The 228,172-nt window shown below is 71.8% G+C and carries 207 protein-coding genes, 2 tRNA genes and 1 pseudogene (2 of these 210 only partly in view); 85 read left to right on the forward strand and 125 right to left on the reverse strand.

What is annotated here, in order from left to right:
• From ftsH to ACYVDO_RS05460, 5 genes are all read right to left on the reverse strand, one after another.
• Positions 1–1,873, reverse strand: the 5' portion of a protein-coding gene (gene ftsH / locus ACYVDO_RS05440; protein WP_460933544.1) for an ATP-dependent zinc metalloprotease FtsH. The gene continues 224 nt to the left of window position 1, outside the view; 1,873 of the gene's 2,097 nt are visible here — the first part of the coding sequence; its start codon is at positions 1,871–1,873; the stop codon falls past the left edge of the window.
• A gap of 189 nt (positions 1,874–2,062) precedes the next feature.
• Positions 2,063–2,614, reverse strand: coding sequence for a hypoxanthine phosphoribosyltransferase (gene hpt, locus ACYVDO_RS05445; protein ID WP_460933546.1), 552 nt, complete (start codon positions 2,612–2,614; stop codon positions 2,063–2,065).
• Positions 2,615–2,678: 64 nt separating this feature from the next.
• Entirely contained in the window at positions 2,679–3,656 is a 978-nt protein-coding gene (gene tilS / locus ACYVDO_RS05450; RefSeq protein ID WP_460933548.1) for a tRNA lysidine(34) synthetase TilS, read from the reverse strand.
• A 7-nt stretch (positions 3,657–3,663) separates the two neighbouring features.
• Entirely contained in the window at positions 3,664–4,725 is a 1,062-nt protein-coding gene (locus ACYVDO_RS05455) for a zinc-dependent metalloprotease (protein ID WP_460933550.1), read from the reverse strand.
• 41 nt (positions 4,726–4,766) lie between these two features.
• Positions 4,767–6,200 carry a D-alanyl-D-alanine carboxypeptidase/D-alanyl-D-alanine-endopeptidase gene (locus tag ACYVDO_RS05460; protein WP_460933553.1) on the reverse strand — a complete coding sequence of 478 codons (1,434 nt, stop codon included), beginning with the start codon at positions 6,198–6,200 and terminating at the stop codon, positions 4,767–4,769.
• 94 nt (positions 6,201–6,294) lie between these two features.
• Here ACYVDO_RS05460 and ACYVDO_RS05465 point away from each other — a divergent pair, with 94 nt between their 5' ends.
• Positions 6,295–6,846, forward strand: a complete 552-nt coding sequence (locus ACYVDO_RS05465) for an inorganic diphosphatase (protein ID WP_460933555.1) — start codon at positions 6,295–6,297, stop codon at positions 6,844–6,846.
• A 20-nt stretch (positions 6,847–6,866) separates the two neighbouring features.
• Here ACYVDO_RS05465 and ACYVDO_RS05470 read toward each other — a convergent pair whose 3' ends face one another.
• Together ACYVDO_RS05470 and ACYVDO_RS05475 are read right to left on the reverse strand one after the other, a co-directional pair.
• Complete coding sequence (locus ACYVDO_RS05470; RefSeq protein ID WP_460933557.1) at positions 6,867–8,267, reverse strand: C40 family peptidase; 1,401 nt, start codon at positions 8,265–8,267, stop codon at positions 6,867–6,869.
• 228 nt (positions 8,268–8,495) lie between these two features.
• Positions 8,496–9,839 carry an MFS transporter gene (locus ACYVDO_RS05475; RefSeq protein ID WP_460933559.1) on the reverse strand — a complete coding sequence of 448 codons (1,344 nt, stop codon included), beginning with the start codon at positions 9,837–9,839 and terminating at the stop codon, positions 8,496–8,498.
• Positions 9,840–9,895: 56 nt separating this feature from the next.
• Here ACYVDO_RS05475 and ACYVDO_RS05480 point away from each other — a divergent pair, with 56 nt between their 5' ends.
• Together ACYVDO_RS05480 and ACYVDO_RS05485 are read left to right on the forward strand one after the other, a co-directional pair.
• On the forward strand, positions 9,896–10,786 hold the full coding sequence (locus tag ACYVDO_RS05480; RefSeq protein WP_460933561.1) for an alpha/beta fold hydrolase: 891 nt from the start codon (positions 9,896–9,898) through the stop codon (positions 10,784–10,786).
• Positions 10,787–10,815: 29 nt separating this feature from the next.
• On the forward strand, positions 10,816–12,315 hold the full coding sequence (locus ACYVDO_RS05485) for an LLM class flavin-dependent oxidoreductase (protein WP_460934267.1): 1,500 nt from the start codon (positions 10,816–10,818) through the stop codon (positions 12,313–12,315).
• A 90-nt stretch (positions 12,316–12,405) separates the two neighbouring features.
• On the opposite strand, the gene ACYVDO_RS05490 is transcribed toward ACYVDO_RS05485, so the two are convergent.
• The 4 genes from ACYVDO_RS05490 to ACYVDO_RS05505 are packed head-to-tail and all read right to left on the reverse strand — an operon-like array spanning position 12,406 to position 17,681.
• On the reverse strand, positions 12,406–12,990 hold the full coding sequence (locus ACYVDO_RS05490) for a GTP-binding protein (protein ID WP_460933563.1): 585 nt from the start codon (positions 12,988–12,990) through the stop codon (positions 12,406–12,408).
• Positions 12,971–13,342, reverse strand: a complete 372-nt coding sequence (locus ACYVDO_RS05495) for a DUF742 domain-containing protein (protein WP_460933565.1) — start codon at positions 13,340–13,342, stop codon at positions 12,971–12,973. Before ACYVDO_RS05495 ends, ACYVDO_RS05490 begins: the two co-directional genes overlap by 20 nt.
• A 3-nt stretch (positions 13,343–13,345) precedes the next feature.
• The gene (locus ACYVDO_RS05500) at positions 13,346–13,765 is read right to left on the reverse strand and encodes a roadblock/LC7 domain-containing protein (protein WP_240978123.1); all 420 of its coding nucleotides are present in this window, start codon (positions 13,763–13,765) and stop codon (positions 13,346–13,348) included.
• Positions 13,752–17,681 (reverse strand): ATP-binding protein, encoded by a 3,930-nt coding sequence (locus ACYVDO_RS05505; RefSeq protein ID WP_460933567.1) that lies wholly within the window; start codon positions 17,679–17,681, stop codon positions 13,752–13,754. The genes ACYVDO_RS05500 and ACYVDO_RS05505 overlap by 14 nt, the downstream gene beginning before the upstream one ends.
• A gap of 293 nt (positions 17,682–17,974) precedes the next feature.
• Here ACYVDO_RS05505 and ACYVDO_RS05510 point away from each other — a divergent pair, with 293 nt between their 5' ends.
• Together ACYVDO_RS05510 and ACYVDO_RS05515 are read left to right on the forward strand one after the other, a co-directional pair.
• Complete coding sequence (locus ACYVDO_RS05510; protein WP_460933569.1) at positions 17,975–18,481, forward strand: DUF6328 family protein; 507 nt, start codon at positions 17,975–17,977, stop codon at positions 18,479–18,481.
• A gap of 56 nt (positions 18,482–18,537) precedes the next feature.
• Positions 18,538–19,446 carry a L,D-transpeptidase family protein gene (locus ACYVDO_RS05515; protein ID WP_460933572.1) on the forward strand — a complete coding sequence of 303 codons (909 nt, stop codon included), beginning with the start codon at positions 18,538–18,540 and terminating at the stop codon, positions 19,444–19,446.
• A 39-nt stretch (positions 19,447–19,485) separates the two neighbouring features.
• Here ACYVDO_RS05515 and ACYVDO_RS05520 read toward each other — a convergent pair whose 3' ends face one another.
• The 3 genes from ACYVDO_RS05520 to ACYVDO_RS05530 all read right to left on the reverse strand — a co-directional run bounded on the left by ACYVDO_RS05520 (position 19,486) and on the right by ACYVDO_RS05530 (position 23,778).
• Positions 19,486–21,840, reverse strand: a complete 2,355-nt coding sequence (locus ACYVDO_RS05520) for a glycoside hydrolase family 31 protein (protein ID WP_460933574.1) — start codon at positions 21,838–21,840, stop codon at positions 19,486–19,488.
• A gap of 307 nt (positions 21,841–22,147) precedes the next feature.
• Positions 22,148–22,849 carry an ANTAR domain-containing protein gene (locus tag ACYVDO_RS05525; RefSeq protein ID WP_460933576.1) on the reverse strand — a complete coding sequence of 234 codons (702 nt, stop codon included), beginning with the start codon at positions 22,847–22,849 and terminating at the stop codon, positions 22,148–22,150.
• Positions 22,850–23,034: 185 nt separating this feature from the next.
• Positions 23,035–23,778 carry a GAF and ANTAR domain-containing protein gene (locus ACYVDO_RS05530; RefSeq protein ID WP_460933578.1) on the reverse strand — a complete coding sequence of 248 codons (744 nt, stop codon included), beginning with the start codon at positions 23,776–23,778 and terminating at the stop codon, positions 23,035–23,037.
• 235 nt (positions 23,779–24,013) lie between these two features.
• Here ACYVDO_RS05530 and ACYVDO_RS05535 point away from each other — a divergent pair, with 235 nt between their 5' ends.
• Together ACYVDO_RS05535 and ACYVDO_RS05540 are read left to right on the forward strand one after the other, a co-directional pair.
• On the forward strand, positions 24,014–24,802 hold the full coding sequence (locus ACYVDO_RS05535; protein WP_460933580.1) for a sigma-70 family RNA polymerase sigma factor: 789 nt from the start codon (positions 24,014–24,016) through the stop codon (positions 24,800–24,802).
• A 22-nt stretch (positions 24,803–24,824) separates the two neighbouring features.
• The gene (locus tag ACYVDO_RS05540; protein ID WP_460933582.1) at positions 24,825–25,493 is read left to right on the forward strand and encodes a hypothetical protein; all 669 of its coding nucleotides are present in this window, start codon (positions 24,825–24,827) and stop codon (positions 25,491–25,493) included.
• A 61-nt stretch (positions 25,494–25,554) separates the two neighbouring features.
• On the opposite strand, the gene ACYVDO_RS05545 is transcribed toward ACYVDO_RS05540, so the two are convergent.
• The 3 genes from ACYVDO_RS05545 to ACYVDO_RS05555 form a co-directional block, all read right to left on the reverse strand.
• Positions 25,555–25,920: a hypothetical protein gene (locus ACYVDO_RS05545; RefSeq protein WP_460933584.1), complete on the reverse strand. Its 366-nt coding sequence runs from the start codon at positions 25,918–25,920 to the stop codon at positions 25,555–25,557.
• A 25-nt stretch (positions 25,921–25,945) separates the two neighbouring features.
• Complete coding sequence (locus ACYVDO_RS05550) at positions 25,946–26,134, reverse strand: hypothetical protein (RefSeq protein ID WP_460933586.1); 189 nt, start codon at positions 26,132–26,134, stop codon at positions 25,946–25,948.
• 93 nt (positions 26,135–26,227) lie between these two features.
• On the reverse strand, positions 26,228–26,917 hold the full coding sequence (locus tag ACYVDO_RS05555; RefSeq protein ID WP_460933588.1) for an HAD family hydrolase: 690 nt from the start codon (positions 26,915–26,917) through the stop codon (positions 26,228–26,230).
• 200 nt (positions 26,918–27,117) lie between these two features.
• On the opposite strand from ACYVDO_RS05555, the gene ACYVDO_RS05560 reads away from it, so the two are divergent.
• Complete coding sequence (locus tag ACYVDO_RS05560) at positions 27,118–27,630, forward strand: hemerythrin domain-containing protein (RefSeq protein ID WP_460933590.1); 513 nt, start codon at positions 27,118–27,120, stop codon at positions 27,628–27,630.
• Positions 27,631–27,765: 135 nt separating this feature from the next.
• On the opposite strand, the gene ACYVDO_RS05565 is transcribed toward ACYVDO_RS05560, so the two are convergent.
• The 3 genes from ACYVDO_RS05565 to ACYVDO_RS05575 are packed head-to-tail and all read right to left on the reverse strand — an operon-like array spanning position 27,766 to position 31,939.
• Positions 27,766–29,511 (reverse strand): glycerol-3-phosphate dehydrogenase/oxidase, encoded by a 1,746-nt coding sequence (locus ACYVDO_RS05565; RefSeq protein WP_460933592.1) that lies wholly within the window; start codon positions 29,509–29,511, stop codon positions 27,766–27,768.
• A 1-nt stretch (position 29,512) separates the two neighbouring features.
• Positions 29,513–31,027 carry a glycerol kinase GlpK gene (glpK, locus tag ACYVDO_RS05570; RefSeq protein WP_460933594.1) on the reverse strand — a complete coding sequence of 505 codons (1,515 nt, stop codon included), beginning with the start codon at positions 31,025–31,027 and terminating at the stop codon, positions 29,513–29,515.
• Positions 31,028–31,075: 48 nt separating this feature from the next.
• Positions 31,076–31,939: an MIP/aquaporin family protein gene (locus ACYVDO_RS05575; RefSeq protein WP_460933596.1), complete on the reverse strand. Its 864-nt coding sequence runs from the start codon at positions 31,937–31,939 to the stop codon at positions 31,076–31,078.
• Between the two features lie 168 nt (positions 31,940–32,107).
• Between ACYVDO_RS05575 and ACYVDO_RS05580 the strand changes: the two genes are divergently transcribed.
• Both ACYVDO_RS05580 and glpK (ACYVDO_RS05585) read left to right on the forward strand, forming a co-directional pair.
• Positions 32,108–32,878: an IclR family transcriptional regulator gene (locus ACYVDO_RS05580; RefSeq protein ID WP_460933598.1), complete on the forward strand. Its 771-nt coding sequence runs from the start codon at positions 32,108–32,110 to the stop codon at positions 32,876–32,878.
• The gene (gene glpK / locus ACYVDO_RS05585; protein ID WP_460933600.1) at positions 32,875–34,395 is read left to right on the forward strand and encodes a glycerol kinase GlpK; all 1,521 of its coding nucleotides are present in this window, start codon (positions 32,875–32,877) and stop codon (positions 34,393–34,395) included. Before ACYVDO_RS05580 ends, glpK (ACYVDO_RS05585) begins: the two co-directional genes overlap by 4 nt.
• A 92-nt stretch (positions 34,396–34,487) precedes the next feature.
• Here the strand turns inward: glpK (ACYVDO_RS05585) and ACYVDO_RS05590 are convergent, their stop codons facing one another.
• The gene (locus ACYVDO_RS05590; RefSeq protein ID WP_460933601.1) at positions 34,488–35,678 is read right to left on the reverse strand and encodes an SPASM domain-containing protein; all 1,191 of its coding nucleotides are present in this window, start codon (positions 35,676–35,678) and stop codon (positions 34,488–34,490) included.
• Positions 35,561–36,031, reverse strand: a complete 471-nt coding sequence (locus ACYVDO_RS05595) for a sulfatase-like hydrolase/transferase (RefSeq protein WP_460934269.1) — start codon at positions 36,029–36,031, stop codon at positions 35,561–35,563. The genes ACYVDO_RS05590 and ACYVDO_RS05595 overlap by 118 nt, the downstream gene beginning before the upstream one ends.
• Positions 36,032–36,517: 486 nt before the next feature.
• Here ACYVDO_RS05595 and ACYVDO_RS05600 point away from each other — a divergent pair, with 486 nt between their 5' ends.
• Complete coding sequence (locus ACYVDO_RS05600) at positions 36,518–37,411, forward strand: alpha/beta fold hydrolase (protein ID WP_460933603.1); 894 nt, start codon at positions 36,518–36,520, stop codon at positions 37,409–37,411.
• 83 nt (positions 37,412–37,494) lie between these two features.
• Here the strand turns inward: ACYVDO_RS05600 and ACYVDO_RS05605 are convergent.
• From ACYVDO_RS05605 to ACYVDO_RS05635, 7 genes are all read right to left on the reverse strand, one after another.
• Positions 37,495–37,571: transfer RNA gene (locus ACYVDO_RS05605), tRNA-Thr, on the reverse strand.
• Between the two features lie 149 nt (positions 37,572–37,720).
• Complete coding sequence (locus tag ACYVDO_RS05610; RefSeq protein WP_460933605.1) at positions 37,721–39,262, reverse strand: alpha/beta hydrolase; 1,542 nt, start codon at positions 39,260–39,262, stop codon at positions 37,721–37,723.
• Positions 39,263–39,289: 27 nt separating this feature from the next.
• Positions 39,290–40,438: a DNA polymerase III subunit delta' gene (locus ACYVDO_RS05615; RefSeq protein WP_460933607.1), complete on the reverse strand. Its 1,149-nt coding sequence runs from the start codon at positions 40,436–40,438 to the stop codon at positions 39,290–39,292.
• The gene (tmk, locus tag ACYVDO_RS05620) at positions 40,435–41,052 is read right to left on the reverse strand and encodes a dTMP kinase (protein ID WP_460933609.1); all 618 of its coding nucleotides are present in this window, start codon (positions 41,050–41,052) and stop codon (positions 40,435–40,437) included. Before tmk ends, ACYVDO_RS05615 begins: the two co-directional genes overlap by 4 nt.
• A 68-nt stretch (positions 41,053–41,120) precedes the next feature.
• The gene (locus ACYVDO_RS05625; RefSeq protein WP_460933611.1) at positions 41,121–41,720 is read right to left on the reverse strand and encodes a GNAT family N-acetyltransferase; all 600 of its coding nucleotides are present in this window, start codon (positions 41,718–41,720) and stop codon (positions 41,121–41,123) included.
• 96 nt (positions 41,721–41,816) lie between these two features.
• Positions 41,817–42,593, reverse strand: coding sequence for a MerR family transcriptional regulator (locus tag ACYVDO_RS05630; RefSeq protein WP_460933613.1), 777 nt, complete (start codon positions 42,591–42,593; stop codon positions 41,817–41,819).
• Positions 42,594–42,627: 34 nt separating this feature from the next.
• Positions 42,628–44,196 carry an MFS transporter gene (locus ACYVDO_RS05635; RefSeq protein ID WP_460933615.1) on the reverse strand — a complete coding sequence of 523 codons (1,569 nt, stop codon included), beginning with the start codon at positions 44,194–44,196 and terminating at the stop codon, positions 42,628–42,630.
• A gap of 99 nt (positions 44,197–44,295) precedes the next feature.
• On the opposite strand from ACYVDO_RS05635, the gene ACYVDO_RS05640 reads away from it, so the two are divergent.
• Positions 44,296–45,033, forward strand: coding sequence for a TetR/AcrR family transcriptional regulator (locus tag ACYVDO_RS05640; protein WP_460933617.1), 738 nt, complete (start codon positions 44,296–44,298; stop codon positions 45,031–45,033).
• 10 nt (positions 45,034–45,043) lie between these two features.
• Here the strand turns inward: ACYVDO_RS05640 and ACYVDO_RS05645 are convergent, their stop codons facing one another.
• The 7 genes from ACYVDO_RS05645 to topA all read right to left on the reverse strand — a co-directional run bounded on the left by ACYVDO_RS05645 (position 45,044) and on the right by topA (position 54,246).
• Entirely contained in the window at positions 45,044–46,069 is a 1,026-nt protein-coding gene (locus ACYVDO_RS05645; protein ID WP_460933618.1) for a branched-chain amino acid ABC transporter permease, read from the reverse strand.
• The gene (locus ACYVDO_RS05650) at positions 46,066–46,935 is read right to left on the reverse strand and encodes a branched-chain amino acid ABC transporter permease (RefSeq protein ID WP_460933620.1); all 870 of its coding nucleotides are present in this window, start codon (positions 46,933–46,935) and stop codon (positions 46,066–46,068) included. The genes ACYVDO_RS05645 and ACYVDO_RS05650 overlap by 4 nt, the downstream gene beginning before the upstream one ends.
• Positions 46,936–47,057: 122 nt before the next feature.
• Positions 47,058–48,326, reverse strand: a complete 1,269-nt coding sequence (locus ACYVDO_RS05655) for an ABC transporter substrate-binding protein (protein ID WP_460933622.1) — start codon at positions 48,324–48,326, stop codon at positions 47,058–47,060.
• Between the two features lie 52 nt (positions 48,327–48,378).
• Complete coding sequence (locus ACYVDO_RS05660) at positions 48,379–49,086, reverse strand: ABC transporter ATP-binding protein (RefSeq protein ID WP_460933624.1); 708 nt, start codon at positions 49,084–49,086, stop codon at positions 48,379–48,381.
• Between the two features lie 4 nt (positions 49,087–49,090).
• Complete coding sequence (locus ACYVDO_RS05665; protein WP_460933626.1) at positions 49,091–49,864, reverse strand: ABC transporter ATP-binding protein; 774 nt, start codon at positions 49,862–49,864, stop codon at positions 49,091–49,093.
• A 208-nt stretch (positions 49,865–50,072) separates the two neighbouring features.
• The gene (locus tag ACYVDO_RS05670; protein WP_460933628.1) at positions 50,073–51,440 is read right to left on the reverse strand and encodes a serine hydrolase domain-containing protein; all 1,368 of its coding nucleotides are present in this window, start codon (positions 51,438–51,440) and stop codon (positions 50,073–50,075) included.
• A 1-nt stretch (position 51,441) separates the two neighbouring features.
• Positions 51,442–54,246, reverse strand: coding sequence for a type I DNA topoisomerase (gene topA, locus ACYVDO_RS05675; RefSeq protein ID WP_460933630.1), 2,805 nt, complete (start codon positions 54,244–54,246; stop codon positions 51,442–51,444).
• A 257-nt stretch (positions 54,247–54,503) separates the two neighbouring features.
• Here topA and ACYVDO_RS05680 point away from each other — a divergent pair, with 257 nt between their 5' ends.
• A complete protein-coding gene (locus tag ACYVDO_RS05680; RefSeq protein ID WP_460933632.1) occupies positions 54,504–55,304 on the forward strand; it encodes a dioxygenase family protein in 801 nt (266 codons plus the stop codon).
• A 15-nt stretch (positions 55,305–55,319) separates the two neighbouring features.
• Here the strand turns inward: ACYVDO_RS05680 and ACYVDO_RS05685 are convergent, their stop codons facing one another.
• The gene (locus ACYVDO_RS05685) at positions 55,320–56,399 is read right to left on the reverse strand and encodes an NAD(P)-dependent alcohol dehydrogenase (RefSeq protein WP_460933634.1); all 1,080 of its coding nucleotides are present in this window, start codon (positions 56,397–56,399) and stop codon (positions 55,320–55,322) included.
• Positions 56,400–56,514: 115 nt separating this feature from the next.
• Here ACYVDO_RS05685 and ACYVDO_RS05690 point away from each other — a divergent pair, with 115 nt between their 5' ends.
• Both ACYVDO_RS05690 and ACYVDO_RS05695 read left to right on the forward strand, forming a co-directional pair.
• Positions 56,515–57,234 carry a TetR/AcrR family transcriptional regulator gene (locus ACYVDO_RS05690; RefSeq protein WP_460933636.1) on the forward strand — a complete coding sequence of 240 codons (720 nt, stop codon included), beginning with the start codon at positions 56,515–56,517 and terminating at the stop codon, positions 57,232–57,234.
• Complete coding sequence (locus ACYVDO_RS05695; RefSeq protein WP_460933638.1) at positions 57,231–58,406, forward strand: MFS transporter; 1,176 nt, start codon at positions 57,231–57,233, stop codon at positions 58,404–58,406. The genes ACYVDO_RS05690 and ACYVDO_RS05695 overlap by 4 nt, the downstream gene beginning before the upstream one ends.
• A 58-nt stretch (positions 58,407–58,464) precedes the next feature.
• On the opposite strand, the gene ACYVDO_RS05700 is transcribed toward ACYVDO_RS05695, so the two are convergent.
• The 9 genes from ACYVDO_RS05700 to ACYVDO_RS05740 all read right to left on the reverse strand — a co-directional run bounded on the left by ACYVDO_RS05700 (position 58,465) and on the right by ACYVDO_RS05740 (position 70,726).
• Positions 58,465–58,782, reverse strand: coding sequence for a hypothetical protein (locus ACYVDO_RS05700; protein WP_460933640.1), 318 nt, complete (start codon positions 58,780–58,782; stop codon positions 58,465–58,467).
• Positions 58,783–58,795: 13 nt separating this feature from the next.
• Positions 58,796–60,553 carry a sodium:solute symporter family protein gene (locus ACYVDO_RS05705; protein WP_460933642.1) on the reverse strand — a complete coding sequence of 586 codons (1,758 nt, stop codon included), beginning with the start codon at positions 60,551–60,553 and terminating at the stop codon, positions 58,796–58,798.
• A gap of 113 nt (positions 60,554–60,666) precedes the next feature.
• Positions 60,667–62,703, reverse strand: coding sequence for an ABC transporter ATP-binding protein (locus ACYVDO_RS05710; protein ID WP_460933644.1), 2,037 nt, complete (start codon positions 62,701–62,703; stop codon positions 60,667–60,669).
• Positions 62,704–62,758: 55 nt separating this feature from the next.
• A complete protein-coding gene (locus ACYVDO_RS05715; RefSeq protein ID WP_460933646.1) occupies positions 62,759–64,495 on the reverse strand; it encodes an ABC transporter ATP-binding protein in 1,737 nt (578 codons plus the stop codon).
• Positions 64,495–65,145, reverse strand: a complete 651-nt coding sequence (locus tag ACYVDO_RS05720; protein WP_460933648.1) for a TetR/AcrR family transcriptional regulator — start codon at positions 65,143–65,145, stop codon at positions 64,495–64,497. Before ACYVDO_RS05720 ends, ACYVDO_RS05715 begins: the two co-directional genes overlap by 1 nt.
• Before the next feature lie 105 nt (positions 65,146–65,250).
• Complete coding sequence (locus ACYVDO_RS05725) at positions 65,251–66,750, reverse strand: PqqD family peptide modification chaperone (RefSeq protein WP_460933650.1); 1,500 nt, start codon at positions 66,748–66,750, stop codon at positions 65,251–65,253.
• Positions 66,747–67,460 carry an AIM24 family protein gene (locus ACYVDO_RS05730; protein WP_460933652.1) on the reverse strand — a complete coding sequence of 238 codons (714 nt, stop codon included), beginning with the start codon at positions 67,458–67,460 and terminating at the stop codon, positions 66,747–66,749. Before ACYVDO_RS05730 ends, ACYVDO_RS05725 begins: the two co-directional genes overlap by 4 nt.
• Positions 67,461–67,619: 159 nt before the next feature.
• Positions 67,620–70,148, reverse strand: coding sequence for a sodium-translocating pyrophosphatase (locus tag ACYVDO_RS05735; protein ID WP_460933654.1), 2,529 nt, complete (start codon positions 70,146–70,148; stop codon positions 67,620–67,622).
• Between the two features lie 233 nt (positions 70,149–70,381).
• Complete coding sequence (locus ACYVDO_RS05740) at positions 70,382–70,726, reverse strand: anti-sigma factor antagonist (RefSeq protein WP_460933656.1); 345 nt, start codon at positions 70,724–70,726, stop codon at positions 70,382–70,384.
• A gap of 68 nt (positions 70,727–70,794) precedes the next feature.
• On the opposite strand from ACYVDO_RS05740, the gene ACYVDO_RS05745 reads away from it, so the two are divergent.
• The gene (locus ACYVDO_RS05745) at positions 70,795–73,173 is read left to right on the forward strand and encodes a DEAD/DEAH box helicase (protein ID WP_460933658.1); all 2,379 of its coding nucleotides are present in this window, start codon (positions 70,795–70,797) and stop codon (positions 73,171–73,173) included.
• 126 nt (positions 73,174–73,299) lie between these two features.
• Positions 73,300–74,271, forward strand: coding sequence for a hypothetical protein (locus ACYVDO_RS05750; RefSeq protein WP_460933660.1), 972 nt, complete (start codon positions 73,300–73,302; stop codon positions 74,269–74,271).
• A gap of 65 nt (positions 74,272–74,336) precedes the next feature.
• Here ACYVDO_RS05750 and ACYVDO_RS05755 read toward each other — a convergent pair whose 3' ends face one another.
• From ACYVDO_RS05755 to ACYVDO_RS05780, 6 genes are all read right to left on the reverse strand, one after another.
• Complete coding sequence (locus tag ACYVDO_RS05755; protein WP_460933662.1) at positions 74,337–74,909, reverse strand: Rv3654c family TadE-like protein; 573 nt, start codon at positions 74,907–74,909, stop codon at positions 74,337–74,339.
• Positions 74,846–75,175 carry a TadE family type IV pilus minor pilin gene (locus tag ACYVDO_RS05760; RefSeq protein ID WP_460934271.1) on the reverse strand — a complete coding sequence of 110 codons (330 nt, stop codon included), beginning with the start codon at positions 75,173–75,175 and terminating at the stop codon, positions 74,846–74,848. Before ACYVDO_RS05760 ends, ACYVDO_RS05755 begins: the two co-directional genes overlap by 64 nt.
• 20 nt (positions 75,176–75,195) lie before the next feature.
• Complete coding sequence (locus tag ACYVDO_RS05765; protein ID WP_460933664.1) at positions 75,196–75,390, reverse strand: DUF4244 domain-containing protein; 195 nt, start codon at positions 75,388–75,390, stop codon at positions 75,196–75,198.
• 265 nt (positions 75,391–75,655) lie between these two features.
• Entirely contained in the window at positions 75,656–76,054 is a 399-nt protein-coding gene (locus ACYVDO_RS05770) for a type II secretion system F family protein (protein ID WP_460933666.1), read from the reverse strand.
• Between the two features lie 257 nt (positions 76,055–76,311).
• On the reverse strand, positions 76,312–77,058 hold the full coding sequence (locus tag ACYVDO_RS05775; RefSeq protein WP_460933668.1) for a type II secretion system F family protein: 747 nt from the start codon (positions 77,056–77,058) through the stop codon (positions 76,312–76,314).
• The gene (locus tag ACYVDO_RS05780) at positions 77,055–77,585 is read right to left on the reverse strand and encodes a hypothetical protein (protein WP_460933670.1); all 531 of its coding nucleotides are present in this window, start codon (positions 77,583–77,585) and stop codon (positions 77,055–77,057) included. Before ACYVDO_RS05780 ends, ACYVDO_RS05775 begins: the two co-directional genes overlap by 4 nt.
• 556 nt (positions 77,586–78,141) lie before the next feature.
• On the opposite strand from ACYVDO_RS05780, the gene ACYVDO_RS05785 reads away from it, so the two are divergent.
• Entirely contained in the window at positions 78,142–78,639 is a 498-nt protein-coding gene (locus ACYVDO_RS05785) for a hypothetical protein (RefSeq protein ID WP_460933672.1), read from the forward strand.
• Here the strand turns inward: ACYVDO_RS05785 and ACYVDO_RS05790 are convergent.
• The 5 genes from ACYVDO_RS05790 to ACYVDO_RS05810 all read right to left on the reverse strand — a co-directional run bounded on the left by ACYVDO_RS05790 (position 78,632) and on the right by ACYVDO_RS05810 (position 87,054).
• Positions 78,632–80,482, reverse strand: a complete 1,851-nt coding sequence (locus ACYVDO_RS05790) for a TniQ family protein (protein WP_460933674.1) — start codon at positions 80,480–80,482, stop codon at positions 78,632–78,634. The genes ACYVDO_RS05785 and ACYVDO_RS05790 overlap by 8 nt on opposite strands.
• Before the next feature lie 219 nt (positions 80,483–80,701).
• Entirely contained in the window at positions 80,702–81,877 is a 1,176-nt protein-coding gene (locus ACYVDO_RS05795) for a TniB family NTP-binding protein (protein ID WP_460933676.1), read from the reverse strand.
• A gap of 19 nt (positions 81,878–81,896) precedes the next feature.
• Entirely contained in the window at positions 81,897–84,287 is a 2,391-nt protein-coding gene (locus ACYVDO_RS05800; protein WP_460933678.1) for a hypothetical protein, read from the reverse strand.
• Complete coding sequence (locus ACYVDO_RS05805; protein WP_460933680.1) at positions 84,287–85,093, reverse strand: TnsA-like heteromeric transposase endonuclease subunit; 807 nt, start codon at positions 85,091–85,093, stop codon at positions 84,287–84,289. The genes ACYVDO_RS05800 and ACYVDO_RS05805 overlap by 1 nt, the downstream gene beginning before the upstream one ends.
• On the reverse strand, positions 85,081–87,054 hold the full coding sequence (locus ACYVDO_RS05810) for a TniQ family protein (protein ID WP_460933682.1): 1,974 nt from the start codon (positions 87,052–87,054) through the stop codon (positions 85,081–85,083). Before ACYVDO_RS05810 ends, ACYVDO_RS05805 begins: the two co-directional genes overlap by 13 nt.
• A gap of 121 nt (positions 87,055–87,175) precedes the next feature.
• On the opposite strand from ACYVDO_RS05810, the gene ACYVDO_RS05815 reads away from it, so the two are divergent.
• Positions 87,176–87,346 (forward strand): hypothetical protein, encoded by a 171-nt coding sequence (locus ACYVDO_RS05815; protein ID WP_460933684.1) that lies wholly within the window; start codon positions 87,176–87,178, stop codon positions 87,344–87,346.
• Positions 87,347–87,699: 353 nt separating this feature from the next.
• On the opposite strand, the gene ACYVDO_RS05820 is transcribed toward ACYVDO_RS05815, so the two are convergent.
• Positions 87,700–88,566 (reverse strand): pentapeptide repeat-containing protein, encoded by an 867-nt coding sequence (locus ACYVDO_RS05820; RefSeq protein ID WP_460933686.1) that lies wholly within the window; start codon positions 88,564–88,566, stop codon positions 87,700–87,702.
• A gap of 356 nt (positions 88,567–88,922) precedes the next feature.
• Between ACYVDO_RS05820 and ACYVDO_RS05825 the strand changes: the two genes are divergently transcribed.
• A complete protein-coding gene (locus tag ACYVDO_RS05825; protein WP_460933688.1) occupies positions 88,923–90,038 on the forward strand; it encodes a hypothetical protein in 1,116 nt (371 codons plus the stop codon).
• 34 nt (positions 90,039–90,072) lie between these two features.
• On the opposite strand, the gene ACYVDO_RS05830 is transcribed toward ACYVDO_RS05825, so the two are convergent.
• Both ACYVDO_RS05830 and ACYVDO_RS05835 read right to left on the reverse strand, forming a co-directional pair.
• Positions 90,073–90,330: a hypothetical protein gene (locus ACYVDO_RS05830; RefSeq protein WP_460933690.1), complete on the reverse strand. Its 258-nt coding sequence runs from the start codon at positions 90,328–90,330 to the stop codon at positions 90,073–90,075.
• Positions 90,331–90,398: 68 nt separating this feature from the next.
• Entirely contained in the window at positions 90,399–91,547 is a 1,149-nt protein-coding gene (locus tag ACYVDO_RS05835) for a DUF4062 domain-containing protein (RefSeq protein ID WP_460933692.1), read from the reverse strand.
• A 1,111-nt stretch (positions 91,548–92,658) separates the two neighbouring features.
• Here ACYVDO_RS05835 and ACYVDO_RS05840 point away from each other — a divergent pair.
• The 3 genes from ACYVDO_RS05840 to ACYVDO_RS05850 all read left to right on the forward strand — a co-directional run bounded on the left by ACYVDO_RS05840 (position 92,659) and on the right by ACYVDO_RS05850 (position 95,749).
• Entirely contained in the window at positions 92,659–94,164 is a 1,506-nt protein-coding gene (locus ACYVDO_RS05840; protein ID WP_460933694.1) for a hypothetical protein, read from the forward strand.
• 113 nt (positions 94,165–94,277) lie between these two features.
• Positions 94,278–94,874: a hypothetical protein gene (locus tag ACYVDO_RS05845; protein WP_460933696.1), complete on the forward strand. Its 597-nt coding sequence runs from the start codon at positions 94,278–94,280 to the stop codon at positions 94,872–94,874.
• 59 nt (positions 94,875–94,933) lie between these two features.
• Positions 94,934–95,749: an abortive infection family protein gene (locus tag ACYVDO_RS05850; protein ID WP_460933698.1), complete on the forward strand. Its 816-nt coding sequence runs from the start codon at positions 94,934–94,936 to the stop codon at positions 95,747–95,749.
• A 528-nt stretch (positions 95,750–96,277) separates the two neighbouring features.
• Here ACYVDO_RS05850 and ACYVDO_RS05855 read toward each other — a convergent pair.
• On the reverse strand, positions 96,278–96,739 hold the full coding sequence (locus ACYVDO_RS05855; protein ID WP_460933700.1) for a hypothetical protein: 462 nt from the start codon (positions 96,737–96,739) through the stop codon (positions 96,278–96,280).
• Positions 96,740–97,077: 338 nt separating this feature from the next.
• Here ACYVDO_RS05855 and ACYVDO_RS05860 point away from each other — a divergent pair, with 338 nt between their 5' ends.
• The 13 genes from ACYVDO_RS05860 to ACYVDO_RS05920 all read left to right on the forward strand — a co-directional run bounded on the left by ACYVDO_RS05860 (position 97,078) and on the right by ACYVDO_RS05920 (position 110,937).
• Positions 97,078–98,352 carry a hypothetical protein gene (locus ACYVDO_RS05860; protein ID WP_460933702.1) on the forward strand — a complete coding sequence of 425 codons (1,275 nt, stop codon included), beginning with the start codon at positions 97,078–97,080 and terminating at the stop codon, positions 98,350–98,352.
• On the forward strand, positions 98,349–99,623 hold the full coding sequence (locus tag ACYVDO_RS05865; protein ID WP_460933704.1) for a hypothetical protein: 1,275 nt from the start codon (positions 98,349–98,351) through the stop codon (positions 99,621–99,623). The genes ACYVDO_RS05860 and ACYVDO_RS05865 overlap by 4 nt, the downstream gene beginning before the upstream one ends.
• Positions 99,624–99,900: 277 nt before the next feature.
• Entirely contained in the window at positions 99,901–101,439 is a 1,539-nt protein-coding gene (locus ACYVDO_RS05870) for a hypothetical protein (RefSeq protein ID WP_460933706.1), read from the forward strand.
• Positions 101,440–101,568: 129 nt separating this feature from the next.
• The gene (locus ACYVDO_RS05875) at positions 101,569–101,793 is read left to right on the forward strand and encodes a hypothetical protein (RefSeq protein WP_460933708.1); all 225 of its coding nucleotides are present in this window, start codon (positions 101,569–101,571) and stop codon (positions 101,791–101,793) included.
• Positions 101,794–101,903: 110 nt separating this feature from the next.
• Positions 101,904–103,142, forward strand: a complete 1,239-nt coding sequence (locus ACYVDO_RS05880; protein WP_460933710.1) for an exonuclease domain-containing protein — start codon at positions 101,904–101,906, stop codon at positions 103,140–103,142.
• A 158-nt stretch (positions 103,143–103,300) separates the two neighbouring features.
• A complete protein-coding gene (locus ACYVDO_RS05885) occupies positions 103,301–104,119 on the forward strand; it encodes a TIGR04255 family protein (RefSeq protein ID WP_460933712.1) in 819 nt (272 codons plus the stop codon).
• The gene (locus ACYVDO_RS05890; protein WP_460933714.1) at positions 104,116–104,745 is read left to right on the forward strand and encodes a helix-turn-helix domain-containing protein; all 630 of its coding nucleotides are present in this window, start codon (positions 104,116–104,118) and stop codon (positions 104,743–104,745) included. The genes ACYVDO_RS05885 and ACYVDO_RS05890 overlap by 4 nt, the downstream gene beginning before the upstream one ends.
• Positions 104,746–104,894: 149 nt before the next feature.
• Entirely contained in the window at positions 104,895–105,794 is a 900-nt protein-coding gene (locus ACYVDO_RS05895; RefSeq protein ID WP_460933716.1) for a hypothetical protein, read from the forward strand.
• Between the two features lie 39 nt (positions 105,795–105,833).
• On the forward strand, positions 105,834–106,697 hold the full coding sequence (locus ACYVDO_RS05900; RefSeq protein ID WP_460933718.1) for a hypothetical protein: 864 nt from the start codon (positions 105,834–105,836) through the stop codon (positions 106,695–106,697).
• 827 nt (positions 106,698–107,524) lie between these two features.
• Positions 107,525–108,550, forward strand: coding sequence for a hypothetical protein (locus tag ACYVDO_RS05905; RefSeq protein WP_460933720.1), 1,026 nt, complete (start codon positions 107,525–107,527; stop codon positions 108,548–108,550).
• 254 nt (positions 108,551–108,804) lie between these two features.
• A complete protein-coding gene (locus ACYVDO_RS05910; RefSeq protein WP_460933722.1) occupies positions 108,805–109,575 on the forward strand; it encodes a hypothetical protein in 771 nt (256 codons plus the stop codon).
• Between the two features lie 43 nt (positions 109,576–109,618).
• Positions 109,619–110,275: a hypothetical protein gene (locus tag ACYVDO_RS05915; protein ID WP_460933724.1), complete on the forward strand. Its 657-nt coding sequence runs from the start codon at positions 109,619–109,621 to the stop codon at positions 110,273–110,275.
• Between the two features lie 173 nt (positions 110,276–110,448).
• Entirely contained in the window at positions 110,449–110,937 is a 489-nt protein-coding gene (locus ACYVDO_RS05920; protein WP_460933726.1) for a hypothetical protein, read from the forward strand.
• A gap of 469 nt (positions 110,938–111,406) precedes the next feature.
• On the opposite strand, the gene ACYVDO_RS05925 is transcribed toward ACYVDO_RS05920, so the two are convergent.
• The gene (locus ACYVDO_RS05925; protein WP_460933728.1) at positions 111,407–111,553 is read right to left on the reverse strand and encodes a hypothetical protein; all 147 of its coding nucleotides are present in this window, start codon (positions 111,551–111,553) and stop codon (positions 111,407–111,409) included.
• A 479-nt stretch (positions 111,554–112,032) separates the two neighbouring features.
• Here ACYVDO_RS05925 and ACYVDO_RS05930 point away from each other — a divergent pair, with 479 nt between their 5' ends.
• The 3 genes from ACYVDO_RS05930 (at position 112,033) to ACYVDO_RS05940 (ending at position 113,989) form a co-directional block, all read left to right on the forward strand.
• Positions 112,033–112,815: a PH domain-containing protein gene (locus ACYVDO_RS05930; RefSeq protein ID WP_460933730.1), complete on the forward strand. Its 783-nt coding sequence runs from the start codon at positions 112,033–112,035 to the stop codon at positions 112,813–112,815.
• Between the two features lie 17 nt (positions 112,816–112,832).
• A complete protein-coding gene (locus tag ACYVDO_RS05935; RefSeq protein ID WP_460933732.1) occupies positions 112,833–113,606 on the forward strand; it encodes a potassium channel family protein in 774 nt (257 codons plus the stop codon).
• Positions 113,607–113,824: 218 nt separating this feature from the next.
• Positions 113,825–113,989: a hypothetical protein gene (locus tag ACYVDO_RS05940; RefSeq protein WP_460933734.1), complete on the forward strand. Its 165-nt coding sequence runs from the start codon at positions 113,825–113,827 to the stop codon at positions 113,987–113,989.
• Positions 113,990–114,125: 136 nt separating this feature from the next.
• Here the strand turns inward: ACYVDO_RS05940 and ACYVDO_RS05945 are convergent, their stop codons facing one another.
• Positions 114,126–114,485: a hypothetical protein gene (locus ACYVDO_RS05945; RefSeq protein WP_460933736.1), complete on the reverse strand. Its 360-nt coding sequence runs from the start codon at positions 114,483–114,485 to the stop codon at positions 114,126–114,128.
• Complete coding sequence (locus ACYVDO_RS05950; protein WP_460933738.1) at positions 114,482–114,844, reverse strand: hypothetical protein; 363 nt, start codon at positions 114,842–114,844, stop codon at positions 114,482–114,484. The genes ACYVDO_RS05945 and ACYVDO_RS05950 overlap by 4 nt, the downstream gene beginning before the upstream one ends.
• Positions 114,845–114,963: 119 nt before the next feature.
• On the opposite strand from ACYVDO_RS05950, the gene ACYVDO_RS05955 reads away from it, so the two are divergent.
• Positions 114,964–115,710 (forward strand): hypothetical protein, encoded by a 747-nt coding sequence (locus ACYVDO_RS05955; RefSeq protein ID WP_460933740.1) that lies wholly within the window; start codon positions 114,964–114,966, stop codon positions 115,708–115,710.
• Between the two features lie 11 nt (positions 115,711–115,721).
• Here the strand turns inward: ACYVDO_RS05955 and ACYVDO_RS05960 are convergent, their stop codons facing one another.
• From ACYVDO_RS05960 to ACYVDO_RS05970, 3 genes are all read right to left on the reverse strand, one after another.
• Positions 115,722–116,510 carry a hypothetical protein gene (locus ACYVDO_RS05960; RefSeq protein ID WP_460933742.1) on the reverse strand — a complete coding sequence of 263 codons (789 nt, stop codon included), beginning with the start codon at positions 116,508–116,510 and terminating at the stop codon, positions 115,722–115,724.
• Positions 116,511–116,592: 82 nt separating this feature from the next.
• Complete coding sequence (locus tag ACYVDO_RS05965) at positions 116,593–116,739, reverse strand: hypothetical protein (protein WP_460933744.1); 147 nt, start codon at positions 116,737–116,739, stop codon at positions 116,593–116,595.
• Positions 116,736–117,119 (reverse strand): PadR family transcriptional regulator, encoded by a 384-nt coding sequence (locus ACYVDO_RS05970; RefSeq protein ID WP_460934273.1) that lies wholly within the window; start codon positions 117,117–117,119, stop codon positions 116,736–116,738. Before ACYVDO_RS05970 ends, ACYVDO_RS05965 begins: the two co-directional genes overlap by 4 nt.
• Positions 117,120–117,300: 181 nt before the next feature.
• Here ACYVDO_RS05970 and ACYVDO_RS05975 point away from each other — a divergent pair, with 181 nt between their 5' ends.
• From ACYVDO_RS05975 to ACYVDO_RS05995, 5 genes are all read left to right on the forward strand, one after another.
• Positions 117,301–118,464, forward strand: a complete 1,164-nt coding sequence (locus ACYVDO_RS05975) for a DUF2442 domain-containing protein (RefSeq protein WP_460933746.1) — start codon at positions 117,301–117,303, stop codon at positions 118,462–118,464.
• Positions 118,465–118,605: 141 nt separating this feature from the next.
• Positions 118,606–119,103, forward strand: coding sequence for a SigE family RNA polymerase sigma factor (locus ACYVDO_RS05980; RefSeq protein WP_460933748.1), 498 nt, complete (start codon positions 118,606–118,608; stop codon positions 119,101–119,103).
• Positions 119,093–120,118, forward strand: a complete 1,026-nt coding sequence (locus ACYVDO_RS05985; RefSeq protein ID WP_460933750.1) for a hypothetical protein — start codon at positions 119,093–119,095, stop codon at positions 120,116–120,118. Before ACYVDO_RS05980 ends, ACYVDO_RS05985 begins: the two co-directional genes overlap by 11 nt.
• A gap of 64 nt (positions 120,119–120,182) precedes the next feature.
• Complete coding sequence (locus ACYVDO_RS05990) at positions 120,183–120,458, forward strand: DUF3263 domain-containing protein (RefSeq protein WP_460933752.1); 276 nt, start codon at positions 120,183–120,185, stop codon at positions 120,456–120,458.
• Between the two features lie 176 nt (positions 120,459–120,634).
• Positions 120,635–121,408, forward strand: a complete 774-nt coding sequence (locus ACYVDO_RS05995; RefSeq protein ID WP_460933754.1) for a hypothetical protein — start codon at positions 120,635–120,637, stop codon at positions 121,406–121,408.
• A 355-nt stretch (positions 121,409–121,763) separates the two neighbouring features.
• Here ACYVDO_RS05995 and ACYVDO_RS06000 read toward each other — a convergent pair whose 3' ends face one another.
• The 8 genes from ACYVDO_RS06000 to ACYVDO_RS06035 form a co-directional block, all read right to left on the reverse strand.
• Positions 121,764–122,111: a hypothetical protein gene (locus tag ACYVDO_RS06000; RefSeq protein WP_460933756.1), complete on the reverse strand. Its 348-nt coding sequence runs from the start codon at positions 122,109–122,111 to the stop codon at positions 121,764–121,766.
• Positions 122,112–122,415: 304 nt separating this feature from the next.
• The gene (locus ACYVDO_RS06005) at positions 122,416–122,937 is read right to left on the reverse strand and encodes a hypothetical protein (protein WP_460933758.1); all 522 of its coding nucleotides are present in this window, start codon (positions 122,935–122,937) and stop codon (positions 122,416–122,418) included.
• Positions 122,938–123,531: 594 nt separating this feature from the next.
• Positions 123,532–130,482 (reverse strand): DNRLRE domain-containing protein, encoded by a 6,951-nt coding sequence (locus ACYVDO_RS06010; protein ID WP_460933760.1) that lies wholly within the window; start codon positions 130,480–130,482, stop codon positions 123,532–123,534.
• 287 nt (positions 130,483–130,769) lie between these two features.
• Complete coding sequence (gene istB / locus ACYVDO_RS06015; RefSeq protein ID WP_460933762.1) at positions 130,770–131,573, reverse strand: IS21-like element helper ATPase IstB; 804 nt, start codon at positions 131,571–131,573, stop codon at positions 130,770–130,772.
• A complete protein-coding gene (istA, locus tag ACYVDO_RS06020; RefSeq protein WP_460933764.1) occupies positions 131,573–132,805 on the reverse strand; it encodes an IS21 family transposase in 1,233 nt (410 codons plus the stop codon). The genes istB and istA overlap by 1 nt, the downstream gene beginning before the upstream one ends.
• A 741-nt stretch (positions 132,806–133,546) precedes the next feature.
• Positions 133,547–134,461 carry a CpaF family protein gene (locus tag ACYVDO_RS06025; RefSeq protein WP_460933766.1) on the reverse strand — a complete coding sequence of 305 codons (915 nt, stop codon included), beginning with the start codon at positions 134,459–134,461 and terminating at the stop codon, positions 133,547–133,549.
• A complete protein-coding gene (locus tag ACYVDO_RS06030) occupies positions 134,458–135,204 on the reverse strand; it encodes a CpaE-like family protein (RefSeq protein WP_460933768.1) in 747 nt (248 codons plus the stop codon). Before ACYVDO_RS06030 ends, ACYVDO_RS06025 begins: the two co-directional genes overlap by 4 nt.
• Positions 135,205–135,888: 684 nt before the next feature.
• Entirely contained in the window at positions 135,889–136,731 is an 843-nt protein-coding gene (locus ACYVDO_RS06035) for a Fic family protein (protein WP_460933770.1), read from the reverse strand.
• Between the two features lie 78 nt (positions 136,732–136,809).
• Here ACYVDO_RS06035 and ACYVDO_RS06040 point away from each other — a divergent pair, with 78 nt between their 5' ends.
• The 7 genes from ACYVDO_RS06040 (at position 136,810) to ACYVDO_RS06070 (ending at position 143,829) form a co-directional block, all read left to right on the forward strand.
• The gene (locus tag ACYVDO_RS06040) at positions 136,810–138,012 is read left to right on the forward strand and encodes a sensor histidine kinase (RefSeq protein ID WP_460933772.1); all 1,203 of its coding nucleotides are present in this window, start codon (positions 136,810–136,812) and stop codon (positions 138,010–138,012) included.
• An 84-nt stretch (positions 138,013–138,096) separates the two neighbouring features.
• A complete protein-coding gene (locus ACYVDO_RS06045) occupies positions 138,097–138,819 on the forward strand; it encodes a LytR/AlgR family response regulator transcription factor (RefSeq protein WP_460934275.1) in 723 nt (240 codons plus the stop codon).
• 4 nt (positions 138,820–138,823) lie between these two features.
• Positions 138,824–139,207, forward strand: coding sequence for a hypothetical protein (locus ACYVDO_RS06050; RefSeq protein ID WP_460933774.1), 384 nt, complete (start codon positions 138,824–138,826; stop codon positions 139,205–139,207).
• Between the two features lie 97 nt (positions 139,208–139,304).
• Positions 139,305–140,834 carry a sodium/solute symporter gene (locus tag ACYVDO_RS06055; RefSeq protein WP_460933776.1) on the forward strand — a complete coding sequence of 510 codons (1,530 nt, stop codon included), beginning with the start codon at positions 139,305–139,307 and terminating at the stop codon, positions 140,832–140,834.
• Positions 140,835–141,074: 240 nt separating this feature from the next.
• Positions 141,075–141,413: a DUF485 domain-containing protein gene (locus ACYVDO_RS06060; RefSeq protein WP_460933778.1), complete on the forward strand. Its 339-nt coding sequence runs from the start codon at positions 141,075–141,077 to the stop codon at positions 141,411–141,413.
• The gene (locus ACYVDO_RS06065; RefSeq protein ID WP_460933780.1) at positions 141,410–143,059 is read left to right on the forward strand and encodes a solute symporter family protein; all 1,650 of its coding nucleotides are present in this window, start codon (positions 141,410–141,412) and stop codon (positions 143,057–143,059) included. The genes ACYVDO_RS06060 and ACYVDO_RS06065 overlap by 4 nt, the downstream gene beginning before the upstream one ends.
• A 200-nt stretch (positions 143,060–143,259) precedes the next feature.
• Entirely contained in the window at positions 143,260–143,829 is a 570-nt protein-coding gene (locus ACYVDO_RS06070; RefSeq protein ID WP_460933782.1) for an AMIN-like domain-containing (lipo)protein, read from the forward strand.
• On the opposite strand, the gene ACYVDO_RS06075 is transcribed toward ACYVDO_RS06070, so the two are convergent.
• Positions 143,771–144,655, reverse strand: a complete 885-nt coding sequence (locus ACYVDO_RS06075) for a hypothetical protein (RefSeq protein WP_460933784.1) — start codon at positions 144,653–144,655, stop codon at positions 143,771–143,773. The genes ACYVDO_RS06070 and ACYVDO_RS06075 overlap by 59 nt on opposite strands.
• A 152-nt stretch (positions 144,656–144,807) precedes the next feature.
• On the opposite strand from ACYVDO_RS06075, the gene acs reads away from it, so the two are divergent.
• Positions 144,808–146,754 (forward strand): acetate--CoA ligase, encoded by a 1,947-nt coding sequence (acs, locus tag ACYVDO_RS06080; RefSeq protein WP_460933786.1) that lies wholly within the window; start codon positions 144,808–144,810, stop codon positions 146,752–146,754.
• Positions 146,755–146,829: 75 nt separating this feature from the next.
• Positions 146,830–147,375, forward strand: coding sequence for a GNAT family N-acetyltransferase (locus ACYVDO_RS06085; protein ID WP_460933788.1), 546 nt, complete (start codon positions 146,830–146,832; stop codon positions 147,373–147,375).
• Between the two features lie 179 nt (positions 147,376–147,554).
• Here ACYVDO_RS06085 and ACYVDO_RS06090 read toward each other — a convergent pair whose 3' ends face one another.
• Positions 147,555–148,442, reverse strand: coding sequence for a DUF559 domain-containing protein (locus ACYVDO_RS06090; protein WP_460933790.1), 888 nt, complete (start codon positions 148,440–148,442; stop codon positions 147,555–147,557).
• A gap of 292 nt (positions 148,443–148,734) precedes the next feature.
• On the opposite strand from ACYVDO_RS06090, the gene ACYVDO_RS06095 reads away from it, so the two are divergent.
• Positions 148,735–149,181: a ferritin-like domain-containing protein gene (locus ACYVDO_RS06095; protein ID WP_460933792.1), complete on the forward strand. Its 447-nt coding sequence runs from the start codon at positions 148,735–148,737 to the stop codon at positions 149,179–149,181.
• Positions 149,182–149,252: 71 nt separating this feature from the next.
• On the opposite strand, the gene ACYVDO_RS06100 is transcribed toward ACYVDO_RS06095, so the two are convergent.
• Positions 149,253–150,065, reverse strand: coding sequence for an IclR family transcriptional regulator (locus tag ACYVDO_RS06100; protein ID WP_460933794.1), 813 nt, complete (start codon positions 150,063–150,065; stop codon positions 149,253–149,255).
• Between the two features lie 113 nt (positions 150,066–150,178).
• Between ACYVDO_RS06100 and aceB the strand changes: the two genes are divergently transcribed.
• Entirely contained in the window at positions 150,179–151,795 is a 1,617-nt protein-coding gene (aceB, locus tag ACYVDO_RS06105; protein WP_460933796.1) for a malate synthase A, read from the forward strand.
• A gap of 126 nt (positions 151,796–151,921) precedes the next feature.
• On the opposite strand, the gene ACYVDO_RS06110 is transcribed toward aceB, so the two are convergent.
• The 23 genes and pseudogenes from ACYVDO_RS06110 to ACYVDO_RS06220 form a co-directional block, all read right to left on the reverse strand.
• A complete protein-coding gene (locus ACYVDO_RS06110; protein ID WP_460933798.1) occupies positions 151,922–153,229 on the reverse strand; it encodes a guanine deaminase in 1,308 nt (435 codons plus the stop codon).
• Positions 153,226–154,041, reverse strand: a complete 816-nt coding sequence (gene xdhC, locus ACYVDO_RS06115) for a xanthine dehydrogenase accessory protein XdhC (RefSeq protein ID WP_460933800.1) — start codon at positions 154,039–154,041, stop codon at positions 153,226–153,228. Before xdhC ends, ACYVDO_RS06110 begins: the two co-directional genes overlap by 4 nt.
• 1 nt (position 154,042) lies before the next feature.
• Entirely contained in the window at positions 154,043–156,481 is a 2,439-nt protein-coding gene (gene xdhB, locus ACYVDO_RS06120) for a xanthine dehydrogenase molybdopterin binding subunit (RefSeq protein ID WP_460933802.1), read from the reverse strand.
• Positions 156,478–158,043: a xanthine dehydrogenase small subunit gene (locus tag ACYVDO_RS06125; protein WP_460933804.1), complete on the reverse strand. Its 1,566-nt coding sequence runs from the start codon at positions 158,041–158,043 to the stop codon at positions 156,478–156,480. Before ACYVDO_RS06125 ends, xdhB begins: the two co-directional genes overlap by 4 nt.
• 204 nt (positions 158,044–158,247) lie before the next feature.
• Positions 158,248–158,982 carry an aspartate/glutamate racemase family protein gene (locus ACYVDO_RS06130; protein ID WP_460933806.1) on the reverse strand — a complete coding sequence of 245 codons (735 nt, stop codon included), beginning with the start codon at positions 158,980–158,982 and terminating at the stop codon, positions 158,248–158,250.
• A complete protein-coding gene (locus ACYVDO_RS06135) occupies positions 158,979–160,526 on the reverse strand; it encodes an NCS1 family nucleobase:cation symporter-1 (RefSeq protein ID WP_460933808.1) in 1,548 nt (515 codons plus the stop codon). The genes ACYVDO_RS06130 and ACYVDO_RS06135 overlap by 4 nt, the downstream gene beginning before the upstream one ends.
• 89 nt (positions 160,527–160,615) lie before the next feature.
• Entirely contained in the window at positions 160,616–161,326 is a 711-nt protein-coding gene (locus ACYVDO_RS06140) for a GntR family transcriptional regulator (RefSeq protein ID WP_460933810.1), read from the reverse strand.
• Between the two features lie 39 nt (positions 161,327–161,365).
• Positions 161,366–162,208, reverse strand: coding sequence for a bifunctional allantoicase/(S)-ureidoglycine aminohydrolase (locus ACYVDO_RS06145; RefSeq protein WP_460933812.1), 843 nt, complete (start codon positions 162,206–162,208; stop codon positions 161,366–161,368).
• Positions 162,205–163,587, reverse strand: a complete 1,383-nt coding sequence (gene allB, locus ACYVDO_RS06150) for an allantoinase AllB (RefSeq protein ID WP_460933814.1) — start codon at positions 163,585–163,587, stop codon at positions 162,205–162,207. The genes ACYVDO_RS06145 and allB overlap by 4 nt, the downstream gene beginning before the upstream one ends.
• A pseudogene (locus ACYVDO_RS06155) lies at positions 163,584–164,477 on the reverse strand (fumarylacetoacetate hydrolase family protein). Before ACYVDO_RS06155 ends, allB begins: the two are co-directional and overlap by 4 nt.
• Entirely contained in the window at positions 164,474–165,604 is a 1,131-nt protein-coding gene (locus ACYVDO_RS06160) for a glycerate kinase (RefSeq protein ID WP_460933816.1), read from the reverse strand. The pseudogene ACYVDO_RS06155 and the gene ACYVDO_RS06160 overlap by 4 nt, the downstream one beginning before the upstream one ends.
• Positions 165,605–165,612: 8 nt before the next feature.
• Positions 165,613–167,391, reverse strand: coding sequence for a glyoxylate carboligase (gcl, locus tag ACYVDO_RS06165; RefSeq protein ID WP_460933818.1), 1,779 nt, complete (start codon positions 167,389–167,391; stop codon positions 165,613–165,615).
• A gap of 57 nt (positions 167,392–167,448) precedes the next feature.
• Positions 167,449–168,363, reverse strand: a complete 915-nt coding sequence (locus ACYVDO_RS06170; protein ID WP_460934277.1) for a 2-hydroxy-3-oxopropionate reductase — start codon at positions 168,361–168,363, stop codon at positions 167,449–167,451.
• Complete coding sequence (locus ACYVDO_RS06175; protein ID WP_460933820.1) at positions 168,360–169,196, reverse strand: hydroxypyruvate isomerase family protein; 837 nt, start codon at positions 169,194–169,196, stop codon at positions 168,360–168,362. Before ACYVDO_RS06175 ends, ACYVDO_RS06170 begins: the two co-directional genes overlap by 4 nt.
• Positions 169,197–169,390: 194 nt before the next feature.
• The gene (gene uraH, locus ACYVDO_RS06180; protein ID WP_460933822.1) at positions 169,391–169,717 is read right to left on the reverse strand and encodes a hydroxyisourate hydrolase; all 327 of its coding nucleotides are present in this window, start codon (positions 169,715–169,717) and stop codon (positions 169,391–169,393) included.
• Positions 169,717–170,211 carry a 2-oxo-4-hydroxy-4-carboxy-5-ureidoimidazoline decarboxylase gene (uraD, locus tag ACYVDO_RS06185; RefSeq protein ID WP_460933824.1) on the reverse strand — a complete coding sequence of 165 codons (495 nt, stop codon included), beginning with the start codon at positions 170,209–170,211 and terminating at the stop codon, positions 169,717–169,719. The genes uraH and uraD (ACYVDO_RS06185) overlap by 1 nt, the downstream gene beginning before the upstream one ends.
• Positions 170,212–170,221: 10 nt before the next feature.
• On the reverse strand, positions 170,222–172,156 hold the full coding sequence (gene uraD / locus ACYVDO_RS06190) for a 2-oxo-4-hydroxy-4-carboxy-5-ureidoimidazoline decarboxylase (RefSeq protein WP_460933826.1): 1,935 nt from the start codon (positions 172,154–172,156) through the stop codon (positions 170,222–170,224).
• 159 nt (positions 172,157–172,315) lie between these two features.
• The gene (locus ACYVDO_RS06195; RefSeq protein WP_460933828.1) at positions 172,316–173,767 is read right to left on the reverse strand and encodes a nucleobase:cation symporter-2 family protein; all 1,452 of its coding nucleotides are present in this window, start codon (positions 173,765–173,767) and stop codon (positions 172,316–172,318) included.
• A 7-nt stretch (positions 173,768–173,774) separates the two neighbouring features.
• Positions 173,775–174,683: a factor-independent urate hydroxylase gene (pucL, locus tag ACYVDO_RS06200; protein ID WP_460933830.1), complete on the reverse strand. Its 909-nt coding sequence runs from the start codon at positions 174,681–174,683 to the stop codon at positions 173,775–173,777.
• A gap of 364 nt (positions 174,684–175,047) precedes the next feature.
• The gene (locus ACYVDO_RS06205) at positions 175,048–175,671 is read right to left on the reverse strand and encodes a helix-turn-helix domain-containing protein (RefSeq protein WP_460933832.1); all 624 of its coding nucleotides are present in this window, start codon (positions 175,669–175,671) and stop codon (positions 175,048–175,050) included.
• Between the two features lie 214 nt (positions 175,672–175,885).
• Positions 175,886–177,541, reverse strand: a complete 1,656-nt coding sequence (locus tag ACYVDO_RS06210; RefSeq protein WP_460933834.1) for an HNH endonuclease signature motif containing protein — start codon at positions 177,539–177,541, stop codon at positions 175,886–175,888.
• 252 nt (positions 177,542–177,793) lie between these two features.
• Positions 177,794–179,050 carry a DUF6986 family protein gene (locus ACYVDO_RS06215; RefSeq protein WP_460933836.1) on the reverse strand — a complete coding sequence of 419 codons (1,257 nt, stop codon included), beginning with the start codon at positions 179,048–179,050 and terminating at the stop codon, positions 177,794–177,796.
• A 3-nt stretch (positions 179,051–179,053) separates the two neighbouring features.
• On the reverse strand, positions 179,054–180,448 hold the full coding sequence (locus ACYVDO_RS06220; protein ID WP_460933838.1) for a malic enzyme-like NAD(P)-binding protein: 1,395 nt from the start codon (positions 180,446–180,448) through the stop codon (positions 179,054–179,056).
• 172 nt (positions 180,449–180,620) lie between these two features.
• Between ACYVDO_RS06220 and ACYVDO_RS06225 the strand changes: the two genes are divergently transcribed.
• Positions 180,621–181,520 carry a PaaX family transcriptional regulator gene (locus ACYVDO_RS06225; RefSeq protein ID WP_460933840.1) on the forward strand — a complete coding sequence of 300 codons (900 nt, stop codon included), beginning with the start codon at positions 180,621–180,623 and terminating at the stop codon, positions 181,518–181,520.
• Here the strand turns inward: ACYVDO_RS06225 and ACYVDO_RS06230 are convergent.
• Positions 181,486–181,917 carry a RidA family protein gene (locus ACYVDO_RS06230; protein WP_460933842.1) on the reverse strand — a complete coding sequence of 144 codons (432 nt, stop codon included), beginning with the start codon at positions 181,915–181,917 and terminating at the stop codon, positions 181,486–181,488. The two genes, ACYVDO_RS06225 and ACYVDO_RS06230, sit on opposite strands and share 35 nt — an antisense overlap.
• Positions 181,918–182,091: 174 nt before the next feature.
• On the opposite strand from ACYVDO_RS06230, the gene ACYVDO_RS06235 reads away from it, so the two are divergent.
• The 11 genes from ACYVDO_RS06235 to ACYVDO_RS06285 all read left to right on the forward strand — a co-directional run bounded on the left by ACYVDO_RS06235 (position 182,092) and on the right by ACYVDO_RS06285 (position 192,690).
• Positions 182,092–182,904 (forward strand): fumarylacetoacetate hydrolase family protein, encoded by an 813-nt coding sequence (locus ACYVDO_RS06235; protein ID WP_460933844.1) that lies wholly within the window; start codon positions 182,092–182,094, stop codon positions 182,902–182,904.
• Between the two features lie 31 nt (positions 182,905–182,935).
• Positions 182,936–183,421, forward strand: a complete 486-nt coding sequence (locus tag ACYVDO_RS06240; RefSeq protein WP_460933846.1) for a cupin domain-containing protein — start codon at positions 182,936–182,938, stop codon at positions 183,419–183,421.
• Positions 183,418–184,380, forward strand: coding sequence for an acyl-CoA thioesterase (locus ACYVDO_RS06245; RefSeq protein ID WP_460933848.1), 963 nt, complete (start codon positions 183,418–183,420; stop codon positions 184,378–184,380). The genes ACYVDO_RS06240 and ACYVDO_RS06245 overlap by 4 nt, the downstream gene beginning before the upstream one ends.
• Complete coding sequence (locus ACYVDO_RS06250) at positions 184,380–186,059, forward strand: AMP-binding protein (protein WP_460933850.1); 1,680 nt, start codon at positions 184,380–184,382, stop codon at positions 186,057–186,059. Before ACYVDO_RS06245 ends, ACYVDO_RS06250 begins: the two co-directional genes overlap by 1 nt.
• Positions 186,056–188,476: a bifunctional salicylyl-CoA 5-hydroxylase/oxidoreductase gene (locus tag ACYVDO_RS06255; RefSeq protein WP_460933852.1), complete on the forward strand. Its 2,421-nt coding sequence runs from the start codon at positions 186,056–186,058 to the stop codon at positions 188,474–188,476. The genes ACYVDO_RS06250 and ACYVDO_RS06255 overlap by 4 nt, the downstream gene beginning before the upstream one ends.
• Positions 188,473–188,895 (forward strand): acyl-CoA thioesterase, encoded by a 423-nt coding sequence (locus ACYVDO_RS06260; protein WP_460933854.1) that lies wholly within the window; start codon positions 188,473–188,475, stop codon positions 188,893–188,895. The genes ACYVDO_RS06255 and ACYVDO_RS06260 overlap by 4 nt, the downstream gene beginning before the upstream one ends.
• Before the next feature lie 22 nt (positions 188,896–188,917).
• Positions 188,918–189,466, forward strand: a complete 549-nt coding sequence (locus ACYVDO_RS06265) for an NADPH-dependent FMN reductase (protein WP_460933856.1) — start codon at positions 188,918–188,920, stop codon at positions 189,464–189,466.
• A 69-nt stretch (positions 189,467–189,535) separates the two neighbouring features.
• Positions 189,536–190,879, forward strand: coding sequence for a Na+/H+ antiporter NhaA (nhaA, locus tag ACYVDO_RS06270; protein ID WP_460933858.1), 1,344 nt, complete (start codon positions 189,536–189,538; stop codon positions 190,877–190,879).
• Between the two features lie 46 nt (positions 190,880–190,925).
• On the forward strand, positions 190,926–191,321 hold the full coding sequence (locus ACYVDO_RS06275; protein ID WP_460933860.1) for a phage holin family protein: 396 nt from the start codon (positions 190,926–190,928) through the stop codon (positions 191,319–191,321).
• A gap of 25 nt (positions 191,322–191,346) precedes the next feature.
• On the forward strand, positions 191,347–192,261 hold the full coding sequence (locus ACYVDO_RS06280) for an alpha/beta fold hydrolase (protein ID WP_460933862.1): 915 nt from the start codon (positions 191,347–191,349) through the stop codon (positions 192,259–192,261).
• A 48-nt stretch (positions 192,262–192,309) separates the two neighbouring features.
• Positions 192,310–192,690, forward strand: coding sequence for a nuclear transport factor 2 family protein (locus ACYVDO_RS06285; protein WP_460933864.1), 381 nt, complete (start codon positions 192,310–192,312; stop codon positions 192,688–192,690).
• A gap of 112 nt (positions 192,691–192,802) precedes the next feature.
• Here ACYVDO_RS06285 and ACYVDO_RS06290 read toward each other — a convergent pair whose 3' ends face one another.
• The 3 genes from ACYVDO_RS06290 to nth are packed head-to-tail and all read right to left on the reverse strand — an operon-like array spanning position 192,803 to position 195,501.
• Positions 192,803–194,014: a MarP family serine protease gene (locus ACYVDO_RS06290; RefSeq protein ID WP_460933866.1), complete on the reverse strand. Its 1,212-nt coding sequence runs from the start codon at positions 194,012–194,014 to the stop codon at positions 192,803–192,805.
• On the reverse strand, positions 194,015–194,701 hold the full coding sequence (locus ACYVDO_RS06295) for an NUDIX hydrolase (protein ID WP_460933868.1): 687 nt from the start codon (positions 194,699–194,701) through the stop codon (positions 194,015–194,017).
• On the reverse strand, positions 194,698–195,501 hold the full coding sequence (gene nth, locus ACYVDO_RS06300) for an endonuclease III (RefSeq protein WP_460934279.1): 804 nt from the start codon (positions 195,499–195,501) through the stop codon (positions 194,698–194,700). Before nth ends, ACYVDO_RS06295 begins: the two co-directional genes overlap by 4 nt.
• A gap of 219 nt (positions 195,502–195,720) precedes the next feature.
• Between nth and ACYVDO_RS06305 the strand changes: the two genes are divergently transcribed.
• Positions 195,721–196,398, forward strand: a complete 678-nt coding sequence (locus ACYVDO_RS06305; RefSeq protein WP_460933870.1) for a Crp/Fnr family transcriptional regulator — start codon at positions 195,721–195,723, stop codon at positions 196,396–196,398.
• A 12-nt stretch (positions 196,399–196,410) separates the two neighbouring features.
• On the opposite strand, the gene ACYVDO_RS06310 is transcribed toward ACYVDO_RS06305, so the two are convergent.
• The 4 genes from ACYVDO_RS06310 to ACYVDO_RS06325 form a co-directional block, all read right to left on the reverse strand.
• Positions 196,411–197,133 carry an MBL fold metallo-hydrolase gene (locus tag ACYVDO_RS06310; protein ID WP_460934280.1) on the reverse strand — a complete coding sequence of 241 codons (723 nt, stop codon included), beginning with the start codon at positions 197,131–197,133 and terminating at the stop codon, positions 196,411–196,413.
• Positions 197,134–197,234: 101 nt separating this feature from the next.
• Positions 197,235–198,074, reverse strand: coding sequence for an NUDIX hydrolase (locus tag ACYVDO_RS06315; RefSeq protein ID WP_460933872.1), 840 nt, complete (start codon positions 198,072–198,074; stop codon positions 197,235–197,237).
• A gap of 10 nt (positions 198,075–198,084) precedes the next feature.
• Positions 198,085–198,561: a RidA family protein gene (locus ACYVDO_RS06320; protein WP_460933874.1), complete on the reverse strand. Its 477-nt coding sequence runs from the start codon at positions 198,559–198,561 to the stop codon at positions 198,085–198,087.
• A 1-nt stretch (position 198,562) separates the two neighbouring features.
• Entirely contained in the window at positions 198,563–198,721 is a 159-nt protein-coding gene (locus tag ACYVDO_RS06325) for a DUF4177 domain-containing protein (RefSeq protein WP_460933876.1), read from the reverse strand.
• 37 nt (positions 198,722–198,758) lie between these two features.
• On the opposite strand from ACYVDO_RS06325, the gene ACYVDO_RS06330 reads away from it, so the two are divergent.
• Genes ACYVDO_RS06330 through ACYVDO_RS06340 form a run of 3 tightly spaced genes read left to right on the forward strand, consistent with a single transcriptional unit; the run spans position 198,759 to position 201,711 of the window.
• Positions 198,759–199,523, forward strand: coding sequence for an alpha/beta hydrolase family protein (locus ACYVDO_RS06330; protein WP_460933878.1), 765 nt, complete (start codon positions 198,759–198,761; stop codon positions 199,521–199,523).
• Between the two features lie 9 nt (positions 199,524–199,532).
• Positions 199,533–200,543 carry an ArsA-related P-loop ATPase gene (locus ACYVDO_RS06335; protein ID WP_460933880.1) on the forward strand — a complete coding sequence of 337 codons (1,011 nt, stop codon included), beginning with the start codon at positions 199,533–199,535 and terminating at the stop codon, positions 200,541–200,543.
• Position 200,544: 1 nt separating this feature from the next.
• A complete protein-coding gene (locus ACYVDO_RS06340) occupies positions 200,545–201,711 on the forward strand; it encodes an ArsA family ATPase (RefSeq protein WP_460933882.1) in 1,167 nt (388 codons plus the stop codon).
• A gap of 16 nt (positions 201,712–201,727) precedes the next feature.
• Here ACYVDO_RS06340 and ACYVDO_RS06345 read toward each other — a convergent pair whose 3' ends face one another.
• Positions 201,728–202,057, reverse strand: coding sequence for a WhiB family transcriptional regulator (locus ACYVDO_RS06345; RefSeq protein WP_460933884.1), 330 nt, complete (start codon positions 202,055–202,057; stop codon positions 201,728–201,730).
• 228 nt (positions 202,058–202,285) lie between these two features.
• Here ACYVDO_RS06345 and ACYVDO_RS06350 point away from each other — a divergent pair, with 228 nt between their 5' ends.
• Entirely contained in the window at positions 202,286–204,721 is a 2,436-nt protein-coding gene (locus tag ACYVDO_RS06350) for a transglycosylase domain-containing protein (RefSeq protein ID WP_460933886.1), read from the forward strand.
• Positions 204,722–204,796: 75 nt separating this feature from the next.
• Here ACYVDO_RS06350 and ACYVDO_RS06355 read toward each other — a convergent pair whose 3' ends face one another.
• On the reverse strand, positions 204,797–205,261 hold the full coding sequence (locus ACYVDO_RS06355) for a GatB/YqeY domain-containing protein (RefSeq protein WP_460933888.1): 465 nt from the start codon (positions 205,259–205,261) through the stop codon (positions 204,797–204,799).
• Positions 205,262–205,347: 86 nt separating this feature from the next.
• On the opposite strand from ACYVDO_RS06355, the gene ACYVDO_RS06360 reads away from it, so the two are divergent.
• Both ACYVDO_RS06360 and ACYVDO_RS06365 read left to right on the forward strand, forming a co-directional pair.
• A complete protein-coding gene (locus ACYVDO_RS06360; RefSeq protein ID WP_460933890.1) occupies positions 205,348–206,364 on the forward strand; it encodes a metallophosphoesterase in 1,017 nt (338 codons plus the stop codon).
• A 258-nt stretch (positions 206,365–206,622) separates the two neighbouring features.
• Positions 206,623–206,699: transfer RNA gene (locus ACYVDO_RS06365), tRNA-Pro, on the forward strand.
• Between the two features lie 136 nt (positions 206,700–206,835).
• On the opposite strand, the gene ctaD is transcribed toward ACYVDO_RS06365, so the two are convergent.
• Positions 206,836–208,551, reverse strand: a complete 1,716-nt coding sequence (ctaD, locus tag ACYVDO_RS06370) for an aa3-type cytochrome oxidase subunit I (RefSeq protein WP_460933892.1) — start codon at positions 208,549–208,551, stop codon at positions 206,836–206,838.
• 487 nt (positions 208,552–209,038) lie between these two features.
• On the opposite strand from ctaD, the gene tal reads away from it, so the two are divergent.
• The gene (tal, locus tag ACYVDO_RS06375) at positions 209,039–210,169 is read left to right on the forward strand and encodes a transaldolase (RefSeq protein ID WP_460933894.1); all 1,131 of its coding nucleotides are present in this window, start codon (positions 209,039–209,041) and stop codon (positions 210,167–210,169) included.
• Entirely contained in the window at positions 210,166–210,453 is a 288-nt protein-coding gene (locus tag ACYVDO_RS06380; RefSeq protein WP_460933896.1) for a hypothetical protein, read from the forward strand. Before tal ends, ACYVDO_RS06380 begins: the two co-directional genes overlap by 4 nt.
• Positions 210,454–210,535: 82 nt before the next feature.
• Here ACYVDO_RS06380 and ACYVDO_RS06385 read toward each other — a convergent pair whose 3' ends face one another.
• The 3 genes from ACYVDO_RS06385 to ACYVDO_RS06395 all read right to left on the reverse strand — a co-directional run bounded on the left by ACYVDO_RS06385 (position 210,536) and on the right by ACYVDO_RS06395 (position 213,698).
• Positions 210,536–211,699, reverse strand: a complete 1,164-nt coding sequence (locus tag ACYVDO_RS06385) for a universal stress protein (RefSeq protein WP_460933898.1) — start codon at positions 211,697–211,699, stop codon at positions 210,536–210,538.
• 130 nt (positions 211,700–211,829) lie between these two features.
• Positions 211,830–212,210: a VOC family protein gene (locus ACYVDO_RS06390; RefSeq protein WP_460933901.1), complete on the reverse strand. Its 381-nt coding sequence runs from the start codon at positions 212,208–212,210 to the stop codon at positions 211,830–211,832.
• A gap of 207 nt (positions 212,211–212,417) precedes the next feature.
• Complete coding sequence (locus tag ACYVDO_RS06395) at positions 212,418–213,698, reverse strand: PucR family transcriptional regulator (RefSeq protein ID WP_460933903.1); 1,281 nt, start codon at positions 213,696–213,698, stop codon at positions 212,418–212,420.
• Positions 213,699–214,067: 369 nt separating this feature from the next.
• Here ACYVDO_RS06395 and ACYVDO_RS06400 point away from each other — a divergent pair, with 369 nt between their 5' ends.
• The 4 genes from ACYVDO_RS06400 (at position 214,068) to ACYVDO_RS06415 (ending at position 216,659) form a co-directional block, all read left to right on the forward strand.
• Positions 214,068–214,442: a DUF488 domain-containing protein gene (locus tag ACYVDO_RS06400; RefSeq protein WP_460933905.1), complete on the forward strand. Its 375-nt coding sequence runs from the start codon at positions 214,068–214,070 to the stop codon at positions 214,440–214,442.
• 176 nt (positions 214,443–214,618) lie between these two features.
• Positions 214,619–215,272, forward strand: a complete 654-nt coding sequence (locus tag ACYVDO_RS06405; protein ID WP_460933907.1) for a hypothetical protein — start codon at positions 214,619–214,621, stop codon at positions 215,270–215,272.
• A 200-nt stretch (positions 215,273–215,472) separates the two neighbouring features.
• Entirely contained in the window at positions 215,473–216,258 is a 786-nt protein-coding gene (locus ACYVDO_RS06410) for a DUF4386 family protein (protein WP_460933909.1), read from the forward strand.
• On the forward strand, positions 216,258–216,659 hold the full coding sequence (locus tag ACYVDO_RS06415; protein ID WP_460933911.1) for a nitroreductase/quinone reductase family protein: 402 nt from the start codon (positions 216,258–216,260) through the stop codon (positions 216,657–216,659). Before ACYVDO_RS06410 ends, ACYVDO_RS06415 begins: the two co-directional genes overlap by 1 nt.
• Positions 216,660–216,788: 129 nt before the next feature.
• Here ACYVDO_RS06415 and ACYVDO_RS06420 read toward each other — a convergent pair whose 3' ends face one another.
• Positions 216,789–217,433, reverse strand: coding sequence for a GNAT family N-acetyltransferase (locus ACYVDO_RS06420; protein ID WP_460933913.1), 645 nt, complete (start codon positions 217,431–217,433; stop codon positions 216,789–216,791).
• 53 nt (positions 217,434–217,486) lie between these two features.
• Positions 217,487–218,167 carry a Type 1 glutamine amidotransferase-like domain-containing protein gene (locus tag ACYVDO_RS06425; protein WP_460933915.1) on the reverse strand — a complete coding sequence of 227 codons (681 nt, stop codon included), beginning with the start codon at positions 218,165–218,167 and terminating at the stop codon, positions 217,487–217,489.
• Between the two features lie 316 nt (positions 218,168–218,483).
• On the opposite strand from ACYVDO_RS06425, the gene ACYVDO_RS06430 reads away from it, so the two are divergent.
• Together ACYVDO_RS06430 and ACYVDO_RS06435 are read left to right on the forward strand one after the other, a co-directional pair.
• Positions 218,484–219,983 (forward strand): FAD-dependent monooxygenase, encoded by a 1,500-nt coding sequence (locus tag ACYVDO_RS06430; RefSeq protein WP_460933917.1) that lies wholly within the window; start codon positions 218,484–218,486, stop codon positions 219,981–219,983.
• A gap of 121 nt (positions 219,984–220,104) precedes the next feature.
• Entirely contained in the window at positions 220,105–220,476 is a 372-nt protein-coding gene (locus ACYVDO_RS06435; RefSeq protein WP_460933919.1) for a hypothetical protein, read from the forward strand.
• Positions 220,477–220,528: 52 nt separating this feature from the next.
• On the opposite strand, the gene ACYVDO_RS06440 is transcribed toward ACYVDO_RS06435, so the two are convergent.
• The 3 genes from ACYVDO_RS06440 to ACYVDO_RS06450 form a co-directional block, all read right to left on the reverse strand.
• Positions 220,529–220,888, reverse strand: coding sequence for a cupin domain-containing protein (locus ACYVDO_RS06440; protein ID WP_460933921.1), 360 nt, complete (start codon positions 220,886–220,888; stop codon positions 220,529–220,531).
• Positions 220,889–220,940: 52 nt separating this feature from the next.
• Positions 220,941–221,087 carry a hypothetical protein gene (locus ACYVDO_RS06445; RefSeq protein ID WP_460933923.1) on the reverse strand — a complete coding sequence of 49 codons (147 nt, stop codon included), beginning with the start codon at positions 221,085–221,087 and terminating at the stop codon, positions 220,941–220,943.
• 98 nt (positions 221,088–221,185) lie between these two features.
• A complete protein-coding gene (locus tag ACYVDO_RS06450; protein WP_460933925.1) occupies positions 221,186–221,434 on the reverse strand; it encodes a DUF2630 family protein in 249 nt (82 codons plus the stop codon).
• Positions 221,435–221,493: 59 nt separating this feature from the next.
• Here ACYVDO_RS06450 and ACYVDO_RS06455 point away from each other — a divergent pair, with 59 nt between their 5' ends.
• Both ACYVDO_RS06455 and ACYVDO_RS06460 read left to right on the forward strand, forming a co-directional pair.
• Positions 221,494–223,476: a DUF362 domain-containing protein gene (locus ACYVDO_RS06455; RefSeq protein ID WP_460933927.1), complete on the forward strand. Its 1,983-nt coding sequence runs from the start codon at positions 221,494–221,496 to the stop codon at positions 223,474–223,476.
• On the forward strand, positions 223,473–224,615 hold the full coding sequence (locus ACYVDO_RS06460; protein ID WP_460933929.1) for an NAD-dependent epimerase/dehydratase family protein: 1,143 nt from the start codon (positions 223,473–223,475) through the stop codon (positions 224,613–224,615). Before ACYVDO_RS06455 ends, ACYVDO_RS06460 begins: the two co-directional genes overlap by 4 nt.
• Here the strand turns inward: ACYVDO_RS06460 and ACYVDO_RS06465 are convergent.
• The 5 genes in view from ACYVDO_RS06465 to ACYVDO_RS06485 are tightly spaced (at most 7 nt apart) and all read right to left on the reverse strand, a layout consistent with a single transcriptional unit that may run on beyond the window.
• Positions 224,563–225,270 carry a hypothetical protein gene (locus tag ACYVDO_RS06465; RefSeq protein ID WP_460933931.1) on the reverse strand — a complete coding sequence of 236 codons (708 nt, stop codon included), beginning with the start codon at positions 225,268–225,270 and terminating at the stop codon, positions 224,563–224,565. The two genes, ACYVDO_RS06460 and ACYVDO_RS06465, sit on opposite strands and share 53 nt — an antisense overlap.
• Entirely contained in the window at positions 225,267–226,244 is a 978-nt protein-coding gene (locus tag ACYVDO_RS06470; RefSeq protein WP_460933933.1) for a hypothetical protein, read from the reverse strand. The genes ACYVDO_RS06465 and ACYVDO_RS06470 overlap by 4 nt, the downstream gene beginning before the upstream one ends.
• Entirely contained in the window at positions 226,241–226,954 is a 714-nt protein-coding gene (locus ACYVDO_RS06475) for a hypothetical protein (RefSeq protein WP_460933935.1), read from the reverse strand. Before ACYVDO_RS06475 ends, ACYVDO_RS06470 begins: the two co-directional genes overlap by 4 nt.
• A gap of 7 nt (positions 226,955–226,961) precedes the next feature.
• Positions 226,962–227,420, reverse strand: a complete 459-nt coding sequence (locus tag ACYVDO_RS06480) for a hypothetical protein (protein WP_460933937.1) — start codon at positions 227,418–227,420, stop codon at positions 226,962–226,964.
• Positions 227,420–228,172 carry the 3' portion of an NHL repeat-containing protein gene (locus ACYVDO_RS06485; RefSeq protein ID WP_460933939.1) on the reverse strand. It continues 486 nt past the right edge of the window, so only the last 753 of its 1,239 coding nucleotides appear in the window; its start codon lies beyond the right edge, outside the window; its stop codon occupies positions 227,420–227,422. The genes ACYVDO_RS06480 and ACYVDO_RS06485 overlap by 1 nt, the downstream gene beginning before the upstream one ends.

Consider the following 228,172-nt stretch of genomic DNA (forward strand, 5'->3'; position numbering starts at 1 on the left):
CACTCGAGAGCCAGGTCGGTCGCAGCGGGCGCTTGCGCACCGGCTGGAACAGCTCGGCGAGCTCCTTGGCGTTGAGCGTCTCGTGCTCGAGCAGCTCGAGCACGAGGTGGTCGAGGATGTCGCGGTTGTCGTTGATGACGTGCCACGCCTCGTCGTGCGCGTTCTCGATGAGCTTGCGCACCTCCCCGTCGACGACGCTGGCGATCTCCTCGGAGTAGTCGCGCTCGTGGCCCATGTCGCGGCCGAGGAAGACCTCGCCCTGGCTCTGGCCCAGCTTGATCGCGCCGATGCGCTCGCTCATGCCGTACTCGGTGACCATCTTGCGGGCCATGCCGGTGGCCTTCTCGATGTCGTTCGCCGCACCCGTGGTCGGGTCGTGGAAGACGACCTCCTCGGCGACGCGGCCGCCGAGGGCGTACGCGAGCTGGTCGAGGATCTCGTTGCGGGTGGTCGAGTACTTGTCGTCGGTCGGCATGACCATCGTGTACCCGAGCGCGCGGCCGCGGGGCAGGATCGTCACCTTGGTGACCGGGTCGAGGTGGTTCATCGCCGCGGCGACCAGGGCGTGCCCACCCTCGTGGTACGCCGTGATCTTGCGCTCCTTGGCGGACATGATCCGGGTGCGCTTCTGCGGGCCGGCGATGACCCGGTCGATGGCCTCGTCGAGGGCGTGGTCGTCGATGAGCTTCTTGTCGCTGCGCGCGGTGAGCAGCGCCGCCTCGTTGAGCACGTTGGCCAGGTCGGCACCGGTGAAGCCGGGCGTGCGCCGGGCCACGGCGAGCAGGTCGACACCGGTGGCCATGGGCTTGCCCTGGGAGTGCACCTCGAGGATGCGGTGGCGGCCGATCATGTCGGGGGCCTCGACCGCGATCTGGCGGTCGAACCGGCCCGGGCGCAGCAGCGCCGGGTCGAGGATGTCGGGGCGGTTGGTCGCCGCGATCAGGATGACGTTGGTCTTGACGTCGAAGCCGTCCATCTCGACGAGCAGCTGGTTCAGCGTCTGCTCGCGCTCGTCGTGGCCACCGCCGAGGCCGGCGCCACGGTGTCGCCCCACGGCGTCGATCTCGTCGACGAAGACGATGGCGGGCGCGTTGGCCTTGGCCTGCTCGAACAGGTCGCGGACGCGGGAGGCGCCGACACCGACGAACATCTCGACGAAGTCCGAGCCGGAGATCGAGTAGAACGGCACCCCGGCCTCACCGGCGACCGCGCGGGCGAGCAGGGTCTTGCCGGTGCCGGGCGGGCCGTAGAGCAGCACGCCCTTGGGGATCTTGGCGCCGACCGCGAGGAACTTCGCCGGCTCGGACAGGAACTCCTTGATCTCGTGGAGCTCCTCGACCGCCTCGTCCACGCCCGCGACGTCGGCGAACGTCACCTTGGGGGTGTCCTTGGTCGCGAGCTTGGCGCGCGACTTGCCGAACTGCATGACACGCGAGCCGCCGCCCTGCATCTGGTTCATGAGGAACCAGAAGATCGCCAGCAGGATGATGATGGGCAGCAGCGAGCCGAGCAGCGCCAGGATCGGGTTGGTGTCCTTGATCTGCTGGTCCACCCCGCCGGGCGGCGGGTTGTCCTTGAGCAGCTGGATGATGCCGGGGCCGGCGGCGTCGACGTACTGCGTCTGGACCTTGGTGGCGTCCTTGACGTTCTTGCCGTCGGAGTACGTCTGCCCCTTCTTGAGGTCGATGTTGATGACCTCGTTGTTGGTGACGACGACGCGCTCGACCTTCTTCTCGGAGATGAGCTGCTGCGCGGCCGAGGTGTCGATCCGGGTGTAGCCACCCGCATCACTGAAGCTGAACACCGTCAGGGTGATCGCGACGACGGCCACGACCCAGAACAACGGGGCTCGAAGGATGCGCTTGAAGTCCATGTGTGTAGCGGGGCTGGGGACCCCGTGCCTCCTGCTCGGTCACGCTTCGTGCCGTCACCCTGCTGGGCGCGGCGTCACCACGACGGTACTACGCGGTACCCCCGTGGTTCGTGCTGGTCAACGAGCCGGATGGCGCGGGTGTTCCGGACGGGCGGCACCGGCCCGCGGCGTCCCCCTCGGGCGTTCGCCTCAGGCGTAGACGTGCGGGGCGAGCGTGCCGACCACCCGCAGGTTGCGGTACTGCTCGGCGTAGTCGAGCCCGTAGCCGACGACGAACTCGTTCGGGATGTCGAACCCGACCCACTTGACGTCGATCTCGACCTTGGCGGCCTCCGGCTTGCGCAGCAGCGTGCAGATCTCCACCGAGGCCGGCGAGCGGGACTCGAGGTTGGACCGGATCCACGACAGGGTCAGGCCCGAGTCGACGATGTCCTCGACGATGAGGACGTGCTTGCCCGAGATGTCGGTGTCGAGGTCCTTGAGGATCCGCACCACGCCCGAGGACTTGGTGCCCGAGCCGTACGACGAGACCGCCATCCAGTCGACCGGCGCCGTGCCCGGCAGCGCCCGCGACAGGTCGGCCATCACCATGACGGCGCCCTTGAGCACGCCGACGAGGAGCAGGTCCTTGCCCTGGTACTCGGCCCAGATCTCCTCGGCCAGCTCCGCGAGCCGGGCCTGGATCTCCTCCTCGGTGATGAGGACCTTCTCCAGGTCTGCTCCCATGTGGGCAGCGTCCACGGCTCTTCTCCTGGGGTGTCGGCGGCGCGGGGTGGTGCGGCGATGGCGTGCGAGGATGCCGGGCCTATTCAACCGGAGCCGGCGCGGCGATGGATACCCGGCCGCCGGATCGGGCGACGGCCAGCGGTCCGGGCACGTTCAGCGGCCCCTGGCCGTGCCAGTGGGTGAGCAGCGCATCGCAGGCATCGGTGTGCCGGCTGCCGAGCTGCCCGGGCGGCGCACCGGCGGCCAGCAGCAGCCGCCGCCACACGCGGGTGCGGACCGGGCGGGCGAGGGAGGCCAGCGCCGCCACCTCCCAGGGGCCGGCACCGAGGTCGGCCACCGCGGCGTCGGCGAGGGCGTCGAGCAGGTCGGCGTCCTCCCGGAGCTGGTCGGCGGAGCGCGCGAGCGCGGCGGCCAGCCCGGGGCCCAGGTCGCGCTCGAGGTCGCCGAGGGCGCGCCGCGCGCGGACCCGCGTGTATGCCGGGTCGGCGTTCATCGGGTCGTCCCACCACGACAGGCCCTCCGCCCGGCAGGCCGCCCTGGTCTGCTCCCGGGTGACCCCCAGGAGCGGGCGGCGCAGCAGGCCCCGCGCCCGCGGCATACCGGCCAGGGACCGCGCACCGGCCCCCCGGGCGAGGCCGAGCAGCACCTGCTCGGCCTGGTCGTCGAGGGTGTGGCCGAGCAGCACCGCCACGGCGCCCGTCTCGGCCGCCACCGCGGCGAGGGCCCCGTGGCGCGCGGTGCGGGCAGCGGCCTCGGGCCCGCCCCCGGCCCCGACCGACACCCGGCGCACGACGACCGGGTCCAGGCCCAGCCGGCGGCACTGGTCGGCGGCCACCGCGGCCACCTCGGCCGAGCCCTCCTGCAGCCCGTGGTCCACGACGACGGCGCCGGCCGGCCGGCCGGAGCGCCGGGCCGCGAAGGCCAGGGCCTCGGCGAGGGCGAGCGAGTCGGCGCCACCGCTCACGGCGGCGAGCACCAGGCCGCCCGGCGGGAGCTCGGCGAGGGCGTCGCGGACGGCCACCCGCACGGCGGCCGTGGCTGGGTGCGGTCCGCTCACGACGGGGTCAGGCGTGCACGCGGGCGACCCAGGAGGCCGGTTGGTCGACCTCCTCCGGTCGCGGCAGGGTCTCGGGCGACTCCCAGACGCGGTTGAAGCCCTCGATCCCCACGGTGTCGGTGACGGCCCGGACGAAGGCGGCGCCGTCGCGGTACTGCCGCATCTTCGCCTCGAGCCCGAGCAGCCGGCGCAGCAGCCTGTCGACCGCACCCGCGCCCCTGCGCCGGGCGTCGAACCGGCTGCGGATGTGCGAGACGGAGGGGATGACCTGCGGTCCGACCTCGTCCATGACCACGTCGGCGTGGCCCTCGAGCAGGGACATCACCGCCGTGACCTCCGCGAGGGCCCGGCGCTGCTCGGGCGTGGCGACGAGGTCGATGAGCCCGGTGCCACCGGCCCGCAGCGCGTCGGGCAGGGAGGTCGCCAGCCGCGACAGCGTCTCCTGGAGCGACTCGGGGTCGGGCACGAGGTCGACGGCCAGGGCCCGCACCCGCTGGACCATGTGGTCGCGCAGCCAGGGCACCGCCGTGAACTGCACGCGGTGGGTCTCCTCGTGCATGCACACCCAGAGCCGGAAGTCGTGCGGATCGAGGCCGAGCTCGCGTTCGGCCTGGACGATGTTGGGGGCCACGAGCATGAGGGCCGGGGTGCCGTCGGGGGCGAGGTCGTACTGGCCGAGGACCTTGCCCGCCATGAAGGCCAGCAGGGCGCCCGCCTCTCCCCCGCTCACCTTGCCCGTGACGGCCCGGGCGGCCTCGCCCGGCGTCCGGCGCTGCGACGCGGCGATCTTGACCATCACGGGGTCCATCAGCGCCGCCATCGAGTCGGCGTTGAGGCTGATCCAGGTGGACCGGTCCACCACGACGGCTGCGGGGGCGTCGCCGGGGGCGTGCAGGCGGGAGGTCTCGGCCACGGGGCCCTGCGCGCGAGCGGCGCTGGTGCGCACCGAGGCGACGACGTCGGCGGCCTCGGCGGCGCTGACGCGCGGGCCGGGCGCCACGAGCCGGCGGCCGGTCGCCTTGGCGAACTCCCAGTCGACGTACCGCGTCGTCGGTGTCTGCACGCTCATCTCCTCACCGTAGTCGTGGCGGTCGGCCAGGACCTGCAGGATCAGCGACAGCCGCAGGTGGCGAGCCGTGCCACGAAGCGGTCCAACGCGGCCCGGGCCTCCAGCGTTCCGACCCCGCCGGGCAGGCCGTCGGCGAGGACGACGAAGGACAGCACCCTGCCGTCGGCGTCGATGACGGTGCCCGCGATGGCGCTGGCGCCGGTGAGGGTGCCGGTCTTCGCGCGGGCGAGCCCGGCCACCGCGCGGGTGGTCTTCGCGTGGAACCGGTCGTGCAGCGTGCCCGTGAGCCCGGCGACGGGGAGCTGGGCGACGACGTCCTGCATGCCCCGCACGGAGCCGTCGGCGCCGCGTTGCAGCACGTCGGAGATGACCTGCGGAGGGATCTTCTGGCCCGAGGTGAGGCCGCTGGTGTCCTTGAGCGTCACGCCGGTGAGGTCGACGCCGAGGTCCGACACGGTCTTGCGCACGAAGGCGACCGCGGCCGGGAAGGTGGCCGGGTCACCCGCCTTGACCGCCGCCTGGCGGGCCAGCCCCTCGGTGAGGGCGTTGTCGCTGTCCGCGAGCGCCAGGGCCAGGACGTCGCCGATGGGGGCCGACTCGACCCGCGCCAGCTCGACGGCTCCCTGCGGGGCGGGCGTGGTCCACGTCGACTCCGGGGCGAGCGTGGCCGTGACCCCCACCTTCGCCAGGGCGGCCACGAAGGCCGCGGCCGTCGCCGCCTCCGGGTCGCGGGGGGCCGGCTTGTACGGGACGGCGCGCTGCCCGGCGAGGCCGATCATGCTCACGCCACCGGTGAACCCGGCCCGGACGTCCGCCTGGCTCCAGCCGGGGGCCCAGCGCGCGCCGTGGGCGTACGACGTGTCGAGCCGCAGCGTGACGCCGGTGGTGCCGCCGGGCTGGAGGGCCGCAGCCACCTGCTCGGCCAGGTCGGCCAGCCCGGCCCGCCCCTCGACGGCGCCCGGGTTGCCCTTGCCCCTGGCGAGCATGGTGTCGCCCCCGGCGACGAGGACGAGGTCGTGGGGGGTGGCGCCCTGCACGACCCGGGTGGGCAGCGTCGCCTCGGTGTCGAGCGTCGTCGAGACGGCCAGCGCCGTGAGCAGCTTGGCGGTGGACGCGGGGACACGGGGGCGGTCGGCGTCCTTGGCGTACAGGGCCTGGCCGGTGAACGCGTCGCGCACCACGATGCCGGCGTGCGGGCCGAAGCCCGGGTCGGCGACGGCGGGGGCCAGCTTCGCGGCGACACCGGTGGCCGCGGGGATCGGCGCGTCGGCGGAAGCGGGCGGCAGGGGCCGTGCCGCGGCGTCGACGGTGGGGATGTCGACGGTGGGCCCCGGGCTCGTGGTCGGGCTGGTCGTGGGCGGTGGCGCCGGCTGGGCCCGCGTCAGCACGCCCGGGACCACGTCGAGGACGTCGAGGGCCGCGTAGCCGACGAGCAGGACGAGCGCCGCCACCGAGGCTGCGATGAGCCGCCGCACTCGACCCCCTTGGCTCTCGACTTGCACCATGCGGAACACTTGGCCGCGAGCCTAGGTCATCACCCTGGCGGGCAAGAGGAAAGGGGCCAGCGTCGTGGAGTTCGACGTCACCATCGAGATCCCTCAGGGAGCTCGCAACAAGTACGAGGTCGACCACGAGACCGGCCGCATCCGGCTGGACCGTCTGCTGTTCACGTCCACCCGCTACCCCGCCGACTACGGCTACGTCGAGGACTCCCTCGGCGAGGACAGCGACCCGCTCGACGCGCTGGTGCTGCTCGAGGAGCCGACCTGGCCGGGCTGCCTGGTGCGGGCGCGCCCGATCGGCATGTTCCACATGCGCGACGAGGCGGGCGGCGACGACAAGATCCTGTGCGTCCCGGCCGGCGACCCCCGCCAGGCCCACATCACCGAGCTCGAGCACATCAGCAAGTTCGACCGCCTCGAGATCCAGCACTTCTTCGAGACCTACAAGGACCTCGAGCCCGGCAAGTCCGTCGAGGGGGCCCACTGGGCCGGCCGGGAGGCGGCCGAGCAGTGCGTGCGCGAGGCGATGACCAGGGCCACGGACGCCGGCTTCACGACCGCCCGCTGGACCCTGCCGGGACACACCGCGCAGAGCGAGGCCCGCCCCGTCACCGACTGACCGGCCCCAGGGGTCGTCCCTCAGGGGCGCCCGCCGTAGGGCAGCAGGTCGCTGCGGTAGATCGAGGCGTAGCGGACCACGGCGCCGGTGTGCGGGGCCTCGATCATCTGGCCGTTGCCGACGTACAGGCCCATGTGGTGGCTGCTGGGGCCGTCCGAGCCGAAGAACACCAGGTCGCCCGGGCGCAGGTCGCTGATCGCCACGCGGCTGGTCTCGGCCCACTGGGCGCCGGTGTAGTGCGAGAGGTACACCCCCGCCTGCCGCCAGGCCATGAGCGTCAGCCCGGAGCAGTCGAAGGAGTTGGGACCGGCGTCGCCCCAGCCGTACGGCTTGCCGAGCTGGGCCCGGGCGTAGGCGATGACGGCGGACACTCCACCGCTGGTCGGCGGCGGGGGCGGCGGGTCGGCCGGAGCCGGCGCGGACGGCGTCGGGCGGCTGGGGGTCGGGCGGCTCGGGGTCGGCCGGCTCGGCTGGGCGGCCAGCTGCTCGGCGGCCTTCTGGGCAGCCTCGGCGGCCGCCTTCTGGCGGGCCGCCTCGCGCGCCGCGGCCTGGGCAGCGGCCTGGGCCGCCCTGCGCGCCGCGGCGTCCTTGGCCTGCTGGGCGCGCTGGGCCGCGAGCCGGGCCTGCTCGGCAGCGGCTGCGGCAGCGGCCCGGGCAGCGGCCGCGGCGGCGAGGCCGTCCTGGCGCTGCTGCTCGAGGGCCACCGAGGTCTTGCGCAGCGTCGCCAGCTGCACGGTGAGCGCCTGCTGCTCGTGCTGGATCCTCACGGCCTCGGCCGTGGCCTGGTCGGCTCGCGCCTTCGCGGCGTCCCGGGCCTGCTGTGCCGCGGTGGCCGCCCTGGCCTGCTGGTCGCGAGCCGCGGCGGCCTGCGCGCGCATGGTCTGGGCGACCACCGACGAGGCCGAGGCCTTCTGCAGCGCGCGGCTGCGGGCGTCGCCGACGGCCTCGATGGCCGTGGCCCGGTCGACGAGGTCCTGGGGCCCGGTGCTCGAGAGGTACGCGTCGAGCTCGCCGAGGTTCCCACCGGACTGGTAGACGGAGGAGGCGTAGCGGCGGACCTCCAGGCCGGCCGCGTCCGCCACCTCCTGGGCCGCGGCGGCGCGCTTGGCGGCCGCGTCCGCCTGGGCGGTCGCCTGGTCGAGCTCGACCCGGGCGCCGTTGAACGCCTCGGCCGCCGCGCTCGCGTCGTCCTGGACCTGGCTGAGCCGGGCGCTCGCCGCGGCATACCTGGCGTCGAGGCCGGCCACCTCTCCGGCGGTGCTCGAGGCCTTGGCCTTGGCCTTGTCCACCTGCGACTGGGAGGGGTAGACGGGGCCCGGGTCGGCGACGGCCGTCCAGGCGGTGCCGAGGCCGAGCGCGCCGACCAGGGCCATCGCAGCGCCCCCGCGCAGTGCGCGGCGGGTGGAGGGGGTGCCTGGCACGGGGGATGCCTCTCTCGTCACGGTCCGGTGCTGGGGTCCAGCCGGACGAGACTACGACCGCCTTTTCACTCCGAACACTCTCGTCACACCAATCCCACGGCACACAGGCGTTCCGGCGGAATGACATCGCTGTGGTTCGGCGAATGACACGGATGTCTTTCAGCAGGTGGCCGCGCGGCTTCGCACAGGTGTGCGAGATGCATCACGAATTGGTCACGAAATCGGCGTTTACGCAGGTGGGAGCCGTGGATCGGCCGGCTGGACCGACTCGCCGGCCCGCAGCGCGGCATACGCGTCGGGGTCGCTGTCACGCAGCAGGCGTCGTGCACGGCGCCGGTAGCGCAGGATCTGGGTCACGCCCAGCCCCCACACGAGGTACTGCACCGCCATCGCGGCCCGGAAGGTGTCGACGGTGTAGGTCTCCGGCCCGCCAGGGGCGACCCGGTCCAGGACGATGCCGATGAGGGTCACCGTGGACAGCGAGGCGAGGAAGCCGCCGACGTTGACGATGCCGGTGGCGCTGCCGAGGCGGGTCGGCGGGTTGAACGTGCGGGCCAGGTCGAAGCCGACGAGCGACCCCGGCCCCCCGACCGCCGTCACGACGACCAGCAGCACGAGCAGCGGCAGCGGTGCGCGGCCCGGCCACAGCAGCACCACCGCCCACACCGCCATGATGAGCAGGACGATGCCGAGGATGAGGGTCGAGCGGGAGAACGGGTACCTCGTGACGAACCCCCCGATGAGCGGGCTCGTGACGACCGTCGTCACCGTCATGAGCATGAGCAGCGTCCCGGCCGTCTCGGGCGAGAGGCCCTGGCCGGCCACCAGGAAGGGGTACCCCCAGAGGAGGGCGAAGACGGTCGCACCGAACTGCGCCGAGAAGTGCGACCACAGCCCCAGCCGCGTGCCGGGCGCACGCCAGGCCGCGCGCAGGCTGCGGGCGATCGCGCGCACCTTGATCCGGTCGAGCTCGTGGTCGGGGTTCGGGGAGTCGCGCACCACGACGAGGGCGACCGCGCTCAGCAGCACCCCGACCGCGGCCGCCGTCAGGTAGGAGGGCGTCCAGCCCCACTGGTGCAGGGCGTAGACGAGCGGCGAGGCGGCGACCAGGGCGCCCAGCTGCCCCAGCAGCCCGGTGAGCTGGGAGACCATGGGGATGCGCATCGGCGGGAACCACAGGGCCACGATCCGCAGCAGCGGCACGAACACCATGGAGTCGCCGATGCCGACGAGCACCCGGGCCCCGATCCCCGCCGCGAACGTGTCGGCGAAGGCGAACGCGAGCTGGGCCACCGTCATCAGCCCCACGCCGGTGAGCAGCAGCCGCTTGGGCCCGAACCGGTCGAGCAGCGCGCCGACGGGGATCTGCATGGCGGCGTAGACGAACAGCTGCACCATCGTGAAGACCGAGAGCTGCGTCGCGGCGATGTGGAAGCGGTCGGTGGCGAGCAGCCCCGCCACCCCGAGGGAGCTGCGGTGGAACACCGCGAGGACGTAGAGGGAGACCGCCGACGCGTACACGAACCAGGCCTTGCGACCGCCGATCGGGTACTGCACGTCGCGGCTGGTCACGGCCGCCATTGTCCCGCAGGCGCGCGACGATCGGCGGCCGGGGTTAGGTTGCGGACATGCGCGAGCTTCGCCGGGACGGGCTGGTCTTCGACGTCAGCGACGACGGCCCCGACGACGGCCGGCCGGACCCGCCGGTCGCGCTGCTGCTGCACGGCTGGCCGCAGGACCGGCACGCCTGGTCACGGGTCACCCCGCTGCTCACCGCCGGCGGCCTGCGCGTGGTGGCCCCCGACCAGCGCGGGTACTCCCCCCGCGCCCGCCCCTCCGGCCGCGCGGCGTACAGGATGCCCGAGCTCGTCGCGGACGTCGTCGCCGCCGTCGACGCCTGCGGCGTTCAGCGCGTGCACCTCGTGGGGCACGACTGGGGCGGTGCCGTCGCCTGGGCGGCGGCAGAGCGCCACCCCGAGCGGTTCGCGTCGCTCACGGTCCTGTCGACGCCGCACCACCGCGCGTTCGCCGCGGCCCTGCGCCACCCGGACCAGGCGGCGCGCAGCTGGTACATGGCCGCCTTCCAGCTCCCGCTCCTGCCCGAGCTCGTGCTGCGGGGCCGGCTCGAGGCGGTGCTGAGGGGCAGCGGCCTGCCGGCACAGGACGCCAAGAGGTATGCCGCGCGCTTCCGGGAGCCGGGCGCGGCCGGTGGCGGCCTCGCCTGGTACCGCGGCCTTCCCCTGGGGGCGTCGACGCTGTCCGGCATCCCGAACCCGTTGCGCCGGAGGGGATCTCGTGATGCCGACGAGCGCCCGCCCAGCCACCGGATCACCGTCCCGACGACGTACCTGTGGGGTGCCGGGGACCCGGCGCTCGGTCGCCGGGCGGCGGAGACGAGCGAGGGCTGGGTCGCGTCGGACTACCGGTTCGTCGAGCTCGACGCCGGGCACTGGCTCCCGGAGACCCGCCCGCACGAGGTGGCCGAGGCTGTGCTCTCGCGGGCCGGAGGTGCGGGCTGAGCGGGCCGGCGGGCCTTCCCGACCCGGCGCTGGTCGTCCTCGTCGGCCCCAGCGGCTCGGGGAAGACGACCTGGGCGGCCGCGCACTACCGGCGCGCCGAGGTCGTCAGCTCCGACGCGCTGCGGGCGGTCGTGGGCAGCGGCGAGTACGACCTCGAGGCGTCCGCCGACGCCTTCGCGGTGCTGGACCAGGTGGTGGCGGCACGCGCGCGACGGGGGCTGACCGTCGTCGTCGACACCCTCGGGCTCGACCCCGACAGCCGCGACCGCTACCGCGAGCTCGGGCGTGCCGCCGGCCTGCCCTGTGTCGCCGTCCTGTTCCTGACCCCCGGGCGGTGGTGCCGGGAACGCAACACGCGCCGGGACCGGCCGGTGCCGGCGCGGGTGCTGGGGCAGCAGCTGTCGCGGATGCCCCAGGTCGGCGCGGAGCTCGCTGAGGAGGGCTGGGACCTCGTGCTCGAGGTCGACGGGTCCGGCGGGGACCTCGGCGGCGGCGCGGATCGCACGCGCGGCGGGGACCTCGCGGACGGCGCGGACGTCCGGCACGGCTCGGAGGGGACCGGGTCGGCCGGAATGCCCGCGGCAGCACGCGAGGCGGGTGGGTTCCCCGAGGTGGTCCTGCAGGTCTCGCGCTTCCCGTGGGGGCAGGACCCGGCCGGGTGGCTGCGCTCGGTCGCTCTCGCCGCGAGCGAGGCGGGCTTCGCCGGCCTCGCGCTGATGGACCACCTCATCCAGGTCCCGCAGGTCGACCGGGCCTGGGAGCCGATCCCCGAGCCGTGGGTCACCCTCGGGCTGCTCGCGGGGCTGGACACCGGCCTGCGCCTCGGCACCCTGGTCTCCCCCGTCACCTTCCGTCCCGCCGGCGTGCTCGCCAAGGCCGTGGCCACGCTCGACGTGCTCAGCGGCGGACGCGCGTTCGTGGGGGTCGGCGCGGGGTGGTGGGAGCGCGAGCACCTCGCCTTCGGGCTGCCGTTCCCACCCGCCGCCGAGCGGCTCGACCTCCTGGAGCAGGGGATCGAGACGATGCGAGCACTGTGGTCCACCGGCACGAAGGCGTATGCGGGGCAACGGGTCTCGCTGCCCGAGACCACGGCATACCCGCGCCCGGTGGGGCCCACGCCGGTCATCGTCGGCGGCGCAGGCGAGCGGCGCACGCTGCAGATCGCCGCCCGGCTGGCGGACGGGTGCAACCTGCCCAGCGACCTGCCCACCCTGCGCCGCAAGGTCGAGGTGCTCCACGCCCACTGCCGGGAGGTGGGTCGCGACCCCGCCGACGTCGCCCTCACCGTCCTCGACCTCCCGGTGGTGGGCCGGGACCGGGAGGACACCTGGCGGCGGGTGGAGCGGCTGCGCGGGCGCACCCCCGCACCGGCGTACGCGCGCCGGCACCACGCGGGTGAGGTCACGAGCCACGCCGCGCGCTACCGCGAGCTGGGCCGACAGGGCGTCAGCACGGTGTTCGTCTCGTTGCCGGACCTGGCCTCGGCTGCCGACCTCGAGCGGTTCGTGCCCGTCCTGCACGCGGGCTGACCGCGGTCGTCCCGGGGACGACGAAGGGCCGGGACACCCCCGGCGGGGCGTCCCGGCCCTGTCGGCCGGGTGCGGTCACGCCGTGCCCGGTCAGGCGGTGGCGACGACCCCCGTGAGCTGGGTCAGGGCGAACTCGGTGATCCGGACGAGTGCCTGCTTGGCGGACTCGCGGTCGCGGGCGTCGACCGTGATGACCGGGATGTGCGAGGGGATCGCGAGGGCCTCGCGGATCTCCTCCGGGCCGAACTCTCCGGAACCGTCGAACTGGTTGAGCGCGACGATGAACGGCAGGCCCTTGGCCTCGAAGTAGTCGACGGCGGCGAAGCTGTCGTCCAGGCGGCGGGTGTCGACGAGCACCACGGCGCCGATCGCGCCCTTGACCAGGTCGTCCCACATGAACCAGAAACGGCGCTGGCCCGGGGTGCCGAAAAGGTAGAGGACGAGGTTCTCGGCGAGCGTGATGCGTCCGAAGTCCATGGCCACCGTGGTGGTGTGCTTGGACTGGACCTTGGAGATGTCGTCCTGGCCCTCGGACTCCTGGGTGACCAGGGCCTCGGTGCGCAGCGGGTCGATCTCGGAGACGGCACCAACGAAGGTGGTCTTGCCGACGCCGAAGCCGCCCGCCACGACGATCTTCGTCGAGGCGCTGTTGCGGTTAGAGGGCGCGTAGTCCACTGAGAGTCCTTTCGATGAGGGCACGTCGTTCGTCGGTGGTCGTGTTCTCGGAGATGGTGGCGCGGGTCTTCATGTGCCCGGCGGTGATCAGGTCTCCCAGGAGGACCCGCGCAACGCCGAGCGGGATGTGGAGCTTGGCCGAGACCTCGGCCACGGACGGGTTCGTCGCGCACAGCTCGACGATGCGGCCGGACAGGTCACCCTCCGGCCAGGTCGCGGTCCTGGCGGACGGCAGCACCTCGAGGGTCGCCTCGATCGGCAGGTCGACCTTGGCCTCGGTGCGGCCGTGCGTCAGCGCGTAGGGCCGGACCAGCCGGGGTCCGGTGGTCTCCTCACGCTCCTCGGGCCTCATCGCCTACCCCGACATCGGGGTCCGGGCAGCCGCGTCGATCATCTGTCCGACGCGGTCGACCAGGACCGCCATCTCGTAGCCGACCTGACCGATGTCGGAGTCCGTACCGGTCAGCGCGGCGAGGTGGGACCCGTCGCCGACACTCATGAGCAGCAGGTAGCCGAGCTCCATCTCGATGACGGACTGCAGCACGGTGCCGCCCTGGAAGAGCCGGGCCGCGCCCGAGGCGAGGCTGGCCATGCCGGAGGCCACCGCCGCCATCTGCTCGGCGCGCTCGGGGGGGAGCTGCTCGCTCGAGGCCATGGGGAGCCCGTCGGCCGAGACCAGGATGGCGTGCGACACGCCCGGGGTCTCGGTCGCGAACTTGGCCACGAGCCAGTCGTACTCGCCCTTGGGCTGGGCCATGGCGTCAGTGGTGAACATCGGCGTCCTCTCGGTGTGTTCCGTCTTGTGCCTCGGTGCGCGCGGCGCTCACACCGTTCTTGTGGCGGTTCAGGTTGCGGCGGATGGTCTCCGGGTCGCGTCGCGACCCGGCGGGGGCGGTCGTGGCCACGACCGGCGCTGCCGGCGCCGCGTCCATGGCCCCGGGGATGAGGTTGCTTCCGGGGCGCCGCATGGGCAGGCCGGCCGCGCTCTCCTGCGCGTGCTGCTGCTCCTCGACGCGGGCGGCGGCGGACCAGGCCGCGTCCGCCTCGGTCGGCGACCAGTTGTCCGCACTCGGCTGGCTGGTGGGGTCGGTGAGCCAGTTGGACATCATCGCCCGGAAGATCGGGGTGTCGTTGAGGCCCGACCCGGCGGGAGCCTCCTGCGGCGCCGTGGCGGACTGCTCGGCGACCGCCTGCTCCTGCTGCGCGACCTCGGCGTCCGCGACGGGCTCCGCGTACGCGACAGGCTCGGCGTCTGCGACGGGCTCGGCGTACGCGACGGGCTCGGCGTACGCGACGGGCTCGACGTCCGCGTACTGCTCGGCCTGGGCCTCGACGACCTCGTGCCGGGGCTCGACGACCTCGGGCTCGGTCTCGGCGAGCGGGGCTGCGGGCTCGGGAGCCGACACCTGCGCGACCTCGGGTGCCGCGCCCTCGACCGCGCCACGGCGACGGGCGCCGAAGAACGAGGAGGAGTGCGCCCGCACCGCCGGCCGGACGGTCCGGGCACCGGAGGTCTCGTCCGCGGAGGGCTGGGTGGGGTCGGCATCGGCCGAGCCGGTCGCACCCGGGACGCGGGTCGGCAGGCCGTCGCCCGCGAGGTCCTCCCGGGTGGTGGTGACGTCCGTGGCGCGCGCCTCCAGCACCTGGGTCTCGTCCTCGGCCGGGCACGGCTCGGTGGCCTCCGCAGCCGGCTCCTCGACCGGGGCGACGGGCTCGACGACCGGGGTCTCGGCGACGGGCTCGACGACCGGGGTCTGGACGTCCGTGGTCTCGGCGACCGGCTCGTCGGCGAGGGCCTCGGCGACCCACTCCTCCGGGACGTGCATGTCGGTGGTCTCGGGTCCGGCCTGGGCGGCCAGCATGGTCTCCGGCGCCTCGTCGGACCCGGCAGCCTCGACCGTCGTGACCTGGTCCTGGGCGGTCTCGTCCTGGGCCTCCTCGGAGGCTCCTGCGGCGCGGGACTGGGCGGCCTCGACGAGCTTGGCGCGGTGGTCGAGCCACGCGGACAGGTTGGAGGGCATCTGGCGCGGCTCGTTGGCCTCGGCCTCGAGCCGGGCCGCCTCCGCCTGGGCCTTGGCCCGTCCGGGCAGCCAGCTCATGCGGCGCGAGGGCTTGGCGCTCGGAGCGGTCGGGGTGGCCGGGGTGGCCGACGCGTCCTGGTCGCCCTCCGGTGCGACGCTCGGGGCGTCCTCGAACTCGCGGAAGGCCGTGATCCCCGTGGCGCCGGACCGGCGCACGGGCAGGCCCGACGGCGACAGCTTCGGGGCCTCGTCCTGCCTCGGCTCGGCTCCGGCCTCGACCTGCTCGGGCGAGGTCGCCGCGGCCGTCACCGGAGCCGTTGGCGCGGTCGCGCCGTCCGACTGGGCGTCGGTCGCCTCGGCACCCGTCGGCTCGGAGCCGTTGACCGCGGAGTCCTTGACCTCGGTGACATCGGCGGAAGCGTCCCCGGCAGGCGCGGAGTGGCCGTTGACCGTGGCCGGGCTGCCGTTCGGCTGCGCACCGTTGGTGTCGCCGGACTTCGCGGCCGAGCCGTTCGTCGCGGAGCCGTTCGCCGGGCCCTTGTCGGCCGCCGGCTCGGCACCCTCGATGACCGGCTTGACCGGAGCCGGCAGGGCGGTGGAGGAGTTGGGTCCGTGGGCACCCGGGGTCCGCGTGGGGAGGACCTTCGCGGCGCCGGGGACGGGGCTGGGAAGGCTGGGGGCGCCGCTGGCGCCGCGCACGCGGGTCGGCAGGCCCGACCTGGTCGTGCCGCCGACGGCGGGCTGGACGGGCACGGACGGCGACGCCTCGGTGGGCGCGGGGGCCGAGGCCGCCTTCGCGACCGGGCGCGGCTGCCGCTCGAGGGTGGCGCTGTCGGCCAGCAGGCCGGCGGGGAGGTGGACCGAGACGGTGATGCCCATCTTGTCCTCGCCGTTGCGGCGCAGCCGGACGGCGATGCCGTGGCGCTTGGCCAGGCTGCCGACCACGAACAGGCCCATCCGGCGGGCGGTGTCGGCGGTGATGTCGCCACCGTTGGCGAGGCGGTCGTTGAGCGCCGCGAGCTCCTTCGGCGGCATACCCAGGCCGTGGTCGCTCACCTCGATGAGCAGGCCGCCCTCCGGCGTGCGGGCACCACGGATCGCCACGCGGGTGGTGGGCGGCGAGTAGGCCAGCGCGTTGTCCACGACCTCGGCCACGAGGTGGATGAGGTCGGAGCCGACGGCGCCGAGCACCTTGTCGTTCGAGGTGTCGCCGATGTCGATGCGCTCGTAGTTCTCGACCTCGGACACCGCCGCGCGGACGGCGTCGGACACGGCGATGGCGCCCGAGACGCCGCGACGGGTCGACGTGCCGGCCAGCACGAGCAGGGAGTCGGAGTTGCGGCGCATGCGGGCCGCGAGGTGGTCGAGGCGGAACAGGCTCTGGAGGCGCTTGGGGTCCTCCTCGTCGCTCTCCAGGCGCTCGATGAGGGTGAGCTGCTGGTCGATGAGCGAGGTGCTGCGGCGCGAGAGCGTCTCGAACATGTGCCCGACCTGCACGCGAAGGCGGGCCTGCTCACCGGCGAGGGCGAGGGCCTGGCTGTGCAGGTCGTCCACGGCGCGGGCGAGCTGGCCCATCTCCTCGTGGGTGGTGACCGGGATGGGCTCGAAGGCCGGCGGCTCCTCGCCGTCGCGCATGGCGACGACCGCGGCCGGCAGGCGCCGGTTGGCGATGTCGAGGGCGCCGGAGCGCACCGCGCGGATGGGCGTCAGCAGCGAGCGGAGCAGGCCGATGACGATCAGCAGGGCGGCCAGCAGGGCGATGCCGATGAGGGCGGCGTTGACGAGGGCGTCCCGCTGGTGGCTCGCGGCCCGGTCACGCAGCGTGGTCTCGAGGTCGGTGAGCTGGGAGTCGACGAGGTCGGAGTACCCGGTGTTGCTCCGCTCGATGACCGAGCCGAGCTGGGCGACCCCCTCCTTGTCGAGGGAGTCCTGCTGCAGGGCGTAGTAGCGCCGGCCGTTCTCGTTGAGCAGCTGGCGGACCGCCGAGCCCTCGCTCTCGGGCGCGCTGGCGACCAGCCGGCTCAGGGCGGCCGTCTCGGCGCCGACCGAGCCGAGCGCGCGCAGCTTGGAGCTGGCGTCGTCGGAGTTGGCCAGGTTGAGCTGCTGGCCGGTCATGGCCCGCTGCGCGGCGATGGCGTCCTGGAGGTTGGCGACGATCTTCGCCGAGCCGGAGTCGTCGGCGAGCCCGAGGTCGCTCACGGCGCTGGAGAGCAGCGTCGCGGTGCTGCCCGACTTGTCGATGATGACGCCGGAGAAGCTCTGCTGGGTCTTGGCCGACCGCACCGACTGGCCGAGGGCGAGCGCCGACTCGGCCTGCTTCTTCACCGACTCGGGCACACTCGGGGACTTGATGGCGATGCGCAGGTTGGCCGCAGCCGACTCGTACCTGGTGATGGCGGCGATCTCGCCGCCACCGCCGATCGCGTCGGCAGCGGCCAGGTGCTGCACGGCGAGGTTGTAGTCAACGATGGGACGGATGACCAGGACCGTGTCGGCAGCACGCGTCAGCGATCGCGCGGCGTCGAAGTCGGTCTTGACCCGCAGGCCTCCGAAGACGAAGGCGAGGAGGACGGGCAGTGCCAGAGCGGCGGCGAGCTTGCGTCGCAGCGGCCAGTGACCGAACGACCAGCCGGGGGAGACACGGCCGGCCGCCGACTGCAGTCTGGACACAGACTCACCTTCCTCATCAGGACAAAACTCGTGCTCAGTGCAACCTAGGGCGCTCACCCGGTGGCCCGGGTAGGCGTGCGAAGGCACTTGGCACCTTCGGACTCCGCACAACTGGCCGAACGGACTAGGGCACCTCGGTGCGTCGCCGCGCCGCCTGCGGGCAGCGTTCAGTATGGGGCTCGCGCGCCGTCCGGAACAGGGTCCGGGCCCCATCGACCGGCGGCCCCCAGCCGTCGTGGCGGCCGAACCGCTCACGCCCGGTTGGGGCCCGACGAGCCGGGTATCGTCCCGGCATGGGTGACCTGGACGACGCGGATGCCGGGGACGGGCGGCACGAGACGCCCACCGAGCGGCTCGACCGCAACTGGGACGAGCTCCTGCAGGAGCTGCGCGTGGCGCAGACCGGGGTGCAGATCCTGGCCGGCTTCCTGCTCACGCTGCCGTTCCAGCAGCGGTTCTCCGAGGTGGACCGCGCCAACCGGGTGGTCTACCTGGTGGCGTTCTCGCTCGCCATCGCCGCGACCGCCTTCCTCGTCGCCCCCGTGAGCGCCCACCGGCTGCTGTTCCGCCGGCGCGCCAAGGCTTCGCTGGTCGGCTTCGGCGACCGGTGTGCCCGGGCCGGGCTGGCGTGCCTGGGCCTGAGCGTCAGCAGCGTGACGTTCCTGATCTTCGACGTCGTGGTGGGCACCGGGGCAGCGGTGGGCGCCGCCGTCGTCACCTTCGGCCTCTTCGTCACCAACTGGGTCGCCCTGCCCCTGGGCTTCCGGCGCGGGCACCCGGTCCACGGTCCGCGCAGCTGAGCGGGGCGGCCGAGGCGGCGGTCTGGCAGGGCGTCGCCCGCGGCTAGGGTGGGCGTATGCCGCGCCTGGACCGTCCGGAGTCCGGCGCCGAGAGCCGCAGCGCGCGGTTGGACCGGCGCCTGGGACGGCGCCGGCGGCACCAGCACCTCGCCCTCGCCCTCACCACCCTGGTCGGGTTCGGAGCCGTGCTGGCGGACCGCCACGACGGCCCCGCCCGGGGGACCCCGGTGTCCGCACCCGGCGACCGCCCCGCCTCCGCCCCTCTCTCGCGCACGGCCGACGCGGGCGCGGGCGCGCGGCAGGAGGTCGAGTCGAGGGCGGCGTCGGCCATCCCCGGACCCACCACGTCCGCGTCGACGACGGAGTCCCCGCCGTCGCCCGGCCGCCTGCCGATCTCCGTGGCGATGGCGCGCCAGGTCCCGGCCAGCACCAGGCAGGTCGTGCTCGTGTCGGGCACCGGTGCCGACAGCAGCAGGGCCGACGTGACCTTCTACGAGGCGGGCGGCGCCGGCTGGGCTGCGGTGGCCTCGTGGCCGGGGCACGTGGGCCGGTCCGGCTGGTCCGAGCGGCACGTCGAGGGTGACCTGCGGACCCCCGTCGGGGTGTACCGCCTCAGCGATGCCGGTGGCCGGCTCCCTGCCCCGGCCGCCGGCCTGCCCTACCACCGCTCCGGCCTGTTCCGGGCGCCCGAGTCCGGCCCCGGTTTCGGCGACTCCGCCGCGGACGCCTTCGACCACGTGATCGCGATCGACTACAACCGCGTCGCGGGCAGGTCCCCGCTGGACCCGGAGCGGCCGCTGGGCGCACGCCGCGGGGGCGGCATCTGGCTGCACCTGGACCACAGCGGACCGACGCACGGCTGCGTGTCGGTGCCGAAGGCCGGGCTGCAGCTGCTGCTGCGCCGGCTCGACCCCGCCCTGCACCCCGTCGTGGTGATGGGCCCCAGGGAGACGGTCAGCGGCTAGCGCCCCGGTCCCCTGCGCGACGGGGGCTGTCCCGCCCGCTCACCAGCGGGCGAGCACCAGCTCGGTCACGGCGGCCTCCACCTCACGGTTGAGCTCGAGCCCCCGCAGCCGCGCTGCGGCCTCCGGGCCGCCGTCGGCCGACTGCACGAGCTCGAAGGCGGCGAGCTTGGTGTTGTACTCGATCCGCGCCCGGTCGAGCACCGCGCGGACCCGCTCCACCGTGCGGTCCCAGCCGAGCGGCCGGACGTCGTCCAGACGCACGGTGAGGCCCTCACCCCTCGTCGTCCGGCCCAGCCAGAACCGGGTCCCGGCGTCGGTCCGCTCACCGGCGAGAGCTTCGTCCTCCACGGAGGCGCCGCCCTCGCACCCCAGCAGCAGCAGGCTCCAGCTGCGGGCGGGCGGCAGCACCTCGGTGCTCCCCGTCGGGGCCGACACGGCGAGGGTGCCGGTGCCGTCGTCCCAGGTGATGGTGGTGACGGCAGTGCGCGGCCGGGTGCCGCCGTCGTCCTCCACGAGGTCGAAGCGGCCGCCGGCACCGGGGGCGAGCACCAGCTCGACGTGGTCGGGCACCTCGGTGCCGACGACGGCGTCCCCGGCACCCCCCAGCGGCACCAGGCCGCCGGCGGGCAGCAGCACGGGCAGGGTCTCGAGGGGCCGGTGCAGCCGCACCTGGCGCCCACCCCGGTACCGCATCCCGGTGAACAGGTCCGTCCACTCCCCCGGCGGCAGCCACGCCAGCGTGCTGCCCAGCCCGAGGACGTCCTGCTGCGGGGTCGTCACGGGGGCCACGACCAGCTCGGTGCCGAACCGGAACTGGGTCGGCACGGCATACGCCTCGGGGGCGTGGGAGTCGTCCCAGTACATCGGCTCGACGAGCGGTGCCCCCTCCCTGGCGGCCCGGACGTTCATCGAGTGCAGGTAGGGCACGAGCCGGTGCCGCAGCCGCAGGAACGCGTCGATGGTGGCGCGCGCCTGGGCCGGGAAGGTCCAGGGCTCCTTGCGGATGAACGGGTGCAGCGTCGAGTGCAGCCGCATCACCGGGGAGAAGACGCCGAGCTGGACCCACCGCACCGTCAGGGCGTCGTCGCGGCTCCCGTACCAGTGGCCGCCGATGTCGTGGCTCCACCAGCCGTAGCCGATGTTCGAGGCGGTGCTGGTGAAGTACGGCTGGAAGGCGAGGGAGTCCCAGGTGATGTGGGTGTCGCCGGAGAAGCCGACCGGGTAGCGGTGGCTGCCGGGACCGGCGTAGCGGGAGAACGTGATCGGCAGCCGGCCCCGCCGGGCCGAGTCGTGGAAGTGCTCGATGTTGAGCAGCCACAACGGGTCCACCCCTGCGGCCCTGCTGTGGGCACCCTGCTGCCAGTCCAGCCACCAGAAGTCGACGCCCTCGTCCTCGAGCGGGTGGTGCAGCACCTCGAAGTAGGCGTCCATGAAGCGGGGGTCGGTCGGGTCGAAGGCGACGGTCTGCTCCGTGTCGGGGTCGATCCCCATCGCCCGCGCCATCCGCGGGTAGGCGTCCTCGAAGGCCCGCACGCCGTCGGCCGGGTGCACGTTCAGGGTCACCGCCAGGCCGCGGCGGTGCAGCTCGGCGAGGAAGGCCGGCGGGTCCGGGAAGAGCTCACGGTTCCACGTGTAGCCGGTCCAGCCGGTGCCGAACCGCGGGTCGACGTCGACGAGGTGCCAGTCCATGTCGAGCACCGCCACCGAGAGCGGGACCTGCTCGGCGTCGAAGGTGTCGAGCAGGTCGAGGTACTCCTGCGCCGAGTAGGGGTGGTAGCGCGACCACCAGTTGCCCAGCGCCCAGCGCGGCAGCACCGGGACCGGGCCGGACACGGCATACAGGTCCCGCACGGCGGCCCGGTAGTCGTGGCCACGGACGAAGACGTACAGGTCGAGGGAGCCCTCCGGCCGGGGTACGGGCCGTCCGTCCTCGACGAGGAAGGACGTCGAGTCGTCGAGCACCGCGATCCCGGTGCGGGACACCACGCCCGGGCCGAGCGGCACCGCACCGTCGGCGCCGTCGAGGGTGCGGGCCGTGCCGCCGAGGTCGTGCACGGGCTCACCGAAGCGCCACTGCTGGGTGTGCGGGTGGTCGACCGGGCTGACGACCGTCACGACCAGGCCGTTGGGGCTGAACGGCTGCCCGTCGTACTCGAGGTGGAGGCACTCGGTGGTCACCTCGAGACGGTCGTGGTGCCGCCGCACGTCGGCGGCCGGCACGGGGAGCCGCCGGTTGACCGCGAAGACGCTCGCGCGGTCCTCGAAGTGCCCCGACTCCGACCACTCGAGCCGGAGCAGGCCCGCGGTGAGGACGGTGACCCGCCAGCGGTCACCGCTGACGACGGCGGCCGGGTCGGCCACCGGGTTGCCGGGCATCGCCAGACGCGTCGTCACGGGCACCGTCCTTCGCCTCGGGGGTCGAACAGCGCCGGGGGGCCGGCGCCCGCCCCACGCTAGCGGCCCCTCCCACGTCGAGCCCTTCGGTGCGCACCGCCTCGAGCGGGACGTCGTCCGGGCTCGTGCGACGACGGGATCCAGCGGACCTGGTGGTCGCGAGCATGAATACTGCCCGGGGGTGAGGGGGTATGGGGGACAGCGTCGGCCCCTGGTCGGCGGGCCGGGGTGGTTGAACCAACAGCTGCCCCGGTCCTGGCCGCCCGCCGCAGCGACGACCCCCGCCCCGAGGACCACCGCCCCGACGTCAGAGCAGCCCGGTGTAGACGACGTCGTCGGCGATGTCGGCGAGCTTGCGGTTGGTGTCCTGGCTGCGCCGGCGCAGCATCTCGAACGCCGTCTGCTCGTCGACCCGGTGGCTGGCCATGAGGATGCCGATGGCGGTGCCGATCCGGCGGCTGCTGCGCAGGGCGATCTCGAGGTTGTCCGCCCGCTGCTGGTCCTCCGCGGCCTGGACCGCGATGGCGGCGTGGGCGGCGAAGACCTCGGACACGATGAGGTCACCCGAGGCGAACGCGTCCGGGCGAGCGGCATACACGTTCAGGGCGCCCAGCGACCCCTCGCGCGCGAAGAGCCGGTGCGACAGCATGCTGCGAAGGCCAGTCTCCTCGGCGACCCGGGCCGCGAAGCGGGGCCAACGCCCGTCCCGGCAGAGGTCGCCAGTGGCGTACGAGTCGTGCTCGAGCAGGCCGTCGACGCACGGCCCCTCCCCCGTCTCGTCCTGGATGCGGTCCACGGTCTCGGGAAGGTCGCCGGTGGTGGCCAGGGTGCTGATCACGTCACCACGGCGGACCGAGATGGAGGCGTGGTCCGCACGGATGATCTTCACCGCCAGCTCGCACACGGTCAGCAGCGTCCCGTGGCGGCCGCCGTCCGCCTGGACGGCGTGCACCAGCTCTGCGAAGTACCGGGCCAGGTCGTGCTCTGGCGCCGGGACGAATCGGCTCATCGAAAACGTTCTCCGAGGACGCGACGGTTCGCCCGACCGGCACCCTGTTTGGCCGCTGACGCTCCCGCGGGCAGGACTCTACTGAACCCGGAGCAGCGCGCGTCGCAGAAGGTCGTCAACGCGACGTCCGCGAGGACGCCGTGACCACGCCCGCGGTGGTCAGGGGCGTCACCGCGTCGGTTGGGTCAGGCGCCCGGGGCCGGCTCCCCCGACCCCTCGGGGACCGGCTGCTCGTCGCGGGCCGTCTCCCCAGGGAGGGCACCGGTGAGCTCGACGTCGGCGGCGATGTCGCGCAGCTTGCGGTTGAAGTCCTGGCTCGACCGCCGAAGCCGTTCGAACGCCTCGTCCGCGGACACGAGGTCCCGCGCCATGATGATGCCGATCGCGGTGCCGATCTGACGGCTGCTGCTCAGCGCGGCCTCCAGGTTGGTGACGTCCTGCTGGTGGATCGAGCTCTGCACCGCCAGGGCGGCGAAGGGCGCGAACATCGAGGCGGTCGAGAGGTCGGCCGTGGTGAAGGCGCCAGCCTGGCTGGCGTACAGGTTGAGGGCGGCCTCGTCGTCGCCGCCGATGGGCAGCCGCAGGGCGAGCATGCTCCGCACGCCGGTCTCGGACACGCAGCGCGGCGCGAAGGCCGGCCACCGGGTGTCCTGCCGGAGGTCCTCGACGACGGTCGCCGCGTTGCCCGTGGCCGCGTCCAGGCAGGGGCCCTCGCCCTCCTCGTACTGGATGCGGTCCACCTCGGTGGGTAGCTCGCTCGACGCTGCGACCGTCGTGGGACGCCGCGACGGCCGGAGGAAGGTCACCGAGCAGGCCTCGCTGTGCGGGACGGCCTTGGCGACGAACCGCACGACCCGGTCGGGGTCGGGCGGCACTCCGGGTCCGCTGCCCAGGGCCGCCGCGAGCTCCAGGAATTCCTCACCCAGCACCACCGAACGGTGCCCTCGGTCCTCTGTCTCTCCAGCCACTGGGCCCAGCCTCCTCGCGTCCCCGGGGCATGCGTGTCGCTCTCGGCAGGCACCCGGCGGCACCCAGCGTAGTGCGGCGGGGCGCTGCGGCGATGTCCGTCTTGCGGTTGCCTGATCCCGCGTGGGGTGTTTGGCTGGAATCCGGCAGATTGGTCCAACAGTGGCGCCAGCCTTCCCTGCCGGAAGGACGCCCGTCATGACCACCGTCCCTGCCCCCTCCCGCCGTGCCGAGCAGCACGGGTCCCCCCACGACCGCGCCGAGGACCTGCTTCTCGTGCTGGCCCGGACCACCTCCTCGGACCACCGTCGCGACCTCGAGCGGGAGGTGGTCGACCTCACGCTGGACCTCGCCGACCGCGCCGCCCGCCGCTACCGCGGCCGGGGACTGGAGTACGAGGACCTGCGGCAGGTGGCCGCCCTCGCGCTGCTCAAGGCGGTGCGCGGCTTCCGGCCGGGACGGGGCCCGGGGTTCGCCGCGTATGCCGTGCCGACCATCGCCGGCGAGCTCAAGCGGTTCTTCCGCGACACCGGCTGGGCGGTACGGCCCCCTCGCCGGCTGCAGGAGAGCCGCGCACGGATGATCCGGTCGGAGGAGGCACTGCGACAGGACCTCCAGCGGGAGCCGACCCGCGATGAGCTCGCGAGTGCGGCCGGCGTCGACCGAGCCGGGCTGGCCGAGACCGTCGAGGCAGCGTCCTGGTTCACCACCAACTCCCTCGACGGACCGGCTGGCGAGCCGGCGCTCGACGTGCCCGACGGCTCCGACGCGTACGCCGACCTCGACCGCAGCGACGCCCTGGGCCGGGCCCTGGACACCCTCGGCGAGCGCGAGCTCGCCATCGTGCGGATGCGCTACGTGGAGGAGCGGACGCAGTCCGACATCGGCGCCGAGATCGGGGTGAGCCAGATGCAGGTGTCCCGGCTGCTGTCGGCCACCCTCGAGCGCCTGCGCACGACGATGGTCGACGCGGATGCCGTCGCCTGAGGCGACGGCGGAGAGGCAGCAAGTGGCCGTGCACGCCGACGTGGACCCCGAGGTGCTCGTCTTCGCGCGCGAGGTGGCGCGCCAGCACCGGCGCATCCAGCGCCTGATGCGCGACGTCCTCGACTCCGCGAACGGGCATCGGGAGCCCGCCTGGCAGGAGCTGCGGCGGTACCTCGCGGTGCACGAGGCGGCGGAACGGCTCGCCATGCACCCGCTGTTCCGGGCGCGTGACCGGGACGACCTGTCCGTGCTCGACCGGGTCGCCGAGGAGGACGACATCGCCCTCGCGATGGCCGCGCTCGACAGTGCCGTGCTGGAGATCGCGGCGCTGGACGCCGCGACGCTGGACGCCGCGACGCTGGACGCGGCGACGCTGGAGGGCGCGACGCGCGCGACGCCGGGCGGCGCGGAGGCCATGGCCGACGGCTGGTTCGCCGGAGCCGTCGCGGCTCTGTGCGAGCTCGTCACGGAGCACCTCGAGCGCGAGGAACGGGACGAGCTCGCGGGGTTCCTGCACCGCATCACGGACGACGACGCCGTCGAGCTGGTCGAGGTCCTCACGCTGGTCGAGGTGGCCAGGGAGGCCCTGCCCGGCTCAGGGGCCACCTTCGCCGAGCTGCTCGAGCTGGCGGACTCCGAGCTCGACCGGTTGCTCGGCGAGCCGCGGGGTCCGGACCCCGCGGCTCGCTGAGCCCGGGAGCAAAGAGCTCCTCACTGCCGCCAGGGGCAGCCGCTCACACCCTGGCAGCCGCTCACTGCTCCCAGGGTGGTGTGTCGCCCATGTCGCGGTAGTAGTGCGCCACGTGGCTGCGCACGCGGTCCGCGTCGTCCTTCGGGAGGTCCACGCCGCCGCGGGCCCCCTGCAGCACGCCTGCGGCGGCGCGGATCGCGCGCGGGACGGCGTGCAGCCGTCCGTCGACGACGTCCGCGATGAGCAGCTTGTACGACGTGAAGTTGTCCGGCTTGTCGCCGTCGTACCACAGGTGCGCGTCGCGGTACTTCGCGTTGGGGCCGTCCTGCGCCCCGGCCCACCTGCGGACCCGCGACTCGGCCTCGTCGCTGTCCCACTCCCGGTCCTCGGGCGCGAGCGGCAGGTCCTGGTATCGGGTGGTCGTCATGGTCTCTCCTTCCGGTCGGGTCCGGTCAGTCGTCCTGCGACTCCTCGGGCACTCCACCACTGGCCGTGTCGTTCTCCGTGCCGCCGGAACCGCCCTGGCTGTGCGACCCCGGCCCACCGTCGGGCTGGGTGGACGCCGGAGCAGGGGCACCGGCCTGCGGGGTGGTCTCCTGGGAGTCGGCGTTCTGGTCGTGGGCACCGGTCGATGCGGGCATCGTCGGCCTCCTTCGGGAGGGGGTGGTCCGCGACGGGCGCGTCGCTGACCACATCACCTACCCCGGGTGCCGGCCGTCAAACCTCGCCGGCGCTCACCCGTTCGCCGCCACCAGAGCCCCCCAGTCCAGCGCCAGCAGGTCCTCGAGCCCGTCCGCCACGCGGGCTCCGCCGGCTCCCTGCAGCTCGTCGGCGCCGAAGCCCCCGGTCCGGACCGCGACGCAGGGCGCGCCCAGGGCGGAGGCTGCCTCGACGTCGTACGGGGTGTCGCCGACCACGACCGCGCGTGAGCCGCCGGCGGCCTGCAGGGCGGCGCGCAGGATGTCGGCGGCGGGCTTGGACTCCGGCGCGTCCTCGGACGTCGTGACGGCCGCGAAGAGGTCTCGGACCCCGAGGGAGTCGAGGGCGGCATCCGTGTGCCTGGGCTTGCCCGACGACCCCACCGCGACCGTGAAGCCCCGATCGTGCAGGCGCCGCACCAGGTCGACCGCACCGGGCAGGGGGTCGACCTCGGGGAGCAGGTCGTCGTAGGCGGCCTCCCACAGCGCCCGCAACCGGTCTCCGTGCCGGCGCTCCACGCTGTCGTCGGAGACCGCGGCGACCAGCCGGTCGGCACCCATGCCGACGGCGCGGTGCACGCGCCACAACGGCACGTCGACCGAGCACTCCTTGAAGGCGCGGTGCCAGGCCAGCGCGTGGTGGTACGTCGAGTCCACGAGGGTGCCGTCGACGTCGAAGATGACGGTGTCGCCGGGTGCGGGCGCAGGCGTGGACGGGGTGCTCATCGGGGGGTCCTCACCCGAGCCACGCTAGACCGACCGGACGGGTGGCGCGCGGCCGCGGACGGCGCTCGAGGGGCCTTCGGGGAGGGCCCGTTTGGACGCCGCCGGACCGGGGTAGGCCCGGACATCGGTCGCCACCACCGAGACGACGACACCACACCCCCACCACACCCCCACCACGACGCCACCATCGAGGAGCCCCCGTGTCCAGGCCGCCTGTGTCCAAGGACGCCATCGTCATCCTGCGTGAGGACCACAAGGAGGTCCGTGGACTCTTCCGGGAGTTCCAGGGCAAGGACGTGACACCGGCCCGCAAGGGCCGGATCGTCGAGAAGGTCATCGAGCTGCTGACCGTGCACACCTACATCGAGAACGAGGTGATGTACCCGGAGGTGCGCCGGCTGCTCCCCGACCTCGAGGACGACGTGCTCGAGTCGTACGAGGAGCACCACGTCGCCGACGTGCTGGTCATGGAGCTGGCCACGATGCAGCCGTCCGACGAGCGGTTCGACGCCAAGACCACCGTGCTCATCGAGTCGGTCACGCACCACATGGACGAGGAGGAGTCCGACTGGTTCCCGAAGGTCCGCGAAGGCCTGGGCCGCAACCAGCTGCAGGACCTCGGCGAGCAGCTGCTGGCCGCCAAGGAGCGTGCGCCGCGGTCCCCCGCCCAGCCCAGCGCGCTCAAGAAGGCGGTCGACGCCGTCGTCTCCTGAGCAGGCGCACCCGGGGTGCAGGCAGGCCGCTGACCCACGAGGGCCGACCGGCACGACGGGTTGCCTGCTGGGAGGCGGGGCGGCGCCGGCCCCGGTTCGTGCTCTCCGTCCACCCTCTGTCGGACCCCGAGGTACTCACCACGCAGTCGCCGGCCCGGGCAGAGCTCGGGCGACCGGCCCCCGAATGCCGCCCCGGACGTCCGCGGCACCGAGCCGGGCCGCGTCCGCCGTGAGGTCGTCCGGTTGGGCGTTGGACTGCCTCTCCGCCTCCACCCGCGTGGTGTAGTGCCGCACCTCACGCTCCACGTCCTCGGCGTCCCACCCCAGGACGGGGGCGACGACCCGGGCCACGTCGGTCGCCGCGGTGACGCCACGATCCTGCGTGCGGATGGAGATGCGCGTGCGCCGGGTCAGGATGTCGTCGAGGTGCAGGGCTCCTTCGGCGGCCGCGGCGTACCAGGCCTCCACGCGCAGGTACGCCGGGGCGCCATCCACGGGTTCGACGAGCTCGGGGTGGTCGCGGAGCGCGGCAACGACCTCCGTGAGCAGGGTGCCGTAGCGGTGCAGCAGGTGCTCCACCTGCGACACCTCGAGCCCCAGCTCCCGGGCCGTGACCTCACGCCGGTTCCACTCCGCCTCGAACCCGTCCGCGCCGACGACCGGGACGTTCTCCGTGCACGACGCGGGGACCCGCTCGGCGAGCCCGCGGACGGCGGCGTCCACGGCGTCCCGCGCCATAACGCGGTAGGTCGTGTACTTGCCGCCGGCCACCATGACCAGTCCGGGCACCGGGCACACAACGGCGTGCTCGCGAGACAGCTTGCTCGTCTCGTCGGACTCGCCGGAGAGCAGTGGCCGCAGGCCCGCGTAGACGCCCACGACGTCCTCGGGCCCCAGGGGGGAGGCGAGCACACGGTTGGCCTGGTCCAGGAGGTACTCGATGTCCGAGCGGCTGGCGGCCGGGTGCGCCCGGTCGAGGGCCCAGTCGGTGTCCGTGGTCCCGATCACCCAGTGCTCGTCCCACGGGATGATGAACAGGACGGAGCTCGGGGTGCGGGTGATGATGCCGCTCTCGGCCCGGATCCGGTCCCCCGGGACGACGAGGTGCACCCCCTTGGAGGCCCGGACCGTCAGGCCCGACGTGGCGCCTGCCAGGTCCTGGAGCTCAGAGCTCCAGACACCGGCTGCGTTGATGGTGCGCCGTGCCCGGACCTCGAGCTCCTCGCCGGTCTCCAGGTCGGTGACCAGGGCGCCCACGACGCGGCCACCCTCGCGGAGGAACCCGGTGACCCGGGCGCTCGTGGCCAGCAGGGCCCCGTGCTCGGCCGCCGTGCGGGCCAGCATCATCGTGTGACGGGCGTCGTCGACCTGGCCGTCGTGGTACTCCACCGCACCCACGAGGGAGTCCCGCCGCAGCCCGGGGAAGCGCTCCAGCGCCGCCCGGCGCGTCAGGTGCCGGTGGGCCGGTACGCCGCGCCGGCCGCCGAGGGTGTCGTACAGGGCGACGCCGAGTCCGACGTAGAGCCGCTCCCAGATGCGGTGCCGCAACGGGTAGAGGAACGGCACAGGCCTCGTCAGGTGGGGGGCGAGGTGGTGCAGGATCAACGAACGCTCCCTGAGGGCCTCGCGCACCAGCCGGAAGTCGAGCTGCTCGAGGTAGCGCAGCCCGCCGTGGACGAGCTTGCTCGACCGGCTGGAGGTACCGGCGGCGTAGTCCCGCGCCTCGACGAGCCCCACCCGCAGGCCTCGCGTCGTCGCGTCGAGGGCAGCACCGGCCCCGACGACGCCACCGCCGATGACGAGGATGTCGAGCTCCTCGGCGGCCATCGCCTCCAGGTCGCGGGCCCTGCGGGCCGGTGACAGCGGTGCGGCCGTGGTCATCTCACACCTCCACCCAGTCGAACGTCCGGGTGACCGCCTTGCGCCAGCCGGCGTACCCCTGCTCGCGCTGCTCCTCCGACCACTCGGGCGTCCAGCGGCGGCTCTCGTTCCAGTTGCTCCGCAGCTCCTCGGGGTCCTTCCAGAAGCCCACGGCCAGACCTGCACCGTACGCCGCGCCGAGGGCAGTGGTCTCCGCCACGACGGGCCGGCTGACCGGCACCCCGAGGACGTCGGCCTGGATCTGCATGCACAGGTTGTTGGCCGTCACACCACCGTCGACCTTGAGGACCTCGAGCTTGACTCCCGAGTCCTTCTCCATGGCGTCGGCGACGTCACGGCTCTGGTAGCAGATCGACTCGAGCGTGGCCCGGGCCAGGTGCGCGTTGGTGTTGTAGCGCGAGAGGCCGACGATCGCGCCGCGGGCGTCGCTGCGCCAGTACGGCGCGAACAGCCCCGAGAACGCGGGCACGAAGTACATGCCACCGTTGTCCTCGACCTCCCGGGCCAGCATCTCGCTCTGCGCCGCACCGGAGATGATGCCGAGCTGGTCACGCAGCCACTGCACCGCCGAGCCGGTGACCGCGATCGAGCCCTCGAGCGCATAGACCGGACGCTCCTTGCCGAACTGGTAGCAGACGGTGGTCAGCAGCCCGTTCTGCGACCGCACGAGCTCGTGGCCGGTGTTGAGGAGCAGGAAGTTGCCGGTGCCGTAGGTGTTCTTCGCCTCGCCGGCCCGCAGGCAGACCTGGCCCACCATCGCGGCCTGCTGGTCGCCCAGGATGGCCGACAGGGCCACGGCCCCACCGACCGGTCCGGAGTCGACCGACCGTCCGTAGAGGTCGGGGTCCGAGGACGGCCGGATCTCCGGCAGCATCTGTCGCGGGATGGAGAACATGGCGAGCAGCTCGTCGTCCCAGTCCAGCGTCTCGAGGTCCATGAGCATGGTCCGGCTGGCGTTGGTCACGTCGGTGACGTGGACACCCCCGCGGGTGCCCCCCGTCAGGTTCCACATGAGCCAGGAGTCGGTGGTGCCGAAGAGCGCGTCCCCCCGTTCGGCGTCCTCGCGGACACCGGGCACGTTCTCGAGGATCCACTGGATCTTGCCCCCCGAGAAGTAGGTGGCCGGGGGCAGGCCGGCCTTGCGCCGGATGACATCGCCGCGGCCGTCCCGGTCCAGCGCGGCGGCGATGTGGTCGGTGCGGGTGTCCTGCCACACGATGGCGTTGTAGTAGGGCCGGCCGGTGCGCCGGTTCCACACCACCGTGGTCTCCCGCTGGTTGGTGATGCCGAGGGCGGCAAGGTCGCCGGCACCCAGTCCGTGACGGCCCAGGGCCGTCTGGATCACCGACGCGGTGCGGTCCCAGATCTCGACGGGGTTGTGCTCGACCCAGCCGGGCCTGGGCATGATCTGCTCGTGCTCGAGCTGGTGGCGGCCCACCTCGTTGCCCGCGTGGTCGAAGATCATGAAGCGCGTGCTGGTGGTGCCCTGGTCGACGGCTCCGACGAAGTCAGCCATGGTGTTCTCCTTTGAACGGTGGGGTGGGGTTCAGTCCGACGGCGGACATCAGGACAGGCTCTGCGAGCGCGCGGCCGCGACCGGTTCGGGCGAGCTCGCCGCGGCGGCGGGGACCTCGCCCGGCTCCTGCGGGGCGTCGGTGGGCAGGAAGCGGCCGACGAGCGCGCGGTACGCGCCTGCGCCCAGCAGGCCGCCGACGAGCGGGCCGACGATGGGGACCCAGAAGTAGAGCTCACCACGCTGGTCCTCGAAAGCCGTGCCGTAACCGGTCAGGAAGGACGCGAGGCGGGGCCCGAGGTCGCGAGCCGGGTTGATGGCGTAGCCGGCGTTGGTGCCCCAGGCCATGCCGATGGCCACGACGACCAGGCCCACGACCACGGGCGCGATCCACGGGACGGGTGCGTTGTTGCGGGCGTCGGTGACGGCCATGATGAGGAAGAGCAGGATCGCCGTGCCGACGACCTGGTCGACCAGCGCGGTCTGCAGGCTCACGTCGAGCGCGCCGTTGCCGGGAAGCGTCGAGAAGATCCCCTGGGTCTTGAGGGTGTGGCCGGGGTCCACGGCCGAGATGGCGTCGGCATACACGAACCGCACCACCAGGGCGGCGACGAAGGCGCCGGCGAGCTGGGCCAGTGAGTACGGCAGCACCTTGCGCCAGCTGAACCCGGCGAAGGCCGCCAGTGCCACGCTGACCGCGGGGTTGAGGTGGGCGCCACTGATCCGGGCGGCGGTGTACACGCCGAACGTCACCCCGAGTCCCCAGGCCCACGCGATCGAGTCGTGGCCGCCGAGGGCGCCACCACCGGTGACGACCTGGGCCACGACGCCCACGCCGAAGAGTATGAGGATGCAGGTGCCAGCGAACTCCGCGAAGAGCTCGCCGGTGATCGAAGCCTCGTCCTTGAGGTCCATGTCCACTCCTTGATCGGGTCCATCCCGGTTCGGATGGGCCGCGACGTTACGAGCGTGGGGAGGAGACGGACAATTGCGGACGTTCGGCATCGTCGAACGCCAGGTCGTTCGAAATGGCCGAATGCCGTCGTGTGTCGGACTTGTCGGTGCAGACGTAGCCTTCCGCTTGTGTCGGGCACCATCCAGTCGGTGGAACGAGCCGCCGCCATCCTGCGAGCACTGGCCATGGAGACCGAGCCGGTGGCGCTGGCGGACGTGGCTCTTGCCGTGGACCTGCCCAAGCCCACCGCACACGGGCTGCTTCGGACGTTGTGCACCGCGGCGCTGGTCGAACAGGACCCCGCCACAGGCGGCTACGCGCTCGGGCCCGAGGTGGTGCTCGTGGGGTCGCAGCGGATCGACCCCAACGAGCTGCGTTCTCGAGCGCTCAACTGGACCGACGCACTGGCAGCACGCACCGGTGAAGCGGTCCGCGTCGGGGCACTGTCCCGCGGTTCGGTCCTGGTGGCCCACCACGTGTTCCGGGCCGACACCCCCGGACAGGTCATCGAGACGGGGACGCGGCTGCCCCTGCACGCCACGGCCCTGGGGAAGGTGCTGCTCGCCTTCGACCCCAGCGCCGTCCGGGCCCTGCCGGGCCGCGAGCTCGAGGCGTTCACCTACCGCACGAGCACGGACCGCTCAGCCCTGCTGCGCCAGCTCGCCGACGTGCGGGACTCCGGCTGGTCGGCCGCCGTCGACGAGCACGTGCCGGGTCTGGCGGAGGTGGCCGCGGTGGTGCGCGACCGTGGAGGCTACGCCGTGGCCGCCGTCGGCGTCGTGGGCCGGGTGGACACCATCTGCGACCACCTGCTGCGACCGCAGCAGGACGTGGTGCGCGAGGTGCTGGCGGCGGGGCGCTCCATCTCCCGCGAGCTCGGTCACGGGCGCGAGCCGTGAGTCCCAGCTACGTCGCCGCCATCGACCAGGGCACGACCTCGACCCGGTGCATCCTCTACGACCACCAGGGCCGCCTCGTTGCCGTGGCCCAGCGACCACACCGGCAGTACTACCCGCGGCCGGGCTGGGTGGAGCACGACGCCGAGGAGATCTGGGACATCACCCGCGACGTGGTGCCCGAGGCCCTGCTCCAGGCCGGTGCCGACCCGAAGGACGTCGTGGCCCTCGGCGTGACGAACCAGCGGGAGACCGTGGTCGTGTGGGACAAGGACACCGGCCAACCGGTGCACCGCGCGATCGTGTGGCAGGACACCCGGACCGCCGGACTGTTGGAGAAGATCCGGGCAGGGCTGCCCGAGCCCGAGATCGTGGCCCGGTCGGGCCTGCCGCTGGTCACGTACTTCTCCGGCTCGAAGCTGCGCTGGCTGGCGGAGGAGGTACCCGGCCTGCGTGAGCGAATGGAGGCAGGGCAGGTCCTGGTCGGGACCATGGACACGTGGATCCTGTGGAACCTGACGGGCGGGACGTCCGGCGGGGTGCACGCGACGGACGTCACGAACGCCAGCCGCACCATGCTGATGAACCTGTCCACCCTCGACTGGGACGACGAGCTCCTCTCGGTCATGGGCATCCCCCGCGCGGTGCTGCCGCGGATCGTCCCGTCCCTGGGGGTGCTGGGCACGACCGTCGACCCCGTCGCCGGCATCCCGGTCGCCGCAGTGATCGGCGACCAGCAGGCCTCGCTCTTCGGGCAGACCGCGTTCGAACCCGGCGAGGCCAAGTGCACCTTCGGGACCGGCAGCTTCCTGCTGCTCAACACCGGCACCGAGCTGGTCCGGTCGCACCACGGGCTCATCAGCACCGTGGCGCACAAGATCGATGGGGAACCAGTGGTCTACGCCCTCGAGGGCGCGGTCGCCGTGGCCGGGGCGCTGGTCCAGTGGTGCCGCGACAACCTGGGCCTCATCCGCTCGCCGGCAGAGATCGAGACCCTCGCCCTGTCCGTTCCCGACAACGGGGGGTGCTACCTCGTTCCCGCGTTCTCTGGCCTGTTCGCCCCGCACTGGGAGGCCCGGGCCCGTGGCCTGGTCGTGGGCCTGACGTCGTACGCGAACAAGGGCCACCTCGCGCGCGCCGTGCTCGAGGCGACGGCCTGGCAGACCCGGGAAGTCGTCGACGCCATGAACAGCGACGCCAAGGTGCCGCTTGCGTCGCTCGCCGTCGATGGCGGGATGACCGCCAACAACCTGCTCATGCAGTGCGTCAGCGACGTGCTCGACGTCCCGGTCGTGCGGCCCATGATGGCCGAGACGGTGGCCCTGGGAGCTGCGTATGCCGCCGGGCTGGCGGTGGGCTTCTGGCCCGACAAACGGGTGCTCCTGTCGAACTGGCACCAAGCCGCGGAGTGGCGGCCCGAGATCGACCGAAGGACGGTCGACCGGGAGTACGGCCGGTGGCGCGACGCCGTCCAGCTGGCACTCCAGTGGGGCCGCTCGCGGGCCGACGACGTCGACTGACTCCTGGCGGGCGCGGGGCTCGGCACCGGGACGGCCCTCCTCGGCGGGTGGTTGCGGCAGCTGCCGACCCCGCCTGTCCCGGTGCGACGGGATCAGCGCTGGTGGCAGCACATCGCATTGCGTCCGCTCCCACAGGGGCAGGGGTCGTGGCGAGCACCTCGGGTGAGGAGCTGCATGACCTCGTCGCCGAAGGTCACCTGCCTCGGGGAGCTCACCAGGTCCAGCAGCCGCGTCCTGGCGATGTTGCCGAGCAGGTAGCCGGGCTCGACGTAGTGGTCGCACGAGTACACGTCGCCGTTGTGCTCCCGGGCCTGCGCCTGTCCGCACGTCTCGCGGAAGATGCACGTGCTGGGCTCGGCGCCGAGCCAGGCCGCCAGGGCCACTCGTCGGTGATCAGCGTGCCGTTGGTCTGGATGGTGTGCTGGAGCCGCTGGCCGGGTCGGCGCAGGCGCTCCGCCAGCCCGACGGCCCGACGGCCCGGCGCCCCGACGGCCCGGCGGGCCGTAGTCCGGGCACACGGGGGCACCCGGTGCCCATCCCACACGGACTCCGCCGCACAGGCCGAACGTCATCGGCGTGGTGACAGGGACCTCGGCCTGGCCGACGAGCCGGCCGTCGAAGTAGGGCTGGGCGACGCCGGGCGCCCCGTGGCCACGCGCGAAGGCCGGCTCCCCCGTGGCCTCGAACTCAAAGCGCAGCTGGTGGCGACCCTCCGGCACGGCCTCGGTCGAGACCACGGTCGGGTAGTCCTTGGCGACGTAGTTGTGCACCCACCGCAGCCGTCCGTCCTTGACGAACAGTGCGTAGCCGGCGTCGCTGCCACCGTGGGACACGAGCATCCCGTCCGCCCCGCCCGGTGGGATCTCGACGTCCGCGGTGATGGCGTGGGACCGGTTCAGGACGTTGACGGCCGAGTTCGACGGGATCGCCTGGGTGTGCGGGTAGTAGACGTAGTGGTCGCGGGGCGGGGCGATGGTCGGCCGTAGCTCCAGGAGTCGCTGGTGGGCGCGCGCGTCGACGGGGAGCACGTTGAACCGGCCGGCCTCGACGTACCAGGTGGCGATCATGGCGACGAGGCGGTCACGGTGCGCGTCGGCGACATCGTGGTTCTCCGCGAAGTCCTCAGCCACGTGGTAGAGCTGCCAGCCGTGGGCATCGAGGTCGGTCAGGACGTCGGCGCTGATCGGCGCACCGAAGGCCTTCCCGGCCTCCGTGAACGACGGGCCCGGGCACGGGCAGACCGCACGCCACCCGTCGTGGTAGAGCGCCGCCCCAGCGGCCACCGGTCATAGGGGCCGGCGGCCGAGATCTGGTCGGCGGGGGTCAGGTGCCACTTGCCGATCGCGTAGGTGCTGTAGCCCTCGTGCTGGAGCATCTCGGACAGGAAACCGTTCTCGAACGGGATGTTCCCGTTCGAGCCGGGGAAGCCGGTCGAACCCTCCGTGATGCACGCCATCGCGGTGCTGTGGTGGTTGCGACCGGTGAGCAGGGAGGCGCGGGTCGGCGAGCACAACGCCGTCGTGTGGAAGCTGTTGTAGCGGATCCCGTGGGCCGCGAGCCGGTCGATGTTCGGTGTGTCGATCGGTCCGCCGTAGCGGCCCAGCTGGGCGAAGCCGACGTCGTCGAGGACCATCATCAGCACGTTCGGCGCACCCTCGCGGGCACGGACCGGCTTCGGCTACGCGGGCGACGACACCTCGGGTGTCCGGCCGATCACGCCAGGAAAGGCCGACCCGGGCTCGTACTCGTTCAACTGTGACATGGTGCCTCCTGTGCCTGCGGACGTCCCGCGACAGCCACTCCAGCGGCTGGCGGAGGCGTGGGCCTCATCCACCACGGATGAGCCGGGCAGCCCGAGGGCGGAATGGGCCTTCGTCCTTGAGGGGCGGCTCCTCAGGCCTCCGCCAGGACGTTCACAGGGTGGACCGCCGCTCCAGGAATGGCCGCATTCACCCGCTCCCAGCTGCTCACAAGCCTGCAGAGACCGTACTCGGGAGGATTCATTGCCGCGGAAAAGAAGCAGCGTGCCGCTGACTCGGAGACCTACAGTCCCCCACTGAGGGGGTGCCTCCGGGTCGGACGCGAGGCCGAGCATCGATCGGGGGAACTGACGTTGACTGAGATGGCAATCCAGGCGTGGTCCGCCCTTCTGGCCACCCCCGTGAGGCGCGGCGGCCTGATGAGGGGCACCCGACGGCTGTGCTGGGTCGAGAGTGGTTCGGGTTCGCCGGCGCTCATCCTCGTCTCGGGCTGTGGTGACACGGCTCTGGAATGGATGGGCGTCATGGGTTCGCTGGCCCAGTGCTCGAGGGTGATCGCCTTCGACCGTGCTGGCCTCGGTGCGAGTGACCCGGCGACCACCCTCACGATCGAGACGGAGATCGACGACCTCACGGCTGTCCTCACCGAGGTCGGCACGGCGGTACTGGTCGGACACAGCTGGGGCGGACTACTGGCGCAGCTCGTGGCCTTCGCCCATCCCGAGATGGTTGCCGGGCTGGTGCTCATAGATCCGCCTCACGAGGACCTCGCGGCGGTGTGGCGGTGGCCGGACCTCGCGTTGTCTTCGGTGGGCGTGGCCTTGGACCGCGTACGGCTGCTCGAGCGAGCCACCAAGGGCGCGGCTCGGAAGTTGGCTCTGCGGTGCACGGATGACGAACAGGTCAAAGCGTTGATAGAGGATGCCTACGTCGCGTCCTGCTCCAGCCCCGGCCAGATCCGCATGGTGCGCCAGGAAGCGTGGCTCACAGAGAGAAGCCGGGCCTTCATCCGGCGCAGCCGCGCGACTTCCTCCCTGCCCGATGGGCCCTTGGTGGTGCTCAGCGCCACCAAGGGCAAGCCGCGACGCTTGGCGGAGTCCTCCACGGCCTTGCACGTGCAGGTGGTGGCAGCGGCCCCTCAGGGCCGGCACGTGATCGCCGATGATGCAGGTCACTACATCCACCATGACCGGCCCGACCTGGTCACGCGAACGGTCGCCGAGGTTGTGGCCGCTGTGCGCGCCCAGCGGGGCTAGCGCGTCGACTCGACGGTCTCGAAGGTCATCCACGTCGGCCGTGACCAGCAGAAACGCCCCCCGGCGGACCGGGGGGCGTCTGGTGGAGCCGCCTAAGGGAATCGAACCCTTGACCTATTCATTACGAGTGAATCGCTCTGGCCGACTGAGCTAAGGCGGCAGGTGCCCATCGGGCACGGAGGTCGAGTATACGGATGGTCCCGGCATTTTCCGAACCGGCTCGGGTCCGGGCCCCGACGGCCCTCCCGAGCACCCCCACCGGGCGTCGAGCACGCCGTCGAGCAGGCCGGCTCGCAGGCAGCCGGACGGTCAGCACTTCGTGTTGTCGGCCGGTGCCTTGCCCTGGGTGTAGTAGTCGTTGACCGCGTTGTCCACGCAGCTGTTCGAGCGGCCGTAGGCCGTGTGACCGTCGCCGTCGAAGGTGATGAGGCGGCCGTTGGCCAGCTGGTCACGCAGGCGCACCGAGCCCTCGTACGGCGTCGCCGGGTCGCGGGTCGTGCCGATGACCACGATCGGCCCGCTGCCCTCCGCCGAGATCGTGTGCGGCTTGGCGTCGGACTTGACCGGCCACACGCCGCACGGCGCGCTCCCCCACGCCATGAACGGGCCCCAGGTCGGCGCCTTCTGCACGAACGACTTCGCCCGCGCCTCGTAGGTCGCCGGGTCGGGCGAGTCGGGGTCGTCGAGGCAGGTGACGGCGTAGTACGCCTCGAGCAGGTTGGAGGTGTACCGCCCGGTCTTGTCGCGGGTCGCGTAGGCGTCGGCGAGGTCCATCAGCGCCGTCCCGTCCCCGGCCTTGGCCCGACCCAGCGCGTCGGTCAGCGTCGTCCACTGCCCCTGGTCGTACATCGCCTGCGCCACGCCGGTGGCCGCCCAGCCCTCAGTGAGCTGGGTGACCCTGACGTCGCCACGCACCGGGATCGGCTGGGTGTCGAGCTGCTTCAGCAGATCACGGAGCGACGCCATGACGGCATCGACCGAAGAACCGAGCGGGCAGCCGCCCTCCTCGACGCACGAGCCGGCCCACGCCCGGGTCGCCCGCTCGAAGCCCTCGGCCTGCCCGAGCGCGAGCTCCTCGGGGGTCGCGTCCGGAGGAACCACGCCGTCGAGGACGAACCGGCCGACCAGCTTCGGGAACAGGCCGGCATACGTGGCGCCGAGGAAGGTGCCGTAGGACTTGCCGAGGTAGTTGAGCTTGGCGTCCCCGAGCGCCGACCGGAGGATGTCCATGTCCTTGGCCGCCTCGACGGTCGAGACGTGCGCAGCGAGCGGTCCGGTGTTGGCGACGCAGGCCTTGCCGAACTGGGCGCCCGAGTCCATGAACGCGCGCTCCTCCGACGCGTTGTCCGGGGTGGGGTCCTGGCCCAGGAAGGTGTCCATCTGGGGGTCCGGCAGGCACTGCACCGGCTCGGAGCGCTCCACACCCCGGGGGTCGAAGCCCACCACGTCGAAGCGCTGCCGCACCGGCTTGCCGACGATGAAGTCCGCCGCCCGCGCGTAGTCCACGCCGGACCCGCCGGGGCCCCCGGGGTTGACCACCAGCGACCCGAGCCGGTCCTTCGGCCGGGTCGCCCGCATGCGCAGCACGCTGAGCCTGATCGTGTCGCCGTCGGGCTTGGCGTAGTCGAGGGGCACGGTGAGCTCGGCGCACTGCCCGGTGCCGCAGCCCTGCCACGACAGGGTCTGCGCGTAGAACTTCGCGAGCGCCTCCGACCCCTGCGGCGGCGTGCGCGAGATCGTGACGCTGGGCTCGGGGGCGGAGTTCGGGTCCCCCTCGAGCAGGGAGCATCCTGAGAGGCCGGTCGCCAGCGCCACGAGGCCGGCGACGAGTGGGAGCCGCCGCACCGTCATGGCCTCGACGCTACACAGCCGGAGGCGTCAGCGCGGAACCCGGAGCGAGATCGCCATCGCCTCGAGGGCCAGCAGGGGCGCGACGTTGAGCCCGATCCGCTCGCGTGCGGTGCCGATGGCGTCCATGGCCGAGAGCAGCTGCTCCGAGGTCATCGAGCGCGCCAGCGCCTGCACGGCGGGCAGGTTGTCCTGGTTGACCAGGCCGATGCCGGCGCCGGAGTGCAGCACCATCGCGTCGCGGTAGACCGACAGCAGGTCGACCAGCGAGCGGTCGAGGACGTCGCGCGAGTGACGGGTGGCGCGGGCCTTCTGCTCGCGCTCGAGCCCGGCCAGCTGGCTGCGGATGTGCGGGGGCTGGGTGCGCGCGGTCGGGTCGGCGCCGAGCACCTCCATGAGCCGTTGCCGCTCGGCGGCGTCCCGCTCGGTCGTCGCGGCGGCCGTCTCCTCGTCGGCGATCGACTTGAGGTCCTCGGCGGCGCCCACCGCGTCGCCGACCCCGTGGATCCTCCCGGCCAGCGCGACCACGTCCCGGCGACGGATCCGCGCCCCCTCGTCGCGCGCCAGCCGCCGCGCGAGGCCGACGTGGCACTGGGCCGCGCGGGCGGCATACAGGGCCATCGGCATCTCGACGCCGTCGCGACGGTGGAGCAGCTCGGCGACGGCCTCGACCGGCGGGGTGCGCAGCCGGACGTGCCGCGACCGGGAGCGGATGGTGATGATGACGTCCTCGACCGAGGGCGCGCACAGGAGCCAGACGGTGCGGGGCGTGGGCTCCTCCAGCGCTTTGAGCAGCGCGTTGGCCGGGGCGTCGGTGAAGGCCGTGAGGCGGTCGGCGTCCTCGATGATGATGATCCGCCAGGCGCCGACGGACGGACGGAGCTGGGCGAGCTGGACCAGCTCGCGGACGTGGGAGACCTTGATCGAGAGCCCCTCCGTCGCCACGACGTCGACGTCGGCGTGGGTGCCGTCGAGCGCGGTGCGGCACTCGCGGCACTCCCCGCACCCGCCCTGGCGGCACTGCAGGGCCGCGGCGAACGCCCGTGCGGCGTTGGAGCGCCCGGAGCCGGGCGGCCCGGTGAACAGCCACGCGTGCGTCATCGCCGAGGGGTCGTCCACCGCGCGCTGCAGGGTCGCGATGGCGGCCTCCTGGCCGATGATGTCCTTCCAGACGCTCACGGCAGGCCCCCCATCGCGCGCAGGCGCTGCACGACCGCGGCGTGGACGTCCTCGGGCGGCAGCGAGCCGTCGACGACGAGGTAGCGCTGCGGGTTGCCCTGCGCCATCGCGAGGTAGTGGGCCCGGATCGCCTCGTGGAAGTCGTCCTGCTCGGACTCGAGCCGGTCGTGCACCTCGCCGCGGCGGCGACGGCCCTCCTGCGCGGAGACGTCGACGACGACGGTGAGGTCGGGCACCAGGCCGTCGACCGCCCACATGTTGAGGTCGTGGATCTCCTGGGCGCCCAGGTCGCGCCCGGCGCCCTGGTACGCCACGGAGGAGTCGGTGTAGCGGTCGGTGAGGACCACGTCGCCCGCCGCGAGCGCCGGGGCGATGACCTGCTCGACGTGGTGGGCCTTGTCGGCCGCGAACAGCAGTGCCTCGGCGCGGGGGGACACGTGGTCGCCGTGCAGGACGAGGGCGCGGATCTCGCGGCCGAGCGGGGTGCCCCCGGGCTGCCGGGTCACGAGCACGGTGCGACCGGCGGCCTCGAAGACGTCACGCAGCAGGGCCACCTGGGTGGACTTCCCCGCCCCGTCGCCCCCCTCGAAGGCGATGAAGAGTCCGTCGGTCACGTGCCGAGCCTAGGCCAGGGGTGGGACAGCACCCCGACGCCGGTATGCCGCGTGGCCGCCACCGCGGGTCAGCCCTGACCGGCGCCGGTCCGGGCCGCCCACTCGGCGGCGGTCACGGCGTGCACGAGGTCGTCCAGCCGCGGCTCCCCGGCGCCCTTGCTCCCGGCAGGCACCTCGGCGACCACCTGGAAGCCGGCCTTCTCCAGCACGCGCTGCGAGGCGCGGTGCGGCGCGAACACGTCGGCGGTCACCAGGGCCAGGTGCAGGTCGGCGAAGGCCAGCCGCAGCACGGCGCGGACCAGCTCGGTCGCCAGGCCGCGCCCCGCGACATCGGGGTGGACCGCGTAGCCGAGGACGCCCAGCCACATGCCGTTGTCGTCGGGCTCGAGCCGCAGGGACAGGTCGGCCACGAGCCGGCCCTCGAGCTCGGCCACCAGTCCCAGTCCCGGCTCCGGGTGCCCCGGTCGTCCACGCTCGGCGAACCGCACGACCCGGTCGTGGACGTCCTCGCGGCTCAGCGCGCTGCGGGTCAGGTAGGTCGCGACGTCGTCGCGGGACCGGTACGCCAGGACGGCGTCGACGTCCTCGAGAGTGATGGGCCGCAACGACATCCGCTCGGTGCGAAGCGGCCAGGCCAGCGACGCCAGGCTCGGTCCGGTGGTGCTCACCGGACCGAGCCTAGGCCCGTGGCGACGCGCTCACCCGGCGTGCCGGGTCAGGGTGGCCAGGTCGGGGGCCGGGTCACCTGGCGGCGACCGGCCGACTCAGCCGGCGTGCCGGTCGGCGTTCGCGTGGATGGCGTCGCGGACGTACTGGGCCAGCCCCGGCTCGAGCTCGTCGTACGTCTTCGTGAACCGGGGGTCGCTGACGTACAGCTCACCCAGCCCGCGATGGGACTCGTGCGACAGCTCGTAGAAGCGGTCGTGGATGTGGCGTCGGTGCGCCTCGGCCGCCTCCATCGCCTCGGGCGAGTCGGGCGCCGCCCCTGCCCGCTTGGCCGCGACGAACGCCGCGTTGACCGCGTCCACCTCGGCCTTGACCCGCTGCCAGTCCTCCTTGGAGTACCCGCTGGTGCGGGCCTGCGACTGCCTCCACGCGTCGGTGTCGCCCCACCGCTCCTCGGCCTCAGCGGCGTACTCGTCCGAGTACCCCTCGCCGAACAGCTCCTTCTGCTCCGCCTTGGTCAGTGCCATGCCTGACTCCTCCTTCTCCAGTGCCTTGTCGATGGCCGCCACCAGCTCGCGCATCTCCTCGAGCCGCTGGGCGACCGCTGCCCGCTGCCGCCGCAGGTGCTGCTGCACGCCCTCGGGGTGGTCGAGCAGCAACCGGACCTCCTCCAGCGCGAAGCCCAGTCGGCGGTAGACCACCACGTGCTGCAGCCGGGTCAGGTCGTCGGCGGTGTAGAGCCGGTAACCGGCCCGCGACCGCTCGGTGGGCTGGACCAGCCCGATCTCGTCGTAGTGGTGCAGCGTGCGCACTGTGACGCCGAGCTCGTCGGCCACCTGGCCCACCGTGAGCAGCTGCTCCGTCCCCGTGGTCATGGCACCCACTGTGGCGCCTCACGCCGCGTGAGGGTCAAGCCCGTTGCAGGAGCCGCCGGGTGAGCAGGGCCATGGCGAGCATCGTCACCGCCGCGACGACCTCGGTCACCTGCATCCCCGACAGGTATGCCGCCCGGCCGGCCTCGACGACGGGACGCCCCGCCTGCTCGGGCAGGTGGGAGGCCGCGACGAGTGCCCCGGCGAGGCTGTCGTGACCGCTCGCGCGCGTGGTTGCGTCGAGGCCCTCGGGAAGCAGGTCGTCGACTCGCGCCCGGTAGCCCGCGGCCAGGACGCTGCCCAGCAGGGCGATGCCCAGCGCCCCGCCGAGCTCGCTGGTGGTCTCGAAGAGCCCCGACACCGCTCCGGCCCGCTCGGGCGGTGCGACCCCGAGGACGTAGTCGGTCACGAGGGTCAGGATGGCCACCGTCCCGCTGGCCACGACGCCCGCGCCCACGAGGACCACGGCCAACGGGCTCCCCGGCCCGACGGTGGCCAGGACCCCGAAGCCCGCTGCGGCGACGGCGAACCCGAGCGCCATGACGCGCGCTCGACCGACTCGGCCCGCGAGCGCGGCAGCCGTGGGCGCCGCCGCCGCGACGGCCACGGAGGGCACGAGGCCCCACAGGGCAGCCCGCAGGGGACTCATGCCGAGGACGCTCTGGAGGTACTGCGTCATGACGATCGCGTTGCCCATGACACCGAACATGCCGGCCACGTTGACGGCCACCGCTCCCCCGACCCGACGGTCCCGGAACAGACCCGGGTCGACGAGGGGGTGGGCGGCCCGCCGCTGGCGCAGGACGAAGACGACACCGAGGACCAGCCCCACCACACCCGACAGGGACGCCCGAGCCGACCAGCCGTCCGCCGCCGTCGACTTCACGGCGTAGATGCACGGCAGCAAGGCCCCCAGCGACAGCACGACACTGGCGAGGTCGAGGGGGCGCTGCTCCACGGACCGCGACTCGGGCAGCAGGAGGGGCCCCAGGACGAGCAGCAGGGCCATGACCGGGAGGTTCACGAGGAAGACCGATCCCCACCAGAAGTGCTCGAGCAGCACGCCGCCGAGGACGGGGCCGAGCCCCACACCCCCCGACATCACCGCGCTCCAGACCGCGACCGCCCTGGCCCGGTCGGCCTCGCGGTCGAAGAGGTTGCGGACGAGCGCGAGGGTCGAGGGCATCAGGGTCGCGCCACCGACCCCCAGCAGCGCCCGGGCACCGATGAGCATCGCCGCCGAGGACGCGTAGGCGGCGACGAGCGAGGCGGCGCAGAACGTGGCCGCGCCGAGCAGCAGGAGCCGTCGGCGCCCGATCCGGTCGCCGACGGCTCCCATGGTGAGCAGCAGGCCGGCGAGGACGAAGCCGTAGACGTCGAAGACCCAGAGCATCTGCGTCGCGCTCGGCTGCAGGTCCCGCGCGATGAAGGGCACAGCGAAGAAGAGGACCGACACGTCCATCGACGCGACGAGCAAGGGCAGGCACAGGACGGCGAGCGCGACCCACTCACGGCGGCCGGCCGGGGCACCGGAGGGGTCTGCGACGGTCGCTGCGCCCGGGGAGTCGGCGGCGACCGCGCGGTCGGGAGGGGAGGAGCTGGTCATGGGAACCTCACTGTGTATATCGCATACTGTTGACGTGGTACACGGAAAGGTAGAGTCAATATGTGTATCTGGCAAGCAGTTACCTTCTAGGCTGGTGCCGTGCACCCCGAGCCGACGCCCGTCCCCCGGTACCTCCGCCTCCTGTGGGGGGTCGACGAGGGCGGGCGGCGCGGACCCAAGCCGGGCCGATCGATCGAGGAGATCGGCAGCGCGGCCGTCGCCATCGCCGACCGTCACGGCCTGGCCGGCGTCTCCATGAAGGCGGTCGCGGCGTCACTCGGGCTCACCACGATGTCGCTGTACCGGTACGTCGACTCCAAGGACGAGCTGTACGCGGTCATGCTGGACACGGCCTACGGCCGGCCGGACCTGGCGACCACGGCGCGAGGCGCCTGGCGGGGCCGGCTCGAGCGGTGGGCGCGCGCGATCGCGGCCCGTCGGCTGGAGCACCCCTGGAGCGTGACCGTGCCGCTGGCGGAGCCCCCCGCCACGCCCAACACGGCACAGTGGACCGAGTGCGGACTTCAGGCGTTCACACCGACGAACCTGACCGCCCAGCAACGCTTCTCGTCGCTGCTGCTCATCGACGGCTTTGTCCAGCAGCACATCCGCCAGTCGCTGCAGCTCGGCTTCCTGACCGAGGGCGGCGAGCCGCGGCCGGGCCACGACTCCTACCCGCAGAACCTCCAGGCGCTCGCCGACCCGGCGCGGTTCCCACTGCTGCTCTCAGGGGCCGCAGAAGCGATGGACCCGGGCGAGCCGGACGACTTCTTCGCGAGCGAGCTCGACTTCGGGCTGCGGACGATCCTCGACGGCATCGCCGCCCAGGTCGGCTGAGGCACGGCGCTCAGAGGTCGCGGGCGTGACGGCGCCTGCGCTGCCACGCCACCAGGCCGTTGCGGGCGGTGCCCCAGATCCCGTGCCGGAAGGCGAGCACGATCACCACAAAGATCGCGCCGGTGATGATCCCGGTGCCCTCGAACCCGGACGACGCCAGCTGGTCCTCCAGGACGACCACGAGGGCCGCCCCCACGGCCGGGCCCCAGATCGTGCCGATGCCGCCGAGGACGGTGATGAGCACGACCTTGCCCGATGTGGTCCAGACGAGCTCCTGCAGCGAGGCGAACCCGTGGCTGATGGAGAACACCCCGCCGGCGAGGCCCGCGAGCCCGGCCGACAGCACGAACGCCATGATCTTGTAGCGCTCGACGTCGTAGCCGAGCGCCCTGGCGCGCGCGGGGTTGTCGCGGATCGCGACCAGCACGCGCCCGAACGGGCTGTTGACGGCCCGCCACGCGATGAAGACGCCGAGCAGGATCAACGGGAGGGCGGCGTAGTAGAAGTAGAACGCGTCGGAGTTGACGAGGTCGGTGAGCCCACCGAGGTTCTTCGGGATCCCCTGCAGGCCGTTCTCACCGCCGGTGACGTCGCGCCACTGGTTGGCGATGAAGTACACCATCTGGGCGAACGCCAGGGTGACCATGGCGAAGTAGATGCCGGTCCGGCGCACCGAGAGGTACCCGATCGGCACGGCGAGCACCATCGCGACGACGGCGCCACCGAGGACGGCGACCGGGAAGGGCAGGCCGAGGTTCGTCGCGATGAGGCCGGTCGTGTAGGCCGACGTACCCCAGAAGGCCGCGTGGCCGAACGACAGCAGCCCGGTGTACCCCAGCAGCAGGTCGACCGAGATCGCGAACAGCGCCCAGGCGGCGATGTCCATGGCCACCGGCGGGTAGATGAACCACGGCAGGGCCAGGGTGACGACGAGCCCGACGACCAGCACCACCCAGCGCACGACGGGGCGCCGGTCGCCGAGCACCGGGGTGCCCGGCAGCTCGACGTCGACGCGCTGCTCCAGCTGCGAGCTCATGCGGACTCCTCCCGGCCGAACAGGCCGCTGGGCCGGACCAGGACCACCAGCGCCATGAGCACGAAGATGAGGACCTGGGAGATCGGTCCGTAGTACCCCTGCCCGTACGCCTCGACCAGCCCGACGAGGAACCCGGCGACGACCGCCCCGAGGATCGAGCCGAGGCCGCCGATGACGACGATCGCGAACAGGATGATGACGAAGTTGGACCCCATGTCCGCGTTGATGGCGCGGTAGGGGGCGGCGAGCACGCCCGACAGCCCGGCCAGGGCGATCCCGAAGCCGAACACCGGCGTCACCCAGCGGGCCACGTTGATGCCCAGGGCTCGTGACCGCTCGGCATCCTCCGTCGAGGCGCGGACGATCATGCCCACCCGGGTCCTGGTGAGGACCAGCCACACGACGGCGCAGACGAGCAGGGAGAACCCCGCCGCGAACAGCTGGTAGCTCGACAGGTCGACGCTGCCCAGGCTGATCCGGCCGCGCAGCCCCGCGGGGACCTCGTAGGGCTGGGAGGAGACGCCGTAGAGCCGCTTCATGAGGTCGACGGTGAACAGGGTCAGCCCGAACGTGAGCAGGAAGTTGTAGAGGGGGTCGAGCCTGAGCAGCCACTGCACGAAGAGCCGCTCCATGGCCACCCCGACCACGAACATGAGCAGCGGCACGATTGCCAGGGCCGGCCAGAAGCCCAGGCCCAGGTTCTTCAGCATCAGCGCGGAGATCATCGCGCCGAGCATGTAGCAGGCGCCGTGGCTGAAGTTGACGACCCCGAGGACGCCGAAGATGACGGCCAGCCCCAGCGCGGCGAGGGCGTAGAACCCGCCGGCCGCGAGGCCTTGGAGGGTGTACTGCAGGAAGTCGCTCACGCGAGGTCCTCTCCGGGAGGGTGGTCGACGGTCGGCGGGGTGGACCGGAGGGGCGCCGCCCGCCCACGGGGCGGGCGGCATACCTCAGGACGTCGAAGGGCGTTGCGCCGAAAGGGGAACGGTCACATCGTGCAGTCGGGCGACGGCGGCGCGTAGGCCTCGTTGGCGGGGATGGTCTTGATGACCTGCTCGAGGTCCCACTCCTCCTTGACCTGGTCCTTGCTCTTGACCTTGACCTGGTAGACGTCGTGGACGACGTTGTGGTCGGCGGCACGCACCTCGCCGTTGCGCAGGAACATGTCGTTGATCTTCTTGCCCTCGAGCTGCTTGACGACGGCGTCGCTGTTGTCGGTGCCGGCTGCCTGCACGGCCTCGAGGTAGTTCAGGGCGGCGGAGTAGTTGCCGGCGTGGGCGAACGACGGGCGCACCTTGGTCTTGGCCATGAACTTGTCGGCCCAGGCGCGGTTCTGGTCGTCGAAGTTCCAGTACCACGCGTCGGTGAAGGTGGTGCCGTTGAACTGGTCGACGCCCAGGTTGTGGATGTCCGTGATGAACATGAGGCCGACGGCGAGCTTGGTGGTGCTGGCGATGCCGGACTGGTTGTACTGCTTGATGAAGTTCACCAGGTCGCCACCGGCGGCCATGATGCCGATGACGTCCGGCTTGGACGAGGCGGCCTTGGTGATGAACGTGGCGTAGTTGTCGTTCGGGAACGGCGTCGCGATCTTCTGCTGGACGGTGCCCCCGGCGCGCTCGACCGCCGCGCTGTAGGACTTGGTCATGTCCTGGCCGAACGCGTAGTCGGGGTAGACGATCGACCACTTCTTGCCGCCGGACTGGACCGTGGCGGCACCGTTGCCGGACGCCAGCATGTACGTGTCGTAGGCCCAGTGGAACGTGTACTTGTTGCACGACTTGCCGGTGAGGGCTGTCGTGCCGGCGCCGATGTCGATGAACAGCTTCTTCTTCGCCTTCGCCTGGGTGGCCACCGCGAGCGCAGCCGAGGACGTCGGCACGTCGAGGATGATGTCGGCCTTGTCGCGGTCGTACATCTCCTGCGCCTTGGTGTTGGCGATGTCGGGCTTGTTCTGGTGGTCGGCCGAGACGATCTCGATGTCCTTGGCCACCGCCTTGTCGCCGTACTTCGCCTTGTAGTCGTCGACCGCCATCTGGATCGCGACCTTGGAGTTGGGGCCGGACAGGTCCTTGTAGACGCCGGACTGGTCGTTGAGCAGGCCGAGGACGACCTTGCCGTCGCTGATCTTGCCGCCGGCCGAGGCCGGGCCGCCCCCGCCGCAGGCGGCGAGCACGAGGCTGCCGGTGACGGCGGTGGCCGTGACAGCCAGGGACTTCCGGGCGAAGCGGGAGTTCCCGTTCTTGGAGCGCTTCATGTTCCCCTCCGGGGGTGTCGAGGTGGTGCGTCGGTATGCCGGGTGGCGGGTGCTACATGCCGAGGTACTCGAGGAGCTCGGACGTGCGGGACTGGAAGGAGTCGTTGTCGAGCGACTCCACGACCCGGCCCTGGGCGAGCAGGTAGTGCCGGTCGGCGACGGTGGAGGCGAACGCCACGTTCTGCTCCACGAGCAGGACCGAGACGCCCTGCTCCTTGATCTGGCGGATGATCTCGCCGATCCGCTGGACGATGACGGGCGCGAGGCCCTCGCTCGGCTCGTCGAGCAGCAGCAGCCGCGAGCCCATCCGCAGCACCCGGGCCATGGCGAGCATCTGCTGCTCGCCGCCGGAGAGCTTGGTGCCGGGGAAGTCGCGACGCTCGTGCAGCACGGGGAACTGCTCGTAGACCTGGTCCAGGCTCCACGCGGCGTCGGACACGACCGGGGGGAGCCGGAGGTTCTCGGCCACCGACAGGGTCGCGTAGATGCCGCGGTCGTCCGGCACCCAGCCGATCCCGGCCCTGGCGCGCCGGTCCGGGCTGGTGCGGCCGAGGTCGCGGCCGGCCCAGGACACCGTGCCCCTTGCCTGCTTGTGCAGCCCCATGACGGAGCGGAGCAGGGTGGTCTTGCCGGCACCGTTGCGACCGACCAGGGTGACGACCTCCCCCGGCCGCACCTGCAGGTCGACGTCGGTGAGGACGCGCGCCTCGCCGTACCAGGCCGAGAGGCCGGACAGCTCGAGGGTGGCGGTGTCGGTCATGGGGTCACCCGGCCTGTCCGAGGTAGGCGGTGACCACGCGCTCGTCGCCCCGAACCTGGTCGTAGGTCCCCTGGGCGAGGACCTGCCCCGACTGGAGCACGGTGACGGTGTCGGCCAGCGAGCCGACGACGTGCATGTTGTGGTCGACGAACACGACGGTGCGGCCGGCCGCGACCTTCTTGACCAGCGCGATGGTGCGGTCGACGTCCTCCAGGCCCATCCCGGCCGTCGGCTCGTCGAGCAGGAGCAGCCGGGGGTCGAGGGCGAGCGCGAGGGCGAGCTCGAGGGCGCGCTTCTGGCCGTAGGCCAGCGAGCCGGCCGCCACGCCGGACCGGTCGGCGAGGCCCACCTCGTCGAGCAGCTCCATGGCCCGGTCGCGGAACTGCCGCATCTGGCGCGAGGAACGCCAGAACCGGTAGCCCAGCCCGGTGGGCGAGGCGAGGGCGAGCTCGACGTGGTCGACCGCGCTCATCTGGTCGAAGAGGCTGGTGATCTGGAACGACCGGGCGATGCCGAGGTGGGCGACCTGCTCGGGCTGTAGGCCGGTGATGTCCCGGCCGCCGAAGCTGATCACCCCCGACGTCGGCGCGAGGAAGCCGGTCAGCAGGTTGAACAGCGTGGTCTTGCCGGCGCCGTTGGGACCGACGAGCGCGTGGACGGTGCCCTCGGCGACCTCGAGGCTGACGTCGCAGACGGCCCGGAAGCCGCGGAACTCCTTGGTGAGCCCGCGGGTCTCCAGCAGCGTCTGCGCGGAGCCGTGGCTGGCCTCGGTCGGCACCGGCACCTCCTCGTGCGGGCTGGCGACGGGCGGGGGTACCCGTCGCGGTTCCCGAAACCCTAGGGCCGCCCCCCCAGGTCGGACATGGCCGGGTCATCCACACAAAGGGGACATGACATGTTTGCACACCACATCGGGCGGGGTGCTGGTTCGCGCCCGTTCCCGCGCTGCCGGTGCGGGGTGCGGCCGCCGGACCGGGGCAGGGTGCTCAGTGCCAGCGGTCGGGGTGCACGTCCCCCGGCACGTCGGCCGCGGGGTCGTAGGGCGTGCGGGTGAACCGGAACGAGCCGAGGTCGAGGTGGCCGACCCGGCCGTCCGCGTCACGCACGGCGACGAGCGGCTCACCCTCGTGGTACCCGTCGAGCCCCACCCATCCTCCGCCGGTGGGCCGGAACCGTGACCCGCGGTGGACGCCGGGCTCGCCCAGGACGAGGTGCCCGTCCGTGGCCAGCCGCAGCGTGTACGCCGTGGTGCCCCAGTACCAGTCGCCGACGAGCTCGAGGCCGTCGGCCTGGGCCGCATCGGCCGACCACGGCGCCGGCGGCAGCGGCTCCCGCTCGCCGAGCAGGGTGAGCAGGTCCTGCGAGAGCGTGGCCGACATCCCCGAGGTCGCGTTGGCGAAGAGCACGCAACCGTCACCGCTCTCGCGGTCGACGCGCAGCGACGCCAGGAAGCCGGGCATCGAGCCGCCGTGCCCGGCATACCGGCGTCCCTCGAGGTTCCACACCTGCCACCCGAGGCCGTGGGCCGCCGTCCAGGGCTGGCCCGGCGCGTCGTTGACCACGATCGGCAGGCACATCTCCTCGAGGGTCGCCGGGGCGAGCAGCCCCTCGGTGCGGCCGGCGAGGAAGGCGGCCCAGCGCGACAGGTCCTCGGTGGTAGACCAGAGCTGCCCGGCGGGCGCCATGGCGCCCGCGTCGTGCTCGGGCTCGACGTGGAGCAGGTCCGCGAGCGGGTGCACGCCCCAGCCCGCAGCGGCAGGCGGCTCGGGCCGGGTCGTGGTGCGGGTCATGCCGAGCGGCTCGAGCAGCAACGCGCGGACGGCCTCGTCCCACGGCACCCCGCGGAGCCGGGCCACGACCTCGCCGAGGACGGCATACCCGACGTTGGAGTAGTGGAAGCGGGCACCGGGGCGGAACCGCAGCGCCGGCCGGCTGGCGACCAGCGCCGCCCAGTCGTCGCCAGCGGTGCGCTCCCACCACGGGCCGCTCGTCTCGGCCTGCAGGCCCGAGCTGTGCGAGAGGAGCTGGGCCACCGTGACGCCGGAGAGGTCCGAACCCGCCACCTCGGGCAGCAGCGCGACGACGGTGTCGGACAGGTCGAGCCGGCCCTCGTCACGCAGCCGCATCACCTCGACCGCCACGAAGGTCTTGGTGATCGAGCCGATCCGGTACTGCGTGCCGGTGGTGGCCGGCTCGCCCCCGCTGCGGCCGTCGAGCGTGCCGACCGCATCGGACCAGACGACCTCACCGCCCCGCACGAGTGCTGCCGCGACCGACGGAAGGCGTTGCCGCGACTGCTCGCTCGCCAGGCGGAGCGACAGCTGCCGGCTGGTGGCCGGGTCGAGCACGGTCACGTCAGGACTTCTTCGCCACGGACTTCTTGGCCGCAGCCTTCGTGGCGGTGGCCTTCTTCGCCGCCGTCTTCTTCGTGGTCGTCTTCTTGGCCGCCCGCTTGCGCGTGGTCGGCCCCTTGGCTCGCTTCTCGGCGAGCAGCTCGGCGCCGCGCTCGGCGGTGATCGACTCGGGGTCGTCGGCCTTGCGCAGGGTCGCGTTGGTCTCGCCGTCGGTGACGTACGGGCCGAAGCGGCCGTCCTTGACCAGCATCGGCTTGCCCGACACCGGGTCAGGGCCGAGCTCCTTGAGCGCCGCCGCGGCCGCGCGCCCACGCTGCTTGGGCTGGGCGTAGATCGCGAGCGCCTCCTCGAGGGTGATGTCGAAGAGCTGCTGCTCCGTCGCCAGCGAACGGGAGTCGGTGCCCTTCTTGAGGTAGGGACCGTAGCGGCCGTTCTGCGCGGTGATCTCGACCGCGGTGCCGTCCTCCTCCGTCGTCGTGCCGACGACGCGGGGCAGGCTGAGGAGCTTGAGGGCGGTGTCGAGGTCGATCGTGGCCAGGTCCATGTCCTTGAACAGGCTGGCGGTGCGCGGCTTGGCCTTCGCCTTGCCCTTGCCCTTGGTGGCCGTCTCCTCCTCGGGCAGCACCTCGGTCACGTACGGGCCGTACCGGCCGGCCTTGGCGACGATGTCGCGGCCCGTGGCCGGTTCCTGTCCCAGGACGCGGCCGTCGTCGGCGGACTGCTCCAGCAGCTCGCGCGCCTTCTCGGGCGTCATCTCGTCCGGGGCGATGTCGTCGGTGATGGTGGCGCGACGCGGGGTGTCGCCGGCGCCGTCGGTCATCTCACCGGTCGCGGCGTCGACGCCCTTCGGCACGGTCTCCTCGACGTACGGGCCGTAGCGGCCCACCCGCACGACGATCCCGTCGCCGATCGGGATGGTCGAGATCTCGCGGGCGTCGATCTCGCCGAGGTCCTCGACGAGCTGCTTGAGCCCGAGGTGGGCCGAGCCGGCGTCGGGCAGACCGGGCTTGCCGGCCACCAGCGCGCCGTCGCCCTCGCCGAAGTAGAAGCGCTGGAGCCACGCTGCCCGCTGCTCGTCGCCTCCGGCGATGCGGTCGAGGTCCTCCTCCATCGAGGCGGTGAAGTCGTAGTCGACGAGCTCGCTGAAGTGCTCCTCGAGCAGCCGGGTCACGGCGAACGCCAGCCAGGTCGGCACCAGGGCGGACCCGCGGGTGTTGACGTAGCCGCGGTCCTGGATCGTGCCGACCGTCGAGGCGTAGGTCGACGGGCGACCGATCCCCTTCTCCTCCATGGCCTTCACGAGCGTCGCCTCGGTGTAGCGCGGCGGCGGCGTGGTCTCGTGTCCGTCGGCCTCGGCGCGCACCACGGTCAGCGGGACGCCCTCGCTCAGCTTGGGCAGGCGGCGCTCCTCCTCCGCCTCCGCGGCCTTGGAGGCGCGCTCCTCGTCGCGGCCCTCCTCGTACGCCGCGAGGAACCCGCGGAACGTGATGACGGTGCCGGACGCGCTGAACTCGACCACGCGGCCGTCGTCGAGCGTGCCGCCGAGCCTGACGGTGGCGGTCGAGCCGCGCGCGTCGGCCATCTGCGAGGCGACGGTGCGCTTCCAGATCAGCTCGTAGAGGGCGAACTCGTCACCGCGCAGCTCGCCGGCCACCTGGGCCGGTGTGCGGAAGCGGTCCCCCGCGGGGCGGATGGCCTCGTGGGCCTCCTGCGCGTTCTTGACCTTCTTCTCGTACAGGCGCGGCGACTGCGGCACGTACTCGGCGCCGTACAGGTCGCGGGCCTGCTGGCGCGCCGCGGTGAGGGCGGCCTCCGACAGCGTGGTGCTGTCGGTACGCATGTAGGTGATGTAGCCGTTCTCGTACAGGCGCTGCGCGACGCGCATGGCGTTCTTGCTCGACAGCCGCAGCTTGCGCGACGCCTCCTGCTGCAGCGTCGAGGTCGTGAACGGCGCGGACGGGCGGCGGGTGTACGGCTTCTCCTGGACGCTCGTCACGCCCACCGGGCAGGTCAGCACCTGCGTGGCGATGGACGTCGCCGTGGCCTCGTCGAGGTGGACGACGCTGGAGCCCTTGAGGGAGCCGTCGTCGTGGAAGTCGCGGCCCATCGCGACCCGGCTGCCGTCGACCGAGGTCAGCCGCGCCGTGAACTGGTTGGACGCCCCGTCGGGGGTGAAGTCGCCCTCGACGTCCCAGTAGGACGCACGCACGAAGGCCATCCGCTCGCGCTCCCGCTCGACGACGATGCGGGTGGCGACCGACTGCACGCGCCCGGCGGACAGGCCCGCCTTGACCTTGCGCCACAGGACCGGGCTGACCTCGTAGCCGTAGAGCCGGTCGAGGATGCGGCGGGTCTCCTGCGCGTCGACGAGCGCGGTGTCGAGGTCGCGGGTGTCACTGGCGGCCCGCTGGATGGCCTCCTTGGTGATCTCGTGGAACACCATCCGCTTGACCGGCACCTTGGGCTTGAGCACCTCGAGCAGGTGCCAGGCGATGGCCTCGCCCTCGCGGTCCTCATCCGTGGCGAGGTAGAGCTCGTCGGCGCCCTTGAGCAGCCGCTTGAGCTCGGCGACCTTCTTCTTCTTGTCGCTGTCGACGACGTAGTACGCCTCGAACCCGTTGTCGACGTCGACCCCGAACCGGCCGAACGGGCCCTTCTTGATCTCGGCGGGCATCTCCGAGGGGGTCGGGATGTCGCGGATGTGGCCCACCGACGCCTCGACGTCCCAGTCCTTGCCCAGGTAGCCGCCGATGGTCTTGGCCTTCGCCGGCGACTCGACGATGACGAGCTTGCGCCCCGTGCTCACAGATCAACCTGCCGTCCTGCTCCCATGTGCAGCGGATTCGTCGCTGCGTGGACATGGCAACGCAAGAGACGGTAGCCGAGCCCGTCAAGTTCGCCGCCGCGGGTCCCGGTCGCCACCGGTCCCGATCGCCACGGGTCCGGATCGCCACGGCTCCGGTCACCACGGGTCCGGTCACCACGGGTCCGGTCACCGGGGGTCCCGACGAGGCCCGCTGGGATTTAGTTGAATGTTCAACCGATAGCGGGTATGCTCGGGTCATGAGCAGCAGCACGGACGCGCGCCAGCCGGTCCTCTACCTGAGCCACGGGGCGCCGCCGCTCGCGGACGACCCGGTGTGGACCCGGCAGCTCGCCGACTGGACGACCCGGTTCGGCAAGCCCGCCAACATCCTCATGGTCTCCGCCCACTGGGAGGAGGCGCCGCTCTCGCTGTCCGCCACCACCGGCGACGTCCCGCTCGTGTACGACTTCTGGGGCTTCCCCCAGCACTACTACGAGGTGACGTATGCCGCGCCCGGTGCGCCCGAGCTGGCGGCGTCGGTGGAGCGGCTGGTCCACACCGCGGAGAACCCGGTGCACCGGGACGAGACCCGGGGCCTGGACCACGGTGCCTACGTGCCGCTCGTCGAGATGTACCCCGAGGCCGACGTCCCGGTGCTGCAGATGTCGATGCCGACCCTCGACCCGCGCACGCTGTTCGAGCTCGGGCGCAAGCTCGCCCCCCTGCGCGACGAGGGCACCCTCATCGTCGGGTCGGGCTTCACCACGCACAACCTGCGCTGGTTCAACCCGGCCGCGGGGCCCGACGGGACGCCGCCGACCGCCTCGAGCGAGTTCGACCACTGGGCGGCCGAGGCGCTCGAGCGCCAGGACGTCGACGCGGTGCTCGACTTCGTGCACCAGGCCCCCGCTGCCCGGGAGGCGCACCCCCGGACGGAGCACTGGGCGCCGCTGTACGTCAGCCTCGGCGCTGCGTACGAGTCGGGTTCGCTGGAGAACGAGAGCGTGATCGACGGCTTCTGGTTCGGCCTGAGCAAGCGCTCCTGGCAGTTCGCCTGAGCGACGACGGGCCCGTCAGGGGATGACCAGCGACTTGCCCCGGGCGTGGAACTCACCCTGGACCCGGAGCGCCTCGGCGGCGTCCGCGAGCGGGTAGCGGCGGTCCAGCACCGGGTCGACGACGCCCGCTGACACCGAGCCCGCCAGCAGCTCGAGGTCGCTCCTGCTCCGCTGGGCGACCTTGAAGGCGGGCGCACGCTGGCTGACGAGCGCGAAGTACAGGGGCAGGCGCAGCATCCTGGGCAGCGGGTGCACCCACCGCGACTTCGGCGACGTGACCATGACGTAGGCGCCCTGCTCCCCCAGCAGGCGCCGGCAGTCGCGCAGGGACAGCGTGCCCGCGTTGTCGAGGACGAGGTCGAACCTCTCCCCGAGCTCGCGCACGTCCCCCCGGGTGTAGTCGAGGACCCGGTCGGCCCCGATGCGACGAGCCGTCCCGACGTTGCGCGTGCTGCACACGGCCGTCACGTGGGCGGCCCCGAGGGCCTTGGCGACCTGGACGGCGAAGCTGCCGACACCGCCCGAGGCGCCGATGACCAGCACCCGCTGGCCGGGACGCAGACCACCCCAGTCGCGCAGGGCCTGCAGGGCAGTCGTTGCCGCGACCCCGATGGTGGCCGCCCGCTCGAGGCCCACTCCCTCGGGCACGCGGACCAGCCGCTCCGCGGGTGCGACGACCAGCTCGGCGAAGGCACCGCCGTCGACCTCCCCGAAGACCTCGTCCCCCGCGGCGAGGCCCGCGACGCCCGCGCCCACCGCGTCGACCACCCCGGACACGTCGGCGCCCGGGACGTGCCGCTTCGGGCGGCGCAGGCCCAGGGTCGGGCGGGCGAACATGGGCAGCCCGGTGACGAAGTGCCAGTCGAGCGCGTTGACCGACGCCGCCGCGACCCGGACGCGCACCTCGCCCGGACCGGGCTCGGGCACCGGCACGGCGCGCACCTGCACGACCTCCTCTGGACGGCCGTAGCGCTCGTACACGGCCGCCCGCATCGTCACCGGGGCGCTCGAGGACGCCGTGTGCCCACGGTCCGCCACCCCTGCCGGGGTGTCGTCGGGAGGGGTGTCCCCGGCATACAGGTCGGTGTCGGTCATGGCGCGCTCCTCGGTGACTTACGATGTAAACGTACGCCGTAAGTTAGACCTACGCCGTAAGTCTGTCAACGGTCCGGGGCTACCATCGCTGCGGACCACCACCGGGAGGGAGACCGTGAGCGAGCCCGTACGCCGCGCCACGCCGCGCCGCCCGCTGAGCCGGCAGCGCGTGATGCGGGCCGCCGTCGACCTCGCCGACCGCGAGGGGCTGGCTGCCGTGTCGATGCGGCGCGTGGGGCAGGAGCTCGGCGTCGAGGCCATGTCGCTGTACAACCACGTGCGCGGCAAGGAGGCGCTGCTCGACGCGATGGTCGAGCTCGTCGGGGCCGAGCTCAACACGGCCGTCACCGCGCTCGAGGCGCCGGATCCCGCCACCGACTGGGGGGCCGCCCTGCGCGCCCGGTCCCTCGCCGCACGCGAGGTCATGCTGCGGCACCGCTGGGTCCCGGCCGTGCTGGAGACGCGCACCACGATGAGCCTGGAGGTGGTGCGCTTCTACGACGGTGTCGTCGCGATCCTGTCCGCCGGCGGCTTCGACCACGACCTGACCCACCACTCGCTGCACGCGCTGGGCAGCCGGGTGCTGGGGTTCACCCAGGAGCTGTTCGACCCCGGGGACGCGGGCGAGGGCGCCTCGGAGGAGGTGCTCGCGGCCATGGCCGAGCAGGTCCCGCACCTCATGGGGATGCTCGGCGCCATCGCCCACTCCGACGGGCCCGAGGCGACGCTGGGGTGGTGCGACGACCAGACCGAGTTCGAGTTCGGGCTCGACGTCCTGCTCGACGGCCTGGAGCGGCGTCGGGTGGCCGCCACGGCCGCTGCCCGGGGCCGATGAGGGAGCTGCCCGGCTGGGTCCGCTGGCTGCTGGTGGGGCGGTTCGTCAACGCCCTCGGGTCGATGGCCTGGGTCTTCGTCCCGCTCTACCTCGTCTCCGACCGCCACCTCGACGAGGCCACGGCCGGCTCCGTCGCGGCGGTCTGGGGTGCTGGGATGATCGCCGGCAACCTGGTCGGGGGCTCTGTCGGCGACCGGTTCGGCCTGCCCCGCACGCTGGCGGGCGCCTCGCTGGCCTCGGCGGTCGGCTGCCTGCTGGTGCCGGTCACGCCGACCACGGGGCTGCCGGTGGTCCTTTTCCTCATGGGGGCGCTCGGCGGCGTCGGCCGTCCCGTGTCGTTCGCGCTCGTGACGAGCGCGCTGCCGACCGAGCACCGCCGCCAGGCCACGGCGTGGATGCGGGCGGTGAACAACGCCGGCACCGTCCTCGGTCCGCCGCTCGGCGGGCTCCTCGCCGTCCACCACTTCGGCGTCGTGTTCGTCCTCGACGCCGCCGCGAGCCTGCTCATGCTCGGCGTCGTCCTCCTCGTCGTGCCAGCGGCCCCGGTGACCACCGTGGCCGCCGAGACGCCGACCCGGCTGGTCGCGGCGCTGCGGGCCGACCCGCGCTTCGTCCTGCTGCTGCTCACGGTCGTCGCCGCCGACACGGCCTACCGGTTCGCCTACTCGGCGGTGCCCTGGCAGCTCGAGTCGCTGGGGGCGGCGCCCTGGGTCTACGGGACGACGATCTCGCTCAACTGCGCGCTCATCGTCCTCTTCGAGCCGTGGCTGGCCCACCGGCTGCGCGAGCGGCCCCCGGAACGGCTCATCGCCGGCGGCTTCCTGCTCGTCGGCCTGGGGTGGCTGCTCGTCGCCCCGGCTCCCGGCCTCGCGCTCGTCCTCGTCGCGATCGCCGTGGTCACCGCCGGCGAGATGCTCTACAAGCCGACCGCCACCGCGCACGCGGCGGACCGCGCGCCCGAGGGGATGCACGGCCGCTACCAGAGCCTGTACGGCGCCGCCTCCATCGGCGGGACCGTCCTCGCGCCGCCGCTCGCCGGCGCCCTCTTCCAGGCCGATCCCCGGCTCATGTGGGCCGTCGGCGGGTTGCTCGGCCTGGGCGCGGCCGCGGCGCTCACCCTCACCGGCCGGTCCACCCTGCGGCGCCGGTCCGGGGCGTTCCCCGCCGCCTGAGCCGAGGGTCGCGGCCTTGCGCTCCCGAAGGGGTCAGGGGCTTGAGCTCCCCTCGGGCTCAGTGGGTTCCGGGGCGCCGGGTCGGGCCGGGACGCGTCGGGTCGGGCTCGGCGGGCTCGACGTGCTCCGGCACGACGATCGGCCGCCAGCGCGCCCAGCCCAGGAAGACGGCCGCCGCGACGGCCAGGCCCAGGCCGGTCCACAGGTTGGCGTTGACCCCGCCGGTCTTGTCCTTCGCCGGGTCGAGGAAGAACCCCGCGAGCAGGAGCACGACCCCGTAGATGCCCAGCAGCAGCCCGATGATGTTGCGGATGTCGAACGCGCCGGCCGTCTTGCGCTGGGTGCCGGCCGCGCGGGGCCTGTCGTTGTCGGTCATGGCTGCGCTCCTCTCAGAAGCTCACGTTGAGGATGATGACGAGGACGAGCGCGATCCCGGCGAGCGGCAGGGTCCGCTGGTACCACGGCTGGCTCGCCTCCTCCGGGTCGACGAGGTCCTCCCGGGGTGTCTCGGAGTAGACCAGGCCCTTGAGCTCGGCCACCGGTTTGGGCGCGGTCCCCAGCGACACGACGACGCTCAGGACGATGTCGACGACGAAGGCCGTCGACGCCGCGACGAAGCTGGCGCCCTGGCCGGAGAGCGGGATCACGCCCACGCTGGCGGACCCGAACGCGTCCTGGGACAGGAACGCCACCGCGACCGCGGACAGCGTGCCCGAGACCAGCCCGACCCAGCCGGCCGTCGCGGTCATCCGCTTCCAGAACATGCCCAGGATGAACGTCGCGAACAGGGGCGCGTTGAAGAAACCGAACAACGTCTGCAGGTAGTTCATGATGTTCGAGAAGCTGCTCGCGAACCCGGCCGTGAAGATCGCGATGAGGGTCGCGGCGACGGTGGCCAGGCGCCCGATCCGCAGGTAGTAGTCGTCGCTGTGGTCCTTGCGGATGTACCGCTGCCACAGGTCGTAGCTGAAGACGGTGTTGAAGGCCGAGATGTTGGCGGCCATGCCGGCCATGAAGGCCGCGAGCAGGCCCGCGATCGCGAGTCCCAGCAGGCCGTTCGGCAGCACGTCGCGCATGAGGAACAGCAGCGCGTCGTTGTATGCGACGCCCTCGCCCGAGGCGCCGCCCGGCACCTTCTCGCCGGCCTTGATCTTGCCGATCTCGCTGACGAGGACCGCCGAGATCATGCCGGGCAGGATGACGATGAAGGGGACGAACATCTTGGGGAAGGCGCCGATGATCGGCGTCTTGCGCGCCGCCGAGATCGACTTGCTCGCCATGGCGCGCTGGACCTCCACGAAGTTGGTCGTCCAGTAGCCGAAGGACAGCACGAACCCGAGGCCGAAGACGATGCCGACGACCGACCAGAAGCTCGAGTCGAACCCGGTCAGGGCGGTCCCCGGCCAGGAGTTGAGCTGGTCCGGGGCCGGGGGCACCTTGTCGGAGTGCTGCTGGGCGAAGGCGGTGAGCTTGCTCTCCACGCCGCTCCACCCACCCGCCTTGTGCAGGCCGATCAGGGTCAGCGGCACGAGGGAGGCGACGATCACGAAGAACTGCAGCACCTCGTTGTAGATCGCGGCCGAGAGCCCGCCGAGGGTGATGTAGGACAGCACGATCGCGGCGGCGACGATCAGCGCCACCCAGAGCGGCCAGCCGAGCAGCGCGCGCACGATCGAGCCGAGGAGGAACAGGTTGACGCCCGCGATGAGCAGCTGGGCCAGGGCGAAGCTGATCGCGTTGACCAGGTGGGCCCCGGTGCCGAACCGGCGCAGCATGAACTCGGGGACCGAGCGCACCTTGGAGCCGTAGTAGAACGGCATCATCACGACACCGAGGAACAGCATGGCCGGGATGGCACCGACCCAGAAGTAGTGGACCGTCGGGATGCCGAACTGGGCGCCGCTGGCGGACATCCCCATGATCTCGACCGCACCGAGGTTGGCGGAGATGAACGCCAGGCCGGTCACCCACGCCGGCAGCGACCGCCCCGACAGGAAGAAGTCGATGGAGTCCGACACCTGCCGCCGGGCCAGGACGCCGATCCCCAGCACGAACACGAAGTAGGTCGCCACCAGGAGGTAGTCGAGCCAGTTCGCGTCGATCAGGGTGGCGGCGGCCGGGGCGGCCAAGTGGACCAGGGAAGACATCGGCGGCTCCTCGCGCGGGCGGACCTCCCCAAACTAGGGGGTAGGTGACGCATCGGCACCCGGGAGCCGGCGGGCCGGGCGGCGCGTTGCGACGCCCGGCCGGCCCTGGTCCGTCAGCTGCCCGCGGTGGCCATCTCGGCGGCCGGCGCCTCGCCCGTGTCCACGTCGACAGCCGCGCCGCTGAACTGCGCTGCATACAGCTCGGCGTAGGCACCCTCGCGCGCGAGCAGCTCGTCGTGCGAGCCCTGCTCGACGATGCTGCCGTCACGCATCACGAGGATGACGTCGGCGTCGCGGATCGTCGAGAGCCGGTGGGCGATCACGAAGCTGGTGCGGTCGTGGCGCAGCGCGGCCATCGCCTGCTGCACCAACAGCTCGGTGCGCGTGTCCACGGAGGAGGTCGCCTCGTCGAGGATGAGCAGCGCCGGGTCGGAGAGGAACGCCCGGGCGATGGTGACGAGCTGCTTCTCGCCGGCGCTGATGTTGCCGCCCTCGGCGTCGAGCACGGTGTCGTAGCCGTCCGGCAGCGAGTGCACGAACCGGTCGACGTAGGTCGCCCGCGCGGCCGCGACGACCTGCTCGTCGGTCGCCCCGGGGTTGCCGTAGGCGATGTTGTCGCGGATCGTCCCGCCGAACAGCCAGGTGTCCTGCAGCACCATGCCGATCTGGCTGCGCAGCCCACGGCGGGTGAGCTGGGTGATGTCGACGCCGTCGAGGGTGATCCGGCCGGCGTCCAGCTCGTAGAACCGCATGATGAGGTTGACGAGGGTGGTCTTGCCGGCACCGGTCGGCCCGACGATGGCGACGGTCTGGCCCGGCTCGACGACCAGGTCGAGGTGCTGGATCAGGGGCGCGTCGGGGGTGTACGAGAACGAGACGTCCTCGAAGGCCACCCGCCCGTGCGTCCCCTCCAGGGTCGTGGGCCTCCCGCTCTCGGGCTGCTGCTCGGGGGCGTCCAGCACCTCGAAGACGCGCTCGGCGGAGGCCACCCCGGACTGGAGCAGGTTGGCCATCGAGGCGACCTGGGTCAGCGGCTGGGTGAACTGGCGGGAGTACTGGATGAACGCCTGCACGTCACCGAGGCTCATCGACCCGCTGGCGACCCGCAGGCCACCGACCACCGCGACGACGACGTAGTTGAGATTCCCGATGAACATCATCGTCGGCATGATGATGCCGCTGATGAACTGGGCGCTGAAGCCGGCGTCGAAGAGGTCGTCGTTCTTGGCGCGGAAGGTCGCCCGCACCTCGTCCTGCCGGCCGAAGACCTTGACCAGCTGGTGGCCGGTGAACGACTCCTCCACGATCCCGTTGAGCTCACCGGTGCTCTTCCACTGCTGGACGAAGTGCTTCTGCGAGCGCTTGCCGATGGCCGCGGTCACCCCCATCGTCACCGGGATCGTCACGAGCGCGATGACCGCGAGCAGCGGTGAGATGTAGAGCATCATCGCGACCATCGCCACGACGGTGAGCAGCGAGGTGAGCATCTGGCTCAGGGTCTGCTGCATGCTCTGCGCGACGTTGTCGATGTCGTTGGTGACGCGCGACAGCAGCTCACCGCGCGGCTGGGCGTCGAAGTACGGCAGCGGCAGCCGGTTGAGCTTGTCCTCGACGTCGCGGCGCAGGGTGAAGATCGTGCGGTTGACGGCACCGGTGAGGATCCAGCCCATCGCCCACGACAGCACGCTCGCCACCGCGTAGATGGCCAGCACGAGGAGCAGCACGCGGCCCACCGCACCGAAGTCGATGCCCTCGCCCGGGACGAGGTGGTCCATCCGCGCGATCATGTCGGCGAAGGTGCCCTTGCCCTGTGCCCGCAGCGCCTCGATGACCTGCGCCCGCGTGGCCGTGGCCGGCAGCCGCTGGCCGATCACGCCGGCGAAGATCAGGTCGGTGGCCCGGCCCAGGATCTTGGGGCCGATCGCGTTGAGGGTGACGCTCGCAACCGCGAGCCCCAGCACGGCATACAGGTTGTGGCGCTCGGGATGCAGCAGCGACAGCAGCCGCTTCGCCGACGGGACGAAGTTCTGCGACTTCTCCGCGGGCACGCCCATCCCCGCCATCGGGCCGTGCCGCTGGCCGGCCCGCCCGGCAGGGCCGCGGCGGGCCTCGGCGGCCCGCTCCTCCTCGGTCTTGACTCCCTCAGCCATCAGGCTGCCCCCGTTCCCCGGTCGGTCGTGGTGTGCTCGTGGGTGGGTCGCGCGGTCATGCGGCCGCCTCCTGCGCCGCTCGCTGCGACTCGACGATCTCGCCGTACGTCGGGCACGTCTCTAGCAGCTCGTCGTGCGTGCCGGTGCCGACGACGCGGCCGTCGTCGAGGACGACGATGTGGTCCGCGTCGACGATCGTCGAGACGCGCTGGGCCACCACGACGACCGCGGCGTCACGCGTCACCGGCCGCAACGCCGAGCGCAGGCGGGCGTCGGTCGACAGGTCGAGCGCCGAGAAGCTGTCGTCGAACAGGTAGAGGTCGGGCTTGGCCACGAGCGCCCGGGCGATGGCCAGGCGCTGCCGCTGCCCGCCCGAGACGTTGGTGCCACCCTGGGCGATCGGCGCCTCGAGGCCGCCGGGCATGGCGCGCACGAAGTCCTGGGCCTGGGCGATCCGCAGCGCCTCCCACAGGTCGTCGTCGGTGGCGTCCGCGTCGCCGTAGCGCAGGTTGGATGCGACGGTCCCGGTGAAGAGGTAGGGCTTCTGCGGCACCAGGCCGATCCGGGCCCAGACGTCCTCGAGCGCGGCGTCGCGCACGTCGACGCCCCCGATGAGGACAGCGCCACCGGTCACGTCGTAGAGCCGGGGCACGAGGGACACGAGGGTCGACTTCCCGGACCCGGTGCTGCCGATGATCGCGGTCGTCCGGCCTGGCTCGGCGGTGAGCGAGACCCCTTGCAGGACAGGGCTGTCCGCGCCGGGGTAGGTGAACGTCACGTCGCGCAGCTCCAGGCTCACCCTGGCCTTGGGCAGCGCCACCGGCGACTCGGGCTCGACCACCGTGGAGGCCGTCTGGAGCACCTCGCCGATGCGGCCCGCCGACACCGTCGCGCGCGGGATCATCATCGACATGAAGGTCGCCATCATGACGGACATGAGGATCTGCATGAGGTAGCTCATGAAGGCCGTGAGCTCCCCTATCTGCATCTGGCCGCTCTCGACGCGGTGCGAGCCGAACCACAGCACCGCGACGGTCGAGGTGTTGAAGATGAGCATGACGATGGGGAAGACCAGGGCCATGAGGCGGCCGACCGCCAGGGCCGTGCCGGTGTACTGGGTGTTGGCCTCGGCGAACCGGGCCTCCTCGTGGTCCTCGCGGACGAAGGCCCGCACGACCCGGATGCCGGTGATCTGCTCGCGCAGCACCCGGTTGACCCAGTCGACCGACTCCTGCATCAGCCGGAACTGCGGGATCATCTTCCGGATCACCAGCGACACCGACAGCGCCAGCAGCGGGACCGCCACGGCGACGAGCCAGGACAGCCCGACGTCCTCGCGCAGCGCCATGATGACGCCGCCCACCATCATGATCGGAGCCGACACCATCATCGCCGCGCCCATGAAGACGACCGTCTGCACCTGGGTGGCGTCGTTGGTGTTGCGGGAGATCAGGGTCGGCGCCCCGAACCGCGACACCTCCTGGGCCGAGAAGTCCCCGACGCGGGCGAAGACATCCGCGCGCAGGTCCCGGCCGAGGCCGGCGGCACAGCGGGCACCGAGGTACGTGGCCGCGACGGTCGCGACGATCTGGACGAGCGAGACGGCCAGCATCCAGCCGCCGGTGCGCAGGATGAACCCGGTGTCGCCACGGGCGACCCCGAGGTCGATGATGCGCCCGTTGAGGCTGGGCAGGTAGAGCGAGGCGATGGTGCCGACGAGCTGCAGCCCGATGAGCGCCACCACGAGGCCGCGGAACGGCCTGAGATAGGTGCGGATGATCGTGACGAGCACTACGAGTTCCCCCTGGTGGACGGTGGTGCGGTGGTGAGGGCGGGGACGCCGGTGAGCTCCCTCGCCGACTCGAGGAGGGCGCCGTCGAGCAGCACCCCGACGAGGTCCTCCGGCGCGGCGTTGCTGCCATCGAGCATCGGGTGCACGCTCGAGAGGGTGAGCATCCGCAGGTAGGCGAGGAAGTCGCGGGCCGGGATGCGCAGCGCGTCGGCGTCCGGGCCCACGAGGTCGACGAAGGCGGCGTCGAGCTCGGCGGTCGACTCGCGACGGCGGCGGGCCGCGTCGGCACCTGTGGGGTGGGCCAGCGGCTGCCCGCTCGCCTGGAGCACGCTCATCATCGTGAAGATGCCCGTGAGGTGCTCCTGCATGACCCCGACCGCGGTGGCCAGCCGCTCGCGCAGGTCCAGTGCCCGGTCGATCGCCGCGAGCTCGGCGAGCAGGCCCGCGTTGTCGAACGCCTCGTGGACGCAGGCGGTGATGATGTCGTCCTTGCTGCCGAAGGCCCGGAAGAGCGTGCCCTCGGCCACGCCGGCGGCCTTCGCGATCTCGCGCGTGCTCACCGACCGACCCTTCTCCCGCAGCAGGGGCAGGGTGGCGGTGACGATCGCGGCGCGACGCGCGTCGGGTGCCATCGGGCGGGCTCGGCTCACGGCATTCAGGCTAAGTGAGTGAGCACTCACTCACAATCGGCTTTTCCACCTGCGGCGATGGGCGCCGCCGTGACGGATGTCGGGCCCGGCGCTCACTCCTCACAGTCAGACGAGCAGGCCGTCGGCCACGAGGGCACGCAGCAGGGGCACGACCTCGGACCGCACCTGCGCCTCGTCCACCTCGAGCAGGGCTGCGATCGCCCCCACCGCGGCCCCGGCGTCCAGCGTGCCGTCGCACACGCTCACCAGTGCCGCCCCGGCGGTGCCCAGCCGGAGCACCCGGCCCAGGCCACCGCCCTGCCGGAGCAGGATGACCGTGGGGTCGGTGTCGCCGGGGCGGCCGTGCCGCTCCTCGGTCACGTCGTCGGCGCAGCGCCACGCCACCTCGAGCAGCTCCTCGTCGGTGTGCTCGGCCAGCCAGGTGCGTGCGGCCAGGCCTGCGAGGACGGCCGGGCCCATGGGGCTCGCGACCGGGCCGGTGGCCTCCGTGAGGTCGAGGAACGGCTCGCGGTCGCCAGCGGGCCGCTGCAGCGTGATGACGCCGAACCCGATCGCGCTCACCCCGCGGGACGCGAAGTCGTCGAGCCACGCGGCATACATCGTCGCGAACTCGCTCGTGGCGCTGTGGTGCCCGCCGTCGCGGGCCCACGTCTCGGCGTACTGCGCGGGGTCCTGCACCTCCCGCTGCACGACCCAGGCGTCGAGGCCGGACCCTGCGACCCAGCCCCGCACGCGCTCGCGCCAGTCGGCGTCGCCGACCACCTCCCAGTTGCCGAGGAACTGGGCGATCCCGCCGGGAGCGAGGTGGTCGCCGATCGAGCGCACGAGGTCGGCGACCAGCGAGTCCCCGGCCTGGCCGCCGTCGCGGTACTCGAACAGGGGCACGTCCGGGGTGCGCGGCGTGATGACGAACGGCGGGTTGCTCACGATGAGGTCGAACCGTTGCCCTGCAACGGGACCCAGCATCGACCCCTCGACCAGCGTCCAGTCGCAGCCGTTGAGCTCGGCGTTGAACGCGGCATACGCCAGGGCCCGCGCCGAGATGTCCGTGACGGTGATCGATGCGGCGTGTGCCCCGAGGTGCAGCGCCTGCACCCCGCAGCCGGTGCCGAGGTCGAGGGCGCGCGCCACCCGCGGGCGCGGCGTCCACGAGGCCAGCGTGGTCGACGCGCCCCCGATGCCGAGGACGTGGTCCTCCGAGAGCGGCGCGCGCGTGGCGAGCTCGGACAGGTCGGAGGCGACCCACCAGGCGTGCGCCTCGTCGGCGTAGGGGCGCAGGTCACAGGTGGCGACCACCCCCGAGCCCTGCTGGGTCACCAGGCGCAGCCGCTCGGCCCCCTCGACCCCGAGGGACGGGAGGGCCCGCGCGGCGTCGTCGCCGTCGACCGCGTCACCGAGGGTGAACAGGCGCACCAGCGTGGCGAGCGGGGTGCCGGCCGCGGCCGTGACCCGCTGCGCGGGCAGGACCTGCTCGCGGCCCAGCGCCGCGGAGGCGAGCGGCCCGAGCAGCTCCCCCACTGCGTCGACCGTGTATGCCGCCTGCTCCAGGTCGGCGCGCAGGCGGGCGACGAGGTCGCGGTCGGCGACTGGTGGTGGGGTGCTCATCCGTCGAGCAGGCCGCCGAGGTTGAACCCGCCGCCGCCCCCACCACCCTGGGACGGCGGCTGGGACCACTCGCTGGGCTGGACGATGACGAAACCCGGGCCGGAGAACGCGTACTGGAACGCCTCGCCGGAGCCGCCGCGGATCATCGACCGCACGTTCATGCTCGACACGACCCGGGGGACGAGGCTGGCCGACCACCCGACGCAGGCCTGCACGTCGACGTAGGTGGGCTGCTCGGAGCAGTCGAGCACGACCGGCTGGCCGACGGTGTGGATCGCCGCGGTGCCGGTGCCCTGCAGCATCGTGTTGAACAGCCCGCCGCTGAGCATGCCGGCACCCTGGACCCGCTTGATGTCCCACTCGATGCTGGAGTCGAAGGCCAGCAGGTTGCGCGCGTTGACCGACAACGCGTCGCCCGCGAGCTCGACGAGGAAGACGTACCCGGCCTCGGAGGCGAAGAAGACGTCACCCTCGCCGGAGACGCGCATCAGCGACACGTCCTCGCCGGTGACGACCTTCTTGAAGAGCTTGCCGACGCTGCCGGACCTCTCGTGGTCGAACCTGATGTTGCCCTGGTAGGACACCATCGCCCCCTTGACCGCGAGGACGTCACCGCCGAGGTGCACGCGCAGCATCTGCGGGTTCTGCAGGGCGAACCGCTGCTGCGCCTGGACCTCGAGGTTGGCCTGGTCGAAGAGGGGGCTGTGCATGCCGCCAGCCTAGGGGCGCGGCGAGGGGCGCCGCAGCCGCCTCCGGGACGACGACGCGGCCGGCACCACCCGTACCTCGGGGGTGCCGGCCGCGTCGGCCTCGGGGGTGCCGGCCGCGTCGGCCTCGGGGGTGCCGGCCGCGTCGGCGCGGTGGTGTCCTCAGCGGCGGGCCGGCTCCTCCACCGACTCGCTCCCGTCCACGGGTCGCTCCACGGCACCCCCGGCGCCGTCACCGACGGCGGGGGTGGTGCCTGCCCCCGGGGCGGCCGTCGCACCGGACGAGGGAACGGCTCCGGGGACCGTGGCACCGGTGCCGCTCGGGGCCGCCGCGTCCCTCGGGGTGACGGTGTCGTCGTCGCCGCCGATGGCCAGGTCACGCGACTTGGAGACGGCGACCGCCCCGATGACGATGACCAGCGCTGCGATGGCGATGCCGTAGCGGGCGACGTTGTTCTTCCCGTCGCCGATCGACAGGGTCACGATGGCGGGAGCGATGAGCACCGACACGAGGTTCATGACCTTGATGAGGGGGTTGATCGCCGGGCCGGCAGTGTCCTTGAACGGGTCCCCGACGGTGTCGCCGATGACGGTCGCAGCGTGGGCGTCGCTGCCCTTGCCGCCGAAGTGGCCGTCCTCGACGATCTTCTTGGCGTTGTCCCACGAGCCGCCGGAGTTCGCGAGGAACACGGCCATGAGCGCACCCGTACCGATCGCACCGGCGAGGAACCCGGCCAGCGAACCGATGCCCAGGCCGAAGCCGACGGCCACAGGCATGAGGGCGGCCAGCAGGCCCGGTGTCGCGAGCTCGCGCAGCGAGTCCTTCGTGCAGATGTCGACGACCTTGCCGTACTCGGGCCGGGCGGTGCCCTCCATGATCCCGGGGATGTCGCGGAACTGGCGGCGGACCTCGAAGACGATGGCGCCGGCGGCCCGGGTCACGGCGTTGATCGCGAGTCCGGAGAAGAGGAACACCACGGCGGCACCGATGAGCAGGCCGACGAGGACGTTCGGGCTGACGATCTCGAGGCCGAAGGAGGTGCTGAGCTGACGCTGGATCGCCCGGACCTCCTCCTGGCCGATGGCGCCGGTCTGCGCCTGCTGCTCGAGCTTGGCGAGGATCGGGTCGAACGTGCCCCGCCAGGCATCGGAGTACGAGCCGAACAGCGCCGTGGCCGCGAGGACCGCCGTGGCGATCGCGATGCCCTTGGTGATGGCCTTGGTGGTGTTGCCCACGGCGTCGAGGTCGGTGAGGATCTGCGCGCCCTCGCCGTCGACGTCCCCGGACATCTCGGCGATGCCCTGGGCGTTGTCGGAGACCGGACCGAACGTGTCCATGGCGACGATGACGCCGACCGTGGTCAGCAGGCCACAGCCCGCGAGCGCGATGAGGAACAGCGACAGGACGACCGAGCCGCCACCCAGCAGGAAGGCGAGGTAGACCGCGCCACCGATGATGACCGCGGTGTAGACGGCCGACTCCAGGCCGACGCCGATGCCGGACAGGACGACGGTGGCCGCCCCGGTGAGCGAGGTGCGGGCGACGTCGCGGGTGGGCCGCTTGTCGGTGCCGGTGAAGTAGCCGGTGAGCCACAGGATGATCGCGGCCAGGACGATGCCGATGACCACGGCGAGGATCGCGGTGACCCGCGGGTTGCCGGTCAGCTCCGTCACCGACTGGTCGGTCGAGCCCAGCGCCTTGAAGGTGCCGGGCAGGTAGACGAACGCGGCGACGGCGGACAGGACCGCAGCGATCGCGGCGGAGATGTAGAAGCCGCGGTTGATGGCCGACAGGGCGTTCTCGCCCGGCTTCACCCGGGTGATGAACACGCCGATGAGGGCGGTGACCGCACCGATCGCGGGCACGAGGAGCGGGAAGACCAGGCCGTAGGTGCCGAACGCGACCGAGCCGAGGATGAGCGCGGCCACGAGCATCACGGCATACGACTCGAAGAGGTCGGCGGCCATGCCGGCGCAGTCGCCCACGTTGTCGCCGACGTTGTCGGCGATCGTCGCGGCGTTGCGCGGGTCGTCCTCGGGGATGCCGGCCTCGACCTTGCCGACGAGGTCGGCGCCCACGTCGGCGGCCTTGGTGAAGATGCCGCCGCCGACCCGCATGAACATCGCGAGCAGGGCCGCGCCGAAGCCGAAGCCCTCGAGGACCTTGGGGGCGTCAGCCTTGTAGAGCAGGACGACTACCGAGGCGCCGAGCAGGCCCAGGCCCACCGTCGCCATGCCGACGGTGCCGCCGGTGCGGAAGGCGATCCGCATACCGCTGTCGCGGTCGCCCTCACGAGCTGCCGAGGCGACGCGGACGTTCGCCTTCACGGCCAGGCTCATGCCCAGGTAGCCGATCGAGGCGGAGAAGAGGGCGCCCACCACGAAGAAGGCCGAGCGGCCCCAACGGATGTTGGCGGTGTCGGCAGGCAGCAGGAGCAGGAGGCCGAAGACGAGCACGACGAAGATGCCGAGGGTCTTGAACTGCCGGGCGAGGTACGCCTGGGCGCCCTCCTCCACGGCAGCGCCGATCTCCTGCATCTTCTCGGTGCCGGCATCGTGCGACAGGACCTGCTGGCGGAAGAACACACCCATGCCGAGCGCGATGACGGCAACCACGGCCACCACGATCACCAGGGTGAGATTGGAGCCGTCCAGTGTGAGGGCACTGGCGGCAGGCGCGACGCGCAACATTCCATCCTCCTCGATGGGGAAACACTCCAAACCGCCCACGGGCACGCACGACTGCGCGCCGCACGAGGGGACGATGGTGGCGAGGGTAATGCACGTCACACCCCAAATGTCAGCGGGTGAGGAGGGTCACACGCAGATTTCGTGTGGCGTTTCCGCAGCGTGCGGACGTGCGAGAGAGGTTTTGCGTGGCGCCGCGGTCGTGCGCCACTGTCGTGTGGCGCGGGCTGCGGGCCTCAGACGGCCGAGGCCGCGGTGGCTTCCTCGACGGTGGGGTAGATGTGGAACACCTTGTCCAGCCCGGTGATCTTGAAGACCTTGAGGATCCGGTCCTGGGCGCTGACGATGCGCAGCGTGCCGTTCTGGCCGCGGACCAGCTTCAGCCGGCCGACGAGGACGCCCAACCCGGTGCTGTCCATGAAGGTGACACGCTCGAGGTCGACGACGAGCTCGGTGCGGCCGGCCGCGACCTGCTTGTCCAGCACCTCGCGCAGCAGTGGCGCCGTGTAGACGTCGATCTCCCCCGCGACGTGCACCACCGTCACGGCACCCTCTTCCGTGCTGGAGACCGACAGATCCACGCCTGTTGCCTTTCCGTGCGCTGACCGGGCGAGGAGCATCGTCCGCCCTCGGGCTTACGGTAGCGGCAATGTCCATCGCAGGCGCCACCGGATTCCCCAGGGTCGCCCCGGGCGGGGCCGACCGCCCGACCGGGTTCGACCCGCGGGCGGCCCTGTCCACGCTCGCCTCCGCGTCGCCCGAGCGCGTCCGGCACGTCCACGAGGTGCCGGCGCGGCAGGCGTCGTCCGAGCCGTGGCCCTCGTGGGTCGCCCCGACGGTGTATGCCGCGTGCGCCGGTGCCGGGATCACCTCCCTGTGGTCGCACCAGCGCGAGGCGGCCGACCTGGCCCGGGCCGGCCGGCACGTCGTCCTGTCGACGGGAACGGCCTCGGGCAAGAGCCTCGGTTACCTGCTGCCGGTCCTGTCCGCAGTCGTGGAGGGGGCTGAGGCGCCGACCGGGCGTGGCGCGACGGCGCTCTACCTCTCGCCGACCAAGGCGCTGGCCGCCGACCAGCTCGCCCGGGTCCAGGCCTGGGCGGTGCCGGGGGTGCGCGCGGCCACCTACGACGGCGACACCCCGACCGAGGAGCGGCGGTGGATCCGCGACCACGCCCAGCTCGTCCTGAGCAACCCCGACCTGGTGCACCACTCGCTGCTGCCCGGCCACGAGCGCTGGGCGCCGTTCCTGCGGGCGCTGCGCTACGTCGTGGTGGACGAGTGCCACGTCTACCGGGGCGTGTTCGGGTCGCACCTCGCGGCCCTGCTGCGGCGGCTGCGGCGGGTCTGCGCGCGGTACGGCTCGAGCCCGACGTTCGTGCTGGCCTCGGCGACCGTGCGCGACCCGGGCCTGCACGCCGAGCGGCTCACGGGGCTGCCGTTCGACGCGGTCACCCGGGACGGGTCGCCCCGGGAGGCGATGACCTTCGCGCTGTGGGAGCCCGGTGAGCTCGCCGACGGGTCGGGGCGGCGCAGCGCCACCTCGGAGGCCGCCGACCTGCTCGCCTCGCTCGTCGGTGGCGGGGTCCAGACGGTGGCCTTCGCCCGGTCGCGGGCAGGAGTCGAGGCCCTCGCGGCGAGCGCCCGCCGCACCCTCGACGACGCGGGCGACCCGCGCGCGGCCACCGGCGTCGCGGCCTACCGGGGCGGTTACCTCCCCGAGGAGCGGCGCGAGCTCGAGCGGGCGCTGCGCGCCGGGTCGCTCGTGGGCCTCGCGGCGACCAACGCGCTCGAGCTCGGCGTCGACGTCTCCGGGCTCGACGCGGTTCTCATGGCGGGGTGGCCCGGGACCCGCGCCTCCTTGTGGCAGCAGGCGGGGCGGGCCGGTCGGGCGGGGACCCGGTCGCTGGCGGTCTACGTCGCCGCCGACGACCCGCTCGACAGCTACGTCGTGGGCCACCCGGAGGTCGTGTTCGGCCAACCGGTCGAGGCTGCGGTGCTCGACCCGGTGAACCCCTACGTCCTGGGACCCCACCTCGCCGCCGCCGCGGCGGAGCTGCCCCTGCGCGAGGGCGACCTCGAGCTGTTCGGGGGCGAGGCGGTGGCCCGGCCGCTGCTGGACGCGCTCGTGGCCCGGGGCATCCTGCGCCGCCGTCCCAACGGAGGGTGGTACTGGGCCCGGTCGGACCGGCCGGGCGACCACCTCTCGCTTCGCGGCGCCGGCGAGGTGGTCGGGATCGTCGAGAGCCGGACCGGCCGGGTGCTCGGGACGATCGACGGGGCCAGCGCCCACACGCAGGTGCACGCGGGCGCGGTGCACGTCCACCAGGGCCAGACGTACGTCGTCACCGAGCTGGACCTCGAGGGGGGCACGGCCACGGTCGTGCAGGGCGACCCGGGCTGGAGCACGTTCGCGCAGTCGGTGAGCGCGTTCGACATCGAAGCGGCCGAGCGGTCCAGTCGGGTCGGACCGCTGGAGGTCTGCTTCGGCTCCGTGCGGGTGCACAGCCAGGTGACGTCCTTCCTGCGGCGCCTGCCGAGCGGGGAGGTCCTGGGCACCCACCCCCTCGACCTGCCGGCGCGCACGCTGCGCACGAAGGCCGTCTGGTGGACCATGCCGGTGCCGTGGCTCGCCGGCGCCGGGGTCGCCGAGGTGGACATCCCCGGCGCCGCCCACGCCGCCGAGCACGCGGCCATCGGCATGCTGCCCCTGGTGGCCACCTCCGACCGGTGGGACATCGGCGGGGTGTCGACGGCGGAGCACCCCGACACGGGTCTGCCGACGATCATGGTCTACGACGGGTACCCGGGCGGGGCGGGCTTCGCCGAGCGCGCGCACCAGGCGGTGAGCGCGTGGCTCGGCGCCACCCTGGCGACGATCGAGGGATGCCGGTGCGAGGCCGGGTGCCCGGCGTGCGTCCAGTCTCCGAAGTGCGGCAACGGCAACCAGCCGCTGGACAAGGCGGGGGCGGCGCGGCTCCTGCGGGCCACGCTGGCCGAGCTCGCCCGCGAACCGGCTCCGCGCCCCTGACCTGCGGTTTCGCACTCCTGCGTGCGGGACAAATCGGACGCTTCACAAACCGGCGGACCACGCAGGCAGCCACTATGGTCGAGGTGGACGGCGCACCACGCGCCGCTGATCTCTGGAGGTAGGCACGTGCTGGTCCTCGGACTCATCCTCGTCGTCGTGGCCGTCGCAGCAGGGGTCCTGCTGTTCCTCGCGACGCAGTCACTGACCAACCCCGTCACCCTCGATGCCGCCGGGTTCAGCGTGGGCATGACGCCCCTCGCCCTCATCATCGCGGGCGCCGTGGTGCTCCTGGTCCTGTGGCTGGGGCTGGCCCTGATCCGGGGCAGCGCGCGGCGCAGGGTCCGCCCCCGCCGGGAGGCCAAGGAGGCGCAGCGCCAGGCCGAGATCGAGGAGAACATCAGGGCCGACGAGCGCCGCCGGGCGGAGGAGACCCACCAGCAGGCCCTCGCCGAGCGCGACCGGGTCCGCGAGCAGGAGTTCGAGTCGCGGCTGGCCGAGCGCGACCGGCTGCGCGAGGACGAGTACGCCGGCCGCCGGGCGGAGGACGAGTCCCGGATCCGCGCCGACGAGCGGACCCGGATGGAGCGCGAGCTGGCCGGCTCCGGTGCCCAGGGCGCGGGCGCCCACGGGGCCACGGTCGCGGGAGGCGGTGGCGCCGTCGCCGGGGCCGCCGCCGCACACCACCATGACCACCGGGATGACGAGGTCCGTGGGAACGGCGGCCTCGACACCGGTGCGCAGGCGAGCGACGGCGGCTGGGACGACAGCGCCAACGAGCGCCGCGCTCTCGACACCGACCGGGACCCTGGTGGGGCGGGTGAGGCCGCAGCGAGCACGACGGCCGAGCCCACCACCGCCACCAACAGCGCCACCACTGCCACCAGCGCCGGCGGCACGGGCGCGGCCCGCGAGGGTGAGGGAGCCGACGTCCGCGACGGCGGGACCGCCGACACGCGCGCCGGTGAGGTCGGGACCCACGATGCGCCTCAGCCCGAGGCGGACGGCACGGAAGCCAGTGACTCGAGCCAGGAACCGGGGCGTCACCGCACGGTGGCGGACAAGATCATGGGCCGCGGCGCAGACGACAGCACCCGCTGACCAGCGCCTGTCGCCACCCCAGCCGTGACGAGGCCGCCGCCCGGGAGCCGCTCCCGGCGGCGGCCTCACGGTGCCGGGCCGGCACGGGACAGCGCCTGAGCCGACCGCGGCAGGCCGGGGAGGCCGAAGGCGACCCCTGACCGCGCCCGGACGAGGATCGAGCCGTCGGCACCCACGGAGCAGGCGGTGAGCACGGCGTGGTTGCGCGCGGCGATGGACGCAGCCGTGCCGCAGGCGCTCGTGCGTGCCTGCCCCCGTGCGAGGCTGGTCGCGCCGGCGAGCGCGGCGAGGTCGGCGGCGGCCCGGGCGCGGTGCGCCGCCACGACCGCGCTCCCGACCGCCAGACCCCCCAGCGTGGCCATCAGGATCGCCGCGACCACGGCCACCATGAGGACGGTGCCGCTCCCGCGGTCAGCGCCTGCGGCACCGACCCAGCCGACCCGAGGCGCTGTGATCGAGCGCTGGGCGCGTCGAGCGGAACGCGCAGCTCGGCGTCGAGCTGCTGGCACTCCGCCCCGGACGCGGCGCGCGGAACGGGCGCCGCGTCGGCGGGCGAAGCCCCTGCTCGACCCGTTCACCCGACGTCCTCCCGTGCGGCCACGGCCTGCGCCGAGGGCGACGCCACGTGACCCAGCCACCTCAGCGCCACGGCCGGACGACCCCGGACCGTCGCCTGCACCGTGGAGCCGGTGAGGTGGACCGCCACCGACGCGCCCCGAGGGGCGAGCCGCCGGCCGAGGGCCACCGCCTCGGCCGGCGGGTCACCGCGGGCTGCCGCCCGCGCCGCCGCCCGCGCGGCATCGGTGCAGCGGACCTGGTCGGTGGCGGCACCCACCGCGCCCAGACCCAGCAGGAGGCAGAGCACGACGGCGGGGATGGCGACCGCCAGCTCGACGGTCGCCATCCCGGACTCACGCCTGCGCCTCACCCGGCCGTTCCGAGGGCGGTCGTGATGATGCCGGCGAGCGCGGACTTCACCCCGCCGGAGCGCACCACCGCCAGCAGGACGGCGGCGAAGGCGCAGGCGGCCAAGGTGCCGACGGCGTACTCGGCGGTCGTCATCCCGGCCTCGGCACCGCGCCGCAGCCGCGCGAACCTGTGGGTCAGTGACCTCTTCATCGGAACTCCTCACGGGTCATGAGGGCTGTGGTGCCCTCCCTGTGTCCAGCGAAGCGGGGGTCGTCGGTGAGCGGCAGGGCCCAGCCCGCGCCCGGTGGACAACGGGCGAGACCGGTGCCGCCTGTGGACGGGACGGGCCCCGGGAGGCGGCACAGCTCGTCACCGACCCGGGGCCGCGTCGTCCGGACCGGCAGCACCGCGCGTGGCGGAGGCGCGCCCTGGACGGAGGCGACCGCCCACGACCTCGACGGCTCCTCACCACGGGTCAGGACGCGAGCACGCTGCCGGCGAGGGCGAGCACGACGGGGATGACTGCGGTGCACGCGAACGCGGGCAGGAAGCCCAGGCCGAGCGGCAGCACGAGGAGCACCCCCGCGCGGGCGGCCCGCCTCGCCTGGTCCTGCTCTCGCTCGTCACGGATCCTCGCTCCGGCATCGAGCAGCAGCCCGATCGGTGAGGCGCCGGTGCCCGCCGCCATCTGGAAGGCCAGCGCGGCCGGCCGCCAGGCGGGACCGGCATAGGCCCACGCCTCGGTGACGGGCACGCCCCACTGCAGCGCCGCGACGACCGCCGCGAGGTCGCGGCGGACGCGGCCGGACGAGGCGGCGGCCACGACGGCGACCGCCTGTGTCAGGGCGGCCCCAGAGCGCAGGGCGAGCACCACGAGCACGAGGGCGTCGGCGACGTCCTCGGGCGCGGGGGCATCGCGTGGCCGGACGCTACCGGGGCCCGTCCGGCCGGGAGCGCGCGGTCCCGTCGCCGGCGCGTTCGCACCCCGACCGCCCGAGTTCGCCTGGTGGGGCGAGCCCGGGCCGACGGGGCCTGGGCCGACGCGGCCTGAGCCCCCGGGACCGCCGGGGCCAGGGCGTCGCTCAGGCCAGAGCAGGACCGCCGCCGCTGCCAGCAGGGCCAGGACCACCGTCATGCGGCGCGGGCCAGGATGCGCGCGCTCCACCAGCGAGCGACGGCGGCCAGGACCAGCCCCGCCACGAGGCTGCCGCCGGCGGCCGGGCTGGAGAGGTACAGCGTGCGCGGGTCGATCCCGCAGGCGAGCCCGACGAACGGCCCGGAGAGGGGCAACAGCAGCAGCACCAGCATCGAGGCGCGCGGTCCTGCGGCCGCCGAGGCCACGCGGTCGGCTGCGCGGCGCCGGGCGCGCAGGACCTCGAGCGAGGTCGCCAGCGCCTCCGACAGCGGCGAGCCGGTCTGCTCACTGAGCCCCCACGCCCGCGCGACGAACCGGAGGTCGTCGCTGTCGAGGAGCTCCGCCCAGGACTGCCAGACGGGGGCGAGGACCTCGCCGTGGGTGCCCGCGGTGACGAGGTCGTCGACCAGCTCGACGAACGGCCCGCGGCCCTGTGCCGCCTGCGCCGCGGCGAGGGCCACGGCGGGTGGGGCCCCGGACTGCAGGGGACCGAGGACCAGGCCCAGCAGCTCGGCCAGGCCCTCCTCCCAGGCGCGGCTGCGGGCGCGACTCCTCCCGGCCGCCCCGGAGCGCGTCCCCCGTGCCGCGAACGGCCGGCGCCGGCTCCCCGCGCTGCTCGCCGGACCGACCAGGCCCGGACGCCCGCTGGCCGCCCGTCGCGCGGGACGTGCCACCCGAGGGGCGAGCGGCCAGAGCAGGACGGCCGCGACGGCGAGGCACAGGCACGCGCCCAAGCCGATCACGAACGAGCTCCCACCCCAGGCTCGGCACCGCAGCCCGGGACCGCAGGGCCCTCGCTGCCACGCCCCTTCAGCCCCAGCCCCTCCGGACCCAGCCCCTGCAGACCCAGCCCCTGCAGACCCAGCCCCTCCGGACCCGGCCCCTCCGAACCGCGCCCCTCCGTACGGCGCCCCTCACACCCTGGGACCGCAGGCCCCCGGTCGCGCGAGCCTCCGCAGTCCGCCCCCGCGTCGGCCGGCCCGTCCCGGCCGGAACCGAGTGCCAGCTCGGCCGCGAGCTCGGGCCAGGCGGGTCCCTCGACACCGGACAGGGCGTCCACCGCCAGGTCGCACCGCACCTCCCCCGAGCTGGCGCAGGTCCGCAGGACGCTGATGGACGCGACCCGCCTGCCCTGAGCCCGGCGCTGCACGTGGACCACCACGCGCAGCGCCGAGGCGAGCTGCGCCCGGACGGCGTCCCGCGGCATCCCGGCAAGGGCGCCGAGGGCCTCGAACCGGGCCGGGAGGTCGGCCGGCGCGTTGGCGTGCACGGTGCCGCACCCGCTGTCTGAAGCCGCCCAACGTGACACATGGACGCCGGCCTTTCGTGCTGCGAGTGTCAGGTAGAGACCCGGCGGCACGGTGACTTACGCGGCTCAACATGACACTTGGGCAGCCGGACACACCCAAGGCTCGGTCCGGAGCCCATAATGGTGCGCCAGCCCATCGGGACTCTCCCTTCGGCAGGAGCCAAATGGCCCATGGCGCGAACCGCTCGTGCGGGAACGCCAGATTGTCGGTGGCGGCTGGGACACTATGGGTATGGCCGATGAGAACCCGCAGCCCACGCCGGAGCCACCGGTTCCGCCGGCGCCGCGTGATTGGGTAAGTACCGAGTTTGTCCGTGAGTCGCCGCGACCACCGCAGCGGGAGCAGCGCCCTGAGACGAAGTCGTCGTGACGCCTTCGGGCGAGGCCGGGCAGGAAGGGGTGCAGACCGAGTCCGAACCTGCTCCGGAGCCGCCAGCTGGTCGGGAGTGGATCTCGACGGAGCGGGTGAAGGGCAGCGAGCCGCCCTCGGTGAACGACGGCGCGTTCTTTGAACGTGATGAGTGAGCAGGGCGCGGTCTACGCAGCGTTCATTGACCAGCAGCTGGCGTGGGAACGCGCTCGACAAAGTTCGTTGGACGAGCGCGGTTCGAAACTTCAACAGGCGGCGAGTTTGACGGCGGGCCTGTATGTTGCCGCCCTGAGCGTGCTGAACGGGAAGGATGCGCCCCTGACAGGCCCTGCCTTGGCTGTGTACGTCGGCACCATCGTCGTGCTGGCCGCCGCGTTCCTCTTCGGAGTCATCACCACGCGCCTGGTCGAGTACGAAGTCGCAGACAACTCAACGTTGACCGCGATGACCGAGGAGCGGTGGGGTGACAGCGCCGTCGATAGCCTCAGCATCACCGCCTACTTGAACACGAAGGCCATCGCGTCGCTGCGAGCAGGAAACAACTTCAAGGCCAACTGCCTCCATCGGGGCATTCTCTGCCAGGGAGTCGGAGTGGTGGCCGGGGCTGGGACGTTCGCGGTCGTTGCCGCCGGCGCTCTCACCTGACGTGTGCGCCGGCTCTGGCGTTGGCAGAAGGCAGTGCGGGTTCCCACATGTGAGGGCCGCGGATGCCGAACCGTTGAGCCACGGTCGTGACTGTTTGACTGGTGAGGTCGTCCACGTGCGGTAGCTGCTTGAGTAGCCTGTACTGATTTCGACGGGGTACGGGGGCGAGGACGTGCCCGGCGACGGTGAGGGCTGGTGCAACGCGAAAATCGCCGCCGGTGAGCGCGGCCCAAACGCGTGCGGCGATGAGGCATCGGCTGATTTCAGGCCCGACGGGCAGGTATTTCGCGTGGGGGGACCAGACTGTGGACCATTCCGATTCGGTGATTGTCGTCAGGGCTGCCAGGGCTGCTCGTCGACTGCTGTAGTCGACGGGCGGTGGGGTCGCCGCGAGTTGGTCGGCCAGCTGTGTCAACGTATTCACGACTTCGGCGCCGTTCCCGTGAACTCGCAGCTCATGGAGGGCGTAGGCGAAGTACTGCTTGCCGACCAGTGGCCCGGTTCCCAACAGGGCCGCTGTGTCCGGTGCGCTCATCAAACCGGGGCCCAGTAGGCGCACTATGAGCATTGAAAGGAGTCGTCGTGCGTGGTCTGGACGGGAGGTTGGCGGCAGGTGAGGTTGAAGTCGGGCGTACACGTTGGGCCAGACGAGGGCAGGGACGGCTGACGCCACGTCACCTTGTGCCGTGGCTGGTTTGGCTCGATGCACGCGGGTGAGGCTCGTGATGGGAGCCAGCCCCTGGTGACGGCTCTCAAGTGCGGCCACGACCGCTTCCTTCATCGGCGCTGGCGGTGTCCAGGTACGCATCACACGGTCCCAGCGTGTTCGACCACCAGGGAGCGTGTAGCTGGCCTCGATGAGTTGACGCGCGCGTTCTTGAATGGACTCGGGCGGCCCTGTCAACAGCGGGATCGCGATCCGAAGCGCTGCAGCCATGAGCAGTGAGCTTCGGGGTGCGTCCCGGTACGCAACGAACACCCCTGGCTCGCGTGTCTTCTGCGCCAAGCGTTCCTCGCGGTCACGCACGTGCTGTTCGAACGTGTTGATGACGGCTCGGTCTGCTCCAGCGAGTAGTTCGACGCTGCCCTGGTGCAAGACGAGCCGAGCGGCTGCGCGCAGGTTCGCCGTCATGACCAAGGGCTCGACCTGCCGGTCCGCTCGCCCTTCGTCGACGGCCTCTGCGTTGACGAGGCCGTTCGCCCAAGCCATTCGCTGAATGGCCGTGGCGTCTTTGACGGCCACCGCGCTTACAGAGACCATCTCGGTGGCGCATGCGCTCATGCGCGGCCGGCCTGAGGTCGGCGCGGCGCCGGCAGTGGCGGTCGGCACCGGGGTGGTACACATGGTTCGTTGGCGTTTGTCTTCCTTATTGGTCTGCAGCGCACGACCGCAGCCGGGACATGTGCTCACCAGGTAGCACTGGTGTTGTTCACACATGAACAGCCACGGGAGCTTCCACTTGAGCTGCCACACGCCGCCGGACTCCGCCAGGCACTTCGGGCACGCCATGGACGAGCGGGTGTAGACCCAGTGGACGCGGCCCCATGTGCTGACCAGGCCGGGCACGTCGGGTCGCAGGTCTTCAACGGTGAGGATTCGGTCGCGAAAGTGGCTAAGGAGGGCAGCCTCGATGGCGCTGACCGGTTCGCCGGTGCGGGCGGACACATGCGCGACCTGTTCAGGTGGGAGCATCACACCTAATGCCGCCGGGGCCTGCCGTCCGGGCGTAGTCAGGCCGAGGCTGAGCCACATGATCTGACGGCTGACGCAGTTGTGGTCGGCCATTCGGTCCAGCCAGGAGCACAGGCTTTCCCCGGACTCAATCGGCACGACGAGCGTCATCCGCGACAGACGCCCAGCGATTCGCTGGCAGCTGGCGACGCTCAGCGGCCGGCCCATCAGACCCTCCCAGTCGCTCGGGCCGCGAGACCCCTTCCGACTTCAGGCGGAGCCACGCGTTCGACTGTTCCTCACCGTTCATCGTTCACCCGGCGCGGCACCGGTCGCCGGAGACACGCCGCCCAGCATGACCCGAAGTCGGCTTGTGGCCCCATCGTTGGGCTAGGCCGTGAGCTGACGGCTCCTTTGCGCACCGCGACCAGGCTTAGTTGAGCGCGCTCTCTGGTCCCGAATCTGTTCAAGATGCTTTCGGAACTCGTACTCGCTGGCGTAGTCGATCGTGACCTCGCCCAAGTCGTCCAGGGTGATGCATTCCAGGTTGCTTCCTTGGACTCGGAACGCCGCCTCACGCAGCAGTTGGGATAGGGAACAGATCGATCCGCCGGTGCGACGGTGCAGGTACTCCCAGTGCTCCGTGATGCTGTTCGTTGGCTGGTCGATCAAGACCAGGTGGTCTTCAAACGTCTTCACTAGGTTCACCCAGGAGGTCGCAGCCGCCCTCGAGTTCACCTCGTAGCGTTTGGGGCTCAGCAGGCTGTACCTCCCACTGGTCTGCGTTTTGCGGCTGTTGCCGGGGCCTTCGGTGAACAGCTGCCCCGCTTCGAGCTCGACACCGACAGCAACGAACGTAGCGCCGGTGGTGTTCGCCAGCGCCTTGAGCATGTTATTGGCTTCTTGGCCGGCTTCCTTTCCAACGTCGAGGAAATGAAGATCGTCAATGACGAGAATGCTCGTCCCAGACAGGGACATGGCCTTCGTCACGACGTGCTGTAGCAGGGTCGTCGTGGCTCTGTCTGGCTGGTCCAGTTCGTAGTACACGGCCAGTGCCTGTAGCAGCGCCTTCACGGACGCCTTCTCCGGCATCTGCAGGTACCCGACCGGGACATACTCGTCGCCGCGCCGCGCGAAGTAGTCCGGGTGGCGGCTTCGCAGGCTGCGTTCGTAGTCGGCCAAGAGGACCTTGACCGCTGTTGACTTGCCGATGCGCGTGGGGCCTGACACCACAAGTCCAGATCGGGCTCCCGGCTGGGCGTACTGGTTGATGCTCAGCAGTGAGCCGAGCTTGGCAGACAGAACTTCGATGAGAGGCGTGTTGAAAACGGCCAGCGACGAGTGGTACCGGTCTCGGGCACGGTCGTACTCCGCTGCCCGGTCGAATGACATGTGGTCGTAGACGTCACGGGTGACCCTTGGTGGGCGCGGAGGTTCAGTCCGGTCCAGGTAGCGCCGCCACGCCGTCTTCGTCCACGGTTCAGCCAGCGGCGGCTCCGCTAATGGGTCCGCCCCGTCGGCGAGAGGGTCGGGCCAGTGAGCCACCAACGAGTTGCGCGTCACCATGCTGGAGCCGCCCTTCCGGTCAGTCGTTCCCTACGACGCGCAGGCTCCGCGCGGCGGTGATGTCGATGTCGAACGTTGAAGCACCGTCGTTGGTATCAGCATGTGCTGATGCTGCAGCCCGCTTGGTTCTTTGACGGCCAGGGGCAGCGCCGTCCAGCTCGTCCTGGTTGGCCAGGGGGACGCTGGTTGCTCGGTCCCGGGCAGCGGCACGAGCCCGTTCGGCCAGCACGGATAGCTCGCGACGGGTGGTGACTGTCCAGTTCTCTTCCGCGTCCATCTTGTGCTGCAGCTCGGATAGCGCTTGGGCGATGTCCGGTCCGGACTTGTGGTTCATGCCGTGGTCGCGCATGTACTTGCGCAGGTTGCGGTAGTACGTGTCGCTGAACGGTTGCAGGTCATCTGGGGCGTCGATCCATTTCAAGCCGTACCAAGCGTGGTGGTCCCATGCGTAGAAGTAGGCGTACGTGAGGTCGCGAGGGTCGTACCGCACCGGCAGCGTCTTGCCTCGGCCTTGTCTCTCACCGTGCTGGGTCCCACCACGACGACCCTTGGCTGTCAGTGGGCGCGCGTACGGGCTGGGCTTGTGCGCGTAGTAGCGCAGGATGTCGTCGTCGTGGACGCGGTAGTTGAGGTTCACCCCGTAGGGGTGGATCTTGACCCAGCGGATGGGGAGGAGCTGGTAGTACATGTCGTCGGCGATGGGCGCGGCGACCCACCCACATCTTGTGACGGATGCGGCGTACGCCTGGTTCGGGGTGAGTCGGCGCGACGGTTGCGCCGGCACGACCAGCGCACTGTGTGGGGTGCGTTGGTAGATGGCCACGATGTAGTAGGCGAGGAACTCTTCAAGCTCGGCGATCGTCCATCTGGCCTGTTCCTCGGCGAGGTCTCCGCGGCGGACCGGGTTCGGGCCGGTGTATCCGGCTACGTGCTGGGCGAACCGGGCGCCGAGGCTGCGGAAAGACGCCTCGACTGCGGCCTTGTCGGTCGGTGTCATGACGCGGGCGCTCTGGATGTTTATTCCGAACAGTTCACAGCCGCGTTCGAATGCATCGGATACGAACACTCGGTCGTTGTCGACGAGAACGGTTTCGGCATAGATGACAGGTTTGGCTGCAGCCCCTTGGAACCGTTCATCGTGGTCGATGAGGGTGCCCATGGGCAGCCCGAGAAGGCGTATGGAGAGTTCTTCCTGCCAGTGGGGGCGCATCGGTTCGGGGCGGAGCATGTCGGCAAGCAGGAGCGCTGCGTCTACGTTCTTGACTGCTTGGGGGCTCAGTCGCATCGCCCCGATTGTTCGGCTGTTCAGGTCGACCGCCCACGTCATCTGGACCTTGACGTCAATGTCGTTGACGGGGTCGTAGGCGGTGATGTCGAGCTTGGTCGAATCCATCAACACTGCCTGTCCGGGTCGGTCTGCCCGCGCGTGCATGTACGTCTTGGAGGGCTTGCGGTCGTGGGTGCGTCTGGTTGTGGCGTTGTCGAACGTGTACCTGCCATTGAGGAGAAACAGAATCTTGGGTCGCAGAGTCGAATCGGGTGGGAGTGTCAGGTCCGGGGCGGAGATGGCCAAGCGGGCCGCCAGGCGGCGCCGGAACCGGGAGTAGGTGCCGGTGGACTGGTGTCGTTCGGCATCGGCCTGGTCGAGGATGGCGTCGATGATGCGGCGGTCTAGTCCGGCAAGCGGGTCGACGACCCTTTTGGAGCGGTTGTCGACGAGTCCCCAGAGCCCATCTACGCGCCACGCAGCCAAGTGCCGATACATGGTTGTGCGGGATGTTCCAAGCTCGGCCATCTTGGCGAGAATACGGTCTTCCTGGTCGGTGCTGTCAGGGTCGTACTCGGGCCGCGGCTCTAGCTCCGCTGCTTGCCGGGTTGGGTAACCGGTCGCTACTTCGCGGATGTGTCGTTCGAGGGTTTGTGCGCGTTCGAGCGCTTGCTGAGTCAGCCCCTGAAGGGCGGCCGAGTAGTCAATGCGCCTTCGGCCGCCGCACACTGCTGCTTCCTCGCAGGAGGCGTCTGTTGCGCCGTCTGCCTCTTCAACCAGGTGCAGCGGTGCGGGCTCGGTGGCCGGGTCGAAAGGCAGACCGAGGTAACTGCCGGATGCGCCTTCCGCGCCCGGGCCAGCGTTCCCTTTTCGGGCCTTCTTGCTCAGCCGCTTGCGGGCTCGGTCGAGGCGGGTCGTGTCAGCGCTCGCTGAGCCGCCGGTGGCAGCCGCCACCATGTCGGCGTACACGGCCGCGGCAAGGACGAGCTTGTAGGCGCCGTAGGTGTCACGGAGCCGGAACGCGATGGATGACTGTTCGGTGACCAGTTCTTCGAAACCTACGACCACGTGTTCCTCGCCGTCGTAGGTGATGGTGTCTCCGACACCGATGCTGGGCAGTTTCGCTCCGGCAGCCTTGGTCATCAGACACCTCTAATCGTGCGGGAGAACGCCGGGTCTGTGTCGTCGTAGTGCGGGCTCCGGGGCACCGCTGACGCCCATACCCGGGTGCGTTCGCTCAGCGGTGAGTCGAAGTCCATGACCAGCTGCTGCCACCACAGCAGGTGATAGGTGGCGGGACGTACCTGCACGTCGTCTCCGAAGGGCGCCCAAAGGTCTCTCAGCCGGACCGGTTTGGCCGCGGCGATCAGGAGGGCGGGAAACAGGTCGTCCCTGGTCAGCCATCGTCTGAACCCGAACAGCCATCCGACGGTTTGCATCCTCGTCGCGGGTGGTTCGGCGAGCAGGTAGTACGTCCAGCCCAGATTCGCAGCGGCGACGGAGGCAAGTTGTGCCCGGCGAAGGACGTCTGGGTTGCGAATCATGGCCGGGTTCTTGACGTCGATCAGTCGGGCACCACCACCCCGGAGCCGGGCGAGAATGTCTGGGGTGTGGGTGAACTCGCCCTGCATGTCGGTCCCGGTGAGCCTCAGGGGTTGGGTGCGCATGGCGGTGACGTCCGGGTCGTGGTCAAGCAGTCGTAGCCAGCGTGCCTCGAGCCATGACTCGCACGCCAAGTTGGCGCGGTCGGTGCTCGAGCAGTAGTTGCTCGCGGTGTGGGTGGCCCCTCGATGCTGGGCAATGCTGCGGATTGCTCGCCCAGGCAGCAATCCACGAAGATCTTGGCTTGGGATGCCCTGATGCTCCGCACCGGTGTGGTCGACCCACGTGACCGTTGTGGCGCGGACCCTGTCGATGCTGGCTGGTGCGGATCCGACTACCGGGGGCATGACAGCCCTGGTGACGTCTCAGTCGGCGCATCCGTTTCCTTCGCGGCCGCCCAAGTGAGCAGAGCGTGGCGCAGGTCGGTCGGCGCCTGCCGGTCAAATCGGCGATACCCCTCGACACGAGAGTTTCGGTCGATGGCGCCCGGCCAGGGGGCGAGGGCAGCCGGCGACTCGGTCCACGGTCCACCGGTGTGCTCTGCCCATACCCAGGCCGCCGCGTGACGGGAGCGGGCTGTTGTGTAACGGAACACGGCACGGGCGGTCGTCAGCTGCGTCCAGGTCGACGCGGGGATGGATCGCAGACCGGCGAGGGAGGCGATTCTGGCCCGGTAGTCAACGGGTTCCATTCCAAGTTCGGCAAGGACAGCGGCCACTGAGCGCCAGTACTGGTCCGGGTCGCTGATGCGTCGTCCGATGACGTCGGCGACGTGGGTGCTTCCCGCGTCGCCGAGGCCTAGGGCGCGACCAGCATTCGCCCAGGTGTTCGCACCGGCGAGGCGGGCTACCGACAGAGCGGCGAACCGTCGCCCTGTCGTGGTTGCCGTGCCAGGCAGGTGCTCCACGATGTACCTGTTGTACTGCTGCACGGGCACCAACGTGGGGATCCACGCCGCAGGCAGCGCCCAGCTCGTGCTGAGCTCCGGCGCGGGTACGGGGGTGGCGCCCGGGTGAGGTGCGGCTTGCGGCTCTGGAGGGGGTCGATGACGCGTCATCGCTACCGGCGCGACTATGCGGCCGAAGTTCTTTCTGCGTAGGTCCAGGGCAAGGTCGGCCACGAGTCCCCGCACCCGCAGGCAGCGCAGCGAGTCGTGCCCGCGTCGGGTGTTTTCCTTCACGAACGCCTGGACAAGCGGGCTGGCAGCAGCGGCAAACGCCTGCTCGCTGTCGGCTGTCATGGCGGCTGCCAGCAGGTCGAAGAGAGCTAGGCAGGCGCGTGCTGTGGGCGGGCCGCTGCGGTAGCCGGTGGGCAAGATGATGCTGTCGCCGCTGGACCAGTGGGTCAGGAACTGTTCCAGCGGCCGGGTCCGGGCAGGGCTGGGTCGTTGGACCATGCGGGGGTCGGTTCCGGTCAAGGACAGCGTTATGGCGGACAGGTCACGCAATGTCATGAACCACTGAGCCCGGGTCAGGGTCCGGCCTCCTAAGAGGACTGAGCCCTCCAGTCGGACCCCGGGTCCGGGCGCACGGGCAGAGGCCGAGCTTGGGTGAGCGAAACTGAGCAGGAGATTCTGGAAGTCCGCCTGCTGGTTCGTCGCCTCATGGGCAGGCAAGTCCGCGAGTACCTGCTTGCAGGGCCCATGTGGGGTGTGGTTTCCGCATCTGGTCGGGTCCGGTATGCGGGCATCGGAAAGGGCTCGCGCGCGCCCTTCCAAAGCGTATCCACGGGTGAACGGAATGCCGCAAGCGGGACACACATCCAGCAACCTCAGACGGTGCGTTGGGCAGCAGCCGGCGCACTGCAGCCGCCACCACAGCGGCCAGACGGGCGCGTCGGTCAGACACGCAGGGCATGCCCGAGAGGAGAACGGCAGCATCCATTCGCGTCGGCTGACAATGCCCACGGTGCGTTCGTCGGTGATGTCGAGTCCGGTCAGGTCCAACGCTGTCCCGTCGAAGGCGCTCAGATGCATCTGCTGCATCTCGTCGGTCGACATGGCGGCGACGGTCGCGGCGCGATGAGCCAAGTGCTGGGGGAGGGTGATACCGAAACAAGTCACCCTGGCTCCACCCGCCCGCCATTGGGCACGCACCGGCAGCCCCAAACGCCGCGCAATGAGACCAGGAGGTGAAAGCGCATGCGCGCTCGTGCGCATCAGCCAGGACCACAGCGCCTCGCCAGGAAAGGGCTCCACCACCAACGTCATACGACCATGCCCGCGCACCCCTGCCACCCTTCCCCGGATCAGGTCCAACACGCGCGTCGCCCTGCCTCCATGCGACATAACCCACCGTGTGACTGACATCTACACGCGCGGAGTATAGAGGTCTATACCTCGTGAATCCTAGAGCTGCGGGTCGGGCAGAGTCCGACGGTCGGTCCTGCCTGCGCCCGACTAAGCGAGGTGCCCTGGATCTTGGAGTCCCGTGTTGTGGGCCCTGTTCCGTGAACACTCGAAGGTCGCGGGTAGGCGCCGGCCCGCCGGTGGGTCGCTGGCGCCGAAGCGGGTGCTGGTAACCAACTTCACGGCGGCGGCGCAGGTGGCGCAGGTGTGGTCGGTGTTGTCGTACGTGGTGGTGACGGTCATGGTGGTCTGACCTTAGTTCGGGTCCGCGGTTCTCGGAGCCGAACTAAGGTCGGGAGTGGGTTACTGGTCGGACTTGGTCCACTGGTCGTACAGGTGCCAGGCGAGGTACCCGGTGGCGAGCAGGAGCCACCATTCGGTCAGCGCCTTGAGCAGGTAGAGGTCAAAGATGGTCATCGCGGTGCCTTTCACTGGAGACGGGTGGTGCTCGGTTCCAGTGCTATCGGCGTGACGGATCGGTAACTGTTCACCTTTTGAGGTGCTTTTCCGAAATCTTTGTGACGCGGGCTCATTGCGCTCTGGCTGGTGCTCGGTCCTCACCGGCGGGGGAGGCGGGGCGGGGCCTTGGGGTGGGCTGCAGCGGTGTTATGGGTTGCAGGCGGCGGGGTCGGGTTTGCGTGGCCAGGTGGCTGCTGTTTGGGTGGCGCCGGGGTCGGTGGCGGTGTCGGTGGTGTCGGCGCCCGTGGCGGTGACGCCGTGGAGGTCGGCGCCGCGGAGGTTGGTTCGGTCGAGGCAGGTTCTGGTGAGGTCGGCTCCGCGGAAGTCGGCGCCGACGGCGTGGGCTTGGGCGAGGTTGGCTCGACTGAAGTTGGCGCCTCGGGCGTCGGCTCCGTCAAGGTCGGTTTTGGTCAGGTCTAACCCGGACAGGTCTGCTGCGCGTAGTGACGAGGCTCGGAGGGAGTGCGTGTCAACGAACTGTTGGGTGAGGCGCAGGCCGTCCAGGTGCGTGGGGCCCGATGTCGAGATGGGTGCCGTTTTGGTGGGGTGGCTGGTGAGGGTGAGGTCTGTCCGGGTGGCTGAGAGCGCGAGGCATCCGAGGCCGATGAGTGCGGCGACCGTGGTTGCAGCGGGCCAGGATTGGAGGTGGTGTCCGGCGACGCCGCGGTTGAGGACGATGCCGGCCGTGGCGGCAACCAGGGCGCTGATGGCCAAGGCTGCGGCACCTGCTCCGACGAACTGGCCGAGGACGGCAACGGTGACGACGAAGGAGGCTGGAAGGAGCCACAGCGCGGCCCCGACCGGGTCGTGTCCTTCGTTCGTTGCGGGCACGGAAGGTATGAGGCTGCTCGTGGGCGCGGCGCTCGTTGCGTCTTCCGAGGGTGCCGCCGGTTCCACGCTGGTCGACGTCTGCGGACTGGCCGGGCTATCCGCCGGCTCATTCGGCACGTCGTGGGTGCCGTCGTCCTGGGGCGCCGGCTCGATGGTGCTGTCGTGCTCGGGTGACGAGGTCACAGGGTCATGGTTGCCGCCCGGTGCGGTACACCGTGGTCAACGCGCCGTATCAGGCAGCGGCACCGTCGCCGCTTGACCTCGACGCCCATTCGGCCGAGCCCTACCATCGAAGGAGGGTGCGCGGGTTGCTGGTGCACCGGGAGCGAGGTCCGGACATGGTCGAGGGATCAGGATTTCAACCGCCGGGTGTTGGCTCGAGCCGGTCAGGGGGCAAGACGCTTCCAGCGGCCCGAGACGGCGACCGGTGGGTGTGCAGCAAGCATCGCGCGAGCGCGCTGTCGCGGTTGTCAGACCAGGAGCGGTGGTGCGTCGACTATGAGCACCGGGTCCGCATCCCGTCGTCGTAGAGGTTGCTTGTGCCGTCGTTGACCAGTGATGCGACCTTGGGTACCGGCCGAAGCATCGGCCGGTACTTCGGTCTGGTCAGCATGGTCCCGTCGTTGCTGCTCGCAGGATGGTTGTGGTCACTGTGGGCCACCGGCGCCGTGGATGGGGTGCCGGCGGTCGCGAACGTGACCGCGCATTTGGCTCACCCGAGCATTGCCGCGTCGGCCGCTGCATTCCTTGCCGTACTCGCGTTGGCGTTGGTCACGCACCCGCTTCAGTTCCCGCTGGTTCAACTGCTGGAAGGGTACTGGGGTGGCGGCGCGACCAGTCAGGCGTTGCGGGTGTGGCGCACGAGCGCTCACCTTCGACGGCGGAACGCTGCGTCCAGACGTGTAGGGGTGCTCGGCACCGCCCTTGAAGTCCTCGATGACGACGACGTGACTGACGTTCTCCGTGGCGACGACGACAACGCTCGCCGCGAGCTCCTGACCGCTGCTGTGGCGCACGAGACGGCGAAACGAGTCGTCGGCCGGTACCCCACGACGCCGCTCGACGTGATGCCGACAAGCCTGGGCAACGTCCTTCGGCGACACGAGCTCCTCGCTGGAGCGTCCAGCAATCTGCCTGTGCTGGTGTTCGCAACGCACATCGGCATGGTTGCCAAGAGCGAACACACTGCGTACGTGCAGGACCGGCGCAATGACCTGGACCTGGCCGTGCGTGTTTGCGCGTGCGCCGCCGTTGCCACTGTCGCCACGGTGCTGGTGATGTGGCCGCACGGCGCGTGGTTACTGTGGTCGCTGGTGCCGTACGTCGCGACGTGGATGGCATACCGGGGCGCTGTGGCCGTCGCCGCGGCATACGGCACTGCGCTGCGGGCGTGGGTAGACCTGACCCGACCACAGCTGTACGAGGCGCTGCGGATGTCGAACCCCGCCACAGCTCAGCAGGAACGGGAACAGAACCGGAACCTTGAGGACATGGTGAACGGATCGCCCGATTTCACCATGGTGTTCCGCAACGACCACCCACGGCGAGCCCTTCTGGGGGCTCGAAGCCCGAAGGTCCACGCCCTTTCGACCAAGGGTCCACACGTTCTCGCTTCGTCCGACCAGGGCACCGGCGAGGGACGCCCCGGCAGGTGATTCCGCGCGGCGGCCAGGGGCGGCGTCAGCAGCTTCAGTCGCCCAGGAGTTGGAGAACTCGGTCGGTGAGGGCGAGCTGGGCAGCGCGCCCGGCCTGCTCGTACGTGGGGTGGTCCTTGGTGCGCAGAACGACCTTGCCAGCGAACATGACCTCGCCATGCCACCGTTCCGGGGCCACCGAGTCGCACACAGCGACGAACGCGAACCGCAGCGTCTCCTCGTTGCTTGGCGCGGGAATGCGCGCGCCCGGCTCGAGCCGGACGCCGCGAATAGTCGTGGTCGATGTCAGCATGAGGCCACGGTAGGCGCCGCCACCGACGTCGGGCCTTGCCGCCGGACACGGGGTGGACCAGTCGCCGGTCAGATGGGCATAGTCCCGGTCAGGGACTGTGTGGTGGCCGTGCGGGCATGATCGTCGTGCCCCACCCATTCCACGCGCACCGTCCGACCGGACGGGCCCGCAGCGCTGACCTGGCAGCGGAGCACGCGCTGTGCACGTCCGGAGCCCACGAACGCCTCGGTAAACAGCAAGTCGAAGGCAGCGGTCCAGATGTCATGGGCAGTTCGTTGCGCGGGAAGGTCCGCAGTGAAGTCGCGGATGCGACCACCCAGAGACAGCACCTGGTCCTCGCCCCGCTCGCCGAACAGGACCGAGCGCAGCGCCATCCTTGTGACATCGTCCGAGGAGTACCTGCGTGAGTTCATGCCGATCGACATGCTCGCGAACGGTGACCTCGTGATGGAGCCTCGCTCGAGCATGACCTGGACCTTTGTGCTGCGCGAGGCTGTGGTGGTCGTGGCGACCCCGGTGACCCGCGCCGGCCAGGACCCGCCGCGATACGTAAGGACCGTTTCACGCGAACCGAAGGTGCCCGCGCGCATGCGCTCCAGGTCTTCCAGCACGTGCACAGACTTGATGACGGCGTCGATGGTGACGTTGGCACCGTCAACGTGGATTTGGGTGGCGCGGAACATCGTGTCCTCCAGCTTGACCCAAGGGGACAGGTCCGAGGCAGCCATCTCCCGAAGGCGTGTCCGGACACCTGCAGCGAGGTCGTCAGCGTTCGTGAACCGGCCCGTCGTGTGAAAGGTGCGCACTTCCTCGATAAACGTCAGCTGGTCGGCCTGCACGTCGTCCTGGTCGCGAACCCAGACGCTCAGCGGAAGGTTGTGCTCCTCTGCGCGGCGGTACTCGGCATGGGTCGCGGACAAGTGCGTCGACCGGTCAAGGCGCCCGTACGTGCGGGCGAGGAGGCCCAGGTAGATGGTGCTTGAGTCGACCTCGGCGAGGTAGGCGACCTCGGCGTCGTCGTCACGGCCGCCGAACCTCTCGAAGCACACCGGGTGCGCACCTAGGTCGGCTACCTCGTGGGCCACGCGTTCGCGCAGGCTGGTCATGTCGCCGCCCATCACGGAGGAGATAAACACCCGCTGGTCGGCGGCCCAATCGGCTACGTCACGGTCGCTGAGGTTCGCTGGGGTCCCGGTCAGGTCGATTCGCAAGGTCACCGGTCCAGTCTCGCGCACGGCACCGACGCGCCCCGTTCCGACTAAGACTATGGGCCGCCCCGCGAGAGTCGCGAGGTCAAGTCGGCGTGCCACTGGTTGTGGATCGCGACCCAGCGAGCCATGGCGGGAACAACGGTTCCGCACCGCTCGCAGCCGTAGCCCGACTGAACTCGAGTGAAGCCGTGTGGGGCGGATGCCCCAACGATGGGGTACTCCTCCCCCTGGCCGACTGGATCGAGGGGACCGTTGCTGTTCATGCGAGTCAGTATGAGCAGTACCAGCGACATCCCACCGCGTGCGCCGTCGAACGCGCAGGCGCGAAGGCTTGCTGCCCATCCGGCTACGCCCGCAGGGGCTTACGCGTGGGATACCTTTCGGGTTCCGCTGGTCTCTCACCGGCTGAGCAACTCGTCCCTTGGACAAGCCGGTGGCCTCGGCAATGCGGTCGCATGACCAACCGTCGCGGCGCAGCCGCCTGACGGCACGCAAGCGAAAAGCGGCTATCCCGTCCAGCTCATGGTCCAGAGCCGCGATCGAACTAGCGACCGCACGGATAGGTCGCACGGGGTCGTCTTCTTCGCCGAGGCTTTGCGCCTCGACGCGCAAGGCCGCCTTTCAACTCTGGGGACAGAGTTCCGCGACGCGCATGGGAACGTCGAAACGCGGGGAGGCATGAGCTCATGACACTTCCTACATACCTCTATACTCCCAGTCGCCACGCCGCGTGCACCGATACCGGGCCCCCAACGGGATGGGCGTAGCCGGCAGGGAACGAGCGGTGTGACATCGCGAATCCGGTGGAGGCGTCGGGTCCCAACAACAGGGCTCACGGCGCCCGTAAAGCAGGTTCCGGCGTTCTAGCCGCGTATAGAAGGGCCAGACATGGCCCGGTTTCGTGTGGACCCTTCCGGCTCGTCGGCCTTGATGCCGTTCAGCCTTTCCACCGTCCGCCCTTCGGGGCACGCTGAGGCCCATGACATCAACAGCGCGAGGCCCGGAGGACGACGCGTGTTGCCTGTTCCTCGCCTCGGAGGGTGCGGGGTCGGCGGGCGCGTACCTTCCGACCGGTTACTGGCTCAGCCTGCTCGGTGACGACGTCGCCGAGCACCACGTGGCCCACCTGCACGAGATCCACCACAAGGTCCTCAACGACGACACCAGCTGGGGAACGCTCGTGCACGTCGTCGCTCGCCACCCGGAATGGGCAGCCACCCTTCTGCGGCCGCTGGTCGATGCGTGCCGTCTCGTACACGAGTCCTTCGCGAGCTTCATGTCCGTGTCCCTCGCGCGGACCCGGCACCCTGACGTCGACCAAGTACTTGACCGTTACCCCGCGTACCAGCCATTGGCACGGCGCCTGGGTCGGATGCTCGCGCGTGTCCCAGAAGGGCACCGGGTCGACCTGGCCGCGACCGCGGTGGCTCGGTGGGCAATGTCCGCCCCGGTCATGGACCTGGCGCTCTCCGCGTTCCCCGAGACGCTCTCGCTTGCCGACCTGCCGGCCACCTGGCGACCTGACCATCGGCTCCGGCTGCTGCAACGGCACTGCTCCGACGACATCGTCCTTGCTGCCGTGGGCAGCGCCGACTCCGCGTTCAAATCCGAGCACGGTCTCGGAGTTGACGATCTCGGCATGGACGCGACCGACGCATCCCTGGACCGCGCCTGGGAGACCTGGGAGTACGCGTTTATCACCGCAGTCCTGGCCGCGGACCCGGTGCTCGCTGGCATCGCCACGGCAGGGCCCAACGACCACCTCGCCCCCGCGGACGCGCTCATCACCGCCCTGGCCGGTGCCGGCGTCGACGTGGCCCTGCCACACGCGGTCGAGGAGGCCGCTCTAACCGATGCCGAGTCGGTGCACCGGTTGACCGCGGCAAGCTCGGTGCGCCTACGTCACCCGTACGCGGGCGCGTTGGCGACGATGGTCGCCGACGTCAACCCCGATGACGTCCTCAACCTTTGCGCCGCCTCAGCGACCCCGTACGTCGTCGTCCACGCCCGGCGCCGCACCCAGGTGGCGCGACAGTTCACGTTCGGCTCCGCAGACACCCGGTTCCTGGCCGAACCCAACGACGACCCGATCTTCGCCATCCGCGTCCTGGTCGACGACGACGGAACCGACCTCATCCTGCACGCGGTCATCCCAGACCCAAGCGAGTACAGCTCAGTCATGCAGGCATGGGACCAGCGAGGCATCGCAGTGAACTGCATCGCCGCGAGCTGCTACCTGAGCACCGCGTGGCAGCAGCATTGGTTGCCCACGGTGCTGGCTACACCCACCATCGTCCTGGTCGACACCGGCCTGATGACCATGGTCGGGCCCGGTCGCCTGCTCGGCGACACCGAAGTCGTCCACGCCAACTACCTCGACCTGGCCCACCCTGCCCTCAAGGGTCTGGTCTGGCACGTCGACGAGCAACCCCATGTGATGCTCGCCGTAGGGGACGACCTGACCATCCAGCTCCTCGCGGGGCAACTCACCGACCTGCTCGCAGACCGCCTACTGATGTCTGCATCGGACTGGTCGCAGTGGTCGCAAGCCTTGTCAGCAGTGACCGCATCACTGACGCAGACCGACTCCTTCATCGGCTACGACGGCACCACCGCAGGCTGACGCGTGCCCGGTCCAAGCACTCGCCAACGTCTGCGCAGTGCCGCACACTGATGAGCCCGAGCCCGCGCCCCCGGCCGTGGCTCGCACGCCCACAGGAAGGAGACGGTGAGCAGATGTCGACACCGCCCACCCTTGAGGACGTGCTGACCGGCTTGGCCGTGCCCGACCCGATGGACAGGTCGTGGCTGATCGACGAAATGCTGCCGGCGTTTGGCATCGGCCACGACACCCTGATGGCGCAGACTCTCGAAGACGTCCTGCTGGCTGATGCCCGGACCCACTCATCTAAGCTGGAGGTGAGGCCAGGCGGGTGGACAGTGAACATCGCCGGATCCGTGGCCAAGGCCGTCCTGGCCACCGCCCTGGTCGCAGCCGGCCTTGCCGCCGCGGGCCGCGACGACGTCCCCGCTGAGCTCATCCCTGCCGTCCTTCCGTTGGTCGTCGACCTGGCCAAGGTTCGCCTGGACCGCAAGGAGCGTGCCCTGCTGCTGCCGTTGCGTCTTGCCACCTCCGGGCTCGCGGCAACCCCTGTGCACCCCCAGGTGGTGTACGACCGGCTCGAGCCGGCCGTGCGCGCCCAGTTGAACTACAACGACTTCCTCACGTTCTGCGAACGCCTCATCGCTGCCGGTGAACTCGACGACGGCGGTTACGGCGACATCCAGGCTCGACCCGGCGGCCCCGCCTGGGTGCGAATCACGTTCACCTGAGCGGTGAGCGGGCCCTTGCGCCAGCTCCTGGTCTGGGCGCATGAGTACGCTCGGGTCTCGTGACTGCCGCCTCCAGCGTGCCCCTCAGCCGCGATGTCGCGGGAGCGTTCGCCGTGTTCTGGCATGGCGGCGATGGGCCCAGTCACACCGTCATCTCCCGGGTGTTGACCAGCGCCGGCTACTTCGACGGGTACGAGTACAAGCCGGACGTGCCAGGTCCGAACAAGGCTGAGCGGGTCCTCAGGGCGTTCCGCGAGGCTGAGAAGCGACCTGCCCGCGGCCGCGACCTGCTCGAGGGGCTCCTGTCCGCCTTGCGCGTGGCTGGTCTGGTCGGCACCGGGGACCGGTCCGAGGCGGAGAACACGCTGCGGCGCGCCTTGGGCGGGTCCGGTTGGTATCTCACCGACGAAGGGCAACTACGCCCGTTCCTCGGCGTGGACCTGTCCACCGGCGGTCGAGAAGCCCTAGACGTTCAGGTCGACCGGCTCCGCCGGTCCACGGAGGACCCCGCCCTGCTCATCGGCACCGCGAAGGAAATGCTGGAATCGGTGGCGAAGTTCGTCCTCGAGGAGCTCGGCTACCCCACCCAGGCCAACATGGACTTCAGCCAGCTGTGGCACCTAGCCCGCGAACGCCTGTGGGTCCTGCCGCAGCAGGTTGACCCCGACTTGCCCGGAGCGGCATCCATCCAGGCCATCCACGAGTCCACGTGGAGGATCGCGCAGCACACGAACACCCTACGCAACCTGCAAGGGACCGGTCACGGGCGGACCTTGCCGTCCGGGGTCAGCGAGGAGTTGGCCCTGCTCGTGGTCCGCGAGGCGACATCCGTGGCCGAGTACATGCTCGTCATGCTCGACAAGGCCAAGGGTTGAGCCAACCCGGGCTCCAGAACCACAGGAACAACTGAAGCGAGCCCTCGGAGGCGTCCGTCAGTCGTTCGAGTCGTGGCGTCGCATCCCTGCCAAAAAAGACGCTGCCAGCTCCTGCCACTCCTGCGCAGAGGCGCCCTCCACGTGGATCTCCAGGTACTCCGAAGCGGTCATGCCCCGAGGGTGTCGATTCAGCGGGGCACGGTCATGGTCGTGGAACGGCGACGTGGACTTCAGCTGCCACAGCATGTCCCGCGCCTGGGAGGAGGCTCCCCCGCCGCCGCCGACCTTGAACGTAGGGAACAACTTCGGGTTCCGCGTGGCCGGAGCCCAGTTCCTCCACGCGGAGTAGAACGCGCCCTCCCACTGGTGGTGTGCCCAACGCCACGGGCCAGGGAAGCCTGCCTCAACGAGCCCACCCATGAAGCCTTCGGCACAGTTCCGCAGTCGTTGGGTCTTGGTCATCGGCACACCGTATGCCAGCACCGACTGCCTCGCGGCATACCCCACGGCTGCGGGGCTACTTGGTGGTTAGCGGTAGGAGCGGGTTCCGCGGTCGACGACGAACAGCGACGGTTCCGGCCCATCACCGGCCACCGCGACGAAGCGGGTCCGGCGTAGCGACGCGGCACCCGCATCATGGCCAAGAACGCCGAACACCACACGCTCGGCGAGCGGCTTGGGCGGGCTCACGACGCACGGCACGGCCGCCGCCACCAGGGCGTCGAACACCAACGGGCGCGCACCACGAGAACCGCCCCATGGTGAGCGGTCGCGTCCCACATGGCTGCGGCCGCACCCCAGCCGGCCGCCCGCAACGCCCTGCTCGTCTGGTCCTGGGCGGATATCGGCGGCCGGGTGCGTGCGGCACCCCCAGGTCGGCAACGGTCCCGCGGGGAAGCCGCCGAAGCGGCGAAACGTTACCGAGCCGGCCCACCGGGACGCTTCCTCAACGTCGAACCCAACCCCGTCAACGACCGTGGCCGGCACCATGACCGCATCCCTGGCTCAGGACGCATACCGCACCATCCACCGGGTGGCCCGAGCCAGCCGGAGGAAGGTCGGGTCCAACATCACCGCGTTCGCGGACGTCGCCGCACGCTCTCACTGCCCCATGGCCTCCTGCGGCACCGACCCACCCTCGCAGCAGACCCCACCACAACCAACCCGACATGCCCGCTACCGCCGCCGTCCCGGTCAACACCACGATGGCCAGGAAACCCACCGTCACCGTCGACCGTAGTCACGTAAGGTGAAGAACCGGTCAGACGGGTCGACGAAGGGCCAGTGTTAGCGGGCATCACAGGCGATGACGAGGAGGGTTGCGCGACATGGCGCTGGACCACTACACCGCCGGGCTGCGCTGCCAGGACGTAAACGCTGGCCTGCGCACGTTCGACGCCACCTCCCCGGTCCTGACCCCGATGAAGAAGACGCAGCTCGTCGGGATGGGCGCCGACCTCGCCGCCCTCGTGCGCGACCAGGACCTCATCAGCGACATGGACGCCCTGGAGGCCGTGGCCGCCGCCGAGCTCGACATCCCATCAACGTCCTTCGACGGCGTCCTGACCCTCCTCGAGGACGCCGGCCTGGTCGAGCTCACCCGCAACAAGGCCGGCGTCACCGGCCTGACCAGCCAGGTCCCGTTCTTCCACGACCTGTACGACACCCTCGGCTCCGCGTGGGACGACCGCGCCCCCAGCCAGCTCGAGCAGGAGGTCGTCGCCGTCGTCGACCGACTCGCCCGAAGCCCCCTCGCGGTCGAAGGTCTCACCGAGGTTGTCGGCATCGAGACCTCCGACGTCGACCGCGTCCTCGATCTCGGCACCCAGGCCCAGCTCATCAAGAGCGTCACCAGCGTCGACGGCACCATCCTGTACTCGCCGTACACCGCATTCGAGAACCCGGCCCTTCTCAACGACCTCGCCGCCAAGCACGGGTCCGACCGGCTCGCCGAGGAGTTCGCCCTCCTCAAGGACCGGCAAGGGCTCTCCGTCCGTCCGGACAAGCACCCGCTGCTGTACGACGCCATCGGGCGCGGCCTCATCATCGCCCCCTCGGTCGAGCTGCCCGGCGGTGCCGGCGACCAGCCGTTCGCCACCATGCCGTACACCCTGGACAAGACCCTGCTCATCGGGGAGAAGCCCATCCTCGACAAGGCCCTGGCCATCCTCGCGTGCGTGCGGTGCGGTGAGGAGTTCGGCGGCTTCAACAACCTGTCCAACCCGTGGTTCGCCGTCAACAAGCTCCTCACCGACGGCGCCCTCGAACCGCACTCGTCGTCCTCACGTCAGTACCGGCTCATGCGGAACAAGGGCATCATCGAGTTCGGCCCCGACAAGTACCAGTGGGGTTCCTGGGTCACACCCACCCTGATCGACACCCCAGACAACCGGCGCGCCCTGAAGATCGCCGCCGACCTCCTCGAGATGGGTGAGGCCATGTCCGGACGGCAGGCCGAAGACGCCCGCGACCTGCTGTCCACCGACGCCCGTTACCTCGGCCCGATGAAGACCGTCAAGGCCAACCGCCCCCGTCTGGAACACAAGGAAAGCGAGTACGCCCCCCTCATCGCCGCCGTCATGGGCTACGGAGTGACCACGTGAACGCCGCTCGGAACACCGGCAGCCAGCACCGCAGCCGCCCCGGCGCCCTGACCGGTCGCGGCACCGACCAGGACCTCGACCTCAAGCTCGGCATGCGACGCCTCCTGTGGCGGATGGGCTCCTCAGCCCGCCTCGACGTCCGCCTGCGGGCCTACCTGCCGCAAGCGACCCGAGAGCCAGCCGCCCACGACCTCACCGACCTCGACGTCCTCGGCATCGGGTTCACCCCCGCCGGCCAGATCCACACCACGTTCGCCGACTGTCGCTCCAGCGACAAGCGCGCCATCGAGCGCATGTTCTGGGTCCGTGGCGTCGCCGACTTCGTCGACGCCGACGATGCCTACCTGGTTCGCGGCCACGACGTTCCCGGCGGTGTCCGCACCATGTCCGCGCGCCTCGGCATCGGCATCCTGACCCCCGACGACCTCGCTGCCGCTGAACGGACCATGCCGTCCGCCGTCGACCTCACAGGCCCCCTCGCCATCCTGTTCGACCCCGCTGCCGTCGCCAACCACCTCAACATCGCTGACGGGCTCGACAAGAAGCTCAACAAGCTCACCCAGTACCTCGACTTCGACTACTGGGTGTACGACCCGCACCGCAACATGACCCACCTCGTCGGGCACCTCCAGGGGACCGTCGCCACCCTCGACCCGACCAACCCCGCGCACCGCGCCCTGTTCTACGACATCGCGTGGCACTACACGTACTCCATCGTCCAGACCGTCGCGTTCGTCCGCGCGACCCGCATCAGCGACGTCCCCACTGCCGTCCGCCTGTACGTCGGCGGCGGCGAACTCGCCCTGCGCGAAAAGACCGCCCTTGCCCGGATGCTGTCCAAGGCCGGCCTGCCCGCCGACGCGGACAACGTCGACCCGCCCTACCTCGAACAGCTCACCGAGCTCGTCACCCGGTTCCTCGTCCGACCCAACCGCCTCGCCGACACCCTCCGGTATGCCGAGTACCTCGCCGTATCCGAAGCGAACCGTGTCACCGACACCGTCGGCGCCGCGTTCGGTGACCAGGTCGACCCGGTCGCCGCCAAGCTCCTTGCCGACACGTGCGGCTTTCTGGTCACAGCTGCCTCGCTGCGCCCCGACTTCCGCACCCACGCTCGCGCCCGCCTCGTCCACGACCTCACCGGCGGCGACACCACGCCCCCCACGCCTGGAGCGCCCGAACGCGAACCGAAAGCCGGGTCCGACACCCTGCCGTTCGACCACGCAGACGCAGGGCCCACCCAGGACGCGAGGCTCAAGACGCGCAACTAGGCCGCCGCCATAAGCGGTGACTACCCTGGTCCTCGAGGCCATCCAGCGGGCGCCGCGCACCGCGACGATGGCCTTTCCGCGCCCGCCCGGATAGACCTCTGCACGGTCGACGAGTCGTCGCTCGCACGATGCGCTGGTCTCATGCCCGACCGCAGACACTGGAGGCAATGCCGAAGGGACGCGAGCAGGTCAGGCATGCCCACCTAGGGTGGCCGCCATGGCTACGGTGTCCGGTTCTGGGACTACTGGTCCACCCTGGCGAACGAGGCCACCAGGAATGCGTCGCCAGACCAGTGTCCGCCTCACCGACAGCGCCCTGTCCCGCATCAGCGACGTCTGCGCTCATGAAGGACTGTCCCGCGACGCCCTGCTCTACCGCCTCGTCACCGACCACGTCCACACCCAAGCAGCACTGGACGAGGAATCCCGCCTCGTCCACATCAGCACGGTCATCAGCTGGCCACCACCAGCACCAGGCGCGCGAGGTGGCCAACACGACGGACGCCGTCGTGTCGCCCTACGCCTCGACAAGAACACCATCGACCTCGCCAAAAACACCGGGTTCGTCCTGCCCGGCCAAGCACCGGCACGCGGCCCTAAACACTACAAAGCCCGCAGCCTGACCGACGCCGTCACCACCGCCCTCGCCGTCGCCCACCCCTACGATGAAGCCGGCCTCGAAGACCTCCCCGCAACCCTCACACACCGACAAGCGCTCGCCCTGTGGCGCCTGACCGTCGCCGCCACCAGCACCCGCGCCGAACAACACGCCCTGTACGGCGGCGGCACCATCGCCGACATCCTCCGCGAAGAAGATGTCAGCTGGCACCACCCCTGGCGATTCCAAATCGCCCTCCACCTCGCCCAGCACCTCCTCATCGGACCCAACGCCGCCACCAACCTGGCCATGCTGCACACCCAAGGCCCCGACTTCCACGCCCGCATCCACGACCTCGAGCTCACCGACGACTTCACCGACGACACCTGGCTCGCCGGCGCACCCAACCCGACCGAAGACCTCCAAGGCCGCGGCGGAGCAGCCGTCTGGCGCGCCGAACGCAAAGCTGCCCGCGAACATATTCCCACCTGGTTACGCAGCGCACCCCACCCAGCACCCCACACCGTCCACCAACCCGGGTGGGAACTCACCATCCCCAACGACTGGGTCGGCATCACCTTCCGCACCGGAGACCACGTCCCCGAACACCTCCTGCGCGACATCACCGCCGACCGCGTCCTACGTGTCGACGACGGCTCCCACTTCACCCTCTGGCCCTACCAGGCCGGCAGTCCCGTTCCAGGCTTCGACCACATCCTCAAACCGCTGCTCGGACACGTCCAACCCGCCGTCATCGTCGAGGTCGTCCTGGCCAACACCGAGCAGCTGTTGGCCCACCCCCGCCTACCCGCACCCGTCGCCCACGAGCTCGGGTTCATCACCACCACCGAGCGTGACAACCTCATCACCGCCGCCGCAGACGCAACCAGCCACTCGATCAACGACGCCGCCCTCGCCGACTACACCCTCACCGACTACGAGCGAGACGAACTAGACCGAGCCCGCCACGACCTGACCACGCTCATCGACGTAGCCCGCCAGGTCGGCCTTCGCTTCCGCGTCACCGAACCCAGCTGGACCTGGGAGGTCACGTCCATCGCCGATGAACTAGCAGCCGGTTCCCTCGACGGCAACCGCCTGGAGTACCTCGCAGGCGCCGTGCACAACATCCACGGGTATGCCCTCGAGATCAGCATGCGAGGCGCCTGGTCCACGGCCTTCCACGTCGGCCGGGCCTACCCCGACGACGACTCCTGACCCGGGACTCGACGCCCGCCACACCCGTGCCGTCGACCATCGCGCACGCCGTGTGACATCAACCGTTAGTCCAGGCCTTTATGCGGGCTCGAGGGTGGAACAAACACCACAGCGGCCTCAGGAGGACCGATGAGCTCCACGAACGACCCGTCCACGACCAGCACGCCGACCCCAGATCCCGCCGCCGCCCCCGCCGCCGACGTCGCCGACGTCGGCGCCGACGCCGACGCCGGAGAGCACCCGGGCACCCGCCGGCGCCGCCTCGCGCGCCGCGCCGCGACGACCGTCGCCAAGATCGCCGCGAGCCAGGTCGTCGCGCTCCTGGTCCGGCGCTGGCTCGAGCACCAGGGCTGACCCCCCGCGCCCGCGGCAACCCATGCGAAAACGCCCACATCCGGCAATGCCGGCTGCCACAATCCCGAACGACGCGAGGGGCGCGCCATCGTGACCAGGGGGAACCTGCCGTGACCGGCTACACCGTCGTCGACGTTGAGACCACCGGCCTGTCGCCGGAACATCATGACCGGATCGTCGAAATCGGCGTCGTGTACGTCTCCGACGACGGCGACATCCAGGACCGGTGGTCGACCCTGGTCGACCCACAACGCGATGTCGGCCCGACCCGGATCCACGGCATCAGCGCGACTGACGTCATCGGCGCACCCACTTTCGGTGACCTGGCCCCGTACGTGCTCCGGGCGGTGGCTGGACGCACCATCGTCGCGCACAACACCAGCTTCGACCTGCGGTTCCTCGCCCACGAGATGGTCCGGTCCGGGCTGCCCCTGAACCCGCTGCCGTTGACCGGCGTGTGCACCATGGCCTGGTCCAGCGTGTACCTCAACGCGCCCAGCCGGCGCCTGGTCGACTGCGCCCGCGCCGGCGGCATCACCCTGACCAGCGCACACTCCGCAGCCGCCGACGCCCACGCCACCGCGCAGCTGCTCTCGCACTACCTGAAGGCATCCGGACCGAACCCACCATGGGCGCACACCCTTCCCACCTCACGCGGGTACGTCTGGCCGACCTTCACCGGAACGTACCCGGAGCTGGAGATGGTTCACCGCTCCCAAGTGCACGCCCACGCACGGCACGACGAATGGCTGGACCGCATCGTGTCCAAGATGCCCAGGGCCGCCGACGCCCGCGTCGACGCCTACCTCGCCGTCCTGGAAATGGCCATGCTCGACGGCTTCCTCGCCGAACACGAGAAGGACGAGCTCGTCACCGTCGCTCTGCACCACGGCCTCACGAGAGGGCAGGTTCTCGACATCCACGGCGACTACCTGCGCGCCATGGCCGAGGTCGCCCTCGAAGACGGCGTCGTCACCGCGACCGAACGTGCCAGCCTCGAAGGCGCCGCCGACATCTTCGGCCTGCGCCCCACCGACGTCGTCGCCGCCCTCGACGCCGCCTCCGACACCGCGGGGGGCGGTCAGACCGCCCAAGGAACCCTGACCGCCACCACGCTCACCCTCGTTCCCGGCGACCGCGTCGTCTTCACCGGCGACATGGCCCGCGGGCGCGAGGAGTGGGAAGCCATCGCCCGCCAACACGGGCTACAGCCCGGCGGTGTCACCAAGACCACCAAGGTCGTCATCGCGGCCGACCCGAACTCCCGCAGCGGCAAGGCAGCCAAGGCCCGCACGTACGGCATACCCATCATCACCGAGGAAGCCTTCGACAGGCTCCTGACCGCCTGATCAACCGACCTCACCGGGTGTGAGCCGCCGAGCCCGGCCCGGGCGCGTCGACTTGCGTGGCAGCTACATCCAGGGCGGCACGGGCATCTCACCTGTTCAGAGGAGTGCACCGGCAACGAGGTCCGGCACTGTCCGCCATGTGAAGTACAGTGTGAAACATGGAGGTAGCGGTGGATAGCCCATTCAGCTCTGGCACGCCCGGCAACATTCCGCTGGCCACGCCCACAGCGGAGCGCGTGTTGGCCCAAATCCGTTTTCCACGGTACTCGGACTTTGCCGCCCACGAGGATGAGCGCGCCCGAGCGTTCGCCGGCGCCATGGCCGCCCAGTACCCCCTGTTCCAAATGGGACAAGAGGTCGCGGTCACCATCACCGCCGACGGCGCCACCGAATCCCAGAGCGCAACACGACTGTGGACCCTGAGCAGCGTCGACGAAACCTGGCGAGTCAGCTTCGGCCAGGCGTTCCTGAGCGTCGAAACGTCCGCCTACGACCGCCGCAGCGACTTTGTTGCCCGGTTGACGGCAGCTTGGGACACCTTCAGCAGTATCGCGCGCCCGCCCTACATCGAACGCATGGGCGTCAGGTTCGTGAACCGGATCACCGACCCGGACCACCTGAACAGGCTCGGAGAGCTGTTCCGACCCGAGGTGTGCGGCGTCATGGACGGCCACCCGGAGGGCGCCACCCTGGTCCGCGGCCTCAGCGAGGCTCTCTACCAGCTACACGACGGGCCAGCACTCCAAGCTCGCTGGGGGCTGGTCCCGCCCAACACGGTGCTCGACCCCACCCTGCCGGCCGTGCCCGTCCCCTCATGGCTGCTCGACCTCGACGCCTTCGCCGTCTGGCCACCTGGAACCAACCAGGGCGACAAGGTCGAGGACATCGCAAACGACCTGGCGATGCGCGACTATCAGTTCTTCCGGTGGGCCCTCGGTCCCCGGTTCGACGAGACCTTCGGAGGGGTGCCCGCATGACGACCGGGGTGTATGAGGCAACAACCACGACCGCTGTCAACGCCGGCCGCGGTACAACGTCGACCGCTACCGACGGGGTCGTCGCAGTACTCGCGTCCAGCGTCATCCTCGCGACCGCTTTGACCGGCACGACCGCGACCGCGCCCTGGCGCGACCTTCCCATCTCCGCGACCGCGAACGTGCGAGGCCCATGGACAGGAGCCGTCCCCCTCGAACTGACCCTGCCCGCGGCCCGAACCGGTCAAACGACCGACACGACGACACCAAAGGCCCTGACCGACCAGGACGAAATCCGCTGGGCCAAGGAGCACTCCGGGTTGACCTGGGACCAGCTCGGCAAGGTCATGGGCGTCTCCCGTCGAGCCGTCCACCTGTGGGCCAACGGCGGCCGAATGAACGAAGCGAACGCAACCCTGCTTCGCGAGTTCACGGCAGCCGTCCGAGCCGCTGGCGGCGACAGCCCTGAGCGCACCCGCGCAGCGCTCCTGCGTGTCGAAGCAGGCGGAGTCAGCGTTCTTGACGGATTCCGACGCCGCCACGAGGACACCTCCGGCGCTTGGCAGACCGCGTTCTCGCCCGAAGAGCTCGTGGGCGCCCGACACGACGAGCCCATGACGCTGTCGTGACGTGGCTAGGCCGCCTCATGCCAGGCCGACGCGTCGGCGCAACACGGGCCGGCGACGCCGCCGTAGCACCTCCCCCTGACCTGGCGCCGACCGTCGCGCCACCGCAGCCAGCCGCAGTGGTGAACTGCAACGACTGGCGTCAAGGCGACGTGTTCAGCGTCGCCGACGTGGTCGTCGTCGGCGCCGACGGCGTCCCAGCCCATCGGCCCTGCCCACACGGCGCAGTCGTCGTCAGCCAGTCGTGCGACGCCGCCCAACCTGACCGGCCCTTGGTGCAGGTCTCACCCGTCGTTCACCTCAGCGGAGACAACGCCGCCCAAGCGCATGCGGGCCACCGCCCCCGGTACGCGCCACTGCCGGGCGCTGGGACCCACGCGTTCGCCGACCTGGACGTGGTCACAACACTGGAGAAGGCCAGCATCAGCGAACTGGTCAGAACACCCGCATTGACCACCGACCCCGCCGTCCGGCGGTTCGCCGCAGCGGTCTCGCGCAAGTACGGGCGGTTCGCTTTCCCCGACGACGTCGTCCGGTGCCTACGACCACTGGAGGAAACCCTTCAGTCCAAAGCCGGTAGGCCGGAGTCCCCCATCGGGAAAGTCCTGCAACAGGTGTACATGCTGCGCGTTGAGGTCGCAGGCAACTGGTTCGAAGCGCCGTTCGACCTCACCATCGTCGTCGTCACAACTGCGAGTGCGTTGCCCTTCACCGACCCGGCCACCGACCTGCCAGACCTACCCGACGGACTGCGGCACGACCTCTGGCCCACGACCAAGACTGCCGCTCAAGCCGCCGCTAACATCGCAACCTACCTCGCGGAAGCCACCCCCACCGATGCCGATCGGTACTGGGCCTGGCAATGGCTGGCCCAAGCGTGGGCCCAGCGATGTGTGGATCAGCGCGACAAGCTCGGCCTACACGCCGCAGTCAGGTCCGTCCGCGGCGAAGTTGTCACCGTTCAGGAGTACTCCCTCGACAGAGTGGGTCGAAGCGAGATGCTCGACCTCGACTACCTCTCCGAGCCCCTGCCCCGCCAAGGGACCCCGTAGCGCAACGTCGCTGGCCACCCCGCACCTGAAAGAACCACGATGACGACCACCGACTCGCTCTACTTCGGCCCCCACTCCGTCCGCGTCGAGATCAACGAAGTGTCGCTGCGGCCGGGACCAGGAGCTCACGAACTACGCATTCAGATATTCCTACAAGCCCCGTGGCTGCCCGCTGAACCCGCCGACGCTCGCGCTGTCCTGAGCCTCGACGTCGCTATTGACGTCGAAACAGCGCAGCAACAAGGACCGCTAGGACACACTCATGCCAGCTACAGCGTCCGCCAATACCGGACCAACGAAACGCTCACGGTAGTCCTGACCGACGACCAGCTCCTTGCCCTCGAAGCCCTCGCCAGCCGAGACGGACTACGGCTTCAAATCGACCTCGACGCCACCCTGTTCGAAGCCCAGACTGCACCAACCACCGCGACCACACAGATGCGGCCTCACATCACCCACACCCGATGGCTCGAACTGCTCGACCAAGCTGGAGCCGCAGTCGCCATCACCGTGCGCGTGCCCAGCCCGCTGTCCCACCCTCCCGGAACCAACCACATCCAGGGTGCCCAGACGCCCTCCCTGTCACAAGCCGCACAAAGGCTGCGTCAAGCACGACTAGCCCTGAGAGACGGCGACCACGAACGATGTGTCCAAACATGCCGCGCAGTCCTCGAACACGTCCAAGCGCTTCAGCCACCCACACCGGCCAAACAGCTCAACCCCGCACCCCGCCAGCGAGGCCCCCACCAACGATGGTCCGCGCTCTTCCACGACGCGTACAGCTTATGTAGCGCGGCGACACACGAAGACGGAAACGCGCAGACTTTCGACTGGACCCGCGCCGACGCCCAAGCCGTCCTGGCCCTCACCGCCGCACTACTCGCCCGCACCACGACCACCTGACCCACACCCACCACAGAACCACTCACGCGGGGCGCTCCATGCCCGGCCTCAACGAAGACCGGCAGCGTTCCCGACTTACCGGGTGCGCCGTCAGGTTTCAGCCGTCGCGACTGACCTTCCGATGCGCGCGATGGTGCGACGAACCGACCCGCCACGTCCACGGACGTGGGGGCCGTCTCCGCTATACGCGCTATACGGCGCTATACCGCTGCGGCGAGGCGCTTGGCGTGTAGGGCTATGCACACGGTCGGGTTGTGGGGTGCCTCCCGCCCGACGTCGTCGCCTTGGTTACCGTCCTGGGCACCTGTCACCCGAGCTGCGCGAGGCGATCGCGCAGGAGGCTCATCGTGTGACGGAGCTCGAGGACCCTTTAGCGGTCATTGCGGCGGTGGGGGACGTGTTCGCGTCCTTGGACGATGCTCTGGCGGAGGTGGCGATGCCGCGACTGCGTGCTGTTGCGGAGCTGCGCCGACAGGGGTGGAGTTACGACCGCATTGCGGCGGCGACGCAACTTTCGAAGGGTCGAGTTGCGCAGCTGGCGCGGGAAGCGCGGGCCCGTCGGCTCTGATCCAGCTGGCCTGGCCAGACCACGGTCTGGGGGTGCGCAGCCGCGGCAGAACAGGCGCACCGACGCCTGGGTGAAGAACTTTATCTGAACGGCCCAAGCCCGGCCAAAGCTGCCACGTGGTCCAGCCTGCTCGCCTATGTTCGCCGTGCATAGCGACCAATGGGGGGCCTCGGGCATGACTGACGCAGCGAACGGCGCAGATCGAACCTCCGGAGCAGACGCACGGCCCAAGCGTCGTCCGGCGGGCATTCTGGTGGTCGTGGGCGCTGTCGCCGCCCTCCTAGCGGTTGGTGCCGGCGGCTGGTTCGCGTTCCTGTCGCCGCACGATTCGACCATCAAGATGACAGCGGACACCTCCGCCGCCGCGCCCGGCAAACCCGTCACTGTGGCTGGAAGCGTGACGCCGGCTGTTGCGCACCGCGTCGTCGAACTCGCAGTCGCCACCACTGACGGCGGACCGTTCACCCAGGCAGGAACGGCAACCACTGACGCCTCCGGCCATTTCGAGACGGCGTGGACCCCGGCACGCGCAGGCAAGGTGTGGGTGAAGGCGACCGCCATCGAACTCGGACGCGACCAGGAAGCGCAATCGGCCGCTGCCGCAGTCACCATTCGAACGCCGGCCACCGTCACGATCAAGCTGTCCGACTCCGTCATCCGCACCACCGACAGCGCCACCGTGACCGCCGCCGTCGTTCCCGCCGGGGGCGCCCTCGCCCTCGAGAAGTCCGCCGACGGGAGCACTTGGACTTCGCTGGGCGCGGTCCCGGGCAGCGCTGGGTCAACCTCGGCCAAGCTCTCCGGCCTCACCGGGGGGACCTGGCACCTCCGCGCGACCGCCGCCCAGACCGACACCGCGACCGCGGCCACCAGCAAGGACGCCACCCTGGCCGTGGAGGACTACAAGGCCGCAGGCGCCAAGTACCTCGCCATCGTCGCCAACCCCAACGACGCCATCGGCAAGCTGAACGACCTGCTTGACGCCGGCGCCCCTCTGTCGACCGTCAAGAATCAAGCGGCCGTCATCAGCGCCGGCATGACGCAGGAGGCCGAGGACTTCCGCGCCTACACGGCATGGCCCCGCGCAGTGGCACCCGTCATCGAGCAGCTTGCGAAGGACAGCGTCGTCGACGCCGACCACTACCACCTCATGTCGCAGGCCCACACCATCGAGGAGTGGAACCAGCAGGCCGCTGACGCCAACGCCAACGCCGACGTCGAAGGCGCCGCCGCGGCCCGCGCCCGGGACCTGCTCGGACTGCCCAAGCGCAACCTGCACCCGTAGACCAGCCGCCGCAACACCCTGACCGGTCTGCCTCTGTGACCCGGACAGTGTGACGGTGAAACCGGACGTGACACGAGCCAAGCCCTATCGGGGCACAGATGATGGCGGAACGGTCTGTGGAGCCTAGCGATTGCACTAACACAGGTCACCCGCCGATGGCAGAATGAGGGTGACACAGAGACGGTTCTGGCGCGCCGAGTCCCCTCCCCTTTTCGGTGGACCGGAATCGCCGGGGCGGTCAGGCAGGGGGACATGTGGCGTTAGACCAGCTGGTCGTCGAGCTCATCCGCCCGATGCCGACGGGGCGGTTCGATTTCGACTCCCGCGTCATCGACTCCGACGACGTCGTTCACGTCCTGAACCCGCGCAACCGGCTGCTGGCGCTGTGCGGGCGCATCTGGGACGCGCCGTGGTGGCAGGAGTCGTGGGAGGCGGTGAACTACCCGCGCTGCGAACGGTGCCACGCCGTGCGGGCGGCCGCGGTGGCAGCTCGGGACACCGCGTCCGACGACGCGGTGTGGAAGGAGCCCGCGTGGCGGGTCCTCGACGGCGGTGACGACCTCGGCCGCGTCCACTTGCTCAACCCGGCAGCAGCGACGCAAAGCTTGTGCGGGCGCACTTCGGTCCGGATCGTGGCCCAAGGTTCGTCCTGGATCAGTGGCGACCCGTGTGACACGTGCGACCGGGTCAGGGCTGCGGGACTGGGAGCTCGCCCGTACGCCAAGGCACCGACCGAACCCTCGCCGTCTGGTACGTCGCGCAAGCTCCGCGGGCAAAGTCCGGCCGCGGCCGGCCGCTCCGCGAAGGGGCAGGAGGAGGAGGAGGCTGCCCGGCGGGCGCGACGAGCCCAGACGATGGCGCAGCGCCCTCCCGGCTCACGGCGCGAACGGGCCGAGCGCGAACGTGAACGCACGAAGAAGCTGCGCGCCGCAGCACGGACCGACCGGGCCAGCTCACGGTCCCAGCGCGGCACGAGCGTGCGCACCATCTCCGGCGGCCTGCCGACCCTGGGACGGCGACGCTGAGGCTAGCGCTGCCCACCACGGCGACCGCGGCACCATGGTCGGCGTGCACCCCACCCCTGCGATGAGCGACAACCGCACGTCGACACCGTCAGGCGGGTGGCGTCAACTGTGGGAGCTCGCCAAGCAGGGCGAACGAGCCCTGTACGCCAAGGCGCCCGCGATGCTGCTCATCTTCTGTGTCTGGGGCGTCATCCTCACCGGCGACGTCGTCGTCGGCTACCGGTCCACCCAGGCCCTGCACGACCACGGGCGAACCGCCACCGCAACCGCGGTGCAGCTGCTCATCACCGACAACGGGTGCCGCTCCGCCAGGTGCCTGGCCGGGGTCCGCGCGCGGGTGCCCGGGTACGACGACTGGGTGCGCGTCCGCGACGTGGAGCAGACGCAGCCCATCCCGGACGACGAACCGACCGGGTGGCAGCCCGCAACCGTCGACACCGGGTACACCGCCCCACTGACCGTGCTCGTCCTGGACCTGCCCGGCAGCCGCGTCGACGCCATGGTGAAGGCTGACGTCGACTCCCAACGCGACCCGACTCGGCTGCTCCAGCTGGGCATCGGCGTCGCCATCCTCCTGGCCGTCCTTACCGTGGCGGCCGTGTGGGCCCGCCGGCTGCGCACCGACCTACCCGCGTGGCTGCGCAGGACGCGACGACGACAGCGACCCTCGCCGCACCCCACGACGAACCAGGACCGATAGCTCCCGCCGAAGCTCTGCCACCGGGCTGCCGCAGCGGTTCGCCACGCAGTCTTCGGCGAGTTTGCGGCAAAGTGCGCGCACACGGCGCCCGCGGGAGTAGGTTCCAGCCACCAGTCCGAGCCCGCACGCTCGTGGACTCGGCGTCACTTCATGGGGGGAGAAACACTGTGGTCTTGACCGTTTCACGGCGCCTGGGCGCCATCCTGCTCTCGCGAGCAGCTCGACTGACCTTGGCGGTCGCGTTCCTCGTCGGGCTCGCCGTCACCGCTGCACCCGCACCGCAGGCGGAGGCAGCGACACCGTCGGCAAACGGGTGCAGCTACTGGGTCCGCTTCACGCTCCCGTCCGGGTACCAGATCCCGGCCGGCGGCATCTGTCACCAGATCTACGGCTCCGGCCTGAACGTGACCAGCCAGACCGCGTCGTGGTTCCCGATCCCGTCCGGGCTGCCGATGTGCAACACGCGCATCGACTTCACGTACTACGACCAGTACGGGCGCCTCTTCTACCGGTTCTACGGGACCCTGCACCCCGGCTGCAACAACATCAGTGGGTCGCAGTACCGCGGCCCTGGCAAACTCGCGCAGGGCGGCTTGGCGTGCGCGGTGATCGTGTCCTCGGGCACGGACATCACGCGCCAGTGCCACAACACCTTCGCCTGACCGGCTGAACCCGCGCCGCCCCCGGCGCCGAACTGTGAGCGGCAGGGCGTCCTCAGGCGACGGCAGGTCAGCCGTGCGGTCTGCGGCTTCGGTTTGCTCGAGGTCCGCTTCAGCGACGGTTCCCGCTGGGTCACATCCGGACCGGTGCTGCGAAGGCGCCCCCACCGTGCAGGGGTCTCACGGTGGGGGCGCGGCCCGCGACCGGTCAAGGTGAGGGTCGATGGCGGCGGTCGCTGCACTCGCACGTCAAGGGTGCTGCCCGTGAACCTCGTCACGGCCTCGCGACGAGTGCGGGTTCTAACGACCCGATGACCGGCGCGCTCCAAAGCCCGAACACGACCGAGCGCAGGTCAGGGTCGTCCTCACACACGCCAACAGCCGCCACGCGTTGCCCCGTAGCGCGTAGGTGTGCCGCGCTGACCCACGCAGGTGCCTCGGAACCGACTCGCCTCAAACGCCGGCTCGTGGCCTACTGGCCTGGCCACACCCAGCTGAGTCCGTCACCCAAGTCGACGTTCTCCATCAACAGGTCACCGAGGCACACACCGGTCCACTGCTCGAGTACGGACTCTTCGCCTTCCTCCAAGCGGCCGATTTCGTCGTCGCTCAGCAGCACGACGCGCAGTCCGTGAGGAGCAAACCAGGTGCCGTCCCCGTCATGCACTACGGGCCTCAGAGCGTTTCCCATGAACGCCACCGTTCCGTCCCTGAGGCGATGTGCAACCATCCGGTTGCGTGTTCTGGTCGGTGTGTCTGAAGATCTGCCCTGGACACTTCTGCGCAGGACACTCTGCCTTCTGACCAGGACACTCCTCGTTGCACGGTTCTAAGCGGGACACTCGCCGCCGCTTGTGGGCTGGCGAGTCGCTCTGACCCTTCGCGGCGTACATCTGGACCCGTCGGGTCCGGCACAACGCATGCGAGGCGTTCCTCATACGGAACCCCGTTCCTCCGGTGGGCGGGCGAGTGGTGGGCCTCTTTTAGTGCAAACGCCCCATCTGGTGGGCAACGCCGTCTAGCGTGTTCCGGGGGCTCCACGTGCGCAACGTCGGTTGCGGTGGGTGGGCTCGAAGGGTTCGGTCGAGGGAGGGCGCGATGAGTCAGGCCCCGGCGGGCTGGTACCCGCAAGAGGACGGTCGGCAGCGGTACTGGGATGGGTCTGCGTGGACGGAGCACTTCGCTCCGGGACAGCAGATCGCGGAGCCGGGGCGGGTCCGCGCGGCTGTGCAGGGTGCGGTCCGGTCCGCGGTCAGCACGCCGGTGGACGATGACCCGGACGCGTTGTGGCGGGCGGTAGGCAAGCCCCTGACGGGCCTTGGTGCTGGCCGGTACAAGGTGACAGCGCACTACCTGTTCTTCGAGAAGGGCCTCCTGTCGACGGATGCGCAGCAGGTGCCTATCTCGGCGGTGGTCGACGTGGATGTGCGGCAGTCAATGTCGCAGAAGGCCCGAGGCGTCGGGAACGTCGTGGTGCACGTGCAGCGTGCGCGGGGTGTCGAGGTCGTGACGATGGAGGACATCCCGAACTTCAGGGAGGGACAGCGCATCATCAACGAGACGGCGCACGCAGCCCGGCTGGCTATCCAGCGGCACGCGAACACGCACCGGACGGAGAACACGCACCTCATCGGCCACGTGGGACAGCCGACTGGGGCGCCATTCCAGATGCCCGTGGTGCCCGGCCAAGTCGTTCCGAGCCAGAGCATGGACGCTGTCAGTGCTGCACCGGTTGGGGCCGGTGAGCTGGCTGCTACCCCGGCGCCGCCGGCGGTCGACCCCATCGAGCAGCTGCGGCAGCTCGGTCAGCTGCGGGACGCGGGCATCCTCACCAGCGAGGAGTTCGACGCGAAGAAGTCCGAAATCTTAGCGCGGATGTGAACGAGCAGGCTCCGCCGATGGGCGCCACTCGGACACCGGGTGCGCTGTCTGACGCGTCGCCGGTGCAGGACGGGCGCGTAGAGGACTGGGAGCGGCGTACCGGGCCAGTGCTCATCGGCGCCGCGGTCGTGTTCCTGGGCGCATACGCGTGGCCCATCCTCGACCCGAAGCTGCCGGGATGGGCGGCCGTTGCCTGCACGGCCGTGACGTGGCTGGTTTGGGTCCTGTTCCTGCTCGACCTGGTTCTCCGGGTGTCATGGTCGCAGCGGAGGGCCGCGTTCCTGTGGCGCAACTGGGTGGATGTGGTCACGTTGGCCGTCCCCATGCTTCGCCCCCTGCGGGTGCTGCGAGTGGTGGTCGCGTTGAGCGTCATCACGCGCCGCGGTCAGCCGTTCGCCCGCGGCCGCGTTGTCGCGTCCGTTGCGGCGTCCGTTGCGGTGGTCGCGTTGGTTGCGTCGCTTGCTGTTCTGGATGCGGAGCGGGGAGCTAAGGGGGCGACCATCACCTCGTTTGGTGACGCGACTTGGTGGGCGGCCACCACGGTCACGACGGTCGGGTACGGCGACCGGTACCCGGTGACGGCGCAGGGGCGGCTGGTTGCGGTGGCGCTGATGGTGACCGGTATCGCGCTGCTGGGCGTCGTTACGGCCGCCATCGCGTCGTGGTTCGTGGAGAAGGTCGGTGAGGTTCAGGCGGCAGAGGACCGCACGGCGGTGCAGGTCGCTGAGCTGGCCGAGCAGGTCGCCCAACTTCGGATGCAACTCACCGAGGGCACCGAGCGGGGCGCCTGAGCACGCGGCGAAATGTTGCCACAAGTCGTAGCAACATTGCGCTCGGTGGCTGGTGCTCTGATCGAGGTTTGCCTACGACTTGTAGGGAAACTTGGCTTGAGTGGCCCCGGCGTCGCCATCGAGAGCGCCGGGGTCGGCCTGCTCAAAGGTGACCTGACCGGCATCGTCCGGTCGCGGGCGCTGTCGGAGCGACCAGGTCGAACATCCGGCAGAACCTCGTGTTCGCTCTCGTCTGCAACGCAGCCGGGAGCCCGGTGGCCGTCGGAGTGCTCTACGTGGCGTTCGGGCTGCTGCTCTCGCCAATGATCGCCGCCGCTGCGATGGCCCTGCCCTCCGTCAGCGTCATCGGCAACGCGCTGAGGTTGCGCACCCAACGCCTGTAGCGCCCAGCCTGTGTCGAGGCATACTCAGGTGAGCCTGGCAGTGGCGATTCGAGCGGCGACAAGCGCGCCGGACTGGCCTCTGCCCCGGGAATCAACGGAGGACGTCGGTAGGCGCTGGACAGGTATCGCCTCCCAATCAGGCGGGACCGTACCGCGACAGCCACTCCCACACCGCAGCCAAGCCGTCCTCCGCCGCGTCAGCCTGAACAACCACCCGACGTTCCTCATTCGAGGGCAGCAGCTGCTCCACCACGACCAGGAACCACTGGTCCATGAAGATGCCCGCCACGTGCGACTGGAAGTCAGCGCTCAACGACAAGCACACCGCAGAGAGAAACCCGGCATCGGCCACCGGCCGCGCCCTCAGGACCCTCGACCCCTGCGACAACCGCTGCGTCATTCGAGCCCGCAACTCGACCGCCGCCTGCGCACCCTCCGGTGCGCACGTGCACACCATCGGCAGCTCCACCGTCTCCACCTCGTCACCGCCAGTCACGAAGCACCACCACCTTCCTGCGGCTCGATGCGTGTGATGCTCCGAATGCGCGAACAGATCCGCCACTGCTCCACCGACGGGTCATACGGGTCGTCAAAGAACACCAAACTGCTCCGCCCCACCTCCGGCCACACCCCCACACTCGCAATGGGCACCGTCATGTCGTCGTACGCCATCCGACCCGACCCCGGGCCTGGCTGGCGCCGGTACGTCATCGCATCCAGGTCCCACACGTGCGTCGTCGCCTTCCGCGACGACACCAACCACACCCCACCCATCCCCGGCGCCAGCTTGTCCACTTCCTCCGCGAGTGTATGGCTATACACTCGCGGCTCCCCCGACCGCTCCTCTTCGTCCATGAAGTGACCTTGGCACCCGGCACCGACACCGCCGCCGTGGCGGCGCAAGGTTCGGCGTACGAACTCACCCGGCGCCGTATGACTCACCTGCACCGGTGTCGACGCCGTAGCCTGCGCGGGTGGCCCGCGTGGACGCTGACGACGACACCATCCAACGGTTCGTCGTGCGCCACTACCGGTTCGACCCGGGCCGTCACGAGCGCCGGCATGTCGTCGTCGACGTGTTCGACACCGAGGCCGAGTACCTGGCCGCCATCGAGGCGGTCCGTGCGGGCATCGAGGCCCGGCGCGCAGCAGGTGAGGACGTTGACCCGACCGAGCACGCGTCCGGCATCACGTATGAGCCGGGCGACCGGGCGCGCGCCCCGACCGGGCACCCGCTGCGCCGCATGGTGGAACACGGGGTGAACCCCAGCCTGTACATCAATCCGGAGGACCTGCCCTCGAACATCACGTACGTCGAGGCCAGCGAGCCCCAGCCGGCGTGGGGAAGCGAGCAGGTCGTGGCCGAGCTGTCCGCCGCAAAACGCGAACGCACCGACGGGCCGCGTCGGCGCCGGGCGCAGCTCGGGCCGCACACCGAAGCCGAAACCCTGTACCGCCAGCAAGTGAAGGAGGCGACTCGGCGCTACAACAACCGCGTCCGGGTCGTCGGCGGCGTGTACGTCGTCGTGGTGGCTGCGACGTCGCTGCTGTTTGGCCCACACCTGACCGGAACCGCGCAGCGCGTGTACGCCGTCGCGGTGTTGGCCGGGCTGGTTGTCATCATGGTGTGGATGGGTGTGCTGCTGGTACGGCAGTGGCGCTGGATGTACCGCGGCTACCGGGCCGCCAAGGCGGGGAACCAGGCGCCGCCTGCCCCGTGAACCCGGGGGCGTCAGGCGCCAGCGTCGGGCTGAGCGGGTAGCGCCTGGGCAGCGTGGAGGCTCACCCGTAGACCGGCGAACGCGGCGACACCGACGATGAGGGCAGCGGCAGCAAGGACGGCCGCCGCCGGGAAGCCTGCCCGGGCGGTGTTCCCGGCGCCGGCCAGCAGCGCCAGCTCCATCCACGGCACGGCCACCACGACCGCAGGCCCAACCCAGGCGCGGAGCCGTCGCCGGAACCCGGCTGCGACGAACAGCACCAGCAGGGCGGTCGGGACGGCCCACAGCAGGACTTGGCCGACACCGATGAGCCCGACCGGCCACTGCCGGTAGAACGCGTAGTAAGGGTCGCCGGTCCACCACAGGATGTACGGCCTCGCAGCCACACCGACGAGGACAGCACCAAGGACCACGACGCCCGCGACGGCCAGCACGTCGAACCTAGTCTTGCCAAAACGGGGCGACACCTCGCCCGCCGCGGCGAGGACAGCCAAGAAGCCCAGGACAACGCAGAAGTACAACGGCGGCGCCGACTCGCCCACCACCCCAGCGACCCACGGGGCCGACCACGCCAGCAGCGCGGTCGCCACCATCAGCTGCCTCCCGGCGCGGACCCGCCACGCACCCATGAGCACCAGCGCAAGCAGCCACAGCCCGTACACGACCACCCCGAACCCAGATCGCGTCGGCGCGGCCGGTGCGTACTGGCCTGCGCCCCACACGAATCGGCCCAGCCACGGCAACAGCTCACCCACGACCAGACACCCCAGTGACAGCGCCGCACCGCTGACCGCTGCCACGGCGGCAGTGCGCCGCCGCACATCCAGCGACGCCATCGCCTCAACGCGGGCGACCAAGCCGTGACCCACCAAGTCCACACGCTCACCCCACGTGGGACGCGTCCGCCCCTGCTCCGACGCACCCCGCAAGCAGCACCGACAGCACCTCCTCCTCCCGGTAGGCACGCCACCGGGCCGGGAACCACCGCAGCAACCGCCGGTACCCCTCCTCCACCGACCCAGTGCTCACGCGAGGACCCCCCGCGCCCGCAACGCCCGCGTCGCCGCTCGAGCGTTCGCCGCCAACCGCTGCGCCTCCTGCCCCAACGCGTCAACCCCGGCATCGGTCAGGTCGTAGTACCGGCGCAACCGGCCCTCGACCACCTCCTCACCACTAACACGCACAAGTCCCTCCCCGACCAAGCGGTCCAGAGCCGCGTACAAAGTCCCAGCCTTCAGCTCGACCCTTCCCGCCGAGGACTCCGACACCGCCCGCATCACCCCATACCCATGCTTCGGCCCTTCAGCCAACGCAGCCAGCATCAAGAACGTCGGCTCCCGCATCGCAGCTCTCCCCATCCCCCAACCATACATCGACCATCGGCATATGTCGCGGAAATGGCTATCCATCGTCACGGCACGCTTTCGACGGCGTGCGGTTTACGCCCTGGCCCGCCCCCTGCCGCCTCACGGCCCGGCCCGGGCAGCGACCTTGACGGCGGTGCCCAAGCCCCGGGCATGCCACTTCCACATGGACCGTCCGTGCAGAGCCCTACACTCCGCGACAGCGGAAGTACAAGGGGAGAGCAACGTGAGCGGGAGCGACGACTTCAGGCGTGTGACCAGTGTCAGCGCCGGACCAGGCCGCATCCTTGAGCTGACGTTCAACGACGGGTCCCGGGGGAACTTCGACGTCGGCCCGTTCCTGTGGGGGCCCGCCTTCCAACGCGTCCGTGACGACCCGACCGTGTTTGCAGCGGTCCGCGTCGACGAGGAGACCGGGACCATCGTGTGGCCCAACGGTGTCGACCTCGCACCGGAGTTCCTGTATGACCACGCTGTCCTGCCTCCCGTGTTCGACCACGACCCGCGCACCCATCCGAGCCAGTGTCTGTTCGACGCCCTGACCGCACTGGCCGGCACGGAGCTCCAGGGTCGGCAGCGGCAGCAGACGCTCGAGCACGGCAGAGCCGCCCTGGTCGAGCTGGACGGTCAGGTGACGTCCGCTCGGGCGTGGGCGCGCGCCATCTTCCACGACCCGGCCGCACGCCTCGGACGGACCTGGGAGGACGCTCCTACCTGGCTCACCCGCGACCCCGAGCTGCACGACCCATGGGCACACCGAACCTTGCGGGTGCTGCGACGAGTGGTGGCCCCGGGTGAGAGTGTGACCGCGTTCCGCCGCGACCGGCCGCCGGGTGACGTGGCGCCCTTCGACGTCGGGGACCGGGTGTGGCTGGCCGGCCCCGCCGAGGGCCGGGCCGTCGCAGCGGTCGTCAAGGACGCCGGTGGGTTCGTCGTGGCAAAGGCGTTGACCGGAACAGAGGTCGACGTGGAGCTGAACTCCTCGTCGACTGACTCCTCGGGTCGGATGCGGGTGCTCGTCGAGGAGCTGACGCACCCGCAGTCGGCAACGCCAGGGGCGCTGCTGCTGGGTGGGGCCGGTCCACGTGAACGGGTGTGGGTGCAGGTCGTCGGCCGGACCGGCCAAGGCGCGGACGAAGTCGTGCAGCTGCGAGCCCTTCCGGTCCTGGTCGTCGACGAGTCGCCGCTGCCCGACCCGCGCGGCGTGCCGGCCTGGTCCACCGACGAAGACAACGAAGCCCTGCCACACCCGCTCGCAGTGGGTGACCTCGCCGCCGAACGGGACGCCGGGGACCCACCCGGCACCGAGATGCCCGCTCGCGTTACGTGGGTTGAGGCGGACCCGGAGTCCTCAGGCGCGTGGCGCTACCGGGTTCTGCCGGTGCACTGACACCCGCCGGCCCCGCTCGTTCCCCGGGCATACTCACAGACTCCTTGAGCCATCCTCGGTGCGCTGGCAGGCAACCTGATTGGCCCGCACACAGTTGTAAGGGCGACGGGGTGCACCAGACGACGTGTGAGAGGGGGTGTGATGGGCCAGGAGCAGGTGGAGGCAGAGTTCGCAGCGTTCGTTCAGCAGGCATCCCCACGGCTGCTTCGGGCCGCGTGGTTCCTGTGCGGTGACGCCCACGCCGCCCAAGACCTCGTTCAGGGCGCGTTGGAGAAGGTCCTGCCCCGATGGCGACGGGTCCGCGACGGCGACCCCCTCGCCTACACCAGGACCGTCATGCTGAACCTGCACCGCGACCAGACCCGCAAACACAGACGGGAAACCGTCGTCGCCGACGTTCCCGACCCCGGATGGCGCGACCACAACCCCCAAGACCACACCTACCTGGCTCGGCTCCTGGCACAACTGCCGCCACGCGAACGGCAGGCGGTGACCCTGCGGTACTACGTCGGCATGTCCGAAGCAGACGTCGCCGCCCACCTCGGCATCAGCGTCGGCGCCGTGAAGTCCAGCGCGTCCAAAGGCGCAGCCAAGCTCCGTGCATTCATCCACCGGGAGGACAGCGAACATGTCCACTGACCTGACCGACTACCTCGAAACCGTCGCCCTGCCACCCATGCACGTCGACCCCGACACCACCATCACCCGAGTACGCCGACGGCAGCGGACCCGCCGGGTCGCAGCGGCCGCCGCCGCCCTCGTCGCGGTCGTCGCCACCGGCACCGCGTGGGGCCTGACCGGCTCCTCACGCGACCAGACCACGGTCCCCGCCGGCGCCAGCACCACGACCGGCACCGTCAACATCGCATTCGAAGGGTTCGCGTTCCGCTTCCGAACCCAACCCGACGGCGCCGTCGAAGTCAGCGGCAAACAGCTCGGCGCCAAAACATATGACCGCTACGCCGTCCTGCGCCTCGGTGACGACATGGAGACATGGGCCCCCGCCTCCGGCCGCCACGGGGTCATCGTCGGCGTGACCCGCACCCTGAGCGGCCACCCGCACGACCTGCTCAACCCCGCCCCGACCCAACGCATGACCGGGGTCAAAGGGCAGCCGCTCCCCGGGCAGCGAGTGCCGTTCATCCGCCAGTTCGACAACCCCGAGGACGCAGCCGGATTCCGCGGATTGGTGTTCGCCACACCGACCGGCCAGCTGGCAGGTCCCGCCGGAAGGCTCCCGTCCCGTCCGTACCGCTCGAACCTGACCGGTCAACCAGGGACGACGTGGATCGACCAGCGCGCCCGGTTCTTCGGCTACGCCGAAACGAACGACGACATGACCTGGACAGCGCATTCGCTCGGCACCAGCGCCGCCGCATTCCTCGACCGGATCCAACTCCCCGGCGACGACCCGGCAACCCCATCCGGTGCCCGCATCATCGCCGCCATCCCACCCGGCGCCACCAACGTCGACTTCCACTTCCCGGCCGGCGCGCAAGCCCTGACCACGACTCAGCTTAGCGCCGCCACCAACCAGTGGCGCGTCGTCGTGGGCGAATACCGAACCGGCACGTCCAAACCCCACGCCCCAGCCGCAGTGAGCTGGACTGACGCGCAAGGGCGCCAGCACCAGGTCGCCGCAGCGCCCAACTGACCACGCACAGGCCGTCCCCGGCAGGGGACTGCGCGAGCTGCGTGTAGAGCCATACACTCACGACATGGCAGATCCGGCCAAGGACGAGCTGACGGCGCTCGAGCGCGAACTGCTGGACTTCGAAGCCGCGGCGTTCCACGGTGCCGGCGCCAAGGAGCAGGCCATCCGGGCCACGTTCGGGTGGAGCGCTACCGGGTACTACCAGCGGCTCAACGCGCTGCTGCAGAGGCAAGCGGCGTTGGAGTACGCGCCGTCCCTGGTGTACCGGGTGCGTAGGCGTCGTACCGCCGCGCAGCGGGCCCGCTCTGCCCGGTCCGGCGGTGTCGCGGAACCCAGGTAGCAGAGCGCGTAACAACCCGCGTGACGGGACTCGCCCCCGGTGCGGCCAGGCCATGTGAGCACCGGGCCAACCGTGTACGGGGGACGCGTCAGCCTTGCGCCCGCAGTGCGTGAGCCGTCAGGGCGGCTCGAGCGCAGTACGGTGCCAGTGCACGCCGGCGCGAAGGAGGGGACGCGATGCCGACAACGCGCCAGCTTTTGCAGGAATGGCGGCTAGGCCCGGCCTGGGCCCCCACCCTTGAGGGCGAGCTGCGCACCGCCGGCGTGCCGCGCGACGGACGGCAATGGCACGCGGACGCCGCGGCCGGGTGGGTGCGGTTGACCCTTGCGCGAAGCGACTTCCTCACCGCCCGCGACTACCGCATGGTCGCGATGCGCCTGGCAGGGTTCTCACCGGCGGTCATCAAGGCGCGCGCCCACGCCAACCTCGAGGGTGACCAGCTCTCACGGACAGCGTTAGCGGTCGCGCTGCGGTACTCCCACGACGTCGCACCCATGCGCCCACGTCGAGCCGGTCACCGACTGGTCCTTCATGCTCTGCCCAACAAGGTCGGCGTGCCTGACCTGGTCCGCCGAAGCGTGGAGCAGGCGTGGCTTGCCGGCGAACCCCCGGAGCAGATCGCCGCGAGGACCGGGCTCGGACCCACGTACCTGGCTCGCGCGTTGGAGGGCCTGCCACCCCGGTTGACGACCGGTGACGTCAGCGACCGGTTCGGCTGGTCGGCGGCGAACATCTTCCAGAAACTTGCCCGGGGCACGTTCCCCACCGAGGACGGCAGGTACGGAGTCAACGGACAGCTGCGCTGGTGGTGGCCAGCAACCGTCGAAGAGTGGGAGAACACCCGGCCCCTGGTGCAGTGCCCGCGATGCCCGGCGAAGGTCCTTCGCCTGCGGTCACACCTGCGAGCGCACATCCGACCGGACAGCGCCGCTCGCGATAACTGGCACTGACGGGAGTTCATCCGGGAACCCGCGCTGACGGCGGTGGAGCCGAGGACCACGTGGGAACAGGCGCGCTCCTTTGGGGAGTTCGAGCGGTCGAGACCTACCTCGCTGCGCTCCGCCCGGAGGGAGGGTCGGCGCACCGAGCGTGTCGGGAGCTGGGCGGTGGAGGTTGCGAGGCCCCGGCCGGTTGGGCTGGCACCCCCTGACGGGTGGCCCGAGCTTCGCGCCAAACGCGGACAGCTGGCCGGTCGGCGCACCCGGCTACGCGGTCGGCTGTCCACCGAGCTCAACGACGACGGGAACCCCACCCCGGTCTTCCGTCACCACCCCGACGATCCGCGGCGGGTCCGTGGCCGCCGGTTCAGCGTTCGGGTCTAGGCACGTCCGAGTCAACGTCCTTGACGTGGAAGTACGCGACCGTCCGACGTCCCTCGGTGACCACGATGATGTCACCGGGCCCTACCTGGTGCGGCGGAACGTTGTCGACCGCCAGCCAGCACGCGTCCGCGGGCGACCGCCACGCTGTTCGGTCCCTCACTCGCAGCACCACCGAAGCCAGACCGGACTCGAGCGTCGCTGGCGGCACGAACCCGGTCGCCACGTAGTCCTGGTCCTCCGGAGTCGGGGGCGGCCCCGAGTCACGGCCGCCCTGTTCCTTCGTCAGCCACACGACGTGACCGTGGAAGGGTAGGAACTCACCAGCGCGCATGGGGCTCATGGTGCCCGAGCCGCCGTCGCGGCACTCGCCACGGACACGCCGGCGCCTCGCCGTTCGAGGTCGTCGAGATGGAAGGTGAGGTGAAGTAAGAAGCAGAAGACGAACATGACGCGGAAGTGAAGGACGAAGATGACGTCGAAGCTGAGGCCGACGGACGTGGGCCCTCGGCGACTTGCCGCGGGAAGGAAGCTGTCAGGCGTGGCGGTGTGGACCCCCTGGCGTCGGAAGTGGCGCATGAGGCGTCCCTCGCCCGAAGGTCGGGCGAGGGACGCGTGAAGTGAGCCAAGACTGGCGGTCAGGGCAGGTCGTCTGCGGTGAGGTGCTCATTCGGGCGACGAGTGTCCACCAGGATGTGAACGCCTGTGGCCGGGTAGCGAAACAGCTCCCAGCCGTCGTCGGCGAGCTCCCGAAGGCGCTGCGCCTGCGACTCCAGGGACTCGATGAGCTCGGCCATGGACTCGGCCGCACCCGCGGACTGCTGCAACCTCAGGGGCGCGCAGTACAGGTGAAGCTCGATGAGCCCCACCGCAGTACGAGCGCCGGTGCGGATGAGCGCCACGCCACCCAAGCGGTTCTCGACCACGAAGAAGGCTTTGCCAAGACGCTCCAACAGCTTGTCCAAGTCAGGGTGGTCCGTCAGACGCTCAGACCAGGAGACGTCACCACGCACAACCTCGATCACGTCGCCGGCCACGCCCTTGACCAGCGGCAGGTGCTTGAACCTCGGGTGATCCGGGCGGATGGCCGCCAAGCGCCACATCGGCTGCTCGGCGAGCGGGTCCGCTGGAGCAACCAGCGGAGGCACGCGGTACTGCATGAGGGAACTCCTCGCTGCGTTGTGCCGGCCCTGGCGGGTCCAGATGAACGCGGCGAACCGTCAGAGCGACCCACTCTCGCCCAACCGACTGTCCCGGCATGAACCGCCCACCAGCGGAAGTGTCCTGCCCAGACGCCGAGTGTCCCCGCCAGAAGAAGTGTCTTTCGCCGGACGGCGGGACAGCCTGCCTAGAACACGCACTGGGTTACATGGCCTGGATGGGCTGTCACGTGTTAGAACCTCGCGCATCGTCCTCGACGACGACTTCTGACATCAACCCCGGCCTAGGCTGTGGAGGCAGGCCAACCCTCGAGGCGCCATTACAGACCGGCGCCAAACCCACGGCCCTTTCGCGACCTTCCAACCCGAAGAGTTCGTGCGCTCACAAGTCTTGTTGCTCGCCATCCTTTCCATTGGTGTCACCGCCAAACAGAAGCATTGCAAGACCGAACGACAGGGGAGGGTATGCGATGGCGACGGGGAGCCAGTACCAGCCATCGCCTTCGAGGAAGAAAGTAAGAGCGATAAAGGCGGGTACGAGGGTTACAAACGCCAGCAGCTTGGTCCCAAAGGAATCTCGCTTTCGCATGTTTGTCACCCCCAACGATCGCCGGCGTAAGCGGCCCCGATGCCGAAACCGAGTCGGCGAGCGGAAGCCCGCGGACGTACGGTCCAATTGCCGCGGAACTCGGCGATCGAGTGTCGTGCTGCGGCCCTCGCCGACCAAGGGCCGCGATGCGCGCCTGCGTAGTTTCTGGTTCTCGACACGGCGGCCCGAGCGGCACGGACCGTGCCACGAAATCCTACCCCGATGTCGCCGACGCTGTGTCGCCCGACCAATCGAGCGCTTCGTCCGCCCGGAACCAAGGCCAGAGCCGCATCAACAGCCGTGCGACGGAGGAAGGTTCCGCGATCGATCTGACCGCTCTTGTAGTCCGAACGATTCGACATGAAGCTGGCCCCGAAGGCTACCGCGCCCGCCACCGCGCACGCTCCCGCCGAGAAGGCGATACACGCACCGAGAGCAACGAAGCCCGCAATTTTGGCTGCACGCTTCCAATTCCATCGATGCCCGTCAAGGTCGAACTGGTTGATGGGGTCGACGGGGTAGGCGTAAGCGGTGACATTGCCGCCGGGTTCGGGGTCGGCGCTGGTGAATCGTCCGGTGGTGGGGTTGTAGAGGCGGTCGCCCATGAGGGTAAGTCCAGCGGTGTCGGTGGTGGTGGAGCGTTGCTTGGCTCCGAGCCACCCATACCCGATGGGGCCTGCGACGGTGGCGGTGGTGGATCCGGGTCGGGTGGCGCCGTATTCCTGGTAGTCCGACCACCCGTCGATCCCCAGCGCTGGTGCCGTGGACGCCGCGGTGGCCGGGATGGGGACGGTGGTGACGATGTCGCCGTGCAGGGTTGCCAGGGTCAGGTCGGTGCTGCCGTCGGTGGCGATGGTTGCGCCGAGGTCACCGCCGATGGATTCGGTGTACCGGGTGATGGTCCCGTTCAGGTCGGTCCAGGAAGGGTTGTCGGAGCTGTCGGTGTAGTGCCGCACCAAGGTCGACGTGGCGGTGCCAGTCGTGGTCGTGGCGGTCTGGCGGCGCCCGGCGGAGTCCAGTGTGAAAGTGGTGGTCGTCCCGGCTTGGGTGATGGTGCGGGGCAGGTCGTCATCGAAGTACCCAACGGTGATGTTGCCCGCGCCCGGGGTGGGTGCGTCCGTGGACGGGACGGTGGTTTGTCGGCCCATAGCGTCGTACACGTACTGCCCCACCCCCCCCGCGCCCAGGGTGGGTCGGTCTGCGGTGTCGTACTTGTTGAAGTCCGTGGTGACCGTGCTCACGCCGGTCGTTCCGGCGCAGTTGCCGTCACTGTGGGTGGCCGCGGTCAGGCTGGTGCGGCGACCGTTGGCGTCGAACGCGTAGGAGCGGACCGTGCATGGTGAGGTGGTGAGGTCCACGTCGTGTCCGGTTGCGGTGTGGTCGGCCACCGACGTCAGGCGCCCGGCGGGGTCGTAGCCGTACGTGCGGTCGTACGCGAGGGCCTGGCCCACGTCGTAGGGGGTGATGTCGGTCGGGTCGTCGACGCCGGGGTTGGCGTCGAACCCAGCTGATGGGCCGGTGGTTTCGGTCCGGACTCGGCCTTGGGCGTCGTTGTCGACCGACCATGCCAGCCACGGCTGGTCCGCCTGGGCCGGGCCGTCTGCGACGTAGACGGGATTGCCGTCTGGGCCGGCGACCGGGTCGTTGTTGGCGTCCAGCTGCATGGTCACCGGTTGCACCTGCCCGGAGTAGGACAGCGCGGTCGGTTCACCGGCCTGGTCGTAGGTGGTGCGTTGGGTGACCTGGCCGGGCATCTTCTGGGTGACGAGCTTGCCGTCAGCGTCGTACGCGGCCGCGAAGGTCAGGGTGCCTCCGGTGCCGGGGCGGGTGACCGTTTGGCCGGTGACCAGACCGCGCCGCTCGCTCTTGCCTTCGGCGTCGGTCCCGTCGTAGGTGAAGGTCGTGGTCCCCTTGGGGTCGATCACGGTGGCCGGGCTTCCGGCCCCGGGGGTACCGGGTGCGACGTAACTGGTGGTGGTGACGTCGCCGAGGTCGTTGGTGCTGGTCAGGGTCCGACCCCACTGGTCGAACGTGCTGGTGGTCCTGGCGGTGGTGTCGGCGTCGGTCTTGGCGCTGTTCAGGTTGCCGGTGTAGTCCACGAGCCCGTCCGTGACCCGGTAGTGCGTGTAGGTGCCCGGCCGGTCTGTGGAACCGGTGACTCCGGTCGTGGTGGTCCAGGTGGCGGTGGTTCGGCCTGCTGGGTCGTACCGGGTTTCGGTGGTGCGGGTGGCTGCGCCGGAGGTCTCGATCACGGTCAGCGGCTGAAGCCAGACGTTGTACGCGGTGGTGCGGGAGTCGGGCAGGGTCGTCGCGCCTCCGGCACCGGCGGTGGGTGCGGCGGCTGGGAACGTGCGGCAGGCAAGGCCTGCCCACTGCGGCTTGTTCCCGCACTGGCCGTCAACGGGGTTGGTGCCGGCCGTGTAGTAGACGCTCTTGGTGGTGCCCGCATCCGTCCCTGTGGTCGCCAGTGGCTGTCGGGTCTCGGTGGTGCGGCCTTCGCTGTCCAGCCGGGTCGTGCGGGTGATGCCGCCGGTGGTGACCTTGGCGGGGGTGCCGAAGGCCCACGGGTCGCCCTCGGTGGCGTCGCCTGGGGCGAGTTTGGCGTAGCTGTTGACGGTGGTGGAGGTGGTCTCGACGTCGGCAGCGCCCGTGGTGGTGCCGGCGACACTGTTGGTGATGGTGGTGGGAAGCCGGTAGGGCTGGAGGGTTGCCGGGTTGATCCCAGCACCGTTCGCTCCGGTCGGTGCGGACTCGTCGTACTTGGTTTGGACGTGAGGCCGGGATGGCGCGACGTCGATGGCACCGTCATTGTTGATGTCGGTGTTCAGGGCGGCGTTGCGCACTGGCCCGTAGACGTCGGTGACCAGGGTACCGGCGGGGGTGACGACCTTGGTGACGGCCGGGTTGGGCCCGGAGCCGTCTTCGTCGACGGACCCGGTGATGTCCTGGTTGTAGATGGTCTGCGTGGACAGCGCATTTGCCTGTCCGACGTCCAGTGGCGTGCCGGCCGTCTGGTTGGCCAGGACGGTGTTGATGGCTCCGGCGTCGAGTTGGCGGACGACGTTTCCGGTGGTGTCGTAGTCGGTTGCGGTGACCTGCCATGCGCCGGCGCCGTAGGTTGCGGTGTTGACCGCGTACCCGAGCTTGTCTGCGTACTGCAGATCGGCCGCTGCCCAGTCGACGCCCGTGCCGCTGACGGGTCCGGTGTAGTCCGCTCCGAAGACGGCGTACCCGGTGGTGGGGTCGCTGGCCTGGTACCAGGCGCGCGCACCGGCGGACGTCAGGTCAGGGAGCCCAGCGCCGGACAGGGGGATGCCGTAGGCAAAGCGGGCGAGGGTGACGGCAGCACCGGATCCGGCAGGGTTGTCCCGGGTGAGGGTCGCGACTCGGGGTGTGGCGGGGGTGGTGTCGTACGCCAGCCGATAGGCGGCCAGACCGGTCGGTTTGATCGAGGAGAGGCGGGTGGAGGTGCCATCCCACGTGTAGTCGGTTCCGAGTCCGGTGCGCGGGTCGGTCTCCTTCACCAGGCGGCCGCTGCTGTCGTAGCTGTAGGCGGCGACGGTCGTGGTGGCCATGGCTCCCGCAGCGGGGTCCCACAAAGTCGAGGTGACCTGCTTGACGCGTCCGGTGTAGTCACCCGGCGTGGCGGCTGTGGCGGTGGTGGCCGTCGCATAGGTGATGTCGAGAGCCCGGCACCCCGCCACCAAGGAGCCCTGGGTCGGACACGTCACAGCTGGCTGAGGCGGTGTGGCCGCGTTGGGCGGGACGGGCGCGACGATGCGAATCACTCGCCCGGTGCCGTCGTGCCCGTAGGTGGTGCTGCTGACCTGGCCGGGCTCGTTGACCGACACGGGCTTCCACACGGTGTTCGCCGACGTCGAGTACGCGGTCGGGGCCCACGTGGTGACGGTGCCGTCAGGCTCGGTCAGGCTCATGGTCATGGTCGCGCCCGGCGCGGCGGTGGTGTTGGTGATGGTCAGGGCGGAGGCCGCGTCCACCGTGTCGGTCGTGACCGGCAGGTACCCGGACTTGGTGGCACCGATGGCTGTGACCTTGTATGCCCGGGTTCTCGTGGGGGCCTGGTAGACGAGGGTGTTCTCTTCCTCATCGACCAGGACGATCGTGCCGTCCTGGCGGGTGTTGTCGATGACCTGCATTCCCGCGGCGCCGGCGTCGGCGCCTTGCAGGGAGGCGGTCCACCCCGGCCCGAAGACACCCGTGACCGGATCGGATGGCCACCCGGCGAGGGTGCCGTCGCCATCGAAACTGGAGTGCGAACGGGACAGCGACAGCTCGCCGGTGTACCCGGGCACGCTCACGTCAGTGCTTGAAGTGTTGAACTCACCCGTGAACAGGGCCACCTGTCCGGGCCCGGCGGCGCTGGTCGGGTACCCGTTGCCGAAGGCGTGCGGCACCCTGGTGACGGACCGGTTGGTCTGCGACCAGGTGCACTGCGGCGTCGAGACACCCGCGTAGGTGAAGCACACCTGGACGTCGAGCAGCACCGGGACACGGCTGTTCAGGTCAGCGGTCGCGCCGGCTTCGCGTACGGCCGTGGCGAGAGCGAACGAGCCGTCAACACTCACGGAAGTCCCGTTGTCCTTCGGAAGAAGGCTCGGACCGTCGGTCCATCCCGTGGACTCGTTACCGGAGCCTGCGACGCGCCATTGCACCTTGGCCGCCACCGAGGCAGCGGATCCCTTCGGCGGCCCGTCAGCCTTGACCGAGATGGTGCCCGAGGACGCGGTGCCGATGGTCGGTTGCGTCAGCGATGCCCCTCCCCACCCGAACGTGTAGGTCGTCGGAACGCCGACCCTCCCGGTGCGGGCAACGCTCGTCGCGACGATGCTGTGCGCCCCATTAGTGGTCCTGGGGATGGTCACGGTCGCAGCCACGACGTTCGGGTCGTTGGTGGGGGTGATGCGCTGCCGCGCCTTGGCGACACCATCGACGGTCAGGTCCAGGTAGCCAGGGGTGGACCAGTCGTTGGGGATTCCGGTCGCCTTGACTGTACAGGTCACGTCGGTGGCCGGGGGGTTGTCCGTCCACGAGCCCGACGCGGCGGCCGGGCACGACACCGTGGCCGACGGTGGGGGGTTGTACGCAGTCTGGAACTTCGTCCACGGCGACCAGTTCGCCGCCCACAGCCCCCGGTCGTCCATGACCGCGGCGCGGGCGTAGTAGGTCGTGTTGTTGGCCAGAGTTGCTCCGACCGAGCACGTTGCGGTCGATCCTGATGGGGTGAACGTGTACGGGCTGGTGCTGCGAGGAGTGGGGCAGTACGTGACGTACGTGTTCGTGCCCGTTGTCGCGTTGTGCACCTCGATGGTGCTGGTGTAGCCGTTACCGTCAGGATCGGTGGCCTTGGCGAAGAACTGCGGAGTGGAGTCGAGCGTGAACAGCCAGTTCACGTTGTCGCGAGGGTCCAAGTAGGTGGGCGTCGCCACCGGGTCCAGGGTCGGGGCCGGCGCCGAGTTCGGCTTGCGGTTGTACGTGTACGTCACGTACGGGTCCTGCGAGGACTCCAGGGAGTAGAACTTCTTCCACGCGTAGTTGTCAGTCTCGGACGCGGACAGGCGCATCGACCCGGTGTAGTCCGCCGTTGCACCGGACCAGGTGTCAATGAGGCCGGTGATGGGCACGGTGACCCGTCCAGAAGCACAGGAGGAATCGAACCCCTTCGCTGCGGTCAGCGAGCCCCACGCCGTGGTCGGGTTCGGCGCAGGCTGGTTCGACCAGTTCGTCGTCGTGGCCACGGCAGAGACCGAGTGCACTGAGAACGACCGGCCCGTGCAGGACCAGGAATGGAACTCATACAGCGACAGCGACGCGGTGACAATGTCCTTGCCGCGGAACGGGGCCATGGGGAAGTTCAAGAACGACCGGTACTTGTCCCCTCCCCCGTTGTACGTCCCCACCCGCAGCTCCGTGTCCGCGGAGTACGTGGCCGTCGGATACGCGCTCGACACATACGTGTCCAAGGTCGTCGTGACCGTCCCCGACGCGTACGTCGGGTCGATCGTGATGGGGAACTGACGCTCAGGACTGGTCAACCAGGACCCATCCGGCGTCAGTTTGAGCGTGGCCTTCCCCGACCCGCTCTGCGTCACCGTCATCGCCACCGGCGACTCATTCACCCGGTTCCCCGACCGCGGGTCCACCGCCGCGTCCCACGCAATCGGCGCAGCAATACGAGAGGTCACCTGCCCGTCCGCGTCGACAAATGATGCAGAGCCGTCCTTCTCGGCCCGGACTGTCAGCCCCCTGGTCTTGACAGGGATGTCCCACGTGAAGGAGCCCGGCTTCGCGGACCCAAGCAGGGTGGACAACGCGGCCGGCGTGTTGATGACCAGGTGAGTCTCATAACCGGTCCGACGAGAGTCCACGACCAGGTCAACGCCCGGTTTCACGTCCTTGTACGTGGCCGTGGTGCCAGCAAGAACCGGCTTGCCCAGCTGGCCGGCCCATCCCAGGGACACCTCGCGGTCCTGCTTGCGCTTGCCGAGGCCTTGGTCGACGGCCGCGACGTCGGTGCCCGACGAGCTCTTGGTGGACCCGGCCGCGCCCTTGGCCGCCCCAGCCAGCGACAAGCCCAACGGGTGGCCCTTCGGCCCGGCAGTCCCGTCCACGTTCTCAGCCATGGTCAGGTCGACATCACGCCACTTCCCCAGAGGATCAGCCGCGTCCCGCCGGGCAAGGTCCCGATACCGGATAGCCGCCTGGTGACGCTCCGTCGTCAACGTGCCGTCAGGGTTCGCCCACGTCGTGGAAACCTCATCACGAAGGGACTCCACCTCCACCCGCGCGCCCTGAGCACGCGCCGTCACCTGCGCACTGACCAGATCCGCCCGCGACGCCACCGGCTTCGCCTGCGCCTTCGCCGCAGCCGGTAGGGCCTCGGCCCTGGCCGGTTCCGACGGGACCAACGTCACCGCCAACGCAGTGACGACCCCCATAGCCGCGAGGCGGTACGGAGTCCGGAGAACACCCCGAGAAGAGAAAATGGACATGCAACCACGAACGAGTGCGGACATCACAAACGGCCCCTTCAGACCAGACGCGCTATAAACCCCTTCACAGCGCCAAGGGCACTCTCCACGTTCACGCCCGGCACATTGCCCAAACGCAGTTTTACTGACGAAGTCTTTACCTCGTGAACTTGTTTGGGCGGAGGGGTGTCGACAACGCTCGAAAATGAGGCCGATGCGACGCTCGAAAACGAGGCCACCGGTTCGTTGAGTTTCTAGTCTGCCGGGTCTTGGGTCCTGATGCTGGGCAGGGTGTCGATGCCGCGGTTGCGTAGCCGGTAGCTGGCGCCTTTGAGGGTGAGTACGTCGGCGTGGTGGACGACGCGGTCGATCATCGCGGCAGCGACGGCCTGGTCGCCGAACACGCCGCCCCAGCCACTGAACGGCAGGTTCGAGGTGAGGATCAGCGAGGCGTGCTCATAGCGGCTGCTGACCAGCTGGAAGAACAGGTTCGCGGCGTCTTGTTCGAAGGGCAGGTAGCCGACCTCATCGACGATGATCAGCCCGTATCGGCGCAGCCGAGTCAGCTCTTGTGGGAGCCGGCCGGCGCGGTGGGCGTCGGTGAGCCGGGTGACCCACTGGGTCGCGGTCGCGAACAGGACCCGGTGTCCGTGATGGGCCGCGGCGATCCCGAGGCCGGTGGCCAGGTGGGTCTTGCCGGTGCCGGGCGGACCCAGGAGCACGACGTTGCGGGCCTCGGTCAGGAAGCCACCCGATGCCAGGGACGCGACCTGCTGACGTACCGCTGGTTGGGCGTCCCAGTCGAACTCCTCGATCGTCTTCCTCGCGGCGAAGCCAGCGGCGCGGATCCGTAGCTGGGCACCGGAGGCGTTGCGGGCGGCGACCTCACGGTCCAGGACGGCGGCGAGGTACTCCTCGTGGGTCCAGCCGGCGTCGCGGGCGTGGTCGGCCAGTCGTGCTGCGGCTTCGGTGATCCGGGGTGCCTTCAACGCCGAGGCCAGGTAGGTCAGCTGCTTGAGAGCTTCGGCCGCGTCGCCCCTGGTCTTTGCCGATGCCATCAGGCCACCTCCTCACCATCGGCGAGGGCGCCGTCGATGAGGCCAAACGCACGGTCGTAGTCGGCCAGGTCCCGCACCAGCTCCTCATGCGGATCGGGCGCCGGGCGAGGCAGCTGGAACTGCTCACGCAACTGCTTGGCGGTGGCGAGGTGGAGCGGGTCGGTGATGATCATGCCGCGGGCCCAGGTCCGGTCATGGGCCGCGACCAGCCTTCCTTCGTGGCGAACCTGAACACCGGACAGGTCTGCGTGGACGTCGACGAACCGGCCGATCACCGCCGGGTCGACGGAGTAGTCGTTGCTGTCGACGCGCACGTAGTAGTCGCGTCCCAGCCGGACCCGGTTGACCCACCCGACCGCGGGGGCGACCGGCGGCAGCGCCAGCATGCCCGCCCGGTCAGCGTCGAGCAGATCGACCGGCCGCGCCCGGGTCGTGCGCACCACCCGCTGGTTCGCCAGGTCCAGCCACTGGCCGAACTGGGCGTTGAAGTCCGCCGGGGACGTGAAGTCACGCCCGGGCATGAACGAGGTCTCGAAGTAGCCGTTCCTGCGTTCGACCAGCCCCTTGGACTCGGGGTCATACGGCTTCAGGCGCTGCAACGTCGTGGCCAGGGTGCCGGTGAACGCACCGACACCCTCAGCGTGCCGCTTGCCGCGCCCGATGCCGGACTCGTTGTCCCAGATCAGCCGCCGCGGCACCCGACCCAGGACCTGCAGCAGCATCCACATGCCCAGCAGCAGGTCGGCGGTATGCCGCGTGGGGATCATCCGGCCGAGGATGAACCGGGAGTGCGCCGCGGTGATCACCAGCACCGGCAGCAGTGCCTTCGACCCGTCCTCCAGCGGGATCTTCTTCGGCGGGAACCACAGGTCGCACTGCGCCGCATCCCCGGGCAGCCAGAGCAGCCGGTCCGCAGGATCCACCGGCCGGTGCTGCGGCCGCAGCAGGCGGACGTTGTCGCGGAACCAGGTCATCGACCCAGTCCACCCGACCCGTTCGGCGATCACGGTCGCAGGCATGTCCGGCGTCGCTGCGAGCAGTTGCCGCACCGCAGCTTCGAACGCAGTGAACGACGTCGGCACCACCGGCCGCTCGTACTTCGGCGGCCGGACCGAAGCCAACGCCCGCTTGACCGTGGACCTACCCACCCCCAAGTCCCGGGCAACCTGCCGCTGCGACGTACCGTCCGCAACCAGCCGCCGGATCAAAGCCCAATCCTCCACAGAGATCACCCATCCAATCTGTCTGGGTGGCCTCGTTTTCGACCGTCGCTATGGCCTCGTTTTCAACCGTCGTCGACAAGGGGTCTTGACCTTGTCAACGCATGGTGTCCCGATCCTTCCTCGAGAATCCCCGCATGCAGCGCCGCAGCTTCACCAACGGCAGACCTCGCACAGAATGGGCTCTTCGAGCCAACAGGGGGGCCGCTTGAATCGGTTGCCGCAACCGCCCCTGCAGTAGCACTGCCAACTTCGAACGCCCCAACCAGCACTGTCGGGGTTCGCCCGCGCCCCGGCGCTGACGCCCGACACAGTGCGCACATAAAACGAGACCGGCTCCGGCGGCAGATGCCACCGAAACCGGTCACGTTGCGAACTGGCCCACCGGATGGTTCGAGTCGGGGTAGGTCCAGCTCTGGGGACCGGGGTTTACTCATTACCGGTCATGCCCGGGTGTGCTAGGTCTTGGTGCGCACCTTGACCCAGCCCGGGGGGTTCTGGCGGCGACCCCCTTGTCGCCTGAGACTGAACGTGCTGCGTTACACAGGAACGGCAACCAGCTGGCACTGTGACGTGGGTCACATTCACTGCGCCCGCAGTCCGCCCGCTGGCCTCATGTCCCGGTGCGGTCCAGGCCCGGTCGACAGCCACCCTGGTGTGACACTCCAAGTCTCCACTGCAAACGCCCTACTTTGCACAGATATGTGGCCATTTCGAGTGTCATGATGAGCCAGATTTAGTGTCACGCGAGTGTCATGATGACCCGTGAAGTGTCATGTTGGGCCACTTCTGACACCCGCCCTCGTGCCCGGTGTTGAGGGCGGCGAGCATCTCGCGCACCTCGGCACCACGCACCTCCCCCACGACCAGCCGGTCGGGGCGCATGCGCAAGGCCTGGCGCACGAGGTCGACGAGCCCGACCGCTCCACGACCCTCGACGTTGGCGCCACGCCCCTGCAGCCGCACCACGTGGGGATGGCTCACCTGGAGCTCGCGCACGTCCTCGACCAGGACCAGGCGCTCGGCCGGGGGCACCTCCGCGAGCAACGCCGCCAGCAGGGTCGTCTTGCCGCAGCCGGTGCCCCCGGTGACGACGAACGAGCACCGGGCCAGCACCACCCGGCGCAGGACGTCCTCGACCCGGCGGTCGAACATCCCGGTCGCCCGCAACGCTCCGAGGCCGTCGGCCCTGGCCCGGGGGACCCGCAGGCTCACGTGGGCCCCGCCGTCGACGAGCGGAGGCAGGATCGCGTGCAGCCGGACGCTGCCGGGCAGCAGCCCATCGACCCAGGGCTGGCTCTCGTCGAGCCGGCGGCCGGCCAGTCCCGCCAGTCGGACGGCCAGCCGTCGGGCCGCTGCGGGGTCCTCGAGCTCGACGGGTGCGCGGACGAGGCCGCCACCCCGGTCCACCCAGACCGAGCCGTCGCCGTTGACCAGGACGTCGGTGACCTCGGGGTCGAGCAGCAGGGGGTCGAGGGGACCGGCCCCGAGCACGTCGGCCGTCAGCTGGACCCGGGCAGCATGGACGCCCGCCGAGCCCAGGGTGGCGGTGTCGGCCGCCGCGACCGCGCCGACCCGGCGCTCGTCGGGTGGCAGACCTCGGCGGATCTGGTCGACGATCGCGCCCGGCTGCCTGAGGCGCGCAGGACGCGGCTCGTGCAGGCTCACCGGCCGACTCCGCCGACGACGACGGGCTCGTCCCGCCTGCCGGCGGCCGTCGGCAGCCCCGCGGCCATGGCCAGCGCGTGGTCGAGGACCCGGTCGGCCGCGCCCTCGACGCTCCCGCGAGCGCGGGTGCCGGGCAGCCGTGCGCGGTCCTCGTCGGTGCGCACGCGGGCGTCGTCGCGCAGCACGGTCAGCAGCGGCAGGTCGAGGTGCACGGCCACCTCCTCGGGCGCGACGGGCTCGCGGCGAGCGCCGCGGAGCACCAGGACGGCGTCCGCAGGCAGCTGCCCTTTGCCCGCGACGGCCGCCGCGTCGGCGAGGTGCCGGGCGCTGACCCCGGCGAGGACGACCACCGTGGAGCACAGGTCGAGAAGCTCCGACGTCACGTCGAGGTCGAGCACGACCAGGCCGCAGACGGACGCCAGGGCCGACACCACCGTACGCGTGGTCGCCGCCGCAGGAGGCGCTCCCCGCGCCGCGAGGACGCGCAGCGGCCCCTGCGCCGGCAGCGCCCGGAGCAGGGCCGCGCCGTCGACCTCGCCGCGCAGGTCGACGAGGTCGTCCCAGCGCACCCCGGCGACGTGCTCGAGGCAGGCGGTGACGTCGAGTCCGCCGCCTCCCGGCCGCGCGTCGAGGCAGACGCTCACGCCGGTGCGTGGGCCCGCGCGGACGGCGAGCGCTACGGCGAGGGTCGAGGCACCCAGGCCCCCAGAGGCGCCGACGACTCCGATCACGTGGTGGTCCATGCCCCGAGGATGTGACCGCGGCGCCGCGGTCGGCGAGGACGCGCCCGCGTCCTGTGGACGGCGGGGTGCGGTGCCGCCACCTGTGGACGGACGCGACGCACCTGCGCCGGAAAAGGGGACGGCCCCGGTCGGGGGGACAACCGGGGCCGTCGACGCGCCATGCTCCGGGGGGGAGGAGCAGGTGCGCCGGTCCGCTCGACCCCGAGGGGGAGCGAACGCTGTAATCGTGGACCATTTAGCCTTCAACCGCAACTCACCGGCCGCCTGGCGTGGCGTGACCTGCCTGACACCCGCGCCAGGGGTGGCCGGCACGAGGTGGCCGGCCCCGGCGCGTGGCGGCGAGGCGGCGGTGAGGCGGCGGCGGCGGCGGCGGCGACATGGGATGGCACCCCGTTCGCACGAGGTGCCATCGACCGCGATCCGCCTCGGGTGACCAGGCGTGCACTCAGTTGTCGCAGCGGGACAAGCCCGCCCACGATCGGTCCACCAGTGGACTGCCCGCGCGTGGGTGCCCGAGGTGGGTCGCGGTGGTCGTCGGACTCACGTACGTCGACTTGCCTCATGTCTACGCCTCCCCGACGGGCAACGTAACCCTTGACTTTTCCGGGCGTCGCGCGCCGAGCGTGTCGAGTCCTCCCGCCTCGCCCTCAGGCCACCGCGGGTGGGGCCGGGCCTGGCCCGGGCTCAGCCGAGACGGCCGGCGCGGACCGCGTCGCAGACCTCGACCCCTGCCGCCGCCGCCGCGACCACCGCGTCGGCGCAGTGCTCCAGCCAGAGCCCCACCCCGGTCGCGCTTCCGGTGCCGTATGCCGCGAGCGCGCCAAGGTACGCCGGCCCACCCTGCGCCGCGTGGCCCGCCTCGACGACCGCGACGCCCGTGGGGTCCAGCCCCCTCGCCTGCACGACGGCCCGGGCCAGCGCCCGCGCCACGACCCCGTTGCCCCGGACGAACGGCCGGGTCGTCACCACCTCCGCGTGCGCGACCGCGGCGACGACCAGCGCAGGCACCGCCGCGTCGGCGGTCAGCACGGCGGTGAGCGACTCGAGCCGCCCGGCCAGCGCTGCGGCGTCCGCGGCCGGCCCGAGGTCCGTGAACTCGGCGCTCGTCTCCTCGCCCGTCCGGGGGCGCCCGAGCTGGTCGTCGGCCACGAGCCCGGCAGCCGCGGCCACGTGCAGCCGGGCCAGGGCCTGCAGCGGCGCCGCCGAGACCAGGGCCCGCACGTGCTCGCTCTCGGCCGTCGCCTGCACCGCGCCCCGGGCCACCTGCTCGACGGGGTCGGGGTCCAGCGGCCACTGGGCGGCCCCGCGCACCACGTCGCGCACGAGGTCGAGGGGCACGGTCGCGCCCTCGAGGGCGGCGCTCGCCTGGGCGCCGCGCACCCGCGACTCGGCCGCCGCCTCAGGGATCCGCCGGCGCAGGGCCTCGTGCCAGCGCAGCTGCTCGCACGCCTGGCGCGCCGCGGCGACCTTCTCGGGGATGCCGGGCAGCTCGCCGAGGGCGATGAGGGAGGAGGCGACGTCGACCACGGCCGCCAGCCTAGAGACGCGCGGACGGGAACCGGCAGGCAGCCACCACCCGGGCGGCCCGCGCCCTACAGTGCCCGTGTGTCGGGCAGTTTCTCCGTCCCCACCGCCATCGTCGTCGCGGGCGCGATGGTGCTGCTCTACGCGCTCGTGCGCCTGGTCGGCCACGGTCGCAGCGCCCGCCGGGGTTTCGTCTCCGACGTCGACCAGGCCACCTACCGGACCCTGCACACCGCGTCCCGCGCCGCCCGCCACCTCCAGGACGGCCTGACGCCGGAGGGCACGGCCCGGGCGGCCCGCCACCTGCGCGGCCTGCTGGGCGCGCCGGCGGTGGCCGTCTGCGACGCCTCGGGCCTGGTGGCCTCCGACGGGCTCCCGGACCAGCACGCGGCCACGGCGCGCGAGCACGCCGCCGAGGTCCTCCGCTCGGGGCGCACGATCGTCCTCGGCCCCGACCGGGTGCAGTGCCCCGACCCGGACTGCCCCCTGCGCACCGCGGTGGTGGCCCCCGTCGTGACCGGGGAGCGTGTGGTTGCCGCCATCACGGCATACGGGCCGCAGGCCTCGGCGGGGCTCGCCCGGGCGACCGAGGAGGTGGCCGGGTGGATGGCCACGCAGGCCGAGCTCGCGGAGCTCGGCCACCAGCGCAGCCGGGTGATGGAGGCGGAGCTGCGGGCGCTGCGCGCCCAGATCAGCCCGCACTTCATCTACAACGCCCTCGCGGCCATCGCGACGTTCGTGCGCACCGACCCGGAGCGCGCGCGCGAGCTGCTGCTGGAGTTCGCGGACTTCACCCGCTACGCCCTGCGGCGCGGTGGCGCGTTCACCACACTGGCCGAGGAGCTGCGCAACGTCGAGCGCTACCTCACCCTCGAGCAGGCCAGGTTCGGGGACCGGCTGCGCATCTCCCTGCTCGTGGCGCCCGAGGTGCTGTCGGTCACCGTGCCCTACCTCGCGATCCAGCCGCTCGTGGAGAACGCCGTGCGGCACGGGCTCGCCGGCAAGGAAGGTGGCGGCCAGGTGCGGATCGTCGCCACCGACGACGGTGCCTCGGCGACCATCACCGTCGAGGACGACGGCGTCGGCTCCGACCCCCGGGTCGTCCGGGCCGCCCTCGACGGGCACGCCGACGCGGACAGCATCGGCCTCGGCAACGTCGACGCCCGGCTGCGCCAGGTCTACGGCGACGACCACGGGCTCGTCGTCGAGACCGCGCCCGGGGCGGGCACCAAGGTGACGTTCCGGGTGCCCAAGTACGCCCCTGGCGTCCACGCCACCACGTAGGCTGCGCGCGTGGCCGGCGCCCCCTCCGCAGACCCGGAGCCCGTCCGCCCGCAGGACGCCGACGGTGGCGCCGCGGGCCCGCGGCTGCGCGCCCTCGTCGTCGACGACGAGCAGCCCGCGCTCGAGGAGCTCAGCTGGCTGCTGCGCCAGGACCCCCGCGTCCGGGACGTCCGCACGGCCTGCAGCGGGGCCGACGCCCTGCGCGCCCTCGACGCCGGGGACGTCGACGTGGTCTTCTCCGACATCTCCATGCCCGGCCTCGACGGCATGGAGCTGGCGCGGGTGATCGCGCGCTTCAGCGACCGCCCCCAGGTCGTGTTCGTCACCGCCCACGAGCGGCACGCCGTCGACGCCTTCGCCGTCGAGGCGACCGACTACGTCATGAAGCCGGTGCGCGCCGACCGGCTCGCGGAGGCCGTACGCCGCGTGGTCGGCGCGCGTGAGCCCGGCACCGCCGCGGGGCGCGCCGCACCGCACGACGAGACCATCCCCGTCGAGCTGGCCGGTGTGACGCGGTTCGTCGCCCGCAGCCAGATCCGCTGGGCGCAGGCCCAGGGCGACTACGCCCGGCTGCACACCGACACGGGGTCGCACCTCGTGCGCATCCCCCTCTCCACGCTCGAGGAGCGTTGGGCCACAGCAGGGTTCGTCCGCATCCACCGCAGCACCCTGGTGTCCCTCGCCTATGTCCGCGAGGTGCGGATGGAGCACGGCCGGTGCAGCGTCGTCCTCGACGACATCGAGCTGCAGGTCAGCCGCAGGCACACCCGCGAGCTGCGCGACCGGCTCCTGCGGGCACCGAGGTAGCGCAGTGAGCGACCGCGACGACCCGCCGCAGCGGGTACGGGTGACCTCGAGCCGACGCGACGCCCCCACCCGCACCACGCCGCGACCGCTGACCCGCGACCTCGACGAGCAGAGCACCCTCGGCGAGGTCTACATGGCGGGCCTCATGGCCGCGCAGCTGCGGCTGGCCCTGCAGGTCCTCGCGTTCGGCGTGGTCGGGCTGGGCGGCCTGCCCCTGCTGTTCCTCCTGGTCCCGGCGACCCGCGACCTCACCCTCGGCGGGGTGCCCCTGGCCTGGCTGGTCCTCGCCGTCGTCGTCTACCCGGTCGCGTTCGTCGTCGCCCAGTACTACGTGCGCGCCTCCGAGCGGGTGGAGGCCCAGTTCAGCCGCGAGGTCGGGCGCCGGTGACCCGCAGCCGGGAGCGTTCGGCAGTGCCGCGCACGGGCCCGCATGCGAACGGCACGGACGGTTGGCCGACGGCGGCTTTGACGCACCGGGGCGCGGCGTGAACACGGCATACGGCGTCGTCGCGATCGTGCTGGTCTGCACCGTGACGCTCGCGGTCGGCGCCTTCGGGCTGCGCCTCTCGCGCACCACCAGCGACTTCTACGTCGCCGGCCGGACGGTCACGCCGTACCGCAACGCCAGCGCCATCGGTGGCGAGTACCTCTCTGCCGCAAGCTTTCTCGGCATCGCCGGGCTCGTCTACACCGGCGGCCTCGACATGCTCTGGTTCCCCGTCGGATACACCGTCGGCTACGTCGTGCTGCTCGTCCTCGTCGCCGCGCCCCTGCGCCGCTCCGGCGCGTACACCCTGGCCGACTTCGCCGAGGCCCGGCTGGAGTCCACCGCCATCCGCCGCCTGTGCTCGCTGCTGGTCGTGGGCATCGGCTGGCTGTACCTGCTGCCGCAGCTGCAGGGCGCGGGGCTGGCGCTGCGGGCGGTGACCGGGGCGCCGTCGTGGCTCGGCGGGCTGGTGGTGGCGGTGGTCGTGGTGGCCAACGTCGCCGCGGGTGGCATGCGCTCGATCACGCTGGTGCAGGCGGTGCAGTACTGGATCAAGCTGACCGCCATCGCCGTGCCGGCGTTCGTGCTGCTGGCGGTGTGGCTTGGCGACGGCGCCCCCGGCCCGGACGTCCTGCGGTCAGACCGCGGCTGGGCCCAGCCGCTGCACGGGCTCGCCGGGCAGGGGCACCCGGTCTACGCGACGTACAGCCTGCTGCTGGCGCTCGCCCTCGGCACCATGGGGCTGCCGCACGTCCTCGTCCGCTTCTACACCAACCCCGACGGGCGCGCCGCCCGCCGCACCACCCTGACGGTCGTCGCGCTGCTGGGCGTCTTCTACCTCTTCCCGCCGCTGTACGGCCTGTTCGGCCGGGTCTACCTGCCCGAGCTCCCGCAGGGCACCGCCCCCGACACGGTCATGCTCAGCCTGCCGGGGCAGGTGCTGGGCGGCAGCGGGGGCGAGCTGCTGTCGGCGGTCCTCGCCGGGGGCGCGTTCGCCGCGTTCCTCTCGACCGCGAGCGGCCTGACCATCTCGGTCGCCGGGGTGCTCGACCAGGACGTCCTGCGGTCCCGGCTGGCGCGCGTGACGTCGCACGACGCAACGACCGTGCAGGGGTTCCGGCTGGCCGCGGTGCTCGCCGTGGTGGTGCCGTATGCCGCGTCGCGCGTCGTCGAGCCCGTGGGCCTGGCGACGATGGTGAGCCTGGCCTTCGCCGTGGCGGCCTCCACCTTCTGCCCGCTGCTGGTGCTCGGGTCGTGGTGGCGCGGGCTGTCGACCATCGGGGCGGGGGCCGGGCTGGTGGTCGGCGGGGTGCTCGCGGCATCCGCTGTCGGAGTCACCGTGCTGGCGGGCCCGATCGACGGCTGGCCGGGGGCGCTGCTGGGCCAGCCGGCGGCCTGGACCATCCCGCTCGCGTTCGCCACGAGCGTCCTGGTGTCGCTGGCGACACCCCGGCGCATCCCCCGGAACACCGCCCGCACCATGGTCCGGCTGCACTCCCCGGAGGACCTCGCGCTCGACCGGGGGTGAGCAGGGGCTCGGCCCCCGAGCGGCGCTCGCCGGGCCCACCAACAGGGTTGCCGGGCCGCCGTGCCCCGCCCGCCGTTCGTCGCGCCCGACCGACCGCTCGGCGCGGCTGCCCCCGCCACCGGGCGCCGGTGGTCCCCGCACGCCGCGCGGCCCGTGGCGACCCCTCCCACGAGGGGGTGACCGGCGCCACAGTGGCCCGCAACGCGGGAGTGGCCCGCGCGACCACTGGAGGTGCCTTCCGTGAGCAACGACGCTCGCACGGACAGCGACCGCTACCTCGACCTGCAACGGTCCGAGGAGTTCGCTGAGCTGCGGACCCGGTTCCGCAGGTTCGTCTTCCCCATGACCGCGCTGTTCCTGGCGTGGTACTTCCTGTACGTCCTGCTGTCGACGTACGCGCACGGCTTCATGTCGACCAAGGTCTTCGGCAACGTCAACGTCGGCCTGCTCTTCGGGCTCGGCCAGTTCGTGTCGACCTTCGTCATCACGATGCTCTACGCACGGTGGGCCGACCGCGAGTTCGACCCGCGCGCCGCAGAGCTGCACGCCCGCCTCGAGGAGCAGGGGCTGGACCTGTGACCGGCCTCGTCCCGGGCGCCGCGCCCGCGCTGGTGGCCGCGACCGACGTCGGCAGCCCCACGCTCAACATCACGATCTTCGCGATCTTCGTCGTCATCACCCTGGGCATCGTGATCCGCGCGTCGCGCACCAACCGGTCGGCGGCCGACTTCTACGCCGGCGGCCGTGCGTTCACCGGGCAGCAGAACGGGATCGCGATCGCCGGCGACTACCTGTCGGCGGCGAGCTTCCTGGGCATCGCCGGTGCGATCGCCCTCAACGGCTACGACGGCTTCCTCTACTCGATCGGCTTCCTCGTGGCCTGGCTCGTGGCGCTGCTGCTCGTCGCGGAGCTGCTCCGCAACGCCGGCAAGTACACGATGGCCGACGTCCTGTCGTTCCGGCTGCGCCAGCGGCCGGTGCGGATGGCCGCGGCCATCTCGACCCTGGCGGTCTGCTTCTTCTACCTGCTCGCCCAGATGGCCGGTGCCGGTGGCCTCGTCGCGCTGCTGCTCGGCATCGACGACAAGGCGGGCCAGTCGCTCGTCATCGCGGTCGTCGGCGTGCTGATGATCGCCTACGTCCTCATCGGCGGCATGAAGGGCACGACGTGGGTGCAGATCATCAAGGCGGTGCTGCTCATCATCGGCGCCGGCGTGATGTTCCTGTGGGTCCTGGGCAAGTTCGGCGTCAACCTCAGCACGCTGCTCGGCGACGCCGTCGACGCCTCCGGTGGCAAGAAGGTCCTCGACCCCGGCCTGCAGTACGGCAAGTCGGGCACGACGAAGATCGACTTCATCAGCCTGTCGCTCGCGCTGGTGCTCGGGACGGCCGGCCTGCCGCACGTGCTCATGCGGTTCTACACCGTGCCGTCGTCCCGGGAGGCGCGGCGCTCGGTGGTCTGGGCGATCTGGCTGATCGGGATCTTCTACCTGTTCACCCTCGTCCTGGGCTACGGCGCGGCCGTGCTCGTGGGCCCGAAGGCGATCGCGGCGGCGCCCGGCAAGGCGAACTCGGCTGCGCCGCTGCTCGCCTACGAGCTCGGTGGCGAGCTGTTGTTGGGAGTCATCTCCGCGGTGGCGTTCGCGACCATCCTCGCGGTGGTGGCGGGCCTGACGATCACGGCCAGTGCCAGCCTCAGCCACGACATCTACAACTCGGTCATCAAGGAGGGCACCGCCACCCAGGCGGACGAGGTCCGGGTCGCCCGCATCACCGCGGTCGTCATCGGCATCCTCGCGATCCTCGGCGGCATCCTCGCCAACGGCCAGAACATCGCGTTCCTCGTCGCCCTCGCCTTCGCCATCGCGGCGAGCGCGAACCTGCCGACGATCCTCTACTCGCTGTTCTGGCGGCGCTTCAACACGCGGGGCGCCCTGTGGTCGATCTACGGCGGTCTCGTCACGGCGCTGACGCTCATCGTCTTCAGCCCCGTGGTGTCGGGAAAGCCGGTCGACCCGGTGACGGGCAAGTCGCTGTCGATGCTCCAGGGCACCGACTTCCACTGGTTCGCCCTCGACAACCCCGGCATCGTCTCGATCCCGGTCGGCTTCCTGCTCGGCTGGATCGGCACGGTCACGAGCAAGGAGCACAACGAGGCGAAGTACGCCGAGATGGAGGTCCGTTCGCTCACCGGCCACGGCGCGGAGAAGGCCACCAGCCACTAGCCGCCCCGTCCCCCGACCACGGTGCCGTGTCCCCGCGAAGGGGGCACGGCACCGTGCTGTCTCCAGCACACGGGCCCTGCCCGGCGCCACGGACCGCCACGGACTCGGGACGATGGACCCTGTCGCGCCGACGAGCGGTCAACCGATCGTGGGACGTCGGACGTCCATGGGGTGTCCGCAGGGTTGGGAAGGAGACCGCCATGACCACACGCCGCACCACCCGATCTCGACTGGCAGTCCGGTCGCTGATCGTCGCCGTCACCGCCGGGGTGTTCCCCGTCGCCGCGGCCACCGCCCCTGCCGAAGCCGCGCCCTATTGCGGCATCCGCTGGGGCTCACTCCCCAAGAACCTCTCGACCATGGTCCGCGGCCCCGTCACGAACGTGCGATCGGGCCAGCACGCCTGCTACGACAGGCTTGTGGTCGACCTCAAGGGAAAGGCGCCGGGTTACACGGTGAAGTACGTGAGCAACGTCTACACCGAAGGCCGCGGCACCGTCGTCCCCCTGCGTGGGGGCGCCAAGCTGGTGATCGTCGTGCGGGCGCCGGCCTACACCTCCACGGGCCGGCCGAGCTACGTGCCGCGCAACCCCGCCCAGGTGGTCAACGTGGCTGGATACCGGACCTTCCGTCAGGTGGCATGGGCCGGCACCTTCGAGGGGCAGACTTCCCTGGGACTCGGGGTCCGGGCGCGGCTGCCGTTCCGGGTGTTCACGATCCAGGACGCGACGTCGGCGCGCCTGGTGATCGACGTCGCCCACCGCTGGTGACGACGCGGGCCGCGGCGATGGCGACGGCCAGCGCCGCGGCCACCCAGAACCACCCTGCCTGCGAGCGGAGCAGCGCCTCGCTCGAGGTCCACCACTGGGTCCGCACGAAGTCCCAGCAGGCCTGCGCCACCAGCCGGGCCTCGCCCCGGCGCGACCCGACGTCCATCCGCGGGTGCAGGACATCCCAGCCGTAGCGGCACGCGGCCGCGAGCAGGCCTGCCACCAGCCACGTGACCAGCACGCGCAGCACGCTCAGGACGGTCGGCGCCACCCGGTGCCAGCTCGCCACCGCGAACGGCAGCGCGAGGGCCACGGCAAGCGGGGCACCGTGCGGCCAGGTCGCGGGCGAGAACCCGGCCACGAACGCCAGGACACCGGCTGCGCCGAGCGGCCCCTTGGACCCACGGGCCCCCAGCACGATCCCGACGAACGCGCTGCCGGCCAGGATCAGCGCCAGCGACTGGCGCTCGTCGGGATAGGTGTCATGCGACGGCGCGCTGACGATCCAGCCGAGCGCGCTCCAGCCGACGACGATGACGAACCGCGGCCACGGCGAGCGCACCACCAGCGACACCGACGCCGCCGCCGCCGTCGCCCCGAGGAGCAGCAGGTCGCCGTCGAGGGGGCGCAACGGCAGCCGGGGCCACGACTCCAGGCCCCAGAAGCCGACAGGCCACCACAGCAGCGCGCCCAGGGCGACGGCCACCCACGGCCAGGCCCGGCGCCACCCGCCGGCGAGCCGGCCCCCACCACCCCGGACGTCCTGCGTCTCGACGGCCGACCGGCCCTGCGAGCCCGCGGCGAGCGGTGCGGTCTTCTCGGTCACGACGCGAGGCTAGCCGCCCGGCGCCGCAACCGTCCGCCGGTCGAGCCACGCCGCCGCTGCCCTTGTCCCGGGGCGGCGGAGCGGGTTGGCTGGGGAGGTAACCCGCGTGCTCGCCCGTCGAGCCGCCGCCCGCTGCTGCCAGGAGGTCCACCGTGTCCCAGTCCACGTCATTCGAGCCGAGCGCCGAGTTCGCCGAGCAGGCCAACGGCCGGGCGGGGCTGTACGACGAGGCGGCCGACGACTTCGAGGGTTTCTGGGCGAGGCAGGCGCGCGAGCGGGTCAGCTGGTCCACGGACTTCGGTCAGACGCTCGACTGGAGCGGCGCCCCCTTCGCCAAGTGGTACGTCGGCGGTGAGCTCAACGCGGCCTACAACTGCGTCGACCGGCACGTCGAGGCCGGCAACGGCGACCGCGTCGCCATCCACTTCGAGGGCGAGGGCGGCGACACCCGCACGATCACGTATGCCGACCTGCAGCGCGACGTGGCGAAGGCCGCCAATGCGTTGCAGGGCCTGGGAGTCCGCAAGGGCGACCGGGTCGCGATCTACATGCCGATGATCCCCGAGACCGTGGTGACGATGCTGGCGTGCGCCCGGATCGGCGCCCCGCACTCGGTGGTGTTCGGCGGGTTCTCCGCCGACGCGCTCAAGACCCGCATCGCCGACGCCGAGGCCAAGGTGGTCGTCACGAGCGACGGGCAGTTCCGCCGCGGCAAGCCGGCTCCGCTCAAGGCCGCCGTGGACGAGGCGGTCCGAGCCGACGGATCGCCGGTCGAGAAGGTGCTCGTGGTACGGCGCACCGAGCAGGACGTCGAGTGGGACGACACGCGCGACGTGTGGTGGCACGACGTCGTCGAGTCGGCGAGCGACCAGCACGAGGCGCAGCCACACGACAGCGAGCACCCGCTGTTCATCCTCTACACCAGCGGCACCACCGGGAAGCCCAAGGGCATCTTCCACACGACGGCCGGCTACCTCACGCAGGCGGCATACACCAACGCCGTCGTCCACGACGTGCACCCGGAGACCGACGTCTACTGGTGCACCGCCGATGTGGGCTGGGTGACCGGCCACTCGTACATCGTCTACGGGCCGCTGGCCAACGGCGCGACCCAGGTCATCTACGAGGGCACTCCCGACACCCCGCACCAGGGCCGCTGGTGGGAGATCGTCGAGAAGTACAAGGTGACCATCCTCTACACCGCACCCACCGCGATCCGCACCTTCATGAAGTGGGGCGACGACATCCCCGCGAAGTACGACCTGTCCTCGCTGCGCGTCCTCGGGTCGGTGGGCGAGCCGATCAACCCCGAGGCGTGGCTCTGGTACCGCAAGCACATCGGCGGCGACCGCTGCCCCGTCGTGGACACGTGGTGGCAGACCGAGACCGGCGCGATCATGATCAGCCCGCTGCCCGGCGTCACCGACCTCGAGCCGGGGTCGGCGCAGAAGCCGATCCCCGGCATCAGCGCGGAGATCCTCGACGACGACGGCAAGCCGTTCACGGAGCCGGAGAAGGTCGGGTACCTCGTCCTCACCAAGCCGTGGCCGGCCATGCTGCGCGGCATCTGGGGGGACCCGGAGCGGTACAGGGAGACGTACTGGAGCCGGTTCGGGGAGAAGTACTACTTCGCCGGCGACGGCGCGAAGTACGACGAGAACGGCAACATCTGGCTGCTCGGCCGCGTCGACGACGTCATGAACGTCTCCGGCCACCGGCTGTCGACCGCGGAGATCGAGTCGGCCCTCGTGTCCCACCCGTCGGTGGCAGAGGCCGCGGTCGTGGGCGCGACCGACGAGACGACCGGCCAGGCCGTGTGCGCGTTCGTGATCCTGCGCGGCGGTGCGGAGGACCACGGCGACGAGACCGTGCAGGAGCTGCGCAACCACGTGGCCAAGGAGATCGGCCCGATCGCCAAGCCGCGGCAGATCATGGTCGTGCCCGAGCTGCCCAAGACCCGGTCCGGCAAGATCATGCGCCGGCTGCTGCGCGACGTCGCCGAGAACCGCGAGGTCGGTGACGTCACGACCCTGGCCGACTCCTCGGTGATGGGCCTCATCAAGGAGGGCATGAGCTCGGGCGCCTCCTCGGAGGACTGAGGCATCCCCGCCAACTCCGGCGGCCCGGTCCGCGGGTACCTCCCGCGCGACCGGGCCGCGCTCTACGACGTGTGCGTGCGCACCGGTGCCAACGGGGGCGACGCGACGAGCGCGTATGCCGTGCCGCAGCTCCTGCCCGAGGTCTACCTGGGCGCGTACCTGGCGTTCGAGCCCGAGCTGGCGTCGGTGCTCGACGACGGGTCGGGGGCCGACGGCTACGTCGTCGGTGCCCTCGACACGCGGGCCTTCGAGGCGCGGTGCGAGCGCGAGTGGTGGCCGGCGCTGCGTGCCGCCCACCCGCTGGGTTCGGCGCCGCCGGGCAGTGCCGACGCCCGGCTCGTCCGGCTGCTGCACGAGCCGCCGGTGGCCCCCGACCACGTCGTGGCGGAGCACCCGTCGCACCTGCACGTCGACCTGCTGCCGCGCTGGCAGGGTGGCGGGTGGGGGCGGGTGCTGCTCGACCGGCTCTTCGGGCAGCTCGCGGCGGCCGGCTCGCCCGGCGTCCACCTGGGGGTCGGCACCGCGAACGAGCGTGCGGTGCGGTTCTACGCGCGTCTCGGTTTCGAGGTGCTGGACGACACCGTCCCCGGGGCCCTCTTCCTGGGCCGCCGCCTCCCCTGACCAAGAACTCAGCCGCTCCTGGTGCCCCGGTCGCCGGTCCCCTCGAGCCGACGCCCGCTGCCAACCGCAGACCAGACACCCAGCCGACGGCCGACCGGCCGACCGGCCGACGACCAGTTCGCGGCGACAGCCGGCGCGTCCGACCGGACACGCCGGAGCCCTCCTCGACCTGGTCGTCGCTAGGCGCCCAGCCGCAGCTGCCACTCGCGCAGCGCCACGGCGCGGACGAGCACGGACCGCACCCACTCCGGCCGCGTCATGACCTGGGACCACGAGAACCGCAGCACCAGCCAGCCCGACACCGCCAGCTCGTCGTACCGGCGGCAGTCCTTGTCCATGAGCTCGGGCAGGCCGTGGAACTCGAAGCTGTCGGCCTCGAGCACGATCCGCAGGCGGACGTCGGCGAGGTCCACGCGTCCGAGGAAGGCTCCGTCCAGGCCGTCGATGCGGTGCTGCGTCACGACCGCGAGCCCCGGGACGTCGAGGGCAATGGCGCGCAGCACCGACTCGAACGGGCCCTGCGCGCCGGCATCGGTCGCGACGAGGACCCGGCGCGCCCTGGCCGACCCGGAACGCGGCCCTGCTGCCACCGCCCGCTCGATCGACTCCCATGACGTGGCCCCCGTGCCGAGCGCCGAGTCGGCCACGGCCAGCGCCTCGTCGAACGGCAACCGGGCTGCGCAGTCCACCACGGTCGCCGCCGGGGTGAGGACCCACGAGTCGCTCACCCAGGACGCCGGCAGGGTGCGCCACGAGACGTCGTTGTCCCGCTGGTGGTCCGGCGACACCTTGCGGCCCCGGGGCACGACGAGCTGCGGCCGCCTGGGCTGCCACTTGAGCAGCAGCCCGTGGTGCGCCGCGGCGCTGAGCCCGACCGCGACCGCGGCGAGCTGGTGCGCGGCCCGCCGCGCCCCCTCCGCGGTGGGGACGGCATACCGACCGCGCGCGACGCGGACGACGACGGCATCCCGCACCGCCCGCTCGAACGGGGCGCGGCCACACGCCCGGACGACGTCGCGCCGCGAGGCGAATCCCCCGCACTGCTCGAGGTATGCCGTGACGTCCACGGATCGAGCCTGCCCGGTCGCCATGGGCGCCCGGACGGCTTTCCACAGGCCGACGCACGACGACCAGTTCGCGGGTCGTCGGGGCGTGTCGCGGGCGACAGGCCGAAGGGCCCGTCGAACTGGTCGTCCGTATGCCACATGGCGCCCGCCAGCCCGGGGTGACGGCCGTGCGCCGGAGCCCTCACCGTGCTCCTGACCAGCGAGAACGGGCGTCCTGTGTCAGGGTCGAAGGACCACAGAGACGCCAGGTCGGCCCGACACGCAGGGCCGACCGACACCGAAGGAGAACCACATGTCAGCTGACGAGAAGGTCGCCAAGGAGCTCGTGGAGACGCTGAAGGACGGGCGCAAGGGCTTCGCCTCCGCGGCGGAGAAGCTGCGCGACAGCGACCAGCCCGCGGCTGCCGCGACCCTCGAGCGCCTCTCGGGGCAGCGCGAGCAGTTCGCCCGGGACATCGTGGCGATGGGCCACGAGTACGGCGACGACGTCGACAAGGGCGGCACGGCCACCGCAGCCCTGCACCGCGGCTGGCTCTCACTCAAGGACGCGCTCACGGGTGACGACAGCTCCGGCGTCCTCGGCGCCGCGGTCACCGGCGAGGACCACGCGGTGTCCGAGTACGAGAAGGCGCTTCAGGAGGACGACCTCAGCGAGGGTTTCCGTGCCCTCGTCCAGCAGCAGCACGCAGCCATCGTGGCCGCGCGCGACGAGGTCAAGGCGCTGCAGATCGCGTCCTGACCGGCTCCCCACCTGGACGCGACACTGTCCGGACGCCCGGCCCGCACCCCTGCGGGCCGGGCGTCGGCACGTCACCCGGCGCTGCCCCGCATCTGCGCCGCGATCGCCGCGGCCGCCTGGTGCAGCGGCTCGATCGCCGCGGCCACGAACTCGTCGGTCATCCGCGGCAGCGGCCCGGAGACCGACACGGCCAGCGGCTGGGGGGCACCGGGCACCTCCACGGCCACGCAGCGCACGCCCACCTCCTGCTCGCCCTCGTCGAGGGCGTACCCGCGCTCGAGCGAGCGGTCGAGCTCGGCCACGAACGCCTCGGGCGTCGTGATCGTGTGGCTGGTCATGGCCGGCATACCGGTGCGGTCGAGCAGCGCGAGCACCTCGTCGCGGTCCATCGACGCCATGATCGCCTTGCCCACGCCGGTGGAGTGGGGCAGCACGCGCCGGCCGACCTCGGTGAACATCCGCATCGAGTTCCGCGAGGCCATCACCTGGCCGACGTAGACGATCTGGTCACCGTCGAGCATCGCGAGGTTGACCGACTCCCCGAGCTCGTGGGCGAGGCGCTCCATGTGCGGGCGCGCCCAGCGGCCCACCATCCGCGACGTCGTGTCGCCCAGCCGGATCAGGCGCGGGCCGAGCGAGTACTGGCGGGAGGCCTCCTGCCGGACGTACCCGAGGTCGACCAGCGTGCGCACCAGCCGGTGGATCGTCGGCAGGGGCAGCTGGGCGTCGGTCGCGAGCTGCGAAAGGCTGATGACGCCGCCGGCGTCGGCCATCGTCTCGAGGATGGCGAACGCCCGCTCGAGCGACTGCACCCCGCCCGTCCCCTTCGCACCGGCGGTGCCGGCGGCTCCCGTCGCCGGGGCACCGGACATCGTCGCGCTCATATATCTGACCCGCGGCGGATGCCAGTGAAAGGAAGATTCCGTATCATGGAACAATCGTAGCCCGCCGCCGTGCTCGACGGCGGCACCTCCCCAACCCAGACCCAAGGACAGGCATGTCGGACAGCACCGTGACCGTGGACGCCCCCAGCACCGTCGAGCGCAGCGACGAGATCCTCACGCCCGAGGCGCTCGCCTTCCTCGCCGAGCTGCAGACCCGGTTCGGGCCGCGACGCGATGAGCTGCTCGCGGCCCGCAAGGAGCGCCGCGCCGAGGTGTCGCGGACCGGCCGGCTGGACTTCCTGCAGGAGACCAAGGACGTCCGCGAGGGCGACTGGCGGGTCGCCGAGGCACCCGAGGACTTCCGCGACCGGCGGGTGGAGATCACCGGGCCGACCGAGCGCAAGATGGCGATCAACGCGCTCAACTCCGGCGCCAAGGTGTGGCTCGCCGACCTCGAGGACGCCAACACCCCGCACTGGCAGAACGTCATCGGCGGCCAGGTCAACCTCAAGGACGCCGTCCGCCGCACCATCGAGCTGACCACCCCCGAGGGCAAGCACTACGCGCTCAACACCCCCGAGTCGCTCCCGGTCATCGTCCCCCGCCCCCGTGGCTGGCACCTCGACGAGAAGCACCTCACGATCGACGGCAAGCCCCTCGTCGGCGCGCTCGTCGACTTCGGCCTCTACTTCTTCCACAACGCGACCGAGCTGCTCGCCCGGCACAGCGGCCCGTACTTCTACCTGCCGAAGATGGAGTCCCACCTCGAGGCGCGCCTCTGGAACGACGTCTTCACCTTCGCGCAGGACCACCTCGGCGTTCCGCAGGGCACCGTCCGCGCGACCGTCCTCATCGAGACCATCCCCGCCGCGTTCGAGATGGACGAGATCCTCTACGAGCTGCGCGACCACGCGGCCGGGCTCAACGCCGGGCGCTGGGACTACCTGTTCTCGATCATCAAGTACTTCCGCGACTCCGGGCCCGAGTTCACCCTCCCGGACCGCAACGCCGTGACCATGAACGCGCCGATGATGAAGGCCTACAGCGACCTGCTCGTGCAGACCTGCCACAAGCGCGGCGCCTTCGCGATCGGCGGCATGGCGGCCTTCATCCCCAGCAAGGACCCCGAGGTCAACGAGCAGGCGTTCGCCAAGGTCCGGGCCGACAAGGAGCGCGAGGCCGCCGCCGGCTTCGACGGCTCGTGGGTCGCCCACCCCGGCATGGTCGAGCTGTGCAAGGAGGTCTTCACCGAGACCCTGGGTGACAACCCCAACCAGCTCGCCAAGCAGCGCGACGACGTCTCGGTCGCCGCCGACGACCTGCTCGCCGCCTCGAAGACCCCGGGCGAACGCACCCTCGAGGGCCTGCGCGGCAACGTCACCGTCGGCATCGCCTACCTCCAGGCGTGGCTGCGCGGCAACGGCGCGGTCGGCATCAACAACCTCATGGAGGACGCCGCCACGGCCGAGATCTCGCGCTCGCAGATCTGGCAGTGGCTCAACTCCGAGGCCGAGCTCGAGTCCGGTGAGAAGGTCACCCGCGACCTCGTCGACCGCGTGGTCGAGGAGGAGTATGCCGGCCTGCTCGAGTCCGCGGGCGACGACGAGGCCGTGCGCGCCTCGCTCGAGACGGCCCGGAAGCTGTTCGTGGAGTGCGCGATCGACCCCGACTTCCCCGACTTCCTGACGCTGCCGGCCTACGACGAGGTCCTGCGCGCCGAGCGCGCCTGACCGACCACCGTCCACGAATCTTGGGCCAACATTCCGTGGGCGGGTGAACCTTCACCCGCTGCGCGAATGTTGGCCCAAGATTGCGTATGCCGGTCGGCCGGCTGCCGCGGCGGCCGGTCCCCGGGCTCAGCGGCGGGGTGGCATCCGCCAGCGACTGGCGGCGATCTGGTCGCCGCCGACCCACACGCCGCCGACGTCGGAGGTCGTGCCGAGCGCGAAGACCTTGGAGAGCGCGTCGAGCGGTGACTGGGCGTTGCCCAGGCCGACGGCGAGCGGGTCACCGGCCTCGGGCAGCAGCCACACCGCGTCGAACTGCTTGCCCACCGACAGGTCGCCGACCTCGTCACCCAGCCCGAGCGCCTGGGCACCCGCCGCCGTGCACAGCCAGAGCAGGTGGGCCGAGGTGAGCGGGAGGCCCTCGTCGGCCAGCAGGCGCTGCATGAAGTAGGCCTGCAGCCCCTCCTTGAGCATCGAGAACCCCGTGCCGGCGCCGACGTCCGAGCCCAGGCCGACCCGCACCCCGGCCTCGACGTGCCGCCGCAGCGGGAACAGCCCCGACCCCAGCGCCGCGTTGCTGGTGGGGCAGTGCGCGACGGACGCGTCGCGGGCAGCCAGCGTGGCGAGCTCCGCGTCGGTGGGGTGGACGTCGTGCGCGAGCACCGACCGGCGCCCCACCAGGCCGTGCCGGTCGTAGGTGCCGACGTAGGACGCGCCGTCGAACAGGGCGCGTACCTCCTCGATCTCGGCGAGGTTCTCGTTGACGTGCGAGGTGAACAGCGCGCCGTCGAGCTCGGCCATCGTCGCGGCGCACGACTCGAGCAGCGCGTCGCTGGCCGACAGCGAGAAGCGCGGCGTCACGGCATACCGCAGGCGGCCCTTGCCGTGCCAGCGGGCGGCGAGCCCGCGCGCCTCCTCGTGGGCCCGATCGGGGGTGGTCAGCAGGGGCTCGGGCAGGATCCGGTCCGAGGTGACCAGCCCGGTGGCGACGCGCAGGCCCCACAGGTCGGCCGCCTCGAACATGACGTCGACGGCGGGTGCGAAGTGCGACCCGAAGACGAGCGCGGTGGTGGTGCCCGCGTCGACGAGCCCGGTGACGAAGTCGCGCGCCACGCCGCGGGCGTAGTCGACGTCGCGCATCCGGATCTCCTCCGGCAGGGCGCACTGGTCGAGCCAGTCGAGCAGCGGCATGCCGAGGCCGCCGATGACCCGGACCTGCGGGAAGTGGACGTGGGTGTCGACCAGCCCGGGCAGGACCAGGCCCTCGCGCAGGTCGAGGACCTCCTCGTCGCGGTGGGCGGCCCGCACCTCGGCGAACGGCCCGCGCGCGGTGATGACGCCCCCCTCGACGAGCAGCCCGCGGTCCTCCTCGGAGCGCAGCTCACCCCCGGCGAACGGGTCGTCCGGCGTGTCGAGGACGGTCGCGCGGATGATCACCGCCGCACCTCCGCCCGCTCAGCGGCGAACGCCTCGAGCAGCTCGGCCGCCACGGCGACGGCGATGACGGCGGGCTCCTTGCCGGCCAGCGAGGGTAGGCCGATCGGCGTGTGGATGCGCTCGAGGTCCTGGGGTGAATGACCCTCTGCGGCAAGGCGTTTGGCGAACCGGCGCCACTTCGCCGAGGAGCCGATCAGCCCGACCGTGCCGAGGTGCCGGCAGCGCAGTGCGGCGTCGCACAGGGCGGCGTCCTCGGCATGGTCGTGCGTCATGACGAGGACGTGGGTGCCGGGTGGCACCTGGCCCAGGACGAGCTCCGGCACCGGCGCATGGTGGACGTGGACCCGGGCCACGGCGTCGTCGAGGGCACGCAGCCGCGCCGGCTCGAGCTGGTCGGCGCGGGAGTCCACGAGGTGCAGCTCGACGTCGTGCCGAGCCAGGATGCGGGCGATCTCCAGGCCGACGTGGCCCATCCCGAAGACGGCCACGGCCGGGACGACGGCCAGCGGCTCGAGCAGGACGACCACCTCGCCGCCGCAGCACTGCTGGCCGTGCTCGACGCGCGCCCGCTCGTTGAGCGCCAGCTCGAGCTGCTCAGGGGCGCGGGCGCCCTCGGCGAGCATGGCGCGCGCCCGGCCCACGGCCGTGGCCTCGAGGTTCCCGCCGCCGATGCTGTCCCAGGTCGCGTCGGCCGCGACCACCATCTTCGCGCCGGCCTCGCGCGGGGCGTGGCCGCGCACCGACGCCAGCGTCACGAGGACGCCCGGACGTCGCTCACGCCGGAGCCGCTCGACGGCCCGGACCCACGACACCTCAGGCTCCCGTCTGGCCCGCGGGCTCGGCGACCCGCTCGGAGTGCGGCCGCAGCCGCGGAGCCCCGTCACCGGGCTGGTCCGGCACGTCGCCGGGGGCGCCCTCGCGCATCGGGGTCATGTGTGGCGGCTCGGCACCGCCACGCGCCTCCTCCACGGCCCAGAAGACCGCCTCGGGGGTCGCCGGCGAGGCGAGGTCGACGCTCGTGCCCGCCGGACCGAACGCTGCCGCCGCCTGGCGCAGCGCCTCGCGCACCGAGAACGCCAGCATGAGGGGCGGCTCCCCGACGGCCTTCGAGCCGTAGACGGCACCGTCCTCGTGCGCGCGCTCGAGCAGCGCGACGTTGAAGACCTCCGGCATCTCGGAGAAGCTCGGCAGCTTGTAGGTGCTGGCCGCCTGGGTGGCCAGCCGGCCCCGCGCGGGCCCGTCCGACTCGTCCCAGCGCAGGTCCTCCAGGGTCAGCCAGCCGGTGCCCTGGACGAACCCGCCCTCGACCTGGCCGAGGTCGACCAGCGGCGACAGGCTGTCGCCGACGTCGTGGACGATGTCGACCCGCCGCAGCCGGTAGGCGCCGGTGAACCCGTCGACCTCGACCTCGGCCGCGGCCGCCCCGTAGGCGAAGTACTTGAACGGCGACCCGTGCATGACCGAGGAGTCCCAGTGCAGCCCCTCGGTGCGGTAGAACCCCGCCGCCCAGAGCTGGACCCGCTGGAAGTAGGCCTTGTTCACCAGCTCGGGCCACGACAGCCCGGCGTTGGCGGGGTCCTCGCGCAGCGGCCGCAGCCGCTCGAGGATCTGCTCGCAGGCGTCCTTGACCGCGCCGCCGTTGAGGTCGGCGCCGGAGCTGGCCGCGGTGGCGGAGGTGTTGGGCACCTTGTCCGTGCGCGTCGGCGCGAGCCGGACCATGGACAGCGGGATGCCCAGCGCCGTGGCCGCGACCTGCAGCATCTTGGTGTGCAGCCCCTGGCCCATCTCGGTGCCACCGTGGTTGATGAGGACCGACCCGTCCTTGTAGACGTGGACGAGCGCGCCCGCCTGGTTGAAGGCGGTGAAGTTGAACGAGATCCCGAACTTCACGGGGGTGACGGCCAGGCCGCGCTTGGTGTGCGCGTGCGCCTCGTTGTAGGCCGCGACCTCGCGCCACCGGTTCGCCAGGTCAGCGCTCTCGAGGACCTGGTCCCAGCAGTACCCTGCCCGCTCGGGGTGCCGGACCGGCTGGCCGTACGGCGTCTCCTGGCCCTCGCGGTAGAAGTTGCGGCGGCGCAGGTCGGCGGCGTCGATGCCCAGCAGCGGTGCGCAGCGGCCGAGGATGTCCTCGGTGACGAGCATCCCCTGCGGTCCGCCGAACCCGCGGAAGGCCGTCTGGGACGTCTTGTGCGTCCTGGCGATCCGCCCGTTCACCCGCACGTTGGGGATCCAGTAGGCGTTGTCGACGTGGCACAGCGCCCGGGCCAGGACCGGCTCGGACAGGTCGAGGCTCCAGCCGCCGTCGCTCGTCAGGGTGGTGTCGAGCGCCTGGAGCAGGCCGTCGTCGTCGAAGGCGACCCGCCACTGCGCGTGGAACCCGTGCCGCTTGCCCGACATCGTCATGTCCTGCGCGCGCGACAGCCGCAGCCGCACCGGGCGACCCGTGAGGGTCGCGCCGAGGGCGGCGATCGCGGCATACCCGTGCGGCTGCATCTCCTTGCCCCCGAAGCCGCCGCCCATGCGCAGGCACTGCACCGTCACGGCGTGGCCGGGCAGCCCGAGGACGTGCGCCACGATGTCCTGGGTCTCGGTGGGGTGCTGGGTGCTGCACTGGACGAAGACCTGGCCGTTCTCGTCCACCTGGGCCAGGGAGGCGTGCGTCTCGAGGTAGAAGTGCTCCTGCCCGGCGAACTCGAACTCGCCGCTGAAGACGTGGGGTGCGTCCTCGAAGGCGCGGTCGACCTCGCCGCGCTCCATGGTGGGCTGGCCGCCCTGGAAGCTCTGCGCCGCAATGGCTTCCGTCACCGTGACGAGCGATGGGAGCGGCTCGTACTCGACCTCGACGGCCAGCGAACCGAGCCGCGCCGCCTCGAGGGTCTCGCCGAGCACCCAGCAGACCGAGTGGCCGAAGAACATGACCTCGGACGGGAAGAGCGGCTCGTCGTGCTTGACGCCGGCGTCGTTGACGCCGGGGACGTCGTCGGCGGTGAGCACCCGCACCACCCCCGGGACGGCGAGCGCGGGAGCCACGTCGAGCCGGGTGACGCGCGCGTGGGCGTGCGGGGCCTGGACGGGGTGGGCGTGCAGCACGGCGGGCGTGCGGCCCACGAGGTCGTCGGTGTAGAGCGCCTGACCGGTGACGTGCAGGGCGGCCGCCTCGTGCGGGACCGGCTCCCCCACGACGGGGTTCGCCGGGCGCCGGGCCAGCGGGCTCGTGGTCGCGGTGTCGGTGCTGCTGGTCTCGGTGGTCATGCCCCCACCTCCTGCGGGGTCGCGGTGTCGGCGTGCAGCTTCAGCAGGGCGGTGCCCAGCGTCGCCGCCCGGTATGCCGCGCTGGCGCGGTGGTCGTCCATCGGTGTCCCCTCCGTGCGCATCACCGCTGCCGCGGCCCGGGCGGTGTCGCGGGTCCACGGCCGGCCCTCGAGGGCGGCCTCGGTGGCGAGCGCGCGGATCGGCGTCGCGGCGACCCCGCCCAGCCCGATCCGGGCCTTGGCCACCACCCCGTCGACGACGTCGAGCGCGAACCCCACGGCGACGCTCGAGATGTCGTCGAACCGGCGCTTGGCGATCTTGTGGAAGCCGGTGGTCCCGCTGAGCGGCAACGGGATCCGCACGGCCCGGATCAGCTCCCCGGGCTCGCGGACGCTCTGCCGGTACCCGGTGAAGTAGTCCGCGAGCGCGACGACCCGCTCGCCACCGGCCCCGGCCAGCACGACCTCGGCCTCGAGGGCGAGCAGCGCCGGCGGGGTGTCGCCGATCGGCGAGCCGGTGCCGAGGTTGCCGCCGATGGTGGCGCCGTTGCGGATCAGCCGGGAGGCGAACTGGGGGAAGAGCTGGTCCAGCAGCGGGACGCGCCCGGCGAGGCCGCGCTCGACCTCGGAGAGGCTGAGGGCGGCACCGACCTCGATGACGTCGTCGCCGACGTGGAGCGTGCGCAGCTCGGGCAGCCGGTCGATGCCGATCGCGAAGGCCGCCCGCGAGCCGCGCAGGTTGGTCTCCACACCCCAGTCGGTCGACCCGGCCACGAGGACCGCGTCGGGGTGCTCGGCGAGCAGGGCCAGGGCCTCGGCCAGGTCGCCCGGCCGGGCGTAGGTGCCGCTGGGCCCGCTGAGCCGGGTCGACGCGGCGACCGGGGCCGGCTCGTGCACCCGCGCGGCGAACGGGTCGTCCGCCTCGGGCGAGCCGAGCGCGTAGGCGGCGTCGCGGATCGGCCGGTACCCGGTGCAGCGGCACAGGTTGCCCGACAGGGCGTGCAGGTCGAACCCGTTGGGACCGCACTCGTGGTCGACGTCGTGGCCGTCGGGCCCCTGGGCCGCCGACCCCTCCGCCGGGCGGTGGCCGTTGCCGGAGGCCGTCGACGCGGCCGGCACGGGGGCCCGGTCCGGGCGGTAGAACTCCGCCGCCATGCTGCAGACGAACCCGGGCGTGCAGTACCCGCACTGCGACCCACCACGCAGCGCCATCTCGCGCTGGACCGGGTGGAGCGCCTCCGGCGTCCCGAGTCCCTCCGACGTCACGACCTCCTGGCCGTCGAGTGCCGCCGCCGGGACGAGGCAGGCGTTGACCGCCGTCCACCGCGAGCCACCCGCGCCGTCCGGGCGGGCGACCATGACCGAGCAGGCGCCGCACTCCCCCTCGGCGCAGCCCTCCTTCGCCCCGGTGAGCCCCTGGCCGCGCAGCCAGTCCAGGGCGTTGGTGGCCGGGTCGGTGCCCTGCAGGGAGCAGGAGGCGCCGTTGACCGTGACCACGTGGCCGTCGGCCGGCTGCTCACCACCCCGGTGCCCGCGGCTGTGCAGTTCCTCGTTCGAAGCCATGGCGCTCCCGTCACCCCGTCGTTGGGGTCCATCATCCACCAGCCCGTCCGGGCAGGGGCATGGTTGCGGTGCGTGGGGCAGGCCGTCGGTTATCCATGCAGAACAACGGCCGCCGGAGGTTCCGACGACCGTAGCTCTCAACAAACTGTTGAATCAAGGGTTTCGGGAGCGGGATCTCATCCGATGGGATCCCGCTCCCGGACCTCAGCCCCGGCCGAAGCCGGCGAGGATGCCGGTGTACGCCTTGGGCGGCGGCGGGGCGAGCTCGCCGTGGGTGGATGGCTGCAGCCCCAGCCGCACGAGGCCCTCGGCCATCACCGTGGCCGCGGCCACGCCGTCGACGACCGGAACGCCGAGCTCGGCGGTGAGCAGCTCGGGCAGCCCGGCCATCCCGGCGCACCCCAGGACGACCGCGTCGCTGCCGTCCTGGGCCATGGCGGTCTTGGCGAACGAGAGGATCACGGCATACGTCCGGTCGCGGTCCTCGTCGAGCTCGAGGACGGGGATGTCGCAGGCGTGGACGCCGGCGCACTGCCGCTCCAGCCCGTAGACCCGGGTGAGGTCCCAGGCCCGGCCCACGGTCCGGCTCAGCGTCGTCACGACGCTGAAGGAGCGGCCGAGCAGTGACGCCGTCTTCATCGCCGCCTCGGCGATCCCGATGACCGGTCTGGACGCCGCCTCGCGGGCAGCGTCCAGACCGGGGTCCCCGAAGCAGGCCAGGACGAACGCGTCGGCCTCGGTGTCCTCGCGGACGACCTGGAGCAGGCCCGGCACCGCGAGCGCCTCGTCGTAGTGGCTCTCGATGGACTCCGGCCCCATCGCCGGCGTCCGGCCCGTCACCACCGTCCCCGGGGCGGCGACCCGGCGGGCCTCCGCCTCGATGAGGTTGGTCATCGACTCCGTGGTGTTGGGGTTCACCACGCTGATCCGGATGGTCACTTGACGCACTTCTTCGAGTCGAGGACGCGGTCCGAGACACCCATCCGCGGCGCGATCAGCGCGTAGGCGACGAAGCCGACGCCGCACCCGATGAACCAGCTGTAGTCGTCCAGCACCTTGGCACCGGGGACGAAGACGACGGCCAGGGCACACAGGGCCGCGAGGGCCGTGGCGACGATGGCGGGCGGGTTGTAGCCGCGCTTGTAGTGGTAGGCACCGGAGGGGTCCAGCGTGAACAGGTCGTCGATGCAGACCCGCTGCTTGTGCACGGCGTAGTAGTGCGCGATCAGGACCCCGAACAGCGGGCCGATGAAGGCGCCGAGGGTGTCCAGCGTGTAGTGGATCGTCTCGGGGTTGTTGTAGAGGTTCCACGGAGTGAGCAGCACCGACCCGACGGCGGCGATCATGCCGCCCATCCGCCAGCTGATCTTCTGCGGCGCCACGTTGGAGAAGTCGAACGCGGGGCTGACGAAGTTGGCGACGATGTTGATGCCGATGGTCGCGGTCGCGAAGGTCAGTGCCGCGAGCACGAGGGCGTAGGTGTTGTCGATGTGGCCGACGGTCTCGACCGGGTCGGTGATGAGCTTGCCGTAGACCGGCAGGGTCGCCGCCGCGGTGAGGACGGTCAGCAGCGAGAAGAAGACGAAGTTGACCGGCAGGCCCCAGAAGTTGCCCTTCTTGACCGCCTTGAAGGTGCGGCCGTACCGGGAGAAGTCGCCGAAGTTGAGCATCGGGCCGGAGAAGTACGACACCACCAGGGCGGTCGCAGCCAGCATCGTCGTGAACACCGAGGTGCCGGAGAGCGTGTGGTTCGACAGGTTGAGGTCGACGCTCCAGCCCGCCTTGGACAGCAGGTAGACGCACAGCGCGATCATCACGACGTAGACGGCCGGTCCGGCGAAGTCGATGAACCGGCGGATGGTGTCCATGCCGGTCCAGAAGACCGCGGCCTGCGCGACCCACAGGATCGCGAACGTGACGTAGCCGAGGGCCGAGAGGCCGAGGAAACCGTGCTGCGCGACGTTGGAGTACGGCTCGAGGCTGGGCCAGATCCGCACGACGAGGATGTCGAGGGAGGCGGAGGCGAGGTAGGTCTGGATGCCGTACCAGGCGACGGCGATGAGGCCGCGGATGATGGCGGGGATGTTGGCGCCCAGGACGCCGAAGACCGCGCGGCAGATGACCGGGTAGGGGACGCCGGTGCGCTGGCTGGGCTTGGCGACGAGGTTGCAGAAGAAGAGCACGATGGTGATGCCGACGATCAGGCAGATGAACACCTGCCAGCTCGTGAGCCCGAGGGCGAACAGGCTGCCGGCGGTGACGTAGCCGCCGACGCTGTGCACGTCGGACATCCAGAACGCGAAGATGTTGTACCAGGACCAGTTCTGGTCCTTCAGGGGGGCGAGGTCCTCGTTGGCCAGGCGCGGGTCGTACGAGGGCTTGATCAGCCCCGTGCCCGCCCCGTGGTCGTGCGGGCCGTGGTGGGTCGCGTAGCCGGCGTCGGCAGCGGCGGCCTCGGACAGTGGTTGCTGGATCTGGGTCATGCTGACCTCCCGGTCTGAGAATTGCTCAAACCCTAGGGAGACAGCGGTTTCCGCGGAACATCGTGGACCGTATATCTGCGTATATCTGGTCAGCCCCGGGGCTGGTGCGCCGACGCCGATCCGCCGCGGGTCACGGCGGCGCACAGCCGGTCGTGGTGGACCCGGGCGGTCTCGCGCAGCCGGTCGGCGTCACGGGCGACGAAGGCCGCGAGCATCTGCTCGTGGTCGGCGCGCAGGTGGGCGCGCTCGGCGTCGGTGACCCGCATCATCGTCTGGACCGGCTCGGTGACGTTCCAGGCGATGTCGAGCATGTGCAGCAGCCGCGGCATCCGGCACGGCTTGAGCAGCGCCATGTGGAACTCGCGACTGGCCCGCTGGAACTCCTCGGCGTCCGCCGACTCGACCGCCTCCCCCAGCCGCGCGTGCGCCCGCGCCGCGCGCTCGTGGTCGGCGGCCCCGGCGTTGTGGACGGCCGCGTCGAGCGCCGCCGCCTCCAGGGCCCCGCGCACGACGTAGAGCTCGTCGATCTCCGCGGGGCTGAGCTGGGTGACGGTGTAGCCGAGCCGCGGCTGGTGCTCGAGCAGGCCCTCGCCCAGCAGGGTCTTCAGCGCCTCGCGCACGGGGATGAGGCTGACCCCGAAGAACGCCGCGACGTCGTCGAGCGGGATCGGGCTGCCCGGCGGCACCTGGCCGGAGGCGATGACGCGGCGCAGCTCGGAGAGGACCTGCGGCCCGGAGACGTACCCCTCCGGGCGCACGAGCAGCCCGACGATCCCCGACTTCCGGCGCGGTTGGGTCATGGGCCATCCCCTTCCCGTGGGGTCAGAGCAGCTGCCGGGTCAGAGCAGCTGCCGGCTCAGCACCGCGTGCCGGTTGACGTCCTTGTAGAGCAGGTAGCGGAACCGGCCCGGACCCCCTGCATAGCAGGCCTGGGGGCAGAACGCCCGCAACCACATGAAGTCGCCCTCCTGCACCTCGACCCAGTCGTTGTTGAGCAGGTAGACGGCCTTGCCCTCGAGGACGTACAGGCCGTGCTCCATGACGTGGGTCTCGGGGAACGGGATCGCCCCGCCCGGCTCGAAGTTGACGATGTTGACGTGCATGTCGTGCCGCACGTCCATCGGGTCGACGAAGCGCTGGGTGGTCCAGGCGCCGTCGGTGTCGGGCATCTCGCGCCCCTCGACGTCGGCCTCGTTGGTCACGAACGCTTCCGGCACGTCGACGCCCTCGACCCGCTGGTAGGCCTTGCGGACCCAGTGGAAGGTCGCGGCCTCGTCGCCGGTGTTGCGCAGGGTCCAGCGCTGCCCCGGCGGCAGGAACGCGTACCCGCCCGGCGCGAGCCGGTGCTCGTCGTCGTCGAGCGTGAGCGTGAGCGTCCCGCCGACCACGAAGAGGACCCCCTCGGCGCCGGGGTCGCCCTCGGGCCGGTCGGAGCCGCCCCCGGGCTGCACCTCGACGATGTACTGGGAGAACGTCTCGGCGAAGCCGGACAGCGGCCGCGCGATGACCCACAGGCGGGTCTGCTCCCAGAAGGGCAGCTGGCTGGTCACGATGTCGGTCATCGTGCCTCGGGGCAGCACGGCGTAGGCCTCGGTGAAGACCGCCCGGTCGGTGGTCAGCTGCGTCTGGGGAGGCAGACCCCCCGTGGGCACGTGGTACCGGGGCGTCGTCGGCGTGGTCATGGCTGTCCTCTCCTCAGGAGCTGCCCGCGGGGGGCGGCGTCGGTCTCGACGGGTATGCCGTGCAGCCAGGTCTGGCGCACGACCCCGGTGAGCTCGCGGCCGGCATACGCCGACACGGGGTTCTTGTGGTGCAGGGCGGCGACGTCGACGGTGAACCGCTCGTCGGGGGCGAAGACGACGAGGTCGGCGGTCGCCCCCACCTCGATCCGGCCGCGGTCGTGCAGCCCCACCTGGTCGGCGGTGTTGCGGCCCATCCAGCGCACGACGTCGGTGAGGTCGTGGCCGCGCTCGCGCGCCTCGGACCAGATCGCGGGGAGCCCGAGCTGGAGCCCGGCGATGCCGCCCCAGGCCAGGGCGAAGTCGCCCACGTCGAGCAGCTTGAGGTCCGCCGTGCTCGGCGAGTGGTCGGAGACGATGGTCGCGATGGTGCCGTCGGCCAGGCCCTGCCAGAGCCGGTCGCGGTTCTCGTGCTCGCGGATCGGCGGGCAGCACTTGAACTGGGTGGCGCCGTCGGGGATGGCCTCGGCCTCGAGCGTGAGGTAGTGCGGGCAGGTCTCGACCGACAGGGCGAGCCCCTCGGCCCGGGCATCGGCGAGCATCGGCAGGGCGTCGGCGTCCGAGAGGTGCAGGATGTGCGCCCGGCCGCCGGTGTCGCGCACGGCGTCGACGACCGTGCGGATCGCGCGCTCCTCGGCCTCGCGCGGGCGGGAGCCGAGGAAGTCGGCATACGCCCGGCCCCCCGGCGACACGGAGGCGTCGATCACCTCGGCGTCCTCGGCGTGGACGATGAGCAGCCCGTCGAAGGACGCGATCTCGGCGAGCGCCTCGCGCATCTCCGGCGTCGTGAGGTGGGGGAACTCGTCGACGCCGGAGTGGAGCAGGAAGCACTTGAAGCCGAACACGCCGGCGTCGTGCAGCGGGCGCAGGTCCGGGACGTTGCCCGGGACCGCCCCGCCCCAGAAGCCCACGTCGACGTACGCCTGGTCGCGCGCGACCTCCTGCTTGGTCCGCAGGGCGTCCACGGTCACGGTCGGCGGGATGCTGTTGAGCGGCATGTCGATGATCGTCGTGACACCGCCCGCAGCCGCGGCCCGGGTCGCGCTGGCGAAGCCCTCCCAGTCGGTGCGGCCGGGCTCGTTGACGTGCACGTGGGTGTCGACCAGCCCCGGCAGGAGCACCTCGTCTGCGGCGAGCTCGACGACCCGCGTGCCGTCGGCGACGTCGGCTTCGAACGGCTCCACCGCCACGACCCGGCCGCCCGCCACGACCACCGTCGCCGCGACCTCGCGGTCGCCGACGACGGCCCGCCGGGCCCGGAACGCCACCTGCTCGGCCACGGGACTCCTCTCGACGCCTGCCCTGAAACCTGTAACCGTCATCCTGCCGCTGCCTCCTCGTCGATGGCCATGGGGACGCCGGGGTCGACCACCCGGGTGCGCTGTCGCCCGAGCAGGCCGCCGTCGGCCTCCACGACCTGCCCGTGCCGCAGGTAGGGCCGCGGCTCGGGCCGGCCCATGGCCACCCCGGCGGGCGTGCCGGTGAGCACGACGTCGCCGGCCTCGAGGGTCATGACGCCGCTGGTGTAGCAGAGCAGCTACCCGATGCCGAAGACCATGTCGGCGATGCAGCCGTCCTGGCGAGGCTCCCCGTCGACGGCCAGCCGCAGCCGCACCGCGGGCGGACCGCCCGGGCCGAGCTCGTCCGGCGTCACCAGCCAGGGCCCGAGCGGGCAGAACGTGTCGGCCGACTTGCCCTTGGTCCAGGTGCCACCGCGCTCGAGCTGCAGGGCGCGGTCGGAGACGTCCTGGGCCAGCACGTACCCCGCCACGGCGTCGAGCGCCTTCGCGGGGTCGGTGACGCCGCGCAGCCCGCGCCCGAGGACGACCCCGAGCTCGACCTCGTAGTCGGTGGTGGTCGACCCGGGGACCATGACGACGTCGTCGGTGGGCCCGGACACCGAGGTGGGGGCCTTGAGGAAGACCACGGGCTCGCTGGGCAGCGGCAGGCCGGCCTCGGCGGCGTGGTCGCGGTAGTTGAGGCCGATGCCGACGACCTTGCCCGGTCGCGTGACGGGCGGCCCGAAGCGGTGGCCACCCTCCGCCGGCGAGGCGTCCAGCACCGGCAGGGTCGTGGGGTCGATGCCGGCGAGGGCCCCGAGGAACGCCGCGTCGACGTCGGCGGTCAGCCCGCCGAGGTCCAGCAGGGTGCCGTCGTCGGCGACGACGACCGGCCGCTCGGCCCCGGCCGCACCGACACGGGCGATCCTCACGACCCGCTGCCCAGGTGCTCGCGGGCGATGCGGGCGCCGATCCGCTCCAGCAGCGGTCCGGGGCGCTCGAACGCCTCCCGCTCCTCCGTGGCCTCCTCGAGCAGGGCGTATGCCGCGCCGATGCCGGCCGTGCGCAGCCGCGCCTCCTCGAGCGCGACCCGTCCGGCGACCGCGACCACCGGGACGCCCTTGTCGCGGGCGAGGGCGGCGACCCCGGCGGGTGCCTTGCCGTGGAGGGTCTGCTCGTCGAGGGAGCCCTCCCCGGTGACGACGAGGTCCGCGGTGCAGACGGCGTCGGAGAGCCCGGTGAGCTCGGCGACCAGGTCGGCGCCGGGCTGCATCCGGGCCCCGAGGACGGCGAGCAGGGCGAACCCCACGCCGCCCGCGGCACCGGCACCGGGCTGGTCGCGCAGGTCGCGGCCGGTGGCCTGCGCCACGACGTCGGCCCAGGCGGACAGCGCCACGTCGAGGGCCCGAACGTCCTCCGGGGAGGCGCCCTTCTGCGGTCCGTAAACGGCAGCCGCGCCGTGCGGGCCGGTGAGCGGGTTGTCGACGTCGCACGCCACCACGAGCTCCGCCTCCGCGAGGCCGGGGTGCAGCTCGGAGAGGTCGAGGGAGACCGCGTCGGCGAGCGGGGCGCCCCCGGCATGCAGGGCGCGGCCGCGCCGCCCGCTGATCCGCGCCCCCAGCCCCTGGAGGAGCCCGGCTCCCCCGTCGGTGCTCGCGCTGCCGCCGATGCCGACGACGACCCGCCGGCAGCCGGCGTCGAGGGCGGCGGCCACCAGCTCGCCCGTGCCGCGGCTCGTGGCCGTGAGCGGCGCCAGGTCGTCCTCCCCGAGCCGGGCCAGGCCCGACACCTCGGCCAGCTCGACGACCGCCTCGTCGCCGCGACGACCGTAGGCGGCCCAGCACGGCATACCCGTCGCCCCGGTGGCGCGCACCTGCACCCGCTCGAACCCCGCTGCCTCGGCCGCGGCGAGGGTGCCGTCGCCGCCGTCGGCGACGGGCACGGTCGCCACCTCGACGCCGGGGACCACCGAGCGGATCCCGGCCTCGAGGTGGGCCGCCACCTCGGCCGCGGTGAGCGTGCCCTTGAACTTGTCGGGGGCGAGCAGGACGCGGGGCACGGGGAACCTCAGTCTAGGTTGGCGAACAGGGAGGTCGGGGCGTGCTCGCCGTGCTCGGCGAGCTCCTCGAACTCGGTCACGTTGGCGATCGAGGTGCCCATCGAGACGTTGGTGACCCGCTCGAGGATGACCTCGACGACGACCGGCACACGGTACTCCTGCGCCATGCCCTGCGCCTTCTCCAGCGCGGGCAGGATCTCGTCGGGGTCGGTGACCCGGATCGCCTTGCAGCCCAGGCCCTCGACCACCTTGACGTGGTCGACGCCGTAGCCGCCGAGCTCGGGGCTGTTGAGGTTGTCGAACGACAGCTGGACGCAGTAGTCCATGTCGAACCCGCGCTGGCTCTGGCGGATGAGGCCGAGGTAGGCGTTGTTCACCAGGACGTGGACGTAGGGCACGTTGAACTGCGCCCCGACCGCCAGCTCCTCGATCATGAACTGGAAGTCGTAGTCGCCCGAGAGCGCGACGACGGTCTCGTCCGGGCACGCGGTGGCGACGCCGATCGCGGCGGGCACGGTCCAGCCGAGCGGGCCGGCCTGGCCGGCGTTGATCCAGTGCCGGTCCTTGAAGACGTGGAGGAGCTGCGCGGCCTGGATCTGCGACAGCCCGATGGTCGAGACGTACCGGACGTCCCGGCCGAACGCGCGGTTCATCTCCTGGTAGACCCGCTGCGGCTTGATCGGCTTCACGTCGAAGTTCGTGCGACGCAGCAGGGTCCGCTTGCGCTCCTGGCACGCCTGCGCCCACTCAGCGCGGTCCTTGAGGCGCCCGGCCTCCTTGCGCTCGCGGGCCGCCGCGACGAACAGCTCGAGCGCCGCCTTCGCGTCGGAGACGATGCCGTAGTCGGGGGCGAAGACCCGGCCGATCTGGGTCGGCTCGATGTCGACGTGGACGAAGGTCCGGCCCTGCGTGTAGGTCTCGAGGTCACCCGTGTGCCGGTTGGCCCAGCGGTTGCCGATGCCGAGGACGACGTCGGACTCGAGCATCGTGGCGTTGCCGTAGCGGTGGCTCGTCTGCAGCCCGACCATGCCGGCGTTGAGCGCGTGGTCGTCGGGGATGGTGCCCCAGCCCATCAGGGTGGGGACGACGGGGACGCCGGTCAGCTCCGCGAGCTCGACGAGCAGGTCGGCCGCGTCGGCGTTGATGACACCGCCGCCGGCGACGATCAGGGGCTTGTCCCCCGCCTCGAGCAGGTCGAGGGCCTTCTCCACCTGGGCCCGGGTCGCGGCCGGCTTGTAGACCGGGAGCGGCTCGTAGGTCTCGACGTCGAACTCGATCTCGGCCATCTGCACGTCGATGGGCAGGTCGATGAGGACGGGACCGGGGCGGCCGGAGCGCATGAGGTGGAAGGCCTGCTGGAAGGTGCCCGGCACCTGCGCCGGCTCCAGGACGGTGACCGCCATCTTGGTGAGCGGCCCCGCGATCGAGGCGATGTCGACCGCCTGGAAGTCCTCCTTGTGCAGCTTGGCCACCGGGGCCTGGCCGGTGATGCACAGGATCGGGATCGAGTCCGCGCTGGCCGAGTAGAGGCCGGTGATCATGTCGGTCCCGGCCGGGCCGGAGGTGCCGACGCAGACGCCGATGTTGCCCGCCTTGGCGCGGGTGTAGCCCTCGGCCATGTGCGAGGCGCCCTCGACGTGGCGGGCGAGCGTGTGGTGCAGGCCGCCGTTCGTCTTCATCGCCTTGTAGAACGGGTTGATCGCCGCTCCGGGCAGCCCGAAGACGTTGGTGACGCCTTCCTTCTTGAGGATCTCGACGGCCGCCTGGGCCGCGGTCATGCGTGTCATGGCAGTGCTCCTGGTGCGTGGTCTGTGGGGTGCCGGGTGGCGAGAGGGAGGGTCGGCTCAGCCGAGCCGGCCGGAGAGCCGCTGCACGCCGCGCAGCAGGCCGGAATGGTCGAGGCCGCCGTCGCCGTTGGCGCGGGCCGAGGCCATGAGCTGGGCGACGAGCGCGCCAACGGGTACGACGACCCCCGCCTCGCGCGCCGCGCTGGTGACGATGCCGAGGTCCTTGTGGTGCAGGTCGATCCGGAAGCCGGGCTCGAAGCTGCCGGAGGCCATGTTGTCGCGCTTCTGGTCCAGGACCTTGGAGCCGGCGAGGCCGCCACCGAGGACGTCGAGGGCCGCCTGCAGGTCCACGTCGTAGGCCTCGAGGAAGACGACCGCCTCGGCCAGGGCCTGGATGTTGGCGGCGACGATGAGCTGGTTGGCGGCCTTGACCGTCTGCCCGGCGCCGTTGCTGCCGACGTGGACGACGGTCTTGCCGACCGCGTCGAAGACCGGCTTGGCCGCGGCGAAGTCCTCCGCCGACCCGCCGACCATGATCGACAGCGCCGCGTTCCTCGCGCCCGCCTCACCGCCGGAGACCGGCGCGTCGAGGAGCCGGAAGCCCTTGTCCTGAGCGGCCTTGGCGAGCTCGACCGTCACGTCGGGGCGGATGGTCGAGAAGTCGATGACGAGGGTGCCCTCCTTGGCGGAGGCGAAGACGCCCTCCTCACCGAGCAGCACGTCCTGCACGTCGGGGCTGTCCGGCACCATGACCGCGACGACGTCCGCGTCCCGGACCGCGTCGGCGACCGACTCCGCGGCGCGCCCACCCGCCTCGACGAGCGGCTTGGTCTTCTCCGGGCTCGGGTTGTAGCCGACGACCTCGTGGCCGGCGTTCTGGAGGTGGACCGCCATGGGGCTGCCCATGATGCCGAGTCCGATGAAGGCGATGGTGCTCATGTCGTTCTCCTGACAGGGGTTTCGGGTGGTCAGTGGGCGGCGGCGCGGCGCTCGCGCGGCAGCCAGGCCAGGCTCTCGGGCGTCGTGGCGGTGGTGGGCTTGTACTCCAGGCCCACCCACCCGGCATACCCGCGGGCCACGAGGTCGCCCAGGTGGCGCTGGAGGTCGAGCTCACCGGTGCCGGGCTCGCCGCGGCCGGGGAAGTCGGCGACCTGGACGTGCAGCGTGCGGTCGGCGTAGGCCGCGATGGCCGCGTCGACGTCGTCGCCGTTGGCGGCGAGGTGGAACAGGTCGAGCAGGAAGCCGACGTTGGCCGCTCCGGTCGCCCGCACGTCGTCGACGACGGCGACCGCGTCCGGGGCGGTGCGCAGCGGGTACGGCTTCGGGCCGCTCACGGCCTCGACGAGGACGGCCGCGCCGATCCGGTCGGCCGCCTTCGCTGCGAACGCGATCGACTCGCGCCCGAGCTCGTCCTGCTGCTCGGGGCTGGCGCCGTCGACGCGGTTGCCGAAGAGGGCGTTGAACGCCTCGACGCCGAGCTGCTCGCCGATGCCGACGGTCACGTCGACGTTGTCGCGGAACTGCTGCACGCGGTCCGGGACCGACAGCACGCCGCAGTCCGGCCCCGCGAGGTCGCCGGCGAAGAAGTTCAGCCCCACCAGGTGGACGCCGGCATCGCGGACGGCCGCGACGAAGGCGTCGACCTCGGCGTCGGTCGGCACGGGCTGGTCCGGCCAGGGCCACCAGAACTCGATCGCGTCGAACCCGGCTGCCTTCGCGGCCGCGGGCCGCTCGAGCAGCGGCACCTCCGCGAAGAGCAGCGAGCAGTTGGCCTCGTACCGCAGTCCGTGGTCGGCGTTCGTCATCGTCCTCATCCGTTTCGGTGTTCGGCGTTCGGTGTCCGTAGTTTCCGTATTGCGGAATCTGTTTTCCAGTTAGTGAGAGGGTAGGAGGCGTCCGACGGCGGCGTCAACCGTCGTCGGGGGACGTCTCACGCTGCGGCCCGGATATATCTCCGCCGCCTGCGGTGGCGCGACCCGCCGGGGCCGCGCCGGCGGGGTCAGCTGCCCCGGTAGGTGCTGTAGCCGTAGGGGTTGAGCAGCACCGGCACGTGGTAGTGCTGGTCGGCGTCGCCGATGGTGAAGACCACGACGACCTCGGGGTAGAACCCGGCCGTCCCCTGGCCGGCGTAGTAGTCACCGGAGGCGAACCGCAGCCGGTAGTCGCCGGCCTCCATCCGCTCCGGGCCGATCGAGCCGACGCGGCCATCGGCATCGGTGACCCCGTCGCCGAGCGGCTCGCCGGCCGCCGTCTCGAGCCGGATCGCCACCCCCTGGGCGGGCCGGCCGAGGCTGGTGTCGAGGACGTGCGTGCTGAGGGTCCCCATCAGGAGGCCACCTCCCGGAGTCGGAGCAGCGCGATCTCGCGCAGCTGGTGGACGGTCTCGTCGCGCTCGGTGTCGTCGTCGTTGCCGAGCCGCCGGTCGAGCTCGGCCAGCACCTCGGGAGCCGACCGGCCCGCAGCGCGGATGATGAACACCCGCCCGAAGCGCCGTTCGTAGGCCGCGTTGCCGTCGGCGAGCGCGCGCGCCACCTGGCCGTCGGACCCGTCCACGCCGGACTGCTCGCGCGCACTGGCCTCGGCGTGGTGTGCGGGCGAGGACGCCCGCTCGCCGATCCGCGGGTGTCCCGCGAGCGCATCGTCGAGCTCCCCGTCGTCGAGGTGACCGGCCGCCGCGGCGGCCTGCGCCTCAAGGTCCGGCCACCCGGCATACGGGCGACCGTCGCGGACGGCGGCCACCCACCGCGGCACCGGGAGGCACCGGGTGAGCACCGCGTCCACCTCCTGCGGCGGCAGCGCGTTGAACTCGGTCAAGGTCATGGCGAGCTCCTCAGTCGTGGGCGAAGCGGGCGCGGGCCGCGTGGATCGGGTTGGCGTCGGCCACCAGGTCGTCGAACCGGTACCCGGCGATCTTGGCGATCTCGACGAGGGCGGCGGCGTGCTCCTGCGACTCGGAGTTCTGCAGCCGGTCCCACCCCGCGCGCACGACCTGCTCGAAGGAGTCGCGGTCGCGCACACAGGTCACCAGCGGGAAGCCGAAGCGGTCGCGGTACCTGCTGGTCAGGTCGGCCAGCTCGCCCTGGGCCTTCTCGTCGAGGCGGGTCAGCCCGAGCGAGGCCTGGTCGACGAGCGACCCCTGACCCTCCATGCCCTCCGCGACGCTGTCGGCCCCGAGGTCGGGGTAGGCGTCGATGAGCTGGCGCTGCTCCTCCTCGGTGGCGGAGAAGAGCGCCTCCTGGAAGGAGCGCCGCAGGTCCGTGGTGTCGCTGAACGGGCGGCTGTCGAAGGCCCGCTCGGCCGCCCAGCGCGGACCCTGGAACAGGCCGCCGAAGGTGTCGACGAACTCCTCGCGGGACATCTGGTTGACCTCGGCGAGCCGGACCAGGCCGGTGCCGGGGGCGCCCGCGACCGCCGGGCCGCGGCTGGAGCCGACGTGGTGGAACAGCAGGTTGAGCACGATGGCGGTGATCGAGCCGAGGGTGATGCCCGAGCCCAGGATGATCTGGGCCCACTCCGGCACGGCCTTGGCGACGTCGGGCTGGGCGGTGACGTACATCGCCAGGCCGACGCTGGTCGCGACGATGACGACGTTGCGGTGGTCGTGGAAGTCCACCCGCGACAGCGTCTGGAAGCCCACGACCGCCACCGTGGCGAACATGGCCAGGGCCGCGCCGCCGAGCACCGGGTGCGGGATGCCGGCGACGATGGCGCCCGCCTTGGGGACCAGGCCGATGAGGATCATGATCGCCCCGGCGGAGGCGACGACCCAGCGGCTCTTGACCCGGGTCAGCCGGACCAGGCCGACGTTCTCGGCGAAGCAGGTGTAGGGGAAGGAGTTGAAGACGCCGCCGATGGTGGTCGAGAGGCCGTCGGCGCGCAGCGCCCGGGCGATGTCCTCGCGGCCCACCCGCTTCTCGACGATCTCACCGGTGGCGAAGACGTCACCGGTCGTCTCGACGGCGGTGATGAGCATGACGACGATCATCGAGATGATCGCGGCGACCGAGAACCGGGGCCAGCCGAAGTGGAACGGCGTCGTGACACCGACCCAGCCCGAACCGGCGACCGAGTCGAAGTGCGCGTCACCGAGCGCCCACGCCACGAGCGTGCCGACGACGAGGCCGACGAGGACCGCGACGGTGGCCATGAAGCCCTTGAAGATCCGCTGGATCGCCACGATGAGGGCGAGCGTGCCGATGGCGTAGGCCAGGTTGGCGCCGCTCTCGGGGTGCAGCGTCGGGCCGGCGCCGCCGGCAGCGTCGGCCGCTGCGACGGGCAGCAGGGCCAGGCCGATGATCGTGATGACCGACCCCGTGACCACCGGCGGGAAGAACCGGATCAGCCGGCTGAAGTACGGCGCGATGAGGAAGGTGAAGAGCCCGGCGACGATGACCGCGCCGTAGATGACGAGCAGGCCGTCGGTGCCGCCACCGGCCGCGAGGCCGATCGCGATCATCGGCGACACCGCCGTGAAGGTCACGCCCTGCAGGAGGGGCAGCTTGACGCCCACCTTCCAGAACCCGACGGACTGGATGATCGAGGCGATGCCGCAGGTGAAGAGGTCGGCGTTGATGAGGTGGATCAGCTGCTCGGTCGACAGCCCGATGGCGCTGGCGAGCAGGATCGGGACGATGACGGCGCCGGCGTAGAACGCCAGGACGTGCTGGAAGCCGTAGATGGCGAGCCGCGGGACCGGCAGCACCTCGTCGACGGGGTGGCGGGACGTGCGTGAGCTGGTGCTGGGTGTGTCGGTGGCTGCGCTCATGACAGGCACCTTCCTTCCGGCAGAAGGGTCGGGACGGGGTGGTGAACGAGTCTGGCCGAGGTGGGTCGGGTTTGGGGCGGACGGGGCGCCCCGGATCTCACGGGGCGAGCCGGCGGCCGGCGCGGCCCCCGAGGGCTCGCACGCCGGCCGCCGGAGTCGTCAGCGACGGCCGCCGGGCACGGGGCGCTTCTGCCCCCGGAGCTCGTCGTCGAGGGTGTCGCCGAGCTCGTCCTTCTCGCTCTCGGCGGCGGCGAACACCGAGGCACCGGGCTTGTTGCCGGCCGTCACCTCGTTGAAGAGCACGTTGAGCACGACGGCCACGATGGCGGTGGCGCTGATGCCCGAGTGCATGATCGTCGCGAACCAGTCCGGGAAGCGGTCCCAGAAGGTGGGGGCCGCGATCGGGATGATCCCGACGGCGATGGCGACCGACACGATGACCATGTTGAGGTTGTCGTGGTACTTCACCCGCGACAGGGTCCGGATGCCGCTGGCCGCGACCGAGCCGAAGAGGACGATGCCGGCGCCGCCCAGCACGGGGTACGGGATGGCGGCGACGACGGCCCCGACGACCGGGAGCAGCCCGAGCAGGAGGAGGACCCCGCCACCGGCGGCCACGGCATACCGGCTCTTGATGCCGGTGAGCGCGACCAGGCCGACGTTCTGCGCGAAGGCGCTCGCCGGGAACGTGCCGAACACCGGCGCGACGGTGGTGGCCGCCATGTCGGCGCGCAGGCCATCGGCCACCCGGCGGGCGTCCACCGGGGTGCCCACGATCTCGCCGATGGCGAGGATGTCGGCGGTGGTCTCGGTCATGATCACGAAGATGACGATGGTCATCGACACGATCGCGCCGACCTCGAACGTCGGGGAGCCGAAGTGGAACACCTGCGGCAGCGCGACGATCTTGGCCTCGCCGACGGAGGAGAAGTCGGCGCGGCCGGTGAGGGCGGCGATCACGGTGCCCACGACGAGGCCGATGAGGATGGAGAGCCGCGAGACGGCCCCCTGGAAGACCCGGCTGATGACCAGGATGACCAGCAGCGTCAGGCCGGCGAAGCCGATGTTGCCCATCGAGCCGAAGTCGGGGGCCTTGTCGTTGTTGCCCATCGCCCACCGGAACGCCACCGGCATCAGCGACAGGCCGATGACCGTGATGATGGTGCCGGTCACCACTGCGGGGAAGAGCCGCACCAGCTGGGCGAAGAACGACGACGCCACCAGACCGATGAGCCCGGCCACGATGATCGCGCCGAAGACCGGCCGCAGTCCGCCCCCGCTCGCGATCGCGACCATGGTGGAGACGCTGGCGAAGGAGATGCCCTGGACGATCGGCAGGCGGCTGCCGAAGGGTCCGATGCCCAGGGTCTGCAGGAGGGTCGCGAGGCCGCTGATGAACAGGCCGGCCGTGACGAGCAGGGCCATGTCCGTGGGCTTGAGGCCGGCGGCGCCCCCGACGATGAGCGGCGGTGCGATGACCCCGCCGTACATGGTCAGGATGTGCTGGGTGCCGTAGGCGAGGAGGGGGCCGGGACCGTACTTCTGGTCCTCGGGGCGGCCTTGGTGCTGACGTGGGGGCGCGGACGTCGTTGTCCGCTTGCGCAGTCGCATGCCGGCCTCAGCAGAAGCCCGGGACGGTGAGCCAGGCATCCCCGGCGTCCGACCCGCCCTCGCGCTGCACCGTGGCCTCGATCAGGCCGTACGGCCGGTCCGCGGCGATGAACACCTCGCCGTCGTTCTCCACCCCGAACGGGCTGAGGTCGACGAGGAAGTGGTGCTTGTTGGGCGCGGAGAACTTGATCTCGGCGACCTCGGGGTGGGCCTCGAGGGCCGCCGAGCCCATGGCGTAGAGCGACTGCTGCAGCGCGTGGCTGTAGGTGGTCGCGAAGGTCTCGAGCAGGACCGTGCGGATGTCGTCGAAGGACTTGTTCCAGTCGACGCCCTCGGTCGTCTCGTAGCGCCAGCGGGCGACGAGCGAGGTGGCGAGGATGCGGTCGTCGGCCTCCTGCAGGGTCGTGTACTCGTCCTGGAGGAAGCCCTTGAACTCCGAGCCGGTGGACTTGAGGATCACGAGGTCCTTGATGCCCGAGACGACCCAGGCGCGGGGGCTGTCGCCACTGCGGTCCTGGGTGACGACGGTGGTGCGCACCTCGCCGCCGCGGCGGGCGAAGGCGTGGTCGTGGCCCTGGCCGCCGACCTCGATGCGGTCCCAGGTGTACTCCTCGACCTCGACCCGGCTGGCCGTGGCGGCCGGCGTGACGTCGAGGAAGCGGGACCCGAGGGCGAGGGCGTAGTCCTCCGGGGAGGTGACGCCGTGCTGCTTGGCGAAGGCGAAGGCGGTGTTCTTCTGGGTGTCGGTCGGCAGGACGTTCGCCTGGTCGCCGGAGACGTGCGCGTCGCGGAAGTCGCCGCGCAGGGCGCTGGAGACGTTGAGGTCGCGGATCTCGTGGCGCGCGGTGTCGCGGTAGATCCGCACGACGCGGTTCTCCGCCTTGCCGTATTGGTTGGGTCCGAGGACGTAGGTCATGACAGGTGCTCCTTGCGGGTGCTCCGTCGGGCCGCGCGGCTGGTGCCGGGGCGATGGGTTCGGTCCGGGCGCCCGCGCTGAGCGGGGCCGTGTGCCGCGACACGGCGGCCGAGTGGGCCGGGGTGCCGCGCGACGCTGGGATGGAAGCGCCGGTCTTGGTCCTGACTTCCGTGATACGGAAACCTGTTTACGAATGATGGAACGATAGGTGTCCGATTCGTCGCCGTCAACAGTTTGTTGAAACGAAGATCCCGGCGCTGGCGAGGCCGCCTACATGGGGCGCCATTCGGTCGCCGGCCGGTCGTCGGCCTGTGACCCGGCCGCGCGGCGGAGGCACCGGCGTAGTCGCGGGAGGCCACCCGGCTCAGCTCGCCGGGGGCTCCACGGGCTCGCGCACCCGGTTGAGGTAGTTGTAGACGGTGAAGCGGGTCAGGCCCATCGCCTCGGCCACCGTCTCGGCGCTGCGGCGCATCTCGAACGCCCCCCGCTCCTCGAGCAGCCGCACCGCCTGCTGCTTGCCGGCCCGGGGCAGGTCGACCAGGGGAGCACCCAGCTCCTCCTCGACGGCCGCGATGAGCCGGGCCAGCCCGTCCGAGAGGTCCGTGGTGGCGGCGGGTCCGGACGCAGAGTCCCCACCTCGAGCAGCGCCGACGGCGGAGGCCCCGGCCCCCCGGGCGGCACCGGCCTCCTGGGCCGCGCCACGCCGCCGGGCAGCGGCCAGGGTCGGCAGCGCGGCGTCGAGACCGGCCGCGAGGTCGCTGACCGTGAGCGTCACCCGGGTCGCCCCTTCGGCGAGCGCGGCGCGGACGGCCTGGGCGACCGCCGGGACGACCGTGTCGGCCTCCCCGTCGACGGCCGTGCCGAGGGGCCCGAGGTCTGGAGTCAGCCCGGCCGCGGTCAGCGCGCTCGCGGCGGCGGTCACGTGCGCGGGGACGCGCTCGTCCTCACCACGGAACGGCTCGGTGGTGAACTCCGCTCGAACGCGCATGCGGCTCACCGTACTTCGCCCACCGCCGGCGCACGAGAGCTGATGCGCCTCAGCGCCTCAGCCCCTCAGCGCCTCAGCCCCTCAGCGCCTCAGCCCCTCAGCGCCTCAGCGCCTCTGCCCCTTCGACCCTTCGACCCTCCGCCCCTCCGCCTCTCCGCACCGAGACTCGGACCTCGGCGCGCAGCGAAGTGCTGGAACGTGCCGGCCGGTGCCGTCAGCGGCGACGGAACCCGACCCGGACGAGGGGGTCGCGCCCGGCCGCCACCTCGTCCTCCCACTCCCGCTGCATGCGGGCGACCAGCTCTGCGGAGGTAGCAGGCCGCCGGACGGTGACCTCGGTGGGCACCTGGATGGGTCCGGCGTCGGGCGGCAGGTCGAGGTCTGCCCGCCGGACCGGGCCGCCGGAGGGCGGGCGGAACGTCCCGGAGGGGACAGGCGGGTCACCGCCCGGCGGCGCAGCGGTCTCCGACGGCCTCGGGGGCCGGATCGGCAGGCCGTACCGGTTGACGACGGTCAGGCCGTCGGGCCGGGCCGGGTCACCGGTGATCGAGTAGTCGCCGCGGTCGATGCCGTCGTGGTGAGCGGTGCACAGGCTCACCTGGTTGTCGAGGTCGGTGCTGCCGCCGTCGGCCCAGGCGTCGACATGGTGCACCTCGACGAACCGGGTGGCGGTGCACCCCGGGAACCGGCAGCCACGGTCGCGGTCGGCGACGAGCCGTCGGGCGCGCTCGGGAAGGATCCGCATCGCCCGGCCCACCGACACCGGCTTGCCCTCGGTCTCCCACACCGGCTGGACGACACCGTCGGACACGAACCGCCCCAGCAGCCGCAGCGGGATGGCATGGCCGCCGGTGACCCAGGCGCCCTTCGTGTCGAGGTGGAGGTAGACCCGGTAGTGCGAGGCGCGGGAGGTGGACCCCACAGTCGCCAGAGAGCGAACCGCCATCTCCTCCAACGCATCTGCGTAGGTCGGCAGACCGGCATCCGCATCGCCCGGGCGTTCCACGCCGAGCGCGGAACCGGCCGCACCGACAGCCAAGGGTTCCGCACCCGCGGCTCCCGGTCCCGGCAGGGCGGCGTCCTCATCGGCCCGGGCGTCACGGCGACGCAGGAACAGCGCGTCCTTGGCCTCCCTGACCGCCTGCTCGACGAGGGCGCCGACGGTCGCGGGCGCGGAGTACCGCAGCTGGAACCGGCCGTCGGCGTCGTACGACATCGACAGCTCGGGTTTCGCACATGCCCGTCTCTCCGCCGGGGACATGGCATCCGGCTCGCTCACCAGCCGCCCCGCGGGCGTACTGGAGGGGATGGTCTCGTCGCGAGCTCCGTCTCCCTCCGGCTCCACGTTCGCGCCGCCTTCGCCGGCGGCCACACCCGCTACCGCCCCGGCCTCCGGGCCTTCGTGGGCCATGAGGGCCTCGTCGCTGGGCGCCGCGGCGGGCGGGGCGGCCGGGGCGGCGAACGCGTGCCGGGACACGGCGCGACGCAGCTGGGGGACGGTCGCCTCCCGAGCCAGGGTGGTCGCGGAGGCCTGGTGGGTGGCCGGCACGCCGTGGGCGAGGACCGCGACCTGGTCGAGCGACAGCTCGCCGGCACCCAACGCAGCCGACGCCTCCACGAGCTCGCTCCGACGGCGTGCGACCGCAACGACGTCCCGCGCGTGCGCCGGCGACAGCCCCGCGCGCACGACGAGGTAGTGCTCGGGCGTCCTGAAGCCGCCGTCACCCCAGTACCCGTCCTCGACGAGCTCGGCGGCGATGTCGACCAGTTCTGCCTGCGCGCGGTTGAGCCGCCCGGCGGTCTGCGCGGTGCGCGCCCACAGCTCACGCTGCCGGGATTCCCGGGCCTGCGCGAGAGGGGTGGTCGACATGTCCCAATCGTACACCTGTTCGAATGAGCAGGGAAGGCTCGTCCACACCCGATCCTGTTGCAGGCCAACGCCGAACAGCGTTCCCTCCGCAGCCGGAAGGCGGTCGTGGCCCCCTCCCGCACCTGCCTCGACGACCCGACGGCACCCTGCCGAACCGGCACCAGCCAAGTGGGCCAACGGCAGCCACAGTGCACCCAGCACTGGCCGCAGTGGCGCCGGCGTACCCGCGTGCCGGCGCTCCCCCCGGCCTCGCTACCCGGACGCGCGCTTCGCGAGCACGTCCAGCCGGGCGCGGTCGACGCCGGTCAGCTCCTGGACCTCCGCGTCGTCCGTCGCGCCGCAGTCGAGCCCGCGCACGACGAAGTCCGCGAGCGCCCGCGCCGTCGCCGGCTCGTCCATCACGCCCGAGTCGACCTGGCCGACGTAGTTGCGCAGCCGCAGGGCCGCTGCCGGGAGGCCCTCGCGGTAGAAGGCGTAGGTCGCGGCGTACCGGCTCGGCAGCTGCGCCGGGTGCAGGTCCCAGCCCTGGTAGTAGCCACGCTCCAGCGAGCGCCGCACGAGGCGGGCGTGGAGCGCCCAGGCCGAGCGCACGGCCTCACGGTCGCCCACGGGCAGGATGTTCGTCGAGCCGTCCGAGAGCCGCACGCCGGTGCCGGCCGCGGCCACCTGCATGACCGCCTTGGCGTGGTCGGCGGCCGGGTGCTCCATCGACTGGTATGCCGCGGCGACGCCCAGCGAGGCCGAGTAGTCGTACGTGCCGTAGTGGAGACCGGTGCAGCGACCCGCCGAGGCATGGACCATCCGCGCGACCAGGGCCGTGCCGTCCGGCCCGAGGATCGCCTGCGGCGTCTCGACCTGGATCTCGAAACCCACTGCGCCCGAGGGAAGTCCGAGGGCGGACTCGAGGCGGTCGCACGCGACGACCATCGCCTCGACCTGTTCGACCGACGTCACCTTGGGCAGCGTGACCACGAAGCCCTCCGGCAGCGAGCCGTCGGCCGCGACGGCCTCCACGAACCGGGCCAGGGTCCGCACCCCTCGCGCCCGCGTCGGAGCCTCGAAGCTCTTGAACCGGATCCCGTGGAACGGCGCCACCGTCCCGGCGCGCACCGACTCCAGGAGAGCGGCGGCACTCGCGTCGACCGCCGCGTCCTCGACGTCGTCCGCCGGCGAGCCGTAGCCGTCCTCGAAGTCGATGCGCAGGTCCTCGACCGGCTCGGCCGCCAGCTTGGCGCGCACCCGCCGCACCACGTCCTCGGCGAGGTCGGCGCCGATGCCGAGCAGCGCGGCATACTCCTGCGCCCCTCCGCCGTGCTCGTCGAGGACGGCCAGCGCCTCGGCCCCCCACCGCGGCACGAGGCCGGCGTCGTACCGGCTGGCGGGGACATAGACGGTGTGGACCGGCTGGCGCTGCGGCCTCTCGCCCGGGAAGCCCTGCGCGAGAGCGGAGTCCGCGCCGGCGAGGCGTTCGTCGAGCTCACGGGTGAGGTCGGTCGGGTCGAACGTCATGGCTCAGGCCCTACCCTCTACACCGGCGGCGTGGCGGACCGCGGCGGCGACTGCGGGCGCCACCTCCGGGTCGAAGACGCTGGGGACGATGAAGCTCGCGTTGAGCTCCCCTGCGTGGACACAGTCCGCGATGGCGGTCGCCGCGGCGATCATCATGTCGTCGGTGATGTCGCTGACCCCTGCGTCGAGCAGCCCGCGGAAGAACCCCGGGAAGGCGAGCACGTTGTTGATCTGGTTGGCGTAGTCCGAGCGCCCCGTCGCGACCACGGCCGCGTGCCGGCTGGCCGCGACCGGGTCCACCTCGGGGTCGGGGTTGGCGAGCGCGAAGACGATCGCGCCGTCCGCCATGCCGGCGATGTCGTCCTCGTCGAGCAGGTTCGGCGCGGAGACGCCGATGAAGACGTCGGCACCGGCCAGCACCTCCTTGAGGGTGCCACGCACCTTGCGGGGGTTGGTGTTCCGGGCGATCCAGCCGCGGAACTCGTCGGTGTGCTGCGCGTCCGGGTCGAGCGCCCCGTGCCGGTCGCAGCCGACGATGTCGCGCGCGCCCTGGGCGTCCAGGAGGCGCACGATCGCGTGGCCCGCGGCCCCCACACCGGAGACGACGATGCGCACGTCCTCGACCGTCTTGCCCACCACGCGCAGGGCGTTGGTGAGGGCTGCGAGGACCACGATCGCGGTGCCGTGCTGGTCGTCGTGGAAGACGGGGATGTCGAGCTCGTCGCGCAGGCGCGACTCGATCTCGAAGCAGCGGGGCGCCGAGATGTCCTCGAGGTTCACACCGCCGTAGACGGGAGCGATCGCCTTGACCGTCCGGATGATCTCCTCGGTGTCCTGGGTGTCCAGGCAGACCGGCCACGCGTCCACCCCGGCGAACTGCTTGAAGAGCGCGGCCTTCCCCTCCATCACGGGCAGCGCGGCGGCCGGGCCGATGTTGCCCAGCCCCAGCACCGCCGACCCGTCGGTGACGACCGCGACGGTGTTGCGCTTGATGGTGAGCCGGCGCGCGTCGTCGGGGTTCTCGGCGATGGCGAGGCAGACCCGGGCGACACCCGGCGTGTACGCGCGGGACAGGTCGTCGCGGTGCTTCAGCGGCACCTTGGGGACGACCTCGAGCTTGCCGCCCAGGTGCAGGAGGAAGGTGCGGTCGCTGACCTTGCGGACCTTCACCCCGGGAACGGCGGCGATCTGCGCGGTGATCCGGTCGGCGTGGTCGGCGTCCGAGGCGTTGCACGTGATGTCGACGACCAGGCTCTTGCCCCGGGACTCCACGACGTCGAGGGCGGTGAGCGCACCGCCGGCCTCCGCGACCGCCGCGGCCACGACCCCCGTGGTGTCGATCGCGGCGGGCGCCTCGACGCGCACGGTGATGGAGTATCCGGGGCTGGGTGCAGGCATCAGGGGCCTCGTTCTTCCACGATACGGATTCGAGCTTCTGTCTGTCGGAAGACTAGAGCCTCCCGGTGGGCGCCGACAACCCTCGTCCACGCCCGGCGACCGGCCTGTCGCGACCGCCCCTCACACGCGGCCGCACCGGCATGGGCCGGGCGCCTGCGGCTACTGTGCCCCCGTGACGACGACCGACCTCGACGGTGGCGCCGACCGCGGCCCGCAACCGCCCCGGGCCCTCATCGTCACCCTGCTCGGCCTGTACGTCCGCGAGCTCGGCGGCTGGATCAGCGTCAGCGGCCTGATCCGGCTCATGGCGGCCGCCGGCGTCGACGAGCAGGCGGTCCGCTCGGCGCTGACGCGCCTCAAGCGGCGGGGCATCGTCGAGAGCGAGCGCCGGGACGGCGTCGCCGGCTACGCCCTGTCCAGGTATGCCGGGCAGGTGCTCGAGCTCGGCGACCGCCGGATCTTCGCCCCCCGCCCCGAGAGCGAGCGGGACTGGGTGGTCGTCGTCTTCTCGGTGCCCGAGAGCGAGCGGCAGCGCCGCCACACGCTGCGGGCGCGACTGTCGTGGCTCGGCTTCGGCACGGTGGCGTCCGGGGTCTGGATCGCCCCGGGCCACCTCGCGCAGGACACCCGCGAGGCCCTGCTGGCCGAGGGGCTCGAGGCCTACGTCGACCTGTTCCGCGCCGAGTACCTCGCGTTCGGGGACCCGGCGGACAAGGTCTCCCAGTGGTGGGACCTCGACACGCTCGAGCAGCTCTACGACGAGTTCCTGGACGCCCACGAGCCGGCCCTGCGCCGCTGGCAGGCCGCATCCCGGTCCGCGGGTGCACCGTCCGCCGGTGCGCCCTCCGACGCCGGTGCGCCCGCCGGCCCGGAGGCGTTCGCGGACCACCTCCGGGCCCTGACCGCCTGGCGACGGCTGCCCTACCTCGACCCCGGCCTGCCGACCGACCTGCTGCCCGAGGGCTGGTCCGGCACCCGGGCGGCGGAGACCTTCTTCACCCTGCACCGCACCCTCGCCGGCCCCGCCCACGACTTCGTCACGGCGCAGGCCGCAACCGCTCGTCCGGGATGACCGCGACGCCCAGTATCTCGATCATGGCCTCGGGCTGCCACAGCCCGGTCGTGCCGATGCCGGCCATCGCCGGGTAGACCGGCCCGGCCAGCTCGCGCCACACCCGCCCGATCTCCCGGCCGTGGGCCTGGTAGTCGGGGATGTCGGTGAGGTAGATCGTGAGGCTCACGAGGTCCTCCGGCACGCCGCCGGCCTCGGCCAGGGTCGCCAGCACGTTGGAGAACGCCTGCCGGAACTGCTCGACGATGCCGCCCGGCACGATCCGCATGTCCGCGTCGAGCGCGGTCTGGCCGCCGAGGTGGAGCGTGTTGCCGGCGAGTGTGCCGTGGGAGTAACCGCTCGGTGTTGGCAGTGACGCCGGGTTCACGGGCACGGGGGTGAGGGGGTGGGCTGGCATGGGTCCTCCAGGGTCGGTCGGGTCGGTCGGCCTCGGCGCCGGGCGCTGGGCGCTGGGCGCTGGTCGCTCGGGTCGGGGGCGTGGGCACCGGAGGGGCCGCTTGCTCGGCTCTCCGGCGAGGTCGAGACTAGCCCACCTATTGACGTTTGGCGACGATCGTGAAAATCTCGCTATATGCAGTTCGGCACCGTCGCCTCGCGCGGCACGACGACCGCCGCCGCCCTGACGCCGGGCGGCTGGCGGGCGCTGCCCGCCCCCGACCTCTCGGCCCACCTCGCCGCCGGCGGCAGGCTCGAGGCGAGCGCGCCGCTCGGCGACCTGCTCGAGGACGTGGAGCTGCTGGCCCCGCTGCCCCGACCGGGCAAGGTCATCTGCTGCGGCCTCAACTACGGCGAGCACATCCGCGAGACCGGTCGGGACCTGCCGACGCACCCCACCCTCTTCGCCAAGTACGCCGACACCCTCGTCGGACCGACGGACGAGGTCCGCCTGCCCGCCGACGTGGACGTCGACTGGGAGGCCGAGCTCGCCGTCGTCGTCGGCGCCGAGATCCGGGGGGCCGACCGGGCGACCGCGTCCACCGCCATCGCCGGGTACACCGTCGCCAACGACGTCTCGGTCCGCGACTGGCAGTACCGCACGCTGCAGTGGTTCCAGGGCAAGGCCTGGGACCGCTCGACCCCGACCGGCCCCGTCGTCGTCACGCCCGACGAGGTCGACCCCGCGGCCGGCCTCACCGTCACCTGCCGCATCGACGGCGAGGAGGTGCAGCGCGACAGCACGCGCACGCTCGTCTTCGACTCCGCCGACCTGCTGGCCTACATCTCGACCTTCACCGTCCTGCGCCCGGGCGACCTCGTCCTCACCGGCACCCCGGGGGGTGTCGGCACCGCCCGGGACCCGAAGCGCTTCCTCGCCGACGGCGAGGTCCTCGAGACCGAGGTCGAGGGAATCGGCCTGCTGCGCAACACCATCCGCCTCACCTGAACCGAACAGACCCCCACCCAAGGAGCCCCCCGTGGAACCCGACTTCAGCAAGTACCAGCTCGAGGGCGACCCCTCCCCCTGGGCGAACGAGAACGGACTCGTCGTCCCCGTCGTGACCCGTGGCGGGTCCGAGGTCGGCGACACCGGCCAGTCCGCCGGCGCCAGCCGGGTCTCCGGCGTGAGCATCCAGCACACCCCGGCCACGCGCCTGTGGTTCGGCAAGGTGAGCAACGAGGCGGGCTACCGCTCGGTGCCGCACCACCACGGTGAGGCGGAGACCGGCGGCTACGTGCTCTCCGGCCGCGCCCGCATCTACTTCGGCGAGCGGTTCGAGGACTACCTCGACATGCAGGAGGGCGACTGGGTCTTCGTCCCGCCGTTCATGCCGCACGTCGAGTGCAACCTCGACCGCAACAACCCGCTGACCTGGATGACGACCCGCACGCCCGAGAACATCGTCGTCAACCTCCCGCAGGTCGACGACTCGGCACTGCGCAACTGGGCGGACCGCCCTTGAGTGCCGAGCAGGCCTCGTCCACGGACGTGGCGCAGCAGCGCCCGACGTCCGAGGTCCTGGCCAGGGCCCTCGAGCTCACCCCGGCCGAGCCGCACCACTTCGACGTCGCCTTCACCGCCACCACGCAGCCCTGCCCGTGGCCCAAGGCCTACGGCGGCGACATGGTCGCCCAGGCCGCCGCCGCGGCGATGCGCACGGTCACCGACGGCAAGACCATGCACTCGATGCACAGCTACTTCATGCGGCCGGTCGACATCGGCGCGCCCGTGACCTACGAGGTCGAGGTGCTCCGCGACGGGCGCGGCTACGCGACGAGGCAGGTGCGTGCCTTCCAGAACGACAAGGCCGCCTACGCCTGCCTCGCCAGCTTCGCCACCGGCGACGACGGGGGCCGGTATGCCGCGGCGGCGCCCTCCGCGGTGCCGGCACCCGACGCGCTGCCGAGCTCCGCGGCATACCTGCAGGACGTGCCGCCCGGCGGGGACTCGACGATGACGGCGCAGTCCAAGGACTACTGGTCCGGCGGCCGCAGCTTCGACATGCGGCACGTGCCCGGGCCGGTCTACGTCGAGGTGGACGGCGACCGCTCGCCCCAGCAGGCGGTGTGGGTCCGGCCGTTCGACGCGCTGCGGCCGGTCGACGGGCTCAGCGACGCCCAGCGCGACCTGGCGGCCCTGGCCTACGTCTGCGACTACACGATCCTCGAGCCGGTCCTGCGGGTGCTCGGCGTGCCGTGGGCACAGCCGGGACTGGTCACCGCGAGCCTCGACCACGCGATGTGGTTCCACCGCGCCCCGCGGGCGGGGGTGCTCGACGGCTGGCTGCTCTACGCGCAGGAGGCCCTCGCCGCCGACACCGGGCGTGGCGTCGGCCTCGGCCGGTTCTTCACCCCCGACGGCGTGCACCTCGCGACCGTCGTCCAGGAAGGCATGATCCGCACCAGCTCCGGAGGTTCGTGATGTCGTCCACCCCCGCCCGTCCCCGACCCGACCTGTCGCCGAGCGGCCACGTCGACACCTTCGCCCGCGACCACCTGCCGCCGGCCGAGCAGTGGCCGGTGCTGGAGTTCACGACCCCCGAGCTGCAGTACCCCGAGCGGCTCAACGCGGCGGTCGAGCTGCTCGACGAGACGATCCGTACCCACGGGCCGGACCGCCCGGCGCTGCGCACCCCCGACGGCACGGTGTGGACCTACGGCGAGCTGCTGACCCGCACCAACCAGGTCGCCGCCGTCCTCACCGAGGACCTCGGCCTCGTGCCCGGCAACCGGGTCCTGCTGCGCTCGCCGAACACGCCGTGGACCGTCGCCGCCTGGCTGGGCACCCTCAAGGCCGGTGGCGTCGTCGTGACGACCATGGCCGCCCTGCGCGCCCGCGAGCTCGGGCCGGTCGTCGAGAAGACGCGCCCCACCATCGCCCTCGTCGACCACCGCTTCACCGAGGACGTCGTGACCGTGCGCGACACCGTCGCCCCCGACCTCGTCGTGGTCCCCTTCGACGGCGACTCCGACGACGACCTGACCCGCCGCGCGGCGGGGAAGTCCGGGGAGTTCACCGCCGCGGACACCGCGGCCGACGACGTCGCGCTCTTCGGCCCGACGTCGGGCAGCACCGGCGTCCCCAAGGTCACCACGCACTTCCACCGCGACATCCTGTCGATCGACAACACCTTCGGGCGCCACCTCCTGCGCCTGGCGCCCGACGACGTCGTCGCCTGCACCGCGCCGTTCGCCTTCACCTTCGGCCTGGGCATGCTCGTCGTCTTCCCGCTCCGGGCAGGTGCGTGCGCGCTGCTCACCGAGTCGGCGACGCCCGTCCAGCTCGCCGAGATCGTCGAGCAGCACGGGGTGACCGTCCTCGCCACCGCGCCCACGGCGTACAAGCAGGTCATCAAGAGCGGCAACCTCGGGCGGCTCCGTGGGCTGCGCAGCGCCGTCAGCGCCGGCGAGCACATCGCCCAGGACGTCTGGGAGGCGATCCGCGACGAGCTGGGCCTGCAGGTCATCGACGGGATCGGCGCCACCGAGATGCTGCACATCTTCATCTCCGCGGCCGGCGACGACATCCGACCCGGCAGCACCGGGAAGCCGGTCCCCGGCTACCGCGCCACCGTCCTCGGCCCGGACGACCGGCCCGTGCCGCCCGGCACCGAGGGACGACTGGCCGTCATCGGCCCGGTCGGCTGCCGGTACCTCGACGACGAGCGCCAGCTCGGCTACGTCGTGGACGGGTGGAACGTCACCGGCGACACGTTCGTGCAGGACGAGGAGGGCTACTTCTTCTACCGCGCCCGCACCGACAGCATGATCGTCTCCTCCGGCTACAACATCGGCGCCCCCGAGGTGGAGGCGGCGATCGACGCCCACCCCGACGTCGTCGAGGTGGGGGTGGTCGGCGAGCCGGACGCCGACCGCGGCTCGGTCGTCAGCGCCTTCGTCGTGCTGCGCGAGGGCGTCGTCGGCGACGACGCCAAGGTCCGCGAGATCCAGGACCACGTCAAGGCCACCCTCGCCCCCTACAAGTACCCCCGCCGGGTCCGCTTCGTCGACCGGCTCCCCCGCAACACCAGCGGCAAGCTCCAGCACTTCAAGCTGCGCGAGCAGGCCCTCCACGCCCAGGCCCAGAAGGAGTCGTCATGAGGATCGCCATCGTCGGTGGAGGCCCCGGGGGCCTCTACCTCGCCGCGCTGATGAAGCAGCTCGACCCGGCCCACGATGTCACCGTCTGGGAGCGCAACGCCCCCGACGACACCTTCGGCTTCGGCGTCGTCTTCTCCGACGAGACCCTCGGCGGGATCGAGAACGCGGACACCACGATCCACACCGCCATGGAGCGGCAGTTCGCCCGCTGGACCGACATCGACGTCAGCGTCGACGGCCGCTCGTCGACCATCGGCGGCCAGGGCTTCGCGGCCATGAGCCGCAAGGAGCTGCTGCGGCTGCTCCAGGCCCGCGCCGCCGAGCTCGGGGTGGTCGTGCACTACCGCACCGAGGCGCCCGACGCCGACGAGCTGCGCGCCACCTACGACCTCGTCGTCGCCTCCGACGGCCTCAACTCCCAGGTGCGCACCCGGTATGCCGACGCCTTCGGTCCCAGCCTCGACCGCCGGCACAACAAGTACATCTGGTTCGGCACCGACCTGGTCTTCGAGGCGTTCCAGTTCGTCGTGCGCAACACCGAGTTCGGCACGATGCAGATCCACGGGTACCCCTACTCCGACCAGGGCTCGACCTTCATCGTCGAGATGCACGAGGACGTCTGGCGCGCAGCGGGATTCGACCGCACGGAGCACGAGGTGTTCCCGCCCGGGGTGTCCGACGAGTACGCCGTGCAGCGGGTCGCGGAGATCTTCGCCGACGACCTGCAGGGCCACCGGATCCTGACGAACAACTCCAAGTGGCTCAGCTTCACGACCGTGCGCAACGAGTCGTGGCACCACGGCAACGTCGTGCTGCTCGGCGACGCCGCCCACACCGCGCACTTCTCGATCGGCTCGGGCACCAAGCTGGCGATGGAGGACGCCCTGGCACTGGCCGCCTGCCTGCACGAGCACCCGGACGTCGAGGCCGCCCTCACGGCATACCAGGAGGAGCGCAAGCCGGTCGTCGAGTCCACCCAGCGTGCGGCCCAGGCCAGCTTGGAGTGGTTCGAGAACATCGGGATGTATGCCGACCAGGACCACGACGAGTTCGTGTTCAACCTGCTCACCCGCTCGCGCCGCATCACCTTCGAGAACCTCAAGGAGCGCGACGCCGACTTCGCCGCCCGGATGCAGGCGGCCTACGCCCGCCAGGTGGCCGGGGCAGTCGGGGGCGCCGACGCCGACGAGGCGGCACCGGCGATGTTCCAGCCCGTGCGGATCGGCGCGCTGGAGCTGAAGAACCGCGTGATCCTGTCCCCGATGGACATGTACAGCGCCGTCGACGGGCTCCCCGGCGAGTTCCACCTCGTCCACCTGGGCTCCAAGGCCCTCGGGGGCGCCGGGCTCGTCATGTCGGAGATGACCTGCGTCTCGCCCGAGGGCCGGATCACGCTCGGCTGCCCAGGCCTGTGGACCGACGAGCAGCGCGACGCCTGGGGGCGGATCACCCGGTTCGTGCACGAGCGCAGCACGGCGAAGATCGGGCTCCAGCTCGGCCACTCCGGCCGCAAGGGTTCGACGAAGCTGATGTGGGAGGGCATGGACGAGCCGCTGCCGCAGGACAACTGGGAGGTCGTCGCCCCCTCGGCGCTGCCCTACGGCCGGGCCACGCACGTGCCGCGGGAGATGAGCCGGGCCGACATGGACCGCGTCGTCGCCGACTTCCGCGACGCCGCGCGCCGGGGCGTCGAGGCCGGCTTCGACCTCGTCGAGGTGCACGCCGCCCACGGCTACCTGCTCTCCTCGTTCCTGTCGCCGATCTCCAACGTGCGCACCGACGAGTACGGCGGGTCGCTGCAGAACCGGCTGCGCTTCCCGCTCGAGGTCTTCGACGCGGTGCGCGAGGTCGTGCCCGAGGCGGTGCCCGTCACCGTGCGGATCTCCGCGACCGACTGGGTGCCCGACGGCAACACCGAGCACGACGCCGTCGAGATCGCCCGGGCCTTCATCGAGCACGGTGCCGCGGCCATCGACGTCTCCTCGGGCCAGGTCACCCAGGACGAGAAGCCCGCGTTCGGCCGGTCGTACCAGACGCCGTTCGCCGACCGGATCCGCCACGAGGTGGCGCGGCCCGCGGGCGTGGCCGTCATCGCCGTCGGCGCGATCTCCTCCTACGACGACGTGAACTCGATCCTGCTCGCCGGTCGTGCCGACCTGTGCGCGCTCGGGCGCACGCACCTGTACGACCCGCAGTGGACGCTGCACGCCGCCGCCGAGCAGGAGTATGCCGGGCCGGCCGCCGAGTGGCCCGACCCCTGGAAGGCAGGGCGCCGGCGTCCGCCGACCGCGCGCACCGACCGTGTCCCGCCCCGGCTCGCGCTGCTGCGCGACGGCGAGCAGGGCGAGGTCCACCTGCGCTGGCGCCCCGGCCTGGCCGAGGACGCACCCTGGGCGCCGGAGACCGTGTCGGCGTGACCGAGCCCATCACGAGCGCGACCCTGCGCTCCCGGATCGAGTGGGTCGACACCGACGCGGCCGGGATCTACCACAACAGCACCGTGACGCGGCTGGTCGAGTCCGTCGAGGCCGCGCTCGTCCGCGAGCGCGGCCTGGACGGCTACTTCCCGGTCGCGCCGCGGGTGCGGTTCGAGGCGGACTTCGAGGCGCCCCTCTACTTCGGCCAGGAGGTCACGACGACCGTGGCCGTGGCCGCCCTCGGCACGGCGTCGATGACGTTCGAGTTCGAGGTCTGGGGGGAGCCGTTCGAGGGGTCGGGGCGGGTCCGGGCCGCGCGGGGGCGGTACGTCACCGTCCACCTCGACCGCAGCGGCCCGGGACCCGCCCGCAGCACGCCGTGGCCCACGGCCTGGGTGGAGCGCCTCACCGCCGGCTGACGGTCCCACCTAGGCTGCCCGCATGGGTCGTCCCCGCCTGTCCGTCGTCATCGCCAGCACCCGGCCGACCCGCATCGGCCACCACGTCGCCGACTGGGTCCTCGCCCACGTCCCTGACGACCTCGAGGTCACCGTGCACGACCTGCGCGAGCTCGACCTGCCGTTCCTCGACGAGCCGGGACAGCCGGCCGACGGCGACTACGCCCACGAGCACACCCGCCGGTGGTCGGCTGCCATGACGGCGACCGACGCCCTCGTCCTCGTCATGCCCGAGTACAACCGCGGCTACAACGCGGCCCTGAAGAACGCGATCGACTACCTCTACGCCGAGTGGGAGGGCCTGCCCGTCGCGTGTGTCGGGTACGGCTGGCACGGGGCGTCGTACGCGAGGTCAGCCCTGCGGCAGACCCTCGAGCGGGTGAAGATGGTCGTCGTCGACGGGCCAGGTCTGTCCTTCGAGCACACCCTCACGCTCGACGGTGTCGTCAGTGCCGGGCCGCAGGAGGAGGCCGCGCTGGCGACCATGTTCGACGGGCTGCGCGACGCGGCGCGCGTCCCGCTCGACCGATAGGATCGTCCTCGGTGCGTCGGGAAGTCTGGTCGACACGTCCTTCGTGCTGCCTCCCCTGAAAGGCCCCTCGTGAGCCTGACCACCAAGCCCCGCCTCTTCGCCCGGTCCAGCTGGTCCGAGGCCCAGCGGGTGGCCTCGGCCCTGCGCACCGAGACCGTCGGCGGGGCGCTCCTGCTCCTGGCCGCGGTCGCGGCCCTGGCCTGGGCCAACTCACCGTGGCACACGGCATACGCCGGGCTGCGCGACACGACGGTCGGCCCGCACGCCCTGCACCTGGACCTCACCGTCGGCCAGTGGGCCGCCGACGGGCTGCTGGCGCTCTTCTTCTTCGTCGCCGGGCTCGAGCTCAAGCGCGAGTTCCTCGTCGGCGAGCTGCGCGAACCTGCGCGCGCCGCGCTGCCCGTCGCCGCCGCCCTGTGCGGGGTGGCGCTGCCCGCCCTGGTGTATGCCGGGAGCGTCACCGTCCTGGGCGCGGGGGGCGACGTCCTGCGCGGCTGGGCCGTGCCGACGGCGACGGACATCGCCTTCGCCCTGGCGGTGCTGGCGGTGATCGGGACCCACCTGCCGTCGGCGCTGCGCTCGTTCCTGCTCACGCTGGCGGTGGTCGACGACCTGGTCGCCATCACGATCATCGCGCTCTTCTACACCGACTCCCTCGACCTGCGGGCGCTCGGCCTGGCGCTCGTCCCGCTCGTCGCCTTCGCCTGGCTGGTGCAGCGACGGGTCGCGCGCTGGTGGCTGCTCGTGCCCCTGGCCGTCGCGACGTGGGCGCTGGTGCACCAGTCCGGCATCCACGCGACGGTGGCCGGGGTGCTCCTCGGGCTGTCGGTGCCGGTCCGGCCGCGCGCCCGGGTGCCGCAGCGGCTGAGCACCCTGGCCCCGGACGTCGACGTCGCCGAGCGGTTCGAGCACCGGCTGCGACCTCTGTCGGCCGGGGTGGCGGTGCCCGTCTTCGCCTTCTTTGCGGCCGGGGTGCGGGTCGTGGGCGGCGGCCTCGGGGCCACCGCGACCGACGCGGCGGCGATCGGCGTGGCCCTCGGCCTCGTCGTGGGCAAGCTCGTCGGGGTGCTCGGCGGCACATGGGCCTTCGCCCGCTTCACCCGCGCCGAGCTCGACGAGGACCTCGCCTGGTGGGACGTCGTGGGGCTGTCCCTGCTGGCCGGGATCGGGTTCACCGTCTCGCTCCTCGTGGGCGAGCTGGCGTTCGGGGCCGGCAGCCCGCGCGACGAGCACGTCAAGCTCGCTGTCCTGGTCGGGTCGCTGGTGTCGGCGTGCCTGGCGACGATCGTGCTGCGGGCGCGGAACCGGGTCTACCGCAGGGTCGCCGAGCTCGAGACGCGGGACGCGGACGGCGACGGCATCCCGGACTGCTACCAGGCGGCGCCGGGTGTGGAGCCGACCGCCCGCGGCTAGGGTGGACCTGGCCCACCCGACCGGACGAAAGCGCAGGTGAAGCCGCATGACCTCCCCGCAGGGCACGCCCGAACGCACCATCGGACAGCTCGTGGCCGACGCCACCCACGACGTCTCGACCATCGTCCGCAACGAGATCGCGTTGGCGAAGGCAGAGATCACCGCCGACGTGAAGAAGGCCGGGACCGGGGCAGGGATGTTCGCGGGTGCCGCGTTCGTCGGCCTCCTCGGGCTGATCTTCCTGTTCCACACGGTCGTCGCCGTGCTCGACATCTGGCTGCCGGAGTGGGCCGCGTACCTCATCACCACCGCGCTGCTGTTCGCGATCGCCGGCGTGCTGGCCCTCGTCGGCCGGTCGCAGCTCAAGCGGATGAAGGGCAAGCCGGAGCGCACCATCAAGAACGCCGAGCAGACGATCGACGCCATCAAGGGCGCGTCCTGAGCCCCCTCGCCCCACACCGCGTGACATGAGCCTCGACGCATCCCTGGCTCTCGTCGACGGTCCGTGGGAGCACCGGTTCGTCGCCGCCAACGGCGCCCGCTTCCACGTGGCGGAGCTCGGCGAGGGCCCGACCGTCCTCCTGCTGCACGGGTTCCCGCAGTTCTGGTGGGCCTGGCGGCACCAGATGGTCGCACTGGCGGAGGCCGGCTACCGCGCGTGCTCCATGGACCTGCGCGGCTACGGCGCCTCCGACAAGCCGCCGCGCGGTTACGACACCCACACCTCGGCCACCGACGTCGCGAGCGTGCTGCGGTCGCTTGGCGCCTCGTCGGCAGTCGTCATCGGCCACGGGTGGGGCGGGTGGATCGCGTGGAGCATGCCGACGCTGCAGCCGACCGTGACCCGGGCGGTGGCGTCGCTGTCGATGCCGCACCCGTTGGTGTTCCGCAAGGCCTCGTTCACGCATGCAGGGCAGCTGCGTGCCAACGCCTACCTCGGGGGACTGCAGCGGCCATTCGTCCCCGAGCGGCAGATGACCGTCCACGGCGGGTACGTCCAGCGACTGCTGCGCGAGTGGGCGAGCCCCGAGGGGATCTGGCCCTCCCCCGAAGAGGCCCGGCTCTACTCCGACGCGATGGCGCTGCCGTTCGTCGCCCACTCCGCCGCCGAGTACTACCGCTGGGTGGTCCGCAGCCAGCTGCGGCCCGACGGCTGGCGGTTCGCGGCCCGGATGCGCACCCCGATCCGGGTCCCCGTGCTGCAGCTCCACGGTGAGCACGACCGGGCCGTCCTGCCCTCGTCGGCCGGCGGCTCCCAGGCGTACTGCGAGGGCCGGTTCGAGCGACACCTGATCCCCCGCGCAGGCCACTTCCTGCCCGAGGAGGACCCCGACCGGGTCAACGACCGCCTCGTCTCCTGGCTCGGGGAGCTTCCGGCATAGGACGACCGGCCTGGTGAGGCGGCCTGGTCCGGCCTAGGGTCGAGGGGCATGGAGCCCGACGACGTCACGCAGGAGCTGGTCACGCTCGAGCGCGCAGGGTGGGACGCCCTGTGTGCAGGCACCGGGGACCGGTTCTACGCCGACCTCATGACGAACGACGGCCTCATGGTGCTCGTGGACGGGTCCGTCCTGGACCGTGACGGCGTCGCAGCCTCGCTGGCGGGCGCGCCGCCGTGGTCGTCCTACGCCATCGCGGACCTGCGCAGCCTGCCGCTGGGACCGGACGCGCGAGCCCTGGTCTACACCGGTCGCGCCCACCGCGACGGGGCACCCGCACCGTTCGTCGCGGCAATGTGCAGCGTGTACCGCCGTGAGGCGGACCGGTGGCGGCTGGCCCTCTACCAGCAGACGGCCCAGCCGCAGGCGTGACCGGCCCGCCCGGCGTGACTGACCTGACTGGGCCGACTGGCGTGACTGGCGGGACCGGACTGACCGCCGGCCCGGGCCCGGTCTCCGGGGCGGCGGCGGCAGCGCGGCCCGGTCAGCCGGAGACGCAGGGGCCGGTGTCGACCGGCGTGCTGGCGGAGGCCGCGGCGTCCAGGACCGGGCGGGCCTCGTCCATGGTCAGGGCGTAACCGGTGCTGGGGTCGTCGAGCGACTTCGCGAAGACGACCCCGACGACCCGGCCGTCGGTGCTGAGCAGCGGGCCGCCGGAGTTGCCCGGCCGCACCTGCGCGTAGAGCGAGTAGACCTCGCGGCTGGTGCCGGGGCGTCCGTAGATGTCCGAGCCGCGCGCCTGGACGACCTCGCGGACGCGGGCGGCGTCGAGCCGGTACGGACCGTCGAGCGGGAACCCGGCCACCACGCCGCTGTCGCCGCGGCCGAGGTCCGGCCCCTGGCGCAGCGGCTGGGCCGGCAGGCCGGGGACGGCGAGGACGGCGAGGTCGCGGCGGGCGTCGAAGAGGACGACGCGACCGGTGTAGGACCGCCCGGTGCCGTGGATGCGCAGGGTCGCGCGGGAGAGGCCGGCGACGACGTGGGCGTTGGTGACGACCCGCTCGGGCGCCACCACCCAGCCGCTGCCCTCCTGGCCACGGTTGCAGGACTCCGCCACGCCGGTGATCTTGATGATCGACGCGGACGCCTCGCGCACCCCGGGGGTCTGGGCGACGGCCGGGTCGGGCGGCGCGACCGGCGTGATGCGCTCGCTCTGCAGCCCGTTGAACACGCGGGGGAAGCCCTCGCGGTCGAGCACCTCGCGGAAGCCGGCGAACAACCGCGAGGTCTGCGGGGGCACGACCCGGTCGATCGTCGCGAGCACCCGGGACTCGCCGATGGCCTTGGCGATCGGGGCCGGGGCACCCCCGCGCAGTGCACCGGCGATGAACCAGACGAGCACCGCGGCCGACAGCACGACGACCACCGCCCCCAGCCCGGAGTCGACGGCCTGGGCGGGGCGCACCCGCACCCGCTTGCGCAGCTGGCCGCCGAGGGCGACGAGGACCGCCTGCCCCACCGACGCCAGGATGAAGACGCCGACGATCAGCACGATGGACCGCAGCAGGGGCGAGGCGTCGAGCGCCGACCACTGGTTCACCGCCAGCGGCAGGAGCCACATGGCCAGGGCCCCGCCGGCCAGGAACCCGGCGAGCGACAGGACGCTCACGACGAGCCCCTGGCGGTACCCGGTGACGGCGTAGCTGGCGAACAGCAGGATCAGGACGTAGTCCAGGACGGTCAGTCCGAGGAACATCTAGCTCCGGCCTTCCGTCGCGGTCTGGGTCAGGGCGTCCCGCCGACCCCCGGGACGGTAGCTGTCGGGAAGCGGTCGCTCGAGGCTACGGTCCCACGGAACGGTCAAACCGCCGAAATCGAGCACAGCCGACAGCAAACCCGCAGTGAACCCCCAGATGAACAGCCCGTCGAACTCGAACCCCGGGCCCCGGTAGCCGCTGGGGTGCGTCACCGTGAAGCGCGCGGCCGGGTCGAGCAGGTGCGACAACGGCGCCCGGACCGCGCGGTGCACCTCGCGCGGGTCGATCGCGTCGACCGGTCCGGGCTCGCGCCACCAGCCGAGCACCGGCGTGACGACGAACTGCCGCGGCGACAGGTAGATGTCGGGGAGCTCGGCGACCACCTCGATCGTCGCCGGGTCGATGCCGACCTCCTCCTGGGTCTCCCGGAGGGCGGCGTCCGCCGGGGTGGCGTCCGAGGGCTCCCGCTTGCCGCCGGGGAACGAGATGTCACCGGGCTGGCTGCGCAGGGTGTGGGCGCGCTGGGTGAGCACCACGTCCTCGCCGCCGGCGTCGTGCGGCCCGAAGAGGATCAGCACGCTCGACTGCCGGCCGCCCTCCTCGGGCGGGGAGAAGCGCTCGAAGAAGCCCGCGTCGGCGTCGCCGATGGCGTCGCGGGCGCGGTCGATCCAGGCGGGTCGGCTCATGCCTGCGCAACGTCGGCGGCCACCGCCGGTATGCCGGCCTGCTCACCCGCCGCCGGCCGGTCCCCCGCCGCGGCGCCTGCACTGTCCCCCGCCTCGTCCGGCGCGGGCACGCCCGGCACGTCCGCGGCATACGGGTTGGCGGCGCCGGGGGCGAGCTCGAACTTGAGCAGCTTCTCGGCCTTGACCGGGTCGACCTCGCCGATGCCGTAGGACGGACAGAGCGCGGCGACCGGGCACGCGCCGCAGGCCGGCTTCTTGGCGTGGCAGGTGCGGCGGCCGTGGAAGATCAGGACGTGGCTGAGCATGGTCCACTCCTTGCGGGGGATGAGCTCGCCCACGACCTGCTCGACCTTGACGGGGTCCTCCTCCGCGGTCCAGCCGAAGCGGCGGACCAGGCGGCCGAAGTGGGTGTCCACGGTGATGCCGGGGATGCCGAAGGCGTTGCCCAGCACCACGTTCGCGGTCTTGCGCCCGACGCCCGGGAGGGTGACGAGGTCCTTCATCCGGGGCGGGACCTCGCCGTCGAAGCGCTCGACGAGGTCGGCGGCGAGCCGCATCACCGAGTTCGTCTTGGCCCGGAAGAAGCCCGTCGGCTTGAGCAGCGTCTCGAGCTGCTCGCGGTCGGCGCCGGCGAGGGCGGCCGCGTCGGGGTAGCGCGCGAACAGGGTCGGGGTGACCTTGTTGACCATCACGTCGGTCGTCTGGGCCGACAGGACCGTGGCGACGAGCAGCTGGAGCGGGTTCTCGAAGTCGAGCTCGCAGTGGGCGTACGGGTAGCGCTCGTGGAGCGCCTTGTACATCCGCCGGGCGCGGCGGGTCCGGGCGAGCGGGGTCTCCTGCGCGACGTCGCGGGCACGGGGTCCTGGCACCGGGCCAGCCTACGGGCGAAGCCTGACAGGCACCCGACGACGGCCGCCGCCCCTGCCGAGCGGCCGGCTCGCCGCGCCCGACGACGCGAACGTCCCCACCGCAGCGCGCTTCTCGTGGCGCGCCGTCGCCGTCGTGGCACACTGTCGCCCGTGGATCACGACGTGGTGAAGAAGGCCCCGCTGTTCGCAGCCCTCGACGACGAGGCGTCGGCGACCCTCATGCGGTCGATGTCGCAGACCCGGCTCGAGCGCGGCGACGTGCTCTTCCACGAGGGCGACCAGGGCGACCGGCTCTACGTGATCCGCGAAGGCAAGATCAAGCTCGGCCGCCGGTCGGCCGACGGCCGCGAGAACCTCGTCGCGATCCTGGGCCCCGGCGAGATGTTCGGCGAGCTCTCGCTCTTCGACCCCGGCCCGCGCACGATGACCGCGACCGCGGTCGCCGAGACCCAGCTGCTCGGCCTCGGCAACGAGGACCTCAACGGCCTCCTCGAGGGCCGCCCCGGCGTGGCCAAGGTGCTGCTCGCGGCGCTGGCCCAGCGGCTGCGGCGCACCAACGAGAACCTCGCGGACCTCGTCTTCACCGACGTGCCCGGGCGCGTGGCCAAGGCGCTGCTCGACCTCTCCGCGCGGTTCGGCCGCCCGGTCGAGGAGGGCGTGCTCGTGGCGCACGACCTCACCCAGGAGGAGCTCGCCCAGCTGGTCGGCGCCTCCCGCGAGACGGTCAACAAGGCGCTCGCCGACTTCGCCACCCGCGGCTGGCTGCGGCTCGAGGCCCGCGCGGTGCTCCTGCTCGACGTCGAGCGCCTCAAGCGCCGCGCCCGCTGACCCGACGCCGGGTCAGCCCCGGGCGCGCAGGTACTCCAGCTGGGCCGCCACGCTCTGCGCGGCCGCCGGCCACACCTCGCGGGGCACGTCGGCATACACGCGCTCGACGACGGCCTGCACGACGTCCGGCGCCTGGGCCGCCCCGTCGGCGAGGGCCTGGCGCACCTGCTCGAGCCGTTCGGCGCGGTGCACCCGGTAGAACGCGACCATGGCCGCGGCGTCCGGCACCACCGGCCCGTGCCCGGGGAGGATCGAGGTCACTGCGCCGCCGCCGGTGAGCGCGGCGATCCGTCCGAGCGAGTCGAGGTATGCCGCGAGCTCGCCGTCGGGGTGCGCGACCACCGTGGTGCCGCGGCCGAGGACGGTGTCCCCGGTGAGCAGGGCGTGGTCGGCGGGCAGGGCGAACGACAGCGAGTCGGAGGTGTGCCCCGGCGTGGCGACGACCCGCAGCTCCAGGCCACCGACGACGAGGACGTCACCGTCGGAGAGGTCGTCGTGGCCGCGGCCCACGGCCCGGGTGGGAGCGCCGGTGAGCTCGGCGAACCGCTCGGCGCCCTCGGCGTGGTCGGCGTGGCCGTGGGTGAGCACGGTCTGCGCCACCCGGGCACCCCGCGCCTCGACCTCGGCCACCACCCGGCGCAGGTGCTCCTCGTGCAGCGGCCCGGGGTCGATGACGACCGCCTCGGTGGCCCCCGGCTCCAGCAGCACCCAGGTGTTGGTGCCGTCCAGCGTCATCGGCCCGGGGTTGGGGGCGAGGACGCACAGGGCGCGCTCGGTCACCCGGCCGCCGTGCCACCGGCCGACCGCGGCCGACGGTGCCGGCTGCGGGGTGGGGCTCACCGGGGCAGCTCCGCCCGCAGGACCAGGCCGTCCCCCGTGTCGACCAGCTCCGGCTGCACCCGCTCGATGCGCGGTCGCTCCGCGACGAAGTCGGCGGCCGACCGCGCGCCCGCGACCTCCTCGACCGCGACGACGGTCGGCGGCAGCATCAGCGCGGCGCCGTCCCGCCAGGCAGCGACCAGCTCCACCGGCTGCACCCAGTCCGCGACGTCGGCCTCGGTCGTGAGGTCATCGGCCCGCTGCCCCCGCGGCAGCAGCGCGGAGAAGAAGCGGGTGTCGTAGCGCCGGGCCTCGAACTCCGGGGTGACCCAGTGGGCGCGGTAGCCGAGCAGGTCGGAGCGCAGCACGAGGTCGTGCTCGCGCAGCACCTCGGACAGCGACGCCTCGCGGGACAGCAGCCGCTGCCGCTGCCCCTGCCAGTGCTCGCCGCGCACGTCCTCGATCACCACGTCGGGCGAGGGACCGGCCAGCAGGACCCCGCACTCCTCGAAGACCTCCCGCACGGCGGCCGCGACCAGCTCGCGCGCCGTGGCCTCCTCGACCTGCAGGAGGGACGCCCAGTCGGCCGGCGAGGGGCCGGCCCAGGGCAGGTCGGACTCGGCGTCGCGGGGGTCGACGCCGCCGCCGGGGAAGACCATCATCCGCGGGGCGAAGGCCATCGTCGCCACGCGGCGGAGCATGAACACCTCGACCCCGGCCGCACCGTCACGCACGACCATGACGGTCGCGGCGCTCTTCGGGACGGCCACGACGCCGGCCTCCCCACCCGCGAGCCACTGCGCCGCGCGGTCACGCAGCGACGGCGAGTCGGCGACGGGGAACTCGCGGGTGGGCACGTCGGGCGGGTCAGTCGTCCGCGAGCGCGACGACGATCTCGACCTCGACCGGGGCGTCGAGCGGCAGGACGGCCACACCGACGGCCGATCGCGCGTGGACCCCCTTGTCGCCGAACGCCTTCCCGAGCAGCTCGCTGGCGCCGTTGATGACGCCGGGCTGGCCGGTGAAGGACGGGTCGGACGCGACGAAACCGACGACCTTGACGACCTGGGCGACCTTGTCGAGGTCACCGACGACCGACTTCACGGCGGCGATGGCGTTGAGGGCGCACAGCTCGGCGAGCTTCTTCGCGTCCTCGGCCGGGACCAGCCCGTGGCCGTCGCCGACCTTGCCCGTCTGGACGAGGTCGCCGGACTGCATCGGCAGCTGGCCGGAGGTGTAGATGCGACGGCCGTCCTGCACCGCGGGCACGTACGCCGCGACGGGCGGCACGACCTCGGGGACGGACAGGCCGAGCTCGGCCAGGCGGTCTTCGACAGCACTCATGTCAGGCCTTCTCCCGCTTCAGGTAGGCGACGAGGTTGCCACCGTCACCGGACAGGACCTGCACGAGCTCCCAGCCGTCCTCGCCCCACTGGTCGAGGATCTGCTTGGTCGCGTGCACGATCAGCGGCACGGTCGCGTACTCCCACTTGCTCTGGCTCATGCCTCGCAGCCTAGCCACCGCTGGCAGGATGGTCGCCATGGCCCGTGACCCCATCGAGGTGCTCGACGAACGGGCCGCCCCGCCGGCCCGCACCACCGCCTACGGCGAGCACGCCGAGCAGGTGTACGACGTCAGGCTCCCGTCCCGCGCGACCCGGACCCTGACCGTCGTCGTCGTGCACGGCGGCTTCTGGCGGGCCGGGTACGACCGGGCCCACGCCGGCCCCCAGGCGCAGGCCTTCGGCGACGCCGGCTACCCGACCGCCGTCGTCGAGTACCGCCGCACCGCCATGCCGGGAGGCGGCTGGCCCGGCACCGCCGAGGACGTGCGCGACGCGCTGGCTGCGGTCCGCCGCGACCCGCAGGTGGGCACCTCTCCGGCCGTCCTCGTCGGGCACTCCGCCGGTGGCCAGCTCGCCGCCTGGGCCGCCGCCCAGCCGTGGGCCCACGGCCTGCGAGGTGTCGTGAGCCTCGCCGGCGTCCTCGACCTCGCCCACGGGCAGGCGACCGGGGTCGGTGACGGCGCGATCGAGGCGTTCCTCGGCGGCACCCCGGAGCAGGTCCCCGAGGCGTACGCCGCAGCGGACCCCGTGCAGCTCGCCCCGAACCTCCCCGTCCAGCTCCTCCACGCCCGCGACGACGACGTCGTGCCGTTCGAGCTCAGCGAGCGGTATGCCGCGACGCACCACGGCCCGGCGGTGCGGCTGCACCCGGTGGCCGGCGGCGGCCACTTCGGGCTCATCGACCCCGAGAACCCCGCGTTCGCCGAGGTGCTCGCTGCAGTGGACCTGCTCGCCTCCTAGGCTTGCCGCATGGCCCATCCCGACCTGTCCCACGTGCGCCTGCACGTCGTCACCGGCAAGGGCGGGACGGGGAAGACGACGGTGGCGTCCGCCATGGCGGTGGCGCTGGCCCGGCAGGGGCGGCGGGTGCTGGTCGCCGAGGTGGAGGGCCGGCAGGGCATCTCCCAGACGTTCGACGTGCCGCCGCTCGGGCACACCGAGACGCGCATCCTGCACGACCCCAGCGGCGGGGAGGTGTGGGGCCTGTCGGTGGACGCCAAGGAGTCGCTGCTGGAGTACCTCCAGAAGTTCTACAAGGCGGGCCGAGCCGGGTCGGTGCTGGAGAAGTTCGGCGCCATCGACTTCGCCACGACGATCGCGCCCGGGGTCCGCGACGTCCTGCTCATCGGCAAGGTCTACGAGGCAGCCGGCCGTCGTGCGGGCCACCGCGACACCCGCTCCGGGCGACCGGCGGGTGAGCTCGCCTACGACGCCGTCGTGCTCGACGCCCCGCCGACGGGCCGGGTCGTGCGCTTCCTCAACGTCAACGCCGAGGTCGCCGACGTCGCCCGCGTGGGCCCCATCCGCAGCCAGGCCGACTCGATCACGCGGATGGTGCGCAGCCACACGACCGCCGTGCACGTCGTCACCCTGCTGGAGGAGATGCCGGTCCAGGAGACGGTCGACGCCCTCGACGAGCTGCGCGCGGCGTCACTGCCGCTCGGCGCGATCGTGGTCAACCAGGTCCGCGACCCGCTGCTGTCCGAGGCCACCCTGCGAGCCCTCGACCGGGCCCGCCCGACCGCCGGGGTCGCCGCCGACCTCAAGGCCGCGGGGGTGGCCGTCACCAACGGCACCTCGACCGCCCTGGTCGCCGAGGCCCGCGAGTACCGCGACCGGCTCGACCTCGAGAGCCGGCTCGCGGAGGTCGTGCAGGGGCAGGGCCGCCTCGTGGCGCGCCTGCCCTACCTGCCGGAGGGCGTCGAGGCCGGCGGCATCAGCCAGCTCGCGGACGCGGCTGCGGCGCAGGGGCTGGTCTGAGGTGGCCGCCGCCGACACCCGGACACCGGTCTTCGACGTCGCCGCCCTGGTCACCGACCCCGCCACCCGGATCGTCGTGTGCTGCGGCGCCGGCGGGGTCGGCAAGACCACGACCGCCGCAGCCCTGGGCCTGTGGGCGGCCGAGCACGGCCGTCGCGTCGTCGTCCTGACCATCGACCCCGCGCGCCGGCTCGCCCAGTCGCTGGGGCTGAGCGAGCTCGACAACACCCCGCGGCCGGTGTCCGGAGTCGACACCGCCACGGGCGGGTCGCTCGACGCGATGATGCTCGACATGAAGCGCACCTTCGACGAGGTGGTCGAGCAGCACGCGACCCCCGAGAAGGCCGCCCAGATCCTCGCCAACCCCTTCTACCAGGCGGTCTCGAGCTCCTTCGCCGGCACGCAGGAGTACATGGCGATGGAGAAGCTCGGCCAGCTGCGGGCGCAGGCCGACCGCGACGGCCGCTGGGACCTCGTCATCGTCGACACCCCGCCCTCGCGCTCGGCCCTCGACTTCCTCGACGCACCCAAACGCCTCGGCTCCTTCCTCGACGGCCGCTTCATCCGGCTGATCTCGAGCCCGGCCAAGGCCGGAGGGCGGGCCGGTCTCAAGGTCTTCAGCATGGGCGTCGGCATGGTCACGACCACGATGTCCCGGCTGCTCGGCGGCCAGCTGCTGCAGGACGTGCAGACGTTCGTCGCCGCGCTCGACACGATGTTCGGCGGGTTCAGGGAGCGCGCGGACCAGACCTACGCGCTGCTGGGCCAGCCGGAGACCGCCTTCGTCGTGGTGGCCGCCCCGGAGCGCGACGCGCTGCGCGAGGCGTCCTTCTTCGCCGGTCGCCTGGAGGAGGAGGACATGCCGCTCGCCGGCCTGGTCGTGAACCGGATCCAGCGGGTCGCCGCGCCGATCTCCGCGCCACAGGCCCGGGCCGCGATCGAGCAGCTCTCGGCCGTGGGCCAGCCGTCGGCGAGCGCCGAGGTGACCGAGGACCTGCTGCGGCTGCACGCCGACCTCGCCGAGACGGCCGAGCGGCAGGAGCGGCTGGTGCGGCGGTTCACCGCCGGACACCCCGGCATACCCGTCGTGGAGGTCCCGGCGAGCGGGGGCGACATCCACGACCTGGACGGACTGCGGTCGATGGGCTCGGCCCTCACCGCAGGCTGAGGCCCGCGGGGACGCCTCAGGCGGTCTCGATCTGGGTCGAGCGGTGCTGGGCGAACAGCGCCGCCCACGAGGTGATGTTCGGCCGGCGCTTGAGCAGCGCCCGGCGCTCGCGCTCGGTCATGCCGCCCCACACGCCGAACTCGGTGCGGTTGTCGAGGGCGTCCGCGAGGCACTCGGCGATGACCGGGCAGCGCTGGCAGACGAGCTTGGCACTCTGCTGAGCCGCGCCCTGGACGAAGAGGGCGTCGGGGTCGGACTTGGAGCAGGCGCCCAGCGGTGCCCAGTCGTCGACCCACGTGGAAGCGTGGGGACGCTGCCGCATGTCCTGCTCCGGTGCGATGGTCATCCTGGTGCCCCTCCAGCTGCGCTCCAGACGCGTTTTCCTGCGTCTGCCGTCATCGTCGACGTTTCGAAAACGATAGGAAATCGGGCGGTTTTCGCACATGGTCCATTCGTGTAGTTCTGCGATGACCAAAGGGACTAGTCATTGCGAGCCATTGCGTTTCGTGGTCCTGACCAGCCCATTCGCCTGCGCAGGCCCGGACCGGGACGAATCGGCAGTTACCCTTGGTCCATGCCTGGACGCGCCGCCAACCTCGGGAACGTCGTCAGCCTGCTCGGAGCCTTCGTCGCCACGGCGCTGGTCATGGGTCTGCTGGCGGCCGGACTGCTCATCCCTGCCGTCGGCGCGACGGGCAGTGTCGCCACCGCCGGGGTCAAGGCCTTCGACGACCTGCCGAGCGAGTTCACCACCTCCCCGCTGTCGCAGCAGTCCAGGATCGTGGACGCCCGCGGCAAGGTGCTCGCGACCCCCCAGGAGGAGAACCGCATCATCGTCCGGCTGGACCAGGTGGCGCCGATCATGCGCAAGGCCCAGATCGCGATCGAGGACAGCCGGTTCTACGAGCACGGCGGCGTCGACCCGCGCGGCATCACCCGCGCGGCCGTGTCCAACTTCCAGGGCCACGACGTCCAGGGCGCCTCCACGCTGACCCAGCAGTACGTCAAGCTGACGCTGCAGGAGAACGCGCTCAAGAACAACGACAAGGCGGCCGCCGACGCCGCGGTCCGGGTCAGCGCCGCCCGCAAGATCCAGGAGATCAAGTACGCGGTCACCCTCGAGAAGGAGATGACCAAGGACCAGATCCTGGAGGGGTACCTCAACCTGGCCTACTACGGCGACCTCGCCTACGGCATCGAGGCGGCGGCCCAGCACTACTTCTCGGTGCCGGCCAGCAAGCTCAACCTGGCCCAGGCCGCCACCCTGGCCGGGCTGGTGCAGAACCCGAGCCGCACCGACCCGTTCAACAACCCGCCGGAGCGGGCCCAGGCCCGGCGCAACGTCGTCCTGGACCGCATGCACGAGCTCGGCATCATCAACGACAAGGACTGGAAGGCCGCCAAGGCCATCCCGCTGACGAAGATGCTCAAGAAGAAGGACCCGCTCAGCAACTGTGCGGCCTCGAGCGAGCCCTACTTCTGCAACTACGTGATGGCGTACCTCAAGGACACCAACAACCACAACCTCGACGCCCTCGGCAAGACCGTGCCGGAGCGGGTCAAGAACATCACCCAGGGCGGCCTGACCATCCAGACGACCCTCGACCCGACCGTGCAGAAGGCGGCGCTGCTCGACCTGACCGCCAAGGTTCCGAAGGGCAACAAGGCGATGCGCAAGGACCCCTCCGACAAGACCAAGGCGGAGATCTCGCGCATGGTCGGGGCCGCTGCGACCGTGATCGAGCCCAGCACCGGCCGGGTCATCGCGATGGTGCAGAACTCGAGCTACCCCACGACCCAGAAGCAGCAGACGGCCTACGGCTACACCCAGGTCAACTGGAACGTCGACACGAGGTACGGCGGCACCACGGGGTTCCAGTTCGGCTCGACGGCCAAGATGTACGCCATCGTCCGGGCCCTCGAGACGGGGATCTCGGTCAACGGCACGATCCCGTCCAAGTACGCCACCCCCCACCAGGCGGCCACGTACACCCCGCAGGAGCAGGGCGCGTGCGGCTCGCTCCTGGACTGGAACGTCCGCAACGACTACCCGGTCGGCGGCAAGCCGATCCCGTTCCGCAAGGCCACCGCCGACTCCATCAACACGGCCTTCGCCTCCCTGATGCTCAAGCTCGGCACGCCCAAGGTGCGCGACACGATGACGAAGATGCACCTGCTGCAGGGCGACGGCAGCAAGATCGGCTGCAACCCCTCGTCCGTGCTCGGCACCGGTGACGTCACCCCCATGACGCTGGCCAGCTCGTACGCGATCCTCGCCAACAACGGCAAGTACTGCCCGCCCAACCCGATCCTGTCGATCACGACGCCGGACCGGAAGGCCGTCAAGATCGGCAAGACCACGTGCTCCCAGGCCATCGACGCCGACGTGGCCAAGGGCGCCACGGAGCTGCTCAAGGGCGTCATCAAGAACGGCACCGGCACCGCCGCGTCCCTCGGGTCGCGGCCGGCGGCCGGCAAGACGGGCACCACCGACGACCACGTGGAGTCCTGGTTCGTCGGCTACACCGCCCAGCGCGCGGCGGCCGTGTGGGTGGGCACCCCGTGGTCGCAGAAGGGCATGAACGGCATCACCCTGGCCGGCCAGTGGTACAAGGGCGTGTTCGGTGGCGACATCGCCGCCCCGATCTGGAAGGGCATCGTCGACGCCGCCTCGTCCGGGCTGCCGGACCGCGACTTCGGCGAGGCGAGCAGCAAGGTGCTCAACGGCGACAAGGTCGCCATCCCCTACGTCAGCGGGATGACGGTGTCGCAGGCGATCGCGACCCTGCAGGGTGCCGGGTTCAGCGCGCAGGTGGCCGGGAGCACGAGCAGCGGCCTGCAGCAGGGACTCGTCGTCTACACCAACCCCAGCGGCACCGCGACCAAGGGCACGACGATCGGGCTCTACCTGTCCAGCGGCCAGGCCCAGGCGCCGCCGAGCTCCTCGAGCCCGCCGCCAACGACCAACACCCCCAAGCCCAAGAAGACGGGACCCGGCAAGCCGCACTGAGCCGGTCCCTGGCCGAGCGACAGAGGGGCTCCCCACCAGTTGGTGGGGAGCCCCTCTGCTGTTCCCGGCGGCGGGTCAGCGACCGGACAGGGCGGCCTTCACGACCGCAGCCACCCGGCCCCCGTCGGCTCGCCCGGCGACCTGCGCCTGGGCGACCTTCATGACCTGGCCCATCTGCGGCATACCGGTGGCCCCGGTCTCCTCCACCGCCGCGGCGACGATCGCCTCGAGCTCGCCGTCGGAGAGCTGCGCGGGCAGGTAGGCCTCGAGGACGGCGTACTCGGCCTCCTCCTTGGCGGCGAGCTCGGGCCGGCGCGCGTCGGTGTAGGCGGCGGCCGCCTCCTTGCGCTTCTTGGCCTCCTTGGCCAGGACCTTGAGCACCTCGTCGTCGCTGAGCTCACGGGCGGAGGTGCCGGAGACTTCCTCGTTCGTGATGGCGGTCAGGGCCAGGCGCAGGGTGCCGGCGCGGACCTGGTCGCGGCCGCGGATGGCGCTGGTGAGGTCGTCCTGCACGGTGGCCTTGAGGCTCTTGTCGGTCATGGGCCCAGTGTCGCAGGCACCTGTCGCAGGCGTCGGCGCGCGGGTGTCCGAGCGGGCCCGGGCGACATTTGCGAGGATGGCAGGCGATGAAGCGGACCGTGGGAACGACGATGGGCGGCGCCGTCGCGCTCGGAGCCGGCGCGGTGGCGTACGCCGCCCTCGTCGAGCGGAGCTGGTTCGTGCTGCGGCGCTACACCGTCCCGGTGCTGCCCGAGGGGGCGGCGCCGATCCGGGTGCTGCAGGTCTCCGACCTGCACCTCGTGCCGCGCCAGCGGGCCCGGATCGAGTGGGTGCGTGGGCTGGCCACCCTCGCACCCGACCTCGTGCTCGACACCGGCGACAACCTGGCCGCCCTCGACGCCGTGCCGGGGGTGCTGCACGCGCTCCAGCCGCTGTTCGCGTTCCCCGGCGCCTTCGTCATGGGCTCGAACGACTACTTCGCGCCGACGGCCAAGAACCCCGCGCGCTACCTCACCCGGCGGCACGCGGAGGCTCCCCCCGGCCGGGTCCGGCTCCCCACCGAGGACCTGCGCGAGGGGCTCGTCGCAGGCGGCTGGGTCGACCTCGACAACGTCCGCACGACCATGACCGTGGCCGGCCAGGAGCTCGAGCTCGTGGGCACGGGCGACGCGCACATCCGCGCGGACCGGTATGCCGCCGTGTCCGGTCCTGCGTCCCCCTCGGCGGCGCTGACCGTGGGCGTGACGCACGCGCCGTACCAGCGGGTCCTCGACCCGATGGTGGCCGACGGCGCGCGCCTGGTGGTGGCCGGCCACACGCACGGTGGCCAGCTCGCGGTGCCGTGGTACGGCGCGCTCGTGACCAACTGCGACCTGCCCACCGACCGCGCCAAGGGCCTGTCGCGGTGGTGGCCCGGTGCGGGTGCGCCGTATGCCGGCCGGTCCCAGTGGCGCCAGAAGCTCGACCGCTGGCGCGAGGACCGCCTGCGTGGGGACGACGGGTCGCAGTGGGACGTGCCGGGCGATGCGGCCTGGCTGCACGTGTCGGCCGGGCTGGGCACGTCGCCGTACGCGCCCGTGCGGTTCGCCTGCCGGCCGGAGGCGACCCTGCTCACCCTGGTCGCGGCAGATCCCGCAGCCTGACCCGCTCGCGGTCGCGCGCAGGGCGATTCGTGCCGGTTCCGCCACCGGCCGCCCCGGCCGGCCCGGTGAAGGGGCGATTCGTGCCGGATCCGGCAGCACGCGACCCTGGCAGGGGCTGCCCCCCTCTCCCGACCGGGGGCCCGGCCCGCGTGCGAGCCGTCCCCGGCCGCGCGGCATACCGATTGGGAGCCGGAACCGGAGGTGGGCTATCCTTCACTGTCGCTGCTTCCGGACTCCGGTTCGGGGTGGCGATTGCCACGGGGTGTGGCGCAGCTTGGTAGCGCGCTTCGTTCGGGACGAAGAGGTCGCAGGTTCAAATCCTGTCACCCCGACCACACATCACAGCAGGTCACAGGCCCTCCACCGCACCAGCCGGGGAGGGCCTTCCTCGTCACTGAAGTGACCGGTGAGGGACTCTGACGACCGGGCGTCCCCACGGATCCGAACGCCATCCGGCCGCTCCCTGGACCTTCAGCGTTCCCGGGTCGGGGCGGGGGCCGTCGGGTGGTGAGGACCGGGGTGGTGCAGGTCGAACGCCGGCCGCTCTGAGCGGATGCGCGGGATCGAGTCGAAGTTGTGCCGTGGCGGAGGACAGGACGTCGCCCACTCGAGCGAACCCGCATGGCCCCACGGGTCGTCGACCCCCACCAGCGGCGCCCGGCGCCAGGTCCTCCAGACGTTGTAGAGGAACGGGAGGGTCGAGGCCCCGAGGAGGAAGGCGCCCATCGACGAGATCACGTTGAACGTCTGGAAGCCGTCCGCGGGAAGGTAGTCCGCATAGCGACGCGGCATACCCTCCATGCCGAGCAGGTGCTGGATGAGGAACGTGGTCTGGAAGCCGACGAAGAGCATCCAGAAGTGGACCTTGCCGAGGCGCTCGTCGAGCATCCGGCCAGTGAGCTTGGGCCACCAGAAGTAGAACCCCGAGAACATGGCGAAGACGACGGTGCCGAACACGGTGTAGTGGAAGTGGGCCACGATGAAGTACGTGTCCGTGACGTGGAAGTCCAGTGCGGGGCTGGCGATGATGATCCCCGTGAGGCCACCGAACAGGAAGGTGACCATGAACCCGATGGACCACAGCATGGGTGTCTCGAAGGTCAGCTGACCGCGCCACATCGTCCCGATCCAGTTGAAGAACTTGATGCCCGTGGGCACGGCGATGAGCATCGACATGACGGCGAAGAAGGGCAGCAGGACCTGACCGGTCGCGTACATGTGGTGGGCCCAGACGGTGGTGGACAGGGCGGCGATGCTGATCGTGGCGATCACCATGGTCTTGTAGCCGAAGACCGGCTTGCGCGAGAACGTGGGAATGACCTCCGTGACGATCCCGAAGAACGGCAGCGCGATGATGTAGACCTCCGGGTGGCCGAAGAACCAGAACAGGTGCTGCCACAGCATCGGGCCGCCGCCGCTGGGGTCGAAGACGTGCGTCCCGAACCGCCGGTCCGCGCCCAGGGCCAGGAGAGCCGCCGCGAGCACCGGGAAGGCGATGAGGACCATGATCGAGGTGATCAGGACGTTCCAGGTGAAGATCGGCATCCGGAACATCGTCATCCCCGGGGCGCGCAGGCAGATGATCGTGGTGATGAAGTTGACGGACCCGAGGATCGTGCCGAAACCTGCGAGCGCGAGCCCGAAGACCCACAGGTCACCGCCGAGCCCGGGGCTGTTGGTGACGTCGGACAGCGGGGCGTAGGCGGTCCAGCCGAAGGCGGCTGCGCCCTGGGGCGTGAGGAAGCCTGCTGCCGCGATCACACCGCCGAACAGGTAGAGCCAGTACGCGAGCATGTTCAGCCGCGGAAAGGCGACGTCCGGCGCCCCGAGCTGCAACGGCATGATCGCGTTGGCGAAGCCGGCGAACAGCGGCGTCGCGAACAGCAGCAGCATGATCGTGCCGTGCATGGTGAACAGCTGGTTGTACTGCTCGGGGTTGTCCACGATCTGCAGGCCGGGGGCCAGGAGCTCCGCGCGGATCAGCATCGCGAGCACTCCCCCGAGGACGAACCACGTGAACGAGGTGATGAGGTAGAGGTTGCCGATCACCTTGTGGTCGGTCGAGGTGATCCACCTGACGACCGTCCGCCCCTTCCGGGCCCCGGGTGGTGCCGCCGCGCTGTCGCGCACCCGCGGCTCGCGCGAGCGCTCGCTCGTGCGCTCGGTCAGGCGCTCGGTCGTGGTCATCGAGGAGAGACACCCCCCTTCGGTGGTCCGGGCCATGGTGCTGGGGACATGGCGGCTCCTTCGAGCTGCGGAGCCGGGCCTCGAGGGCGAGACCCGGGAGGGACCCTCGACAGCAGGCTGATGCGACGGCGCCCCAGCCGGAAGGGTCGCGCCCGGCCACCTTCGCCCCCTCGATGTTGCTGGGGCCGGGCAACCTGTCCGCATGGCCGTGCCGCGGCGAGGGACGGACACACGGCGCACAGGATCGCCTCACTGGGTCAGCCCCCCGGGGCGGCCGCGGACCTGGCCTCGGGGGCGCCGCGGACTCTGCACGCGAGACGCGCACCGTTGCCGGACATCGGCAGCACGAGCGCCACCAGGACTGCCACCGGCTCTCCTGTTCGCCACGGCGCCCACAGCAATACGTTCAAGGTCGACCCCGCGACCGACAGGGCTCTGACGGGCACGGGGTTGCCGGACGTCGAGGAGTGCGACCCACGGAGACGCGATGAGCAAGCTGCGCAGGCTCTATGACGAGCAAGGCCAGAGCCCCTGGCTGGACAACCTCACCAGGACCCATCTGCGCGACGGCACCCTCGCGCACCTGGTCGGTGAGGGCATACGGGGTGTCACCGCGAACCCGACCATCGTCGCCAAGGCCATCCTCGGTTCTCACGCCTACGACGAGCAGTTCGCAGCCCTCATGGCCCGGGGCAGGTCGGTCGACGACGCGTACTGGGACCTCGCCGTGGACGACGTGCTCGAGGCGCTCGAGGTCCTCCGACCGATCCACGACGCCAGCGGCGACGACGGATTCGTGTCGATCGAGGTGTCACCGGACCTGGCCGACGACACGGCCGCCACGATCGCCGCGGCGCGCGAGCTGCATCTCCGGATCGCCCGGCCGAACCTCTACGTGAAGATTCCGGCCACCGCCGCAGGGATACCGGCGATCCGGACGATGATCGGCGAGGGACGCAACACCAACGTCACCCTGATCTTCTCGCTCACCCGCTACGAGGAGGTCATCGAGGCCTACCTGTCAGGACTCGAGCTGCTCGTGGGCTCAGGAGGCGACCCCAGCACGGTGCACAGCGTCGCCTCGTTCTTCGTGAGCCGGGTCGACACCGAGGTCGACCGACGGCTGGAGGCCATCGGCGGTGACGCCGCCCGGGCGCTGCGTGGTTGTGCCGGTATCGCCCAGGCCAAGGCCGGGTACCAGCTGTTCCGGGGGCGCTTCGGGGGCGAGCGGTGGGAGCGGCTTGCCGCCCGCGGCGCCCATCCGCAGCGCCCGCTGTGGGCGTCGACCTCCACCAAGAACCCGGCGTGGCCGGCCACCCTCTACGCCGACAACCTCATCGGTCCCGACACCGTCACCACCCTCCCCGAGACGACGATCGCGGCGTTCGAGATCCTCGGAACGGTCGCGCGAACCATCGACACGGACGCCGGCGCCGCATCCGACGTCCTGGACCGCCTGCGGGCGGTCGGTATCGACCTGGAGGACGTGGGCCGGACGCTGGAACGGCAAGGCGTCGCCAGCTTCTCTCGCTCCTTCGCGCAGGTGTCGGCCGCGCTGACGGCAGCCGCCCGGGAGGGGCACGACCTGGCGCACGCGCGACGTCTGGAGGTCTCATGACCACGCAGCTGGACGTCGAACCAGTGGGAGGCCACGACTACCTCGTCCGGGTCCGCCAGGGCGAGGAACGGGTCGACATCCTGATCCAGGCGACCCCCGACGTCCTGCAACGACCGGGTCTCGGTGGGCTCACGGAGGCGCAGATCGTCGAGGCCACCGCCGAGTTCCTGGTCGAGCGCCAGTTCGCCGCGGACCTGCCCCAGGAGCTGGACCTCGACGACGTCGCGGCCGCCTACGACAACTACCTCGACGAGCTGGAGCTCCGCCTGTCCCGGAGAACCTGAGCCCGATGAACCTGAGCCCGACCTGTCCCTCTGCACCTGAGCCCGACGCGCCTGAGCCCGACGCCATCGGGTGACAGGACGATCACCAGGAGTCACCGGCGCCGACGCTCCCCGCCCCCGAGATGGGTGTCCACCTCGGTTCGCCGCGGCGGCCCCAGCCGAAGCGGCGCGGTGCACGCCGCCTCGCCCCGGGACGCGGGGTGATGGTGAGCGGGCACGGGGGGTGCTCCCACAACCGCGTGGTGACGGCCCCACCCAACAGTCCGGTGAGGACGCCGTGGCCCCCCGACCCCAGGACCAGCATGTCCGCTCCGGTGGCCGCCGCGACCAGGGCCGGGAACACGGGGCCCTCGAGGACCCGTTCGGTCACGCCCCTCGCCGCTCGGTATCCCAGTGCATCGACCACGGCGTGGTGGAGCTCGAGGTCGGCCCTGCCGCGCCTGCCCGGCGCGACGGTCCCCGAGTCCGGGATGGTCCCCAAGTCCACGATGGCCCCCGAGTCCGGGATGGCCCCCGAGTCCGGGATGGCCCCCAAGTCCCCGAGGGTCCCCGGGTCCCCGATGGCCCCCGAGCCGGCCGGCTCGGTCGCGCCCCCGCGGACGATGACGGCCTCGAGGTCGGCGCCGGTCGCCCTGCCCTGGTCCCAGGCCCACTTCAGGACGGAGGGCGACGATGCCGATCCGTCGACAGCCGCCACGATCCTGCGGGCAGGCGCGTCGACGGCGGGGGTCTCGGGCTGCGACGGGACGAGGGTCACGGGGCAGGGTGCGTGATGGGCGAGGCGGAGGCTGACTGAGCCCAGCAGCGCTCCGAGGACCGCGCCGTCGCCGTGCGACCCCAGGACGAGGAGATCGGCGTCCTGGGCGACCTCGGCGAGGACACCGGCTGGCCGGCCCCTGATGACTCGGGCAGCAACGCTCCTGAGTCCCTCCTCGCCCAGCGTGTCGGCGATGGCGAGGTGCAGCTGCGAGCGCGCGGCTTCCCCCCAGTCCGTGAAGGGGACCTGGACCCCGACCAAGGCGCCGTCGGCGTAGGGCGTCGGTTGGCGCCAGGCGGTCACCACGGTCAACGCGGCATTCATCAGCTGCGCCTGGGTCCAGGCCCATCGAAGGGCGCGCAGGGATTCCGGCGACCCGTCGACGCCGGCCACGATGTGAGGGCCCGGCGCGCTCCGGTGCACCATCGCCGCGTCCGTGAGGATCTTGTCTGCGGGACCGCTTGGGCGGTTCGGTGTCTGACCGGCCATGCCTCATGGTTCCGCCCTCAGGCTGTCGGCCGCAGTCCCCGTGCGCGGTGATGATCGACCGGGTTCGGTTGCCGGCCGTCGGCAACGGTCGCGGTGGGCGTACCGGCGACCTCCGGGAGGTCCCTGGCCATCAGCTGTAGAGGCGCCCGGCTATCACGGACCGCGGCAGGCGTTGGGGAGACGGATGGGCGATCACGACGCCGATGCCGTCCGGGTCGCGGGCTCGCACGAACGTGACTCCGCCGCTCTCGTGCCGGGCAGGATGGCCGCCGCGATCCCTCAGGGCGGCTTCGACCTCGTCGAGCGCCTCCGCACTGTCCGTGCACCACATCAGGTACTGAAGCCCGATGTGCGCCAGGGGGTGCTCCGCCCTACCGCCCTTCTCGACCAGGTACATCTGGAAACCGTCGGGTGCGACCAAGAGGGCGGCACCCAGCTCCCGGACGGTCAGGCTGCAGGTGAACACGTCGCGGTAGAACTCCACCGACCGGTCCAGCTGTGCCACGAACATGACCGATGACGCGAGTCGTACCAGCCGTTCCACCGCTCCCCTCCCAGGTGCCGTCGTCCGTTCGTCGCCCCTCCGGCCCCCGCCATCGGTTCCCCCAAGGCTGCATCCGCCTGCCAGCCTTGGCACCGTCAGCGGTCGGTCGACTTCCGGACTCGTTCGTTGCCCATGAGCGGCAACGCGACCCCGACGACGAGGTATGCCGTGGTGTCACCACCCGGCAGGCCGTGCAGCACCTGGGCCCGGCAGCTCCTGCTCCGGCCAGCCCAGCAGCTTCGCGCCGAGGACCGCCGCGTTGAGGATGAACCGTTGGGAGGGGTCGGCCGGATCGTGGGCGGTCAAGGTCCTGACTCGGTCCAGCCGGTAGGTGACCGCCCGCACGGACAGATGCAGCCGCTGTGCCGTCACCGTGTTGACCTCGCCGCACCCGAAGTAGGCCTCCAGGGTGTCGAGAAGCGGACGGGCTCCCCCGCGTGCCTGGCGCAGGGGACCCAGCACCGAGTGGACCAGGTCGACGATCGCCGGTTGGTCGCGGAACAGGACCCGGTAGATCAGCAGGTCCCGGCCTTCCACCACCGGAGTCTCCAGCTGCATGCGCGTCGCGGTGATCAGGCCGTCCCTGGCCTCCTCGTAGGAGCGCGCGATCCCGTACGCACCGGGGTGGGCTCGCCCCACGGCGACACGCCACGGTGAGGTGCGCCTGAGCCGGCTGAGCTCGGCATGGATGACGGTCCCGAGCGAGTCCGCCGTGCCAGGCGCCCGTCCCGTCCTCGTCGTGGTTCGCGAGGGCCCCTCAGGGGCGAGGACGACCACCAGACCCTCCTTCGTCGTCACCAGCACGTCCCGGTCCCCGAAGCGGCTCAGGACCACGCGTTCCAGGGAACGAGTGGCGGCCTCGATCGACGCGGGCCGCTGCCCGGGTCGGGCCAGGGCGACCTGGTGGGCGCGGGTCAGGTCCAGCCCGAAGGGCTCGGCCCGCTCCACGAGCTCGCTCAGATGGGCGTCCCCGCGCAGCAGGTCCTCGATGAGCTCGCGGCGAAGTGCTTCCTCCCAGCGGACCATCTCCCGGCCCGCCTCGGCATGTCCCTCGGCAAAGGTGGCGACGGCCTCCTCCATCACCTGCAGGAGGGCTTCGGCCGCGGCCCGCACGGCGGCGTTGTCGCGTTCACGCGTCACCGCCGGGAGCTCGAGCCAGACTCGCCGGGCCGCCGCGAGGTAGAGGCGAGCGCCTCGCCCGGTCGAGATGCGCGACTCGGCCGCGTGCCTGCCCAACATGCGCACCGCCTCCAGGTCGCTGCGGGCGGGACGCTCTCCGAAGGTGGCCGCATGGGCGAGCATGGGCAGGTAGTCACCGAGGAACTCCTCGGGGACGTTCCCCGCGTCCCGGCTGGCGCCCTTCGCCACAGACCTCAGCCACTCATCGCCCTCGGCCACTGCCCACTTCGTGCCCGCGCGCCGGTGGGCACCGGGGGAGTCGCCGCTGTCGTTCATGGACGTCCGTTCGCTCGTGCGATGTCACGCTCCTCCAGTAGACGCCTGGTTGCCGGAGGTCGGCAAGCAGTTGTCCGGGGCGCCTGGCCCGGGACCGTCCCCCATCGGCCACCCCGACCCGCTCCGCTCCAGCACTTCAGGGGGTCAAGGAGGACTGCTCGTTGCTGCCGGCCGGAAGCCGGCCCGGCGCGGAGTTCGCCGGTCAGGGACAGTGCGGTGCGGGGCCCTGGCACGGCAGTGTGACGACAGGACACGTGGGCCACACGGCACGGGGATGGCCTCCACCTGCTCGACGGGCAGGGGCTGATGATGGAGACCTCGGGTGGGCCCGACGCATCGAGGACGGACGCCATGCCACCGAAGCCGCCAGTGCGACTGAAGAGGATCTACGACCAGCCTTGCCCGGCCGACGGGTACCGGGTGCTGGTGGACCGGGTCTGGCCGCGCGGGCTGAGCCACGAGCGCGCCCGGATCGACGAGTGGCTCAAGGAGGTCGCCCCGTCCACGCAGCTGCGCACCTGGTACGGACACCAACCGGCCCGCTTCGAGGAGTTCGAGCGGCGCTACCGCGCAGAGCTCACCGTCGCGGAGCCGGCTGCCGCGCTGGCCCACCTGCGTGGGCTCCTCCACGACTGCGGCCCCGAGGGGCTGACCCTCCTGACCGCCACGACGCGCTACGACATCAGCCAGGCCGCCGTCCTGGTGACCCTCCTGAGCGCGCCCGACACCACCACGGACGCCTGAGGCCACCGGCGCAGGTGGGCGTGCACCGCGTCCGGTTCGTGCACCGAGGTCCGCGTCGGCTCCTGCGTGGGGGACCTTCGACACTGCTGTCGCGGACGACCTCGCGTCAGTCTGTCGCGAGGCGGGCAAGCGCCCCACGGTGCCACCGCCTCTCGACGACATGCTCAAGGACAGCGATGACCACACCAGGGACTCGAAGCGGTGAGTGGACGCCCGCCGAGCCGCTCCTCCTCGACCGGCTCATCCCGGCCTGGGACCACGAGATCTCGGTCTCCCAGCTGTTTCGGGCCCCGCCTGCGGAGGTGTTCGAGGCGATCACGACGCTCGACCTGTTCCGCCTGCCACTGGCCAGGGTGCTGCTGGAGGCCCGCGGCCTGCCCAGCCGTCTCGCCGCCACCGCTGCCCGTCGGCACGGCCAGAACGTCGCCCAGGAGCCACCGACCTTCCGGTTGCGCGACCTGCCTGCACGCGGCTGGATCCCGTTGGGTGAGCGACCCGGGACCGAGCTCGTCCACGGCGCGGTCAGCCAGCCGTGGAAGGGGACGGGAGGCTCACCGCCCGAGCCGCCGGTGACCGCCGCGACCTTCGCGGCGTTCACCGAGCCCGGCTACGCCAAGCTGGCGGAGAGCACCGTGGTCATCCCCTACGGCGTCAGCGGATGCGTCCTGACCTTGGAGAGCCGGGTGGTCCTCACCGACGACGACAGCCGGCGGCGGTTCCGGCGTTACTGGCTGGCCGCCGGACCGTTCATCCGGCTGATGCGCCCCACGGCGATGCATGCCCTCGAGCGGCAGCTGCGCCAGTCCGGCGCCGGCACGCCCACGCACTGACACGGGGACGTCACCGGGTCCGCCCCCGCGCGAACCTGCACCGGGTCGAAGGTCCCTTCGCCCGTGAGGTGACCACCGGATACTGGACGCGTGGGGGGCTGATGGACCAGGGGAGGTCACGTGCCAGGCATCGTCGACTCCGTGGCGTCCTCACGCACAAGGCTTCCCATCCGACGGCGCCGGGCCGAGGCGGTGAGGACGTGGTCGCACCGCTGAGGACGGAACGAGGCACCCCCCGGACCCACGTCGTCGTCGGCGACACGGCGCCCGACGGCTCGTGGAGGCTGCTGCTGGGCGCCGGTGGGGTGTCGGCGTGGGTGTTCGTGGCCCTGCTCCTCGCCGCGACCGTCATCACCCTGACGATCCCGGCCGCCCCCACCGAGGGCGGGGCGAGGACCCTGGCGTACATCGCCAGCCACCGGATCGCGTATGCCGTCGTGCAGCAGCTGTGGCTCGTGCCAGGCGCGTTCGCAGCGGTCACCTACCTCGCGCTGTACCCCGCGCTCGAGCACGTGCACCGCAGCCTCGCGGCGCTCGGCTCGGCCGTCGGAGTCCTCTCCTGGGCGCTCACCCTCGCCATCCCCACCACGACGACCGGCGCCCCTGCGCTGGTGGCGCTCAGCGACGAGTACTCGGCTGCGCCCGACGCGGCGCGCCGGGCCGCGATCGCCACGGCGGCCGAGGCCCTCCTCGCCCAGAACCGCACGACCGTGGTCGTGGGGCCGCTCACGGCCGTGGCCCTGCTGCTCGTCTCCCTGGTGATGCTGCGCGGCGTCTTCCCCCGTGCGGTGGCGTGGCTCGGGATCGCGGCCGGCGTGCTCGGTGTCGTCGCCGAGCTCCTCAGGACGGTGGTCGAGGGGCTCTACGGCGGGTACGGCGTGCTGCTGCTCGCCTGGATGGCAGCCGTGGGCTGGTGCCTCCTGCGGCTCGGCAGGGAGGGCACCACCACACCGACCACCACACCGTCGAGCAGCGAGGAGTCCTGATGGCGTACCTGAAACCCCCGGCCCTGACCAGGCGCGTGGTGAACCCACTGGTCGGCCGCCTGCGGGTCGGGCGGGTGGAGCTGCTGCGTGTGCGCGGCCGTCGCACCGGCGCGACCCAGAGCGTCCCCGTCGTCCCGGTCCTGGTCGACGGCCACCGCTACCTCGTGGCGCCGTACGGCGAGTCGGACTGGGTCCGCAACCTCCGGGCCGCCGGCGAGGCGGAGCTGGACGGTCGCCACGGACCTGCGCACGTCCGGGCCGATGAGGTCGCCGTCGCGGACCGGGGCAGGGTCATCGACGCGTACCGCCGCGCCACCGGCCGAACGGTGCAGCGGTGCTTCGACGTCCTCCCGGACCCCCGGGACCACCCGGTCTTCGAGATCCACGAGGGCGGCTCCTGACCGGCTCCCGCGAGGCACGCGAGGCCGGATCGCCGCGAGGCTGCGGGCGACCCGCGACCCGCGACCCGCGACGGTGGCAGGTCGTCGCTGGCCCCACTGCGGGACGAGGCGGGGTGGAGAAGGCCTCGGTCAGGTGAACATCGACCGCGCAGCGTCCAGGCCCGTGACCTCCACCGGCACCCGGGTGGACCCGGCCCCCCAGCGGGCGCTCGTCAGCCGGAGGCGGTCCGAGACCACCACCTCCTCGCCCCGCCGGTCCCGGGAGATCCCGTCGGGCTGGTAGCCGAGCCTGCGCGAGACGCCCTGCGAGGCGTGGTTGTCCTGGAACACCTCCGTGGTGGCGTCGGTCGCCCCGAGATGGTCGAAGGCAAGGGTCAGGAGCGCCGTGCGGGCCTCCGTGCCGTACCCCCGCCCCTGGAACCGCAGTCCGAGCCAGGAGGACGTGGTGACCTCGCGGTTGACGCGGAAGTCCTGCGCCCGCAAGGTCGCGATGCCCATGGGGGTCCCGGAGCCGTCGATGACGGCGAGTCCGAGGCTCCAGCTGTCGGGTTCCCAGGCGGACAGCCGGTACCAGTGCCCGCTGAGGACCTCCCTCGCCCGCTCCTCGGGGCTGCCCTCGGTCCACGGCGTGAGGAAGGGACGCTCGTGCGGCGCGTGCACACCCTGCGCTGCGACCTCGGCCAAGGCCGTGATCTCGTCCTCGGTCGGAAGACGCAGCGTGAGTCGGGGCGTGGTCAGCACCAGTCCGAACGGGGGCCAGAGGTCGGCAAGCACGGCAGCGATCCTGCCCCATGGGAGCGTGCGACGGGGTCAGCCCGGTCCCTGGGTCAGGGAAAAGCCTTCCACTGCCCCTCCGAGACGACCCGAGCCGTCCCGTCGACGACGACGATGGCCGTCTGCTCGTCGATGGCGTACGCCGGACCGGCCACCTCGGCGGCCCACTTCTCGGCGTTCGCCATCGTGTTCCAAGCCATGTCGGGGTGGTTCAGGTGGGGGAAGATCGAGAAGTCGACCACGCCCAGGGTCCGGTCGCCGTCCGTCGCCGCGTCCCACGCGACGAAGTCCTCACCGATCCGCGGCGTCATCACCATGCTGCCGGCGCTCACGCCGACCCAGACCGTGTCGGGCAGGGACGGCAGCAGGTCGGCCACCCCCGACGCCCGCATCCAGTGCGCGAGGAACGTGGCGTCGCCACCGTCGACGAGGAGCACGTCCGCCTCGCGCACCCACGGCTCCCAGCGGTCCCTGCCGATGCTGGGCAGGGCCGTGAGCTCCAGCAGCCCCAGCGACTTCCAACCCAGGTCGCACATGGGCGACGACGGCTCCCCAGCGGGAGCCGACCCGGACACGAAGCGCCAGGCGGACGCCGGCGTGCACCACGGATGGCCCCATTCAGCCGTCGGGATGCACAGGGCGGCGGACTCCTCGACGCCCTTGCCCAGCAGGTCGACGAGCGTCTCGCGGATGCTGGGGTTGGTCACGCCCCCCGACGTCAGCAGCAGCTTCACGACGCCCTTTCCTCACTGTCGCAGTGCATGGTCGACACCCCTCCCTGTCCACGATGGTCGCCATTCTGACCGGCCCGGCGTGCAGGACTCATCGCACCGACTGCGCGCCGAGCCGATCGAGCTGCGCCATGCGGCGCGCGGGGATCGGCGAGATGGCCATCAACCACGATGCGGGCGGCGCGCCGGAGGCGGCCCCGCAGACCCGGCGGCGACCGCCAGGAGGTGCCGGCCGCGGAGGCTCTCCTCCACTGCCAACGTACCGCGCGACGGGGGGCTTGCGGCAAGGCCCCTCGTGTGTCGCAGACTGCCGCGTCAGGTGCGCACGAAGACGGGGGCGGGAATGCACGACGTGGTGGTTGTCGGGAGCGGTCCGACGGGGCTGGTGCTGGGTGCCGAGCTGCGTCTCGCCGGGGTGGACGTCGTCGTCCTCGACCGGCGCGAGTCGCAGGAGCTGGCCGGCTCGCGGGGCGGCGGTGTGCACGCGCGCACGATCGAGCTGCTCGACCAGCGTGGCATCGCCGACCGGTTCCTCGCCGAGGGCAGGACGATCGAGGCAGCGACGTTCGGCAGCACCCCGCTCGACCTGGGCCGACTGCCCACCCGGCACCCGTACACGCTGGCGCTGTCCCAGAACCACATCGAGCGACTGCTGGCCGAGTGGGCTCTGGAGCTGGGCGTCCTCGTCCGGCGGAGCACGGAGGTCACAGGGATCGACCAGGACGCCGAGGGCGTCGAGGTGCAGCTCGCGTCCGGGGAGACGCTGCGGAGCCGGTATGCCGTGGGGGCCGACGGCGGGCGCAGCCTGGTCCGGCGCGGGGCCGGGATCGCGTTCGTGGGGCCGGACGCGACGCGGAGCACCCTGATCGCCGAGGTGCAGGTCACCGAGGACCTCCCCCGGGCCGGGAAGGTCGACGAGCGAGGGATCCACGGCCTGCACGCCATGGGCGACGGCGCGGTGCGCGTCGTGGTGACCGAGGCCGAGCTGGGCCCCACGACCCCACCGACTCTGGAGGACCTCCGGCGTGAGCTGGTCTCGGTCTTCGGCACCGACTTCGGCGTCCACAGCCCCACGTGGCTGTCGCGGTTCACGGACGCGACGCGTCAGGCGACGGCCTACCGGTCTGGCCGCATCCTGCTCGCCGGCGACGCCGCGCACGTGCACTCCCCCACGGGTGGCCTCGGCATCGGCCTGGGGCTGCAGGACGCCGTCAACCTCGGTTGGAAGCTGGGTCAGGTCGTACGTGGCGAATCCGGCGAGGAGCTGCTCGACACCTACCACGCGGAACGTCACCCGGCCGGCGCCCGGGCGCTGACCTACACGATGGCCCAGTCCCTCTTCCAGAAGGCCGACCCCCGGCAGGAGGCGCTGCGCGACCTGCTCGACGAGGTGCTCGTCCTCGACGACGCCAACCTCCGCATGGCCGCGCTGGTGACAGGGCTGGACGTGGCGTACGGCCAGGCCGAGGGCCACCCGCTGCTGGGGCGGCGGATGCCGGACCTCGACCTCGTGACCGCCGACGGGTCGGTGCGCGTGTCCGAGCTGCTGCACGAGGCGCGCCCGGTGCTGCTCGAGCTCGGCGGCCCACCACTGGCCGACATCACGACAGGGGCGCCTGACCGGGCCGGCCTCGGTCGGGTCCGGCACGTGCCCGGCGAGTACGACGGGGGGTGGGTCCTGCCCGGGGTCGGCGAGGTGAGCGCCCCCACCGCCGTGCTGGTCCGCCCCGACGGCCACGTGGCCTGGGTGGGTGAGGGCTCCTCCGACCGGCTCACAGGGGCGCTGCGGACGTGGTGCGGGGTCGGAGCAGGCGGCTGAGCCGGGTGCTGCCTGCTGTTTCCGTCGCCGTGCGAAGGGGTACGGACCGTCGCCGGGGGCGATGCCGCCGGTGACGTCCGTGCGCCGTCGTGGCGTCGACACCGAGAAAGGGACTGGCTGCATGCCGCAGGAGCTGTGGGAGATCGAGGCACAGGAACCGACCGTGCTGGTGCGGTGGAACTACCTCGACCACGAGGGCGGCCTCGAGAGCGAGGTCTGGCAGGGCACGCTGCGGGCAGCCAAGGAGGCATCGGCGTCGACGCGGGTGCGGGAGCTGGGGCTGCGGACCTACCTCGAGGTGATCCTCACGCCCGTGGGCGCGCAGGGGACGGTCGAGTTCTTCTGCACCCTCCCGCTGGAGGACCGGACCGTCGGCTACTCGATCGACACCAGCGGCGCCCTGACGGTCACCATGGACGGCCTCCCGCGGTTCATCTTCAACGCCCGGTCCTGGGACTCGGTCAAGCTCAACGGCGCCACGATCCGCGAATAGCGTCCATCAGGCCTCGGCGGGCCGGCCGGCCACAGTCGGGGTGAGGGGCCCGTCAGCCAGGGGGCTCCGACGCGACGATGTCGACCGAGACCTCGACGGCCGTCTCGGTGCCGCGGTTCTCGAGCCAGTGCAGGGTGTTCCGGTCCTCCGGCCACCCCAGCCCCGGCCCGTACTCGGTCGCGACGCCGCCGCGGTGGTCGGTGATCGTGCCCTGCAGGACGTAGACCGTCCCGGGCCGCCCCTTGTGGTCGTGCTCGGGGCCGAACGTGGCGCCCGGTGCCATGCTCACCAGGCGCATCCGCAGCTGGCGCCCCTGCATGCCTTCGATCTCGGGCCCGAGGTCGACGGCCGCCAGCAGCTCGACCGTGACGCCCTGCGTGGACGGCGACGTCCGCGATGTGTGTTCGCTCACGGGGCCATGGTCCTCCCCGGCGCGGCTGCGGGGAAGGAGGACCGGGCGCCGGCTACAGCCCGGCGCGCAGCAGCAGCGTGAGGAGCACCGCCGCGGCATACAGCACCACGACGGCGCCGGCGACGGCGGCCATGGTGTGTCCCACCCACCACGCGGGCTGGTGGTGGGGCAGGTGCAGGTGGTCGAGTGCCGTGCGCATGGCGCACCCCCTCGTCTCGGGTTGCGGTCACCATCGGTGACCACGTCAACGGTAGGACGGGGCGGGAGGCCCCCTCCAGCCGCCACGCCGCGGCGCGGTCAGGCCCAGTAGTTCTCGACCGTCGAGGCGTCCCGCACGTGCGCCCCGTCCGGGTTCTCGCCGAACTCGCGGCGCGCCCGGCGCTGGCGCAGCAGGTCCCAGCACTGGTCGAGCTCGACCTCGACGGCGCGCAACCGCTGGTTCTCCTCCTCCACCGTGATGTCGCCCTCGCCGAGCTGCGAGCGCAGCGAGTGCTCCTCGTCGATCAGACCCTTGATGCGCTGCTGGATGTCGATGTCGTCGGCCACCCGCCCACTATGGCACCGGCCCCTTCCGCGGGCGAGGGGCGCACTGCTTTCATGGACACGTGGCACCGGGCGGTGTCGAGAGCCGGGAACCGTTGGCCTGCACCGTGGTCAGCGGTGACGGCGTCACGGGCCTGGCCGAGGCGTGCGACCGGCTGGCGCTCGATCCCGCCGGACCCGCCGTCGTGCTCGTCCGGGTCAGCCCACCCACGCCCGCGAGCGCCGCCGTGGTCCACGCCGTGGTCGACCTGTTGCACGACCGGGGTTGCGACGACGTCGCCGTGGGGGTCCGGCTCACCGTCGGCGACTACGACCGGGGGCACCGTTCGGCCACCCTGCTTGCCGTCGACGCGGGCCTGACCGGCCGCACCGCGGCAGGGCACGGGTATGCCGTGGTCGACCTCGGCGACGACCTCACCCCCACGCCGGTCCCGGAAACCGCTGTGCTGCATGGCCATCCCTGCAGCGCACTGTGGGCGGCAGCCCGCACCCGGGTGGTCGTCGCCCGGGCGGTCACCGACCTCGTCGACGGGTATGCCGGGTCGCTCGCGACGCTCCTCGGCGCCGCGCCCGAGGTGGCCGGCGCCGAGGCCGCCGACGTCGCCGTGGACCTGCTCACCCACCTGCCCCCGGGCCTCGTCGTCATCGACGCCCTGGCCCCGGCAGCCGGCGCGGACGGGGCGCGGCTGCCGGTCCTGCTCGACACCGGGGCACTGGTCGTCGCGACCGACCCGGTGCTGGCCGACACCTGCGTGGCCGCGCTCTTCGGGGCCGACCGCGCAGCCTCGCGGCTCGTGGCCCGGGCGGTGGAGCGGCTGGGACCGCCTGCAGGATGGCTCGACGGGCGGTTGCCCTCCCCGGCCCGGCCGCTGGGACCGCACCCGCGGCTGCGGTCCGTGGCCGCCGCCCTGGCCGACGAGCCGCGCCTCGAACGGGTGCTGCACGCGGCGGTCGGCGGCGCCGACGAGGGCGGGGAGCCGGTCGACCCGGTGCTCGCGACGCTGCGCAGCGTCCTCACTCCCCTGGTCGAGGCCGCCGACGACCCCACCGGGCAGCTGGCCCTCGAGTCGCTGCTCACCCTCACCCATGGGCTCGCGCGGTCCGGCCGGGCGTGGGCCGTCGGCGCCGACAAGGACGCCGTCGACCGACGCGAGGTGCCGCTCGGGTTCGACCCCGCGCAGTGGCCGGGCGAGGAGTACGACGGGCTGCCGGCGTTCGTCGCGCCGTTCGAGGCGCTGCTCGCCGGGACCCGGCCGAACGTCGACGGGATGCGGTGGCGGCTGGTGGACGGCGCGACCGTCTTCGAGGTCAGCCGCGACGTGCCGGCGGACTTCGACGACTGGGTCGCCAGGGTCGACGTGGCGGCGGGGATCAGCCTGATGGCCGACTACCTGGGCGGACGGCGCGTCACGGTCCCCGGCAGCCGCGACACCTCCGCCACGAGGCAGGCGGAGCGCAACCTCTACCTCCCCCAGCCCAACTACCTCGCCGCGTGGGGCGGCCGGGCGATCGACGTCGGCAAGATCGAGCTCGTCGAGCGCCGGGCCGACGAGCACCGTCTCACGTGGCGAACCGTGCTGAGCCCCAACGGTTCCGCGACCTACGACGACGGCCTGCTGAGCTTCCGGCGCAACGGCCGTGGCACCCTCGTCACCGTCCGGGGGCGACAGCTGTTCGCCCTGCCCCCGGCCTGGGCCGGTGTCGACCTCGACCGGTGGCCCGAGGTCCGCACGCCGCTGCTCGAGGAGGCCTACCGCCGGTTCTTCACCACGACCTTCGACAACCTCGAGGCCTGCTTCGAGGGACGCGAGTTCCGGATCGGCCGTCCGCCACCCGAGCCGGACGAGCCGCTGCTGACCCGGTCCGTCGAGCTGCTGCTCGCGGCCGCGCGGGAGTGGCTCGCCGACCGGGGCACCGGGTCCCTCGGCACCGGCGTCGGCGCCCCCGGGTTCAGCGGCGGCACCGACAACACGCCGGGGCCCGGCACCGCTGCCGGGCCGTTCGTCGACGACCACGGCTTCACCCACGTCCGGGGGACCCGGTGAGGGTCGCGGTCACCGGGGCCACCGGGCTCGTCGGCTCGCAGGTCGCCGCCGCGGCGCTGCGGGCCGGGCACGACGTCGTGGCGGTGACCCGGGCGCCCGGAGCCGGCGTCCGGGTCGTCGGCGGGGCGCAGGTGCCGGGCCGCGTGGCCGCGCTCACCGACCGGGACGCCCTGCGCACCGCCTTCGAGGGCTGCGACGCCGTGGTGCACTGCGCCGCCGTCTACGCGTTCGGCGCCTCCCGGGCGAGCGAGGTCGGGCAGGTCAACGTCGAGGGGACGACCCGGGTCGTGCAGGCCGCGGCCGATGCCGGGCTCGAGCGGGTCGTCGTCACGAGCTCCAGCGTCACCCGCGGGTCGAGCCTGCTGCCGGTCGCCCGGACCGAGGACGACCGGCTCGGCGACGAGCCCGCCCCCGCCTACTACGCCAGCAAGGTCGCCCAGGAGGAGGCGGCCCTCGACGCCGGCCGCCGGCACGGCATACCCGTCGTCCTCGCCCTGCCCACCGTGGTGCTCGGCGGCCCGTTCACGCGCCTCGCGCCCAGTAACGCCATCGTCCTGCGCTACCTGCTCGACCCGACCCGCAGCACCTTCCCCGGCGGCTGCAACGTGGTCGACGCCCGCGACGTCGGCGCCGGCCACGTCGTCCTCCTCGAACGGGGCGAGCCCGGCCGGCGGTACCTGCTCGGCGGCGAGGACCTCACCTGGCGGACGCTGCACACCCTCGTCTCCGAGCTTGCCGGCCTGCCCGGGCCGTTCGCCGAGCTGCCCGCCGCGAGCGCCTGGGCCGTCGCCGCCGTCACCGAGTGGTGGGCGGGGCTCACCGAGCAGCAGCCCCTCTCGACGCGCGACGAGGCGAGCACGGTGGGCCGTCACTACTGGTACTCCAGCGCCAGGGCACAGGAGCTCGGGTATGCCGCGCGGCCGGCGCGCGAGGCCGTCGCAGCCTCCCTGGCGTGGCTGGCCGTGAGCCCGGACCTGCCCCGGTGGGCGCGCGAGGGCCTGCGGCTGCACCCGGACGTGCGGGCGGCCCGCGAGTTGGTGCCGGCCCCGCTGGGCCCCGCGGCGACGGGTGGGGTCGAGGAGGCGGTCAGGCCACGACCTCGACGCTCACCTCCAGCGTGGCCTCGTCGCCCCCGCTGACCTCGACCGTGCCCTCGTACCGGTCCCCGACCGCGGCGTCGGAGGTGTCGAGGTCGACCTCGAGGCGCACGGGGTGGTCGCCCCCGGCGGGGACGGTGACGTGGTCGGGGTCCACCCGCAGCTGGGCGGCCACGAGGGCACCGGTGGCGTCACGCAGGTCGCTCGGGGTCAGCTCGACCCGGCGGGCCCGGGCGTGCCGGTTCACGACGGTGACGGTGGCCTGGGCGGTCTGGCCGAGCACGCCCCGGAGCACGACGGCGGACCGGCGCGAGGCCCCGACGGCCTCCTCTGCCTCCGGAGCGGCCTGCCCCTGGGCAGTGCCGCGGCGGGGTGCAGCCGTGCGCTCCCGTCCCCGCGCCCCGGCCGCGGACGCCTCGCTCACCACCCGGGCGGCGCTGCGGGTGCCGAGCGCCATGAGCTCGCCGGCGTAGTCGAGGCCGAGGGCACCGACCTCGCGCCAGTAGCGGGCGCCCTCACGGCTCACCGCGTCGAGGTACGCGCGACCCGCGCTCGACCGGTCCACGTCGCCGCTCAGGGTCGCCCGACCGAGCTCGAGCGACTGCTTGGCGAGGTTCGCCTGGGCCTGCAGGGCGGCCCTGGCCAGCTCGGTGATCCGGGCCAGCGTCTCGTCGGTGCCGGTCGTCCGCTCGCTCATCGGTGCCCCTCCTCGCAGCAGCCGCACCCACACCCGACGTCGACGGGGTCGCACTCGGCCGGCAGGACGACGAGCGCGACCCGCTGCGGACGGGCGCAGCCCTCGAACCGCACGTCGGCATACGCGGTGGAGCAGGAACCCACGTCGACCCCGCGCAGGACCGACACCTGCCGAGCCGCCTCCTCCCCCATGTCACCGGCGGTGCGCACGCGCTCGTCCTCGACAGGATCAGCCTGTCCCGCCTTCCCCGGCTTCCCCTGGTGCTCGGTCGCGGTGTCGCCGGCAGCCTTGGTCCCGGTGGCGGTGACGAGCAGCCGCACGACCCGGTCCTCGCACGGGGCCAGCGTGAGGCTCGTGTCCTCGAGGCGCGCCCGGACCTCGAGCGCGTCACCCCCGCAGGCGTGCCAGGGGCCGACCTCGAGGGTGACCTCGCGCTCTCTGCGCCACGGGTTGTGCAGGCGGAAGGGCACGACGCGGACCTCGCCGGCCCGCGCGCGGACGACGAGGTCCGCCTCGGGGACGCAGCAGTCGCAGGGGCCGGGACAGCCGCGATGGGGATGGTGGCACCCGCTGCAGTGGCACCCACCGGCATAGCGGTGCTCCCCGCACCCGCAGCCGACGTGGCGGCAGTCATCCGGGCCCTCGTGGCCACGGCACTCCCCGCACCCGCAGCCCTCGTGGTGGTGGCCGGAGCGCTGCTCCCATCCGTGGTGGTCGTGGTGGTGCTCGTGGCCCGGGTGACCCCCGTGCCCGTGGTCGTGGCGGGCGGCGGTGTCCGCTCGCGGCACGACCCGGGGCGGCGAGCCGGGCTGCAGGCGCGGCACCCCGAGGGCGTCGGCGCCCGCGTCGGCGACCGGCTGCCACGCGCGGGTCCACTGCTCCCAGGCCGAGGTGGACTGGTCGGCCCACTGCTGCACCGCCTCGGCGAGGCCGGTGCGCAGCGTCGTGAGGTACTCGGGTGCCGTGGTGCTCATGACGGTTCCTCCGGTGCGGTGCGGGGCAGGACCACGACCTCGAGGTCGGCGGTCCCGACGGGGATGCGGGCGACGTGCCGTCGCGTGGGGTCCAGCTCCTCCGGGACGGTCAACTCCGCCGCGACGCTCACGATGGCGCCGGGCTCGACGGTCGTCGGGTCCAGCACCGTGAGGGAGATGTCGGGCCCCGGGTCGGGGCCGCCGTCGTCGGTGCGGGCGCGGCTCAGCGGTGCCAGCGGGATGTCGACGTTGCCGTGGTTGACCAGCGTGAGCGGGACGCGCTGGCGGCCCACCGTCGCGAGCACCCGGTGGGGGCTGAGGTGCAGGTCGAGCTCCGGCTCCACGAGGACCCGGACCGGGCGGCGCGTCCCGCCCAGCTCCAGCTCCGCCGCCACCTCGCCGGGTGGCGTCGTGCGGTCGAGGCTGACGGACACGGGCACGGAGGCCGTCGCCCCCGGGGAGATGAGCGCCGTCGCCGTCCCGGCGACCGGGTCCCGCCCCGACCGGTGCAGCACCGCGCCGCGCACCGAGACCCGCTCGGAGACGGCGTTCTCCACCGAGACGGTGGCATGCAACCGGCCCGGGGGCCCGGCGAGGACGATCTGGTCGGCGGCGGACCCGGTCCGGGCGCGGTCGGCCGCGGCGCCTGCGACGGTCTCGCGGTCGGCGGCGGGCTTGCTGGAGGTGGCCTTGCGGCGGCTGGTCGGCATGGCGCCCTCACAGGTCGATCACGACGGGGCCGTGGTGCTCGGGCCGGATGTGCGCGGTGGCGCGGCCGCGGACCGTGAGGGCGAACAGCTCCAACCCCAGGACCGACCAGCCCCAGGTCTGCTCGTAGGGCGTGCACACCTCGGTGGCCGGGGGCGGCCCCAGCTCGAGGCGGACGCAGGTGTCGATCGCGACCGGCTTGAGGTCGACCGACGAGGTGGTGTCCACGCTCGATCGGCTGTCGAGGTTCGACGTGGTGTTCACCGTCGAGGTCGTCGTCACCGGTTCGAGGGTGATCGTCGCGTCGGAGTGCACCGTGTTGGTGCCGTCGTTGGTGTTGGTCGTCCCTCCGGCCAGGGTGAGCTTCATGTCGTCGAGCCCGGTGAGGGTCGAGGTCACGTCGGCGTTCACGTCGGAGCTGAAGGTGTTGCCCCCGAAGACGGTGGTGTCGATGCTGTAGTTGGCCATCAGGGCTCTCCTGGCGTGGGCGTGGGCGGGCTGACGAGGTAGGAGTGGTGGAAGCCGAGCCGCGGGTCGCCGAACGCGCCCACCCTCGGGTCGAGGTCCTGCAGCTCCGGCATGACGACGCGGTCGCGCTGCTCCAGGGACGGGTAGTCGTAGACCGTGATGTGGTTCTGCCCGCGGTTGGCGGTGAAGAGCAGCGTCTGGTCGGCCGACAGCTGGCAGGCGTAGATGCCGTCGACGAACGCCCCGCGGCTCACCCGCAGCGACTCGGCATACAGGTGGCTGTTGCCGAACACGTTGCCGCGCATGAACGCCTCCGCGACCGTCGACGCGCTCTGGCGCGTCAGCGCCAGGCTCTCCAGGGCCCCGGGGTGCTCGTCGATGAGCCGGTGGTGGCTCAGCGTGAGCAGGTCGACGAGGACGACGGTGTGGCTGCCGCCGGTGCAGAAGATGAGCTCGGAGTCGGAGATGGTCACGTCGGAGTTCACGTGGGCAGGCAGGTCCCGGTCGGCGGCCCAGTGCCGGACGACCCGCCCGTCCTCGGCGTCGATCTCGAAGGCGTACTGCCGCAGCCAGGCCATGCCCCAGTGCTCGTAGTCGGTGCGGTCCGCGGGGTGCACCCGGAAGGAGATCGCGTAGAAGACGTCGAGCACCGGGTGGCAGACGACGTGCCAGCAGGTCGTGGGCAGCGCCACCCGGCGCACCTCGCCGGTGACGGTGTCGAGGATCCCCACCTCCTTGGCCTCACCACGGGT

The organism is Phycicoccus ginsengisoli (assembly GCF_054779295.1).

Excerpts from the sequence above, each read along its gene's own strand:
- ACYVDO_RS05995 (WP_460933754.1), top strand. The coding sequence starts at position 120,635 with ATGCCGACAACGCGCCAGCTTTTGCAGGAATGGCGGCTAGGCCCGGCC.
- ACYVDO_RS06330 (WP_460933878.1), top strand. The coding sequence starts at position 198,759 with ATGGCCCGTGACCCCATCGAGGTGCTCGACGAACGGGCCGCCCCGCCG.
- ACYVDO_RS05745 (WP_460933658.1), top strand. The coding sequence starts at position 70,795 with ATGTCCATCGCAGGCGCCACCGGATTCCCCAGGGTCGCCCCGGGCGGG.
- ACYVDO_RS05860 (WP_460933702.1), top strand. The coding sequence starts at position 97,078 with ATGGCGCTGGACCACTACACCGCCGGGCTGCGCTGCCAGGACGTAAAC.
- ACYVDO_RS05550 (WP_460933586.1), bottom strand. The coding sequence starts at position 26,134 with ATGCCCGCATCGACCGGTGCCCACGACCAGAACGCCGACTCCCAGGAG.
- ACYVDO_RS06070 (WP_460933782.1), top strand. The coding sequence starts at position 143,260 with ATGACCACACGCCGCACCACCCGATCTCGACTGGCAGTCCGGTCGCTG.
- ACYVDO_RS05510 (WP_460933569.1), top strand. The coding sequence starts at position 17,975 with ATGGGTGACCTGGACGACGCGGATGCCGGGGACGGGCGGCACGAGACG.
- ACYVDO_RS06385 (WP_460933898.1), bottom strand. The coding sequence starts at position 211,699 with ATGGCCGGTCAGACACCGAACCGCCCAAGCGGTCCCGCAGACAAGATC.
- ACYVDO_RS06360 (WP_460933890.1), top strand. The coding sequence starts at position 205,348 with ATGAAGCGGACCGTGGGAACGACGATGGGCGGCGCCGTCGCGCTCGGA.
- ACYVDO_RS06195 (WP_460933828.1), bottom strand. The coding sequence starts at position 173,767 with ATGCGACTGCGCAAGCGGACAACGACGTCCGCGCCCCCACGTCAGCAC.
- ACYVDO_RS05525 (WP_460933576.1), bottom strand. The coding sequence starts at position 22,849 with ATGAGCCGATTCGTCCCGGCGCCAGAGCACGACCTGGCCCGGTACTTC.
- ACYVDO_RS05890 (WP_460933714.1), top strand. The coding sequence starts at position 104,116 with ATGACGACCGGGGTGTATGAGGCAACAACCACGACCGCTGTCAACGCC.
- ACYVDO_RS06310 (WP_460934280.1), bottom strand. The coding sequence starts at position 197,133 with ATGACGCTGGACGGCACCAACACCTGGGTGCTGCTGGAGCCGGGGGCC.
- ACYVDO_RS05875 (WP_460933708.1), top strand. The coding sequence starts at position 101,569 with ATGAGCTCCACGAACGACCCGTCCACGACCAGCACGCCGACCCCAGAT.
- ACYVDO_RS06205 (WP_460933832.1), bottom strand. The coding sequence starts at position 175,671 with ATGCGCGTTCGAGCGGAGTTCACCACCGAGCCGTTCCGTGGTGAGGAC.
- ACYVDO_RS05630 (WP_460933613.1), bottom strand. The coding sequence starts at position 42,593 with ATGACCACGGGGACGGAGCAGCTGCTCACGGTGGGCCAGGTGGCCGAC.
- ACYVDO_RS05900 (WP_460933718.1), top strand. The coding sequence starts at position 105,834 with ATGACGACCACCGACTCGCTCTACTTCGGCCCCCACTCCGTCCGCGTC.
- ACYVDO_RS05635 (WP_460933615.1), bottom strand. The coding sequence starts at position 44,196 with ATGACCAGCTCCTCCCCTCCCGACCGCGCGGTCGCCGCCGACTCCCCG.
- ACYVDO_RS06000 (WP_460933756.1), bottom strand. The coding sequence starts at position 122,111 with ATGCGCGCTGGTGAGTTCCTACCCTTCCACGGTCACGTCGTGTGGCTG.
- ACYVDO_RS06125 (WP_460933804.1), bottom strand. The coding sequence starts at position 158,043 with ATGGCTTCGAACGAGGAACTGCACAGCCGCGGGCACCGGGGTGGTGAG.
- ACYVDO_RS05655 (WP_460933622.1), bottom strand. The coding sequence starts at position 48,326 with ATGAAGCGCTCCAAGAACGGGAACTCCCGCTTCGCCCGGAAGTCCCTG.
- ACYVDO_RS05845 (WP_460933696.1), top strand. The coding sequence starts at position 94,278 with ATGTCGACACCGCCCACCCTTGAGGACGTGCTGACCGGCTTGGCCGTG.
- ACYVDO_RS05855 (WP_460933700.1), bottom strand. The coding sequence starts at position 96,739 with ATGGTGCCGGCCACGGTCGTTGACGGGGTTGGGTTCGACGTTGAGGAA.
- ACYVDO_RS05985 (WP_460933750.1), top strand. The coding sequence starts at position 119,093 with ATGTCCACTGACCTGACCGACTACCTCGAAACCGTCGCCCTGCCACCC.
- ctaD (WP_460933892.1), bottom strand. The coding sequence starts at position 208,551 with ATGACCACGACCGAGCGCCTGACCGAGCGCACGAGCGAGCGCTCGCGC.
- ACYVDO_RS05480 (WP_460933561.1), top strand. The coding sequence starts at position 9,896 with ATGCGCGAGCTTCGCCGGGACGGGCTGGTCTTCGACGTCAGCGACGAC.
- ACYVDO_RS05790 (WP_460933674.1), bottom strand. The coding sequence starts at position 80,482 with ATGACGCTCGTCGTGCCGATTGAGTCCGGGGAAAGCCTGTGCTCCTGG.
- ACYVDO_RS05610 (WP_460933605.1), bottom strand. The coding sequence starts at position 39,262 with ATGACGGTGCGGCGGCTCCCACTCGTCGCCGGCCTCGTGGCGCTGGCG.
- ACYVDO_RS05870 (WP_460933706.1), top strand. The coding sequence starts at position 99,901 with ATGCGTCGCCAGACCAGTGTCCGCCTCACCGACAGCGCCCTGTCCCGC.
- ACYVDO_RS06395 (WP_460933903.1), bottom strand. The coding sequence starts at position 213,698 with ATGAACGACAGCGGCGACTCCCCCGGTGCCCACCGGCGCGCGGGCACG.
- ACYVDO_RS05455 (WP_460933550.1), bottom strand. The coding sequence starts at position 4,725 with ATGAGCGTGCAGACACCGACGACGCGGTACGTCGACTGGGAGTTCGCC.
- aceB (WP_460933796.1), top strand. The coding sequence starts at position 150,179 with ATGTCGGACAGCACCGTGACCGTGGACGCCCCCAGCACCGTCGAGCGC.
- ACYVDO_RS06140 (WP_460933810.1), bottom strand. The coding sequence starts at position 161,326 with ATGACCCAACCGCGCCGGAAGTCGGGGATCGTCGGGCTGCTCGTGCGC.
- ACYVDO_RS05680 (WP_460933632.1), top strand. The coding sequence starts at position 54,504 with ATGAGCAGCAGCACGGACGCGCGCCAGCCGGTCCTCTACCTGAGCCAC.
- ACYVDO_RS05795 (WP_460933676.1), bottom strand. The coding sequence starts at position 81,877 with ATGGTGACGCGCAACTCGTTGGTGGCTCACTGGCCCGACCCTCTCGCC.
- ACYVDO_RS06235 (WP_460933844.1), top strand. The coding sequence starts at position 182,092 with ATGCAGTTCGGCACCGTCGCCTCGCGCGGCACGACGACCGCCGCCGCC.
- ACYVDO_RS06095 (WP_460933792.1), top strand. The coding sequence starts at position 148,735 with ATGTCAGCTGACGAGAAGGTCGCCAAGGAGCTCGTGGAGACGCTGAAG.
- ACYVDO_RS05545 (WP_460933584.1), bottom strand. The coding sequence starts at position 25,920 with ATGACGACCACCCGATACCAGGACCTGCCGCTCGCGCCCGAGGACCGG.
- ACYVDO_RS05980 (WP_460933748.1), top strand. The coding sequence starts at position 118,606 with ATGGGCCAGGAGCAGGTGGAGGCAGAGTTCGCAGCGTTCGTTCAGCAG.
- ACYVDO_RS06295 (WP_460933868.1), bottom strand. The coding sequence starts at position 194,701 with ATGAGCCGACCCGCCTGGATCGACCGCGCCCGCGACGCCATCGGCGAC.
- ACYVDO_RS06445 (WP_460933923.1), bottom strand. The coding sequence starts at position 221,087 with ATGCGCACGGCACTCGACCACCTGCACCTGCCCCACCACCAGCCCGCG.
- allB (WP_460933814.1), bottom strand. The coding sequence starts at position 163,587 with ATGACGGTTACAGGTTTCAGGGCAGGCGTCGAGAGGAGTCCCGTGGCC.
- gcl (WP_460933818.1), bottom strand. The coding sequence starts at position 167,391 with ATGACACGCATGACCGCGGCCCAGGCGGCCGTCGAGATCCTCAAGAAG.
- uraD (WP_460933826.1), bottom strand. The coding sequence starts at position 172,156 with ATGAGCGCAGCCACCGACACACCCAGCACCAGCTCACGCACGTCCCGC.
- ACYVDO_RS06145 (WP_460933812.1), bottom strand. The coding sequence starts at position 162,208 with ATGACCACGCCGACGACGCCCCGGTACCACGTGCCCACGGGGGGTCTG.
- ACYVDO_RS06335 (WP_460933880.1), top strand. The coding sequence starts at position 199,533 with ATGGCCCATCCCGACCTGTCCCACGTGCGCCTGCACGTCGTCACCGGC.
- ACYVDO_RS05575 (WP_460933596.1), bottom strand. The coding sequence starts at position 31,939 with ATGGACCTCAAGGACGAGGCTTCGATCACCGGCGAGCTCTTCGCGGAG.
- ACYVDO_RS05785 (WP_460933672.1), top strand. The coding sequence starts at position 78,142 with ATGAGTGAGCAGGGCGCGGTCTACGCAGCGTTCATTGACCAGCAGCTG.
- ACYVDO_RS05935 (WP_460933732.1), top strand. The coding sequence starts at position 112,833 with ATGGGCGCCACTCGGACACCGGGTGCGCTGTCTGACGCGTCGCCGGTG.
- ACYVDO_RS05885 (WP_460933712.1), top strand. The coding sequence starts at position 103,301 with ATGGAGGTAGCGGTGGATAGCCCATTCAGCTCTGGCACGCCCGGCAAC.
- ACYVDO_RS06475 (WP_460933935.1), bottom strand. The coding sequence starts at position 226,954 with ATGCCGACCAGCCGCCGCAAGGCCACCTCCAGCAAGCCCGCCGCCGAC.
- ACYVDO_RS05735 (WP_460933654.1), bottom strand. The coding sequence starts at position 70,148 with ATGTTGCGCGTCGCGCCTGCCGCCAGTGCCCTCACACTGGACGGCTCC.
- ACYVDO_RS05600 (WP_460933603.1), top strand. The coding sequence starts at position 36,518 with ATGGCAATCCAGGCGTGGTCCGCCCTTCTGGCCACCCCCGTGAGGCGC.
- ACYVDO_RS06210 (WP_460933834.1), bottom strand. The coding sequence starts at position 177,541 with ATGTCGACCACCCCTCTCGCGCAGGCCCGGGAATCCCGGCAGCGTGAG.
- ACYVDO_RS05970 (WP_460934273.1), bottom strand. The coding sequence starts at position 117,119 with ATGGATAGCCATTTCCGCGACATATGCCGATGGTCGATGTATGGTTGG.
- ACYVDO_RS06100 (WP_460933794.1), bottom strand. The coding sequence starts at position 150,065 with ATGAGCGCGACGATGTCCGGTGCCCCGGCGACGGGAGCCGCCGGCACC.
- ACYVDO_RS06280 (WP_460933862.1), top strand. The coding sequence starts at position 191,347 with ATGAGCCTCGACGCATCCCTGGCTCTCGTCGACGGTCCGTGGGAGCAC.
- ACYVDO_RS05515 (WP_460933572.1), top strand. The coding sequence starts at position 18,538 with ATGCCGCGCCTGGACCGTCCGGAGTCCGGCGCCGAGAGCCGCAGCGCG.
- ACYVDO_RS06470 (WP_460933933.1), bottom strand. The coding sequence starts at position 226,244 with ATGAGCACCACGGCACCCGAGTACCTCACGACGCTGCGCACCGGCCTC.
- nth (WP_460934279.1), bottom strand. The coding sequence starts at position 195,501 with ATGTACAAGGCGCTCCACGAGCGCTACCCGTACGCCCACTGCGAGCTC.
- ACYVDO_RS06320 (WP_460933874.1), bottom strand. The coding sequence starts at position 198,561 with ATGAGTGCTGTCGAAGACCGCCTGGCCGAGCTCGGCCTGTCCGTCCCC.
- ACYVDO_RS06220 (WP_460933838.1), bottom strand. The coding sequence starts at position 180,448 with ATGCCTGCACCCAGCCCCGGATACTCCATCACCGTGCGCGTCGAGGCG.
- ACYVDO_RS06350 (WP_460933886.1), top strand. The coding sequence starts at position 202,286 with ATGCCTGGACGCGCCGCCAACCTCGGGAACGTCGTCAGCCTGCTCGGA.
- ACYVDO_RS06435 (WP_460933919.1), top strand. The coding sequence starts at position 220,105 with ATGCCGCAGGAGCTGTGGGAGATCGAGGCACAGGAACCGACCGTGCTG.
- ACYVDO_RS05730 (WP_460933652.1), bottom strand. The coding sequence starts at position 67,460 with ATGCACAGCCCCCTCTTCGACCAGGCCAACCTCGAGGTCCAGGCGCAG.
- tal (WP_460933894.1), top strand. The coding sequence starts at position 209,039 with ATGAGCAAGCTGCGCAGGCTCTATGACGAGCAAGGCCAGAGCCCCTGG.
- ACYVDO_RS06005 (WP_460933758.1), bottom strand. The coding sequence starts at position 122,937 with ATGCAGTACCGCGTGCCTCCGCTGGTTGCTCCAGCGGACCCGCTCGCC.
- uraH (WP_460933822.1), bottom strand. The coding sequence starts at position 169,717 with ATGGGGACCCTCAGCACGCACGTCCTCGACACCAGCCTCGGCCGGCCC.
- ACYVDO_RS06030 (WP_460933768.1), bottom strand. The coding sequence starts at position 135,204 with ATGGACCACCACGTGATCGGAGTCGTCGGCGCCTCTGGGGGCCTGGGT.
- ACYVDO_RS05705 (WP_460933642.1), bottom strand. The coding sequence starts at position 60,553 with ATGTCTTCCCTGGTCCACTTGGCCGCCCCGGCCGCCGCCACCCTGATC.
- ACYVDO_RS05805 (WP_460933680.1), bottom strand. The coding sequence starts at position 85,093 with ATGCCCCCGGTAGTCGGATCCGCACCAGCCAGCATCGACAGGGTCCGC.
- ACYVDO_RS05565 (WP_460933592.1), bottom strand. The coding sequence starts at position 29,511 with ATGACCACGGCCGCACCGCTGTCACCGGCCCGCAGGGCCCGCGACCTG.
- ACYVDO_RS06215 (WP_460933836.1), bottom strand. The coding sequence starts at position 179,050 with ATGACGTTCGACCCGACCGACCTCACCCGTGAGCTCGACGAACGCCTC.
- ACYVDO_RS05495 (WP_460933565.1), bottom strand. The coding sequence starts at position 13,342 with ATGAGGCCCGAGGAGCGTGAGGAGACCACCGGACCCCGGCTGGTCCGG.
- ACYVDO_RS06285 (WP_460933864.1), top strand. The coding sequence starts at position 192,310 with ATGGAGCCCGACGACGTCACGCAGGAGCTGGTCACGCTCGAGCGCGCA.
- glpK (WP_460933594.1), bottom strand. The coding sequence starts at position 31,027 with ATGGCTGACTTCGTCGGAGCCGTCGACCAGGGCACCACCAGCACGCGC.
- ACYVDO_RS06405 (WP_460933907.1), top strand. The coding sequence starts at position 214,619 with ATGACCACACCAGGGACTCGAAGCGGTGAGTGGACGCCCGCCGAGCCG.
- pucL (WP_460933830.1), bottom strand. The coding sequence starts at position 174,683 with ATGACCTACGTCCTCGGACCCAACCAATACGGCAAGGCGGAGAACCGC.
- istB (WP_460933762.1), bottom strand. The coding sequence starts at position 131,573 with ATGGCATCGGCAAAGACCAGGGGCGACGCGGCCGAAGCTCTCAAGCAG.
- uraD (WP_460933824.1), bottom strand. The coding sequence starts at position 170,211 with ATGACCTTGACCGAGTTCAACGCGCTGCCGCCGCAGGAGGTGGACGCG.
- ACYVDO_RS05500 (WP_240978123.1), bottom strand. The coding sequence starts at position 13,765 with ATGTTCACCACTGACGCCATGGCCCAGCCCAAGGGCGAGTACGACTGG.
- ACYVDO_RS05830 (WP_460933690.1), bottom strand. The coding sequence starts at position 90,330 with ATGCTGACATCGACCACGACTATTCGCGGCGTCCGGCTCGAGCCGGGC.
- ACYVDO_RS05725 (WP_460933650.1), bottom strand. The coding sequence starts at position 66,750 with ATGAGCACCCCACCACCAGTCGCCGACCGCGACCTCGTCGCCCGCCTG.
- ACYVDO_RS06355 (WP_460933888.1), bottom strand. The coding sequence starts at position 205,261 with ATGACCGACAAGAGCCTCAAGGCCACCGTGCAGGACGACCTCACCAGC.
- ACYVDO_RS05595 (WP_460934269.1), bottom strand. The coding sequence starts at position 36,031 with ATGATGGTCCTCGACGACGTCGGCTTCGCCCAGCTGGGCCGCTACGGC.
- ACYVDO_RS05685 (WP_460933634.1), bottom strand. The coding sequence starts at position 56,399 with ATGACCGACACCGACCTGTATGCCGGGGACACCCCTCCCGACGACACC.
- ACYVDO_RS05950 (WP_460933738.1), bottom strand. The coding sequence starts at position 114,844 with ATGGACGAAGAGGAGCGGTCGGGGGAGCCGCGAGTGTATAGCCATACA.
- ACYVDO_RS06255 (WP_460933852.1), top strand. The coding sequence starts at position 186,056 with ATGAGGATCGCCATCGTCGGTGGAGGCCCCGGGGGCCTCTACCTCGCC.
- ACYVDO_RS05645 (WP_460933618.1), bottom strand. The coding sequence starts at position 46,069 with ATGAGCTCGCAGCTGGAGCAGCGCGTCGACGTCGAGCTGCCGGGCACC.
- ACYVDO_RS06380 (WP_460933896.1), top strand. The coding sequence starts at position 210,166 with ATGACCACGCAGCTGGACGTCGAACCAGTGGGAGGCCACGACTACCTC.
- ACYVDO_RS06465 (WP_460933931.1), bottom strand. The coding sequence starts at position 225,270 with ATGAGCGAGCGGACGACCGGCACCGACGAGACGCTGGCCCGGATCACC.
- ACYVDO_RS05800 (WP_460933678.1), bottom strand. The coding sequence starts at position 84,287 with ATGACCAAGGCTGCCGGAGCGAAACTGCCCAGCATCGGTGTCGGAGAC.
- ACYVDO_RS05930 (WP_460933730.1), top strand. The coding sequence starts at position 112,033 with ATGAGTCAGGCCCCGGCGGGCTGGTACCCGCAAGAGGACGGTCGGCAG.
- ACYVDO_RS06010 (WP_460933760.1), bottom strand. The coding sequence starts at position 130,482 with ATGGGGGTCGTCACTGCGTTGGCGGTGACGTTGGTCCCGTCGGAACCG.
- ACYVDO_RS05990 (WP_460933752.1), top strand. The coding sequence starts at position 120,183 with ATGGCAGATCCGGCCAAGGACGAGCTGACGGCGCTCGAGCGCGAACTG.
- ACYVDO_RS06265 (WP_460933856.1), top strand. The coding sequence starts at position 188,918 with ATGGGTCGTCCCCGCCTGTCCGTCGTCATCGCCAGCACCCGGCCGACC.
- ACYVDO_RS06290 (WP_460933866.1), bottom strand. The coding sequence starts at position 194,014 with ATGTTCCTCGGACTGACCGTCCTGGACTACGTCCTGATCCTGCTGTTC.
- ACYVDO_RS05810 (WP_460933682.1), bottom strand. The coding sequence starts at position 87,054 with ATGTCAGTCACACGGTGGGTTATGTCGCATGGAGGCAGGGCGACGCGC.
- ACYVDO_RS06135 (WP_460933808.1), bottom strand. The coding sequence starts at position 160,526 with ATGACCCAGATCCAGCAACCACTGTCCGAGGCCGCCGCTGCCGACGCC.
- ACYVDO_RS05760 (WP_460934271.1), bottom strand. The coding sequence starts at position 75,175 with ATGGCGACCGTCGAGCTGGCGGTCGCCATCCCCGCCGTCGTGCTCTGC.
- xdhB (WP_460933802.1), bottom strand. The coding sequence starts at position 156,481 with ATGACCACCGAGACCAGCAGCACCGACACCGCGACCACGAGCCCGCTG.
- ACYVDO_RS06250 (WP_460933850.1), top strand. The coding sequence starts at position 184,380 with ATGTCGTCCACCCCCGCCCGTCCCCGACCCGACCTGTCGCCGAGCGGC.
- ACYVDO_RS05710 (WP_460933644.1), bottom strand. The coding sequence starts at position 62,703 with ATGGCTGAGGGAGTCAAGACCGAGGAGGAGCGGGCCGCCGAGGCCCGC.
- ACYVDO_RS06390 (WP_460933901.1), bottom strand. The coding sequence starts at position 212,210 with ATGTTCGTGGCACAGCTGGACCGGTCGGTGGAGTTCTACCGCGACGTG.
- ACYVDO_RS05660 (WP_460933624.1), bottom strand. The coding sequence starts at position 49,086 with ATGACCGACACCGCCACCCTCGAGCTGTCCGGCCTCTCGGCCTGGTAC.
- ACYVDO_RS06325 (WP_460933876.1), bottom strand. The coding sequence starts at position 198,721 with ATGAGCCAGAGCAAGTGGGAGTACGCGACCGTGCCGCTGATCGTGCAC.
- ACYVDO_RS05535 (WP_460933580.1), top strand. The coding sequence starts at position 24,014 with ATGACCACCGTCCCTGCCCCCTCCCGCCGTGCCGAGCAGCACGGGTCC.
- ACYVDO_RS05695 (WP_460933638.1), top strand. The coding sequence starts at position 57,231 with ATGAGGGAGCTGCCCGGCTGGGTCCGCTGGCTGCTGGTGGGGCGGTTC.
- ACYVDO_RS06345 (WP_460933884.1), bottom strand. The coding sequence starts at position 202,057 with ATGACCATCGCACCGGAGCAGGACATGCGGCAGCGTCCCCACGCTTCC.
- ACYVDO_RS05765 (WP_460933664.1), bottom strand. The coding sequence starts at position 75,390 with ATGAAGAGGTCACTGACCCACAGGTTCGCGCGGCTGCGGCGCGGTGCC.
- ACYVDO_RS06480 (WP_460933937.1), bottom strand. The coding sequence starts at position 227,420 with ATGGCCAACTACAGCATCGACACCACCGTCTTCGGGGGCAACACCTTC.
- ACYVDO_RS06175 (WP_460933820.1), bottom strand. The coding sequence starts at position 169,196 with ATGACGAACGCCGACCACGGACTGCGGTACGAGGCCAACTGCTCGCTG.
- ACYVDO_RS06275 (WP_460933860.1), top strand. The coding sequence starts at position 190,926 with ATGACCTCCCCGCAGGGCACGCCCGAACGCACCATCGGACAGCTCGTG.
- ACYVDO_RS05700 (WP_460933640.1), bottom strand. The coding sequence starts at position 58,782 with ATGACCGACAACGACAGGCCCCGCGCGGCCGGCACCCAGCGCAAGACG.
- ACYVDO_RS06415 (WP_460933911.1), top strand. The coding sequence starts at position 216,258 with ATGGCGTACCTGAAACCCCCGGCCCTGACCAGGCGCGTGGTGAACCCA.
- ACYVDO_RS05555 (WP_460933588.1), bottom strand. The coding sequence starts at position 26,917 with ATGAGCACCCCGTCCACGCCTGCGCCCGCACCCGGCGACACCGTCATC.
- ACYVDO_RS06230 (WP_460933842.1), bottom strand. The coding sequence starts at position 181,917 with ATGCCAGCCCACCCCCTCACCCCCGTGCCCGTGAACCCGGCGTCACTG.